We start from the raw sequence: 230,686 nt of genomic DNA, 5'->3' as shown, positions 1-230,686 counted from the left end.
GGTATGTCCGTAGCGCCGGATACTCCGCAAAACCTGCCGGATCATCGGCGCCCCTCCACGTTACCCGGCGGAACCGGCAAAGACAGCGCCTGCAAATTGAATACCGCTTCACTTCCGGAAAGTCTTCGTTATGTGCAAGACAAAAAAACTCACGGAACCATTCAGCCTAGTAAGGCCATGCCACTTTCTGATTACCAGAAGGCACTAGGGTCGACGGCTGAGCATTGGGAGAAACAATGATGAAAACGCTTGATAAACCGTTGGACGATGAACTGTCCGGCGCATTGAGGAGGGGGGATGATCTTCTTTCGATACGGGAAATCCTGCTGAAGTATCGAGATAAGGGTTTTTCGGCTATATCGGTTAATGAACTGTTGGGGTCAATGCGCGGTGATGCCGATGAAGAGTTGGAGGATCGGATTCTGGAGGTGATGGATATCGTTACCGGGTTTTGTGCGCCAGCTCTGGAAGTCTGGTGAGCGGCGGGTTTGGAATTGAGAAGTTTCACTGGAAATCTGGGGAATGAGCATGAAAAACATTGCTGTGATCCTTGCACTGACCGCCACTTTCGGCCTCTGCGCTCTGGCCCGCGCAGACGCGCCAGATCCCGCTACCCTGAAAGGCATGTACGACACGGGGCGCAACATGTCGGGCCTGATCAAGCATTGCGTCGACAAAGGCTACCTGAAAGCGGACAGCACGGAAAACGCCAACAAGATGGTGGCGTTCGTTGCGAATATGCCGGGCGCGTTCGACAAGGCTGATGGCGACAAGAACGAAGGTCTCGGTCGCAAGGGCGAAGTGTTGGCCGACGGTCAATACAAGAGCCTGCAAGGCAACCTGCCGCCGGATCTGAGCCTCAAGCAATGGTGCGAGCAAGCGGATCAAGGGATGCGTGAGGGGCTCAAGCAAATCGGCTTGTAAACCACATCGAAGAGAACACTTGCCATGAAATCCGAAATACCACCCACCGACGCCTCGGCACTCATCGACGCTCGAATCGCCGAACTGGACGATTGGCGCGGCGCCATCCTCGGCGAGATTCGCAAAGTCATGCACCAGGCTGATCCCAAGGTGGTGGAGGAGTGGAAGTGGCGCGGTGTTCCGGTGTGGTCACGGGGCGGGATCATTTGCACCGGGGAGACTTACAAGGCGGCGGTGAAAATGACCTTCGCCCAGGGCGCAGCGTTGGCCGATCCGGCGGGATTGTTCAACGCCAGCCTTGAGGGCAACACCCGCCGGGCGATTGATTTTCATGAGGGTGACAAGGTCGATGAACAGGCCTTGCAAGCGCTGATTCGCGAGGCGATTGCGCTGAATTTGTCGAAGTGAATCGTGGCGTTTGCCTCGGCTCAGAAATAACTGGCTGTTTTAAAACAAATTTTTTTGCACTCAGGGCTTCCCAGATCAAAAAAAGCTTGGTAAATTGCGGCCCATTCTCGCAGAGCTTGTTACAGAGCTTGAGATACAGGGGCGTCGCCAAGCGGTAAGGCAGCAGGTTTTGATCCTGCCATGCGTTGGTTCGAATCCAGCCGCCCCTGCCATATTCAGAAAAAACGCCAGTCCGAAAGGGCTGGCGTTTTTTTATGCGCGCGATTTGTGGCTGGGGCTGACAGTTGCCTGAGCCGTAGCGGGGGACTGATGTAAACTGCCCGCGCGAAAGTCCCGGCGCGTTGTTGGCCGGCGACCCTCAATCTCTCCAGACAAGAGACTTTCATGGCTAATCAAGACCTCAGCTTCACCCCTGATCCGGATGCCGATTCCATTTCCTCCGACGTCGTCGGTTTCAACGGCATTCTGGTTTCGACCCAGATCCCGACCCGCGCCGACGGCAGCCTGGAGCTGGGCGACATCACCCTGCAAAGCGAATGCACGCTGCAGGCGCTGAAAGTGGCGCTGGAGCGGGCGGGCAGCTCAATGGATCGCGTGATGCACCTCACCATCTACCTCACCGACATGGCCGATCGCGCGGCGTTCAACGAAGTCTACAAACGCTTCTTCGCCAAGCCATGGCCGGTGCGTGCCGCGGTGGGCGTGGCGTCGCTGGCGGTGGAAGGCATGCGCGTGGAAGTCACCGCAATGGCCGCCAAGGCCTGATCCTGCGGTAAAAAACTGTGGGAGCTGGCTTGCCAGCGATGGCGTCAGCACAGCCAACATCAATGTCGACTGATCCATCGTCATCGCTGGCAAGCCAGCTCCCACAGGATTTGCGGTGTTAACGGGACCGGGCGCAGTTGCCACTTGGCAGCACAGGCGTGCCGCTCAGTCGATTCGCGGCTACAATGCGCGCCTTAACCGTGACCGCCTGACTAAAAAAACTATGTCCTTGCCCAAGCATCATCTGGAATTGCTCAGCCCCGCCCGTGACGTGGCGATTGCCCGCGAGGCGATCCTGCACGGCGCCGACGCCGTGTACATCGGTGGCCCGAGCTTCGGCGCGCGCCACAACGCCTGCAACGAGGTAAGCGAAATCGCCGAGCTGGTGGAATTTGCCCGCCGTTATCACGCGCGCATTTTCACCACCATCAACACCATCCTGCACGACAACGAACTGGAGCCGGCGCGCAAGCTGATCCATCAGTTGTACGACGCCGGTGTCGACGCGCTGATCGTCCAGGACCTGGGCGTGATGGAACTGGACATTCCGCCGATCGAGCTGCATGCCAGTACCCAGACTGACATCCGCACGCTGGAGCGGGCGAAGTTCCTCGATCAGGCCGGTTTCTCGCAGCTGGTACTGGCCCGCGAGCTGAACCTCAAAGAAATCCGCGCCATCGCCGACGAAACCGATGCCGCCATCGAGTTTTTCATCCACGGCGCACTGTGCGTGGCGTTCTCCGGGCAGTGCAACATCTCTCACGCGCAGACCGGGCGCAGCGCCAACCGTGGCGACTGCTCGCAGGCCTGCCGTTTGCCGTACACCCTCAAAGACGAAAAGGGTGGGGTGATCGCCTACGAAAAACACCTGCTGTCGATGAAGGACAACAACCAGAGCGCCAACATCCGCGCGCTGGTCGAGGCCGGTGTGCGCTCGTTCAAGATCGAAGGTCGCTACAAGGACATGGGCTATGTGAAGAACATCACCGCCTATTACCGCCAGCGCCTCGATGACGTGCTCGAAGACCGCCCGGACCTGGCTCGCGCTTCCAGCGGCCGCACCGCGCACTTCTTCCTGCCGGACCCGGAAAAGACTTTCCACCGTGGCAGCACCGACTACTTCGTCACCGACCGCAAGATCGACATCGGCGCGTTCGACTCGCCGACCTTCACCGGTCTGCCGGTGGGCACCGTCGAAAAAGTCGGCAAGCGTGACATCCAGGTGGTGACGCAGGAGCCGCTGTCCAACGGCGATGGCCTCAACGTGCTGGTCAAGCGTGAAGTCGTGGGTTTCCGCGCCAACATCGCCGAGCCAAAGGGCGAGTTCGAAGAAGACGGCGAGAAGCGCTATCGCTACCGCGTCGAGCCGAACGAAATGCCCGAAGGCCTGTACAAGCTGCGGCCGAACCATCCGCTGAACCGCAACCTCGACCACAACTGGCAACAGGCGCTGCAGAAGACCTCTGCCGAGCGTCGTATCGCATTGAGCTGGGTCGCACGTCTGCGTGAAGAACAGCTGGAAGTGACCGCCACCAGTGAAGAGGGGATCAGCGCCAGCGTGACCCTGAACGGTCCGTTCGGTGTGGCCAACAAACCGGAGCAGGCGCTGGAGCAATTGCAGGATCTGCTCGGCCAGCTCGGTACCACCCAGTACCACGCCACCGACATCAAGCTCGATGCGCCGCAGGCGTTCTTCATCCCTAACTCGCAGCTCAAGGCGTTGCGCCGTGAAGTCATCGAAGCGCTGACCGCTGCTCGCGTCGCCGCACACCCGCGTGGCAGCCGCAAGGCCGAAACCACGCCGCCGCCGGTGTACCCGGAGTCGCACCTGTCGTTCCTGGCCAACGTCTACAACCAGAAGGCCCGCGACTTCTATCACCGTCATGGCGTGAAGCTGATCGATGCGGCCTACGAGGCGCACGAAGAGGCCGGTGAAGTGCCGGTGATGATCACCAAGCACTGCCTGCGTTTCTCGTTCAACCTGTGCCCGAAACAGGCCAAAGGCGTGACCGGCGTGCGCACCAAGGTCGCACCGATGCAGCTGATTCACGGCGACGAAGTGCTGACCCTGAAGTTCGACTGCAAGCCGTGCGAGATGCACATCATCGGCAAGATGAAAGGCCACATCCTCAACATGCCGCAACCGGGCAGCGTGGTTGGTCACATCAGCCCGGAAGACCTGCTGAAAACCATCCCGCGCGCGCCACACTGAGTGACGGGCGGGCGTGCTGCTACGGTGTCACGCCTGCTCGGGCTCGCGCTCCGCGAGGTCTTCGAGCAAGTCGGCTGACGGCACAAAGAACAGACCCCCGGTGACTGCGGTGCTGAAGTCCAGCAAACGGTCGTAGTTGCCGACGGGTTTGCCGACAAACATGTTCTCCAGCATCTGCTCGATCGGTTCCGGCGAGCGCGCGTAGCCAATGAAGAAGGTGCCGAATTCACCAGCCCCCGGGCGGCCGAACGGCATGTTGTCGCGCAGGATCTTCTGCTCCTGGCCGTCTTTGGTAATGGTGGTCAGGGCGCTGTGGGAATTGCTCGGCTTGACCTCTTCACCGAGTTCGATGTCGGCCAGCTTGGTGCGGCCGATCACCTTTTCCTGAGCTTCGACGCTCAGCGCATTCCACGCCTCCATCTTGTGCAGGTACTTCTGCACCAGCACATAACTGCCGGATTCGAATGCCGGGTCTTCGTTGCCGATGAGGGTGAAGTGGTCCGCCTTGCGTCCCACCGGGTTCTCGGTGCCATCGACGAAACCGATGATGCTGCGCATGTCGAAGTAGCGGAAACCCTGCACCTCATCCACCACAGTGATCGCGCCATTTAGCGCGCTGCACAATTGCGTGGCCAGTTCGAAGCACAGGTCCATCTGGTCGGCGCGGATGTGCAGCAGGATGTCGCCAGGGGTGGCTACGGCGCGACGGCCCTCGACGCCGAACTCACGGAACGGATGCAGCGATGCCGGGCGTGGACTGCCGAACAGGGCGTCCCAGGCGCTGGCGCTGAACCCGCAGACACATGACAAGTTGCCGTTGGGCACACGTTTGCCGACCGAGCGGGTGAGGGCGGCGATGTCACCGCACCAGCCGCGCACCTGACTGGCGGCGTCGCTGCCGGGCAGCAGCGTGGCGACGATGAAGATCGCGCTGCTGGTGATCGGGTTGCAGATCGCTTGCGGCTCGGGGATATCCATTGATGAAGTCATAGTCGGTTCCATATGCGCGGGGCCAAGATCGGCGCTCATTATGAAACCAAAAACGTTTCATCGATATCTCAGAAACGATCCAGTCGATAAGCATCCATCGTCGGCACGCCGGAACTGGCCGAGGGAGATGTCAACTGAGCAATCATCTCAGCAGTCACCGCCGCCTGCGTCAGCCCCAGATGCTGATGCCCGAACGCGAGCAGCACCTTGCCGTCGCAGACCTTGTCGATGACCGGCAGCGAGTCTGGCAGCGATGGGCGAAAACCCATCCACGGCGTTGCGTCTTCCACATTCAAATCATGGCGGAACAAGCCCTTGCTCAAGCGATGCAGTTGCCAGGCTCGCTCCATGAACGGCGGGCGCTGCAGGCCGGCGAACTCCACCGTACCGGCCAGGCGCAGGCCGCCGGTCATTGGCGTCATGATGAACTTGCGCTCCAGCGACGTGACCGCGAACGGCAGGCGCGCGTGTTCGTGCGGCAACATCAGGTGATAGCCGCGCTCGGTGTCCAGTGGCACGCGTTTACCGGTCAGCGCCGCGGTGAGCTTGGCCGAATGCGCGCCACAGGCGATCAGCACCTGCCGCGCGGTGAAATGCCCCTGATCGGTGATCAGCGACACGCCATGCGCCTGCAACTGGCCGACCTGAACTTCCTGCTGGAAGAACTGCACGCCGGCCGTTTTGGCCGCACTCACCAGTTCACACACCACCTGATACGGATCGAGAAAATGCCCGGTGCGCGGGTAGAACAATCCGCCCTGAATCTTTTCGCTGAGCTGCGGCGCGCTTTCTCGCACGGCGCTGGCCGACCAGAAGTCCACCGGCACCTGTTGCTGACGCATGCGCGCCTGCAAGGCTTCGACGGCTTGTCGCGATTCGGCGCGCTCGAACACCAGCAGCGAGCCGTCCTCCTTGAGCAGGTCGGGGCGGGCGATGCTGTGCAGCAGGCGCTGCCACGCGTCGAGGCTGCTTTCGTTGAGCGCACGCAGGCCGGCCACGGTACGCTGATACGGCGCCGGGCGCAGGTTCAGCAGCAATCGGCTGAACCACGGCACGGCACACGGCAGGTACTTCCAGTCCAGGCGCAGCGGCCCCATCGGGTCCATCAGCATCGCCGGCAGACGCTTGAGGATCGACGCGTCGGCAATCGGAAACACCTGCTCGGTGGCCAGGTGCCCGGCGTTGCCGAACGAGGCGCCATGACCGGGCGGCTGCTTGTCGATGACCACCACCCGTTTACCCTGACGCGCCAGTTGCAGGGCGCAGGCGACGCCGATGATGCCGGCGCCGATCACCGCGATATCGGCGTTGTCCGCTGTGAGGTTGTCGGGCATGGTCAGGCTTCCCTCTGGCCGTCGAGCAAGCGTCGTAGCTGCAGCGGATTCGCCTGTTTCAGCGGCGGCGGCAACAGGCTGTCAGGAAAATCCTGATAACACACCGGCCGCAGGAAACGCAGGATCGCCGCCGTGCCGACCGAGGTGCTGCGCGAATCCGACGTGGCCGGAAACGGCCCGCCATGCACCATCGCATCACAGACCTCGACCCCGGTCGGCCAGCCGTTGACCAGCAGACGTCCGGCCTTGCGTTCCAGTGTCGGCAACAAGGCCCGGGCGCGATCCAGATCGGCGTCATCCAGGTGCAGGGTGGCGGTCAACTGGCCTTCGAGGTATTCGCAGACCTGACGGATTTCATCGTCGTTGGTGCACTGTACGATCAGTGATGCTGCACCAAAGATTTCACCTTGCAGGCGTGCGTCGGCGAGGAAGTCCTGCGCGTGGGTGACGAACAATTGCGCCTGACACTGGTTCGGGCCTTCAGCCGCTAGACCGCCCGCCACGTGTTGCGCCTGCGGATGTTCGGCCAACGCGGCGACGGCGCTTGCATAGGCGCGGAAAATCCCCGGCGTGAGCATGGTCTGCGCCGGGCTGCGCTGGACCCCTTCGGCGGCGGTGGCGATGAAACTGTCCAGCGCCGGCCCTTGGCGCGCAATGACCAGCCCGGGATTGGTGCAGAACTGCCCGGCGCCCTGGGTCAGCGAGGCGACGAAGCCCTGCGCCAGCGCTTCGCCTCGCGCTGCAAGGGCGGCTGGAAACAGCAGCACCGGATTGATCGAACTCATTTCCGCATACACCGGAATCGGTTCGGGCCGTGCCTGCGCCGCTCGGCTCAGGGCGAGGCCGCCACTGCGCGAGCCGGTGAAGCCCACAGCCTTGATACGCGGATCGCTGACCAACGCAATGCCGACCTCGTTGCCGGAACCGAACAGCAGCGAAAACACGCCCTCGGGCAATCCACACTTTTTCATCGCGCGAGTCAGCGCCTGGCCGACCAGTTCACTGGTGCCGGGATGCGCGCTGTGTGCCTTGACGATCACCGGGCAACCGGCGGCCAGTGCAGACGCGGTGTCGCCGCCCGCCACGGAGAACGCCAGCGGAAAGTTGCTGGCGCCGAACACCGCCACTGGCCCCAGCGCGATTTGCCGCTGGCGCAAATCCGATCGTGGCAGTGGTTGGCGCTGTGGTTGTGATTGGTCGACCCGCACGTCCAGCCATTCGCCGGCGCGTACGGTGCGGGCAAAGGTGCGCAATTGCCCGCAGGTGCGCCCGCGTTCGCCTTGAATGCGTGCGCGTGGCAGGCCGCTTTCAGCCACGGCGCGGTCGATCAGTGCATCGCCGAGGGCTTCGATCTCATCGGCAATGCTTTCGAGAAATTCGGCGCGAGCCTCCAGGGACGTCTCGCGATAACGGTCAAAGGCTTGCCACGCCAGTGCGCAGGCCTGTTCGACATGCTCGCTGCTGCCACCGGCATAGGCCGGTTCCAGCAGTGCGTCGGTGGCGGGATTGATCGCACGGATCGCTTCACGGCTGCCGGCGATGGCTTGGCCGCCGATCAACATGTGGCCTGTCAGAGTCATGACGCTTCCTTGATAAAAGAGGTGAAGCCCCGGCATCACGTCGGGGCAGGGACTGCGGTCAGGCGAGGTTCTGTTCGGCGGACCAGTTTTTGTACCACTGGCGGAACAGCGCGTACTGAGTCTCGGCGTAACGACGCTGAGCATCGCTCAAGGCGTCGGTTTCGTTGAAATGCAGGGCGTATTCGCGGTCGCCGTTGAGCACCATCAGGTGCTTGTAATACAGCACCAGATCACAGCCTTCATCGAACGACGACAGCACCGCCAGCGCCGCTTCCAGTTCGCGCGCCAGGCGCCGGGCCTTGGCATCGCCCTTGGCCGCTTGCTTGCTCAGCGCCACCAATTGCAGCACTTCGCGGGGCAGGGCGTTGCCGATGCCGGTGATCGCGCCGGTGGCGTTGCAGTTGACGAAACCGTGCACCACTTGCGTATCGACACCGACCATCAGGGTCACGGCATCATCCTGCGAGGTGATGTTTTCGGCGGCGTAGCGCAAATCGGCGCCGCCGCCGAATTCCTTGAAGCCGATCAGGTTCGGGTGTTCGCGACGCAGTTCGAAGAACAGCTCGGCGCGGGTGGCGAAGCCGTAGTAAGGGCTGTTGTAGATCACTGCCGGCAGGTTTGGCGCGGCGTTGAGGATCGCGGCGAAGTGGGCTTTTTGTGCGGTCGCCGAAGCGCCGCGGGACAGCACGCGTGGAATCACCATCAGGCCATGGGCGCCGACTTTCGCGGCGTGGGCGGCGTGGGACACCGCTTCACGGCTGTTGACCGCGCCGGTGCCGACGATGGTCGGTACGCCAGCAGCCACCAGCCGCGCCACGCCTTCCTGACGCTCGGCCTCGGTCAGCAGCGGCCAGTCACCCATCGAGCCGCAGTAAACCACCGCGCTCATGCCGATATCGATCAGCTCGCGGCCCTTGGCCACCAGGGCGTCGAAGTCAGGTTTGCGTGCAGCGGTGCACGGGGTCATCAGCGCGGGAATGCAGCCAGTGAAGATGTTATCGCTCATTGTTGTAGCTCCTCGGGACATTCATTCAAGTCGAAAAAAACGGGGCAGGTCAGATGCCCCAGGCGAAAGGATCCTGCTCGTCGATCAGCAGGGTGGCGTCGGCGGTCATGTAGGCGCGGCCGGTAATGAACGGGCGTACGCGCTCGCCGTGCCATTCGAAGCGGCCTTCGAACTGGCTGCCGGTGATGCTCGCTTGCGTCCAGACCTGGCCTTCGGCGAGTTTGCCGTCGGCGGCCAGGCAGGCGAGTTTGGCGCTGGTGCCGGTGCCGCAGGGCGAGCGGTCGTAGGCCTTGCCCGGGCACATGACGAAGTTGCGGCTGTCGGCGTGGGCGTCGTCGGCAAACAGTTCGACGTGGTCGATCAACGCGCCGTCCTCACCGTGGATGCCTTGGGCCTCCAGGGCCTTGAGCATCGCCCAGGTGTACTCGGTGAGGGCTTCGACGTTGCTCATCTGCAGATCCTGGCCGTGTTCGGAGACCAGGAAAAACCAGTTGCCGCCCCAGGCGACGTCGCCGAACACGCGACCGTATCCGGGCACGTCCACCGGCACCTGTTTGCGGTAGCGCCAGGCCGGAACGTTGCCCAGGGTCACCGCGCCGTCCTCGTGCAGGGTGGCGCTGACCAAGCCGACCGGGGTGTCGATCTGGTGCACGCCCGGTTCGATCTGTCCCAGGTAATGCAGCGAGTTGACCAGGCCGATGGTGCCGTGGCCGCACATGCCGAGGTAGCCGGCGTTGTTGAAGAAAATCACCCCGCAGGTGGCGTTCGGCGACACCGGCGCGCAGTACAGCGCGCCGACCAGCACGTCGTTGCCACGTGGTTCGAGCAGACAGGCGCGGCGCCATTGATCGTGGCCTTCGCGCAAGGCATCGCGCTTTTCGGCGATGCTGTTGCCGGGCAGCTCGGGGAAGCCCTTCATCACCAGGCGCGTCGGTTCGCCGCCGGTATGGGAATCAATGATGTGTAGTCGTTTCATGTACGCGTCCTTTCAGTGAACGTCAGGCGTGAGCCGGGCGTTGGCCCGTTGCCGAATGGGTGAGGGATTCAGCGGCTTCGCTTTCGTCGTCCTCGGTTTCCAGACGAATCAGGTGTGCCGGTACGCCGGTGGCGGCGCCCCAGTAGTAGATGCCCAGTGCACAGACTGCGACGATCACCGTATCGAACGGATGGCTGAGCACGCCGATACCGCCAAAACTGCCGAGTTTGGAGAGGACGATGGTCACCGCGTAGAAGCCGATCAGCCACGCCGAAGAACGCACTTGCTGACCCAGATTGAGGTGCGCGGTCGGCACCATGCGCCCGCACAACAGGTAGATGACAAACATCAGGATTTGCAGGCCAAGCAACCACGACACGGTGCCCCAGCCCGACCAGTAGACGATCAGCGCGGCGATGATGAACGACAGCGGCCCGAGCACGCTCATGCCCTTGACCCGGAACGGCCGCGGCATGTCCGGCGCGTTGCGGCGCAGTGCGGCGACCGTCACCGGAGCCACCGCATAGCTGAGCACCAGTGCGGCGGAGACCACGTTGATCAGCGCTTCCCACGACGGGAACGGCAGGGTCCAGAACACCGACAGGCCAAAGGTCAGCCACAGCGCCGGGCGCGGGATGCCGGATTTTTCGTCGATGCGAGTAAAAATCTTGAAGAAGGTCCCGGTCTGCGCCCAGCCGTAGATCACCCGTGGCGTGGCGTTCATGTAGATGTTGCCGCAGCCGCTGGGCGAGATCACCGCATCGGCCACCACCAGATACGCCAGCCAGCCGACGCCCAGTGCCAGGGCGATGTCGCGATACGGCAGGGCCAGTTCCTTGGCGACGCCGGCCCAGCCATTGGCGAGCATTTCGGTGGGGATGCCGCCGAGGAAAGCGGTTTGCAGCAACACGTAAATCGCGGTGGACAGCAGCACCGAAAGGATCAGCGCAATCGGGATCGTGCGTTGCGGATTCTTCACTTCACTGGCCACGGAAATGATCGGCGTCAGGCCCAGATAGGCGAAGATCACCCCGCCCGCCGACACGGCCATTTCGATGCCGGACAGGCCGAACGGCGCAAAGCCATGCACTTCGAAATTCGCCGGTTTGAAGAAGGTGAACAACACGCCGATCACCAGCAGCGGCACGATGAACTTGAACACGCTGACCAGATTGTTGGCCATGGCGAAGGTCTTCACGCTGCGATAATTGAGCAGGAAAAACAGGCACAACAGCCCGAACTGCACGAACCAGCCAAGCACGGTCGGGTCGCTGGAGCCGACCTTGGTCAACTCGGGAAACCACGCCGCCGCATATTGCCGCGAGGCGACCACTTCGATCGCCACCAGGCTGGAAAACGCGATCAGCGTGATGAAGCCCATCAGGTAACCGAGCAGCGGCCCGTGGGAGTAAACCGGGTAACGCACCACGCCGCCGGCACGCGGCAATGCGGCGCCCAATTCGCAGTAGACGATGCCCAGCAGCAACACGGCGAAACCACCGAGCAGCCAGGAAAAGATCCCCGCCGGGCCGGCGATGGCCGACACGTGACTGGCGGCGAACAACCAGCCCGAACCGAAGATCGCCCCCAGTCCGATGAACGTGAGGTCTATCAGTGAAAGTTGTTTCTTGAACTTGCCTTGGCCTGTCATAGCGTCGCCTTCTTGTTGGTTGTTGGAGGGGCGTGCAGTGGCGCTACAGTGAACTCATCAGGCGATGGGCGATTGATGTTTTTTGCCGGTGACGATGACGAAATCAGCACAATGGCCAGCGGCAAAGGCCCGGCTCGACAGGCTGTCGGCCATCGGGCAATCTGCGCGCAAGCCAATGCGCAGAGTGGGGAGTGACAGTCATGCCGCAGAACGCGTTTGCGATCCTGAGCCAGCACAACGAAGCGAGCCGACCGCAATGCCTCGACGACCTGCTCGCCAGCATGGCGCTGCTGTTGCCCATGCTCGACGTGATTCCCAACGCGGCGATCTTCATCAAGGATCTGCAGGCGCGCTACGTCATGGCCAACCAGACGCTGGTGCAGCGCTGCGGTTTGAAAGACCTGCGGCCGTTACTGGGCAAGACCAGCGCCGAGGTGTTTCCGGCGCAATTGGGACCGGGCTATACCGAGCAGGATCGGCGCGTGCTGGAAGAGGGATTGGTGCTGGAGGACCAGCTGGAGTTGCATCTGTACGGCAGCCGCGAACCGGGTTGGTGCCTGACCCACAAGCGCCCGCTGTACGACCGCGACAACCGGATCATCGGCCTGGTCGGTATTTCCGTCGACCTGCAAACCGCCAGCGAAACCCATCCGGCGTATCAGCGTCTGGCGGCGGTGGACGAGTACATCCGGGCGAATTTCAATCAGCGCGTCAGCCTGAGCGAACTGACGCGCATCGCCGGGATTTCCGTGGCGCAACTGGAGCGTTACTGCAAGCGGGTGTTCCACCTGACGCCGCGCCAGATGATCCAGAAAGTGCGTCTTGAGCATGCGCATCGGCTGTTGCACGGCGACCTGCCGATCACCGAAGTGGCGCTGCAGTGCGGCTACACCGACCACAGCGCGTTTACCCGGCAGTTCAAGGCCTCGACCGGATTCACCCCGCGCCAGTATCGATTGGCGACGGCGCAATGAAGCTTGCCCGTCAGGCCTTGACCCAGCGCTGGCGGCTCCACGCACTCAGCGAATCCACGCCCAGCACCAGAATCAGCATCGCCAGAATCACCGTGCTCGCCTGCGCTTCCTGAAACAGGCTGAGGCTGACATACAGCATCTGCCCCAAACCACCAGCACCGACGAAGCCCAGCACACTGGCCATGCGGATATTGTTTTCCCAGCGATACAGGCAATACGCGAGCAATTGCGGGGCGAGGTTGGGCAGGGTGCCGTAGCAGAACGCGAGCACCGGATTGCCGCCCTGCAAGCGGATCGCTTCGGCCGGTTCCGGCGGGGTGTTTTCCAGCGCTTCGGCGAACAAACGGCCGAGCACTCCGGTGGTGTGCAGGGCCAGCGCCAGGGTGCCGGCATTCGGGCCGAGGCCGGCGGCGAGTACCATCAACGCCGCCCACACCAGTTCCGGAATCGCCCGCAGACCATTGAGTAGCAGCCGCGAAGCGCTTTGCAGCGGCCAGCCGAAACGACCGGCGGCAGGCAGCGCGAGCAGGATGCCGAACACCGCCGCGAGCAGGGTGCCGAGGGCCGACATGGCGAGGGTTTCCAGCGCGCCCTTGAGGATCGCCTGCAGGTGCGTGGCGCTCAGGTCCGGGCTGAGAAAGCGCTGCGCGTAGGCGCCCATCTGCTTGAGGCTGGTGGCGCTGCCGAGTTCACCGAGGTCGAGTTCGAGGTAACCGAACGAGGCGATGACCGCGACGCCAATGCCGACCACCAGCAACAGATTGATCAGGCGATTCATGTCAGCCTCCAGCGCAGCAGGCGGCTGAGTTGGTCGGCGCCGAGCACCAGGATCAGGAAGGTCAGCAACATGCTTGCCACTTCACCGCTGGCGAACATGCGCAGCGACAGATCGATCTGCTGACCGAGGCCGCCGGCGCCGACAAACCCCATCACCACCGACGCCCGAATCGCGCACTCCCAGCGATACACCGTGTACGACAGCAGCTCCGCCGCGACATTCGGCAGAATCCCGTAGGCGAACGCCGCGAGCCGTCCGCTACCGGCCTGCATCAAGGCGTGTGCCGGACGCTGGTCGGTGGACTCGAAAATCTCCGCGTAGACCTTGCCGAGCATGCCGCTGTAGGTGATGGCGATCGCCAGCACACCGGCCGCCGGGCCGAGGCCCACGGCACGCACGAACAGCAGTGCCCAGACGATCTCGGGCACGCTGCGCAAGAAGATCAGCAGCCCGCGCACCGGCCAGCGCAGCAAGCGTCCGAGCCGACTGGGAATGCCGCTGCGGGACGCCGCCGACAACGACAGTGCGCGGCTGGCAATCAGGCTGGCCGGCACCGCCAGCAACAGCGCCAGGGCCATGCCGGCGGTGGCGATGGCCAGGGTTTGCAGGGTCGCCTTGAGCAGCAACTGGAGAAAGTCATGATCATGTGCCGGTGGCCAGAACCCGGAGATGAAACGGCCCATTTCGGTCTGGCTGTCGCTGTGCAGCAGCACCCCCAGATCCAGTTCGCTGAGCTGGATACCCGGCCACAGCAAGGCCAGCGCCAGCAGGGTCAGCAATAATCGCGGCGCGGCGGCCGGGTCGCGTGAGTCAGCCCTCAGCATCGCGGGATCTGCACAATCAGCGGCGCACTCGGCGTCGTCGGGCTTTGCAATTGCTCGTTGGCGTACAGGGTATCGAGCATTTCGCGGCTGACCTGTTCCGCAGGGCTGTCGAACAGGATCTGGCCGTCGCGCAAACCGATGATGCGCGGGAAATGCGCCAGCGCCAGCTCCACCGCGTGCAGACTCGCCACCAGCGTGACGTTATGTGCCCGGGCATGCTGCGAGAGGATCGACAGGGTGTGCCCGGCCAACACCGGGTCCATCGCCGACACCGGTTCGTCCGCCAGCAGAATCTCCGGTGCCTGATACAGCACCCGGGCAATGCCCACGCGCTGCAATTGGCCACCGGACAATTGCTGGCAGTAAGCGAAAAGTTTGTCGCCCAGATCCAGGCGGGCGAGGGCCGCACGGGCGCCGGGAATATCCGTGGGATGCAGCAGATTCAGTAGGCTCTTGCCCAAGCTCCACTGGCCGAGTTTGCCGGCCAGCACCGCCGTCACCACCCGTTGGCGCGGCGGCAGCGGTGGGGCTTGATGCACCAGGCCGATACGTGCGCGCAGGCGTTGGCGTTGACGAGCGGAGAGGTGCCAGGGACGTTCGCCCAGCACCTCGATTTCGCCGCTGCTGGGGCGCAATGCGGTGGCCAGCAGGTTCAACAGACTGGATTTGCCGGCCCCGGACGGACCGATGATCGCCACCTGCTCACCGGCGCCAATCTGCAGGTCGACGCCACGCAGCGCATCGACCCCGTTGGTGTGGTGCAGACGGGCTTGTGTAAGGCTCAGGGTCATTTCAGCAGGTCGGCAGCGCGAGCAGCTTCCTCGATGCCCTTGTAGTTTTCGGGCTTGGTGTCGATGAAGCGGCTGGCCGCCTGCAGATCCAGAATCTTCTTCTGCTCGGGGTTGGCCGGGTCGAGGTCGAGGAAGGCTTTCTTGATCTTCGCCGCCAGCGCCGGGTCGAGGGTGCCACGCACGGTCCAGTTGTAATCGAAGTAGGCCGGGGTGGTGGCGTACACGTGGACCTTGCTGGTATCGACCTTGCCGGCGTCCACCAGTTTCTGCCAGACGCTGGCGTTCAAGACACCGGCATCGACCTTGCCGGCCTGGACCCAGGCGACGGTGGCGTCGTGGGCGCCGGAGTAGGCAACGCGGCTGAAATAGGCTTCCGGCTTGATGTTGTCGTTCTTCAGCATGAAGTAACGCGGCATCAGGCTGCCGGACGTCGACGATACCGAGCCGAAGGCAAAGGTCTTGCCCTTGAGGTCGGCCAGGCTCTTCACGTTCGGGTCGGCGCTGATGAACTTGCTGGTGAACTGCGCATCCTGCTCGCGCTGCACCAGCGGGATCACCGGGGTGGTGGCGTCGGTCTTCAGGCGTGCCTGAACAAAAGTGAAACCGCCCAGCCAGGCCATGTCGAGGCGGTCGGTCGCCAGCGCTTCAACCACCGCCGGATAGTCGGCCACGGGAACGAACTGCACTTTCATGCCCAACTGCTGCTCCAGGTATGCACCGAGCGGCTCGAACTTGCGCAGCAATTCGGTCGGGGCTTCGTCAGGAATCGCGCTGACCCGCAACACATCGGCGGCATGCGCCACCAGAGCAGAAAAAGACAGGGCCAGACCAGCAGTCAGTGCCAGGGTTCGTTTGAGCATGGAAATCTCCGTTTCATGAGCGTCGCATTCTAAGCGCCACGACGCGAGGTGTCGCGATCGGGCGCTCAATCAGGTTAGACGAAACGGCGAGGTTATACGCAGGCGTGCGGTGAAAGGCCAGCGCGCTTGTCCGGTGATGTTTTGCTCCACATTTCCTGCAGCCCACTGCCGCTGTGACCCCGCAAAACCCTGTAGGAGCTGTCGAGTGAAACGAGGCTGCGATCTTTGCGTTTCGATTGAAGATCAAAAGATCGCAGCGTGCCGCAGCGCCTACACGGGGATTTTGGCGATCACCTTGATCTCGAACTGAAACCCGGCCAGCCAGGTCACGCCGACTGCGGTAATCGTCGGATACGGTGCGCTGCCCCAGAACTCCGGTACCACTTCCCAGATCGTTTCGAAGGTCGATTGTGGATCGATCATGAACACCGTGACGTCCACCGCGTCGGCAAAGCTGCAACCGGCGGCATCGAGAATCGCATTGAGGTTATTGAACGCCAGGCGCACCTGGTCCTGCAGATCCGGCTCAGGCGAGCCGTCCTCACGGCTGCCGACTTGCCCCGAGACGAACAGAAAACCGTTGGAACGAATCGCCGGCGAATAGCGATGCCGCTCGTAAAGCGCATGGCGGGCTGGCGGGAAAACGACGTCGCGCTGGGTCATGGGTGTCTCCATCATTGTTTGGTGGTTGCTGATGGAGTGACTGTAGGGGCTTGCGCCGTGGCGATAAACGCGCAAGCTTGGCGTTCACTGTTTGCAGATTCCAAACAATCCGAGGGCGCAAAGTGGACCGTTTCGATGCAATGCAGGCGTTCGCCCGGGTGGTTGAGGCGGGCAGTTTCACCAAGGCTGCCGAGACCTTGCACATCAGCAAGACCACTGTCACTCAGCTCGTCCAGCAGCTGGAAGCCCGGCTGCGGGTCAGGTTGCTCAACCGCACCACACGCAAGGTCAACGTCACGGCCGATGGCGCGATCTATTACGAGCGGGTGATCAGGCTGTTGGCCGATATGGACGATGCCGAAACTAGCCTGACCGGCGCGTCGGCCCTGCCCAGGGGGCGTTTGCGGGTGGATGTGCCGAGCCCGCTGGCACGGCTGATTCTGATTCCGGCACTGCCGATGTTTCACCAGCGCTACCCGGAAATCCAGATCGATATGGGCGTCAGCGACCGGATCGTCGACATCATTGATGAGAACGTCGATTGCGTGGTGCGCGGCGGCGAACTGCTCGACCAGTCACTCATGGCGCGGCGGGTTGCCGATCTTCAGCTTGGGGTCTTCGCCGCGCCGAGTTATCTGGCCCGTGCCGGTACGCCGCAGCACCCGCGTGAGCTGGAAGACTCGCATCATCGGGTGGTCGGATTTCTCTGGGCGCGCACCGGCAAGCCGGTGCCTTACGCCTTGCACAACGGCAGCGAACACCTGCAGATCAAGGGCCGCCACGTGCTCGCCGTGGATGACGGCAACGCCTACCTTGCGGCAGGGCTGGCCGGCATGGGTGTGCTGTGGTTGCCCAGGTACATGGCGCACGCACATCATTCTCGGGGCGAGTTGGTGGCGCTGTTCGAGGACTGGCAACTTGAGCCGATGCCGCTCTATGTGGCATACGCGCCGAACCGGCATGTCAGCCAAAAGCTCAGGGTCTTTATCGATTGGGTGATGGAGTTGATGGCGTTGCATGGCAATGGCCCGGAACTTGCTGAAGCGCAAACCAGGACAGTCAAATAAATAGCGCTTTGACGGCGAATACCGCCACTGGCGGCTCTGGATGCACCGCTATTCACTCAAGGAGTTTCATTCGTCATGAATATGTACATCGATATTGTGGGTGCGTGCAATTTGAGCTGCCCCTCGTGCCCGATGGGTAACTCGGAAAACGTCAATTTCAAGAAAGCCATGCAAGTCGACATGTTCAGGAAGATCGTCGAGAAGGCCCGGGTCGAGGGGGTCAAATCGATTTTTCTTTATAACTGGACAGAGCCGTTGATTCATCCGCGAATCGGTGAGTTTGTCGAGATCGTCAATGCCGCTGGCTTGCGTTGCGGTATCAGTTCCAATCTGAATCTGGCCAAGAACATGGAAGTCGCGTTGCTCGCCAACCCATGGTTTTTCCGTATTTCTCTCTCTGGGTTTTACCAGGAAACCTACGAGAAAGGGCATGCGGGTGGCGACATCGAAGTCGTCAAACAGAACATGCTCAAGTTGCACGAGATCAAGCAACGAGAGGGGCTGGATACTCTGGTCGAGGTCTACTACCACCGCTATCTGGACAACATCGACGAAGAAGCGCTGATGCGCGAATTCAGTGAAGGCCTGGGTTTCAAGTTCGCGACCGGTTATTCAGTGATGATGCCGCTGGAGAAGACCCTGGCGATTGTCGAGCGTGATGTCTCTGTCACGGATGTTGATCATCAAACGCTGGAAAGACTGGCGTTGCCGCCTTACGACGATCTGGTCAATCTGATTCGGCATTATCCTAAAAAGGCGTGCTCGCTCAAGGACGATTGGCTGGTGCTGGACTGCAACGGAAATACAGTGCTGTGTTGCAGTATTTTCAATCAGACTGAATATCAGGTCGGCAAGTATCTGGACCTGCCTTTGCCGCAACTGACTCGACTCAAGTCGACTCAAGAAAACTGCGTCGATATGTGCAATCGTTGCGCAGCAAATGGCTTGCACCACTACGCAATGACCCCGAGTCAGGGGGCAATGGAAGCTCACGCAGTCAACCGCATCATCGATTTTCGCAAGCGTAGCGCCATTGGCCTTCCAGTCGCGAGTGACAAGCTTGGGCGCGACGGTGAAGTCAGTGCCGAGAATTTCGACGAAGCGCAATATCTTCAGATGAATCAGGACGTCAAGCACGCGATCTCCACGGGTGCCTTTACCAGTGGTTATCAACATTACCTGCTGTACGGACGTCTGGAAGGCAGGCTCGGTGCGGGTTATCTCACGGTCGTCTGAGATTATTGATCGGGCGTTGCCAGCCGAGTGCTCAGCCACTCGGTGAAGCTGCGCGCCATCGGGTCATTCTCGCTGTCACGATGGGTCAACAGCGCCCAGTTCGGGCCACGAATGGTTTGCTCCACCAACGGTTGCAGCAACCCCGTGTCCCGCGCCTGACGGCTGAGCAACTGGCTGACCAGCGCAATGCCAAGCCCTGCCGCAGCGGCATCGAGCAACAAACCCGGATCGGAAAAATTCAGCCCCTGATCCTGCTGCCCGACATCGACGCCGGCCTCCACCGCCCAATGGCTCCAGTCCATTTCCCGCTCACCGTGCAGGGTCGTGCGTTGCGCGGCCGGCTGCGCCAATACGCTTGGATGACACGCTGGAAACAGGCGGTCGGCATGCAGCACCTTGAAGCTGCATTCGGCTTGGGAGCTGATGTCGTCGCGCACCGCCAGATCGATGGTTTGCGTGGCCATGTCCGGCACCTCGTCGGTGCTGAAAATCCACAGGTCGACTTGCGGATGCTGGCGCCGAAAATCTGCCAGACGCGGCAGCAGCCAGTGCCGGGCGAACGCTGGCGTGGTGTTGAGCACCAGTTGATTGGGTTTCTGATATTGGCCCAGACGGCGGATGCCGACCGCCAGTTGCTGGAGCATCGCCTGCGTGGTGCTGAGCAGATCGTGGCCGGCATCGGTCAGCGACACGCTGCGACCACTGCGAAAGAACAGCGGTTGTTCGAGATACGCCTCAAGGCTGCGGATCTGCTGGCTGATCGCCGATTGGGTGAGGCTCAGCTCATCGGCGGCCTTGTGAAAACTGCCCAGACGAGCAGCCGCTTCGAAGCCGCGCAGGGAGCTGAGCGGCGGCCAGTGTTTGAGCATATCGATAAGTTCCTCTAATCAGTTGTGCGCTAAATCCATCGTTTGTTGCTGCGATTTCAGCGCCGTAGCATTCATCTCACGCCGAATCCCGGCAATTTCCATTGAACACAATGGCTTAATCGAGAGGTGCTTGTCATGCCGCGCAACGAGAATAACAACAACGCTTGGATGATGCCTGCCGAATGGGTGACGCACGCCGCGACGTGGATGGTCTGGCCGCATAACCAAGCGCTGTGGGAGTCGGGCTGGCGCGTGACCTTGCCGCTGGTGCAGGAGGATTTCGCCCGGGTCGCCAACGCCATCGCACGATTCGAGCCGGTGAAAATGGTCGTTGATCCCTCGGCGGTAGCGAGCGCCAAAGCCCTGTGTGGGCCGAACATCGAGCTGATCCCGCTGGCGGTCAACGACAGCTGGTGCCGCGACTCCGGCCCGAGCTTCATCTGCCACCCGCAACAAGGGCTGGCCGGTGTCAGCTGGCGCTTCAACGCCTGGGGCGGCAAGTCGGCGCATGAGCTGGACGAAAGCCTGGCGCGGCGCGCGCTCAATCATCTGGGGCTGGAATGTTTCGGCACGCCGCTGAGCAACGAGGGCGGGGCGATTCATGTCGATGGCGAAGGCACGCTGATCACCACCGAGTCGGTGCTGCTCAACCCCAACCGCAATCCGGGGATTGGCAAGGCTGAAATGGAAGAGATTTTCAGTCGTCTGCTCGGCGTGAAGAAAACCATCTGGCTGCCGGGTGATCCGGATTACGTCACCGGTGACATGACCGACGGCCACGTCGATGGCGTCTGCGCCTTCGCCCGTCCCGGCGTGTTGCTGGTGGATGCCACCCATGACCAGAACTCGGTGTACGCCGAAGTGGCCCGGGAGAATCGCCGCGCATTGGAGCTGGCAACCGACGCGCAGGGGCGCAAGTTCGAGCTGATCGAACTATTCGAAGCCAGTGAAGCGGTGGACAGCGAAGCCGAAGTGTTCTGCGCCTCGTACACCAATTTTTACATCGCCAACGGCGCGATCATCATGCCGGCCTACGGCATCGAGGCCGACGCGGCGGCGGCGAAAGTGCTGGCGCAGGCGTTCCCCGGACGCGAAGTGGTGCCGGTGCGCATCAATCATCTGGCTCATGGCGGCGGCGGGGTGCATTGCATCACCCAGCAACAACCGGCCTGGCCGGTGGAGGGTTGAGCGATGAGCCATTTGACCATCGCCACCACCCAGATGCCGTGCACCTGGGATCTGCCGCGCAACCTCGATCAAGCCGAGCAACTGGTGCGTGAGGCGGCCGCGAAGGGCGCGCAGGTGATCCTGTTGCAGGAGCTGTTCGCCACGCCGTATTTCTGCATCGAACAGAGCCACAAGCATCTGGCGCTGGCCGAGGAGTATCGCGACAGCCGCGTGCTGCAGCGTTTCGCCGCGCTGGCCAAAGAGCTGGGCGTGGTGCTGCCGCTGAGCTGGTTCGAGCAGGCCGGCAATGCGTATTTCAATTCGCTCACCGTGGCCGATGCCGACGGACGTCTGTCGGGGGTGTATCGCAAGACCCACATCCCCAACGCTATCGGCTATCAGGAGAAGGAATATTTCAGCCCCGGCGACAGCGGTTTCCGTGTGTGGGACACCGCGTTCGGTCGCCTCGGCGTGGGTATCTGCTGGGATCAGTGGTTTCCCGAGACCGCGCGTTGTCTGGCGTTGATGGGCGCTGAAGTGCTGCTGTTTCCCACGGCCATTGGTTCCGAGCCGGGCTGTGCAGCACTGGATTCCCGCGACCACTGGCAGATGACCATGCGCGGCCATGCCGCCGCCAATCTGCTGCCGGTGGTGGCCGCCAACCGGGTCGGGCGCGAAGTGGCGAGCACCGATCCGTCGCTGCAGATGAGCTTCTACGGTTCGTCGTTCATCAGCGATCACAAGGGCAAGTTGCTGGCCGAAGCCGACCGCGACAGCACGGGCGTGCTGGTGCACGGCCTCGACCTCGATGCGATGCGCGAAGAACGGCTGAGCTGGGGCATCTACCGTGACCGGCGCCCGGACATGTACGGCGCACTGCTCAGTCAGGATGGTCGCAACCTTCACGCACGCTGGAACGCTCAAGGGGTTTGATATGGCTACGCATCACAAACGACTGCTCGGCGTTCTGGGCCTGGCCCTGACTTGCGTGATCCCGGCGCTGCATGCCGAGGACAAAACCCTGCGGCTCTACAACTGGGCCGATTATTTTGCCGAAGACACGCTGAGCCGCTTCACCGCCGAAACCGGGATCAAGGTGATTTACGACGTCATGGACGGCAGTGAAACCCTCGAAGCGAAGATGCTCTCTGGCGGCAGCGGCTATGACCTGATCTTCCCCGGCGACACTGTGGCCGAGCGCCTGATGCGCGCCGGCAGCCTGATGCCGCTGGACCCATCGAAGCTCACGGAGATGGCCGATATCGAACCCGGTTTGCAGAAATTGCGCAGCCATTATGAACACTCAAGCAAAGCCACCGTGCCCTACACCTGGGGCACCATCGGCCTGACCTACAACGCGGCGCAGATCAAGCAGCGTATGGCTGACGCGCCGGTCAACAGCCTGGACATGCTGTTCAAACCGGAGCTGGCGGCGAAGTTTGCCGATTGCGGCATTTCGCTGATCGACTCGCCGGACGAAGTGCTGGCAGTGGTGCTCAATTATCTGGGGCGCGATCCGCGCAGCGCGAAACCGGCGGATCTGGCAGCGGCCGGTGAGGTGCTGATGAAGCTGCGGCCGTACGTGCGCAAATTTCAGTCGCAACCGGTGACCGATCTGGTCAACGGCAACCTGTGTCTGTCGCTGGGTTACAGCGGCGACATGACCCAGGCACAGCGCACCTCGGACAGCGCTGGCAAGACCACGAAATTCGAGTACCGCATCCCCCGCGAAGGCACCACGGTGTGGATGGACACCATGGCAATTCCCGTCGATGCGAAACACCCGGAATACGCCTACGCATTCATCAACTTCGTGATGCGCCCGCAGAATATGGCCGCAATCAGTAACTTCACCGGTTACCCGACTTCCAACGCCAAGGCGCGGGACAGCGTCGACGCCGCGATGCGCAACAACCCGGACATCTATCTCGACGAGGCGACCTATGCTCGATTGATCCCGGGCAAGGACATTCCCCAGGCCGACATGCGTGCACGGATGCGCACCTGGACCAAATTCAAAACCGCCACCCACCCATGATTCAACCGCCGGCGCCCGGTCGCCGGCCCTTTTCAGGAAAACCAGAGATGTCGACACGTCGTGAGTTCATCAAACAGCTATCGGTTGCCGCCGGTGTCAGCGCCGCGGTCATGGGCCTTGGCCTGGCGCCGGGCAGACTGCTGGCAGCCAGCGCGGGAGATTGGTTCATGCCCGACGAGGGTGACAGGCACGAACGCGCCTTCATCGCTTTCGGCGCACAGGACGCAATCTGGGAAGATTTCACTGCGGATGTGCAGGCCGCACTGGGCCGCATCGCCCGCACCATTGCCCGTTATGAGCCGGTTACGGTGTTGTGTCGCAGTGGCGAACGCAGCCTCGCCGAAGAGTATTGCGGCACCCGCAACGTCACCTACGTGACCGCCGCGCTCGACGACATCTGGATGCGCGATATCGGTGCCAATTTCGTCATCGATGACAAAGGCGGGCTTGGCGCGGTGGACTTCAATTTCAATGGGTGGGGCGACAAGCAGCGGCACAGCAAGGACGCGAAGATCGCCGCGCGGGTGGCCAGCGACGCACAGGCGACGTACCTGCGCAGTGAGCTGGTGGGCGAGGGCGGCGGCATTGAAATCGACGGCCACGGCACCGGGATCATGACCGAGAGCAGCTGGATCAACAGCAACCGCAATCCCGGCTGGAGCAAGGCCGATGTCGAGGTTGAACTCAAGGAACGTCTGGGCCTGCGCAAAATCATCTGGCTGCCGGGGATCAAGGGCAAGGACATCACCGACGCCCACGTTGATTTCTATGCGCGGTTCATCAAGCCCGGCGTGGTGATTGCCAATCTCGACAACGATCCTGAATCCTACGATCACCAGGTCACGCTGGCGCACCTGGAAATTCTCAAGAAAGCCACCGACGCTGACGGTCGCCCGCTGCAGATCCACACGATCTCGCCGCCGCTCAAGCCGCGCAAGAGCAAGTTCAACCAGAACAACCCGGATTTCGCCGCCGGTTACATCAACTACTTCGTGATCAACGGCGCGATCATCGCCCCAGAGTTCGGTGACAAGGAGGCCGACAAAAAGGCTTATGACCTGTTATCGAAGCTGTACCCGGAGCGCAAAGTCGAGCTGCTCAACATCGATGCGATCGCTGCCGGTGGTGGCGGGATTCACTGCGTGACCAGTCATCAGCCGCAAGCGTGATTGACTCTTTGGCCCATCGAGCCAACTATCGGCGCATAACAACATGACCGATGGGCCAGACCTTGATCGAACGACGTCAATTCAGCGGAGGCATGAAGGGCAAAAACCTTCGCTATCTGAATGAGCAATCTGCAGATTCACGCCTCACCCGCACGGGTTTTCTGTTGCTGGAACACTTTTCGCTGCCGGCCTTCACCCAGGCGCTGGATACGATCATCACTGCCAACCTGTTGCGCGCCGGACTGTTCAGCTCGCGCACGTTCGGGCTGGGCGAGGGTGAGGTGATCAGCGATCTGGGGCTGGTGATTCGTCCGGATGCGCGGATTGATATGGCCAGTCTTGCGGATCTGGACTTGCTGGTGGTGTGCGGCGGCTACCGCACTGAGCTGAAGGCCAGTGAAGAGTTGAGCAACCTGCTGCGCTCGGCGGCGGAGCGCGGGGTCAGTCTGGCCGGTTTGTGGAACGGTGCGTGGTTTCTCGGCCGCGCCGGACTGCTCGATGGTTATCGTTGCGCGATCCACCCGGAGCATCGCCCCGCGCTGACGGAAATTGCCAAAGCCACCCAGGTCAGCAGCGAACCTTATGTGATCGATCGCGACCGGCTCACGGCTTCCAGTCCGTCCGGGGCTTTCCATATGGCGCTGGACTGGATCAAGAGCCTGCACGGCAAGGCGCTGGTCGAAGGCATCGAGGACATTCTGGCGTTCGAGGAGTCGCGCTATCGGCGGATCAAACCGGATGAAAACCTCTGCGTCAGCGCACCGTTGCGCGAGGTGGTCAAGCTGATGGACGCCAACCTCGAAGAGCCGCTGGAACTGGAACAACTGGCGGTGTATGCCGGTCGCTCGCGGCGACAGCTGGAGCGTTTGTTCAAGGAACAACTGGGCACCACGCCGCAGCGCTATTACCTGGAATTGCGCATCACCGAAGCCCGGCGCCTGCTGCAGCACACCGAGCTGTCGCAGATGGAAGTGCTGGTGGCCTGTGGTTTCGTGTCGCCGAGCCATTTCAGCAAATGCTACAGCGCGTTTTTCGGTTATCGACCGTCCAGGGAAAAACGCCTGGTCAAATAGACCGAGGCGTTTTCTGCCTTCGACCTCAGAGGTGATCGGCGTCGATCACCGCCTGAGCAAACGCCTGCGGATCTTCCTGCGGCAGGTTGTGGCCGATGCCGCCGTTGATCAGGCGGAACTGGTACTTGCCGGTGAAGCGCTTGGCGTAATCCTCGGGCGCCGGGTGCGGCGCGCCGTTGGCGTCACCCTCAAGGGTGATAGTCGGCACGCTGATCGACGGGGCGCTGGCGAGTTTCTGTTCCAGCGCTGCGTATCGCGGTTCGCCCTGCACCAGACCCAGACGCCAGCGGTAGTTGAACACGGTGATCTCGACGTGATCGGGGTTCTCCAGAGCCTTGGCGCTGCGGTTGAACGTGGCGTCATCGAACGCCCACTTCGGCGATGCAAGTTGCCAGATCAGCCTGGCGAAGTCGTGGGTGTTTTTCCGGTAGCCGTCACGGCCACGTTCGGTGGCGAAGTAGAACTGATACCACCACTGCAATTCGGCCTTGGGCGGCAACGGGTTCTGCCCGGCAGCCTGATTGCCGATCAGGTAGCCGCTGACTGACACCAATGCCTTGACTCGCTCCGGCCACAGCGCCGAGACGATGTCTGCCGAGCGCGCGCCCCAGTCGTAACCACCGAGCACCGCTTGCTTGATGTTCAGGGCATCCATGAAGTCGATCACGTCGCTGGCCAGCGCCGCAGGCTGACCGTTGCGCAGTGTCTGGTCCGAGAGGAAATGCGTGTCGCCATAACCCCGCGCATACGGCATCAGCACCCGATACCCCTTGGCGGCGAGCAATGGCGCGACCTCGTCATAGCTATGAATGTCGTACGGCCAGCCGTGCAGCAGAATCACTACCGGCCCCTGCGCCGGACCGGTTTCGGCGTAGGCCACATCCAGCAGTCCGGCCTTTACATGCTTGAGCGGACCGAACGGCGAGGGCGCGGAATAGCTGACGTTGGGGGCGCCGGGTGCCGGTTGTGCGGCGGCGGCCGTTGGCATTTGCGTCGCCGCCAGCGCGCCGAACAGCGCCACGGCGAGGATGTTCATACGGTTGAATGCTGCGTTTTTCATGCTGAAGTCTCCTTGGCAATCCTGTCGGGGGCAGGTGCGGGCTGAGCCCGGCAAACCTTGCAGGCATTTGAACGCCGGGACGTATCTGGCCCATGTCGAAAAAGCGCCATGATTCAAGTTCATGTATCGCCGGGGTGCCTGTACACACTGTGATACACCGCCGGTGTGCTTTGTATGGCCGTGTATCCAGCGTTGCGCGTGATACACGGCGAGACCAGACGCGGGTCTTTCGACACATCGCCGCTACACCCGGCAGTCACCCTGCAGGCCTTCACACCATGACTGTCGAGAGGGCATTTGCATGCAACGCACACTGATTCTGGCCACCGTGGCCGCACTGGTTTCATTCACCGGCCTGGCACAGGCGGCGGACGCTCAGGCCATGAGCTGGCAGCAGGGTCTGAGCCGTACCGACCTGATTCATCAGGACCTGGGCGACGCCGATCACGAGGTGCTGCAGGCGCGGATCGATTTCGACCCGGGCGTGGCTGCGCCGCGACATGCGCATCCGGGTGTCGAGGTGGCGCACGTGCTCAGCGGCACGCTGGAGTATCAACTGGAGGGGCAGCCGGCGGTCACGCTGAAGGCCGGTGACTCACTGTTCATCCCGGCCGGCGTGGCCCATGTGGCGAAGAACGTTGGCCAGGAGCAAGGCGTGGAACTGGCGACCTATGTGGTGAAAAAGGGTCAGCCGCTGCTGGAACTGAAGCCGTGACCGGGCTTATCTGGCGCGCAGCAACTTGCGGTAATCCACCGGGGAAATCCCGCGGGCCTGACGAAAGGAATGGCTGAAAGAATTGGCCTGCGAGTAACCCAGCATCAGGGCGATGTTCATGATGCTGGTCTCGGTCCGGCGCAGGTAATGGTCGGCCAGTTCCATGCGCATGGTTTCCAGCACCTGATTGAAGTTTTCCCCTTCAGCCGCCAGTTTGCGCTGCAAGGTGCGCGGCGAAATCGCCAACTGCCGGGCCAGGCTTTTCAGGCTGAAATCGCCGGTCGGCAATTGTTCGGTGAGCAGCGCGCGCAAGCGGTCAGTCACGGAAAATGCCGGGTACGTCAGACACAACTGCCAGTCGGCCTCCAGCAGCATGCTGCGATGCATGCGCGGGTCGGCGCCCTGGATCCGCGTCGAGAGTGTCGACTCGGCAAACACCAGCGCATTGCAGCCGGCCTCGAACTGCACCGGACAGCCAAAGAAGTGTTCATACAGCGCCGGTTCGCCCACCGCCGGATGCATCATCCGCACTTCCAGCATGGGCTGATTGCTGGCGATCAACCAGCGGCCGAACGCTGCCCAGCCGACCATCAGCGCTTCCTGATGCAGGGCGCAGTAAGGCTCCAGCTCACTGATGCGTTGATCTTCGAGCGTCACGCGGCCGTCACCGATGACGATCCGGGTCTGGCTGGACGGGCTGTCGTAAACGATCTTGCCGAATCGCAAAATCATGTTCAGCGACTCGCCGAGTGTCGCGCTGGTCATCAGCACATAACCCAGCACGCCATAGGTGCCCGGGCGCACGGCGGCGCCGACCAACAGGCCGAAATGCGGCAGGTTGCTGCTCAGTGCCGCCAGTTCCAGCAAGGCACGCAGTTGGCGCATGGGAATGCGCACGATCGAGTCGGACAACTGCTCGCGTGAGAGTCCGGTCTGCTGCAACAGCCAATCAACATCGCAGCCGTATTGTTCGGCGACATCAAGGATGTGGTTCACGAAGGCAGCGCTGGAAGTGGCGGGTCGCATGGGGGGAGGGGAAGTCCGGTAATCCGGTGATCTTGCTTTTCCGAAAGGTGAAGAAAGCGACGTCGCCAAGGCGCGCGGCGTCAATAGATCCTACATGCGCCCGATCACCGGAATGCCGGTACCGGTGACCGCCGACGCTTGCTCCGAAATCAGAAACAGAATCACCGCCGCCAGCTGCGCCGGTGTCACCCAGCGCTGATGCTCGGCGTCGGGCATGGCTTCCCGGTTTTGCGGGGTGTCGAGAATGCTCGGCAGCACGGCATTGACCGTGATGCTCATGTCTTTGAGTTCTTCGGCGAGGCTTTCAGTCAGGCGCAGGACGCTGGATTTCGACGCGGCGTAAGCGCCCATCCCCAGTCCGGCCTTCGCCGCCATGCTCGCGCCGATATTGACGATGCGTCCGGCCGAGGATTGCAGCAGCAACGGCAGCAGGGCTTTGCTGGCGTTCAATGCGGTTCGAAGGTTCAGCGAGTAGAGCCGATCCCAGGCCTCCAACGCGCCGCCTAAAAGCGGTTCCCACGCATAGCCGCCGGCGCCGTTGACCAGTGCATCGAGACGGCCGAAATAGCGGTTGATCTGGTGGGCGACTGCCTGGCAATCGGCAACGGAAGTCAGATCGATACCGGACAGGACCAGTCGATTGTGCGAGCTGGGCAGCGTAATCGTCGCCCGATCGATCAGCACCAGATCCGCGCCCTGGGCTGCGGCCATGTCCGCCAGGGTCTCGCCGAGATTCCCCAGGGCGCCGGTAATCGCCACAACGCGCCGTGAGAGTGACTGAGTCATCAAGAGTCCTTTCCTTTTTAAGGGCGCATACTCTAATGATATCGGTGGCCCGTGGCATGCTTTTGGATGTCAACTTGTTGCGCAAAAGTGCCAAAATTTTATGCTTGGCAAAACAACGGGAAAGGGTCGTGAAACAGGCGTCAGAAAGTTGGCTTCAGGCGGGTGGCGCCAAGCGGATTCTGAAAGCCTGGCGATGGTTTGGTCTGGCATTCTTGTCGTTGTTTCGCCAAGCGCAAATCCTGTCCTGAAGTCTTTAGCACAGTTTTTCCGGGCGACGCCGCGCAAATCGGAAGTACGTTTTTTGCGCCACATAATCTGTTGCTGCAGCCAGCCAGTGCTACTTGTATCCTTGCGCGCGACAAGGACACGCGGCTGCAGTCATCGAGTCGCTCGACCCGCCGCAGGAACGGAAACCGGACTTTCCCAAAGGTAGTAATGTGAAGCGTGATACCCGCCTGGTTGTGCTTTTGTTGTTGGTGATCGGTTGTTCCCTCGCGTCACTGACGGTGTGGAAAGTGCTGGCCTCTCGAGAGCGCGCGCTGGAGGAAGTCAACGTTCATGGCTTGAACCTGACCCAGGCGCTGGCGACTTACTCCGAAGGCATCGTCCGCCAGAGTTCGTTGCTGCTGCTCGGGCTCGTCGAACGCCTGGAAACCGAAGGCAGCGGCCCCGCGCAGATCCAGCGTTTGAGCGCACTGGTCAATCGTCAGGAACCGCTGATGCCGCAGCTCAGCGGCATCACCATCTACGACAATCAGGGCCGTTGGCTGATGTCTTCCAATCGACCGATTCCGGTCGGGGCCAACAGCAGTGATCGCGCCTACTTCATCCATCATCGCGACGATCCGAGTCGCGAGACCTTTATCGGTCCGCCAATTCAGAGCCGCTCCAATCAGGAGTGGGTGATCACCGTCAGCCGCCGTTTCAACGATGCGCACGGCGAGTTTGCCGGGGTGGTGGCAGTTACCCTGGGGGTCGAAAACTTCCTGCGTCTGTTCGGCAAGATCGATGTCGGGCAGGAGGGTGCCATCGGCTTGTCCTACACCGACGGTACGTTGCTGGTGCGCTATCCGTTCCGCGAGCAGGACATGGGCCGCAACTTTTCCAAGTCGCCGATCTATGAGAAGTATCTGGTCGATCGATCGGTCGGTACCGCGTCGTTTACTTCCAGTCTGGATGGCGTCGAGCGGCTCTATGCCTTTCGCAAGAGTGACCGGTTGCCGCTGATCACCACGGTCGCCCTCGGCAAGCGCGAAGCCCTCGCTGCGTGGCGCATGGAAGCCTGGCTGTCGGCAGTGGTGGTCGCGGGGTTGCTGGGGCTCACCGGGCTCATCGGCTGGTTCCTGATTCTCGATATCCGCAGGCGTACCCGGGCTGAAGACCAGTTGCGCGGGACGCAGCAGCAGTTGCTCTCATCCAATCGTCAGCTTGAATTGCTGGCGATGAAAGACTCGCTGACCGGTCTGGCCAACCGGCGCTGCTTCGATGAGAGCCTCGCCATGGAAGCCCGGCGCGCCCAACGTGACGGCACGACGCTGGCGTTGCTGATGATCGATATCGATTACTTCAAGCTGTTCAACGATTCGTTCGGGCATGTCGCCGGCGATGCCTGCCTGCAGAAGGTCGGCACAATCCTCGAAGGTTGTGTACGGCGCCCGTCGGATCTGGTGGCACGTTACGGCGGCGAAGAAATGAGCGTGATCATGCCGGCCACCGACAGTGACGGTGCTGCGGTGGTGGCGCAGATGATCCTCGATCGCTTGCAGCAGGAGCACATCCCGCACCCGTCCAGCCCGTTCGGCCGGCTGAGTGTGAGTATCGGCATCGCTACGGCCTCGGGGTCGCAACTGGAAACCCTGCGAGGGTTGATCGAGGGGGCGGATCAGGCGCTGTATAACGCCAAGGCGCTGGGGCGCAACCGTTTTGTGCAGGGAACCTGGTGATCTGCGTCGGTGCCAACTATTCGAACTTTTCATGCTGCGCAACTAAAACCGTTGGTCAGCTCCCGGTGCAGTCCGACAGCCAAGCGACTACTTTTGTGGCTGGTCGATAAAATCACAGGAGCTACCAGGAACTATTGAAGTGTTGATTTCAGGAAGGATCTTGAATAAGGCGCGGTGCATCGCTCAGGCGATGTGTATCCAGACTCCCGGTCTGTAACGCAGGGCCCCGCCACCTTTTGCTTGTCAAGGAGAACACAGATGGCAATCAGCCGAGTAACCGAAACATCCGATAAAGCCGCTCTCGTCGAAGCCGAGGTATACCGTTGGTACAACCTCTTTTTTCCGTGGTCACGCGGTGTGGCTTGCCAGTCCGAGGGCGCCATCAAACCTTTGTACGATGCGCTGGCGAACGACTTTCGAGTGGTCCTGACGGATGGCCAGATCATGGACCGGGCGGACTACTGGGAGCGACTTTGGGGACTGTACGGCAAGCGCGTTGGCAGCCCCGAATCGCACATCATCAATCTTTCCATCACGCCTCTGCCGGGGGATCTTTTCCTCACGGTATTTGATCTGGTCAAAGACGGCATCACCAAGAAAAAAGTCGATTCGGCGCTCATGCGGCTGGACCCCACGTCGCCATCGGGTATCTCCTGGGTTTATGTGCATGAGAGTGAGCATGAGAGCGTTGCCGCGTAATTGCCGAGGACGCTCAAGTATTCTGAGTCGCGCAATCGAGATGCGCATGATGTAAACGACAAAGCCCTGATTATTCAGGGCTTTGTCACATAAAGAGGGCGTGCGCCGTGGTATTTGGCGTTAAGTATTTCTAATCATCGATGAAATCTACTTCGTTTTGCTTCTTTTAATGATGGATCTGTCCAATCATGACGCATGCCGACTCGATAAGGCCAGACGGCCTCTCTCTTCGCCCCGAGCAGCCATAAAATGGCTCGCAGTCATTTTTCTGCCCCTCAGCCAGTTATAGACATTCCTCTGTATTTTCAGATTTTCCCGACATTGGTTTGATGCGGCAGTTTTCCTGGATTCACCAGAATTTCATGTTTTGTTCAAGGCTTGTGCAGTCGAATTAGTTCATTAATTCGAGCGCTGTTACCTGCGCGGGTTTTGCGTGTGGAAATACATAATGGACGTTTGTCTCCAAAGGATTTTAGAGATCGAAGTTGTAAAAGGTATTGCAAAATGAAAACCGAAAAAGTGCTGGTTCTGAGGACATGCGCCAATAACATGGCCGACCATTGTGGTCTGATATGGCCTGCTTCAGGATCGGTGGAATGCCGGTTTTGGGAGCCGACGAGGAAACTTGAAAACGGCCTGACAGGCGTACTTTGGGGTCAGGGTTCAGACGCCCATCTGAGCCTGCAGGCGGATGCACGATGGGTTGTGTGTGAAGTGGCTGCAGGCGACTTGATATTTCTCGACGATGACGAAGGCGTGAAGTTTTCCCGTGCGGAAGTCGTCCATGTGGGTACACGCAACAGCGCATTGAATTACATCGCGGAGAATGCGGCGGATTATGAAGCGTCAACCACGAATTTGATCGAGACGTTCGTGTTTCCTCAAGTGCAACCAGAGACAAGTGAGACATTTTCCGCCCTCCCGGTTATCGCTGGCGGTCCTGTCGATGTGGTCAAACAGCGTACAACCGTCCGGGCAATGCAAAAGCTCGAAACAGCGATTTATGGCAGTACGCTAACGGGCGCCAGTCAGAGTCAGCTCATTGCCGGTTATGGCAGTACTGAAACCGCCGGAGACAGCAGCACACTTATTGCCGGATACGGCAGTACCGGAACTTCGGGGTCCGACAGTTCGATCATTGCAGGCTACGGCAGCACGCAAACTGCCGGAGATGAGAGCTCGCTGATGGCGGGTTACGGCAGCACCCAGACCGCCAAGGCAGGCAGCGATCTCACCGCCGGCTACGGCAGCACCGGCACCGCAGGCTCCGACAGTTCGTTGATTGCCGGGTATGGCAGTACGCAGACTGCAGGCGGAGAAAGCTCGCTGACCGCCGGTTACGGCAGCACCCAGACAGCCCAAGAGGGCAGTGATCTCACTGCCGGCTATGGCAGCACAAGCACCGCCGGTACTGACAGTTCGCTGATCGCCGGGTATGGCAGTACGCAAACGGCTGGCGGCGAAAGCTCGCTGACCGCCGGTTATGGTAGTACGCAAACAGCCCAAGAGGGCAGTGATCTCACCGCCGGTTACGGCAGCACCAGCACCGCCGGCTCCGACAGTTCGCTGATCGCGGGTTACGGCAGTACGCAGACTGCTGGCGGCGAAAGCTCGCTGACCGCGGGTTATGGCAGTACGCAAACCGCGCAGATCGGTAGCGATCTCACCGCCGGTTACGGCAGCACCGGCACCGCCGGCTCCGACAGTTCGCTGATCGCGGGTTATGGCAGCACGCAGACTGCGGGTCAGGAAAGCTCACTGACCGCCGGTTACGGCAGTACACAAACGGCTCAGGAGGGCAGTGATCTGACCGCCGGTTACGGCAGCACGGCCACCACCGGACCAGACAGCATGGTGACTGCCGGTTATGGCAGCTCACAAACCGCCGGTCATGGCAGTGCTCTGATTGCCGGTTATGGCAGCACCCAGACTGCCGGCTACAAAAGCATTCTGACCTCGGGTTATGGCAGCACTCAGACTGCCCAGGAAAGCAGTGATCTCATTGCCGGATATGGCAGTACCGAAACCGCGGGTTACGACAGCTCGCTGATCGCCGGTTACGGCAGCACGCAAACTGCCGGCCACGGAAGCATCATGACTGCGGGTTACGGCAGTACCCAGACCGCACAGGAAGGCAGTTCGCTCACAGCAGGTTATGGCAGCACGAGCACCGCCGGGCCTGACAGTTCGCTGATCGCAGGTTATGGAAGCACCCAGACTGCCGGACACGAAAGCACCCTGACCGCGGGTTACGGGAGTACCCAGACTGCTCAGGAAGACAGTTCCCTCACTGCGGGATACGGCAGTACCTCAACCGCGGGATTCAACAGTTCGCTGATCGCCGGTTATGGCAGCACGCAAACAACGGGGTACGAGAGCACCTTGACTGCCGGATACGGCAGCACCCAAACCGCGCAGGACAACAGCTCGCTGACCACTGGCTACGGCAGTACTTCGACGGCTGGCTATCAAAGCTCGTTGATTGCCGGCTACGGCAGTACGCAAACCGCAGGCTATGGCAGCACCCTGACCGCCGGCTACGGCAGTACGCAGACCGCTCAGGAACAAAGTTCGCTGACCACCGGTTATGGCAGCACTTCGACCGCAGGGTACGAGAGCACCCTGATCGCCGGATATGGCAGCACACAGACCGCAGGTGACGACAGTATCCTGACCGCGGGTTATGGCAGCACGCTCACCGCACTCGACAGCAGTACCCTGACCGCCGGTTACGGCAGTACGGAAATCGCCGGATCTGGCAGTTCGCTGATGGCTGGTTACGGCAGTTCGCAGACCGCCGGCTACGAGAGCACGCTGACCGCGGGTTATGGCAGTACCCAGATGGCGGCGCGTGACAGCACATTGACTGCAGGTTACGGCAGCACCGGGGTTGCAGGGCAAGACAGTTCGCTGATTGCCGGTTACGGCAGCAGCTTGACCAGCGGCATTCGCAGCTATTTGACCGCCGGTTACGGCAGCACACTGATCAGTGGACTGCACAGCGTCCTGACTGCCGGGTATGGCAGCAGTCTGACCTCCGGGATGCGCAGCAGCCTGACAGCCGGATATGGCAGCAACCAGATCGCCAGTCATAAGAGCTCGCTGATTGCGGGTCAGGAAAGCACGCAGATTGCCGGGCATAAAAGTATGTTGATCGCCGGCAAGGGCAGCTCGCAAACAGCGGGTTCGCGTAGCACGTTGATCGCCGGCGCCAACAGCATCCAGATGGCGGGTGATCGCAGCAAGCTGACTGCCGGCGCAGACAGCACCCAGACAGCCGGCGACCGCAGCAAACTCCTGGCAGGCAGCAACAGTTACCTGACGGCGGGCGATCGCAGCAAACTCACCGCTGGCGACGACTGTGTGCTGATGGCTGGGGATCGCAGCAAGCTGACCGCCGGCAAAAACTGCGTGTTGACCGCCGGTGCCGACAGCCGACTCATCGGCAGCCTCGGCTCAACGCTTTCAGGCGGGGAGAATTCAACCCTGGTTTTTCGCTGCTGGGATGGCAAGCGCTACACCAATGTAGTGGTCAAGACCGGAATCGACGGGGTAGAGGCTGACGTGCCGTATCAGATTGACGAGGACAGCAATGTTCTGGTCAGGGCCGAGGACAACGACAAGATGCCTGAAGAGATCCATATCACACCGGAACCGGGCGAGGAGCGATAAGGCCTGACGCGTCGCGGTTCTTCGTCAGATCTTTTGAACCTGAGCAGAAACCGGTTACTCAACCGGGAAATGTTCGGGGATGACGGTAATGAACGCTTTCAAGAATCAGCTGACACTTGAGCAAGAATCACGACTGCATGCCCTGGATGCCTGGTATCGGGCGTTGGAAAATCGAGAGCTGCGCATGGATTGTCCCGATGCCTATCACGAGGAACTGTTGCGCAAGTCTGACGAGATGGATCGATTGGGTATGTTGACCCTGACCGAATTACGCGACCTGCGAAGGGACGCGGACGCAGCCTATCTGCTTGCGGTCGCCGGTAAGGATTATCACTGAAGGCCGTGCTGCCGTCGCCCGAACACAGCCCCGGGCGGGCGAAGGCAGCCTTGACGCATAAATCCGCACGCCATTTGGCGTGCGGATTGATTTGTCCTATCCACGTATCGCCAGCTTCAGGTCGTCAACAGTGTTGCGCTGCTGTCGGTCTGTGGCACGGCGATGTGGCTGTCACCGGGTGTCAGAATGACTTTTCGGCAGTCCTCTTGTTTTTTATCAAAAATCTTGTATCCCTCGGCGGCCTGCTCCAGTGACAGGCGATGGCTGATGATGACTTCCGGTGCAAGACGACCCGTTTCGATGTGATCCAGGAGCTCAGGCAGGAAACGGTGCACATGGGTCTGCCCCATCTTGAAGGTCAAGCCCTTGTCGAATGCATCACCGAACAGGAAGCCATGAATAAACCCGGAATAAACGCCCGGGACGCTGACCACACCTCCACGCCTGACTGCAGCGATACACTGCCGCAGCGCTTTGCCGCTACTGCCTTCAAGTTTGAGGGTCGCGAGCACCGTTTCCGTCGTACTTCCCTTTGCTTCGAACCCGACCGCATCCACGACGCCGTCGACGCCGCGCATCCCTTTGGTTTGCCGAATGATCGTATCGGCAGGGTCGTCGTCTTCGTCGAAGTTGATCGGAATTACGCCATAGGTTTTCTGCGCGTAGGCCAGGCGATAAGGATGGTGATCGACCATGAAAATCTGCTCGGCCCCGAGCATCCTCGCACAGGCCGCGCTCAGCAAACCGACGGGGCCTGCGCCATAAATGGCGATGCTCGAGCCGGGACCAATGCCGGCGTTGGTCACGGCCTGATAGGCAGTGGGGAGAATGTCGGAAAGGAACAGGACTTTTTCATCCGACAGCGTCCCCGGCACTTTGAACGGCCCGGTGTTGGCCTTCGGTACGCGCACGTATTCAGCCTGACCGCCGGGCACTCCGCCGTACATATGGCTGAAGCCGAAGAGAGCAGCGCCTGGGGGTATTGCCTTTTTATTGATGATCGCTCCACGATCGGTATTGGTTGTCTCGCAGGCCGCGAACAGATCCATCGCGCAAAAGAAGCAGCTGCCGCAGGCGATGACAAAAGGAATGACCACGCGGTCGCCGGGTTGCACAGCGGTCACTGCCGAGCCTGCCTCCTCGACGATTCCCATGAACTCATGACCGAAGATATCGCCGTGCTCGACGGTTGGAGTTTTCCCTCGGTAGAGATGAAGGTCAGAGCCGCAGATCGCCGTTGCTGTGACTCGCAGGATGATGTCGTCATTGTCCTCGATAACCGGATCCGGAACGGTGTCGACCTTGACGCTGTGCGCGCCGTGATACGTGAGTGCTCTCATGACCGCTTGCCCCTTGCTTCATCTGAATGTAAGTGGGAGAGGACTGCCGGCCAACGTAAGTTCACAGTGATAGCGCCACAGGTGACTAGCGGTCGACAGGCGAGCACCTGGCGCAATTTTTTCAAACCTTATGGAACAGAGAAGGGTCGACTGCAGATTCCTGCCTTCCTTGGAGTAAGTGCTGCTGCCGTGACTCGGTGTCCCTGCACGGTATCGGCATCTTGTCTGTTTACACACGCGACAAATGCAACAGCCCTGAACATTCAGGGCTGTTTTTAGTTATTCGCTAACACCTTAGCCGTTCTTGCTGTAGCCGCTGCCGGACTCCGACAGATTCGAGTAGAAGATGCAGCCGATCAATCTCGCGAACAGCCCTAACGTGTCTGCCAGATCCGGGTCGTCGAAAATGACCGCCCTGGAGTCCAATGCACACAGCGCGCCCCAAAGTTGTCCGTCGGGAAGGAAAATGGGCGCGCCTGCGTAGCTTTCAATCAGATATTGCTTCACCACAGGACGTGTCGAAAACCTGCCGTCGCAACTTATTTGTGGCACGAAAAGCACCTGGGGGTCTCTGCGAAATTCGCTGCACAGCGTGGTCTCCAGTTCCAGGGTGTCGCCGGTGTTGATCCCAAGCTCGATCGGATCGTAGGCGGAACAGACGATCCATTCCGTGTCGGTGAATTTTGCGATCGCCGCGAAGCGCGTTCCGGTCATGCGTGTGACGAGCTGCAGAATATTGGTTGTAGCTTCAATTTCAGCGATAGAGGAACGTTCCTCCGCGCTTAGCAACGCTCTGTGAATGGTCTCACTGAGAGGCATGCATTGTTCTCCGGTAATGATTGATCGAGCTGGCGACGGCTAAACGCTTTTGAAACTGCCCGTTTTGATATCAAGCAAAAGGAATTCGTTCACCTGAAAGGTTCCTGATGGCTGCGATAGCGAAGGATCATTGGTTTGCGGCTTGAGGCGCCGCTATCGGCGGCGTAGCCTTGATCATACAATTTGTTGGATCTCGCATTGAATGCAGGGTGAGGAAGTGGAAGGCGTAGTGTTGAACGAAAAGATGCAGCGTGAAGCTGATCGGCTTCTGGCGCAGATTGTCCGGGCAGACTCGATGATCATCGCGGTGAAGGCGGGGGCTCGTGCGGATGGCTTCGTTCTTGGGCTGGAAACCAGCGGGGTTTTGCGTGCCGGCGATGCTGAAAGGCTTTATGTCATTTTTGAAGCGGCTTTGGTCGAGCGTCTGAAAACGCTTTCGCGGCCTTGAGCTGCGTGTCAGTCGCGCGCGGGTGGGCGGAAGGGAAAAGGCGTAGCGGGGTAGTGGGGCCGGCGGTGGAGTCTTAGTCCGAGCCACCGGCAACGAGCATGGTTACTCTACGATGCAAATCCAGCGGTGGTTCTGCCGGTATGGCGCGCGAGTGAAGTGAACATCTGAAACCAGATTCATTCCTTGCTCTTGAAGCACTTCGGTCAGTTGTACGAGTGTCTCTGCCTGGATAGTCATTGCTGTCACCTCGTCAGATTTTCTGCGTTCATAATTCTTGACCAAAAAGACAACTGGCTAATTCAATTTTTCTACCTGATTGATATGCAAATCACCCAGGTCCGCTACTGGCGTCGGTCTGGGTTTGTAGCATCAACTTGTCGACGTGCGAGGGGGGCGTACTTCATTCGGCCGATGCGCGATGACATCGATGGCCTAATGTGTCATCAATTGAGAAATGCGGGTTGCATTCAGAACAGTGACCAGCCACTTCGACCTCAACGGAGTGCTGTAGAAACTCTTGATCGCGGTAGCGGGATGGCTTGATCGATCTTCGGGCCTTAGACTGCGAAGACCCGAAGATTGGAGCTTCTTTAGATCCGATGGATCTGAGTGATGTGCGGCTTGCCATTAGTTGGCGCGTAGATTTCTACGATCGCTTGCCAGCCGTTTGGCGAACCCGGAAGCGTAGCTTTCGACTTGTAGCGATAGTTGGTGCCATTAACGACTTGGCTGGAAACCTCTTCGGGCGTGTAGCTCACGCCAACGAAGCCGGCCAGTGCTTCTTTGAAGACTTCCTGATCCTTGGGAGTCAGTTTGTGGTAAGGGGTCCATCCACCAACAAGATGTTCTTGAGCTGTCATGAATTAAATCTCCCTATTTAAATTCCTACTCGTTTGGCTTTTCGGAGTACGCCCCGTTTATTCAATGGTTTCCGGAATCCATTTCCTGAATAGTTTTCCGTTCATCCCTGACTGCATTGAGATGATTGTCCAGGAAAACACCGATACGAGCTTACTGCCGGTGCCGGGGAGTGTAGGTGAAGAGGGAGGGAGGTCAAGGCGATCGCAGCGAAGAGGTGCGACCTGAAATTCGAGATATATCTATGCCTTGGGTAGCTAACGGCCAGAAGCGGATGGTTGAATTCACAGCCGATAGCGGGCACTTTTCAGGACGCCAGAAACGACAAAGCCCTGAATAATCAGGGCTTTGTCGTACATAAGATGGCGGAGGCGATGGGATTCGAACTCATGGACCTGTTACAGTCGACGGTTTTCAAGACCGTTGCCTTAAACCACTCGGCCACACCTCCGTTTGCGTTGCGGGCGCCATAATACCTGAATGAAACACACTGTCAAACTCTGTGCATGGCTTGTTACAGAGCGTCTGTTATGATCTTTGCCACTGAACGTTTCAAACCAACAGGAGTGTCGCCATGCGCGAACAGGATTACGCAGTTCACAACAGCGTGCAGGCTGAGCAGCTAGAGGTTAGCCGCGTCCTGCGCAACACTTACGGTCTACTGGCGCTCACCCTCGCATTCAGCGGTGTGATGGCGTTCGTGGCGCAGCAGATGCGCGTCGGCTACCCGAATATTTTCGTGGTGCTGATCGGTTTCTACGGGCTGTTCTTCCTCACCAACAAACTCCGTGATTCCGCGTGGGGCCTGGTGTCCGCCTTTGCGCTGACCGGTTTCATGGGTTTCCTGCTCGGCCCGATCCTCAACCGTTACCTGGGCATGCAGGGCGGCGCTGAAGTGGTCAGCTCGGCATTTGCGATGACCGCGCTGGTGTTCGGTGGTCTGTCGGCCTACGTGCTGATCACCCGCAAGGATATGAGCTTCCTCGGTGGTTTCATCACCGCCGGTTTCTTCGTGTTGCTGGGTGCAACGCTGGCGAGCATGTTCTTCCAGATCAGCGGCCTGCAACTGGCGATCAGCGCCGGTTTCGTGCTGTTCTCGTCGGTCTGCATTCTGTTCCAGACCAGCGCGATCATCCACGGTGGCGAGCGCAACTACATCATGGCAACCATCAGCCTGTATGTATCGATCTACAACCTGTTCATCAGCCTGTTGCAGATCTTCGGCATCATGAGCCGCGACGACTGATCGCTGCTTGTGAATCAACAAAAAACCCGCTTCGGCGGGTTTTTTGTTGTCTGCGAAAAGCGGATCAGTTGATCACGATGCTGCCATCGGCCTGTTGCTTGTAAATCGTGTAGGGCAGCAGAAACGTATCCAACACGCCGGAAACTGCCGCATCGACCACCAAACCAAAGGAAGCGTTGTGGTAATTGAACGCGTCGACGTCATCCGGCTTTTCAGCGTGCAGCATGCAGAAGTCGTAGGTTGCACCGCTGTAAATGCGCGGCACCGCGCCGCAGTAGCTTTTCTTGGTTTTCAGTTGATCCACGGAAGCCTTGTCGCTAAGCACAACGGTCTGCACCGTACCGCACCCGCCGAGCATCAACAACGCCAGCATCACTGCCTGAATTCTCATTACCGCCAATCCTTCGCCGGAAAAACCTTAATCTACGCCGAGCAGGCGCAAAAAGCACTCACGCCATCGGCGGTAACCGGCGTTTGACCGGGGTTTTCTTGACGATCGCGGTGTTGGTTTCGGCCAGCGTATTGAGGCGGTCGAGCAGGGTGTCCAGCTGTTCCATCGAGCGCACGTGCAGGCGGGCGATGAAGCAGTCTTCTCCGGTGACCTTGTCGCACTCGGTAAATTCGGGGATCGACAGGATCTGGCGTTCCACTTCCTGCAGTTGCCCCGGCAGCGGACGTACCCGGACGATCGCCTGCAGTTGATAGCCGAAACACTTGGGATCGATTTCGACGGTGTATCCCTTGAGCACGCCGCGTTCCTCGAGGCGACGCAGGCGTTCGGCCACGCTGGGTGACGACAGGCCGCTGATCTGCGCCAATGCCTTGAGCGAGCGGCGCGAGTCTTCCATCAAGGCGCTGATGAGGATCTGGTCGATATCGTCGGTCATGGCACAACTCCGGGATTAGGCACTTGCGGTAAACCACCCGCGATAAAAAAGGCAGAAGTCGAGTTTAGCCTGCTTTTTTCGCTGGAGGCGTGGGGTGTTGGCTTGGCATACTTTTGCCACGCTTTCGTCAAACGCTTAGGGAGATCGATGATGGACAACACAATCCGCCGTGGTTCATTGGAAATGACCGCCGCCATGCTGATTTCCGGGACCATCGGCTGGTTCGTGCTGGTGTCCGGGCAACCGGTGCTGGATGTGGTGTTCTGGCGTTGCGTGTTCGGCGCCGGCACCTTGCTGCTGATATGCGCGGCTTTCGGCTTCTTGCGTCCGGGCATTTTGACCCGCACCACGTTCCTGCTGGCGGTGCTCAGCGGAGTGGCGATTGTCGGCAATTGGGTGTTGTTGTTCGGCTCATATTCCCGGGCCTCGATCGCCATCGGCACGGCGGTCTACAACGTGCAGCCATTCATGCTGGTTGGCCTGGCGGCACTGTTTCTCGGCGAGAAAATCACCTTGCAGAAGCTGTTCTGGCTGGCGATTTCCTTTCTCGGCATGCTGGCGATTGTCAGCGCCCATGGCGGGCAGGGCGAGAGTGGTAGCGATTACCTGTTGGGCATCGCGCTGGCACTGGGTGCAGCGTTGCTCTACGCGATTGCAGCGCTGATCATCAAGCGCCTGACCGGCACGCCGCCGCACCTGATCGCGCTGATCCAGGTCTGCACCGGAGTGCTGTTGCTCGCGCCGTTCGCGCACTTCAACGGCTTGCCGCAAACCGGCGGCGCCTGGGCCAGTCTGGTGACGCTGGGCATCGTCCACACCGGTCTGATGTATGTGCTGCTGTACGGCGCGATCCAGAAATTGCCGACTGCCCTGACCGGTGCGCTGTCCTTCATCTACCCGATTGCGGCGATTTTCGTCGACTGGTTCGCTTTCGGCCATCGCCTGGAGATCCTGCAATGGGTCGGTGTGGCAGCGATTCTGCTGGCCGCCGCCGGGATGCAACAGGGCTGGGGCCTGAAAGCCCGGCGCCAGCTCAAATCGGCTTGATCAGATCCTTGAACAGGCCTTTGAGCTGCTGATTGCCGGCATCCACCAGATGGTTGTCGTCAAAGTACAGCGGCACGCCGTCCATGGAACCCATGCAGTTCCCGTTGGGGCACAGGTACGGCGTCGGATCGATCACCGTCGCGTTGCAGCGGCTGGCGGCGGCTTCGATGGTTGCGATGGCGACGCGGTTGCGTTTCTCGTATGCCTGCAACGGCAGAGAAATGTCCGTGGTTTGCCGGAACAATCGCTGATTCAGATTCAGACCCTTGTAGACGCTGAAGGGCATTTCCGGGATCGGTTTGACGATGTACACCGGATGGTTTTCAGCGATCGAGCAGACCGTGCTGACGTACTCTTCGGTATAGGCTTCGGCAAACCCGGCCTGGCGCTCGGGAAAGGAAATCCGGTAGCTGTTTTCCCGACCCGAATCCGCGTACAGCGCCGCGCGACTGAACAGCACCACCGGGATCCCGGCGTAGGCGGTTTTCAGTTGTTGCAGCTTTTCCTGATTGAAGCCCCGGCACTGGCTTTCGACGGTCTTGTCGTGCATGGCGAAGTGCGCCAGGGTCGGGCAACCGCCCCGTGACCAGGACAGCGCCGCCTGCGGGTTGTGCATTTGCACCGCTGCTGCGGTGGATTGCGCGTGACTGTCGCCATACAGAATCACTGACACCTCGCCTGTGCCCAACTTGCAATCCGCCGCCGCATAGGCGTTGGGGTAGCACTCCTGCGGATACAGTTTGCTGGTGTATTGCGGCTGCCCCAGTTCGACCAGCGCCGGGCGCCAGTCGGGGTGTTGCTTGACCAGCGACGACGTTACTGCCGACACCGCAACCACAGCTACAGTCAGTGACGCGAACTTGATCACCGTGCGTGCGGCGGTCGTACCTTTCTGCACCTTCGATTCAACCAGATAGAAGGACAGGGTGCCGAGCGCGAACGAGGCGATCATCGCGCCGATCACGTGTGGCCAACTGTTCAGCAGGCCGCACAGGTACAGCAGCACCACCAGCGGCCAGTGCCACAGGTACACCGAGTAGGAAATGCTGCCGACAAACTGCAGCGCAGGATTGCGGCTGAACACCGACCGGGTGTCGCCATGAATCACCAGCATTGTCCCCAGCACCGGCACCAGTGCCAGGTAGCCGGGCCACAGATCCGCTTCAGAAAAGCCCAGCACGCTGACGGCAATGGCCAACAGGCCGAGCCCTTCGCAAATCGCACCGCCGCGCGGGCTCAATCGTAGCGGAAACAGAAAAACCAGCCCGCCAGCGATCATTTCCCACGCGCGGGTGGGCAGCATGTAGAAGGCGAACGTCGGGTTGAGGCGGGTCACGACGATGGATGCCGCGAGCGAAATCAAGGCAAGGGCAAGCAGCGCATAACGGGTTTTGTCGGCACCGAAGAGCTTGTGCAAACCCATGATCAGCACCGGATAAAGCAGGTAGAACTGCCACTCGACCGACAGCGACCAGGTGTGCAGCAACCAGTTTTCATGCAGCGGCGCCGCGAAGTAATTGCCGCTTTCGGCAAAGCTGAAGTTCGAGCTGAACAGCAGGCTGCTCTTGATCGTGCGGATGGTTTCGCGCAAGTCGTCCAGTGGCAGGTAAAGGTAGCCGAAGATCAGCAACGCAATGCACAAAACCAGCAGGGCGGGAATGATGCGGCGGGCGCGGGAGGCGAAGAAACCGAGGAGGGAAAAGTTCTGCTGCTGCACGCCATTGACGATGATGCCGGTCATCAGGAAGCCGGAGATGACGAAGAACACGTCTACGCCAACGAATCCGCCTTCAAACCCTGGGACCTTGAAATGAAACAGCACGACCGCGAGCACGGCCAGTGCCCGCAGGGCGTTGATACTCTTCCTGAATTGCATTTACGCGTCCATGTCACATCCGTTGTGCGGCGCATTGTAGTGATGATGTCAGCTTTGTTACATGGATTTTTCCGTTTCAGATGTTCCAGCGTGGCGCGGTGATTGCCAGGCGTTGGCGCAGCTCGCCGATGTTGGCCGCCAGTTGCCGGGTCAGCAACCGGTAACCGTCCAGCGTGTTGTAGACCGGTGTGTCGAGACTGGCGTCCGGCAACTCCAGCGGGCGCTGCAAACGTTGCGTGGCGCCGGATTTCAAGGCCCGGGCCATGCCGATCAGCTGCACGCGGATCACCCGGTGTTCGGCCCGTAGCGCCGATTGCAGGTGCGCCATGGCTTCGGGGTCGTTGGCATCCGGGCGGGTGTTGCCGAGGATTTCCAGGGTACTGACGCACATGCGCAGGTTGCGTTGAATCGCGTCCAGTTCGGTCATGGAGATTTTCACTTCCTTGGACACCGAAGGCATCAGCGAGCGCAGCTGCACCATCACCGTGGTCACCCGGCCCATCAGCTTCAGGTGTTCATCGGCGCTGACCGGTTGGCCGCCAATGATCCGCCCGTACAACGTGGCGCAGTCGCGCAAGGCATCGGCCAGGTTGTAGCGCCACGAATACACCGCGTACAGCGGCAGGGCGAAGGAAAACGCCAAGGCCAGGGCGATGCCGATCAGGATGTCGACCCCGCGCCACAAGCCGTCGGTGATCGGGTTGTCACCATGTCCGGCAACGATGAACACGGTAATCGCCGAGAGCAGGGCGGTGTACCCACCCTTGCCGATCGCGTGATAGGAAAAGAAGCCGCAGACCACCGCCATGGCAAAGTAGGTCAGCCACGGCAGGCCCAGCCACGCCTGCTGCGCCACCAGCAGCAGACCGACGCCGGCACCGATCAGGGTGCCGGTGGCGCGTTCGGCGGCTTTCTTGCCGATGTTGCCGTGGTGTTGCAGGCCGCCGATCACCACCAGCATGGTCACCGAGGCCCACTCGCCATGGGGCAGGTTGATGCCGGTGGTCAGCAGGATGGTCGCCAGCAGCCCCAGCGCTACCCGCACCGCGTGAATCAGTCGGGCGTGCTGGTAGCGGCGGTACGGGTCCAGCAACGGACGCAGGATTCGCCGCAGCAGCGGTGGCAGTCGTTGGGTGCTGAAGGTGCTCAGTGCAAAGTCCTCGTCAGAAGATGTAATCGGTGGTGAGGAAGCTCGAATCGCGGCCGCGAATGATTTCGCTGATCAGGTCCTTGTTGCTGTCCTGGAACTTGGTCGCCACCAGTGTGCGGATCGAAAACACCCGCAGGGCATCGTGTACCGACAGCGTGCCTTCGGCGGAGTTCTTGCGCCCGTTGAACGGGTAGGTGTCCGGGCCGCGCTGACACTGGGCGTTGAGGTTGATCCGCCCGACCTGATTGGCGAAGGTATCGACCAGTCGACCGATCGCCACCGGGTTGGTGCCGAACAGGCTCAGTTGCTGGCCGAAGTCCGATTCCAGCACGTAGTCGATCACGGTATCGAGGTGACGGTACGGCACGATCGGCACCACCGGGCCGAACTGTTCTTCGTTGTACACGCGCATCTGCGGCGTCACCGGGTACAGCACGGCTGGGTAGAAGAACGACTCGCGACTCTCGCCGCCGTTCGGGTTGACCACTTGTGCGCCCTTGCTCTGCGCATCGGCCACCAGACCGTGCAGGTAATCGACCTTGCCCGACTCCGGCAACGGCGTCAGCGCCACGCCACTGTCCCACGGCATGCCCGGTTTCAGTGTGGCGAGTTTGGCGTTGAATTTTTCGATGAAGGTGTCGACCACGTCTTCGTGCACAAAGAGGATCTTCAGCGCGGTGCAGCGCTGGCCGTTGAACGACAGCGAACCGGTGACGGCTTCACTGACGGCATTGTCCAGATCGACTTCCGGCAGCACGATCCCGGGGTTCTTCGCATCCAGGCCCAGCGCGGCGCGCAAGCGGTGTGGTTTCGGGTGCAGTTTTTTCAGGTCGCTGGCGGCCTTGTTGGTGCCGATGAAGGCGAAGATGTCGATCTTGCCGCTGGCCATCAGCGCGCTGACGGTTTCGCGGCCGCTGCCGTAGATCACGTTGATCACGCCGCTCGGGAAACTGTCGCGGAACGCTTCGAGCAGCGGGCGAATCAGCAGCACGCCGAGCTTGGCCGGTTTGAATACCACGGTGTTGCCCATGATCAGTGCCGGAATCAGCGTGGTGAAGGTTTCGTTCAGCGGATAGTTGTAAGGCCCCATGCACAGTGCCACGCCGAGCGGTACGCGGCGGATCTGGCCGAGGGTGTCCTGTTCCAGTTCGAAACGGCTGGAACGGCGGTCGAGTTCTTTCAGTGCATTGATGGTGTCGACGATGTAGTCGCAGGTGCGGTCGAACTCTTTTTCCGAGTCCTTGAGGTTCTTGCCGATCTCCCACATCAGCAGCTTGACCACGGCTTCGCGCTGCTGGCGCATGCGACCGAGGAACGCTTCGACGTGCTGGATCCGTTCGGCCACGCGCAGGGTCGGCCACAGACCCTGACCGCGATCGTAGGCACGCACGGCGGCGTCGAGGGCGGTGAGGGCGGTGTCGGCGTCGAGCAGCGGGGTGCTGCCGAGAATCACTTGTTCATCGCCGTTTTCGCCGTGCAGGTACACCGGGCTGCGCACGGTGGCGAGCGGGCCGTCCCAGCGCCGCAGTTGGCCATCGACGAGGTATTCGCGTTGCTCGACCTGAGCGTCGAGGCGGTATTTTTCCGGGATGTCGCTGACAGAAGGGAACAGATTGCCAAGGATGTTTGCTGTGGTCATGTCGCTACCCCGTGTTGATGTCCGTATACAGATCAAAAAGTCTTTACAGGTTATACGCCTGAATACGCCGACATTTAAACCCGCGAATGTCACGCGAATGTCACGCAGAGATGCGGAACAGAGGGGGATCAGCTACGCCGTTTACCCTGTGGGAGCTGGCTTGCCAGCGATTAGGCCGGCACTCCCGCGGCTTTCATTGGCTGACACTCCGCTATCGCTGGCAAGCCAGCTCCCACAGGTTTTGTGGTGCTGTCCGAGCCCCAGCTCAATCCTGGCTGGCCCCGTTTGGCCCCCTCGTTGTCCCGCAATGCCCTCAACCCGCTGCCGTGCCTGCCTTAAGGTGTGCTCACAACAATAAGCGGTACCCAGGCGAGGATCCTTATGCGGGCAATCCCATTCACTTTACTGCTGGCGCTGTTGATGACGCTGTTCGGTTGTGGTGAGAAAACCAAACCACCGGCAGCTACTCGCAACGCCACACCCACCGACCCGGCACTGGCGCAGATCTATTCCAACAGCTGCCAGCTGTGCCACGCCAACCCGGCGGCGAACGCACCGCTCACCGGTGACCGCCAAGCCTGGGAACCGCGCATCCGCCAGGGCACCGACACGCTGCTCGACCATGCCATCAACGGCTACAACGGCATGCCGCCGATGGGCCAGTGCGTCGAGTGCAGCGAAGAACAATTCCTGCAGCTGATCGGCTTCATGGCCGACCAGCCCCTCCCACAATAAGGGCGCGCGCATGAGCATGGATCTGACACGGCGTCAGTTGTTGCAACGGGCAAGCATCGTCGGCGCTTTCACCGCAATGACGGCCAACCCCGCGCTGGGGCAGTTGATGCGTGCACCGCGGCTGATTCCCTGGCGCAACTGGTCGGGCGGGCAGAGTTGCCTGCCGGCGGCGCGACTGGCGCCGAAGAATCTTGATGAACTGAGCGCTGCGATTCGTCAGGCCCAGGGCAAGATCCGCCCGGTCGGTTCGGCACATTCGTTCAGCGCCCTGGTGCCCACCGACGGCACGCTGCTGTCGCTCAGCTACTTCACCGGTTTGCTCGACCACGATCCGAAAACCCTGCAGGCGGAATTCGGCGCCGGCACGCCGATGTCACGCATGGGCGTGCCGCTCAAGGACATCGGCCAGGCCCTGCAGAACATGGCCGATATCGACTACCAGACCCTCGCCGGGGCGATTTCCACCTCGACCCATGGCACCGGCAAAACCTTTCAGTCCTATTCGGCGCATGTCTGCGGCCTGCAACTGGTGACGGCCAGCGGCGAGGTGCTGGACTGCGACAGCCAGCGTCACCCCGAAGTGTTCAACGCCGCGCGGGTGTCCCTCGGCGCATTGGGCGTGGCGACGAAAATCCGTCTGCAGAACCGCCCGGCCTATCGTCTGCGCGAACGCCAGTGGATCGCCAAGACCGAAGAGCTGCTCGAAGACCTCGACAAGAACACCAGCGAAAACCAGCACTGGGAAATGCTCGTGGTCACCCATTCCGATTACGCCTTGTCCATCGCCCTCAACGAAACCAGCGACCCGGCCACGCCGCCGATTCCGCCCGAAGAGGAGGGCGGTAACGAGTTCGTGACCCTGATCGAGAAGATCGACAAGTACGGCAGCGACTTCCCCGAGCTGCGCCGCACGCTGCTCAACAGCCTGCGGCATCTGGCGAGTTTCGATGATCGGGTCGGCGACTCGTTCGACATCTACGCCAACGTGCGCACCGTGCGCTTCAACGAAATGGAATACTCGGTGCCCGCCGAACACGGCCCGGCGTGTCTGCGGGAAATCCTCAAACTGATTCAGGACAAGGACCTGCGCACCTGGTTTCCCATCGAGTACCGCTACGTCAAGGCCGACGACATTCCGCTGAGCATGTTCGAGGGCCGCGACAGCTGTTCGATCTCGGTGCACCAGCATTACCAGATGGATCATCACAACTTTTTCGCCGCGGTCGAGCCGATTTTCTGGAAGTACAACGGCCGCCCGCACTGGGGCAAGTTGCACACGCTTAACGCGAAGAATCTGCAGCCGCTGTATCCGCGTTGGCGCGAATTTGTCGACGTACGTCAGGCGCTGGATCCGAGCGGACGTTTTCTCAACGCGCATCTGGCGTCGATTCTGGGGGTGAGCTGATGGCGGTCAATCGACGCAATTTTCTCCTCGGCACGCTGGGTGTCGGCGCTTTATTGGTGGGCGTGGGCGCCTGGCTGCGGCCGGGTGATCGCGGTGCGCCGTACAGCGAGTATTTCCGCACGCTGAATAAAGAACTGAAGGACAAAGGCCCGATGCGCCCGGTGCTGCTGATCGATCTGGATCGCCTCGATCACAACATCGACGTGGTGATGCAGTCGGTCAAACGTGGCGGCAAGCAATTGCGTCTGGTGGAAAAATCCCTGCCGTCGCCGGGCTTGCTGAGCTACATCGCGCAACGGTCCGGGACGCAAAAACTCATGTCGTTTCATCAGCCGTTTCTCAATCACGATGCGCTCACGTTTCCCCGGTCCGACATCTTGCTCGGCAAGCCGTTGCCGGTGCGTTCGGCCGAGCTGTTCTATCAAACTCACAAAGGCCCGTTCGACCCTTCCAGGCAGTTGCAATGGCTGATCGATAACCCCGAACGTCTGCAGCAATACCTGGCGTTGGCGCAGGGGCTGGGCACGCGGATGCGCATCAACATCGAACTGGATGTCGGCCTGCATCGCGGCGGGGTCAGTGATGTGCAGGTGCTGGGGCAGATGCTCACGCTGATCAGTGCCAATCCACAGCATCTGCAGTTCGCCGGGTTCATGGGCTACGACCCGTTCGTGGGCATGGGCGTGCCGGGGATTCTCGGATCGCCCGAGGAGCTGTTCGCCAAGGTCATGCTGATTTATCAGCGCTGCGTCGATTTCACCCGCCAGCAGTTTCCGGTGTTGTGGAACGAAAACCTGTGCCTGAACACCGCCGGCAGCCCGAGTTACCGCATCCACGAAAACGAGACGCTCAGCACCGAGGTGTCGGTGGGCACGGCGATGCTCAAACCGACGCATTACGACTTGCCGTCGCTGGTCGAACATGTGCCGGCGACCTACATCGCCACGCCAGTGCTGAAGAGCACCGGTGCGGTGAACATCCCGGCGCTGGACGACAAGTCGAAGTTGTTCTCGTGGTGGGACGCCAACCAGCGCCAAACCTTTTTCATTTACGGCGGCAACTGGATGGCCGAGTTCGAGTCGCCCGCCGGTTTGCAGAGTAATGGCGTGTATGGCCGCAGCTCGAATCAGGAGATGGTCAACGGTTCGAATGCCGTGAGCCTGACCGTCGAAGATCAAGTGTTCCTGCGACCCACCCAGACCGAAGCCGTGCTCCTGCAATTCGGTGATCTGCTGGCAGTGCGTGGCGGCAAAATCGTCGATACCTGGCCGGTTTATTCCTGAAGCAAAAGATCGCAGCCTTCGGCAGCTCCTACAGGGAGTACTCAATCCCGGTGTAGGAGCTGCCGAAGGCTGCGATCTTTTGATTTTGCTCTCCCACCAATTTCAGCATGAAGCTTTCATGACAAAAGTTCGGTAGCACATAGCCAGTCCGGTCATGCCTATGTAACGCGCTTGAGGGGCCCAACGGGGCGCTTTTCACAAGCCGAGGCGGGACGCCGGGAGTGAGGCAATGGGGACTATGGAACGCTACTCGAAAGTGGGCATGCAGGAACTCGATCAGCGCCTGTCGAAGATCGTCGAGGCCGCGCGCAAGAAGCCGGTTTCGGTGTATCGCTACGGCGCGCCGTGGGTCTGGATCGTGTCGCAGGATGACTGGCAGGGCGCCTTGAAAGAGGTCTCCAGCTACATTCCGCCCGGCCATTCGCTGGTGTTGCTGCGCCCGCAGATCGACGATTTGCTCGACGCCCACCAAGGCCTCCTGCACGAGCTCAACGCCGAACCGGGCATGCTCATCCCCGCGCAAACCGTCATGCACATCCTGCTCCTGCAACTGCTGTATTCGGTGCCCAGCGAGCAGCAACTGTATGAACAGCTCAGTTACAACCTGCTGTTCCGCTGGTTCGTCGGCCTGGGCCTGAACCAGAAAGTCTGGAGCTTCAACGTCTTCAGTCGCGACATCGCCACGCTGCTCAACAACCCGCGTGCGGTGCTGCTCATCCAGAAAATCATCGGCGAAGTGTTCTGCGGTGCCTTGCTGCAAATGCCCGAGTTCTCGTTGAACTTCGCGCTGCTGCACACCTGGCTCGGCAAGCACAGCGGTGCCTCGACAGTCAGCAACTGACGCAACACACAAGGCGCGCAACAGCGCCAACAGGTCATCGCGAATTCAGGGGGTAGTGTGGATCAGATTTTCACGTCACGGCTGGCGCTGTGGGGCTGGCTGCTGGTGACGGCCGGCGCGCAACCGGCATTCGCCGAAGAGGCTGCCGAAGCTGCTGCGCCGCAACGTCTGGTGGACGTCAACGAATACTTCGTGCGCGGCAACACCGTACTCGACGCACGGGCGATTGAAGAGGCGGTGTACCCGTTTCTCGGCCCGCAAAAAGCCATGACGGACATCGAAGGCGCCCGCGATGCGTTGCAGAAGGCCTATCAGGAGCGCGGCTACCAATCGGTGTTCGTCGAGTTGCCGGAGCAAGCGGTGGCGGATGGCATCGTCTACCTGCAAGTCAGCGAAACCAAGGTCGGCCGGGTGCGCGTGGTCGGCGCCAAACACTATTCGCCGCTGGACATCCGCGACAACGTCCCGGCGCTGAAAGAAGGTGAGGTGCCGGACTTCGCCAAGGTTCAGGGCGAACTGGCGCAGCTCAATAAAACCCCGGGCCGTCAGGTCATGCCGCTGGTGCGCGAAGGTCAGCGTCCCGGCACCATGGACGTCGATTTGCAGGTTGAAGACCAGAACCCGTGGAGCGCCAGCGTCGGCCTCAACAACGACTACAGCGCCGACACCGAGAAGCTGCGCGCCGTGACCAGCCTCGGCTACAACAACCTCTGGCAGCTCGGCCACAGCATCAACCTGACGTACTTCACCGCGCCGCAGGACACCGACAACGCCAAGGTCTGGTCGGCTTCCTACACCGCACCGCTGACCGAGCGCTGGAGCGTGCAGTTCTCCGGTTATCAGTCCGACAGCAACGTCGCCACCATCGGCGGCAGCAATGTGCTGGGCAAGGGTCACTCCTATGGGGTGTCGGCGATCTACACGCTGCCGTCCAGTGGCAACTGGTCGAACTCGCTGTCGGCCGGCATCGACTTCAAGGACTTCGACGAACGCCTGACCCTGTCCGGCGAGAGCGACAAGGTGCCGCTGAAATACGCGCCGTTCACCTTCGCCTACAACGGCTTCCGTTACACCGAAAAGAGCCAGCTCGGCCTCGGCCTGAGCCTGGTCGCAGCCACTCGCAGCATTTTCGGTTACGGCAGTTCCGACGAAGACTTCGACTACAAACGCTACCGCGCCAACCCGAGTTTCGCCGTGGTCAAGGGCGACAGCAACTTCACCTGGACCTTCGACAACGACTGGCAGAGCGCGAGCAAAGGCGCGTTCCAATTGGCGTCGGGGCCACTGGTCTCCAACGAACAGTTTTCCGCCGGCGGCGCTACTTCCGTACGCGGCTATCTGGCGGCGGAACGCACCGGCGATGACGGCGTGCTGCTCAGTCAGGAACTGCGCACGCCGTCGCTGGCGAAATACGCCGGCAGCTGGATGCAGGAATGGCGCTTCTACGCCTTTGCCGAAGGCGCGCAACTGTATCTGCGCGACGAGTTGCCGGATCAGGACGCCAGTTACGCCCTGGCCAGCGTCGGCCTCGGCACCCGCGCCAGCCTCAGCAAATGGCTGTCCGGCAGCCTCGACTGGGGTTATCCGCTACTCGAAGGGCCGAACACCTCGAAGCAGGAATCGCGCCTGCACTTCAACCTTCAAGCCACTTTCTAAAGGAGCACGTTCATGCAGCGCCTCATTCTTTCGTTGTTGATCTGCCTGGGCTTCGTGCTCCCGGCCACGGCGCAGGCCTGGTGGCAGGACGACTGGCATTACCGCAAACAGATCGCCGTCGACACCACGCCGCAGGGCGCCGGGATCAATCAGGCCCTCGGTCGCACCGCGCTGCTGGTGCGCTTGCACACCGGCAACTTCACCTTCGACGGCGTCAAGGAAGACGGTTCGGACCTGCGCTTCGTCGCCGCCGATGACAAGACCGTGCTCAACCACCAGATCGAAAGCTTCGATGCGCTGATGGGCATGGCGCTGATCTGGGTCGACGTGCCGAATGTCGAGGGCGGGCAGCGTCAGGACATCTGGATGTACTACGGCAATCAGAAGGCGCCGGCCACCGGCAACGGCCAGTTGACCTTCGACCCGAATTACACCGCGCTCTATCACTTCGACGGCGCCACCGGCACCCCGGCCAAAGACACCACCGCCTACGGCAACACCGCACAAAGCGCCACCGGCGCGGCGATTGACGGCGTAGTGGGGCGCGCCTTGCAGTTCAGCGGTCAGCCGTTGCTGCTGCCGGCCAGTCCGTCGTTGCAGCACAACGCGGGCAGCGCGTTCACCTTCAGTGCGTGGCTGCGGCTGGATCAGGCCAGTGGCGAGCAGTTGATTCTGGCCCGCCGCGAAGGCGCCAACAGCCTGCTGGTCGGGGTCAATCAAGGCGTGCCGTTCGTGGAGATCGACGGCCAGCGTGCGGTCGCTACTCAGCCGCTGAATCCAGGCCAATGGCAGCACCTCGCGCTGACCGCTGAAGGTTCGAAAGTCAGCCTGTACATCAACGGTCGTGAGAGTGCGACCCTCGCTCAAGCGATGCCGGCGTTCAATTCGGTGATGGCGATTGGCGGCGATTTGGCCGCGGGCCCTTTCCAGCCTTTCGTGGGGGCCATCGACGAACTGCGCCTGTCGAAAGTCGCGCGTCCCGCGCCGTTGCTGCTGGCCGACGCCACCTCGCAAGGCGCGGAGTCGAAACTGCTGGCCTACGGCGTCGACGAAGAGCAGTCCGGCTTCGGTTTCGGCAGCCTCGGTTTCCTGCTCAACGCCGTACCGGTGGACGCCTGGGTGATCATCGCCGTGCTGGTGCTGATGATGTTCCAGTCGTGGATCATCATGCTGCGCAAGAACCGCACCCTCAGCCGTGTGAGCAAGGCCAACGAGGATTTCCGCGAGCAGTTCGCCAAGGTCGGTACGCGCCTGGAGATGTTCGCCGACGACGCGCAACTGGCCCAGCGTCTGCAGCACTCGCCGCTGTGGCGCCTGTACGCGGTTGCGGTCAAGGAAATCCGCACCCGCCGCGAGCAGGGCGCCGATACCTCCTCGGTGTCTGCCGCGACCATCGAAGCCATCCGTTGTTCGATGGACGGCGTGCGCACCCGCGAGAACCAGGCGCTCAGTTCAAAACTCTCGACCCTGTCCAACGCTATCGCCGGCGGCCCTTACATCGGCCTGCTCGGCACCGTGCTGGGGATCATGGTGGTGTTTCTCGGCACCGCGATGGCCGGCGACGTCAACATCAACGCCATTGCGCCCGGCATGGCGGCGGCATTGCTCGCCACCGCCATGGGCCTGTTCGTCGCGATCCCGGCGCTGTTTGGCTACAACCGCCTGATCACCCGCAACAAGGAAGTCAGCGCCGACATGCGTGTGTTCGTCGACGAGTTCATTACGCGTCTGGCGGAGTTGCACGGCGAGAGCCAGTCCAGTGAGGCGTCGCACCCGCGCGGCCATCACGCCAACCACTCCGTACCGGCCTGAGGAGCACCGACATGGCGTCTGTAAATGCCTCCCACGACGATGACGAAGATGCAGCGGTGGACAGCATCAACATCACCCCATTGGTCGACGTGCTGATGGTGGTGCTGGTGATGTTCATCCTCACCGCCACCGCGCAGGTCTCGGGGATCCAGATCAACCTGCCCAAGGCCAGCGCCTCGGTGTCGCTGTCGGAGGCCAAGACCAAGGCGATTTCGGTCAACGACGGCGGTCAGGTGTTCCTCGACGCCTACCCGGTGACCCTTGCGGAGCTGGAAGAGCGCCTGCGTATCGAGAAGGCGCAGAGCCCGGACTTCCCGGTGATCGTGCGCGGCGACGCCACGGTGCAGTACCAGAAGGTTATTGAAGTGCTGGATCTGTTGCGCCGGCTCGAACTGTCTCAGGTCGGTCTGGTGACCGGCAAACCGACGCAGGGCTGAGTGATGACCGCACAACTTCCGATCGAGCCGCTGCCGGTGAAAAGGTCGCCGATGCGCTTTGTAAAGTGGGGCGCCGGGCTGCTGCTCGGCGCGCTCGCCGCGTGGTTCCTGTGGCAGTGGGCCAATGACATGAGCGGCGTGCGCCGTGAAGCGCCGAAGGTGCCGACGATCATTCCGTTGCCGCCACCGCCGCCGCCACCTCCGGAAAAACCACCGGAGCCGGAAACCCCGGTGGAAGAAAAAGTCGTCGAGCCCGAGCCCACGCCCGAGCCGCAAGAGGTCAAGCCCGAGGAAGAGGCGCCGCCATCGCCGGCGGACGATCTGGCCAACCCGATGCAAATGGACGGTGACGCGCAGAGTGGCAACGACGCTTTCAACATCGGCGCCGGCAAGGGTGGCGGCATGGCCGGTGCGGGTGGCGGACGCCTGGGCACCGGCACTTACAGCCAGTTCCTCGCGTTCACTTTTCAGCGCTTGCTGCGCGAGAACCCCGATCTGCGCAACCTCGCATTCTCGCTGCAGGCCGATGTGTGGCTGAGCAGCGTCGGCGAAATCACCCGGGTCGAGCTGGTCAAGTCCAGCGGCAAGCCCGAGATCGATACCCAGGTGCTGGCCGCATTGCGTAACGCGCCCCATCTGAGCGAACGGCCACCGGCCTCCATCACTTTGCCTGTGCGCCTGTCCCTGCAAGGGCGGCGTCCGGGTTAACCGAATTCATAAAGCTGTATGAAAAGGAGTTGTGTGCAGATGATTTCCAACGTGAATCGATTGTCCCTGGCGGTCGGCATGGTCATCGCGACCCTGGTCGGTCAGGCCGCGGCAGCGCCTGCGCCTTCGGAGAACGCCACGATCAATCTGATCCGCTTGCTGGTCGAGCAGGGCATTCTGAAACAGGACAAGGCTGACGCGCTGATCGCCCAGGCGCAGAACGAAGCCGCCCAGGCCAAGCAGGCAGCGGCTTCTACTGCGGTGGCGGCAGGTCCGGTCGCAGCACCGGGCGATGTGCGCGTGCAGTACGTACCGGCCGCGGTGCGCGACCAGATCCGCGATCAGGTCAAGGCCGAAGTCATGGCCACCGCCAAGCAGGAAAACTGGGCGGCGCCCAATACCTTCCCGGACTGGGCTTCGCGTATCAGCTTCGACGGCGACATTCGTCTGCGTGACGAGTCGCGCTACTACTCGGGCAGCAACAGCAACGAAATCGTCGACTTCGCCAAACTCAACAACAACGGTCCGTACGACGTGAACCCCAACAGCAGCACCAGTCTGCCGCCGTTGCTCAACACCCGTGAAGACCGCACCAACCAGTTCCGCCTGCGCGCACGGCTGGGCATGAAAGCGGTGATCTCGCCGGAATGGACCGCCGGCATCCGCATCGGCACCGGCTCGGACAACAACCCGGTGTCGACCACGCAGAACCTCGGCGGCGGCTTCGCCAAGAAAGATATCTGGCTCGATCAGGGCTACCTGAACTGGAAGCCGACCGATGAGCTGACCCTGACCGGCGGGCGTTTCGCCAACCCGTTCATGTCCACCGACATGCTCTATTCCAACGACCTGAATTTCGATGGCGTGGCGGCGATTTTCGACCACAAGCTCAACCGCGACTGGGGTGTGTTCGGCACCGTCGGCGCGTTCCCGGTGGATTACACCAACGACACCAGCACCAGCAACGGTTTCGACAAGGAAGAAAGCGACAACAAGTGGCTCTACGGCGCGCAGCTCGGCGCCAAGTGGGCGATCAACAGCAACAACCGCCTCAAAGGTGCGCTGGCCTACTACCGCTTCGACGACATTCAAGGCCAACGCTCCAGCCCTTGCGAACCGTGGGCCGGCGCCCCGGGCTGCGACACCGATGGCAGCCGTGCGGCGTTCATGCAGAAGGGCAACAGCGTATTCCTGCTGCGCGACATCACGCCGAATCCGGCCAACCCGACCACCACACCGCAGCCACAGTTCGTCGGCCTGGCGTCGGAGTTCAACCTGCTCGACCTGAACCTGGTGTGGGACGCCGATCTGCCAGAGGACTTCAAGCTGCGCAGCCAGGGCAACTACATCCACAACCTCGGTTACGACGAAGGCGACATGCGCAAGCGCTCCGAGGGGCAGATCGTCAACAACCTCAACAGCAACGGCGAGATCGAAAGCGGCGCCAATGCGTGGATGGTGCAGTTCACCCTCGGCAACGCGCTGGACCTGAAGAAGCAGGGCGACTGGAATATGTTCGCCGGCTACAAGTACATCCAGCCGGACGCCTTGCCTGACGGCTTCAACGATTCCTCGTTTCACCTCGGCGGCACCAACGCCAAGGGCTATTTCCTCGGCGGCAATTACGGTCTGGCGAAGAACGTCTACGCCACCGGCCGCTGGCTGAGCACCGAGGCGGTGTACGGCGCGCCGTTCGACATCGACGTCTTGCAGCTTGAGATCAACACGCGCTTCTAAGGCGCCGGGAGTACGGTCATGCACGCACGAGTTTTTCTGTTGGGGCTGATTTTCTTCATCGCACAAGGCGCGTACGCCGAAGGCATGGAAGAGCGTCTGCGTACCCAGTTGCGCAGCACTACTCAGCAATTGCAGGCCCTGCAAAGCCAGCAGGCCCAGGCCAGCGCCGCGCAACTGGCGGCGCAGAACGAAACCAAGGCAGCTCAGGCGCAGATCAGGCAATTGACCGCCGAACTGGCCAAGGCCAAAGGCCTGGCCGAGCAGTTGGCCGGCCAGCAGCAGAACCTGCACAACCAGGCGCAGGCGCAAGTCGCCGCCAGCAGCGAACAGGTCGGCAAGTTCAAGAAGGCCTACGACGAGTTGCTGGTCATGGCCCGTGCCAAAGAGGCAGAACGGTCTAAGCTTCAAGCGCAATTGGCTGAACGTGACACACAAGTGCAGCAATGTTCAGTCAAGAATCAGCAGATGTACGGCGTCGCCAAGCAGATCCTCACGGCCTACGAAAACATCGATGTCGCCGAGGTGATGAAGATCCGCCAGCCCTTCGCGGGCAGCGCCCGGGTCAAGTTCGATGAACTGGCCCAGGGGTTTGGTGACGAGCTTTACAAGACTCAATTCGACGCGCCGCAAGCTGCGCTCTCGCACTGATAAACAAGGAAGAAGTAATGACTCAATTGATCAGCCATGTGTCCCCACAATCCCTGACCGACGTCCTGCAAGCCGCGGGTTATCGCGTCAACCAGACCGAACAGAACGGCATCGTCCAGTTGCTCAGCGCCAGTCAGGGCATCGGTTACGCCGTGCGTTTCGGCAACCCGGCGGTGGAGCAGGGCAGCTACGTCGATTTCACTTTCAGCTGTGCGCTGCGGGTGCAAGGCGAGTTACCACAGGGTGTGGCCGAACAGTGGAACGCCACCCGGCGTTTTGCGCGGTTGTCGTTGCAGGGCGAGTTTCTGGTGATGGAAATGGACGTGGTGCTGGCGGCCGGTGTGAGCAACGATCACCTGCGCGGCAATCTGGAGTTGTGGGATCGCCTGTTGCAGGAGTTCATCGTCTACCTGCGTGATTTCAGCCAGGCCGCGCAAGCCTCGACGGCCAAAGTCGCTACCGCTGAGCAAGAGGAAGTCGCGCTGTGAAAAAACCTGCCATGGTGATCGGCGCCGGGGCAGTGGCGCTGTTGGTGGTAGCCGTGGCGCTGGTGCTGCGACCGGGCGTTGACCCGGTTGCCGCCCAGCAATCGTCGCCGTTGGCGGCGGTTGCTGCGGGGCCGGCAGTGGCGCGCTTGGGCAATCAGCAGGTGACGCCGCAGGAGTTGCAGGCGCTGCTGGCGACATTGCCACCGGCAAGCGCCGAACAACTGCGCGGCAACCGTGAAGCGCTGGAACGCTGGATTCGTGCGCGGCTGGCGGAGAAAGCCGTGCTGGAGCAGGCCGATGCTCAGGGCTGGGCGCAGCGCCCGGACGTGGTGCGGCAAACCCGCGCGGCCAGCGAACAAATCGTGTTTCGCGATTACCTGCGTTCGGTCAGCAGCGTGCCGGCGGACTACCCGAGTGCGGCCGAGCTGCAACAGGCGTACGACGCTGGCAAGGCCAACTGGCAGACTCCGGCGTTGTATCGGGTGAGCCAGATTTTCCTCGCGGTGCCGGATGCGCAAAGCCTGGAAAGCGTGCGCAAACAGGCGACCGAGCTGAGCAAGAAAGCCCAGAGCACGCCGGCGGATTTTGCCGCACTGGCGACTCAGTATTCGCAGGATCGTCTGACCGCCGAACGCGGCGGCGACACCGGGCTGCAACCACTGCAGCAACTGGTGCCGGAGGTGCGGGGTGCGGTGGCGAAGTTGAAGGTCGGCGCGGTCTCCGATCCGCTGCAAAGCGCGGCTGGCTTCCATGTGATCAAACTCACTGAACAGCAACCGGCGCGTACCGCAACCCTCGACGAGCTGCGCGATCAACTGACCCAGGCCTTGCGTGCGCAACGCCAGGAGCAGATTGCCCAGGCGTATCTGGACGGGATGCTCAATACCGCAACGCTGAGTATTGATGGGGCCGAGCTGAACAAGGTCCTCGAAACCAACCAATAACCCTGTGGGAGCTGGCTTGCCAGCGATGGCGGAGTGTCAGACAACACAGGGGCTGGATGTGAGTGCCCTATCGCTGGCAAGCCAGCTCCCACAGGATCTTCACAGGTTCAGAAGTTTCATACCGCGCTGGAAGCCATCACCAACAAAGATCGACAGGGAGTCATCGATGTCATTCACCGAACCTGCAGGACGACAGGGTAGCCCCGATTACCGCTGGGCACAGGGCGAGCGCGAGCCGTGGCTGGCGCAAGCCGCGACCATCGATGCCGACGTCGCGCAATACTTTCTGGTCAGTGCCCGTTGCGGCTGTTTCATGCAGGCGGCGCGCAGCCTCAACGTGCGTTCGACCTTGTTGCGCAAACAACTGGCGCAGCTTGAGCAGGAGCTGCAGCATTCGCTGTTCAGCTTTCAGGGCAGTGCCCTGAGCCTCACCCGTGAAGGGCAGCAGTTGCAGGCGCAACTGGTCGCGCTGGCTCACGAGCGAAAACTGCCGGTGGTCGAGCAGCCGTTGATTCGCCTGGCGGTTGCCGAGTCGATTCTGCATGACATCCTCGGCCGCGACCTGATCGCACTGCTGCGGCGCAATGCCAGCGTGCGTCTGGAGATCATTGCGCTGGACAGTGAACTTTCATTGCGCGCCGTCAGTGCCGACGTGGTGCTGTGGCTGGCCCATGGCGACACCCCGAGCCCCGGCCCGACCTTCGCCACCAGCCAGCCGCAGGCGCTGGCGCGTCTGGATTACCTGCCGCACATCGCCAAACGCTATTCCCGCGTCACCGCGCGCCCGGCGAGTGCCGACGACCTTAGCGATTTCATGCTGGTGCAATGGCAGCATGACCGGCACATCGACAGCTTCCGGCCGTGGAATCACCTGGTCGAACAGCGTCTGGCCGGCGTGGTGCAGATGCAGTCCTATGAGCTGATGCTGGAAATGATCCGCTGCAGCGCCTGTATCGGTTTGCTGCCGGCGTACATGAGCCGCTTCGATCGCGGGCTGATTGCGCTGCCGGGGCTGTTTGACGAGCCGATGCAGTTGCAGGCATGGCTGGCGGTCAACGTTGAATCCCAGGCGATAGAAGAAGTCCGCACGCTGGTCGAACTCATCCACCACACCTTCAACGAACGCCAGGAATGGTTCCAGACCTGACCTGCGTACGCCATCCCCTGTAGGAGCTGCCGCAGGCTGCGATCTTTTGACTTTGATTTTTAGAAGCAAGATCAAAAGATCGTCCGATCGCGGCCCGAGCCTGCGGCAGCTCCTACAGTTTGTACGTGTTTGAACAAGCAGTTTAGAGTGTCAGGCCACACATCGATCCAGGAAGGATCCGCCATGCCCGACCACAACCCCGCCATCACCCTCGAACGCTTCAACGAATCCCATATCGAGGCCGTCACCGCGCTGTACAACGATCCGGCCGTGACTCGCCAGGTGCTGCAGATGCCGTTTCAGTCCACTGAGATCTGGCGCCAGCGGTTGCTGGCGGAGAACGAGCGGATGATCAAACTGGTGGCGCTGCATCAGGGCACGGTGGTCGGCCATCTCGGGCTGGAAAACTATTCACGGATCCGCCGCGCCCACGCCGGCAGTGTCGGCATGGCGGTCGCCGTGGCGTGGCAGGGCAAGGGAGTCGGGTCGAAACTGCTGGCGGCGGCGCTGGAAGTGGCCGACAACTGGATGAACCTGCACCGGGTCGAACTCTCGGTGTACGCCGACAACGAGGCGGCCATCGGTCTGTACCGCAAGTTCGGTTTCGAGAACGAAGGCCTGTTCCGTGACTACGCGGTGCGCGACGGGCAATGGGTCGACACCCTGAGCATGGCCCGTCTGCGTCGTCGATAAGCCAAAAATCCTCCGGGATCGTGGCTTGCCTTCGACGAATTCACCGCGGTTTTCAGGTATTACGCGTCATCGTTCTTCGCGGGCAAGCCACGCTCCCACAGGTTCTGTGGGAGTCAGTCGCCCAAAGCAAACGCCACCGCCGCCCGCGCATGCAGTTCGGTGGTGTCGAGCAGGGGCAGGGCGCTGTGTTCGGGTTTGACCAGCAGACCGATTTCCGTGCAGCCGAGGATGATCGCCTGGGCACCGCGCGCGGTCAGTGATTCGATCACCTGTCGATAGATTTTGCGCGATTCGTCACTGATCACCCCGACGCACAATTCGTCGTAGATGATCTGGTGCACGTCCTTGCGCTCGGCGGCGTCCGGCACCAGTACCGTCAAACCCTGCGCAATCAGCCGCTGCTTGAGAAAATCCTGCTCCATGGTGAACGCCGTGCCGAGCAGGCCGACTGTACGTGCATCAATCGCCAATGCTGCCTGCGCCGCCGGTTCGGCAATGTGCAGGAACGGAATGCTGATCGCCGTTTGAATCTGCTCTGCGACCTTGTGCATGGTGTTGGTACACAGCACCACGCAATCGGCGCCGCCGGCCTGCAGCCTGCGTGCGGCATCCACCAGAATCGCCGCCGCATCATCCCAACGCCCGGCGTGCTGGGCCTGCTCGACCGGGCCGAAGTCGACGCTGAACATCAGGATTTGCGCCGAGCGCAGCGGGCCGAGGCGGTCGCGGACCTGTTGATTGATGAGACGATAATATTCAGCGCTGGATTCCCAGCTCATTCCGCCGATCAGGCCGATGGTGCGCATTGAAATTCCTCGAACGATGGCCCGTATTGGAAAAGTCGGGCTCCGGCCGAGTGTCCATCGGTTCAACGTCGGATGCCAGTACAAAGCAACTGTACCGTTGATCCTGTTGCCAAGTGTCCCGGTGCCGGTTTTCGAGGTTTAACGTACGCCGGCGCCTCGATCTGTCACTATCGACTATCGCAGGCTCTCCCCCGAGGAACGTACCGATGAACGACGTACAACAACTGGGCGAAATGCTTCGTCACTATGCCGAGAGTGAAGCGCACAAGAAGCAACTGTTCGAAACCCAGTCGCAGACCTGGGCTGCACGGATCAGCGAGCTGTTCGGCCAGATCCAGCAATGGCTGGAGCCGGTGCAGGCACCGAACCTGCTGGAGGTGAGCCGCGAGGCTTACGTCGCGTTCGGGCCAAGCACGCCGGTGGAAACCTCGACCTTCAAGACCGAGAAACTGAGCATCGTGATCGCTGGCAAACCGGTGGAATTCGTGCCGGACGTGATGGGCAGCGCCGGGCAGATTTCCCTGGCGGTGATGGGCCTGACGGCGGCGCGCTATGGCAGCATTTCGCTGGTGGGATTGCCGAGCGGTGAGTGGCAATGGCGCAAGACCAATGGCTTGAAGGATCCGGACACGTTCGTGTTTGATGCGGACTTTCTCGCACAGCAGTTGCAGAGCCTGATTCCCCGCGATCGCACCTGACCTGCCATGTAGGAGCTGCCGCAGGCTGCGATCTTTTGACTTTGATTTTCTAAAAACAAGATCAAAAGATCGCAGCCTGCGGCAGCTCCTACAAGGGGCGCGGTGTGTTACATATCGAGGTTGATCCAGCCCGGTTTCGCCTCTTCCGGCGCCACCGCTTTCACGGGTTTACCCGTCGCCAGTTCCACCCGCCGTGCCACCTCCGGATCATCGGCAAACGGCACCATGCTCGCGTCATCGAGGCTTTCAGTCGTCTGATGGCGCAGGCAGTACTCCACCGCCAGCCACAGAAACACCACCCCCAACACGTTCAAGAAAATCTCCATCCTCTTCGGCTCCCTGCCTCAGGCGATCTGCGCCTGGCTGCGGGCCAGCGCCACGTCGGCGACCCGCACCGTGCGCCAGACGTTGTAGGCCATCAGCAGCATGCCGCTGAGGAAGAACACTCCGCCGGCAAAACGCACGATGAACCCTGGATGACTGGCCTGCAGTGCTTCGACGAAGGAGTAGGTCAGCGTGCCGTCCTCGTTGATCGCGCGCCACATAAGGCCCTGCGTGATGCCGTTGACCCACATCGAGGCGATGTACAACACGGTGCCGATGGTCGCCAGCCAGAAGTGCAGGTTGATCAGCGGCGTGCTGTACATTTGCTCGCGGCCAAAGACTTTCGGCACCATGTGATACGTCGCGCCGAAGGTGATCATCGCCACCCAGCCCAAGGCCCCGGCGTGAACATGGCCGATGGTCCAGTCGGTGTAGTGGGAGAGGGCGTTGACGGTTTTGATCGCCATCATCGGGCCTTCGAACGTCGACATGCCGTAGAACGCCAGCGACAGCACCAGGAAGCGCAGAATCGGGTCGGTGCGCAACTTATGCCAGGCGCCGGACAAGGTCATCATGCCGTTGATCATCCCGCCCCAGCTCGGCGCCAGCAGGATCAGCGACATTGCCATGCCCAGCGACTGCGCCCAGTCCGGCAGCGCGGTGTAGTGCAGGTGATGCGGGCCGGCCCAGATGTACAGGGTGATCAGCGCCCAGAAATGCACGATCGACAACCGGTACGAATACACCGGGCGGTTGACCTGCTTCGGCACGAAGTAATACATCATCCCGAGGAAGCCGGTGGTCAGGAAGAAACCCACCGCGTTATGCCCGTACCACCACTGCACCATGGCATCGGTGGCCCCTGAATACACCGGATAGGACTTGAACCAGTCCACCGGGATCGACAGGTGATTGACCACGTGCAGCATGGCGATCACCAGAATGAACGCGCCGAAGAACCAGTTGCCGACGTAGATGTGTTTGGTCTTGCGCTGCACCACCGTAGTGAAAAACACGATGGCGTACGCGACCCAGACCACCGCCATCCATACCGCGCCGGAGAATTCGATTTCGGCGTATTCCTTGGTGGTGGTGTAGCCCATCGGCAGGGTGATCAGCATGCTCACGATCACCGATTGCCAGCCCCAGAAGGTGAAGGACGCGAGCTTGTCCGAATACAGCCGCACCTGGCAGGTGCGCTGCACCGCGTAGTAACTGGCGGCGAATTGCGCGCTGCCGGCGAAACCGAAAATCACCAGACTGGTGTGCAATGGCCGCAAGCGGCCGAAGGTGGTCCACGGCAAGTCCAGATTCATGTCCGGCCACACCAGTTGCGAAGCGATCCAGACCCCCATCGCCATGCCCACGACACCCCAGAAAACCGTCGCGATAACGAATTGGCGGACGACCTTGTAGTTATAAGCCTGTCCGATTGTTGCTGTGCTCATGGTCAGTTCATCCACGGTTGCAAAGTCTTGCCAGGCCACCCTAGGTCTGGCACGAGCTGCACTGTAGGAACAGCGCCGGAAACAAAACAGGCTCAGGAATCTTTGATTTGTACGGATCAGATTAGAGTACTGCCTGCGGCGTTCTGCCGCGCCCTGATACGGTTTTTATCGTTTCAGGTGAATCTGTTGCGTGCTGCGCTGCTCGTCCATAGTGCCTTTACGAAAACTGTGGGAGCGAGCTTGCTCGCGAATGCGGTGTGTCAGGCAACTGCATTGTTGGCTGACACACCGCATTCGCGAGCAAGCTCGCTCCCACAGAATTAATTGATGAGGTGGGGCAGGCACATGTACCAATACGACGATTACGACCGCGCACTGGTGTTCGAGCGCGTTGCGCAGTTTCGCGATCAGGTCGAGCGCTTCATGGCTGGCGAGTTGAGCGAAGAAGAGTTCCTGCCGCTGCGCCTGCAAAACGGTCTGTATATGCAGAAGCACGCGTACATGCTGCGGGTGGCGATTCCCTACGGCACCCTGAGTGCCGGGCAGATGCGCACGCTGGCGAGCATCGCCGCCGATTACGATCGCGGCTACGGCCACTTCACCACCCGGCAGAACCTGCAATTCAACTGGATCGAACTGGCCCAGGTGCCGGACATCCTTGAGCGCCTGGCGCAGGTCGACATGCACGCGATCCAGACCTCCGGCAACTGCGTACGCAACATCACCACCGAAGCCTTCGCCGGGGTCGCGGCGGACGAAATGATCGACCCGCGCCCGTTGGCCGAGATCCTGCGGCAATGGTCGACGATCAACCCGGAATTCCTCTTCTTGCCACGCAAGTTCAAGATCGCCATCTGCTCGGCGAAGCAGGATCGTGCGGCGATCATGATGCATGACATCGGCCTGTATCTTTACCCCGGGCGCGGCGGGCAGATGCTGTTGCGGGTGATGGTCGGCGGCGGGTTGGGGCGCACGCCGATCCTCGGTCTGCAGATTCGCGAAGGCTTGCCGTGGCAGCATCTGCTGTCCTATGTCGAGGCGATCCTGCGGGTCTACAACCGTCACGGCCGGCGCGACAACAAGTACAAGGCGCGGATCAAGATTCTGGTCAAGGCGCTGGGCATCGAGGCGTTCGCCAAGGAGGTCGAAGAAGAATGGCAACACCTCAAGAACGGCCCGGCGCAACTGACCGAGGCTGAATACGAGCGGGTCGCCAGAGCATTCGTGCCGCCGATCTATCACACCCTGGCCGACACCGATCCGGACTTCGGCACGCGCCTGGCCGAAAGCCCGGCGTTCGCCCGTTGGGTCGCGCGCAACGTGCAGCCGCACAAGAAACCGGGCTACACCAGCGTGGTGCTGTCGACCAAACCGGGGCTGAGTGCACCGCCGGGTGATGTCACCGGCCAGCAGATGCTGGCGGTGGCCGACTGGGCGGAGCGCTTCGGTTTCGGCGAGATTCGCATTGCCCACGAGCAGAACATCGTCCTGCCCGACGTGCAAAAGTCTGACCTGTATGAACTCTGGCGACTGGCCTGCGAGCGCAATCTGGGCAGCGCCAACGTCGGCCTGCTGACCGACATCATCGCCTGCCCGGGCGGCGATTTCTGCGCGCTGGCCAACGCCAAGTCGATCCCGATTGCCCAGGCGATTCAGGCGCGTTTCGACAACCTCGATTACCTGCACGACCTGGGTGACATCAGCCTGAACATCTCCGGTTGCATGAACGCCTGCGGCCATCACCACATCGGCAATATCGGCATTCTCGGCGTCGATAAGAACGGCAGCGAGTGGTATCAGATCACCCTTGGCGGCGCGCAGGGCAAAAACAGCGCACTGGGCAAAGTCATCGGCCCGTCCTTCAGCGCGGCTGAGGTGCCACAGGTGATCGAGCGGATCATTGGCACTTTCGTGCGTTACCGCGAAAGCGAGGAGCTGTTTGTCGACACCGTGGCGCGCATTGGCCTGGAGCCGTTCAAGGAGCGGGTCTACCCGAAAGCGCTGGAGGTATCGGCATGAATAATCTGCTGCGCTTGGAGCAGGGTGTTGCGCGGCTGATCGAAGACGATCCGTGGACGCTGATCCGCGAGCCGGAGCAGGGCAGGCCGCAAGGATTGTTGATCCTGCCATTGGCGCACTGGCTGCAATCGCCCTCGACCCACGCGGTGTGGCTGGGGCCGGACGATGAAGTTGAAAGCGTGGTGCCGTGGCTGGCCTCGCTGCCGCTGATTGCCCTGGACTTCCCGAGCTTGCGCGACGGCCGCGCCTACAGCCAGGCGTACCTGCTACGCAGCCGGTTTGGCTGGGCCGGCGAGTTGCGGGCGATTGGCGATGTGCTGCGTGATCAGCTCAGCCACATGCGTCAGTGCGGGTTCGACAGCTTTGCGGTGCGCGAGGACAAATCGGCTGAAGATGCGCTCAAGGGCTTGGCGGGGATGAGCGTGTTGTACGGGCGCTCGGTGATAGAACCACGCCCCTTGTTCCGTAGACGCTGAAGAGTCTGTGGCGAGGGAGCTTGCTCCCGCTGGAGTGCGCAGCACTCCCAAACAGGCATGATGCGATCCGACAGATAAGTCGCGTTGTCTGGTTTGGGGCGGCTTCGCCACCCGGCGGGAGCAAGCTCCCTCGCCACAGGTGTTTTGCGGTGACATGCAAGGGAAACCCTTACATTCCGCAGCATTCCCGGATTTTTCCTTGGGTCGATGCTGGCCTTTTGGTAGAGTCGCCGTCGCCAGCGGGTTTTCGGCTGGACGATGGAACGAAGAAGGGAGTCTGGGTAGTGAGTGCGGGCAAAAAGATTTTGGGCCTCACCGCGTTGCTTTTGATGCTGACGCTGTGGGCCAGTTACTTTTATGTGTTCAAGGAAAACCGCGACGGCCAGTTGGGCGGCGCCGGTGAAAGCACCGCGTGGTGCGGCGCGCCGCCGTCCACCGAAGCGGCGCTGTTGGGCAAGGATCAACTGACCTTGCGCGTCACCAACAACCTGCGCGGCGAGTTCATGCTCAGTGGCTCGCTGGTGGTCTCCGAACGCACCTTCAACCGCTATGACCTGGGTCGCAACGAACTGCGTCTGCGCCTGGAACCGTTGCAGTGGTCGTATGGCGTGACGCCGATCTTCCTCGAACAGGTCAAGGTTCAGCCGCTGAGCCGCAACCTCGCCTCGCCGACCAAAAGTGCCTACGCCGAGCTTGAGCCTCGGCCGATTGGCGTGCAGGGCCAGGTCACCGAGTTCCCCTTCGACACCTATCGTTACGGCTACAAACCGGTGCTGTACTACCTCAAGGGCAGCGAGCGCGTCGACCTGCGCTTCAAGAACATCACCACGCTGATGGACATGTCCAACACCTTCACGCCGATCCAGAAGTACAACCGCGTTGAGTACATCAACGAGAAAAACTCGATGATCCGCGACGAAGACTACAAGGCCTACGGCCCGCACGAATGCGCGTTCAGCGTCGAGCGCAAAGGCTCGTTCAAGGTCGTGGTGCTGTTGTTGCTGCTGGTGTTGTGCCTGCCATTGCTGCATGTGTTCTACCGCGACGAACCGGGGATCGACTTCCTCGCCACGCTGGTGACCATTGCCGTAGTGCGGGTACTGCTGGTCGGGCCGGTGCAGGATTTCCAGCTGTACAACATCGACTTCCTGTTCGGCGCGGCGATTCTGCTGGTGGGCTCGGTATCGCTGATCAAGGCGATGCGCGCCAACAGCCGCCGCGAGATGGCTTTGAAGAGCGGGGCGACGTCGTCCTGGTAAGCGCAGATTTTGTGGCGAGGGAGCTTGCTCCCGCTGGAGTGCGCAGCACTCCCCAACAGACATGATGAGTCAGCCAGATAAATCGCAATGTCTGTTTTTGGGGTGGCTGCGCCACCCAGCGGGAGCAAGCTCCCTCGCCACAGGTATTCAGGGTTATTTCAGCGCCGGATCGCCCATGTTCATCTTCTTCCAGCCCTGCAACAGCACCTGCGCTTTCGGTTCCTGGCCGTTTTCCAGGTAGTACTGGATCAACGACAGCCGCGCATTGCGGTTCGCCGGTTGGACCTTGAGCAAACGCTCCAGCTCATCACACGCTTCAGTCACCTTGCCACTGTCGTGCAGCGCCACCGCCAGCACATAACCGTACTGCGCGTTCTGCGGCTCCAGTTGCGCGGCTTTGTGCAGGGCGATCATGGCTTCTGCCGTCTTGCCGGCGCGGATCAATGACAGGCCACGGGTGTGCTGCAACAACGCAGCCTCCGGGTGCGCCTTGAGGCTGTCGTCCAGCAGCGTCTGAGCTTCCTGACCTCGGCCATTGGCCTCCAGCCATTGCACCAGCGTCACCAGTGCCGGGTAGAAATCCGGATCGCGCTTGAGTGCCGTGCGCAGCAACCCTTCGACCTCGGAGGCGCGGCCACTGGCCTGATACAACATCGCCAGATTCAGATTGGCCTCGGCCCGTTCCGCGAGACTGTTCTGCACCGCTTCGTACTCGGCAATCGCCGCGTCCCAATTGGTTTGCGCGGCGCCTAAGCCGTTGTTGCGCGCAACATTGAGCAGATCCCGCGCGGCGACTATGCGCACGGCTTTCACCGGATCGTTGAGCATTGGCGTCAGCAACGCCGCGCGCTCCGCTGGCGGCAGGAAGGCACTGATGGCGCGCACCGCACTTTCACGCACCTGCGGCTCCCGGTTTTTCAGGTCGAGCGTCGCCAGTTTCAAGGCCTGATCGCTGGGGTACAACGGCAGTTCGGCCAGCAAGGTCGCGCGCCGGATCGCCGGCAGATCGCTGCGTTGCAGCTGCTCATACAAGGCGTTGGCAGCGCCCGGTTGACCGTTGCGGATCAGCCACAGGCTTTCGTCATAGCGCGGCGCCTGCGGGGCGGTGGCGGAGGCACTCCACAACTTGAACTGTGCAGTGACCTTGTCGCCGGCCTTGCCCTGATGGCAGCTCAGACAGGCATCCGGGGTGCCGAGTTTTTGCGCACGCTCCGGGTTGGGGATGCTGAAACTGTGGTCATGCCGCCAGTCGTTGCCCATGTAGAACTTGCCCGGCATGTGGCAATCCACGCACTGCGAGCCGGGCTGGCCCATGGTGTGGCGGGTGTGTTCGCTGGAGTCGTAGTTTTTCGCCTGCAGGCCCTTGCCATCGACACCTTCGACCGAGGTCTTGCCCGCCGTGTTGTGGCATTGCAGACACACCGCGTTGCCCGGCGCCTTGAGTTCGGTGCTGTGCGGATTGTGGCAGTTGCTGCAGCGCACGCCCTTGTCGAACATCTTGCTTTGCAGGAACGAGCCGTGTTCGAACACTTCATCCTTGATCTTGCCGTCCAGCGCATACAGTTCACGGGTGAGGGTGCTTGGCAGGTAGTCGTCCATCAGCCGTTTACCGACGGTGTAGCCATCGCCCAGTGGCGCACGGCGCGCATGGCAGCGGGCACAGGTTTCGATTTCGACGCTGGCGTTCTTGTCCTTGAGGTCGACCGCAAAACCCTTGTGGATCAGGTCGTCTTTTGTCTGCGTCCATTGCAGGTGATTGGATGCCGGACCGTGGCAGGCCTGACAGCCGACGCCGAGGCTGTTCCATTGACTGTTGAACGTGTTGCTGGTCGCGTCGAAATTGCGCTTGAAGCCGGTGGTGTGGCACTCGACGCACATGAAGTTGGCGTTCTGACTGGGCTTGCTCCAGTGCAACGGATTCTTGAAGTTCACCCCCTGGCCGGGGTAGAGGTGAAACCAGCGGTGTTTCTCGGTATCCCACGCCACACCGAGCGCCTGCAAACGGCCTTCGCCGACGTCGATCAGGTATTGCTGCAGGGGCGCGATGCCGAAGGTGTAGGCGACCTTGAAGTCGGCGTTCTTGCCGTCGATGCCTGGGGTGTTGACCCAGAACTCGTCGCCCTTGCGCGAGAAGCGGGTGGTCTCGTTTTCGGCCTTGAAGGTGACGTTGTTGAAGTCGCCGAGCATGGTTTCGCCGTTCGCGGCCTGCATCGCCAATTGGTGGTGCGAGCCTTGCCAGTCCTTGACCTGCTCGGTATGGCAGCCCTGGCATTGTTGCTCGTCGACCATGGTCGCGGGCTTCTGTGCCACCGGTTGTGGCTTGGCGACCACGGGGGCGGCCACATTGATCGGCGGGGCTTTGGAGGGTGCGGGCGCGGGGCTGAACAGAAACCAGCCAATACCCGCCACAGCGGCCAGCAATACGCCGATGGTGACGGGAAACAGATAACGTGAAACGGGCGGTCGGGACGAATCAGGATCAGGCTGTGCGACTTTATTCTTATGCTTGGGCATTACGACTTCCGTGGTCCAGGTGCATTTGCCTGCTGGCGTGCGTTCAAGCTCGGTGCAGCTTTGCCGGATGCCCGTCATCTGTCAAACGTCGGTTGTGAAGCAGCCCCCGAAGTTGTGTGAATTTTCCGGTTTTGCAGCGCAATCGGCGGGGTTTTAGCTATACCTGTAACTCCCCCATACGCAATACATTCAGGCCTTCTGACAGGAGTTACAGCATGAAGCTAGCAGTAATGATGGGCACCCTCTGCATCGCCACCCTCGGCGTGGTGGGCTGCTCCAGCAAAACCGTCGCTCCCGATGAGTATTCCGGCTTTCTCAAGGACTACAGCCAGCTCAAGGAGGCCAAATCGCCCTCCGGTGCCGAGGTGATGCGCTGGATCGATCCGAAGGTGGATGTCAGCAAATTCACCAGCGCCTACATCGAACCGACCCAGCTCTATCCCAAGCCGCAACCGACCGCAAAGATTTCCCAACAGACCCTCAACGGCATCACTTCCTACTACGATCAGGCCCTCAAGCGTGAAATCAGCAAAGACATGCCGTTGGCCAGCGGTCCAGGCCCGGGCGTGATCGTGGTGCGGGCGGCGATCACCGCCGTCAGCAGCAAGACCGAAGGCCTGCACGCGTATGAAGTGATCCCGGTCGCTCTGGTCGCGGCAGCGGTCAGCACCGCCAGCGGTATCCGCGATCAGGAAACCACCCTGGCCACCGAAGCGGTGTTCCTCGATGGCGCGACCAACAAGGTCGTGGCACAAGTGGTGCGCAAAGGCACCGGCAAACCGCTGGAAAACGACACCCAGGCGATGACCGCCAACGACGTCAAACCGGTGATCGATGGCTGGGCCAATGACATGCATCAGATGTATGTGAAGCTCAAGGCCGGCAAATAACCCGGGGGCCCCTGTAGGAGCTGCCGCAGGCTGCGATCTTTTGATCTTGTTTTTACAAAATCAAAGTCAAAAGATCGCAGCCTGCGGCAGCTCCTACAGGGGGCAGCATTACTGCCCGGTAAACCAGCGGAAGTAAGGATTCCCGCCTTCCCAACGCATCACTTCACGCATATCCCGCCCCCACGCATCCCGATCACCGTTATACGCATGCAGGCTGGCGCGGTAGAACTGCATCAGACGTTGGCGGTGCGTTTCCATTCGCTCAGTAAGTCCGGTATCGGCATTCACCAGTGGCGGCGGCACATACAGATCCAGCAGCGCCGGCAGCACCCGGGTGATTTCCTTGCTGCGCACCCACGGCGCGTACTCGATTCGGGGCTGATCGTCAGTCACCGCCGGGGCATTTGCCGCAAAGCGCTCAAGGCCTGCGCGGTCGGTGACCCAGGTGGCGAGCAGCGCCGCCGCCGAGCCAATCCCGACATCCTGCAGAGTGCTGCGCACGCTGGCCTGCTGGAAGCGCTCGGTGATTTTCGCCGCGTCCAGCTCCATCGGCTGCAGCGAACCGACCAGCAGCATCTCGTGGAACTCGCTGGTCCACAGCGAGGCATGCGGGAACACGTCGAGGAAGCTGCGCACCAGTGAGCGCGAGTCGTCGATGTTCTGGGTCGGCAACGGTAGCCATTGCGCGACGATCCCTTGTTGTTCAAGACGACTGGCCGCCAGTTGATAGAAGTCGCGGGAGTACAGATTGACCACCCCGGCTGCCGACGGCGGTGGTGGCTCAAGGGTGATCAGGTCGTAGGTCTGCGGGCTGCGCAGCAGTTCCTGACGGCCATCGCGCAAGCGCAAGTCAATGCCGGGATTGCTGGCGGCGTTGAAGTTGCCCTTGAACAGCGGCGCAGCCTTGACCACCGACGGCAGCAACTCGGCCACCACCCGATGTTCAAGCCCCGGATAGCGCAGCAGGGCGCCGGCGGTGATCCCGGTGCCGAAGCCGATCACCAGCGTCGAGCGCGGCGTGCCGTTGTGGATCAGCAACGGCAGCAGCGCCTGGATACGCATGTAGCGCAGCGACGGCATGGCATCGCCGGTGTTGGACACGCCTTGAATGTACAAGCGGTGGAAGCTGTTCTCACCACGGCCCTGAGCAACCACCGCCACAGTGCCGCCACGGCCTTCTTCGTAGAACGCCAGCGTGCCGTTGCGCGCACCGGGCAGCAGACTGGCAAGTTTGTCCACCGGCGTCAGTACAGCGAACGCGATCGACACCAGCCCCAGCGCGACCACCGCCTGACGCCGGCCTTTCCTGACGTGGTGGCCCTTGCGCACGGCCACATAGCCGATGCCGGCGGCGATGATCGCCAGTAAACTCAGCGTGCGCACCAGACCCAGCAGCGGGATCAGCAGAAAACCGCAGAGCATCACCCCGACAATCCCGCCCAGCGTATTGAACGCGACCACGGCACCGACATCGCGACCGACGCGCTCACGCCCCACACTCAAGCGCAGCGCCAGTGGAAACGCCGCGCCGAGCAACAGCGTCGGCACGAACACGATGCTCAGCGCCGCCACTGCAAAACGTGCGCTCATGCCAGCCAGCTCGTTGACGCCCATTGCCAGCAGCCAGCTCTCGGCCTGACTTTGCGCCAACACCAGCCAGCGCCCCAGCAGGGCGATTTCCAGCAAGGCGATCAGCCCGGCACCGGCAATCAACAGACCGAACACCCCCCACGGATCGCGAATGCGCTCGACGCGACGGGCGAGCAGGGCGCTGCCGATGAACAGCCCGGTCAGGTACGTCGCGAGCACCACGGCGAACGCATAGGTGCGGGTGCTCATGAACTGCACGATCGACTGCGACCAGACCACTTCATAACCCAGCGCCACGCCGCCGGCGATGGAGTACAGCCACAGTGCGGTATGGTCCGCAGCTTTCTCGGTGTGATGTTTGACCGTGGCCGCAATCGGCATCGGACGCTGACGCTGCAACCACAGCGCAGCGGCCGCAGCCAGCAGGTTGAGCATTGCGGCAAACAGCGCGCTGCCACGCACACCGAGGGTGGCGATCAGCACGAACGCGGCGAGCAGGGTGCCGAAAATCGCGCCGAGGGTGTTGGCCGCATACAGCTGACCGCCGGCCCTGCCCGGATCAGCCGCTAGCGAGCGCACCAATACCGGCAGCGTGCCGCCCATCAATACCGCCGGAATGCCCACCAACGCGAATGGCAACAGCCAGGCCAGGAGACCGATATGATCTTGCAGCCAGGCAAACGGGCTGGCCGCCAGGCTCATCGCAACCGTCGCGCCAACACCAAGAATCGCCACCAGTACTTCCAGCCCGGCGTAGAGCAGCACCGGTTGCTGCAAGCGATCAGCCCAGCGCCCGAACAGCCAACCGCCAATGGCCAGACCGGCAAAAAACGCGCTGATGCCGGTGGTGATGGCATAGACCTCGACGCCGACCACCAGCGACAACTGCTTGATCCACAGCACCTGATACACCAGCGCAGCGGCGCCGGAGATGCACAGCAGCAGGGCGGGGATCAGCAGCGCCGGGGTGACGGCTTGGGTGGTGGGTATGGCCGACGGCTTGCTGGCGATACGTGAGGACATGCGGGGGACCTTGTTCAAATCACACAATATTCGTGACGGTGCGGGCCTCATCGCTGGCAAGCCAGCTCCCACAGGGATTTTCAGTGAACACTCATGTTGTGGTCGACAGAAATACCTGTGGGAGCTGGCTTGCCAGCGATTGGGGCCGGCGCGGTCTCAGGTGGAAACAGGGCCGCCCGCCGATGAGGGCGGGCGGCAGTTCAACGGTGTTACTGTGCAGCCGGAGCCGCTTTCATTTTTTCCGCGATCTTGGCGTCAACCGCCGCACGAATCTGGTCGATGCTGAAGCTCGCCGGTTTCTGGCTTGGCGGGTATTCGATGAAGGTCTGCAGGAACTCTGCCGACTTGGTCACCGCGACACCGGCCAGATAAACGTTTTTGGTGTTCCAGTCATAGAACTGGTCAGACACCACGTCCGCTCGCTCATACGGGTCCATCCTCAGGTTGAGGATCTTCGGTACGCGCAGGCACACGAACGGTTCGCTCCAGACCCGGAAACCGCCAGGCTGACGCTGTTCGCAGAACACCACTTTCCAGTTGTCGAAACGCATCGAAACCAGCACGCCGTCGTCGTTGAAGTAGTAGAACTCCTTGCGCTCGCCCTTGGGCTGCTGGCCGGTCAGGTAGGGCAACTGGTTGTAGCCGTCCAGATGCACCTTGAAGCTGGTGCCGCCGGACGTCGGTGCCCAGCCCTTGAGCAGCTTGTCTTTCACGTCGGTTTCGCCAGCCGCCGCGAGCAGGGTCGGGAACCAGTCCATGCCCGAGAACAGCTCGTTGGAGACCTCACCCGGCTTGATCTTGCCCGGCCAGCGAATCATCGCCGGTACGCGATACGCACCTTCCCAGTTGGAGTTCTTCTCGTTGCGGAACGGCGTGGTTGCCGCGTCCGGCCAGGAGAACTGGTTCGGGCCGTTGTCGGTGGTGTAGACGATGATCGTGTTATCGGCAATTTTCAGGTCGTCGATGGTTTTCAGCAGTTTGCCGACGTCGGCGTCGTGCTCGAGCATGCCGTCGGCGTATTCGTTGCCGGGCATGCCGCTCTGGCCCTTCATCGAATCACGTACGTGGGTGAACACGTGCATGCGTGTGGTGTTCATCCAGACGAAGAACGGCTTGTCGGCCTTGGCCTGTTTCTCGATGAACGCCTGTGCGGCGGCGGTGGTTTCGTCGTCGATGGTTTCCATGCGCTTGGTGGTCAGCGCACCGGTGTCTTCGATCTTGCCGTCGGCGAAGCTGTGGATCACCCCGCGTGGCGAGTTGGCCTTGACGAAGGCGGCGTCGTCTTTCGGCCAGTACGGACGTTCCGGCTCTTCCTCGGCGTTGAGGTGGTAGAGGTTGCCGAAGAACTCGTCGAAACCATGATTGGTCGGCAGGTATTCGTCGCGGTCACCGAGGTGGTTCTTGCCGAATTGCCCGGTGGCATAACCCAGGCCCTTGAGCGCCTGGGCGATGGTGATGTCACGTTTCTGCAGGCCGACCGGTGCACCCGGAATGCCGACTTTCGACAGGCCGGTACGCAGTGGCGTCTGGCCGGTGATGAACGAGGATCGACCGGCGGTGCAGCTGTTTTCCGCGTAGTAGTCGGTGAACATCATGCCTTCTTTGGCAATCCGGTCGATGTTCGGGGTCTTGTAGCCGACCACGCCCATGGAATAGGCGCTGATATTGGTCTGGCCGATGTCATCACCAAAGATGACGAGAATGTTAGGTTTCTCAGCCGCTGTGGCAGTTGCCGACAGCGCCATCACCGAGGTTGCCACCAGGGCGAGTTTCGGTAGCCACTTGCGTATGCGAGTCATCTGACTTGCTCCTTATCGCGGGGGTCGTTGTTGCGACTTACGTTTCTTGCAGTCCTGCATCACGCTTTTTCTTATTGCACCTGCCCGGTTGCCGGTGGATCGAACGGGTAGATCCGGCGCCACTCGGTCGCCATGTCCACCACGGTCCAGCCACGGGAATTCGCTTCGTCGAGGGCTTTGTCGAGTCGCCCGATATCGGATTTTCGGTCATAGGCCCACTCGCGCTTCGCATCGGTGTGATGCACCAGGCCCATGAAGCGTTTGCCGGGGCCGGCGGCGGTCCACTGCAGCATTTGCAGGTCGCCGTCGGAATTGCCGAACGCGAGGATCGGCCGTTTGCCGATCACTGCATCAATGCTCTCCGGTTTGCCCGGGCCGTCATCGTTGTGCGCCAGTTTCTGTGTGCGCAGGATCGAAGCCTTGCCGTCCTTGAACTGGAACGCGGTGACGAACGTGGTGCCGATCACCTGTTCCGGCGGGATGCCGTAGACCTTCTGGGCGAAGGCGCGCATGAACGCGGTGTCGCCGCCGGAGACGATGTAGGTCTTGAAGTCCTGGCTGCGCAGGTAGTCGAGCATTTCCAGCATCGGCTGGAAGATCATTTCGGTGTAGGGCTTGCCGGTTTTCGGATGCCGCGCCTGGCTCAGCCAGGTCTTGGCGTAGTCGTCGAAAGCCTCGGTGGTCATGCCGGTGTGGGTGGCGCCGAAGATCTTGATAATCCCGTCCATTCCAGCGGCGGCCAGTGCCTTGTGGTCGTTTTCCAGCACCGCTTTGAACGGCTGGGTGGTTTGCCATTCCGGGTGCTGCGGCGCATTGCGCTTGACCTCGTCGAGGGCGAACAGCAGCTCGAAATACATCGGCTGCTCGCTCCACAGGGTGCCGTCGTTGTCGAACACGGCAATGCGATCGGCGGGTTTGACGAAGTCTTTGCCGGACTGATCGGTGACGGCTTGCACAAACTCGATGATGTGTTTTTTGGCCGGGCCATCATTCCATGACGGCAGTGGCTCGCTGGCCTGGGCCAGCAGTGGCAATGCCAGCGCAAACCACAGCGCAAGGCTGAAACGTTGACGCTGCTGCGGTGGATTGGTCATGGGAAATCCCTTTCATGAACGGGGTTGAGCGGGCGCAGGGCCGACGCCGGTTTGTGCGCCTGTTGTTCGGCCTGACTGTGAAGCGTAGTCAACGATTCACGCAGTTGAGCGAGTGTTTGTGCAGTCTGCGGATCACGTCCGTAAAGTCCGCGCAACAAGCCTTGCAGGCGCGGGCCTGTATTCACCAGTTGCAGCCCCAACCGACTGCGCCGCAGCCACAGATACAAGGCGCTCAATTGCGCCGGTCGAGCCTGCAGTTGCGGGTTGATCTGCTGCCAGGCGAAGTCCGCCGATTGCTCCCAGGCCAGTTGCCGCGCGTGCTTGTGCGCCTGCCATTGGAGTCGGGCACGCAACAGCGCCGGACGCAGCCAATAACCGACGCCAATGCACACGGCGAGCAGCGCCAGCCACAGCAGCCCGCGTGTGGAAAAGTACGGGTTGTTGCGGCCGAGCTGCCGGAGATCATCGGTAATCGAAAACACCGGTTTGTAAGCGCTGTTGGCTGCGGCTTCGAAGGTTACCGCCGGCACTTGCGCAGTTCGGCTCTGCTGCGTTTTCACGTCCCACCATTTCACCGCGATCGCCGGCAGGGTGTAGGCGCCGGCCTTGTCGATGCGGTAGATGACGGCGTCGATCCGCTGACCACCGAGCACGTTGCCGCGACCGTCATCCAGACGAGTGACTTGTGGGGGCTGCGGATAACGACTCAGACCGGCCACGTCACCCAGTGGCGGAACCGGCAGCGCCATCGCCAGTGCGCCATCGGCCTGCAGAGTCAGTTGGCGGGTAAAGCTGTCGCCGGTTTTCAACGGGGTTGCCGAGTTGGTCAGGCTTTGGCTCAGGCGCACACCGCTGGCCACCAGCGGCGTTTCTCCGGGTTTCAAGCCGGGTGGCTGGGTGGCGCTGAAGTGCAACGGTTGGCTTTGCGCGCTGAGCGGGGTGGTGGCCTGACCCGGTGTCGCACTCACCGTCAACGGCGGAATGTCGAAGCTGCGCGCAACATTCGGGGTGATCAGGTAGCTGTAGCGCAAGCCGCTGAAGGATTGCCCGTCGATGGTCTGATTCAGGTGTTGGGCTTGACCGTCGGGCGGCGTGACCAGGGCGCCATCGAGTTTCAGCTCGGGCAGGGTGGCAGCGCTGGTGAACCAGGTATCGGTGAGCACGTCGACTTGCAACTCGACCAGCCCGCCGACCATCGCGCCTTCGGCGGGTTGCAGGTGGGCCTGGATTTTCAGTTGGGGTTCGGCGGCAGAGGCAGTCAGGCTGAGCAAGCCGGTCATGAGCAAGGTGCAGATTTTTTTGCTGGCAGATCTGGCCTCATCGCTGGCAAGCCAGCTCCCACAGGGGGTGTCTGTGTTTTCGCCAATCGAGTTAACAGCGCAAAACCTTGTGGGAGCTGGCTTGCCAGCGATGAAGCCAACCCGGTTCATGGTTTGGCCCCCGATTGATCCTGCAAGCTGAATTTCTGCCTGAGAAACTTCGCCGGCGAGGTGCTCAGGTTCTGCAGCCACAACGCGCCGGAAGCCGCCTGTTCGGTCTCGACCTTTTTGCTCTGACCCTTGCCCGGCGCCTTGTCGAATTTCACTTCGTCCGGTTTGGTCTCGGGGGCGTTCTTTTCGGCGCTGTAGGTGTCTTTGAGCAACGCCTGCGCCAGCGCCAGATTGGCCGTGGCTTCGGGGAATTGCGGTTGCCGCTGCAAGGCCTGGGTGTAGGCGGCAATTGCCTGATCGAACTTGAAGCGCCGCACGTAAATGTTGCCCAGGTAAAACCACGCTTGCGCCGTGTCCAGCCGGGCAAAGGTCGCCAGTGCGAGGTCGTAGTCTGCCGCGTGATAGGCCGCCACACCTTTCCAGTACGGATCGACAAACAGCGCCGCAGCTTGCGGCCAATGCTCATGCTCGGCGGCCCAGCGCCCTTGCTGGTCGCGGGTGAAAAACGCGTCGGTCAGTGCACTGGCCTGGGCGGGGGCGGCAGGCCAGCCAAGGCTTGTGGCCAACAGCAGCGCCGGTACCCAGTTGACGCTCCAGCCCTTGCGCACACCGAGCAGCGCCAACAATAGAAGCGGCCAGCACAGCCAGTAACCGGCGTCCTTCCAGTGCAATTGCTGCTGTTCGGCGCTGGCACTCTGGAAATGTTGTTGGGCATGCAACTCGATCCAGTCCAGATCATCGTCGTCGAGGGTGAAGCTGCCCAGCGGCGCGTCGAGGGCGGCGGCCAATTGCTTGAGTGCCGCCGGATCGAAACGGCCGAGCAGCGGGCGCCCGTTGCTGTCGACTGCCGGCTGGCCGTTGGCGCCCTGAATCACCCCGCCGTCCGCGTTGCCGACCGCCAATACCAACACTTGTAATTGGCTGCCTTTGAGTCGCTGGTCGAGGTTATCGAGTTGTGTGGTGTCAGCGCCGTCGGTGATCAACAGCAGGCTGCCCGGGGTTTGCTCGGCGCTGAGCAGGCGTTTGGCCTGCGCGATGACGGCGCTAACGTCCTTGCCGGGTTTGTCGATAAGGCCAGTGCCCAGCGCTTGAATGAAGGTGTCGAGCAGCGCCGGATCGTCAGTCGGCGGCAACACCAGATGCGCGCTGCCGGCATAAGCGATCAGCGCGGTGCGCGCGCCGGCGCGACGCTGGATCAGGTCATGCAGTTTGTGTTTGACCGCTTGCAGGCGCGTCGGTGGTACGTCACTGGCATCCATCGACGGCGACAGATCCACGGCGACGATCAGCGGTGCGCGATTCTGCAGAAAATCCGGGCGATCCTGCTCCCAGGTCGGCCCGGCGGCGGCGATCGCCCCGAGTGCCAATACCGCGCACAGCCAGTGCACCGGGCGCAGGCGCTGCTGATCCGTTGGGGTGACCAGCAGGTGCGGCAGCAAGTGTTCGGCAATGTTGCTGCGCAGCCGCCGCTGCAAGTCGCGGGTGCGGCGCCAGAGCAGCGGCAGCAGCGCGGCGAACAGCGCGAGCAGCAACCACAGCGGGCGTAAAAAGTGCAAGTCGCTGAGATTGATCTCCATCTCAGGCCTCCTGCCGCTGGCGGGCCGGCGCCAGGCGCGGGCGCAGCAGTGCACCGAGGTGATACAGCGCCAACAGCGTCAGCGCCGCGCCCAGCGGCCAATGAAACAACTCGCGTTGCGGCTGATGGCTGAGGGTTTTCACTTGATGCGGGGTGAGGCGGTCGAGGGTGCTGTAGACCTGATCCAGTGCCGTACGATCTTCGGCGCGGAAGAACTGCCCGCCAGTGGTTTGGGCGATCTGTTGCAGCCCGCGCAGATTGACCTGCGCCTCGCCGGACGCCGTCGGGTCGCCAATGCCGATGGTGTGAATGACCACGCCCTTGTTGGCGGCCATTTCCGCGGCGTGGTCGGGGGTGATCGCGCTGCTGGTGTCGTTGCCGTCGGTGAGCAGGATCAGCACTTTCTGCTGTTCGTGCGCCTGGTCGAGCAGCTTCAGGCTCAAACCGATGGCATCACCGATGGTGGTGTTCGGCCCGGCCATGCCGATGCCGGTGTCGGCCAGCAACAGCGAGAGGCTGGCGTGGTCGAGGGTCAGCGGCGCTTGCGGGTAAGCGCCGCTGCCGAACACGATCAGGCCGATGCGGTCGTCCTTGCGCTTGTCGATGAAGCCTTGCACCACCTCTTTGACGGCGGCGAGGCGATTGATTTTCTGGCCGCTGGCGTTGGTGAAGTCTGCGGTTTCCATCGATTGCGAGAGGTCGATGGCGAGCATCAGGTCGCGCACCGGTTGCTGGCGCTCGATGGGTTTTTCGACGAACACCGGGCGCGCGGCGGCGAGTAGCACCAGCGCCCAGACCAGCAGATTGAGCAGCCGTTGCCAGTGGTTGTGACGATTGCCAACCCGGCTCGGCGCTTCCCCGACCGCACGGCTCATGGCGGCGAAAAACGGCACGCGCACGGCGCTGCGCGCTTCCTGATACGCCGGCAGGTACCGGAAGGCCAGCCACGGCAGCGGCAGCAGAAGCAACAGCCACGGGTAATCAAGCTGCCACATGGTGCTGCTCCACCCAGTGTTGGCAGGTGTCGAACAGCGCCTGACGCTGTTCGACGGGGAGGGCGCGCAGGGTGGCGTCGGGGGCGTAGGCGAGCTGGGCGAGTTGGGCACTGAACTCGTCGGGCAGCCTGGTTTTACTGTGCTGCTGCAGAAACGCCTGCCAATCCGCTCTCCCCAACGCCGCAGGACCCTGTGGGAGCTGGCTTGCCAGCGATTGCGTCCTGTCAGTCAGCTCGGATGTTGCAGGTGATGGCCTCATCGCTGGCAAGCCAGCTCCCACATTTATTGTGTTCCACCAGCGAGCGTTGGGTATGGGCATCGACAGGGCCACGCGTTTGAGCAACTCGGGCAGTTCGCGCAGGGCATTGAGGTCGTCACTGCGGCTGCGCAACTGCGCCAGACGCGTCAGGCCCTCGCGGCGATAAGCGTCCCTGTGCCATTGCCGATAACGCCGCACGCCAACCACGATCGCAAACGCGATCAACAGCCCCAGCAACAGCCACCAGCCCCAGGTCTGCGGCGCATAACTGACCGGCGCGGGCAGGCTCAGCTCCTTGAGCTGGCTGATGTCGGGAATCGTCGGATTCATCGCCGTGGGCCGGCAGACTTGCCAAGCTCGGCGCGCAATTGCGCGTGGGCCTCTTCGGCGGTGCTGAACATCATCAGCGGCACTTGACTGCGACGCAGCAGGGTGGCGACATCCTTGAGTCGGCCGCCGAGGTAATCACCCAGAGGCTGATGCACGCTGCGTTTCTCGACAGCCAGTTCCACCTGCAATTGGCCTTGGGTGACCAGCAGCCGGCCATCGCTCGGCAGCTTCAAGGCCAGTGGGTCGTAGACTTGCAGGGCGATCACGTCGTTGTGCGCGCGCAGTTGCCGCATCAATTGCAAGGTGCGCTCACCGGCGCCTGCGAAGTCGCTGACGACGCAGATCAAATGGTCATGCCCGGCCAGCGCCAGGCAGCGCTGCAAGGCCTTGTCCAACTGATCCTCGTCTTCGGCGTCGGGATTGGCCGCGTTCAGTGTCTGATTCTGTTGTGCCACGTGGCTGAGCAAGGCTTCGACCCGTTTGCGGCTGCGCAGCGGCGCGATGCTGTCGATGCGTTGATCGTTGAACACCAGACCGCCAACCCGGTCGCCGGCGTTGAACACCATCCACGCCGCCAGTGCAGCGAGTTCGGCGGCGAGGGCGGATTTGAAGCTGCGCTGCGAGCCGAAAAACATCGACATGCGCTGATCGACCACGATCAGCGCCGGGCGATCGCGTTCTTCAGTAAAAGTGCGTACCACCGGTTTGCCGGTGCGCAGCGAGGCGCGCCAGTCGAGGTGGCGTAAATCGTCGCCGGGTTGATAGCGGCGCAACTCATCGAAGTTCAAGCCACGGCCACGCAGGCGCGAAGCATGTTTGCCGGCCAGGATGCTGCCCTGGGGCTGACGCGCGAGCAAACTCAGGTCACGGGCCTTGAATTCCAGCGCCATCAATTGCGCCAGAGACACGTAGACCAGACCCTCCGTGTTCATGCCGGAATCGCCACTTTATCCAGCAAGCGGTCGAGCACCTGATCGGCAGTCACGCCATCCGCGACTGCGTCGTAGCTCAATTGCAGGCGATGACGTAGCACCGGATGCACCACGGCGCGCACGTTATCCGGCGAGACGAAATCCTGGCCCTGCAACCACGCATCGGCCCGCGCACAACGATCCAGGCCGATGCCACCACGGGGACTGGCACCGATGCTGATCCAGCGTCCGAGGTCTTCGTCGTAATCGGCCGGGTGGCGAGTGGCGTTGATCAGGTCGATCAGATAGCGGTCGATGGCCGGCGACACATGCACCGCGCTGACCTCCTTACGCGCGGCGAAGATCACTTCCTGTGACAGGCTGAAGCCCTTGCCCGGCGCGGTGTTCGCGCCCTGGGCAAACTCTTCGGCGCGCAACAGGCGCAGCACCTGGCTTTCGTTGTCGGCGCTGGGGTAATCCAGCAGCACCTTCATCAGGAACCGGTCCATTTGCGCTTCCGGCAACGGATAAGTGCCTTCCTGCTCGATCGGGTTTTGTGTGGCGACCACGATGAACAGCTCCGGCAGCACATGACTGGTGCCGGCCACGGTAATCTGCCGTTCCTCCATGGCTTCCAGCAGCGCCGCCTGGACCTTGGCCGGGGCGCGGTTGATCTCGTCGGCGAGGATCAGATTGCCGAACAGCGGGCCTGGCTGGAAGCGGATCTCGTTTTGCCCGGCGACCTGATGCAGCACTTCGGCGCCGGTGATGTCCGAGGGCAGCAAGTCGGGGGTGAACTGGATGCGGCTCATCTTCGCGTCCAGGTGCGTGGCCAGCGCCTTGACCGTGCGCGTCTTGGCCAGCCCCGGCAGACTTTCCAGGAGCAAATGCCCGTTGGCCAACAGGCCGAGGAGGATCTGCCGAATGACCTGATCCTGGCCGAGTACGGTTTCGGCGATACTCGCTTGCAGGGCATTGAGGTCGGTGAGTGCGGTCATGGGACAGTCCTTTGTGGCCGGTCTAGAAAAACGCCAGGGTCATGTTGACGGCAATCCCGTTGCCTTCGGGGCGGTTCTTGGTGTCGAACTCCGGCACCCAGCGCGCACTGATGTTGGCCTGAGCGTCAGCGAATTTGCCGCTCCAGGCGACCACCGGCCCGGCGCCAACCGAGCGGCCACGGAAGCCATTCAGGCTGTCGGCGGTCTGCCCCTTGTCGTCGGTGACTTGCTGGATATAACCCGCCGCCAGACCGGCGCTCCAGCCACTGCCGAAGCCGTGAGTCCACAAGGCGTCGAGGGTGAAGATGTTGCCGTTGCGGTAATCGGTGGCGGTGTTTTCGGTGTAGAACTCCAGTCCACTGGACAGGGTGAACTCGCCACCCTTGCCGTCCAGATGAGTGAAGGCCACGGTGGGCATGAACGTGTAATTGTTCTGCCCGGGGTTGGCCAGGCGATTGTCGTTGTAGGCGCCGGTCGGCACGTAGATCGGCAGGGAGAACGCGATGTGGTTCAACTCATCGAAGTGGTAGCCGGCGGCAATCGGCGTGACCAGCGCGTCGGCGAACTGGGTCCCGGAATCGCTGGTGCCGAGGGTGCGTCCGCGCGGGCCGGTGATCGCCGCGTCAATGTCGGTGTACTGCACTGGAACGCCGATTGCCGAGGCAAAGTTCCATGGGCCTTTGCCGGTGTCCCAGATGTGCGTCAGGTTGGTCATGGTGTAGGAGACTTTCATGTCGATCCCGGCACTGACCTCACCGGAAATCGGCGCGCCGCGACTGCCCTTGAGCGATCCGTCGTACCAGATGCTGGTCACCGAGACGACCCAGCCCGGTTCGGGCGGGATGATCCCGGCATTGGAATACACCTGTTGCCCGGTGATCGGCCGGCCCACGCCACCCTCGGCTGCATAGAGTTGAGTACTGCCGATCATGCACAGCGCCAGCAGCGGACGCACAACGTAAGGCTTGACCATCACTGGCTCCGTTTATTGTTTTGAGTTGACCGGGTTGAGCAGGGGCATCTTCCACTCGCCGCTGGCCACTTCCGGTTTCGGCAGGTACAGGCGCAACACGCCGTAGAACGGCCCGTTCGGTGCAGGCAGCCAGTTGGCCTGCTTGTCCTTTCCGGGATTTTTGTGCTGCACGTAGAGGGTCAGTCCGCCGTCGGCATCGAGCTTCAAGTCGGGCAGCATCCGCGAGTTGATCAGGTAGCGATTGAGCGGGTTGGCCACCAGCAACTTGCTCTTGCCGTCGTACATGGTCAGCGACCAGAAGGCGTCGGCCGGGGGCAGGGCGCCGTTGTCGAAATGCAGGGTGTAGTCGTGTTTCGCTGCGTCGGCCGGCTGGCCGTCCTTATCGACGAAATAGCCGATGTAGTTCGCCTCTTCGGCAGAGTTGCCGAAGATGCCCATGTTGGCGCCGGCGTAGCGATACAGGTAATTGCCCTTGAGGTGATCGCGGGTGCCGAACAGGTCACCGCTGCTGATTTCGTGCGTGTCGACCTTGTCTTTCTTGAACGCGGCGAATTCGGCCTTGGCGTCACTGATGCCGTCTTCGAGGGCCTTGCGTTGCTCGGTGCTGAGCGTTTTCAGGTCGAATGGCTGACCGGCACCGATGCCGATTTTGGCGAAGCGTGCGAGCAGGTCTTTTTCGACATCCTGCGGCGGGGTGAAGGCGAGCATGAAGTTCAGGTAGCGGAACAGCTCCGGGGTTTCGCTCATGGTCGGCGTCGGTTTCGGCCAACTGACTTTTGGCGCCGGCGCCGGGGCCTTCTGTTTGACGTAGTGGCTAAGCGGCTCGACCTTGTAGCCTTTCTGGATCTGCTTGACCTTGCCCAGATCTTTTTCGTCGAACAGCTGCGTGCGGTACAGCGCGTAGGCGATGTTGCTTTCGCTGCGCACCAGCCGGTCGATGTTGATCGGTTGCTGACCCTGCCAGTCAGGCCCGGCGATCATGAAGTGGCCACCGTTATTACCGGTGCTGCGGGTGCCCAGGTAAGCGAAATTCTGCGTGTAGGCGTCGATCAGTTGCACCGAGTAGTAACGGTGTTCCTCGATCGGCGGCAAGGTCAGGATCAACGGCTCGCTGCGCAGATCCATCCAGACGAACGAGTAGGGCGTGTCGGCGTTCGGCGTGACGAACGCGGTGTCCTTGGCGGTGAAGGCCTTGGCGGTGTTGCCGATCTGGTTGAACGGTGCCTTGAAGTTCGGGCTCTTGCTGTCCACGGCCTGGGTGTACAGAGTCTTGTACATTTCCACTATCGGGAAGCCATAGAGGTAGGCGTCCCTGGCGATGCCTCGGGCTTCTTCGGGGCTGGCGCTGAAATCGGCCCAGGCGCTGCTGCTCAAGGCGAGGGTCAGGCCGGTCAGCCATAGATTGCGTGCGTTCATGCGGCGTCCTTATTCATTGCACGACCGTGATGTCGTCGAGTTTCCAGCTCTTGTCGAAATAGGCTTCGGTCGGCGCGTACAGGCGGAAATAGCTGAACCAGTGCTTGCCGGGCACGGTTTGCACCCAGTTGTTTTCGAAGCCTTTGGGCGCGCTCGGGCCGAAGTACAGGTCCACCGAGCCGTCGGCGTTTTTCTTCAGATCCTGGCGCGAGGACAGGTCGGCCTTGCGTTGCGGATTGTCGATCAGGCAACGGCTGTCGATGTCGTACACGGTCATCGACCAGAATTGTTTGGCCGGCGGGTTGGCGCCGACGTGCAGGCGATAGGTCTTGCCGCCGTCGAGCCAGTCGCCCTTGGCATCGGTGTAGGCACCGAGGTAGGTCTGGCCGAGGCCAGGGGTCCTGGAAACCATGCCTTTGGTGTTGGTCACCGCTTCATAGAACCAGGCGCTGCGTTCCCACAACTGGTCGTAATAGGCCACGCGTTGCGATGGTTCGGCGATGTTCAGCACCGTGTCCCAATGCCGGTCGGGCCAGTACTGCGCGTCAGGAAAGCGCTTGGCAAAGGTGTTGGCCTTGGCGATCAGTTCACCGACCTGCGCGCCGGACTCCAGCGCCTGACGCTGTCGGGTGTTGGGGTTGAAGGGTTTGTCCTTCTCGATGCCGAGACTGGCGAGCATGGCCATGTAGAAGCGGTCACGTTCATTCACCGGTTCTTTCTGGATGATCTGGTGCAGCCGCTGCCAGTAAGCGATGCCGCGCGGCTGGGTGCCCGACCACTTTTTACCGTCAGGCGACAGCAGGCGGGTCTTGCTCGGCTCGGCACGTTTGGCGTACGGGTACATCTTGAATTTCTCGACCAGCGCCTTGCCTTTGGCCGGATCCGGATCCAGCACCCGGAAGCCCACCAGCACGTTCATGGTTTCCGATTTGGCCAGGTAATACTTGTCGGCATCCGCCGGTGGCTCCGCGCCCGGTGGCAGCACCAGGTATTTGCCGCCCTGGCCTTTGTCCGGGCCGGTCTGGCCCATGTCGATGATCGCCCGCTGCCAGAAATCGCCAATGCCGCCGGCGGTCGGTCCCGGTGGCAGTTCAATCACCAGCGGCCCGGTTTCGCTGAGGTCGACGAAGCCGAGAATGTACGGCGTGGTGGCGTTGGCGGTGATCACGCCGAGCTTGTCTTCGTAGCTGTCGAGCACCATCAGATCGCCGCTGCGCGCGCCGAGCTTGTCGCGAAATTCTTCCTGCCACTGCGCGTAGGACACCAGCGGCAAGGCCCACAGGTAACTTTGGGTTGCCTGCTGGAAATCCAGTTCGGCGTAGAGTCTGGCAATCGACTCATGGGCCGGCAGTTCGCCTTCCATGGCGATCTTGCCGATACGCGTGTCGAGTTCCTGGGCGCCGACGCCGCAGCTGGCGAACAGGGTCATCAGACTGAAACCGGCAGCGCGTAAAGCGATGTGCATGGCGATGTCCTTATTTTCCGAACGTCACGTTGATCCCGGCGAACAGGGTGAATTGCGGCACGCCGTCGCCTTTGCGTTCGACGGTCCATTGCGGTTCGAGAAAGGCGTTGAGAATGTTGCTGCCGGACTTCCAGACCTTGCCCGCACCCAGGCCGATCGGGATGTAGTGGGTGTTGTTCTTCAGGTCGAAGGTCCAGGTGCCGGTGGAGCGCAGATACCAGCCTTTTTCCAGGTTATGGATGATGAACGGCTGCATGGTTGCGGTTTCGACGTGGGCGCGGTCGTGGTCGCCGGCGAACGAGCTCTGGTATTGCACCAGCGCACCGAGCAGGCCGCGTGGTGACGAATCGATCGCTACCGCAGCGAGGCCGGCCTGCCATTTACCGGTGCCCAATTCATCCTCGGCAGCGGTCGGCGCGGTGATCTGCGGGCCGATGCCCAACTGCACGCCGTCGGTCTTGAGCAGGAAGATGTCGAACAGATTGAGATCGCCGATGCCGGTGCTGTAGCCGCCGTGCGGATCGGGGCGGGTGCTGATCGGCATCGTTGCCCGCAACAACTGCGGCACGCCGATGAAATCGTTGGGCGCAATCGGCAAAGTACCGCGCAGCAAGGCATCGTTGGTGTGCAGGTTGCTGTCGAACAGCTTCGGCGTGTAGTAATCCTGCAGGTTGGCGCCGGGCGCCAGGTTCAGCGGGTTGTTGCTTTTGTTGGCCTCTTCGGCGTTATTCGCCAGAGCACAAAACACAGGCGCCAGCGAACTCGCCAGCAGCAAGGCGTGAATCCCCAATTTTTTCGACATGATCCCCGTTTCCCTGGTGGCTACTGCATGGACGACCCGGCACTTCTCGGCCGTTGGACGTAATTCCTTTCTTAATCAAGCCTGTAGGACACGTCTGATTCACGCTAGCAGCTAATCGGGAGTTAGCCAGTCGAAGGGATTAATTCTTTGGTTTTGTGTACGGCTTCGCAGTCGAGTGGTGAACTGGTCAATCAAATGTGTGTTGTCAGTGCTGACGCTTTCGCGGGCAAGCCACGCTCCCACAGGTATTGAAGCGTTCACAAATCCTGTGACCGACTCGATACCTGTGGGAGCGTGGCTTGCCCGCGATGGCAATTTCAAATTCAACCCGGCATGGGATCAGGCATTTTTCTTTGCTTGCTCGCGAACACGCTCTTCCTGCGCCCGTGCTTCGGGGGTGAACTCGGCGCCAAAATCCTCGGCAGAGAAAATCTGGCGGATTTCGATATCAGAGTCGCCCGGCATCGGGTTCGGGCAGCGCTTGACCCATTCGATGGCTTCTTCCTTCGATTTCACTTCCCAGATCCAGTACCCGGCCACCAACTCCTTGGTCTCGATGAACGGGCCGTCAGTGACCGTGCGTTTGTCGCCGGAGAAATGCACGCGGGCGCCTTTGCTGCTCGGGTGCAGGCCATCGGCGTCGATGAGGATGCCGGCCTTGACCAGTTCTTCGTTGAAGTTGCCCATGGCGGTGATCAGCTCTTCACTGGGCATGATGCCGGCTTCGGAATCGGCGCTGGCTTTGACAAGGATCATGAATCGCATGGTGGTTTCTCCAGGGAATGGGGGTTGATTCACTGCTTAGTCGAACGGGCGGGGCGTGAATCGACAGGTCTCTGAATAAAAGATGCAGTCCGGCGTTTTAACAATCGCAATCCGACACACTGCAACTGCCAATGTAAGAGCTGCCGCAAGCTGCAATCTTTGCTCCTGTCGTTAAAAACCAACATCAAAAAATTACAGCCTTCGGCAGCTCCCAGTGCGTATTTCAATTCAGGATGTTTAAAAGTTGTTTCGATTTTGCGGAACGTTCCCACAAGGTTTTCAGGTTGTCCGTCGGACGTCGGGTCTCTAGCCTGTGTTCGTCGCTGCCAATTCAGCGACCGGGACTGGAAACCCCGACGGGTATTAGTGGCGCGTACACGCCTTTCATAACGTATCCTTGCGCACTTCGAATGTGTGCACTCCGTTATGGCGGCTGTGCGCGGGGGACCTTCGGGTCGTCCGGGTCGCCGCTGCCCGGGTTTCCAACCTGCGTACAGCTGCCACCTCTTCGTCCGGAAACCGAAGGGGGCAGCTCCGACTATTCAGTGGAGTTACACCTATCATCCGACTACGAATAACTGCACAACCGTGACAATTGCAGGAGCAAAGATTTCGGGAAAGTCAATTGTGCAGAACCCGGCGAAATTCAATGAGATGCGAGGTCTTTCTTTCATCGAAAGACAGGCAGCGCGCACGCAAAGTAGTCCGAAGGACGGTATTTTCATGCCTGCGGATTTACAAGCCATGCTCGAAGCGAATACCGAGGCCCCCTGTGATAAGAAAAATGTTTACAAATAGGCGTATTGGCCTATGGCTGGTGGCAGTTTTATCCGTCAATGCGATTTTTTTGGCTTTTCTGATTTTTGGCGATATTGCGAAAGCGCCCAATATGAAAATGATCAAGAGCAAAGAACCGTTGCTGATTGAAGGGCCAAATGGCGACGAGAATTACTATGTCCTGCCTTTGGGTACTACCCTTTATCACGATAAAAGCTTTCCTGAAGGGCATGACCGTTATGTGGTGTATCTCAATCATAAAGGTGCAATTGCACACGAAGAAGTACCCATGAAGCCTGAGTATGGCGGTTCATTTATAGATCCGCTGTGGCTGGCGAATGTTGATGAGGAAACCTTGAAAGAAATTTTCAAACGGTTTCCGCTCTCCAAAACCGATATTGCCGCTGCTATCAAGGCCAATAAAATAACCAAGGATGATCTTGCCGACATCATCCGATCCATGCCCGACTGACCAATTCTTTTAGCTGTCGGTGAAACGAAGCTGTGATCTTTTGATCTTGATGAAAAGATCGCAGCCTGCGGCAGCTCCTACAGGGGAAGGCGGGGTTGTATACAATTTTTTGCGCAGGCCCCTGACAATTTTCATGCAGGGCATAGGTCGTCGGACAATTTCGTGGTTAACTTCGGCCTCTTGCATGCTCAATAACCACGTTAAGAAGGACTAAAGTCATGGCTCAAGTCACCCTCAAAGGCAACCCGGTTCAAGTCAACGGCCAGTTGCCACAAGCCGGTTCCAAGGCGCCAGCCTTTTCCCTGGTTGCCGGCAATCTGTCCGACGTCACCCTGAAAGACTTTGCCGGCAAGCGCAAAGTGCTGAACATCTTCCCAAGCGTTGACACCCCGACCTGCGCCACCTCGGTGCGCAAGTTCAACGCTCAGGCCAACGAACTGGCCAACACCGTGGTGCTGTGCATCTCGGCTGACCTGCCATTCGCCCAGGCCCGTTTCTGCGGCGCCGAAGGCCTGGAAAACGTGCAGAACCTGTCGACCCTGCGCGGTGCCGAATTCATCGAAAACTACGGCGTAGCCATCGCTGACGGCCCGCTCAAAGGCCTGACCGCCCGTGCCGTGGTGGTTCTGGACGAGAACGACAACGTCTTGCACAGCGAGCTGGTCAAGGAAATCGCTGAAGAGCCGAACTACGACGCAGCACTCGCCGTTCTGAAATAAGCGCTTTTACAATTGTTAACGGCCTGGCCCTGTCCAGGCCGTTTTCATTTGTGTATCAGTGTTTTGCCTCACACCTTGAAACGTAAGTTGAAGGTAAATTGCCGGTAAAGCTGCTTTGCTTAAATCCGATCAGTGCTTATCGTTCAGCCTCCCGTAAAAGAAGCCCACGCGCCCAATGGTTAATCAATCCATGCAATCGTCCCCTCGCAACTCCCGTCGCTGGCTGATCAGCCTGCTCGTCCTGTTGGTTATCGCCGTCCTGTGCTGGAAATTCTGGCCCGCCGGTTCGGCCCACAAGGAGGGCGCCGACAAGGCGGCGAGCGGCCATGCCGGACGTTCGGGGATGATGCGGCCGGGCTTCGGTGGCGCGGCCGGGCCGATTCCGGTGCGTGTGGCGCCGGCAGTCACGGGCGACTTCCCGCTGTATTACAAGGCACTGGGCACGGTGACTGCGCTCAACACCATCAACGTGCGCAGCCGGGTCGGCGGTGAACTGGTGAAGATCAATTTCGAGGAAGGGCAGATGGTCAAGGCCGGCGACCTGCTGGCAGAGATCGATCCGCGTCCGTACCAGAACGCCTTGCTCCAGGCTGAAGGCACCTTGCTGCAGAATCAGGCGCAGTTGAAAAACGCACAGGTCGACGTCGAGCGTTATCGCGGCCTGTACAAGGAAGACAGCATCGCCAAGCAGACGCTGGACACTGCCGAAGCGCTGGTCGGGCAGTATCTGGGCACGGTCAAGACCAATCAGGCGGCGGTCAACGACGCCAAACTCAATCTCGAATTCACCAAGATCCGCGCACCGATTGCCGGTCGTGTCGGTCTGCGTCAGGTCGACGTCGGTAACCTCGTTGCGGCCAACGACACCACGTTCCTCGCGGTGATCACCCAGACCCAGCCGATCAGCGTGGTCTTCACCCTGCCGGAAAACAGCCTCGAAACCGTGCTTGCCCGCTACCACAGTGGCGCGAAACTGCCGGCCGAAGCGTGGGATCGCGGCGACACGAAAATCCAGGCCAGCGGCGTGCTGCAAAGCCTCGACAACCAGATCGACGTCGCCACCGGCACCCTGAAATTCAAGGCCCGTTACGATAACCGCGACCAGTCGCTGTTCCCCAATCAGTTCGTCAATGTGCACCTGCTGGCCGACACCCTGAAAGGCGTGGTACTGGCACCGTCGGCGGCGATTCAGTTCGGCACCAACGGCACGTTCGTTTACGCGTTGGACGGCGACAAGAAAGTCACCATCCGCCAACTGAAAATCGGCGCCAGTGACGGCACCAACACGGTGATCACCGAAGGTCTGGCGGCAGGCGACCGCGTCGTGCTCGAAGGCACCGATCGCCTCAAAGAAGGCAGCGAAGTGGAAGTCGTCAACGACAGCAATGACGTGCCGACCACCCCGACCGGGCACCTGCAGGGCAAACCCGCGGCCAGCGCGCCGGACGCCGCCGCAGCTGACAAGGCCAAGAAGGGCGCATGAACATTTCGCGGCTGTTCATCCTCCGTCCGGTAGCCACCACCCTGAGCATGCTGGCCATTGTTCTGGCCGGCCTGATTGCCTATCGCCTGCTGCCGGTCTCGGCCTTGCCGCAGGTCGATTATCCGACCATTCGCGTCATGACCCTGTACCCCGGCGCCAGTCCGGACGTGATGACCAGTGCCGTCACCGCGCCGCTCGAACGTCAGTTCGGGCAGATGCCGGGCCTGACGCAAATGGCCTCGACCAGCTCCGGCGGTGCTTCGGTGCTGACCCTGCGTTTCAGCCTCGACATCAACATGGACGTCGCCGAACAGCAGGTGCAGGCCGCGATCAACGCCGCGACCAATCTGCTGCCGACCGACTTGCCGGCGCCGCCGGTGTACAACAAGGTCAACCCGGCGGACACCCCGGTGCTGACCCTGGCGATCACCTCGAAAACCATGCTCCTGCCAAAACTCAATGATCTGGTCGATACGCGCATGGCGCAGAAGATCGCCCAGATCAGCGGCGTCGGCATGGTCAGCATTGCCGGCGGTCAGCGGCAGGCGGTGCGGATCAAAGTCAACCCGGAAGCACTGGCGGCGAACAGCCTGAACCTGGAAGACGTGCGCACCCTGATCGGCGCGTCCAACGTCAATCAGCCCAAGGGCAACTTCGACGGCCCGACCCGGGTCTCGATGCTCGACGCCAACGATCAGCTGACGTCGCCCAAGGACTACGCCAACCTGATCCTCGCCTACAAGAACGGCGCGCCGCTGCGCCTGAAGGATGTCGCGGAAATCGTCGACGGCGCCGAGAACGAACGCCTGGCGGCGTGGGCCAACCAGAATCAGGCAGTGCTGCTCAATATCCAGCGTCAGCCGGGTGCCAACGTGATCGAGGTAGTCGATCGGATCAAGGCACTGCTGCCGAGCATCACCGACAACCTGCCGGCCGGCCTCGACGTTACCGTGCTCACCGACCGCACCCAGACCATCCGCGCCTCGGTCACCGACGTGCAGCACGAACTGCTGATCGCCATTGCGTTGGTGGTGATGGTGACATTCCTGTTCCTGCGCCGTGCCAGCGCAACCATCATCCCGTCGGTGGCGGTGCCGCTGTCGCTGATCGGCACGTTTGGCGTGATGTATCTCGCCGGGTTCTCGGTCAACAATCTGACCTTGATGGCGCTGACCATCGCCACCGGTTTTGTGGTCGACGATGCGATTGTGATGCTGGAAAACATCGCGCGCTTCATCGAGGAGGGTGACAGCCCGATGCAGGCGGCGCTCAAAGGCGCGAAGCAGATCGGCTTCACCCTGATCTCCCTGACCCTGTCGCTGATCGCGGTACTGATTCCGCTGCTGTTCATGGCTGACGTGGTCGGGCGACTGTTCCGCGAGTTCGCCATCACTCTGGCGGTGGCGATCCTGATTTCGCTGGTGGTCTCGCTGACCCTGACGCCGATGATGTGCGCGCGTTTGCTCAAACGTGAGCCGGAAGCCCACGAGCAGGGCCGCTTCTACCGGGCCAGCGGCGGCTTCATCGACTGGATGATCGCCGCCTACGGGCGCAAGTTGCAGTGGGTACTCAAACACCAGCCGCTGACCCTGTTGGTCGCTATCGGCACGCTGGCGCTGACGGTGTTCCTATATATGGTGGTGCCCAAGGGCTTCTTCCCGGTGCAGGACACCGGGGTGATCCAGGGCATCTCCGAAGCGCCGCAGTCGATTTCCTTCGCGGCCATGGGCGAGCGCCAGCAGGCGCTGGCCAAGGTGATTCTCGAAGATCCGGCGGTGGAGAGCCTGTCGTCCTACATCGGCGTCGACGGCGACAACGCCACGCTCAACAGCGGTCGCCTGCTGATCAACCTCAAGCCCCACGGCCAGCGTGACCTGAGCGCCACCGAAGTGATCGCGCGCCTGCAACCGCAACTGGACAAACTGGTCGGCATCCGCCTGTTCATGCAGCCGGTGCAGGATTTGACCATCGAGGATCGAGTCAGCCGTACCCAGTACCAATTCAGTATGTCCTCGCCGGATTCTGAACTGCTCAGCCAGTGGAGCGGGCGTCTGGTCGAGGCACTGGCCCAGCGTCCGGAGCTGACCGACGTTGCCAGCGATTTGCAGGACAAGGGTTTGCAGGTCTATCTGGTGATCGACCGCGATGCGGCGTCGCGCCTCGGTGTTTCGGTGCAGAACATCACCGATGCGCTGTACGACGCCTTCGGCCAGCGGCAGATCTCGACCATTTACACCCAGGCCAGCCAGTACCGCGTGGTGCTGCAGGCGCAGGCCGGGGAGAAGATCGGCCCGGCGGCGCTGGATCAGATTCACGTCAAGACCACTGACGGTGCGCAAGTGCGTCTGTCGAGCCTGGCCCATGTCGAGGAACGTCAGGCGCAACTGGCAATCACCCACATCGGCCAGTTCCCCGCCGTGATGATGTCGTTCAACCTCGCACCCGGCGTGGCGCTGGGGCATGCGGTGGACATCATCGAACAGGTGCAGCAGGACATCGGCATGCCGATTGGCGTGCAGACCCAGTTCCAGGGTGCGGCCGAAGCGTTTCAGGCCTCGCTGTCGAGCACCTTGCTGCTGATTTTGGCGGCGGTGGTGACCATGTACATCGTGCTCGGCGTGCTTTACGAAAGTTACATTCACCCGATCACCATTCTCTCGACCCTGCCGTCGGCGGCGGTGGGAGCCTTGCTCGCGTTGCTGCTCAGCGGCAATGACCTGGGGATGATCGCGATCATTGGCATCATCCTGTTGATCGGTATCGTCAAGAAGAACGCGATCATGATGATCGACTTCGCCCTCGATGCCGAACGCACCCAAGGCATGGCGCCGGAGCAGGCGATCTATCAGGCGGCGCTGCTGCGCTTCCGGCCGATTTTGATGACTACGCTGGCGGCACTGTTCGGCGCGGTGCCGTTGATGCTCGCCACCGGTTCCGGGGCTGAATTGCGTCAGCCACTGGGTCTGGTGATGGTCGGCGGCTTGCTGGTGAGCCAGGTACTGACTCTGTTCACTACGCCGGTGATCTATCTGTACTTCGACCGTCTCGGTCGGCGCTTTGGCAAGACCGATGCCGAAGAGGTATCGGTATGACTGTCCGTACACATATCCCTTGTAGGAGTGAGCCTGCTCGCGATAGCAGTGTGTCTGTCCCTACCGATATTGAATGTGCCGACCTCATCGCGAGCAGGCTCACTCCTACAGGGGAGTGCGGTGAAAGTAAGGATCTTGGTCAATGAACTTGTCCGGTCCTTTCATCAAGCGCCCGGTCGCGACCATGCTCCTGAGCCTGGCAATCATGTTGCTGGGCGGCGTCAGCTTCGGCCTGCTGCCGGTATCGCCGCTGCCGCAAATGGATTTCCCGGTGATTGTGGTCCAGGCCAGTCTGCCCGGCGCCAGCCCCGAGGTCATGGCGTCAACGGTGGCGACGCCGCTGGAGCGTTCGTTCGGCGCGATTGCCGGCGTCAACACCATGAGCAGCCGCTCCAGCCAGGGTTCGACCCGGGTCATTCTGCAATTTGACCTCGACCGCGACATCAACGGCGCGGCGCGCGAGGTGCAGGCGGCGATCAATGCTTCGCGCAACCTGTTGCCGAGCGGGATGCGCAGCATGCCGACCTACAAGAAGGTCAACCCGTCGCAGGCACCGATCATGGTGCTGTCGCTGACTTCGGATGTGCTGGAAAAAGGCCAGCTCTATGACCTGGCCTCGACCATTCTGTCGCAGAGCCTGTCGCAGGTGCAGGGTGTCGGTGAAGTGCAGATCGGCGGCAGTTCGCTGCCGGCGGTGCGCATCGAACTCGAGCCGCAGGCGCTGAACCAGTACGGCGTGGCGCTCGATGACGTGCGCAAGACCATTGCCGGGGCCAATGTGCGCCGGCCCAAGGGTTCGGTTGAAGACGGCGAACGCCTGTGGCAGATCCAGGCCAACGACCAGTTGGAGAAGGCCAAGGATTACGAATCACTGATCATCCATTACAACAACGGCGCGGCCCTGCGCCTGAAGGATGTAGCCAAGGTCAGCGACGGCGTCGAAGACCGTTACAACAGCGGTTTCTTCAACGATGACGCAGCGGTGCTGCTGGTGATCAACCGCCAGGCCGGCGCCAACATCATCGAGACGGTCAACGAGATCAAGGCGCAGTTGCCGGCGTTGCAAGCGGTACTGCCGGCCAGCGTCAAACTGAATCTGGCGATGGATCGCTCGCCGGTGATCAAGGCCACCCTGCACGAAGCGGAAATGACCCTGCTGATCGCCGTGGCGCTGGTGATTCTGGTGGTGTTCCTGTTTCTCGGGAATTTCCGCGCCTCGCTGATTCCGACGCTGGCGGTGCCGGTGTCGCTGGTCGGCACCTTCGCGGTGATGTACCTCTACGGGTTTTCGCTGAACAACCTGTCGCTGATGGCGTTGATTCTGGCCACCGGGCTGGTGGTGGACGATGCCATCGTGGTGCTGGAGAACATTTCCCGACACATCGACGAAGGCGTCAAACCGATGAAAGCCGCCTACCTCGGGGCCAAGGAAGTCGGTTTCACCTTGCTGTCGATGAACGTGTCGCTGGTGGCGGTGTTCCTGTCGATCCTGTTCATGGGCGGGATTGTCGAGAGTCTGTTCCGCGAGTTCTCCATCACCCTGGCGGCGGCGATCGTGGTGTCGTTGGTGGTCTCGCTGACCCTGACGCCGATGCTCTGTGCGCGCTGGCTCAAGCCACACACGCCGGGCCAGGAAAACCGTCTGCAACGCTGGAGCCGAAAGACCAATGACTGGATGGTCGGCAAGTACGCCACCAGTCTCGACTGGGTGCTGCGCCATCGGCGTCTGACCTTGCTCAGCCTGATCATCACGGTCGGGGTCAACGTCGCGCTGTACGTAGTAGTACCGAAGACGTTCATGCCGCAGCAGGACACCGGCCAGTTGATCGGTTTCGTGCGTGGCGACGATGGCCTGTCGTTCAGCGTGATGCAGCCGAAAATGGAAACCTTCCGCCGCGCCGTGCTCAAGGACGAAGCGGTGGAGAGTGTGGCCGGGTTCATCGGTGGTACCAACGGCACCAACAACGCGTTCATGCTGGTGCGCCTGAAGCCGATCAAGGAGCGCAATCTGTCGGCGCAGAAAGTCATCGAACGCCTGCGCAAGGAAATGCCCAAGGTACCCGGCGCCCAGTTGATGCTGATGGCGGACCAGGATCTGCAGTTCGGTGGTGGCCGCGAGCAGACCACCTCGCAATACAGCTACATCCTGCAAAGCGGTGATCTGGGCGCGTTGCGCGAGTGGTATCCGAAAGTGGTCACCGCGCTGCGCGCATTGCCCGAGCTGACCGCCATCGATGCCCGCGAGGGCCGTGGCGCGCAGCAGGTGACGCTGATTGTCGACCGCGATCAGGCCAAGCGCCTGGGTGTCGACATGAACATGGTCACGGCAGTGTTGAACAACGCCTACAGCCAGCGGCAGATTTCGACGATCTACGACAGCCTCAACCAGTATCAGGTGGTGATGGAGGTCAATCCGAAATACGCGCAGGATCCGGTGACGCTCAATCAAGTGCACGTAATCACCGCCGACGGCGCACGGATTCCGTTGTCGACTATCGCCCATTATGAAAACAGCCTGGAAGACGACCGCGTCAGCCACGAAGGCCAGTTCGCCTCCGAAAGCATCGCGTTCGACATGGCTGAAGGCGTGACCGTGGAGCAGGGCAGTGCCGCGATCGAGCGGGCGATTGCCAAGGTCGGCCTGCCGGAAGACGTGATCGCGAAAATGGCCGGCACCGCCGATGCCTTTGCCGCGACCCAGAAAAGCCAGCCATTCATGATTCTCGGTGCGTTGCTGGCGGTGTATCTGGTGCTCGGTGTGTTGTATGAAAGCTATATTCACCCGCTGACCATTCTCTCGACCTTGCCCTCGGCCGGGGTCGGTGCATTGCTGTCGATCTATGCGCTGGGCGGCGAGTTCAGTCTGATTTCGCTGCTCGGACTGTTCCTGTTGATCGGTGTGGTGAAGAAAAACGCGATCCTGATGATCGACCTGGCGCTGCAACTGGAGCGCCATCAGGGCCTGTCGCCGCTGGAGTCGATCCGTAGCGCCTGCCTGCAACGGCTGCGGCCGATTCTGATGACCACGCTGGCGGCGATCCTCGGCGCCTTGCCGCTGTTGCTCAGCCGCGCCGAAGGTGCGGAGATGCGCCAGCCACTGGGCCTGACCATCATCGGCGGCCTGATCTTCAGCCAGGTCCTGACCCTCTACACCACACCCGTGGTTTACCTCTATCTCGACAAGCTGCGCCACCGCTTCAACAAGTGGCGTGGCGTGCGTACTGACGCCGCTCTGGAAACTCCGCTATGACCGATCGTTCGCTTCTCAATCTGGCCACTGCGCGCGGCTCGCGTCTGCTGAGCCTGTCGCTGTGCGTGGCGATGCTCAGTGCCTGCGCCGTCGGCCCGGACTATCAGCGCCCGCAGACCGCCGAGGTCGCGCAATACAAGGAAGCCAAGGGCTGGCGACAGGCCAACCCCAGTGACTCGCTGGCCCGTGGCGCCTGGTGGGAGTTGTATGGCGATCAGCAGCTCAATGGCCTGATCGAAAAACTCAACAGTTCCAACCAGACTGTCGCGCAATCCGAAGCCCAGTTCCGTCAGGCCCAGGCCCTGGTGCGCAGCGCCCGTGGGGCGTTTTACCCGAACGTGGACCTGAGCGTGGGCAAGACCCGTTCCAGCCAGGGCACCGGCAGCAGCAGTTCGAGCCTGAGCAGTTCGGCCAGCGGCATACGCGACACCTACAACGCGCAGTTGGGTGTGAGTTGGGAAGCCGACATCTGGGGCAAGTTGCGTCGCGGTCTGGAAGCCAACGAAGCCAGCGCCCAGGCCAGCTTCGCCGATCTGGCCGCGATGCGCCTGAGCCAGCAGTCGGAGCTGGTGCAGAACTACCTGCAACTGCGGGTGATCGACCAGCAGAAACGCTTGCTCGAGGCCACCGTCGCGGCCTACGAAAAGTCGCTGCAAATGACCCAGAACCAGTACCGCGCCGGGATTTCCGGACGCGATGCGGTGGCGCAGGCGCAGACCCAGCTGAAAACCACTCAGGCCGATCTGGTGGACCTGATCTGGCAACGCGCGCAGTTCGAAAACGCTATCGCCGTGCTCACCGGGCAGGCGCCGGCCGAGTTCAGCATCGCTGAAAGCCAGAACATTCCGAACCTGCCGCAGATTCCCCTGAGCCTGCCTTCGCAGTTGCTGGAGCGACGTCCGGACATCGCCTCGGCGGAACGCTCGGTAATCGCCGCCAATGCCAATATCGGCGTAGCCAAAGCTGCGTATTACCCGGATCTGACCCTGAGCATGAGCGGCGGTTACAGCAGCAGTACCTCGAAAAATCTTCTAACGCTGCCGAACCGTTTCTGGTCGGTCGGGCCGAAACTGGATTTGCCGATTTTCGATGGCGGGATCCGTTCGGCCGAAGTTGATCGCACCGAAGCGGTGTATGACCAGACCGTCGCCAAGTACCGCCAGACCGTGCTCGACGGTTTCCGTGAAGTGGAAAACTATCTGGTGCAATTGAAGGTGTATGAGGACGAGGCGGGTGTGCGTCAGGAAGCACTGGATGCTGCACGCGACTCGCTGCGCCTGACCCAGAACCAGTACAAGGCCGGGTTGATTGCCTACATCGATGTGGTTGTGGTCCAGGCCACGGCGCTGAGCAACGAGCGCACTGTGCTGAATATCCTGCAGAATCGCCTGATTGCCAGCGTGCAATTGATCGCGGCACTGGGCGGCGGTTGGGACGGACAACTGGCCACCGAATAAATCGTGTAGGAGCTGCGGCACGCTGCGATCTTTTGATCTTTAAAAACAAAGTCAAAAGATCGCAGCGTGCCGCAGCTCCTACAGGTTGTGATCGTTGTGCCAGAGCCTTGCAAGACCTCAAACAAGCGTTTCATCGGGTTGATGGCAAAATGATTACTTTGTCAGTGCGTTCTTCCGCGCAATCAGTACAATCGCCGCATTTGCCCGGCCGAGAATGGACGCAGTACGGCGCGGGTGGTCGCGAGAATCTTCATGCTCATCGGTAATTATTCCTTCACCCTGGTTTTCATTTCTTTGTGTGTGGCGATCCTCGCGTCCTACACCGCGCTCGACCTGACCGGGCGCATCGCCAGCGCCCGTGGGCGAGCGGTGCATTTCTGGACGGCGGGCGGCGCGCTGGCGATGGGGGTTGGCGTCTGGTCGATGCACTTCATCGGCATGCTGGCCTTCAAGCTGCCGATCGACCTGGGCTACGACATTGCGATTACCGCGCTGTCGCTGTTGATCGCAGTGCTGTCCTGCGGATTTGCCCTGTGGCTGGTCAGCCAGCCGAAACTGCCGATTCTGCAATTAGCCTTTGGTGCTTTGATCATGGGCGCCGGCATCAGCGCCATGCATTACACCGGCATGGCCGCGTTGCGCATGACGCCGGGCATCGATTACGACCCGACGCTGTTCGGCGCCTCATTGCTGATCGCGGTCGGGGCCTCGGCGGCGGCGTTATGGATCGCCTTCCGCCTGCGCCAGCACTCGCCTTATGTGCGTCTGATTCGTGGTGGTGCGGCAGTGATCATGGGCATCGCGATTGTCGGCATGCACTACACCGGCATGGCCGCTGCACAGTTTCCTGATGGCAGTTTCTGCGGGGCAACGCTCGACGGCCTCAAGGGCAACGGCCTCGACAACCTGGTGTTGATCACCACGCTGGCGGTGCTGTCGATCGCCTTGCTCACTTCGATTCTCGATGCTCGCCTTGAAGCGCGGACCGCCGATCTGGCGCATTCGCTGACCCTGGCCAACCGCGAACTGACGCAACTGGCGTTGCACGACACCCTGACCGGCCTGCCGAACCGCATGCTGCTGGATGACCGGATCAATCAGGCGATGAAAAAAGTCGAGGAACAGGGCGGCTGTTTTGCGTTGATGTTCATCGATCTGGATGGTTTCAAACCGGTCAACGATGCCTTTGGCCATCACATGGGCGACCAGTTGCTGCGTGAAGTCGGGGGGCGTCTGCGTGAAGACCTGCGCAGCCAGGACACATTGGCGCGGATCGGCGGCGATGAATTCGTGCTGCTGGTGCGCCTGAGCGAACCCGACGATGCGCTGGGCCTGGCCGCGCGTCAGGTCGGGTTGATCGGCCAGGCGTTCCGCGTGGCCGAGCACGACTTGCAGATTTCCGCCAGCGTCGGCATCGCCGTGTACCCGGGCAATGGCCAAAACGCGCAGGAACTGCTGATGAACGCCGACGCGGCGATGTATCACGCCAAGGGCGGCGGCAAAAACGGTTACAGCTTCTTCGATGCCTCGATGAACAGCAACGCACGCAAGCAGTTGCAGTTGTTGCAAGATTTGCGCGCCGCGCTGGAGCACAGTCAGTTCAGCTTGTACTTCCAACCCAAATTCGACGCCGCCAGTGGTCGTCCGGTCGGTGCCGAAGCATTGCTGCGCTGGCAGCATCCGACCCAGGGCATGCTGCTCCCGGACAAGTTCATCGACCTGGCGGAGAAGACCGGCCTGATCATCGCCATCGGTGAATGGGTGCTCAACGAAGCTTGCCGGCAGATGCGCGAATGGTACGTGCTCGGCTACACCGACTGGCGCATCGCGGTGAACCTCTCGGCGTTGCAGTTCTGCCACGCCGGGCTGGTGCAGAGCGTGGCCAAGGCACTGGCGACCCATCATCTGCCGGCCAACAGCCTGACCCTGGAGATCACCGAAACCACCGCCATGAGCGACGCCGATGCGAGCATGACGGTGTTGCAGGAGTTGTCGGACATGGGCGTCGACCTGTCGATCGACGACTTCGGCACCGGGTATTCGAGCCTGATGTATCTCAAGCGCCTGCCGGCCAACGAGCTGAAGATCGATCGCGGTTTTGTCCGCGATCTGGAGCACGACAGCGATGACGCGGCCATCGTTTCGGCCATTGTGGCACTGGGGCAGGCCCTGGGCTTGCGCATTGTTGCCGAAGGCGTGGAGACCGGCGTGCAGCAGGATTTCCTGACTCAATTGGGCTGTGATTCTTTGCAAGGCTATCTGTTGGGGCATCCGCTGCCGGCGGATCGTTTCATGCAGAACATTGCCCGTGGAGAGACTCAGGCGGCTGTCTGACTGCAATCTGTGGCGAGGGAGCTTGCTCCCGCTGGGGCGCGAAGCGGCCCTGTCTTTACTCGGTTTGTACCGTGTTGGCCGGATTCACGACTGCTTCGCAGCCGAGCGGGAGCAAGCTCCCTCGCCACAAAAAACCTCTCAGTGTCATGCAGGGTTTTGTCTTTGACAGACCCCATGCAAAACCGCCCAATGGCGGTTATTCTTCCACCCGACTGTTACGTGTGCATTGGGGGGAAGGGCCAGCATGGATAAAGTCATGGTTATCACCGGTGGCGGGCGCGGAATCGGCGCCGCTACGGCGTTGTTGGCTGCCGGGCAGGGCTATCGGATTTGCATCAACTATCAGTCGGATGAACAGGCCGCGCAAAGCGTGCTGGAGCAAGTGCGGGCGCTGGGGGCGCAAGCCATTGCGGTACGCGCCGATGTCAGCATCGAAGACGAGGTGATCGCGCTGTTTCAGCGGGTCGATACCGAACTGGGACGGGTCACCGCGCTGGTCAACAACGCCGGCACCGTCGGGCACAAGTCGCGGGTCGATGAAATGTCCGAGTTCCGCATTCTCAAGATCATGAAAACCAACGTCCTGGCGCCGATCCTCTGCGCCAAGCACGCGATCCTGCGCATGTCGCCCAAACACGGCGGGCAGGGCGGCAGCATCGTCAACGTCTCCTCGGTCGCCGCTCGTCTGGGGTCGCCCAACGAGTACGTCGACTACGCCGCGTCCAAAGGCGCGCTCGACACCTTCACCATCGGTCTGTCCAAGGAAGTGGCGGGCGAGGGAATTCGCGTCAACGCGGTGCGTCCGGGCTATATCTACACCGATTTCCACGCGTTGAGCGGTGATCCGGATCGAGTCAGCAAGCTGGAGTCAGCGATTCCGATGGCCCGGGGCGGGCGGCCGGATGAAGTGGCGGAGGCGATTGTCTGGTTGCTGTCGGACAAGGCTTCTTATGCGACGGGGACGTTTGTTGATCTGGGGGGCGGGCGTTAGAGCCTGGAAAAGCGAGATGGAGGTGGAGGAAAAGTCCGGTTGTTGAGCCGGGTGGAGTGAGGCACGGAAAATCAAAGTTGTGTGCCGTGCTCACTCTGAACTGAAGTTTTTAATGCTGAACTATATGGATGTCATTAAATCCGACGAGTACCTGTTCATTAGGGGCTGTAAACATCGAGATCCAAAGTTCATTCCTATCGCTCTCGGTGATTGACAACTCTGCCTCCACTGAATGCCATTTCCCATCCGCAGCAGGAGCGGAAATATCAATGTAATCCTTGCCTCCAAAGGTTTTCAGCCTAAATGTCTGTATTTCGATACCTTCTGGAACAGACATTCTGAATGTGATCTTTATATCTTTCTGTTCGAAATGGACAGGAAATTTTTTCCTTAGATCGAGAGAGGAATTTTGTCCATCACCTGTTCGTGTTAACTTAACCCCTAAGGCGATTTCTCTTTTGTCGTCAATCACTCTGCTATTGTCGCCGCTGGTACTAAGCCAGGTATATTGAAAGTTCGTGTAATCGTCAATGTAACTCTTTGTGCTCATTGGAAGCTCCTTGGCATAAATTGCTTTGGATAAGATTAAGTTAATTGTTCTGTACGGGGCATTGGTAATAGCCAGTTAACTTAACTTCATCTTTAGCCTATTTTGACCTGAGCGTTTTATCTACTGTCAGAAATACTAGGTTTTTCCTGTTTTACCTGCCGTCGGTCTGATTTTGAGCTAGAACGACCGCACAATCCGCCCCAACGTCTCCATCGCCTTCTCCGAACTTTCAGTCCACGGGCTGCCGTAATTCAAGCGGATGCAATTCCTGAAGCGCTGGGTCGGCGAGAAGATCGGCCCCGGCGCGATGCTGATCCCCTGCGCCAACGCCATCTGAAACAACTTCAATGAATCCATCTGCGGTGGCAGTTCCAGCCACAGGAAGTAGCCACCGGCCGGCTGGCTGACGCGGGTCTGCGCCGGGAAGTAGCGGGCAATTGCTGCGAGCATCGCGCTTTGCTGTTCTTCCAGGGCGTAGCGCAGTTTGCGCAGGTGGCGGTCGTAGCCGCCGTGCTGCAGGTAGTCGGCGATGGCCGCTTGTGCCGGCATCGAGGCACAGAGCGAGGTCATCAGTTTCAGCCGTTCGATTTTCTGCGCGTAGCGCCCGGCGGCGACCCAGCCGATGCGGTAGCCGGGGGCCAGGCTCTTGGCGAACGAACCGCAGTGCATCACCAGCCCTTCGGTGTCGAACGCCTTGGCCGGTTTCGGCGCTTGCTGGCCGTAATAGAGTTCGGCGTAGACATCGTCCTCGATCAGCGGCACCTGATGCCGGCGCAGCAGTTCCACCAGTTCCTGTTTCTTCGCCTCGGGCATGGTCGCGCCCATCGGGTTCTGGAAACTGGTCATGCACCAGCAGGCCTTGATCGGATGGCGCTCCAGGGTCTGCGCGAGTACGCCGAGGTCAATGCCGTCGCGCGGGTGCACGGGGATTTCCACGGCTTTGAGTTTAAGGCGCTCCAGCACTTGCAGGCTGGCGTAGAACGCCGGGGCTTCGATGGCCACCAGATCGCCCGGCTCGGTCACCGCTTGCAGGCACAGGTTCAGCGCTTCGAGGGCGCCGTTGGTGATCAGCAGTTCTTCCATCGGCAGCATCAGCCCGCCGACCATGTAGCGCAGGGCGATCTGCCGGCGCAGTTGCGGGTTGCCCGGCGACATGTCGGTGACCACCATGCGCGGGTCCATCTCCCGTGCGGCGCTGGCCAGCGAACGCGACAGCCGTTGCAGCGGGAACAGGGTCGGGCTGGGGAACGCCGAGCCGAACGGCACGGTGCTCGGGTCCTTGATCGATTCCAGCACCGAGAACACCAGTTCGCTGACGTCGACTTCGGTGGAGTCGTTGACGTGGCTGCTGATCACCGGCTCCGAGAACGGGCTCGGTGCGTGGGTGTTGACGAAGTAGCCGGAGCGCGGCCGCGCACGGATCAGGCCGCGACGCTCCAGCAGGTAATAGGCCTGAAACACCGTGGACGGGCTGACCCCGTAAGTCTGGCTGGCGTAGCGCACCGACGGCACCCGTTGCCCGGGGCCGAGCACGCCGGAGCGGATCAGTTCAGCGATGTCGTCGGCGAATTTTTCGTAGCGTTTCATCGGGGGCCTTGGTGCTGGTTGGATGTGTAGGGTGTCAGGGAAAGCCCCTCACCCTAGCCCTCTCCCGGAGGGAGAGGGGACTGATCGGGTTGTATGTTCGAGTTACGCCGACTTGAAAGCCCGGAGTCGAACTCGGGTTTGAAAGCCACTGAGATCTGCTCCCTTTCCCCCTCGCCCCCTGGGGGGAGAGGGCTGGGGTGAGGGGGAGGATTCTAACGGCTCAGCGATTCATCGGCGCCACAAACCTGCTTTTCGCCACGCTGTAAATCTGCGGCTCGTCGCTGTCGGCAATCTTGAAGCTCAAGGTCTGCGAGCTGCTGGCCGGGCGCTCGGTGGTCATCGCCACCGACACCGGCACATCGACAATCTCCCCCGGCGCCAGGCTCAGTTCGGTCTTGCCCTGCAACTGGAAGCCGTCGCCATCCACCAGGCTCAGGTGGTAGTCCTGGCGCTGCTGGGTCTTGTTGATCACCTTGAGGGTGTAGATGTTCTCGATCTGGCCCTGACCGTTTTCACGGAACAGCCCGCGATCCTTGGTCACGTCCAGCGAGACCATCGGCCGTTCGACCAAGGCCAGCGCCAGTGCGCCGATCATCACCAGCAGCACCGCGACGTAGCCGATCAGCCGTGGTCGCAGCAGATGGGTCTTGCCGCCTTGCAATTCGCGCTCGGAACTGTAGCGGATCAGGCCGCGCGGGTAGTTCATTTTGTCCATGATCGAATCGCAGGCGTCGATGCAGGCCGCGCAGCCGATGCATTCCATCTGCAAGCCGTCGCGGATGTCGATGCCGGTCGGGCACACCTGCACGCACAACTGGCAGTCGATGCAATCGCCGAGGCCGGCCTCGGCGGGCTTCACATCGCGTTTGCGCGGGCCACGGTTTTCGCCACGGGCGACGTCGTAGGAAATCGCCAGAGTGTCCTTGTCGAACATCACGCTCTGGAATCGCGCATACGGGCACATGTGCATGCATACCGCTTCGCGCAGCCAACCGGCATTGATGTAAGTGGCAGCGGTGAAGAACAGCACCCAGAACAGACTGACCCCGCCGATTTGCAGGGTGAAGAGCTCTTCGGCCAGCGGGCGAATCGGTGTGAAGTAGCCGACGAATGTCAGCCCGGTCATCACGCTGATTGCCAGCCAGAGGGTGTGCTTGGCCGCGCGCCGCGCCAGTTTGTTGAGGCCCCAGGGCGCCGCTTGCAGTTTGATCCGCTGGTTGCGTTCACCTTCGGTGACTTTCTCGCACCACATGAAGATCCACGTCCACGAACTCTGTGGGCAGGTGTAACCACACCAGACCCGGCCAGCGAACACGGTGATGGCGAACAGGCCGAACGCGGCAATGATCAGCAGCGCCGAAAGCAGGATGAAATCCTGCGGCCAGAAGGTCGCGCCGAAGATGTGGAATTTGCTTTCGGCCAAGTCCCACAGCACCGCCTGACGCCCGCCCCAGTTCAGCCACACGGTGCCGAAGAACAGCAAAAACAGAAACCCCGCGCCGCTCATGCGCAGGGTTCGGAACAGGCCAGTGAAACTGCGGGTGTGGATCTGCTTGTCGGTGGAGCCGGCCTTCGCCTTCATCGGGCGACCAGGCACATTTTTTATGGTTGGCGCTGCTTCTACGGTTCGGACGGGGATTTGTTCGCTCATGGTCATTCGCTCATCAGCCTCCATCAGGCGGATGAACTATGAGCGCCGATCTGTTTGCATAACAGACTCAGCTATTTGAATAAAAAGCGGATCAGATGGCTTTTCGCGCCGGCCCTGCGACAACTTGAAGCAGCCCGCCGACAACGGCGCAAATGCCTAACGCAGGCGTTTGCGCCGGGTGTTGATCCGGGTCAAGTCAAATCACCGAATCACTCTCGTCAGCCTTCAGGTGCTTGCGACCGTCTCTGGCGCCGGCGACGGTCAATGCGTCTGCCTCGGCTTCGGTGATGTAAACGCGCCGGCCTTCGATTTCAACGAAAGACATGGCTTTTTCACTGTCCGTTTTGACTTCCAGGGTGTCGCAAATGCGAATTTCCTCGCCATTCTCGACCGTGAAAAAACACACTTTCTGTTCAGGATTGGATTCATCGATGCGAACGGGCATGGGGGCAGTCCTTTTTCAGGGGGATCTGCAAGGTTAGGGCGCCGCATTGGCCGATCGTTCTGCGCAACTGATTAATGGTCGCTGCTGTCCATCCCTTATCCAACCAATAACAAGGATCAAACGATGAATGCCTGGTGGCATGAAGTGTGGGAAACCCTGCAAGCGGAGTTCGCTGACATCGGCGATGCCTCACAACTGACACGCATCACCGTGCGACTGGTGATGGCGGCGGTACTGGGGGGGATTCTCGGTTTCGAGCGGGAACATAAAGGCAAGGCCGCCGGGGTGCGTACGCACATGCTGGTGGCGCTCGGCGCGGCGCTGTTTGTGCTGGTGCCGCAGACCTCAGGGGCTGAATCCGATGCGATGAGCCGGGTGTTGCAGGGGGTGATCGCCGGGATCGGTTTTCTCGGTGCCGGGACGATCCTGAAGAATCAGGAAGGTGACGAAGGGCACGTGAAAGGGCTGACGACGGCAGCCGGGTTGTGGATGACTGCGGCAATCGGCGTGGCGGCGGGGCTGGGCAAAGAGGCGACGGCGTTGCTCAGTACCTTGCTGGCGCTGGGGATTTTCAGCGTGATGCCACGGGTGGTCAGGGTGTTCGAGAAAGACGGCGAGAAAAACCAGCACCTGTAACAACCCGTAAACCCCCTGTAGGAGCTGCCGAAGGCTGCGATCTTTTGATCTTGTTTTTAAAAATCAACATCAAAAGATCGCAGCCTGCGGCAGCTCCTACAGGGGGGGGGCGTGTCAGACGATGACGGGGGGCATCGTGGTGGGTGGTTCGTCCTTCGGCGGTGGCGTGGTGCCTGGGGGTTCCTGCTCGGGAACCGGTTGCGGCTCGGTCTCGGGCAGTGTGGGTTTGTCGATGTTCGGATCAGGGGTTTCGGCCGGGATCGGGATGTTCATCTGTAGACCTCCGTGTGGCACATGGCGTGAGAAGTGCTTAAGTGGATTGACCACCTGTTGGCGATTTCGATCCGCTTGGTTGTTCAGGCAAATCCCTGTGAACTTTTCCCCGCGCCGGTCGCTCGGAACCTAAGTCAGTTCAAGTCGTGGCCGGTGCCTCATTGTGAACACGGATCCGGCACAAGAGCGTCCTTGGGGCGTAAAGGAGAGATGCTCGATGTCTGCTGAAAAACCTTCAGAGCAGAGCTACAACCCGCACATGCCGCTGTCGCAGGCGTTGCTGCTGCCGCGCATCGTGATCGAAAACACCATGCCGACTCTCGATGGCGGGCAGTTTGCCGTCAAGTCGATTGCCGGGCGTGACGTCGTCGTCACCAGCAAAGTGTTTGCCGATGGCCATGACAAGCTGGCGGTGCGCGTGCGCTGGCACGAGGAAGGCACCGAGACCTGGCAAAGCGAAGTCATGAATGACCTCGGCAACAACAGTTGGGAGGGCCGCTTTCGGCCCGAGCATCAGGGGCGTTTTGTCTTTTGTGTCGAGGCGTGGATCGATCACTTCGCCAGTTTCCAGTACGAACTGGAGAAAAAACACAACGCTGCCGTTCCGGTTTCACTGGAATTGCAGGAAGGCCGCAGCATGGTGCAGCAGGCCGCCGAGCGCAGCGACGGTCAGCTCAGCGAGCAACTCGCAGCGCTGCATCATGAGCTGTCCGGGTTGCTCGAAACCGAGCAGGTGGCGCTGTTTCTGCACTCGCGCAGTGCGCAATTGATGGCGCAGGCCGATCACCGCGCCTATCTGAGCCTGAGCGCGGAATTCCCGGTGGATGTCGAACGTGAACTGGCCGAGTTTGCCAGTTGGTACGAGCTGTTTCCGCGATCGATCACCGACGATCCCAACCGACACGGCACTTTCAACGACGTGCACTCGCGTCTGCCGATGATTCAGGACATGGGTTTTGACGTGCTGTACTTCACGCCCATTCACCCGATCGGCCGCGCCCATCGCAAGGGGCGCAACAATTCCCTGACGGCCGGGCCGGATGATCCGGGCAGTCCGTACGCGATCGGCAGCGAGGAGGGCGGCCACGAGGCGATTCACTCGCAACTCGGCACTCGCGAAGACTTCCGCCGTTTGGTGGCTGCTGCCGCTGAGCATGGCCTGGAGATCGCCCTCGATTTCGCCATCCAGTGTTCCCAGGATCACCCATGGCTCAAGCAGCATCCGGGCTGGTTCAACTGGCGGCCGGACGGCACGATCAAATACGCGGAAAACCCGCCGAAGAAATATCAGGACATCGTCAATGTCGACTTCTATGCGCCGGACGCGATCCCCAGTCTGTGGGTCGAGCTGCGCGATATCGTCGTCGGCTGGGTCAACGAAGGTGTGAAAATCTTCCGCGTCGACAATCCGCACACCAAGCCGCTGCCGTTCTGGCAATGGCTGATCGCCGATGTGCGGGCGCTACACCCGGAGGTGATCTTTCTCGCCGAAGCGTTCACCACGCCGGCGATGATGGCGCGTCTGGGCAAGGTCGGTTACTCCCAGAGCTACACCTATTTCACCTGGCGCAACACCAAGTCGGAGCTGGCGACCTATTTCACCGAACTCAACGAATCGCCGTGGCGTGAATGCTACCGGCCCAACTTCTTCGTCAACACGCCGGACATCAACCCGGCGTTCCTGCATGAGTCGGGGCGGCCGGGGTTTTTGATCCGTGCGGCGTTGGCGACCATGGGCTCGGGCCTGTGGGGCACGTACTCCGGGTATGAGCTGTGCGAATCGGCGCCGGTGCCGGGCAAGGAGGAATACCTTGATTCGGAGAAGTACGAGATCCGCGTTCGCGACTTCAATGCGCCGGGCAACATCATTGCCGAAATCGCCCAGCTCAACCGCATCCGCCGGCAGAACCCGGCGCTGCACACGCACCTGGGGCTGAAGGTCTACAACGCCTGGAACGACAACATTCTGTACTTCGGCAAGCGCAGTTTCGATGGCAGCAATTTCATTCTGGTGGCGGTGAGCCTGGATCCGCACAACGTGCAGGAAGCCAATTTCGAGCTGCCGCTGTGGGAGATGGGCCTGCCGGACGATGCGACCACCCATGGCGAAGACTTGATGAACGGGCATCGCTGGGACTGGCATGGCAAATACCAGTTCATGCGCATTGACCCGGCGTACCAGCCGTTCGGGATCTGGCGGATTACTGCCGCATAAGGTCGTGCACAGAACCTTGTGGCGAGGGAGCTTGCTCCCGCTCGGCTGCGCAGCAGTCGTAACACAAGTGAACGCGGTGCATCAGAACAAATGCAATGGGGCTGCTTCGCAACCCAGCGGGAGCAAGCTCCCTCGCCACAGGTATTAGCCGTGTGGCTTTCCAGAATTGAACAGGAGTTTCACATGGCGAAGAAACCCAAGGCAGCCACCTTTATCAAAGACCCGCTCTGGTACAAGGATGCGGTGATCTATCAAGTACACGTCAAATCGTTTTTCGACTCCAACAACGACGGGATCGGCGACTTTCCCGGCCTGATCGCCAAACTCGATTACATCGCCGAACTCGGCGTCAACACTATCTGGCTGCTGCCGTTCTACCCGTCGCCACGCCGCGACGACGGTTACGACATCGCCGAATACCGCGGTGTGCACAGCGACTACGGGACTATGGCCGACGCCAAGCGCTTCATCGCCGAGGCGCACAAACGCGGCTTGCGGGTGATCACCGAGCTGGTCATTAACCACACTTCCGACCAGCACCCGTGGTTCCAGCGGGCGCGCAAGGCCAAGCCCGGTTCTGCGGCGCGCGACTTCTACGTGTGGTCGGATGACGATCAGAAGTACGATGGCACCCGAATCATCTTCCTCGACACCGAAAAGTCCAACTGGACCTGGGACCCGGTCGCCGGCCAGTACTTCTGGCACCGTTTCTATTCGCACCAGCCCGACCTGAATTTCGACAACCCGCAAGTGATGAAAGCGGTGCTGTCGGTGATGCGTTACTGGCTGGACATGGGCATCGACGGCCTGCGCCTCGACGCCATTCCGTACCTGATCGAGCGCGACGGCACCAACAACGAAAACCTGCCCGAGACCCACGACGTCCTCAAGCAGATCCGCGCCGAAATCGATGCGAATTACCCCGACCGCATGCTGCTGGCCGAGGCCAACCAATGGCCGGAAGACACCCAGCTGTACTTCGGCGACACCGATGCCGAGGGTGTCAACGGCGACGAATGCCACATGGCGTTTCACTTTCCGCTGATGCCGCGCATGTACATGGCGCTGGCCCAGGAAGATCGCTTCCCGATCACCGACATTCTGCGGCAAACCCCTGAAATTCCTGCCAACTGCCAGTGGGCAATCTTCCTGCGCAACCACGATGAGTTGACGCTGGAGATGGTCACCGATAAAGAGCGCGACTACCTGTGGAACTACTACGCCGCTGACCGTCGCGCGCGGATCAACCTCGGCATTCGTCGGCGTCTGGCGCCGTTGATGGAGCGTGACCGCCGCCGCGTCGAGTTGCTCAACAGCCTGCTGCTGTCGATGCCTGGCACGCCGACCCTGTATTACGGCGATGAAATCGGCATGGGCGACAACATCTACCTCGGCGACCGCGACGGCGTGCGCACGCCGATGCAATGGTCGATTGACCGCAACGGCGGCTTCTCCCGCGCCGATCCGGCCAGCCTGGTGTTGCCGCCGATCATGGACCCGCAATACGGTTATCTCTCGGTCAACGTCGAGACCCAGGCCGGCGACCCGCATTCGCTGCTCAACTGGACCCGGCGCATGCTCGCCGTGCGCAAGCAGTCCAAGGCGTTCGGTCGTGGCACGCTGAAGATGCTCTCGCCGAGCAACCGACGGATTCTGGCCTACACCCGGGAATTCACCGACGCCGACGGCAAGCACGAAATCATTCTCTGCGTGGCCAACGTGTCGCGCAGCGCGCAGGCGGCGGAACTCGATCTGTCGGCCTACGTCGGCATGGTCCCGGTAGAGATGCTCGGCGGTAACGCGTTCCCGCCGATCGGCCAGTTGAATTTCCTCCTGACCCTGGCGCCGTACGGTTTCTACTGGTTCGCCCTGGCTGCGGAAAACCAGATGCCGAGCTGGCACGTGGAACCGGCGCAGAGCCTGCCGGACTTCACCACCCTGGTGCTGAAAAAACGCATGGAAGAACTGCTCGAAGCACCGACCCGCAATACGCTGGAGCAGAGCATCCTGCCGAGCTGGCTGCAGAACCGCCGCTGGTTCGCCGGCAAGGACGCAGCCATCGAACAGGTCAATCTGGCCTACGGCGTGCGCTTCGGCGATGCGCAGCATCCAGTGCTGCTCAGCGAGATCGAAGTCACCAGCGCCGGGCAGACCAGCCGCTATCAATTGCCGTTCGGCTTCATCGCCGAAGATCAGGTCGGCCCGGCGTTACCGCAGCAACTGGCGTTGTCCCGTGTTCGTCGCGGGCGGCAGGTCGGTCTGATCACGGATGCCTTCAGCCTCGAAACGTTTGTCCACGCGGTACTGCAAGGCATGCAGAGCAACACCGTGCTCAACTCCGAACAGGGCGAGATTCGTTTCGCGCCGACCGCGCAACTGGAAAAACTCGGCCTCGGCGCTGAATCCGAGGTGCGCTATCTGTCCGCCGAGCAGTCGAACAGTTCGGTGGTGATCGGCAACAGTCTGGTGCTGAAGCTGATCCGCAAGGTCGCCTCGGGTGTTCACCCGGAACTGGAAATGAGCGCGTACCTGACCGAGGCCGGTTTCGCCAACATCTCGCCGCTGCTCGGCTCGGTGATTCGCCGCGATGGCGCGGGCGAAGACAATCTGCTGATGATCGCCCAAGGCTATCTGAGCAATCAGGGCGATGCCTGGGAATGGACGCAGAACAACCTCGAACGGGCGTTGCGTGATGAGCTGGCGGACGCGATGTCCGAGCAGGAACAGCATTACAACGCCCTCGGCGAGCTTAAGGACTTTGCCGGCATGCTCGGCCAGCGTCTGGGCGAAATGCACCAGGTGCTGGCGGCGCCGAGCGACAATCCCGACTTCGCCCCGCAAACCACCAGCGCCAAGGACGCCCAAGCCACTGGCAAGGACGTTGCGGCGCAGGTCGAGCATGCGTTGAAGCTGCTCAAGCAGCATCAGAGTCATCTGAGCGCGGCGGATCAGAAAATGGTCGCGCAGTTGGTGGACAACAAAAAAGTCATCCTCGGTCATGTGCAGGAACTCGCGCAGAAAGCCGTGGGCGGCTTGCGGATTCGCGTCCACGGCGACCTGCACTTGGGCCAGGTGCTGGTGATCAAGGGCGATGCCTATCTGATCGACTTCGAGGGTGAACCGGCGCGGCCGCTGCACGAACGGCGCGGCAAACACAGTCCGTACAAGGACGTCAGCGGCGTGCTGCGTTCCTTCGATTACGCGGCGGCGATGACCATCAACGTGCACAACGCCGATCACAGTCCAGAGTCGGAAGCGGCCCGGCACCGGGTTGCCGAGCGCTACCTGCGTGAGGCGCGCGAGGCATTTGTTCAGGCGTATCGCCAAGCGGCAGCTAGTCTTGATCATGCCTGGCAGGATCCTGCGGGTGCCGACGCTGCGCTTGCGCTGTTCGGCCTGGAGAAGGCGGCCTATGAAGTGGCCTATGAAGCCGAAAATCGCCCCACGTGGCTGCCCGTGCCGTTGCACGGCTTGTATGGGTTATTGACGGGGCTTAAACCCTTTTCCGATCTTGGTGGAGAGTAGTCATGAGTTTCTCGAACAAGGAACAGGGTCACGCTAAAGAAGCGTTATTACCGGCGGCGCAGGACATCGACGCGCTGGTGCGCGCCGAACATCGCGACCCGTTTTCCATTCTCGGCCCGCACGGCGATGGTGCCGGCGGGCAGTTCATCCGCGCTTATCTGCCGGGTGCGTTGAAAGTCGAAGTGCTGGACAAGGACAGCGGTGAAGAACGCGGCGAACTGCAAGCCACCGAAACACCGGGATTGTTTGTCGGTCACTTCGATCAGGCGCGGCCGTACCTGCTGCGCACATGTTGGGCCGGCGGCGAGCAGGTGGCGGAAGATCCCTACAGCTTCGGCCAGTTGCTCGGCGAGATGGATTTGTATCTTTTCGCCGAAGGCAATCATCGCGACCTCAGCAGTTGCCTCGGCGCACAACTGACCACGGTCGATGGCGTCGACGGTGTGCGTTTTGCCGTGTGGGCACCGAATGCCCGGCGGGTGTCGGTGGTCGGCGATTTCAACGTCTGGGACGGTCGCCGGCATCCGATGCGCCTGCGCCATCCATCCGGGGTCTGGGAGTTGTTTATTCCGCGCCTGCAGGCGGGCGAGTTGTACAAGTACGAGATCCTCGGCGCCCACGGCATTCTGCCGCTCAAGGCCGACCCGATGGCCCTGGCCACCAGCCTGCCGCCGGACACCGCTTCGAAAGTCGCCGCGCCGCTGCAGATCAACTGGCAGGATCAGGACTGGATGAGCGGCCGCCGCGAGCGGCAGAAGCATTCAGCGCCGCTGTCGATCTACGAATTGCATGCCGGCTCGTGGCAATGCGAACTGGACGATCTGGGCGAAGTCGCCCGTCAGTACACCTGGCCGGAACTGGCCGAACGGCTGATTCCTTACGTCAAGGAACTCGGTTTCACCCACATCGAACTGATGCCGATCATGGAGCACCCGTTTGGCGGCTCATGGGGTTATCAGTTGCTCTCGCAATTCGCCCCGAGCGCCCGATACGGCACTCCAGAGCAGTTCGGTGAGTTCGTCGACGCCTGCCACCGCGCCGATATCGGCGTAATTCTCGACTGGGTGCCGGCGCATTTCCCTACCGATACCCACGGCCTGGCGCAGTTCGACGGCACGGCGTTGTATGAATATGGCAACCCGCTGGAAGGCTTCCATCAGGACTGGGACACGCTGATTTACAACCTGGGCCGCACCGAGGTCCACGGCTACATGCTGGCGTCGGCGCTGCACTGGTTGAAGCATTTCCACATCGATGGTCTGCGCGTCGATGCCGTGGCTTCGATGCTCTATCGCGACTATTCGCGCAAGGCCGGCGAATGGGTGCCGAACCGTCATGGCGGGCGCGAGAATCTAGAGGCGATCGATTTCCTCCGCCACTTGAATGACGTGGTCGAGCTGGAAGCGCCGGGTGCGCTGGTGATCGCCGAGGAGTCCACCGCATGGCCGGGCGTCAGCCAGAGCACCCAGCAGGGCGGTCTCGGTTTCGCCTACAAATGGAACATGGGCTGGATGCACGATTCGCTGCACTACATTCAGCAGGATCCGGTGTACCGCGCGCATCATCACAACGAACTGAGCTTTGGTCTGGTGTATGCCTGGTCGGAGCGCTTCATCCTGCCGATCTCCCACGACGAAGTGGTGCACGGCAAGCACTCGCTGATCGACAAGATGCCCGGCGACCGCTGGCAGAAATTCGCCAACCTGCGCGCCTATCTGAGTTTCATGTGGACCCATCCGGGCAAGAAACTGTTATTCATGGGCTGCGAATTCGGCCAGTGGCGTGAGTGGAATCACGATCAGCAACTGGACTGGTACCTGCTGCAATACTCGGAACACAAAGGCGTACAGAAACTGGTCGGCGACCTTAACCGCCTGTACCGCGAGGAACCGGCGCTGCACGATCAGGACGACGCGCCGCAGGGCTTCCAGTGGTTGATCGGCGATGACGCGATCAACAGCGTGTACGCGTGGCTGCGCTGGAGCAAGGACGGCAAGCCGGTGCTGGTGGTCGCCAACTTCACCCCGGTGCCGCGTCAGTCGTATCGGGTCGGCGTGCCGTTTGCCGGACGCTGGCGTGAGTTGCTCAACAGTGATGCCGACACTTACGCCGGGTCCAACTATGGCAATGGCGGCGGGGCGTTTACCGAAGAGGTGGCGAGCCACGGCCAGTCGCTGTCGCTGGAACTGAACCTGCCGCCGCTGGCGGTGTTGATCCTCAAGCCGGAGGGTTGATCCAGGTACCGATAACCCTGTGGGAGTAAGCTTGCTCGCGAAGGCGATATGTCAGTCAACGATGATGTTGAATGTTCAGCCGCTTTCGCGAGCAAGCTCGCTCCCACAATGATCCTGGGATGATCCGAAATCACCAACGCATCCGCACCCCCAGACTGCCAATCAACCCGTTCAGATCATTGTCATCCACGTCACTGCTGTAATCGGCGCTGACATACAGACTGACGGCAGGCGTCACCCGCGCCACCAATCCCAGCCCTAATTCGACTGTTGATGACTTGCGGCTGCTGCTGATTTTGTCGACCTGATCGAGGGTCACCGTGTTGCCGGTATACACTGTGTGCCAGAGGTTGGTGCGCACATAGGGCTCCACGGGCAGACCGTTCACATCGTAACTACCTTTGAGGCGGGCGCCGACGCGGCCGCTCCACGCCGACAGATCCGTTGATGAGGCATTGCCGGAACCCGCGTATGGCGTGTCGAGAGTAATGCGCTGGTTGATCAATTGCGCCTGGGGTTCGACCACCCAGTTTTCACTCAGCCCGATGGGGTAACCGCCCTCGACCGAGAAGGTCATCGCGCTGCCTTCGGTGGCCTGGCGCGCGCCCTGTTCATTGCGACTGAAACCACTGACCCGACCACCACTGGCCGACAGGTCGACATGCCAGCCTTGCGCGCCAGTCAGGCGGTAATAGGCGCCTAGGCTCTGGCCTTGCAGGTTCAGGGTATCGGTGGTCGGATCGGCGAGTGTGCGGCTGCTGATCAGACCGCCGCTGTTGGCCATGATCTGCTTTTGCCCGCCGATCAGGCCGATGGTCTGGGTGTGTCCGCCGGGGCTTTGTATGGTCATTACTGGCGGGCCTTTGAAGTCGCCGTTGCCGGGCGTGGCAAAACCTGGCGACAGCACGTCGGTTTGCGCTTGTCGGGCGCTTTGCCCGTACAACCGGTCCCAGGCTGCCGGCGCCAGATCCTCGGTGAACAGGTCGGCGCCTTGCAAATCGGGACGCGGACTCAGGCGTTGTGGCTCGGGGGTGACAACGGTTGCCGGCAAGGTCAGAACGGGCATGTCCTGGCGATACCAGGGAGTGGTTTCATCCGCCGCAGGTCCGGCCTGCGCCTCCATGGATGAGCACAGCAGAATCGAACTCGACACTGTGCAAAACGTCACTTTGATCTCTTGTGGGGTGAATGAGCTTTTCATGGAGGTCTACCTTGCAAGCGCATGCGGGATCTCTTTTCTGGCGTCTCTCCTACCCCGAACGAGGGGCGACCGAATGGAGCGGGGCGAACCGCGGCGCTCGATTTCGCGAGTGCCGTAAGGGTCGCCCCGGATAGTGATTCCGGGGGTAGTAAGGTAGAGATAAGAAGAGCGAGGCCCATGCGTCAAGAAACTGCACGATGAGCGGTACAGCTAAATCAGGTGCTGCAAGCGTTTGTTTTTCTGCACATATCCAAGTCGTTGTTTGCAGGGGAAAACAGTGCGGAGACCGGGCTGTAAAGGGTTCAAGCAGCCTGCTATCGATTCACCAACTGATGCGAACCCCAAGATTTCCCGCCAGCCCACGCAGGTCATTGCTGTCAATATTGCGGCTGTAATCGGTGCTGGCGTAAACACTCACCGCACGGTCAAGCGTCAGTACGACGCCGAGGCCAACGTCTGCGGTGGAGGATTTCTGCTGGCTGTCGATGGTGTCGGTGCCGTCGAAGGTCACCGAATCGGTGCCGGAAAAGGTGTGCCAGAGGTTGGCCCGCAGGTACGGCTCCAGCGGCAAGCCGTTGACCTGATAACGGCCCTTGAGCCGGGTGCCGAGGCGACCGGTCCAGGCAGCGTCGGAATCGAATGACACTCGCGAGATACCGTCGTCCTGGCTGTCGAGGGAGATCTTCTGGTGGATCACCTGCACTTGCGGTTCGACCACCCAGGTGTCGTTGAGCGCGAACGGGTAGCCTGCCTCGGCCGAGAGCGTCAGGGCATGCCCGCGATTGTCCAGTTTCAGCCCACGGTCGGAACGGTTGTCGCCGTCGAAACGCGTGCCCATCGCCACGGTATCGAGGTACCAGCCGTAGGGATCGGTCAGCGTCCAGTACAGGCCATAACTGTCACCCTCGAGTTTGATCTTGCCCGCGCTGTTGCCCTCGAAGCCTTCGTTGAAACCGTCAACATCGCCCTGAATCCGGCTGTGGCCAACGAACAGGCCAATGCGTTGCGTTTGCCCGCCCGACGTCTGCGTGCTGTACAGGTCATTGCCGACTTGAAAGCCATTGAGTGAACCGTTCAGGCGTGGGGTGACGGTGCCGGCCCAGCTCTGGTCGATGTTCTTGCCGTAGACGCGGCCCCAACCGGCCCCGAAGGCACCGGTTTCGCTGAGCAGGCGTTGATCGCCCTGACGATCGTGAAACGTGCCGAGTGCGCTGAGGGTCAGTTGCGCGGCGGCGGGCGGCAGCACTGACCAGTTGGGCACTTCCGGACGATAGATCGGGATCGGCGCAGCGCCCGCCACGGCGGTGGGCAGCACGGGGAGTACGGGCAGCTCAGGGCTGGTGATGGGCGGCGCGGGTTCGCCGGGGGCGGGTGCTACAGGAGTGATCTGCGCGACAACCGGAGTCGCCACCACCGGTACCAGAATCGGCGGCAGAGCCGGATCGGGATTGGGCACGCTGACTACCTGCGGTGCGACGACGGCGGAGCGCAGGTACCAGCTGTTTTCGCTGCCGGCGGTGACGCCGCCCTTGAACAGGTAGTAATCGTAAGCGCCGACCGACACCGGACCGCTGAAGCTGAAGGCATTGTTGGTACTGACAGTGGAGCCTTGGGCCTGCACCACCTGAATGCCGTTTTCCTGGGTCAGCCCACCGATCCCGCCGATGTTGGTCACGCTGATGACCGTGGCACCGCTGAGGCTGCCGTTGTTGACCACCAGTTTGTCGCTGGGCGCACCATCGGCACCGAGTTCGCTTTGCAGCAACAACTGGCCGCCGTTGCCGACGTAGTTGCCGTTGATGGTCAGGCTGTCATCGGTACGACTGTTGTTGCGAGTCAGGTCGATGACCCCGGCGTTGTTGACGGTCACGGGCTGCCCGGCCACGGCGGGTGACACCGCGCCTTGGGTGGAGAACACGCTGCTGCTGGCATCGACGTTGAGCACGCCGGCGCCGCTGACAGCATCGCCAAGCACCAGGCTGCTCGACCCCAGGTCCAGTTGCGAGCCGTTGTTGAGGTTCACCGTCTCCCAATTGCTGAATCGCGCTGGCAGCGCGGTGCGGGTGTTGTCGAAGGTCAGGACGTCGTTGCCCGCGCCGCCGTCGACGTTGGGGGTCAGTGCCAATACGCTGTCATCGAGGTTGCGCAGCGTTGCGCTGTCGTTGCCGTCGCCCATCAGGATCGCCGAACGGATGATGCCGCCGCCGTCCCACAGCAGCGTGTCGTTGCCGACACTGGCGCGGATCTCGCCGCCGATTTCGCCGCCGGTCACGGTAATGCTGTCGTTGCCGCCGCTGACACTGATATTGCCGCCGATGCGCCCGCCGGAAACGATAATGGTATCGGTGCCAAACCCGGTGACCAGGTTGCCGAGGATCTGCCCGCCGGACAGGTCGAAAATATTGTTGTCGAGCTTCATGTCGACCCGGCCGATGGTGCCGCCGGTCATGCGCGCGACATCGCCGTCTTCAAAGGCGCCGACGATGGTGCCGCCGGTCATCAGGAAGGTATCGCGGCCATCGCCCTGCGCCAGTGAGCCGACCGAGCCTGCGCTCATGACGAAATCGTCGATGCCGGCGCCCTGGCTGACCGCGCCGGTAATCACGCCCGATTGCATGTTCACCCGGTCAGCGCCGGCGCCGAAGGTCACGCTGCCATTGATCTGGCCGCTGCCGTTGGCGGGGAAGGCCAGGCTGTTGTTGCCCGCAAGGTCGGTCAGTGGACCACTGGTGCCACTGTCACAGGTGAACGCGTCGTTGCCGGGGCCCGGGATCAGTGAACAGGCGGCGGAGGCGGGTGAACTGGCGAGCAGTAGTGAGGCAGGCAGGAACAATGTCTGCGGCAGGGCCCGCAGGTATCTGGAGTAGCGCGTCATGGCAATTCCCTTCGGCTGAATTCGGGAAATTCATCCTTGAGCGAGCCTTGATCCGGCCTCCCTGTATAACTGAGGCACCACGTGAGATCCCTGCCCTAACGAATTGAATGCGCTACTCCTTGAGCTTTCCTAGGTGTAGAAGAATTCGCTGCCCGATCAAGCACGACTGACCAACGGTCATGTCAGAACTGCGCTTAAAGATGCACCTCAACCGCCAGCGGCAAGTGGTCCGACAAGTGCGTCCACGGCTTGTTGCCAAGGATCTGCGGGTCGTGGCTGCTGGCATTGCGCAGGTAGATGCGGTCCAGGCGCAGCAACGGAAAACGCGCGGGGTAGGTCTTGGCCGGACGGCCGTGGTGGCGTTCGAAGGCTTCGTGCAGGTAATTGCGGCGGGCGAGGGCGGCATTGCCCTGCAGCTGCCAGTCATTGAAGTCGCCGGCGATGATCACCGGTGCATCGTCGGGCAATGATTCGAGCAACTGGCAAAGCAACTGCAACTGCAATTGGCGGTGGCTTTCCAGCAGACTCAAATGCACGCAGATTGCGTGCACCTCGGCGTGGCCCGGTACGTCCAGCACGCAGTGCAGCAGGCCTCTGCGCTCGGGGCCGGTGATCGACACGTCGAGGTTGCGGTATTCGCGGATCGGGTATTTCGACAGCAGGGCATTGCCGTGGTGGCCATCGGGATAGACCGCATTGCGCCCATAGGCGAAATCGCTCCACATGCTGTCGGCGAGAAATTCGTATTGCGAGGTTTGCGGCCATTCCTGGTAGCGATTGGAATGGCGCTCGTGTTCGCCCACCACCTCCTGCAGAAACACCAGATCGGCCGAGGTGCTGCGCACCGCTTCGCGCAGTTCCGGCAGGATGAAGCGCCGGTTGAGGGCGGTAAAACCCTTGTGAGTGTTGACCGTCAGCACACGCAGGCGATGGATGACGGGTGCGTCGACGGCGTGACGCTTGGGATCGCTGGACACGTTCACTCCTCTGAAAAAACGGCTTCCTGTTCATGCGACTGGTCTGTGCGCGGGCAGTTCCTTCCAGATGTCTCAGGTCGGAATTCAAATCAGCAGAGCCGCCAGGAAACCTGTGGGAGCGAGCTTGCTCGCGAAGGCGGCCTCCCGATCGACCAATCTCTGCCTGAATGCACTCGGTCAAATTGTGGGAGCTGGCTTGCCAGCGATGACGGCCTACCCGCCGACCAATCCCCAACTGAATGCAAGCATTCCAACTGTGGAAGCGAGCTTGCTCGCGAAAGCGGCCTGCCAGACAAAATCAAAACAACAGCGCAAACGCCGCAAATAAACATAACCCGGCAACCACGTTTAAAGTACACGAACCGTTACGCCATAACGGCTACAACGCCTTGCGCCGTTACCTACGCGTACGCCAGAATCCGCCGGCTTACACGGCTATGCGATGGGCTTATCGTTTCCCTGTCACTGGAAAACAGTGATCGGGTTTGGTAGCCCATTTCGGTACGGTCGTATGGCGTCACCTTATGCAGCCTCTTTTTTGCGGCTCAGTTTTATATGGTGGACATGCGTGGGGCTCATTCGTGAGCGCCGGGTTCCGTATCGACCGGTCTACCAACCCGCGCATGGCCGCCACCCATCGTTTGGTAGCGAGGGTGATGGCTCCTATTTCTCGATACGGAGTTTCATCCATGTTCAAAGCCACACCCAACCCCCCAGACACCTCGATCCCGTACGACCCAGCCCTTGACCCGCAGAAGATAAAAGCGGCAACCGACCGCGCCATCAACTTCTACCTCAACCCCGGCGCACTGAAGATCTCGATCCCTACAGCCTCGTCATGCAAGTCGAACAGAATCTTCCTCATCGACCCCACCGTGGACGAAGAAACCTTGCTCGTCGAAGCCTGTGAATCCCTGGCCGCCGCCAGTGACATGGCCCGCGATATCGGCGACACCGTCGACCACTCACAGCGCCGGGCCATGCTGATGCTGCATCAGGTGATCATGCTCAGTGAACTGATGGTCAACCGGGTACTGGACGGCCGCCGCGTCCCGAACTAATCGGTCACCCATGTAGGAGCTGCCGAAGGCTGCGATCTTTTGATTTTGTTTTTCAAGATCAAGATGAAGATCAAGATCAAAAGATCGTCCGAACGCGGCCCGAGCCTGCGGCAGCTCCTACAGTGAGTAATCCTTTCAAAGTGCCTCGATCGGAGTTCCAGCCGATGCCCGAAACCCCACCCAATCCGCCGGTCACAGACCCGCAAATCATGGCAACCCCCTACACCCCCAGCAGCATGTTCCTGGTCAACCCGCAAACCGACACCGAATCCCTGCTGGCCAACGCCTGCGAATCCCTGGCCTCAGCCACGGTGATGCTCGGCGATTTCGCCGGCACGCTGGAGGGGCCGAGTCGTAATACAGCGCTGGGTATTGCGCAGGTGGTGATGCTGGGGGAATTGGCGGTGAATCAGGCGCTGGATAATGTTGTGCCCAGGGAATAGGCGCTGATAGGTCTGGCCTCATCGCGAGCAGGCTCGCTCCTACAGTGGATCTGCGTTTGTCACAGGTTAAGTGCCCGGCAAAGATCCCTTGCAAACGTGAGCCTACTCGCGATTGCCATTAAATAAATCTGTCTCCTTATCCCTTCTCAGCAACTAGGGTTTAAGGCAAGCAAACCCTTTCGTATCAATTGAATGTGACGGTGAAGGGCGGAGTTATCTGCTTTCCTGTGGGACCGAAGAAGTTCAGCGTATATATTCCCGGACCCTTGAGTGTGATACCCCATAATCCGATTTGACGGGAACCAGGAGATTTAATGTCTAAAGTCCTGCTTTGAAGCTCACCCATGGGGCTACTTAGAGTTACTACATGAGTTCCTATGGCGAAGGATACGACCTGAAAACCCAAGTTCAAGCCCACGTAATTCGAAAGTAACAATACGCTACCGTTTTGTGGAAGATACCCGGCGCCTCCTGTTTGTCCATTTTGTATCCAAAACGCTAGAACATCTTTTGCATCTGTGACAACGATGAGGTACGGGGCAGAAGTCTGATCACTGCCATCCAGAACCTTCGCTGTGAAGATGTGGGTCAACGCCTCAAGCCTCATCAAGGTGTACGACCATTCTCCGGTTTGCGAGTCTGCCAAGACTTCGCCTATGGCTATCAGATTATCCAGAATTTCGACTCTTTGGCCCCTGCTTGCGACACCGGTCATAACTATCGTTCTGTCAGCAGTATCACCGCCAGACAGAATCATCTGGCCCACAGAGTCTCTTGCCGAAATGATGGTAGGCCGCACATCTTCAAACGCTTTGATCTTGTAAGTGCGCACAGGCAAGGCCACCGCCTCATTCTCATTCGTGCTCTTGCCGAACGCCGCCTTGAATTCCATCCTCAGCGTGCTGCCATCCTTGAGGTTTCTCAAGCCTTCAAGGGCGATGCTTCGCTCGTAATAACCTTGATCGAGCCACTTGTCGCTTACCATTGAGCCTGGTGCGGTATGGATCTGAAGGTTGTAGTCACTGCCATCAGCGTTCGTCCCTTTCAGACGCAGCCACACATATTGGCCTGTAGCAATCAATGGCCAGACGCCCATGCGATAGATGGCATTGCCGGTTAGATTCCATACATTGAACTCTGGGCCCTCGCCGTTATCGTCGGCTTCCAGAATCACCGGCAGGATCAAGCTTGAGTCCGGCAGGGCTTCGATATTCAACAACAGCGGCAACGAGGTACGGGGCACAGCGTTGCGGATGACGGTATACGTCACAGTGACGATTTTGCTGAGGCTGAAGGCCAACACCGACAGTGGCACCGTGATCTCCAGCCCTTCGCTGACCAGTTGCAGTGGGCTGGTGTAGGAGCCGCCGGCTGCCGCGGTGGCGCCTGTCCATTGCACGCTCAGTTTGTCAGCGGGGAGCAGGCTTGCCCCGGGGATCAGCACCACGATTTCAGGCAGAGTCGGGTTGAAGGTGTTGCCGGTCTGACCGCGTACGGTCGGGGCGGGCGGTTCGAAGGGGACAGCCAGGTGAATGTCCAATGCAGTGCTGTCGGAGATCTCAAAGTTGCCTAACTGGTCGGTCACCCTGAAATAGACGGTGAGCTTGCCGTCGCCCGTTTTTTCAAAGTCGGCGGTATACAGCGTCATGCTCAATTCGGCACCCGGGTGGGTGACCTCCAGATCGAAAGCATGATTGCCAATCTGCAGGCGCACAAGGTCATAAAGCTCGGGCCCGGTGTATTTGAAGGTGAATTTAACGCCTTGAGCCGCCCGTTCCGCGCTGATGCCGTCGGTGACCACGTCGCCTGGAATCTTCAGAACCAAGTCGATCGGTACTTGCAGATGGTAGAGCACGTCCAGATCGCGTGAGGGTTGCGGGTGGCCACCGAGGCGAGTTACGACGTAATACAGGCGATTGGTGCCATGTTTCAGGCGCTTATGCGGCACGTAGAGGGGGATGCGCTTATGCTCGTCTCCGGGTTGCACGGTGTGGCTTGCCACCGGTGGTTCGTCGTCGTTCAGATACAGGGCGACCGAATCGAATTCCGCCTTGGGGTCTTGGAAGAACCGCCGTTCAGTCCATGGATCGATCACCACCTGCAGGCCCAATGGGTTACCGTCGTAAATGGATTTGGGAATACCGCCGTCGGCACGATCGGCGGGCTTGATCGGGGTTATCCAGCCAGGAATGAGTACGGGATAAAGCTCAAGAATATTGTTTGATATTGACGAGATATTCATGGCTGCACCTCGCGTGATGGGCGTCCGTCCAATCGGACATGCTCATCTCACCTCAGGTAAAAGCCGTTGCCTACTGTCATATCTGACAGGTGAGGGCGGGTATCAGACGAACGGCAAATCCTCTGTAGGAGTGAGCCTGCTCGCGATGGCGGTCGATCAACCATAACTGCGTTGACTGACACACCGCTATCGCGAGCAGGCTCACTCCTACAGGGGAGAAGGGGTTTCAGATGAATACAATTTCGTACGGCAGGCGCATCCGTTCCAGGATCACCGGCGGCAGCATCGGGGCGATGCCGATCGCCGGTTCGCCTTTGAGCTGGCTGGCGTAGGCGTGGGTGGCGTGGCTTTTGCGAGCCACAGTCCAGGTGTCGAGGCGCAGTTTGCGTGCGCGTTCCCAGGGGATCAGGTTCTGGTCGCGTTCCGGCCAGTGCCAGGCCCAGACCGGCACGTCATGGAAGGTCGCGCCGACTTGCGCTGCCGCTTTGGCACTCGCCCGGCCAACCGCCTCGTGATCGTCATTACGATCCTCGCGCCAGGTGCTGAACACCACGTCGCCGGGGCGCAGATAACGGGCGATGAACTCGGTGAGGTCGGCCTCTCGATCGAGCAGCGCGTTGTCGGTGAACCCGCCACGCACCCATTTCAGGCTGTGCATCGGCAAGCCGAGGCGGCGCAGCGCTTCGACACTTTCCTGGGGCCGGAACACGCTCAGGCGTTTTTCCGACCATTGCCGCGAGCCGGGATGGCTGGCGCTGCCGTCAGTGATCGACAGCAGTTGCAACGGATGGCCGAGGCTGGCGAGCAATTGCAGGAGCCCGCCACAGGTCACCACCTCATCACCCGGATGCGGGGCGACGACGACGGCTCGGGCACCGGGTGGCACCAGACTGTGGGTATTGATGACGGGGATGTTGTCGAGTTGCCGGGCGCTGTTCCATATCTGCGCCGGCAGCGGATTGTCGCTGAGGGTTAACGGTTTCATGGGTATTACGTCCTTGTTGTCTCTGGCCCTCAGTCGTGCAGACGCCGTGAAAAATCAGGCGCGCTCGACCCGTGAAGGCGAATGGATTGCCGTGCGACGCTCCGAACCCTGGATTGCCGCGCAGCAGAGTATTGCTCATGAAACTTGATTCGTCGCGTCACAGATCAATCTGATCCGCTTTTTTTTAACCAAGCTGTGCCAGATTTCGCAGATAGTCACCGAATCCGCCTCGTGCCCGGCTGTCCAGTCGGGCACTGGTGCGTACCTGCGGGCGATGACTCCAGGCGATGTCGGCACCGCACTGTTCCAGTCGCCGCACCAGTTGCACATCTTCGTCACAGGCCAGCGGCGGGAAACCACCGGCCCAGCGATAGGCGTCGGCACTGACCCCGAGGTTGGCGCCGTGGATGTGGCGATGCCCGTCACGGGCCTGATAGTGACTGTGATAGCGAATCTGCGCGGCTTCATCGAACGACTGATCCCAATGTTCGACGGTCACCGTGCCGCATACCGCGTCGGCACCCAGCCCCAGTTGCGCCACCAGCCAGTCATCGGCTACGCGGCTGTCGGCGTCGGAGCAGGAAATCCAGCGTGCGCCGCGCTCCAGCAGGACCTGCGCGCCGGCGGCCCGGGCCTGGCCGACATTACGCGCGTCGATGTGCAGGCTCTGCACCGGAAAGCGCCTGACGATCTGCGCCGAGCGGTCGGTGCAACTGTCGAGCACCACCAGCACTTCGACCGGCTCGCCGGCCAACAGCCCGTGTTTACTGGCGCGCAGTGCCGCGCTGAGGCATTGCTCGAGCAGGTCTTCCTCGTTATGCGCCGGAATCAGAATGCCGATCATCGCAGGCCCTCCAGTGCGGCTACCGAGCGCGGCTCGCGGCTCCAGACTTCAAGAAGGAAGTCCGCTTCCTGATGCAATGCCAGACGCGGCAACGGCAGTTGCTCGTGGATCAGGTCATGCACCTGCCGCGCGTTCAGCGGGCAGCCGTCGATGGGCGGGCGCCAGTGGCAAGCGAGCAATTGCCCGTCCGCGGTCAGGGATTCACTGATGCGGCGGATCACTTCTGTCAGATCCTGGGCATCGAGGTAGTAGCCGATTTCGCTAAATACAATCAGGTCGAATTTTTCCTCCGGCCAGTCGCCGGGCAGGCGACTTTGGCGCACTTCGGCGTGGTCAAACAGGCTCAATCGGGTACGCGCCAGGTTCACCGCGGCACTGGCGGTGTCGCAACACAGCAGACGGTCGCAGCGACCGGCGAGTTCGGCGCTGAGTTCGCCATTGGCGCAACCGGGCTCGAAGATCGCCCGATAATGCGCGCGGGGCAGGGCGGCGAGGGTGATCGCGCGTTTGCGCTGTTCGTACCAGCGCTCGCGAAACGCCCAGGGATCGTCGTTGGCGCTGAATAATCCGTCGAAGTAACGATCATCGACACTCATAGGAACACCACTTCGAACGGTTGCAGCAGACGATCCAGCACATACGGCGCCAATACCGGTTGCAGCCCGGCTTGCGGGTCGCCTTCCAGCTGGCTGGCGAACGCATGTACCGCGTGGCGTTTGCGCGCCACTTGCTCGGGGGACAACAGAATCTTGCGCGCGCGCTGCCACGGCACCGCAGCGTCTTCCGGAGAGGCCCAGTGCCAGGTCCAGACCGGCAATTCGTGGCAGGTGGCGCCGACCCGCCGCGCAGCTTCGATACTGGCGCGGCCGGCAGCTTCGTGATCGCAGTGGCCGTCTTCGCACCAGGTGCTGAACACCACATCGCCGGGGCGCAGGTGACGCTCGATGAACGCGACCAGCGACGGCTCATCCGCGGCGACCTGGCTATCGCTGAAACCGCCGCGCAGCCATTTCATCCGGTGCAACGGCACGCCGAGGCGGCGCAGGGCTTCGGCCGATTCCTGCGGCCGCACCACGCTCAGGCGTTCCACCGGCCAGCGTTCGGAGCCGGGGTGACTGGCGCTGCCATCGGTGACCGAGATCAGTTGCAACTGACGCCCGGCGGCCGCGAGCAACTGCAACATACCGCCGCAGCCGAGCACTTCGTCATCCGGGTGTGGAGCGACAATCACCGCCCTGGCCCCCGGTGGCACCAGACTGAGGACATCAACGCTGTCCAGTGCCGCCAGGTGCCGGGAATGTTGCCATTGCAGCAGCGAAGTGCCCTGATGGCCGATGATCGGATCGGGTTTGTTCACGGCATTCATAGCGTCCAGACCTCCTCGGAGTGTTCAGCCAGCGCTTGGCCAAGGGCCGCCAGATCACGCTCGGCATGGCTCTGGCGCAGAAACACCGGCAGATCGGCGCTCAACCGGGCGAAGTGCCGATCCTTGCAGAACGGCCCGGCGCCCAGCGCGCGCCCGACGTCGCGCATCACCTGCTCAGCCGATTGCTCGACCACTGCACGGGCACGCCGGGCCAACAGTGCGGCATCGGCTTCGGGGTGCGCATCAATATGCAGGGCACTGAATCGCAGCACATTGGCTGCCGCGTACAGCGCTGAATCGACCGCACCGAGGTGGGCGAGGGCGTGCGGCTCCTCGCGTTGTGCGCAGTGTTGCCGCAGCACCTCGGCGATCTGCCGCGCCGCGCCGTACCAGCACGCGGCGATGCCGATCCCGCCTTGCCAGAAACCCGGACGATTCAGGTAGTCGCCGGGTTCGCCGATGGCCTGGGCTTCGGCAGCGTCGAACAACACTTCGACGCTGCCGGTGGCGCCCATGCCGACCGCTTGCCAGCCCTGATCGGTGATGGTCACGCCCGGTTGATCCAGCGCCACCGCGACCAGTTGCTGGCGATCCTCGGCGTCCCACGCGGTGAGCAGCGCATGGCTGAGCACCGCCGCCCCGGAGCACCAGGCCTTGCGCCCGTCGAGGCGCACCATGTGCCCGGCTGGCTGCACGTGCACCCGAGCCTGCGGCGGTTCAGCGGCCCACATGCCCCAGGTGCTGCCCGGCGTGGGCGAACCACCGAGCTGTTCGATGATCGCCAGGGCGTCGGTATGGCCCTCGTAGAGTTTGCACAAGCCCAGATCATGTCCGCCGACTTCCGCCAGACGTTGAAAACGTTCCAGCGTGCGGCCGCTGCCGGGCAACGGCAGCTGATCCAGACCGGCCTCGACCAGCGCTCGCAGGCAATGGCCGAGTGCCGCAGTGTCGTGATAGTCCGGCGGGCGGCGCGCCAGATAGCTGTGCAGGTCCATATCAGTCTTCTTCTTCGCGGTGCAGTTCGAACAGCAGCAGCGAACGCCCGGTCACCGAGTATTCGTGGCCGAAATCGAAGCGTTCCTGACCGCGAATCGATGGCTGATTGGTGTCGATCATGCAGGTCCAGAAACTGCCTTCCGGCACTTCCGGCAGGCTGAAGTTGACGATGTCGTGGTGGGCGTTGACCACCAGCAGCAGGGTCGCGTCGGCACCTTTGCGGCGAATCCCGGTTTCCTGCGCGCGGCCGTCGAGCAGCATCCCCAGGCAGCGGTTGTGCGCGTCATGCCAGTGCTCGGTGGTCATCTCGGTGCCGTCCGGCGCCAGCCAGGTGACGTCCTTGACGCCAATGTCCTCGTTGTATTCGCCGACGAGGAAGCGCCCGCGACGCAGGATCGGGTAAGCCATACGCAACTTGATCAAGCGTTTGACGAACTTGAGCAGCGCCTTGCCGTCTTCGCTCAGGTCCCAGTTGACCCAGCCGATCTCGCTGTCCTGGCAATAGGCGTTGTTGTTGCCGTCCTGGGTGCGGGCGAATTCGTCGCCGGCAACGATCATCGGCGTGCCTTGCGACAGCAGCAGCGTGGCGAAGAAATTGCGCATCTGCCGATGGCGCAGTGCATTGATCTCCGGATCATCGGTCGGGCCTTCGACCCCGTGGTTCCACGACAGGTTGTTGTTACTGCCGTCCTGGTTGTTCTCGTCGTTGGCCTCGTTGTGCTTGTCGTTGTACGACACCAGATCGTTGAGGGTAAAACCGTCGTGGGCGGTGATGAAGTTCACCGACGAGTACGGCCGCCGCCCGCGCTGGTTGAACATCTCGCCGGACGCGGTCATGCGGCTGGCGAAGTCGGCAACCTGGCCGTCGTCGCCTTTCCAGAAGGCGCGCACGGTGTCGCGGAATTTGTCGTTCCACTCGACCCAGCCCGGCGGAAAGTTGCCGACCTGATAGCCACCGGGGCCGCAGTCCCAAGGCTCGGCGATCATTTTCACCTGACGCAGCACCGGGTCCTGGCGGCAGGCGACGAGGAAGCTGTGACGCTCGTCGAAACCGTCGTGATAGCGCCCGAGAATCGTCGCCAGGTCGAAACGGAAACCGTCGACGTGCATCTCGCTGGCCCAGTAGCGCAGCGAGTCGGTGACCATTTGCAGCACGCACGGGTGACTGAGGTCGAGGGTGTTGCCGGTACCGGAGTCGTTGATGTAGTAGCGCTTGTCGTCCGGCATCAGGCGATAGTAGGAGGCGTTGTCGATGCCGCGCATCGACAGGGTCGGGCCTTGTTCGTTGCCCTCGGCGGTGTGGTTGTAGACCACGTCGAGGATCACTTCCAGATTGGCCTCGTGCAGGTGCGCGACCATCTCCTTGAACTCGGCGATCTTGCCGCTGGCCAGGTAACGCGGGTCCGGGGCGAAGAAGGCGATGCTGTTGTAGCCCCAGTAGTTGGTCATGCCCTTGTGCAGCAGGTGCTGGTCGTTGACGAAGGCGTGGATCGGCAGCAATTCCACGCTCGAGACGCCGAGTTTGCGGATGTGCTCGAGCACGTCGTCGACCATCAGACCGGCAAAGGTACCGCGCACGTTCTCCGGCACCGACGGGTGACGCATGCTGATGCCGCGTACGTGGGTCTCATAAATGATCGTCTTGTCCCACGGCACGCTGACGCGGTGGTCGTTGCCCCAGGTGTGCGCTGGGTCGATGACCTTGCACTTGGGCACGAACGGCGCGCTGTCGCGTTCATCGAAACTGAGGTCGGCGTCGGGGTGGCCGATGGTGTAGCCGAACAGCGCTTCGGACCATTTCAACTCGCCGACCAGCTGTTTGGCGTAGGGGTCAATCAACAGTTTGTTGTGGTTGAAGCGATGGCCGTTCTCCGGGTCATACGGGCCATACACACGGTAGCCGTAGATCAGCCCCGGATGGGCGTCGGGCAGATAGCCGTGGAAAATCTCGTCGGTGTATTCCGGCAGTTCGATGCGTTCGAGTTCGACTTCGCCGGCATCGTCGAAGATGCACAGCTCGACCTTGGTGGCGTTGGCGGAAAACAGCGCAAAGTTTACCCCCAGACCATCCCAGGTGGCGCCGAGCGGGAAGGGCAGACCTTCACGGATTCTGGACGGCTCGGCGTGCGCTGCGGGCTCGGCTTTTTTTGGACTGGACATGATTGCTCCTGCAAAACGGGGAAATTCTCGGCTGATACAAAACCTTGTAGGAGTGAGCCTGCTCGCGATAGCGGTCTGACATTCAATCGCGATTTCGCCTGATACATCGCTATCGCGAGCAGGCTCACTCCTACAGGAAGGTTGTATGTTTCTTGAGGACGAGTGAGTCCTCGGTGGCGAGCGAACTCGCCACACGGTCATTCAGTTCAATAAATGCGGGTGTATCAGTTGGCCGGGGGCTTGCGCGGCGCGCGCGGCTTTTTCTCGGCGGCCTTTTCGCCCGGTGGAATCACTTTGGCGGCGCTGGAGGGCTTGGCTTTGGCGTCCGCCGGCGCCTTGGGCTTGGCTGCCGGCGTCTTGCTTTCGGTGGCTTTGCCGTTCGCCGTCTTGCCGGCAGTTTTGCTGCCCGCAGCCTTTGGCGACTTCTTCGGCGCCAGGGCCTCGGCTTCGGCCAGTTTGCGCGCCATTTCCCAATGACGCGCTTCATGCCCTTCAGGTTTGCCCTCCGATTCCCAGATCTGATAGGCAAACTCGCGGATGCGTTTATCGTCGGTACTCATCGCAATGCTCCTGAACTGAACTCGTCGTTACGTAAAGAGTTGGATAAACAGATTGACCGGGAAATCCCCCAGCGCGGCGCTGACGTTCAGCTCCCTGTTTTTTGTGACTGCGCTGCTGTGAAAAAGTCCCTTCAGGTTTGTGTCAGAGGCGGCGAACGGTAAAACCACCCGTGTATCGCCCCAGCGCAGCGCATCCACCTGTGGCACGGCACTGTTTTCCAGCAACGTCGCACAGCGGATCGGCACGATCACGATGGCGTAGCGGCCCTCGTGCTCACGGGCGAATGCGAGCACGTTGTGCGCCTGCTCGCCCAGCACTTCCAGAGCCTGATACGTGCCCCGGCGAAACAGCTCGGCGTGTTCGGCGCGCAGGTTCAACACTTGGGCGATCAACGCTTGCTTGATGCGCCCGTCACGCCAGTTCACCAGCAGCTCCGGGAGCGGCGCGTGTCCGTCCAGAGCCTGCGCGCGCGCGGCGTAATCCACCGGCCGGCGGTTGTCCGGATCCACCAGGCTGAAGTCCCAGAACTCGTTGCCCTGATACAGATCCGGCACCCCCGGCACGGTCATGCGCAGCAAGGTTTGCGCCAGACTGTTGAGGGCGCCGGCCGCCGCGATGCTGTTGACAGTCTTGCTCAGCGCGGCACGCAGCAGCTCGCCTTCCTCACCGGTGAGCAGTCTTTGAGTAAACGTCTGCGCAGCGTTTTCGTAGGCTTCGTTGGGCGCACTCCAGCTGCTTTGCAGCTTGGCTTCGCGCAGGGCTTTCTGTTGCCACTGCCAGATGCGCTCGACGTAATCGCTGAAACCTGCCTGATCGTCATCACGCAATTGCAGCGGCCAACTGCCGAGCAGCGCCTGATACAGGATCAGTTCATCACCGGACGACGGCACTTGATCATCGTCGCGCAACGGCCGGGCGAGGGCGCGCCACAACTCGACCTGCTCGGCGTACCAGTGGCTGCGTTCGCTGAGCACCGCCAGTCGTGCGCGGGTGTCTTCGCCGCGTTTGTGGTCGTGGGTCGCAGTGGCCAGCAAGTTGTCGGGAAACGCGTCCAGGCGTTGCTGATTGACCGCATGGAAGTCGCTGACCGGGGCGCTGAACTGCTCGGTGTTGTAGCCGACGTCATTGCGCGACAGCAGCACCGCCGAGCGATACAACGCGGTGTCTTCGACGGCTTTGGCCGCTGCCGGCGACGTCAGTTGCTGGAAACGTACGCAGGCGTGCTTGAGGATCTTGCGCGAGCGCCCGCGTGGCTTGTGCTGCCATGGCGTGCCACCGAGCCAGGCCGCCACACAGTCAAGCACCGGCCAGTCGCCTTCGCCCAGCGTCTGCCGCGCGCCGTCCATGGCCTGCTGGAAGAATTGTTCATCCTGCGCTGCGCGACCCAGTGCATTGATGTAAGTGCGATACACCGGGAAATGCACGATCAGCGCCTGCAACACCCGGCGAATCGCGCCGAGGGTCAGGTCGCGGGTCATCAGGTCGTCGCGCGCCACTTGCAGCAGCGCCTGGGCGACGCTTTCAAAATCGCTGGTCAGCGAGCCGTTGAGGATCTGTTGGCGCGCCAGTTGCGCTTCTTCAATGAACGCCGCCGGACGCTCGGTGCGGCGTTGCCACAGGTCGCCGAGGACGTGTTCGCCATCCGGGTCGTGTTGCAGCAGCGACAGTTGATTCATGAACTCGTAACCGGTGCTGCCATCCACCGCCCAGTCGGTGCGCAGGGTTTCGCCGGCACCGAGAATCTTTTCGACGTAGATCGGCAAGTGCCGATCCGGCGCAAGCAAGTCGAGGCGCCGCCGCAGCTTGCGGCAATAGCCACGCGGGTCGGCGAGGCCGTCGATGTGGTCGATACGCAGCCCGTCGACCAAGCCTTCGGCGATCAACTGGAAAATCTTGCCATGGGTCGCTTCGAACACGGCCGGGCGTTCGACGCGCAGGCCGCCGAGTTCGTTGATATCGAAAAAGCGCCGCCAGTTGATGTCGTCCGCGGCGGTGCGCCAACTGGCTAGACGATAGCTCTGGCGTTCGAGCAACTGGTGCAGCTTGTCGAAGCCTTCTGCAGTCGTGGAGTCGTAATGCGCGAGACTTTCCTCGATGGCGGCGAGAATCTGCGGATCGCTGGCCAGCTCTTTCAGTTCAGCCTTAAGCGGAATCGCCAGCGCATGCGCGTCGGTCTGGTAGCTGAGGGCACTGAAACGATCGGCGAGAGATTTCAATGCCTCGACCGGTTTGAGCAGTTCGCCGTAGTCATTCGGGCAGATCGGGAAGTGGTGCTCATAATGCTCGACATGGAAGCGTCCGTGCTGGGCATCGAAATGCAGTTTCAGCGTGCCTTCCTGCAAGGCGATGCCGTAATCGCTGCCGAGAAACGGCAGCAACAATTGGCCTTCCATCAACGGGTCCGGCGAGTGCCACTGGATGTCGAAGAACTCGCCGTACGGACTCAGGCGGCCCCATTCCAGCAGGTCGAGCCACCACGGATTGTCACCGCCACCGACGGCCATGTGGTTGGAGACGATGTCGAGGATCAGGCCCATGCCGTGTTCGCGCAGAGCGCTGACCAGACGCCGCAGCGCCGGTTCGCCGCCGAGTTCCGGATTGACTTGTGTCGGATCGACCACGTCGTAGCCGTGCATCGAACCGGCGCGGGCCGCGAGCAGCGGTGAGGCATAGATGTGGCTGATGCCGAGGCGGGCAAAGTACGGCACCAGCGGCACCGCCTGTGCCAGAGTGAAACCCTTGTGGAATTGCAGGCGCAGGGTGGCGCGCAACGGTTGGTTGAACGATGAATTCATTGGTCACGCTCGGCAGCTTGCAGGCGGGCACAGGCCAGTAGTTCCAGGCGGCGCGCGGCATCGGCGCCATCGAGCAATGCCTCGCTGTTGCCGGGCAGGCGCCGCGACCAGTTCGGATGGCTGTCGATGGTGCCCGGCAGGTTGGCTTGCTCGTCGATGCCCAGCGCGTCTTCCAGCGGCAACAGCACCAGCGGCGCGCGGGTGTGGCCGAGGAAACGCACACTGGCATCGACCACTTGATCGGCCTCGTGGGACTCTTCGCGGAAGTTTTGCGGATCCTGACTCAGCGCATCGCGAAGGCCTTGGCGCTCACGCTGGCGATGCCGGCGCCATTCGATTTCACCGTTGGCATCGACAAAATCCAGGCGCGCATTCCAGTCGATGTCGCGGCCATGCCACCAGCCGTTGAGCGTGGGCAGGTCGTGAGTGGTGGTGGTCGCCAGCGCATTGTCCGGCCAGTCGAGTATCGGTTTGAAACGGGTGTTGTCCTGTTCGAACAGCAGCACGCGCATGCCGAGGATCGCCCGCGCACTGAGTTTTTCCCGCAGCCCGGCGGGCACGGTACCGAGGTCTTCGCCGAGGACGATGGCCTGGTGTCGATGGGATTCGAGGGTCAGCAGGCGCAGCAGATCATCCACCGGGTAATACAGGTACGCACCGTCCGCCGGAGCCGCGCCGTTGGGGATCACCCACAGACGTTGCAGGCCCATTACATGGTCGATACGCAGCCCGCCGGCATGCGCGAAGTTGGCGCGCAGCATGTCGATGAAAGCGCGAAAGCCGTTGCGGATCAGGCCTTCGGGGGAAAACGCGGAAATCCCCCAGCCCTGCCCGGTGCGGTTGAGAATGTCTGGCGGCGCACCCACGGTGAGCGAGGCGAGCAACTCGTCCTGAAAACTCCAGGCCTGGCTGCCGGCGCCATCGGCACCGACCGCAAGATCAGCGATCAGGCCGATGCCCATGCCGGCGCCGCGTGCAGCCGCTTGCACACGCTCCAGGCAACGGTGGATCAGCCATTGGCAAAAGGCGAAGTAGCCGATGCGCTCGGCGTATTCCTCGGCAAACGCTTCGAGGGCGGCGCCGCGCGGTTCGTGCCAGTGTTCCGGCCAGTGCCGCCAGTCGAGGCTTTCACCACGGGCGGCGCGCATTTCCTGAATGGCTTCGAAGCGGCAGTGATTTTCCAGGGCTTCGCCACCGGCGTGGCGGAAACTGGCGAAGTCGGCGTGCAACGGATGTTCGCCGGCGACGAAGCCTTCGTACAGGGCTTGCAGCAGTTTGTACTTGGCCTCGGCGGCGCTGGGCCAATCGATCAGTTTGAGGTCTTCCAGTTGCTTGAATTGCTCAGCCAGACCGCTGGCGTCGATCGCATCACGCAACGCCCGTTCGCCAAGGATCGCGCCCGGAGCGGCATACAGCGAATTGAGGAACAGCCGGCTGGACGGTGAATACGGGCTGTAGCGCCCGGTGTCGGCGCTGAACATCGCATGCAACGGACTGATCGCCAGCGCCTCGGCGCCGCGTTCGCCGGCCACCCGGGCCAGCTCTTCCAGCGCCTGGGTGTCACCAAAACCGCCATCGCCGGGGCGGCGCAGACTGTACAGTTGCGCGCTCAGGCCCCACACGCGCGGGATCGGATTGTCCACCGCATCGCCGACGCTGAAGCAGCGCTCCGGCGCCACGGCGAGGGTGAAATACTGATCGGCGATGTGTACTTGCTGATAGCCGACCGGAATCAACCCCGGCAGTTTGGCGTCGGCATCGAGCTTGAGGTTAAGCCGTGAACCGTCTTCAAGCTGGATTTCGCACGGCGTTTCAGGTTCGAAATAGCGGGCCAGATCAACGCTGACCCCGACATCTGCGGTCAACAGCGGCGGCAGGTGGCGATCCTGTTGCACCTGTTGCAGTTGCAGCAGGCTGGCGTCGATTTCCTGCGCGGTATTGGCCGGATGACCCAGCCCGGTGAGGACATTGCGCAGCACCACCGGGGCGACTTTCTGCGGGCGGCCATTGGCGTCGATCCAGTCGACGGCGAGGCCGGCGCGGCTTGCGAGTATTTCCAGTTGCGCATCGCTCATAGGCGCTCTCCATCCAGAGGTTGCAAGGGGGTTGCGGCCGTGAGGCTGACAAGCGCGCAATACGCGGGCAGTTGGCCCGGTTCCGACAGGGCAACGGCGGGCGGCTGCTGAAACAGCCACACGGCGTCGGTCTGTGGAGGGTTGACCACTGGCGTATCGCTGAGGTTCAGGTCAATTCGCAGCTCACTGCCATCGCCCAGACGCCAGCGCGCGCTGACCGCGCCACGGCCGAGCATGTGCGCGCCGAGGGCCTGGGTGCCGGACAGATTGGGAATGATGTATTGGTGGCGCAATTGCAGCAGTTGCCGGTACAGCGCGAGGGTTTCCTGTTGTTTCTCAGTGCCGCTGCCAATCAGGCGTGGCTGCGAGGCGTGGAAGGTCTGTTCGGCATTCGGATCGGGAATCTTTTCGCGCTTGTGCGGATCGGTGAAGGCGCTGAACCCGGCGAATTCATTGCGCCGACCTTCGCGTACCAGGTCTGCCAGTTCACCGTGGTGGCTGGTGAAGAACAGAAACGGTTGCTCGGCGGCGTACTCGTCGCCCATGAACATCAGTGGAATCATCGGAGACAACAGCAACAGCACGGTGGCGGCCTGCAGTGCCCGTGGATCGGCCAATTGGTGCAAGCGCTCGCCGAAGGCTCGGTTGCCGATCTGGTCGTGGTTCTGCAGGAACAGCACGAAAGCGGTCGAGGGCAGGTGTTCGCTGGGCTCACCGCGCGGTTCGCCATGGCGAGTGATGTGGCCCTGAAACACGAAGCCCTGACTCAGACAACGGGTCAGTTGTTCGGTGGGTTGCAGCGCATAGTCAGCGTAATAGGCGTCGGTTTCGCCGGTCAGCAGCACGTGCAAGGCGTTGTGGCCGTCGTCGTTCCACTGCGCGTCGTAATCCTCTTCAAGCAGGCTCGACTGGTTGAGCTCGTTTTCCACGGTGAGCCAGACATGGCGCGTCGGATCGACCTGCTGCCGAATACGCTGCGCCAGTTCGGGCAGGAAATCCGGGCTTTCGATCGCGTGCACCGCGTCCAGGCGCAGACCGTCGAAGCGGTATTCGAACAGCCACATCAGCGCGTTTTCGATGAAAAAGTCCCGCACTTCACGGCGACGGAAGTCGATCGCCGCACCCCAGGGCGTGTGCTTGTCTTCGCGGAAGAAGCCTTTGGCGTAGCGTCCGAGGTAATTGCCGTCGGGGCCGAAGTGGTTGTAGACCACGTCGAGAATCACCGCCAGACCATGGCCGTGGGCGCTGTCGATCAGGTGCTTGAGTTGTTCCGGGGTGCCATAGGAGGCTTGCGGGGCGTAGGGCAGCACGCCGTCGTAGCCCCAGTTGCGCGTGCCGGGGAACTGCGCGAGCGGCATCAGTTCGATCGCGGTGATGCCCAGTTCGGCGAGGCGCGCCAAGTGCTGCTCGACTTCGGCAAAGCCGCCGAGTGCGCCGACGTGCAACTCGTAAATCACCGCTTCGCTCCACGGCCGGCCATGCCAGGTGGTGTTTCGCCACTGGTAGGCCAGCGGATCGACCACCACGCTGTGACGATCGAGGTCGCCGTCCTGGGCGCGGGAGGCCGGGTCGAGCACCTCCAGTTCACCATCAATGTTGAAGCGGTAGCGGGTGCCCGCCGGGCACCGGGTCTTGATCACGAACCAGCCATCGGCCTGCGGTAACATCGGCAAGGACTGACCGTCTTCAAGTTCGACACTGACGTAAAAAGCATCCGGTGCCCACAGCGCAAACTGAGTGTGTTCGGCGTCCTGCATGATCGCGCCGTGGGGCCAGTTTTCTTGGGTCCGTAACGGCATTGTGAAAAGCTCCCTGAGTTATTTGTGGCCGGCTTTACCCAGCGCCTTGGCGACCAGTTGTTCGTAGAGTTCGGCATACGGTTCGACCGCTTTGCACCAGTTGAACGGCGCGGCCATCGCTCGGCAGCGCATGGCATTGAGCAGTTCGGGGAAGGCGAATACCTTGAACGCGCGGCTCAGGGCTTCGCGGTAACTCTCGACAGTGGATTCGTCGAAGAGAAACCCGGTGACGCCGTTTTCGATGGTGTCGGCCAGACCGCCGGTATTGCGCGCCACCGGCAACGAGCCGAAGCGCTGCGCGTACATCTGGCTCAGGCCGCAAGGTTCATAACGCGACGGCATCAGCAGGAAATCGCTGCCGGCGAACATGCGCCGGGCATCGGTTTCATTGAAGCCGATGCGCACGCCGATCTGCCCGGGAAAGCGCAGCGCCAGTTCACGCATGGCCTGTTCTTCTTCCGGCTCGCCACGGCCGATGATTGCGATCTGGCCGCCGTTCTGCACGATGTATTCAGACACCGCTTCAGTCAGGTCCAGACCTTTCTGATAAACCAGACGCGAGACCACGGCGAACAGCGGGCCGCTGGAATCCTTCAAGCCAAACAATTCACGCACATGGGCGGCGTTGACCGCTTTGCCTTCCCAGTCGCCGATGGCGAATGGCGCGAACAGGTGTGGATCAGTGGCGGCGTCCCAGCTCTCGTCGATGCCGTTGGGGATGCCGCTGAGCAAGCCTTGCTGGGTCTTGGCGGCGAGAAAGCCGTCGAGACCGCAGCCGAAATCCGGGGTGGTGATTTCCTGTGCATACGTCGCGCTGACCGTGGTGATGTGGCTCGAATAGGCCATGCCGGCCTTGAGGAACGACATTTTGCCGTAGAACTCCATGCCTTCCTGTTGCAGGGCATGGGTCGGGATGCCGAGTTCCGGGCACGAGCCGAGGCTGGTCACGCCTTGATAGGCCAGGTTATGAATGGTGAACAGGGTCGGCGTGCGCTGCCCGCGCCAGTGCATATAAGCAGGGGCCAGACCGGCGGGCCAGTCGTGGGCGTGCACCAGATCCGGGCACCAGTGAATTTGTGCGAGGTTGGCGGCGATGTCGGCAGCGGCCAGGCCCAGGCGGGCGAAACGAATATGGTTGTCCGGCCAGTCGCGACCGTTGTTGGCACCGTACGGCGAACCTTCACGCTCATACAGCTCGGGGCAGATCAGCACGTAGATCACCAGCCCGTCCGGCATGTCCATACGGCCGATCTTGCATGGAGGCAATGCGGCATGGCCGCCAAGTTCGCCGATGATGTGGATCGGGTTCTCGCTGTGCATCACCTGCGGGTAACCGGGGATCAACACGCGCACATCGTGCAGATGCGCCATGGCGCGGGGCAGGGCGGCGGAGACGTCGCCCAGACCGCCGGTCTTCACCAGATCGGCGATTTCCGAGGTCACGAACAACACTTTCTTCTTGTTGGGATTCTGGCTGGCGACCGGCGTCAGCGTTTTGGTGCCCGGGACGTTGATCGACCGGCTGCCGGGAAGACTCAATGTGCTCGCTTCGCCAACTGACTGCTGAGCACGCTCTCCCTGAATATCCAATGCCGCACTGATCATGTGAATCTCCCGTGTCGTTGATCTGTTTCTTGTCTGGAACAAGCCATATCCATGGCCAAATCCTGTGGCCGGGCGCAAACGCGCCACGCATCGGTGAGCAAACGCTACCCAACACGCGCAAGCAGAATGGGTGAAATGGCCGTTGCAAGGATTACACCAGTCGCGTTGCCCCTGCCTTTCTGATGACCCGTCGCTTCACGCAAAAGTTTCGACTTTTTTTGCGTGCGGTGACCGACTGGTCTGACCCCGCGAAAATCAGTCTAGGCCAGATCCTAGAGCGGGCGAGGGCAAATGGGTAAATTGTTCGACAATCGGTTTGCAGGCGGCGAAAGACGTGGTGTGCAGGGCGGAACGCACCGACGAAGTGCAGGTTTTTTTGTTTGGAAGGGCTAAAACGGTGACTGGATGGTCACGATTCTGTGCTAGCGGGGAGAGTGGGTGCACTGTTGTGGTGCGGGCAGTTTGTTGCTTTGCTGAACACTGATGCACCTGTAGGAGCTGCCGAAGGCTGCGATCTTTTGATCTTGATTTTCAAAAACAAGATCAAAAGATCGCAGCCTTCGGCAGCTCCTACAGGGTGAGGGGTTAATTTAATAAACGGAGTGGGTTGCCGGCCGCCCAACCCTGAATATCGTCGATCATCTGCGAAAAGAACTGTTCGTAGTTCTTGCGGCTGACATATCCCACGTGCGGCGTGGCCAGCACATTGTCCAATGTACGAAACGGGTGCAGTGCAGGCAGCGGCTCCTGATCGAACACATCCAGCGCCGCGCCGGCGATCTTCTGTTTCTGCAACGCCTTGATCAGCGCCGCTTCATCGACGATCGGACCGCGGGCGGTGTTGACCAGCAGTGCGGTGGGTTTCATCCAGTCCAGTGCCTGCTCATCGACCAGCCCGCGACTGCGTTCGCTGAGCACCAGATGCACTGACAGCACATCGGCCTGTTCGAACAGTTGCTGCTTGCTGACCCAGGTCACGCCGGCTGCTTCAGCGCGTTCAGCGGTGAGGTTTTCGCTCCAGGCAATCACGCGCATGCCAAACACCTGACCGAATTGCGCGACCTTCTGGCCGATGCTGCCCAGACCGAGAATGCCCAGGGTCTTGCCGTGCAAATCACCGCCCAGCCCTTGCTGCCAGCCACCGGCGCGCAGGGAGTTGGCTTCGTTCAGCAGATTGCGCGTGGCGGCCATGATCAGCGCCCAGGTCAGTTCCGGCGCCGCGTGTTTGTAGCTGTCGGTGCCGCAGACCTTGATCCCGAGGCCAGCGGCCGCCTGCATGTCCAGCGCCGCGTTACGCATGCCACCGGTGACCAGCAGCTTGAGATTGGGCAGGCGCTGCAACAGGTCCTGATCGAAACGCGTGCGCTCGCGCATCACGCAGATCACCTGGTACTGGCCCAATCGTTCTGCCAGCGTGGCATTGTCCGCCGGGTAGTCATGCACAAACGCCACTTCGCCGATGCTGTCGAGCACCGACCAGTCAACCACGTCCCGCGCCACGTCCTGCCAGTCATCGATCACTGCAATCTGCACCGCCATCAGCCTTACCTCATCAACGAACGGGATTGGTGTTGTTCAGCCAGCCGAGCAGGGCCTGGTGAAATTTCGCCGGTTCTTCCATCTGCGGCGCGTGGCCCATGCCGGGGAATTCCACCAGCGTCGACTGTGGAATCAGCTTGGCGACCTGCTTGCCGAGCACCTCATAGTGGCCGATTTTCGCCTTGACCTCGGGTGACGCGAGATCCTTGCCGATGGCCGTGGTGTCGGACGTGCCGATCAACAGCAGGGTCGGCATCTTCAGATCCTTGAACTCGTAGTACACCGGTTGGGTGAAGATCATGTCGTAGATCAGCGCCGAGTTCCACGCCACCTGGGTTTTGCCCGGGCCGTTGCTCAGGCCGGCGAGCATGTCGACCCAGCGGTCGAATTCGGGTTTCCAGCGCCCGTCGTAATAGGTGTTGCGCTCGTAGTCGCGAATGCCTTGGGCGGTGACTTTCAGTTCGCGCTGATACCACAGATCAACGGTGCGATACGGCACGCCGAGGGCTTTCCAGTCTTCCAGGCCGATCGGGTTGACCAGCGCCAGTTGGTCGACCTGATCCGGGAACAGCAGCGCGTAGCGAGTGGCAAGCATGCCGCCGGTGGAGTGGCCGAGCAGGGTGGCCTTCTGAATGCCGAGGGCCTTGAGCAGCTGTTGGGTGTTGGTCGCCAGTTGCTGGAAGCTGTACTGATAGTGATCGGGTTTGCTGGAGGTGCAGAAGCCGATCTGATCCGGCGCGACGACGCGGTAACCGGCCTCGCTCAAGGCTTTGATCGAACTGTCCCAGGTAGCGGCGCAAAAGTTCTTGCCGTGCATCAGCACCACGGTGCGCCCGTTGGCCTTGCCGTGGGCCGCGACGTCCATGTAGCCCATCTGCAGGGATTTACCCTGGGACTGAAAGGCAAAGTGCTTGAGCGTGTAGGGGTATTGGAAACCTTGCAGCTCCGGGCCATAGGTCTGGCCTTCGGCGGGTGCAGTTTCAGTGGGCGCTGCAGCGTGGGCGAATAGCGGCAGCGCAGCAGTCAGGACCAGGCCGGGCAGCCAGCGGGACAGCGTGACGGACATAAGGGCAAACTCCATGGAAATCGGCCGATGCTGGAACGCCCGGATTAGGGCGACGTTAACCACAGGCAACGCCATGGCCGGAATGTTCAACCGAGCCAGCCCAGGGTCAGCATTGCCACCACGGCATAACGCGCAGCTTTGGCCAGCGTGACGATCAGCAGAAAGCGCCCGAGCGGCTCGCGCATGACGCCGGCGATCAGGGTCAGCGGATCGCCGATCACCGGCAGCCAACTCAGTAGCAGCGACCAGTGACCATAGCGCTCGTAGTGTTTGCGCGCGGTGGCCATGTGTTTCGCGCTGACGGGAAACCAGCGTCGATCCTGAAAGCGTTCGAGGCCGCGCCCCAGCCACCAGTTGACCAGCGAACCGAGGACGTTGCCCAGCGTCGCCACGCCCAGCAGGCCCCAGAGCCAGTAATGGTCGCTGGCGATCAGCCCGACCAACAGCGCTTCGGATTGCAGCGGCAACAGCGTTGCAGCGCCGAACGCCGCGGCGAACAGCCCGATGTAACCGGCAGCCATCAGTGCGCCGGGTAGTCCGCCACCACCACATCCGTGCCGTCCTTTTTCAGGCCGATCACTTGATAGGCATCGCTCATGCCGTCCATTTCCATGCCCGGCGAACCCATGGGCATGCCCGGTGCGGCGATACCCAGCAGATCGTCGCGTTTGCTCAGGGCCAGCACTTGTTCAGCCGGCACATGGCCTTCGACGAACTTGCCGTTGATCAGTGCTGTGTGGCACGAGCCCAGGCGTGGTGGCACGCCGTGTTGCTGCTTGAAGCTGCTCATGTCGGTTTCGACGTGGTCTTCGACTTTGAAACCGTTGGCTTCGAGGTGACTGATCCATTTTTTGCAGCAGCCACAGTTGGCGTCGCGGTGGACTTCGATCGGGATCAGATCGGCGGCCTGGGCCAGGGAGGACAGGAGCAGGGCGCTGAGGGCGGCCAGTCTCAGTGAGGTTCGCATAATGGATTCTCGGCTCGGATGACGATCAATAAAGGAAAGCATTTTGACCGGATTATCCTGCCCGGCATCAACGGAGTGTTTCAAGTTGATACAAGATAGGCTGGCAGGATGATCGTAGATCAAACCTGACAGCCTGCTGAGCGAGAGATTACAAATCTGTCAGGCAGAATGGAGATGCGCTCTGTGGCGAGGGAGCTTGCTCCCGCTCGGCTGCGCAGCAGTCGCCAATCGGCCAATGTCGGCTTCCTGTTTATTGCGGTGTCAGAGTTGGGGCCGCTTCGCGACCCAGCGGGAGCAAGCTCCCTCGCCACAATAGACTGGTAGGGGAATCACCGGACCTTGAAGCGTCCCATGATCGCGCTCACCCGGTTGTTGGCTTCGAGCAGTTGGTGGGTGTTGAGTTCGCTGGCCTGGCCGCTGTGCACCAGTTCTTCGACCATGTGGCGGATCTGCACCATGCTGCGGTTGATCTCTTCGGTCACTGCACTCTGCTGTTCGGCAGCGGTGGCGATCTGCGTGCTGAGGCTGTTGATGTGGCTGACCGAACCGGCCATTTCATCCAGACCCGAGTTGACCCGCGCCGTGGCGTCGGCGGCGGACTGGCAGCTGGCCTGGGTGTTTTCCATGGCGCTGACCGAGGAACTCACGCCTTGCGTCAGGCGCGTGAGCATCTCGTTGATTTCCGAGGTGCTGGCCTGAGTGCGGGCGGCGAGGGCGCGGACTTCGTCGGCGACCACGGCAAAGCCGCGACCCTGTTCACCGGCCCGAGCGGCTTCGATGGCGGCATTGAGCGCCAGCAGGTTGGTCTGCCCGGCAATTGCACCGATCACCCCGAGAATCTCGGTGATGCGTTGTGCGTCCTGCTGCATGTTCTCGACTTTTTTGGTGGCGCTGGCCACTTCGTCGATCAAGGCCACCACGCTGTTGGTCGCTTCACCGACCACCACCCGCGAGCGGTCGGCGTTTTCGTTGGCGCGCTGGGTGAACGCCGCGGTTTCAGCGGCGTTCTGCGCAACGCTTTCCGCCGTTGAACTCATTTCGGTGATGGCGGTAACGGTCTGATCGGTTTCCGAAGCGTGGCGCAGGAGAATCTGGCTGGTGTTGGCCGACGTGCGCTGCAAGTCATCGAGGCTCGAAGCCATGGCGCCGGTCGCCTGGGTGACTTCACCGATCATGTTCTGCAGGTAGGCGATAAAGGTGTTGACCGAGTGGCCGATGGCACCCAGTTCGTCTTCGGCGCGGATGGTGATGCGCCGGGTCAGATCGGCATCGCCGCTGGACAGCAAGTCGATGTTGGCTTTCAGCGCTTTCATCCGCGAAACCAGTTGGCGAATCGCATACACCTGCAACAACACCAGCAGGATCACCAGCGGAATCTGCAACAGGCTCAGGCTGCTGAGGACGTCGTCACGCTGGGCGGTGAGCATTTTCGTTGGCAGGGCGGTGGCGAGAAACCACGGCGTGCCTTCGATCGGGCGCATGAAGAAAGTGCTGGCTTCGCCGTTGTTGTCGAACTCGACGCGTTGCGCCTGATCACGGTTCTGCAGGCCGGCCTTGACCTGACTGGCGAAGGTCGAGCCGGCGGCCAGCTCGCTGATGTTCTTCAGCACGATCGGGCCGCTGATGCGCGAGCTGTTGCTGATGATCTTGCCGTCGGCCTCGACGATCAGCATTTCGGCGTTGAGGTCTTTTTCCTTGCGCGCCACCAGATCGTTGAAGAAACCCAGCGTCACGTCGATGGTCGACACGCCCCAGGCCGCACCGTTTTTCTGGATCGCCATGGCGCAGTTGGTGCGCGGCTCGGCACTGGCGTCGTCTTTATAGGCGGCAGCCCAGGCGCACTGGCCGCGTGGAGTCTGCATACCCCCCTTGTACCAGCTCTGATCGTAGTAGTTGGGCGCCGCGTCGCTGTTCCAGAAGGTGTTCACCGCCAGTTTGCCCGAGGTATCGCGGTGCCAGAAGGTGCTGAACTTGTTGCGCCCGGCCTCACGCTGACCCGGCAGTGGCCAGATCCCTCCACCGAAGACTTTCAGCTCGCCGTACTGATCCACCAATCCCGGCAATACCGTGTCGATGGCCGCACTGTCGAGCAGCGGAATGGTCTGGGTGATGCTGCGCTGCTGCGCCTGGACTTTGTTCAACTCGCCCTGGATCTGTTCGGCAACTTCGGCAATCCGGTTGAGTACCACCTGTTCTTCGGTATGCCGCAGCTTGGGCGCGACCAATTGGCTGATACCGACCACGGTCAGCACCGACAGCAGCAGGATGAACAGAACCAGAAATAACGTGTAGCGAGCCTGAATGGTGCGGAATGCGGGCATGGATACCGGTCCTTGAGCTGCGATTCTTATTGTGGGGTCGAGGGAAAAACGGCGGGGTCACTCCAGCGTATCGTCGGTGAACGGCGAAGCTTTAGGTACTTTCGTGCAAGAAAACGTCGGGCTGACAGAAGGAGCGTATCGACCTCGATACAAATGAATTAACCGGCACATCAATCGGCGTAAAAAGGCAATCGGCAGCCATCGTCAAACTGCCATGAAACCGCGAGACAGTGAGCTTCTGAGGGTTTGTATCGAGAATGTACAGAAATTGTAAGCGACTGCACTAAAAGGGTTGGTGCCATCACTGGGCCGGTAGATACTTCGCGGCATTCGAGTAGTCCAGCAAGGACATTTCATGGTTATTTCACAGGGAGTCTTCTCATGACGATCGGCATTGTCGGCGGCTGGGAGAGCAAGGCAGGGGTGCTGGTTCGTAATACGGGCGCGAAAAAGCAGGTGAGTCAGAGCGTCAAGGTGCAGCAGATGCTGACCATGGTCGGCAATGATCCGAACGCGATCAACACCGCGGAAATGGACAAGCAGGGCCTGCGCAAGAACATCAAGGGCTTCGATCCGTCGAACACCTCGGTAAAGCAACTGGGCAATCTGAGCGTGTTCCTGCGCAGCCGCGGACTGATCTCCGAGATCACCTCGTTCACTCTGCTCAATGCCGGCGACAAGTTCGACCGCTTCGGCGTGACCAAAGACGTTGATGCCAAATTCAATGCGCTTGAGTATTTCGCGACCCAGCTCGACGCGATCCAGAACAATGGCCTCAATGGCAATGCCTACGGCAAGAACCTGATCCCTGAATACAAAAAGGCGATCTACGTGCTGCAGAACCTGAAAACCTACGGTGAAGGCAACGCGCCGAAGCCGGTGGACCAAGGCGTCAAAGCCAAGGCCTGAGCCCGTCACCCACGGCCCACCCATTGATTGGGTGGGCCGTTTTCGTTTTTAGTCCTGATACCGTTCGCCGGCCTGCTGCGCCTGATCCTGCAGATGCTGCATGTGTGGACAGTGCAGGCTCAGCGTGGAGGTCTGGTAGCCACGATGAAACAGTGCCAGCCAGCCGTTGCTGTAGTCATCGGGGACAACCCCGGTGAAAGCGAAACCGGCATCGGCAAGTTTGTGCAGCGCGCTGGAAAACCCTTGGGCGAGTCTGAGTCTGATCGAAATCAGCCAGTGCGCCGGCAGTTGTCCCAACTGGTTGAGCAGGTTGTCATCGAGGGCCTTGAGCAGCAGGTCATAGCGCCCTGATACGTGATCGAAGCGGATCTTCGGGCCTTTCCATGGCACGGTATTGTCGGTGGTACCAAACACCGCCTCCAGACGCGACATCAGCTCGCGGCAATCCTGCGGCCAGGCGAGTGCCGGCAGCGGGCGCTGATGACCGTCGATGCTGCAGTGACCCACAACAATCGTCTCCCGCCCTGTTCCATCGAACGGCGAAGGCGCGTAATCGGGCAACAGACCACAGCTGTGAAACCCCAGACCGGCGGCCATGCGCTGCGTATACGGGTGGTGCGTGACCTGTTTGATCGTCACGCCTCGGCAATCCAGCGCCTGGGCATGAATCAGCAGCTGCTGGCCCAACTGGGTGGCGATGTTTTGCCCGCGGGCTTCCGGGTGTACCACGGTCAGTGCCAGCTCCGCCAGTGCGGTTCGGCCAGATTGGCGAAACAACGTGGCGTGCCCGCAGATATGCTCGTTTACCACTGCCACCAGCGAGTGCCAGCGACCGTCACTGTGGTTCTGGCTGATCATCCAGGGCAGATACACGTGGGGTTGAGGATAATGAACACCGTAGATTTCTTCGAACAGGCGGCTGACTGCCGGCGCATCGGCGACGCGATAGCGGCGGAAGATTGTCGTGTCCATCACGCTTGTCCCTGCTGCGGATGCTCGTAAACCCGTCGATCCACGACCCGCTGATGTTTGCCGGAGCGTGGATGACAGGTCAGTTCATCGTTCGCACAGGCGATCACGTTCAGCTCCAGCAATTGATCGAGCTGCAGCTTCTCGATCAGCGGGTATTGGTCGATCAGCGCACGGCGCAGGGTCGAGCTTGCCTGGCTGATGTCAGGTGTTCGCGTGCAGGGTACCCACTTGAGGCTCAGCAGATCTTTGCTTGCTCGCTGTTCGATGAGCAGTTGCCAGTCATCGCTGGTGGCGATCTTGCGCACCAGCTCGCCGATGTCACCGGTATCCAGACTCAACACGCTCACCCGCACGCGCTGGCTGTTCATGCTGCGGCCCATCAGGGCGAACTTGCGCATCGGCGTCCCCGGCGGTTCACGCCAGCAGGCGAGGTCGCCGACCGGGTAGCGGATCACCGGCATCAGGCGCCGGGTGAGGTTGGTCAGAACCAGTCTGCCATTACGGTTGCACTCTTCGATGATCTCACCGCTCACCTCATCGATGATCTCCAGCACGCTGTGCCGCTCCAGCATCCGGTGTTCGCCCAGGGCGCAATCGCGGGTGCTGACGCCGATCAGTCCGGCATCGACGCTGGCGTAGCCGATAGAGGCAATGCGTGCGTTCGGGAACACCCGCTGGAGCGTTTGCAGCTGGGCGGCAAACAGGCTCTCGCCGCCGTAGAGCAGGGTTTCGATGCCCTCCAGGATCCGTGACTGGCGCTCAAGCCAGGCGGCGAATTTGAGCATTTGCGCCGGCAGACCGGCCAACACATTGATCCGATACGCAACGATCGACTCGGCCAGTACGGCGCTGTCGACGGCCCCGGTGAAGGGAAATTCGCTGACGGGGGTCTGGACATGTGCCAGCGCGTCGTGGAGAAAAATGAAGCTGGCATACAGGTCGCCGACGAAGAACAGATTGGCGACCCGGTCACCGGGATTCAGTTGCGCCGTGAGGTGGCTGCCGAAATCGCGCACCAGGGTGTGCCATTCTGCGCGGGTGAACAGCGAGAGTTTTCCTGAGCCGGTGGTGCCCCCGGTCTTGAAGACCATCGCGTCTTCCAGCGGGCCTGACAACACTGGCCATCGGTGCGGATTCTGACTGTCACGCCAGTATTGTTCAGGGTCGATCAGTGGCAGTTCGGTCAAAGCGGTGATGGGGGCCGCGACATTTTTGAAGTGTTCGCGGCAATAGGCCGAATGATGGCGGGTGTAACCGAGCAAATCGTTCAATTCAATGAGCGTGTTCATGATTTTTTTCTTGTATGAGTGGCGATGGGCCGCGTGCAGGTAGCTGCTGTCAGCGGCGCGTATCAATCAGTAGGGGCGTCTTGCCGCTGTGCCGGTTTCGGGCGAACTGCTCGACGGCACAATGCTCGACATCCAGCGTGAGCAAACCGGTCTGCACCAGCGTGATCAGCGTCGAATAATTCTGCAGTCGTCGGTGGGCTTCGGCCGGTTCCAGAGGACAGCGCAGTCGCATGCGTTCCAGGCCGTCAGGGCCGTGATCGAGGACCAGCTGAAACGGCGCTTGCAGGTGTTGCGCCAGCGTCGCCAGTGAAATGAAATCGGTGCCGATGCGCAGCAGCTTGCCGTGGCGTTGCAGCAGTTCGAAGCGCGGCGACGTCAGGCCGCAGGCACACGGGCCGGGGAGCCAGCGTCCGCTGTCGCCGATGTCATAGCGCTGCACGGACTGGCCCTGGCGTGCGCGAGTGGTCACCAGCAGTCGACCGGGCTCGCCGTCACTGACCGGCGTGTCCTGAGCGAAATCGACGATCTGCAGATGCTGGATTTCGCTCATCAGGTGAAAGACGCCATCAGGCGTGGCATGGCACGCATGACCAATGGGACCGGCGTCGACGCTGCCGTAAATCGCCGAACGGATCAGGCTCACGCCGCAGCTGTGCAGCAAATCGCGGGTGGGTTGACTGAGGTGTTCGCCGCCGAGGAAGACTTTTTCGATGCCGCCATAACGCCGCAGCGTTTGCTGCTCGTTGAGAAACAACCGATGCAGGGTGGCGGGCATCCCGATCAACACGCTGATCTGCTGTTGCTCGATCATCTGCGCGATCTCCCGGTAATCGTCATCTGCCGGCGCGCCCATTGGCCAGTGCCGGGCCTGCAGTTGCTCCAGCACCTTGGCAAAACTGGAGAAGCCGCCGTATAGGCCGCCACTGAAGAACAGGTTCATCACACGATCCCGCGCCGGTTCCAGGCCGGCCGCCAGCAAGCCATCGGCGGCCGCCTGCATCTGGCGCTGGAAGTCGTGGTAACTGAAGCCGGAAAGCGCCGGCGTGCCGCTGCTGCCTCCGGAGCGAAAATACAGCTGCGCCTGCGGGTGCGGCGGTCGATCGATGAAGGCTGTCTTGTCCATGATCGGCACACCGGCCAGCGCGGGTGGCGACGGTTGGCGATCCAGCGTGGCGTGGCGCGCCAGTGAGTTCGGCGTCAGGCTGACCGACACTCGACGACTCAGGCGCTGCAAGGCGTAGACGCCGTCATGGGGTTCGCCGTCGTAGCCGTCGTGAATGGCGTCGAGCGGGGCAATACGGGTGACACCGGCGGCGATCAGGGTTTGCGCCAGTTCGGTGATCTGCGCCTCAGGGCACAACAAGGCACAGCTTTGCAGGACGTTGCGCCAGGGCAGCAACGTAGCGCTGAGCAGCTCGCGGGGCAGGGGCTTGAGCAGCAGGCTGCGAAACAGCGCCGACGGTTCGAGCTGGCGATCATGGCTCCAGATCACGCGCCAGCCCGGCGCGCTCCAGACCCGACCGGTGTTCCCGGAAAAGCTCTGGGCCAGCTGCGCCATTGCCGTGCAGGTGGTGATTTGCGAAGCCTCTTCAAGCGTGGGTGTGAGGGCCGGCCATCGCCCGGCGCGGCGTTCGAATGCGGTGGCCAGTTGAGCGCCAATCTCGCTCAGCACGGCGGCATCATCACTGTCCACCAGCAGCCATTGCGGGCTGGAGCAGGCTTGCTGATCGAGGCGGCAGACTTCATCGACGATGGCATCGAGCACGGCGGGGCGGACCGCGTCCGGGGTCAGATAGGCGAAGCTGATGCGATGCCCCCAGTCGATCCAGCGACATCCTGGCGGTACGTGTTGGCGAATGGCGTGCAGCGCGGTTTCGCCACCCCACGCCGCGACACCGTTGGCGTGTCTGCACAGTTGGCCGATTTGTCCGGTGCTCGCCGGCAGGACTGCGACATAACCCTTGAGTTGACCGCTCGGATCGCATGCGAGCAATGCCTGGAGCAATCGCGCGGTGAGGCCACCGTCGCTGCTGCTGGGGCGCAGCCAGTTGACGTTGCCGCTCAGCAGACTCTCGATCACCGCACAAAACGCCAGCAGTGGCGCGTTCGCGGGCGTGATGTGTACCACCAGGCCCAATGGGCTCCAGCGCTCAAAGCGTGACTGGCGATAGTCGATGCGCCGCAGCGAATCAGGTTGCAGGCCGAGCTCGCGATCAAGCTTGGCTTGCAGCGCGGCAGGCTGGCAGAAATCGATCAGCGCCTGGCGTTGCCCGGCATCAAGCGGCAGGCCCGATGCGTGTTGTTGCAGGTGGGTGGCGAAGGCTTCGGCGGCTGCAAGCAGCGTGGCGGTTTCAAGTGGCGTCTGCAGATGTTGTGGCAACTCCACGTGAAGTTGCTGCAAGGCGCTGTCGAGGTCGCACTCGGTGTGCAGTTGTCCGTTGATCAAGTACATATCAGTGCCTCCCCAGCAGTTCGGAGGCAGCCATGGCGCAGCTCCTCGCGGCGGCGGTGCCGGCGCGGCCATGCAGTTGGAACCATTCGCTTGCCAGGCCGCAGTCGCAACTGGCGGCGGGATGCAGCGTGGCGAGGTCACTCATGACCACCGCATGCGCCGGACTGGAGGAAATGTAGGGCGAAACCAGATTCAGCAGTCCGCATTGCCCATAGGGCAGGACCGAAAAGTCCACGGCGCTGCGCACGTAAACTTTCGAATAGACCGGCACGTGAAAGCGGTGGTGGGCACACTCGATGTAAGGCACCGCGTGCTCGACGGCGCCATAACCATCGCGACAGTCCCGGGTACTGATGCCCAGTTGCTGCTGGATCCGCGCGTACAGCTGTTGCTTGGGGACTTCTTCGGAGGTGCGGGTTTTCCAGCCGCCGCCGAAAAATGCCAATGATCCTGCTGGCAGTTGCACATCCTGCACAGCCGTGGCGCGCATGCGTTGCAGGGTTTCCCAGAGAAACGCCGGGAAGCCGAAAATACGCACCGGCAGACCTTCTTCGGCAAACGCCTGCAGAGCCGCGATGACCCCGAACAGATCGAACTGGTGGCTGTCACCATTGCGTCGCAAGGCGTAAACCACCCGGTTGGCGGGGGCAAAGCCGCAAAGGAACTGATCGGTAAAGGACGTGCCCAGGGTATTGCACGGCTCAGGTTCGTAGCTCAGCAGCAGATAGTTGCAAGGTGTATGCGGTGTGATCCAGCCGTACTGTGCGAATATCCGCTCGACCATGTACTGCGCTGCGCCGAGGCTGCGCGCGTCATACCGCATGCGGCTCTTCTGCCCGCTGGTGCCAGAGGAAGTCAGCTCCAGAGCGTCCTCGCCCGTCGGGCTGAGCAGCAAATGTTGCTTGAAGAAATTGGCGAAAATCGGTGGCAGTTGCGACCAGTCGTCCAGCGTGTCGAGATCATCGGCATCGACCGAGTGGGCCTTCAGCCAATGGCCGTAACCGGGCGTATGGCGAGCGTGGAAGCGGGTGATTTCGCTCATGGCCTGATTGAACAGCCCCGCGGGTACGGAGTCCGGGCAATAGGGTTGCGGCAATGCGCAGAGCGCATCGCCATGGGGAAATAAATTCATCGAATATCCTTATTGATGTACGTTGGACGCGGCGGGTGCCGCAGGGTTGTGGCGCAGAATGCGGTAGAGCAGGGGCAGGCACAGCAGGCCGCCGGGGGCTGCCAACAGGCAGAAGGATTTCAGGTTGTCGCTGCCACCAACGGTAGCGATGAGCGAGCCGCCGAGGCCCATCACGGCAATCGACAGCATGCCGATCATGGCCGAGACCAGACCTTTGCCATCGGGGCTGGAGAACAGCGCCAGCCGGTACAACGCAGCGTTGCTCATGCCCAGTCCCAGCGCATAGAGGGACAGTCCGCCGACGGCCATTACCAGTGCCGCCGAACTCAGGGCCGCGCCGATCAGCATCAGCAGTCCGAGACAGAACGGCCACAGAGCCAAGCCAATCACCCGGACCAGTGTGTGTCTGGCGAGCAATCGATCCAGCAGCAGATTGCCGACGATCACCGCCGAGAACACCGGGATCTGCCACACGCCGTACGCCAGTGCAGACAGCTCCAGGCGCTGCATGAGCAATACCGGCGCCAGTCCGATCCAGGCAATCAGTGGCAGGCTCATCAGGCCCAGCGCCACGCTGCAGCCGACGAATCGGCGATTGCGCAGCAGTGTGAGGTAGCCCCGGCCGACTTGCGTGAGCGAAAACGACGCAGGGGCCTGCTGTTGGCCGTCGCGGCGCGTGACGCCTATCGTTTCCGGCATCCAGGCCAGCAGACCGAGCCAGACCACGGCACTGGCCAGCCCCAGACCCAGAAACATCTGCCGCCAGCTCAGCCATTCCAGCAGCAGGCTGCCGAGCAACGGTCCAAGCAGCGGCGACAGCAGCGCGACATTGCCGAGCAACGCCATGAGCCGCACCGCATCGGCCTCGCAGAACACTTCCTGCAACGCCGGATAGCTGACGGCAACGACGAACCCCAGACCCATGCCCTGAATCAGGCGCATTGCGTTGAAGGCCTCAATGCGCTGCGTCATCACCGCCGCGCTGCACGCCAGACCAAACAGCGCACAGCCGAGCAACAGCAGCCGGCGTCTGCCGTAGCGATCCGAGAGCGGGCCGATCAACCATTGCAGGCACACGCCACCCAGCAGATACAGATTGAAGGCATTGGGAACGTGGCGGGCATCGGCATTGAACTCGCCGGTCACCGTCAACATGGCCGGCATGATCATGTCGCTGGCCATGTAGGTGAGCAGTTCAAAAGCGGTAATGGCCAGGCAGAATCCAATAGTCTGCACGGGCGTCATTACGATCAAGGTTCTCTGCATAAACATCCCTGTTTCAGTGAGCGAGAAGGTTCACAGAGACTAGGGGCAGAGCTGTTGCAGCATCCAATGCTTTGCTGCGACATGAAATTTCAAATACTTACAGCGTATTTAAGTGAATCGACCTGCGCATTGAACAGTCATGATCGACGGTCGCGCGCAGCCAAAAAAATGCCCGCTGGCGGGCGGGCATGGTTTGCTCTGAGATGATTTTTACAGCGTCTCTTCCTGTGCTTTCAGACACACGGGAAGGCGAACAATCCTGTTCTAACGATGGTAATAACCGGGGCCTTCCTGATAACGATGGTGGTCGTCATGCCAGCCGCCGTGGGGGAAAATGATGCAGCCGCTCAAGGTCAGAACGGCAAGGACAGGAATCAGCCAGGTGATTCGACGGAACATTTCAAGGATCCTCATGGTTACGCCGGCATGAAGCCAAAACTCTTCATCGGCTGTAACATGAGACCGCGTTCAGCCACGCCCATCCCCGCAACACGGTATGTGCATGGCATGCAATCGGATACAAACCGGATACATTTGAAAGTTTCAGGAACCCGCAATGACCCAGAAGCAACGCTTGAAATACTCGATCCTGATCGCCCTGTCGGTGCTGGCGATCATGCTCGGCCTGTCCTGGCTGCAAAATGCCGGGATGATCAGTCAGAAGATGTTCCAGTACATCGCCATGGGTGTGGCGGTGGTCGTGGTGGTGATCAACGGGGTGATGCGCCGCAAGGTCAAACCCTGACGGCGATCGCGGGACGCTTCAATCGTGATTGAGCACGGCAGCAGCCTGTGGATGCAGGCTGTAACTCTTGTCCGGGTTGAAGGTGACCACACCTTCGGCACACAGACGCTTCAACACTTCGCGCACGCTGAGAAAGGACAACGGAATATCCAGGTCCAGCAACTGGCTGTGCACACCGCGCACGCCCAGGCGTCGATCGCTTTGCGCGGCGACCAGCAGGGCGTCGATGACTTTCAGGCGAATCAGGCTGGTGCGCAGGCCGAAGCTTTTCAGCAGCAGGCGAATGCGCTCATTACCCAGGCGTTCGGGGCTGGGGGCGAAACTGCTCGCGCGGGAACTCATGGCAGCTCCTTGTGACGCCTGGCTACCGTCCGTTGGTAGTTGCGAGTTGTACATGGGGTTACTCCTTTTCAGAGCCCGATCAGGAAACGTTTTGACTGCTCTCAGTAAACAAGACGTTTCAGCACGACAAATCATGAAAGGAAATATGTAGAAATTTTGTCGGTTATTCGTTGTTTTCCCGTAATCAGTGGATTGCACCCTCGTCAATCGGGCTAAATTTTTTTTCCCGCATTCGTTTCCTGAACAGCCGTCTTGCGCCCAGGCGCATGAATCAATTTCAGAGCGGATCCGGCGCAAGCGCCGATCCTTGTCTTGTCGTTCAGGAGCGAGTGTGATTATTTCCCGACAGTTAACCGGACTGGCCCTCGCCGGTGCGTTTCTCGGACTCAGTCTGTCCGCCCATGCCTTCAGTCCCGCAGCACAGGCCAGCGCCGATATCCGTCGCACCTCCTTTGGCGTACCGCACATCCGCGCCGAGAACGAGCGCGGCCTGGGTTTCGGCATCGGTTACGCCTACGCGCAGGACAACCTGTGCCTGCTGGCCAACGAAATCGTCACGGTCAATGGCCAGCGCTCGCGCTATTTCGGGCCGGAGCAGTTCACTGTCGAACAGCGCGAGAATCGCGTCAGCGATCTGTTCTTCACCTGGCTCAACACTCCCGAAGCAGTGAAAGCCTTCTGGGACGCGCAACCGGCGCAGGTGCACGATCTGGTGGAAGGTTACGCAGCGGGTTACAACCGCTATCTGGCAGAGCGCCGCCAGCAGGGGCTGCCGCAACAGTGCCAGGGGGAGTGGGTGCGTGATATCGCCGCCGAGGATCTGGTGAAACTCACTCGACGCCTGCTGGTCGAGGGCGGTGTCGGGCAGTTCGCCGAAGCCCTGGCAGGCGCGACGCCGCCCCAGGCCACGGCACAGCTCGGCAGCAATGCGCAGGCCTATCAGTTGGCGGATGCACGCCTGCAGCGCTTCGCCCTGGATCGCGGCAGCAACGCCGTGGCGGTCGGCAGCGAACGCTCGTTCAACGGGCGCGGCATGTTGCTGGCCAACCCGCATTTCCCATGGGTCGGCGGCATGCGCTTTTACCAGATGCACCTGACCATTCCGGGCAAACTCGACGTCATGGGCGCAGCCTTGCCGGGGTTGCCGATGATCAACATCGGTTTCAATCAGCACCTGGCCTGGACCCACACCGTGGACTCGTCCAAGCACTTCACCCTGTATCGCCTGCAACTCGATCCGAAAGACCCGACCCGCTACCTGCTCGACGGCAAGTCGCTGCCGTTGAACAAGCAGACGGTCACTGTGCAGGTCAAACAGGCGGATGGCCAAGTGGTGCCGGTTTCGCGCGATGTCTACAGCTCGCAGTTCGGCCCGATCGTGCAATGGCCGGGCAAACTCGACTGGGATCATCAGTACGCCTACAGCCTGCGCGACGCCAACCTGGACAATGATCGCGTGCTGACGCAGTGGTACGCGATGAACCAGGCGTCGAGCCTCAAGGATCTGCAGGATTCGGTGCACAAGATTCAGGGCATCCCTTGGGTCAACACCTTGGCTGTGGATGACAAGGGACAGACGCTGTACATGAACCTGTCGGTGGTACCGAACGTCAGTGCCGACAAACTGGCCAAATGCAGCGATCCGCGCATCGGCTTGCAGATGATCGTGCTCGACGGTTCCAACAGCGCGTGCGCCTGGGACATCGATCCGCAAGCTGCGCAGAAGGGCATTTACGCCGCCAGCCAGCTGCCGCAACTGTTGCGCAAGGACTTCGTCCAGCACTCCAACGATTCAGCGTGGCTGGCAAACCCGGCACAACCGCTGACCGGATTCTCGCCGCTGATCAGTCAGGACGGCCAGCCGCTGGGCCTGCGTGCGCGCTTTGCGCTGGAGCGTCTGAGTACTCTGGGCAAAAAAGGCCCGCTGGCGGTGAAGGATCTGCAACAGATGGTGATGGATGACAACGTTTATCTGGCGTCTCAGGTGCTGCCCGATCTGTTGAAATTCTGCGCAGGGGATCTGGGTGCGGACGCGGCCGCGTTGAAGCCGGTTTGCGCCAGCCTCAAGGGTTGGGACGGTCGGGCGAATCTGGATTCGGGCATTGGCCTGGTGCATTTCCAGAACATCATGCAGGCATTGCAACAGGCGCCGGATGTCTGGCGCGTACCGTTCGATTCAAAAGACCCGCAACACACGCCACGTGGTCTGGCGATCGAGCAACCGGCGGTGAGCAAGGCACTGCGTGAAGCGCTGCTGGCGTCGGCCGCCACGGCACAGAAAATGGGCCTCAAACCTGAAACCCGCTGGGGCGATATTCAGGTGGTGAGCAGCGGCGCTCGACAAACTGCGATTCACGGCGGCCCGGGAACGCTGGGGATCTACAACGCGATCCAGAGTGTGCCGCGTGAAGACGGCAAACTCGAAGTGGTCAGCGGCACCAGCTATCTGCAAGTGGTGACCTTCGACGACAAAGGCCCGCACGCTCAAGGGCTGCTGGCGTTCTCGCTGTCGAGTGACCCGGAGTCGAAATACTCTCGCGATCAGACCGAGGCATTTTCGAAAAAACAGTGGAGTGTGCTGCCGTTCACTGAGCAGCAGATCGCCGCTGATCCGCAGTATCAGCTGCAAACCGTTCGCGAGGTGGCGGGCAAGAGCGCCGAGGTGGTTGCGCAGTAAGTCAGCCTGAACGAAAAAGCCGCTGCTCCCTGAACGGGGACAGCGGCTTTTTTTTGCTTGTGTGTCTCAACTCTTCGGTGGCTGCCGCGGCATCGAGTTGATCACCGGATCACCCTCGGTATTGCGCGTCAGATAGACCGGCAGCACCTTGGGCAGGGTGTTGACGAGGCCGCCGAGTTCTTTGATGTTGTAGACGCCGCCGACGCGGATCGCGCCGGTGTTGGCGTCGGCCAGTTTCAGCGGTTTGTTCAGGTAGCGATTGATCAGCGGCAAGGCGTCGTTCAGTGCCAGGTTGTCGAGTACCAGTTTGCCGCTGCGCCAGGCCAGGGCGTTGTCGTTGGCGTAGGTCTGGCTGATCTGCGGCATGTAGTCGCCATGCCGGTACTGCGCCTGCATGGCCGGCCCCAGGCGCAGACCGTCGCCGGGCAGGGCGGCGTTGCTGGTCACCAGCACCGAGCCTTCGATCAGATTGACCCGCACCTGATCTTCGTAGAGCCAGACATTGAAGCGGGTGCCGGTCACGCGGATCTTGCCTTCGCCGGCCCTGACCACGAACGGGTGGGAGAGGTCATGGCTGACTTCGAAAAACGCCTCGCCTTTTTTCAGGGTGACTCGGCGTTCGTCCTTGTAATTGCTGAAGGTCAACTCGGTATTGAGGTTCAGCTCGACCTGACTGCCGTCCTTCAAGGTGACCTGACGGACATTGTCGGTGGCTTCGAAGTGCTGATAGCTGTTGGGCAACCAGCCCAGGTTCCAGCCGCTGTAGGCCGCCAGTGGCAAGGCCAGCGCACAGACACTCGCGGCAATTGCATAGCGACGCCAGGCAGGCAGCGGTTTATTCAGCGGCACACTCGGCGGCGTCTGCGGACGTGGCAAGTGTTCGGCAACGTCCCAGATTTCCAGCATCGCTTCATATTCGAATGCATGCAGCGGATGCGCATCGCGCCATTGCTCGAAAGCCAGTCGCTCCTCGGCGGAGCAGTCTACGGCGTGCAGACGCATGCACCAGTGCGCGGCGGCATCGGTGATCGCATCGTATTCGGCTTCCGAGAGGGATTCTTGGGTCATTGACTCGTCCTGATTTGCTGCATTCTAACCTTGCAGGCGTTGCGCCGAGAACATCCGTCATGGCAATTGCCCATCAAAGTGGAACTTATTTTTCCGTCAGACGCCCAAAAACAGGACATCCGAGGAACATCATCCACAAATGGAGTGAAAAAATGATCAAAAAAACCTTAGCCGCTGCAATTGCCACCGCCGCTCTTTTCAGTGCCGGTGCCGCCATGGCCGATCGTCCCGGTGCAGGCTGGGTCACCATCGAAAAGGCAATCGAGATCGTGAAAACCAAGGCCGGTTACGTTGAAGTCTATGAAATCGAGGCCGACAATGACGGCTACTGGAAAGGTGAGGGTCGCAAGGCCGACGGTTCGGTGTATGAATTCCGAATTGACGGCGCCTCGGGCAATGTATTGCGTGACCAGAAAGACTGATTCCATCCCGCGATAAACAATGCGCAGGCCAATGCCTGCGCATTTTTTTGCTTAGTTGAGCCCTTCGTGAGGCTGGACCACCGGGTCGAGTTGGCGGCCCATTTCGCAAATCAGGAAAGCGATGGAATCGGCATTACTCAATATCGTGTCGATCCTTGGGTGCGCATTCGTCGGGCTGAGAAATGCCGTTCGCGCCTCTTCCAGATTCGCGGTATGGGTGGTCCTGAGAATTTCCCTGCGCACATGACCCATGCCCGGCGTCTCGTCGACATCGAGCCATTCCTTGAATTCTTCGCTCCAGCGCGAAAACAGTTCTTCACGAGGTGTGGACAGTGACAAGGCTTCGCGCTGGAATTGCGTTTGTGCCTGTTTCTGGGCCGCCCCGTAGCCGGTGACTGTGGCAATCAGATCCGTAAACGGGCGGCGGGCTTCCAGGGTCGCGATGTCCACGGTCTTGCCGAACTGGTGAGAAAACTCGTGGATCAGCGTTGCCGCCCGTGCATGCCCTTCGACATTGAAAGGCTGGGTAAGACCGTTTTTGTACCAGTCCAGCCCCTGATTGAAGAACTTCTCGGTGAAGTGCACTCGTTGGAGCAAATCCTCGCCCAGTACAAAGGCAATGACTCCCGAGTTGCGGTGCTTATTCGAGCCGACGACAAAGCGACTGGTATTCATCAGATCTTCCGTGGGGTCGACCAAGGCATCACAGATCGGCACGATGGCCAGCTTCAATTTGTCGAGAATGTCGGCATCCAGGCGTTGCACGCCAAAAAAGCTTTTGAGAAAAGTATCGAGGCGAGTACCGGGCGCGTAGTTTCTGAGCTGGGCAAGATTGTGCAGGCTGTTGAACGCGTAATGCCGGGCCAGATCAATCGCCTCGATGATCATGCGCGCCTTTTCCGGGTGTCTGGCGCGGATTTCATCCATGCCTTGCGCCTCGATATTCAGCCAGTGTCGGGTTTCGCGATCAGTCGCAAAGCGGTTGTACATTTTCGACAGGCCTTTGCCGAAATGCACGGTATGGCGATCCGGGTCCAGCACCAGTTGCCGGGAAGCGGTGTGTTGCAACACCGGACCTGGCTGCTCGGCGCCCTTGATTTGCCAGACGGCTCCCGGCCGCTCCACGGGATAGACTTTGCCGGCAATGGGGGCGTAGGTCGCTTTGGTTTTCAGGTCCTGATACGTGCCCTCGGCTGCATTGTGAATCAGCTCCTTCAGCGCGACCGTCGAAGCTTCAAATGTCTGCAGCGAGGTGCGCAACGGGTCGGTCGGCTTTGTCTGTGCAAGGACGGGAGCGCTCAGCGTGGTTGGCTGCGGTGCTTGCGGCGCTGCCACAGCTTGAGATTCCAGACGTGACTCCAGTGCCAGTCGCCCGAGACTGATCATCTGCGCTGCGCCGGCGACAAAGGTTTGCAGCGCACGTTTCCAGTGGTGATCCTGCAACGCTTCGGCCGAGTCCAGAAAATCCCGGTAGCTTTGCCAGAGAAACTGCACATAGGCGAGTTTGCCCGGCAGCAGGCCCCGGATCTGCTGGATGCCTGAACTGAACAGATTCTTCGCGGCGTCCCAATCCGCCTGCGCCGATGGCAGCGAATGGCTGCTCAGCAAGTGGGGTAACAACGCCAGATTGTCGTCGAACAACTGCAGCAGCAAGTTGCCGTCGACCGGAGTGGTGGCCAGGGTCATCTCGTTCGTCTGGCCGCTGCTCGCCTTGAACAACGCGCTGAAGATCGAACGTTGACTTTCCGGCAAGCGGCGCAGCAGCACGTCCTGCAGTGAGCCCGGCGTATTCAGCGCGGCGATCACTGCCGCCTCGCTCTCGAACTCACTGAATGCGTGCTCTCCATGGTAGGGCGCATAAAGTACTTGAGGGCCGGGTTGTCCCGCAGGGCCGATCAAGTACAGCCCCAGCGCCCTGATCGCTGATGCCCCGACGGTCTTGATCAGCGCCAACGGCCGGACAATCGCATCGGCCCCTTGCACGGTGGCGCGAGCGACGGCATCGGGCATGTCGAGCGCTTGCGAAATCAAGTCGAAGGCTTTTGTCGACAAGCGTTGTTGCAGTTGTAGCTGATGGGCATGCTGCAGCAGTTGCCAGGGTAGTTGCCGGAGGAAACGCTGCTTGCGTTGTCCAGCATCGACGCCATCCACAGACAACGCCTTGGTGATTTTGTCGGCAAATGTTGTCGCTACGTTCAAGGACAACAGCAGGCTTCTGACCGCTTGCTGGTCGAGTCCCGTCGGCAGCGCCTGTTCGGTGCTCGAACTGAGGGTGAATGCAGTGTCCTGTGCAACATGCGCATGGTTCAAGGCGAAATCGGTCAGGCTCATCGCCGACCCGATCAGGCTCAGCGCCGGAGTGACGATGATCTGCTCGGGGTCGAGAGCCTGCCTCTGCAAGCGGGTGCTCAACAGCGTTTGAAGCGTCTGCCTGATGTAATCACGCAAGGTTGGCAGCGCATGGAGATAATCCTCGTCGTCAATGACACTGAGGCGCCACTGTTCCAGCAGTTCCAGGTGCAACTGCTGCTCTTCAAGCGTGGCCATTCCCAGCCAGGCAGGCAGTGAATGCTGCTTGCCGAGTGCCTGCGCCAGAGCGGTGGCACGTTGCAGATTGGTCTCGACGACTTGCTCACTCAACGTGTTGAGGATCCGGGTTTCGCGCGGCGTTGGCCATTGGCGGCCCCGCACCTGATCACAGCGCTGGAGAAAGTGTTCGATCGCTGATTCGATACGATCCTGGAGGACATTACCGCTGATCAGCTGTAAACGTCCCAGCGTGTAGTGTTGATGGAACCTCTGGTGCAGGGGTGAAAGGTTTTCCAGCAGCACCAGGCGTTTTTGCGGATCCAGCAGCCGCTGGTTCAAAACCTGTCTGGCCTGTTCGATCGAGCGGAAGACTTCCAGGCCCAGAGCCGGTGTCCACAAAATCGCGCGTCCCGAGTGCTGCGTATCGAGGCCACCGCGTTCCGTGAGCAGGACGCAGTTGGCCAGCGGCAGCATGTCGCTTTGCCCGGCGAGCTGTAACGTCAATGCCCAGGCGTCCGGCCGAAACCCGTTGAGTGCCTTGCGGCGGCTGCGATCCGGGTGATCCGGATCGAACACGGTGTCGACCAGGGCTTGCTGATGACGGCTCAGCGTTCCGTTCAGGACTCTCAACCGTGCTTCGCCATTGATGCCGACAGACAGGGCGTGTGCCAGTTTCGCGGCGATGCCCAGCAGATAGGTGCGCTGCAGCGCCGTGACGCTCAGTGGCTGGGCGGCGAAGTCTGCGGCGATGGTCGGCATGATGCTGGCGAACTTGCGCACTTCGGCTGCGGCAGTGTCTGCCAGCACCCTGGAAGGCAATGGGTTACCGGTGAGCATCGGCCGGGTGCTCCAGCGCCCGCGGGCATCCAGTGGCACAAGGCGCTCGTGGAGCATCGAACGGATGTCCAGGGCCTTGTCGAACAGCGCGCGGATATCCACGACGCCGTCGCTGTGCCGGTACAACTGCAAGGCATAGTCGATGTTCTGTCGTTGCTTGGTGATGATCAACTCGAGCAGGACGCTGAACACGTCTCCGGCAATCGATTGGCCGGAAACCTGTGGCTGGTCGAAACCGAGGAAGCGTTGGCGCTCGTCGAGACTCAACAGACCATAGAGTTCGTCTTCGTGCCCGGGGCTGGCGAACTTGCCGAGCAGCATGAATTTGAGATCTGCGTAGTCCCTGAGCACCTGCAAGCCGTGCGTCGGGGTATACAGGCAGCTTTCGGAATGGCCGATCATCAGCGCACCGGCCAGTTCCACGAAGTTTGCCTGGTGCTCCCATAAACGCACGGTTTCCACGGCCGCGCGAGGTGCCAGACTTTCATTGAAACCCAGCGAGGTCAGCAGGCTGTCGAATTGACGCTGATCGATGATGCCGGCCTCGCGTTTGAGCAAAAAGTCCGCCAGCGCCTGTTGCCGAATGATCTGCGCAAATACGTCGCGTCGCGAGGCCCCGTCAGTGCCGGGCCCATTCCAATAGCGCTCCATTTGCTGGTACAGCAACACCAGCAGTTTGCCTGAAGCCGTGGTGACGGCTGTCTCCCAGTGTTGCTGATCACTGGCCAGGAAAGTCCGGCCGGGGTGCGAAAACTCATGGGTCTGGCCAATCGGCCATCCGGAGTGGCGATAGTGCAATAGCAACGCGTCGCCAAGCGACAGTGCTTCGAGCTTGCGTCGTGAAGGAAGGTCGCTCGATGCCGGGCCGGTTGCGGTTGCGGTTGCGGTTGCGTACAGATTCACGCGCGTGCGGGTCTGGTCGACGTCGCGCATCGTTGGCGTCAGCAGTTTGTCGACGATGGTCTGGAGCAGGCTGCCAAGCTCGGGCAGTTGCATCAGCTCATCGAGCATCGCCTGCGCGTTGAGCTGCTGGCAGTGCTCGATGGCGGCGCGTTGATCCTCGAATATATCGCCCTCGATAAGCTGATAGGTCACGCTGATACCGTGCCGTTCTGCCAGTCGTTTGCGGTGGGAAAGGGCGAGAAGCGCCAGCAGCCGATCGTCCTCACGGGCACTGTTCAGATGCTGTTCCAGATGCGCAGTCAGGCTGGCGAGGCTGGCATGTTTTTTCAGCCCGGCAAAAGGCGTGTACAACAGAATGCCGCGATCATCCGGGGTGGCGCTGAGGATGAAGCTGCCCGCCAACGGCACCGCTGGTGCGCCTTCGGTGTTGAGCAGGATGCGCTGGGCAAGCATGGGCGGGGTCTGCTGACTGCGCAGGGCATGGGTCGCCAGTTGCACGTGACTCAGCCATCGGAAGTCAGCGCTGGACATGTGATGGAGGTGGCCGAGTTCGCGCCACGATCCGGGGGAGTTGAGCATGGGCTGGAGCAGCAGGGGAGGAGTGGGTGCAGGCATCATCGGGTCTCGTTCAGGGCACCGGCCGGTGCACCGGTAAATTGAGACACGAGACTAAAGACCGGGCAGATAGCACGGGTGGTACATAGTTACCGCACAAGCGGCAGCGCAATGTGCTGGCAGCGACATGCCGGCACCACAACGGTTGACAGCACCCGTACCGGGCGTGGTTAATCGCTGGGCAAGCTGTTCGTACGCTGTTGTTCCCTCCAATAATTAGTCTGGAGCTTCAGATGTCTGCGCCACACGATTCCGTGTCTTCCCCCGTTGCGTCCACACTCTCGCTCGAAGCGCTGACGCAATTGCTTGAAAAGGTTTTCCTGCGCCACGGTACGTCGGCGTCCGTCGCCCGCACTCTGGCTGCCAACTGCGCCGGTGCCGAACGCGACGGTGCGCACAGTCATGGCGTGTTCCGTATCCCCGGTTATGTCTCGACACTCAATAGCGGTTGGGTCAATGGTCAGGCTGTGCCGCAAGTCGATGATGTGGCTCCGGGTTTTGTGCGGGTTGATGCCGGCAACGGTTTCGCCCAGCCGGCGCTGGCCGCTGCTCGGCCGCTGCTGGTGGAAAAGGCGCGCAATGCCGGGATCGCTGCATTGGCAATTCGCAATTCCCATCACTTTGCGGCGCTGTGGCCGGACGTCGAACCGTTTGCCGAGGAAGGACTGGTGGCGCTCAGCGTGGTCAACAGCATGACCTGCGTGGTACCGCATGGCGCTGATCGGCCGCTGTTCGGCACCAACCCGATTGCCTTTGCCGCGCCGCGGGCCGGTGGTGCGCCGATTGTGTTTGATCTGGCGACTAGCGCCATTGCTCACGGCGACGTGCAGATTGCTGCGCGCAAAGGTGAACGTCTGCCTGCCGGAATGGGTGTGGACGGTCTCGGTCAGGCGACGCAGGATCCGAAAGCCATTCTTGAGGGCGGCGCCCTGTTGCCGTTTGGCGGCCATAAAGGCTCGGCGCTGTCGATGATGGTCGAGCTGCTGGCGGCGGCGTTGACCGGGGGCAATTTTTCCTTCGAGTTCGACTGGTCGAACCATCCGGGGGCCAAGACCCCGTGGACCGGGCAGCTGTTGATCGTCATCGACCCGAGCAAAGCTGCCGGGCAGAGCTTTGCCGAGCGCAGCGAAGAGCTGGTGCGGCAGATGCATGGAGTGGGGTTGAAGCGCTTGCCGGGTGATCGCCGGCATTTGCAGCGGGCCAGATCGCTGGCCGAGGGGATCGTGCTGGATGAGCAGACGCTGGCGCAGTTGCGCGAATTGGCCGGGGAATAATTGTCAGATAACCAATGTGGCGAGGGAGCTTGCTCCCGCCGGGTCGCGAAGCGGCCCCCCTTTGTCTGTTTGAGAACAGGGGGACTGCTGCGCAGTCCAGCGGGAGCAAGCTCCCTCGCCACAGGTTTTTTGTCAGACGTCGATCAACGACGACCGAGCAGCAGGCCCACCACCAGACCGAAACCGGCGGAAATCGCCACGGTCTGCCATGGATGGCCGCCAATGTAGCTCTCGGTGGCCTCGACCGCCGGTTTGGTGCGCTCACGCACGCTCGACACGGAATCCAGCGCCTGTTGCAGTTTCAGGGCGATTTGTCCGCGCAGGGTCTCGGCTTCTTCGCCCACCAGTGAGGCGCTGCTCTTGAGCAGTTTGTCGGACTCTTCGATCAAAGCCTGAAGTTCGCTGAATGCCTGATCCTTGATTTGGTCTTCGACGGCTTGCACGCGGGATTTGCGGGCCATTGGGTGACTCCTTGCAGATGGATGAACAGTGATCAATGGAGTGTGGCGCTGACTGAAAAGTTGCACTGATTTTAGGTGCGAAAGAAAAACCTGCGCCGGAGATTTCCTTCGAGCGTGTAAGATGTCGCCATTTTACGCAGCAGGTATTTCCCCATGAGTTTCAATCTGGCCGACAAATCCCTCGCCGAGCGCGCCGCGCTGGAAGACGAGAAATCCCGTCTGTTCGAACTCTGGCAGAACAATCTGGGCAAAGCCAAAGGCGAAGCCGCGCGGTTGTTCGGCGAACGCTCCAAGCGCAAGGGCAAATGGGCCGAGTGGGTGCGCGCCGAGCTTGATGGCATGTCCCCGCCGGAATTCGCCAACATGGTGCGCAGTGAGGTCAATCGACTGATGGCGGCCAACAAGTAACAGCGCCTCAGTCGGTGTTGAAGCACCCGACAATCGCCTCACGCACCTTGATCACCACCGGATCGATCTGCGTGCTGGTGCGCCAGCCCAGTTCGATCGGATAGCGCGGCAACGCCAGCGGGCAGGGCAGCAGCACCAGTCCGCTGAGCTCGGCAATGGCCTGCGCGGCATGGCGGGGGATGGTTGCCACCGCGCCGCTGCCCTTGAGCAGATGCGGCAGCGCGGCAAAGTGCGTGGTCGAGGCGCAGACCCGCCGGCTCAGACCCAGCGCCGCCAGGCCTTCATCGGTGATGCCGATAAAACCGCCCGAGGACACCAGAATGTGCTCGCGGGCGACGAACTCCGGCAAATCGATGTTCTGTTGGCCGGGCGCCAGACTGCCCGGATCGACCAGACACGCATAATCCCCTTCACCCAGTACCTGACGGCTGAGCAGACGCTCGGCAAAACCACCGGCGGTGATCGCCAGGTCGATGCTGCGCTCCATCAGCGCGCGGGCGACGATCTGACTGTGGGTCTGGCGGAAGATCAGCCGCAGCTTTGGCGCGCTGCGAGCGATGGCTTCGATCAGGCGCCGGCCATAAGCGATTTCGAAATCATCCGACAGGCCCACGGTGACTGATCGGCCGTCATAGTGGTGGGCCGCCGGATCGACCATCGCCAGGCTCTGCCGACATTTGTTCAGCGCCTCGCTGACCACCGGTTTCAGTTGATTGGCCTTGAGCGTCGGCGCCAAGCCACGGCCGGTGCGCACGAACAACTGATCGCCATACACCTCGCGTAACCGGCGCAACGCCGCGCTGACCGCCGATTGCGTCACGCCCAGACGCAGCGCGGCGCGGCTGGCGCTGGACTCTTCATGCAGGGCTTCGAAGACTTTCAGCAGGTTGAGGTCGACGGTTGCGATATTCATTTGGCTCATATCATTCAGCAGTGAATCGGTCTTTATTCATGATCCCGCGCCACCGCAGAATCGGCAACACTTGAACCCGATGGAGTGACCGCAATGCCCAAATCAATCGTCGCCGCCCTGCAGATCGGCGCCTTGCCCGGTGGCAAGGCTGAAACCCTGGAACAGATCCTGAGCTGGGAAGACGCGATCAGCGAGTCCGGCGCGGCGTTGGTGGTGATGCCTGAAGCGTTGCTCGGCGGTTATCCGAAAGGTGAGGGCTTCGGCACGCAGCTGGGTTATCGCCTGCCCGAAGGCCGCGAGGCCTACGCCCGCTACTTCGCCAACGCCATCGATGTGCCGGGAGCGGAAACCGAGGCACTGGCCGGTTTGTCGGCGCGCACCGGGGCCAATCTGGTGATCGGCGTGATCGAGCGTGCCGGCAGCACGTTGTATTGCACGGCGCTGTATTTTGATCCGCAGGCGGGGCTGGTGGCCAAGCATCGCAAACTGATGCCGACCGGCACCGAACGGTTGATCTGGGGCAAGGGCGATGGCTCGACGCTGCCGGTACTCGACACTCAGGTCGGCAAACTCGGTGCGGTGGTGTGTTGGGAAAACATGATGCCGCTGCTGCGCACGGCGATGTACGCCAAGGGCATTGAAGTCTGGTGCGCGCCGACCGTGGACGAGCGCGAGATGTGGCAGGTCAGCATGCGTCACATCGCCCACGAGGGCCGTTGCTTTGTGGTCAGCGCTTGTCAGGTACAGGCCTCGCCGAACGAGCTGGGTGTGGAAATTGCCAATTGGCCGGCGGACCGTCCCTTGATTGCCGGTGGCAGCGTGATTGTCGGGCCGATGGGCGATGTGCTGGCCGGGCCGCTGCGTGGCGAGGCGGGATTACTCACGGCTGAGATCGATACTGACGAGCTGGTGCGGGCGCGCTATGACTATGACGTGATCGGCCACTATGCGCGGCCGGATGTGTTTGAGCTATCGGTTGATGAACGGGCCAAACCGGGCGTGCGTTTCACCGCATAACTTCGGGCTGATTGAAAAACCTGTGGGAGCTGGCTTGCCAGCGATGGCGGACTGTCAGCAACGACGATGTTGGCTGATGCGGCCCTATCGCTGGCAAGCCAGCTCCCACAGGTATTTATGAGCGGTTGCAAAATTGTGTATTTACCACGTCGCAGCAGTGGCCTTTGGCAAACTCAGCTTGCCACTGTCGACAAAACGCATGGTGCCGAACACGCCGCCCGCAAGTTTGCCGCGCAGCACGTAGGGCAGGTTGTCGAGGGTTTGTGTCTGGCTCAGGCCGAGGGTCTGGCGCAGGACAGAAAATGCGGAAACGCTGACTGGCACGCTGACCACGGTTTCCGAGAAGCGCGGGATCGAGCCGCTCTGATCGCTGACGCCCGAGGCCAAGGGACGGCCATTGACCTCCAGATCCAGGGCAATGCCGTTGTAATCGATGGCCGTCTCATTGGGGTTCTGCACCCGCAACTTGATCGCGAAACGCACTTCCAGATCCTGGCTCGGCAATGGTTCGAGGCCGACCACGTTGATGTTCACCGGGTCACGGTTGGGAAACAGCGCGCAGGCGCTCAGGGACAACAGCAGCAGGGACAGGATGACGGCGTGGACGCGGCGCATAAACAGTCTCTCAACAAAAAAGGGCTGAACCGTTGTCGGCTCAGCCCTTTTTTCATGGCGCAGCGATCAGCGGTTCAACTGTGCGACCGCCGCTGCCGATGCAGGTTCAGCTTTGGCCGGCAGATCGGGGTTTTCCATGACCTGCAGAATCGACGCTTCCGGATCGAAATCGTCTTCTTCCAGCTCAATGAATTCTTCCGGCAGGAAGATATTCAGCACGATAGCGCACAACGCACCGACGGTGATCGGCGATTCGAAGATGTTACGCAGCGCTTGCGGCAACTCGCGCAGCACTTCCGGCACGGCGGCGATGCCCAGGCCCATGCCCAGGGAGATTGCCACGATCAGCATGTTGCGCCGATGCAGGCCGGCCTCGGCGAGGATCTTGATCCCGGCCACGGCCACGGTGCCGAACATCACCAGTTCGGCACCGCCGAGCACCGGTTTGGGCATCAGTTGCAGCACCGCGCCGATCATCGGGAACAGCCCCAGCAGCACCAGCAGGCCGGCGATGAAGAACGCCACGTAGCGGCTGGCGACGCCGGTCAGCTGGATCACGCCGTTGTTCTGCGCGAACGTGACCATCGGCATGCTGTTGAACACTGCCGCCATCGCCGAGTTGAGGCCATCGGCGAGCAGACCGGATTTGATTCGGCGGATGTACAGCGGCCCCTTGACCGGTTGCCGCGAGATCATCGAGTTGGCCGTCAGGTCACCGGCTGCTTCCAGCGGTGAAACCAGGAAGATCACCGCCACTGGCACGAACGCCACCCAGTCGAAATTGAAGCCGTACTTGAACGGCACCGGCACGCTGACCAGCGGCACTTCGGGCATCGAGGCGAAATCCACCGTGCCCATCAGCCACGCGACTACGTAGCCGAGGGTCAGGCCGATGACGATTGCGCCCAGGCGCAGAAACGGCACGTCGACCCGGTTCAGCACAACGATAGTGCCGATCACCAACGCGGCCAGAAACACATGGCTGGCGGCGCCCAGATCGGGCGCGCCGAAGCCACCGGCAATGTCGGTCATCGCCACTTTGATCAACGACAGGCCCATCAGGGTGATGATGGTGCCCGTGACTACCGGAGTGATCAGCATCCGCAGTTTGCCGATGAACTGGCTCAGCACCACTTCGATGAACGCGGCGAAAAAGCACACGCCGAATATCGTCGAGAGAATTTCATCGGTGCCGCCGCCCCGGGCCTTGACCATGAACCCGGCGCTGAGAATCACGCTGATAAAGGAAAAACTGGTGCCTTGCAGGCACAGCAGCCCGGAACCGACCGGGCCGAAACGCTTGGCTTGAACGAACGTGCCGAGGCCCGAGACGAACAGCGCCATGCTGATCAAGTACGGAATTTCACTTTGCAGACCGAGGGCACCGCCCATGATCAGGGTCGGGGTGATAATGCCGACGAAGCTCGCGAGCACGTGTTGCAGCGCGGCGAAGACGGTTGCAGTCAGGTGCGGACGGTCGTTGAGGCCGTAGAGCAGATCGTTGTTGCGCGGGACTTTTTCAGAGGCGGTCATGGTGTTTTGCGCGCCGCGAGGCGGGGCCGGGTCAGAAAATGGAGGCGCAGGATGCCGGAAGAGGACGGCGAGGGCAACGAGCAAAAATTGCCTGAAAGGTCAGGTTTTATTGGTGTTGGCGGCACCCGCGCGCACTGACACACATTGTTGTGGCGAGGGAGCTTGCTCCCGCTGGGTTGCGAAGCAGCCCTCTGCATTATCCAGTCAACGGTTTTTTACGACTGCTGCGCAGCCGCACGGGAGCAAGCTCCCTCGCCACAAAAGCTTAGAGGTCATGCAAACGCGCTGAGCAAATCCTCCTCAAACGCCTTCTGCGCATCCCCCGGCACCTGCGCGCGATGCCGGGCCAGATGAAACGCCACCTCGAAACTCAACTCACCGGGTCGCAAAGCACGCAACAAGCCTTTGTCCTCCCAGACCCGCGCATAGTGATCCGGCAGATAGTCGACATGCTTGCCGGAGAGAATGAAGGCGAGGGTGCCCTCGACCTGTTCCGAACGCGCGGAAAAACGCTTATCCGGAAACGGCTCGCCCGTGCGCATGAATCGATATGGATGATCCACCCGGTCGCAGGCCTGCAATGCCGCATCATCCGGCTCATCGACGCTGAACAGTGGATGCCCCTGCGCGCAATACAAATGCTGGGTTTCCCGGAACAGTTCGCGGTAATCGAAAGCGCTCTGCACCTGCGAGAAATAACCGATGGCCAGGTCCAGACGCTGTTGCAGCAGCAGGCGCTCCATCTCTCCGGGCATGGCGCTGATCAACTCGATGCGCACCGACTCATCGCGCTCGCGAAAGCGCCGGATCGCCTCCGCCACTCGCAGCAGCACCGACTGATCAAGCGCCTCGGACAAGCCCATCCGCACTTCACCAATCAGCCGTCCGGCGACGCCGTTGGACTGATGCCGGAAAGTCTCGATGGATTGGAACAGTGTGCGAATCGCGATAAGCAATTGCTCACCCTTGGGCGTGACGCTGAAACCGCCCTTGCCACGGCTGCACAGGCGATAGCCGAGGCGGGTTTCGAGCTTGGCCATTTGCTGGCTGATGCTCGACTGGCTCAGACCCAGTTCACCTTGCGCCGCGCTGAAGCCGCCGCACTCCACCACCCGTACGAACAGGCGCAGCAACTGCAGGTCGACATCGTGAAGCTGACCGAGCATTACATTACTCCCGGATAAAGTCAGGTTAACAAACTTGATATTTCTGCAATGTATCCGACGGCGCATCCTGCAGTCACTTCCTCCGCTCAGGTGTTCGTCATGGCTCCCGTGTTCAAGCTGTGTTTTCCCGCGCTGTTGTTGTCCGTGGCCCTGCAGGCACAGGCCGAGGACAAGACCCTCAATCTCTACAGCTGGGCCGATTACGTGCCGGCGCAGACGCTGCAGCGTTTCGAGCAGGAGACGGGCATTCATGTGCGCTACGACACCTTCGACACTTCCGAGGTTTTGGAAACCAAGCTGCTGACCGGTGGCAGCGGTTATGACGTGGTGGTGCCGTCCTCCAGCGTGCTGGCCCGAGGATTGGCAGCGGGCGCGCTGAAGGAAATTCCCCACGAAGGGCTCAAGGGCTACACCAACCTCGATCCTGATCTGCTGGAAAAACTGGCGGCCGTCGATCCGGGCAATCGCTACGCCGTGCCTTATACCTGGGGCACGCTCGGGCTGGGATTGAATGTCGAAGCGGTGAAAAAGCGCTTGCCGGATGTGCCGCTGAACAGCCTTGATCTGCTGTTCAAACCCGAGTACACCAGCAAGCTCAAGGACTGCGGGATTGCCGTGCTCGACTCGCCGCAGGAGGTCATCGGTCTGGCGCTGCACTACCTCGGTAAAGATCCCTACAGCACCGACAAGAATGATCTGGCCGCCGCCGAAGCCTTGTTGCAGAAGCTCCAGCCGTCGGTGCTGTATGTCGCCACCGGGCGGCAGATCAACGATCTGGCCAATGGCAGCGTGTGTCTGGCGCTGACCTACAACGGCGATGTGAGCATGGCTGCCGATCAGGCGCACAAGGCCAACAAACCCTATGAGGTCGCGTACCGGATCCCTCGCGAAGGCACGTTGATCTGGCAGGACAACCTGGCGATTCCCAAGGACGCGCCCAATCCGCAAGCGGCGCGGGCGTTCATCGAATTCATGCTGCGCCCCGAATCCGTGGCCGAACTGACCAACACGCTGTTTTTCGCCACCGCCAACACGGCCGCGACGCCGCTGGTGGATGAGGCGGTGCGCAACGACCCGGACATTTACCCGCCCGCCGAAATGCGCGAGCGCTTGTACGCCGACCGCAGCATGAGCCTCAAGGACATGCGCCAGCGCACGCGCCTTTGGACCACTTTCCGTAGCCATCAATAACAAAAGGAGCACACCGATGGACGTGCCGATGCTCAACGACCAAGCCATGACCCGCGACAGCCTGTACGGCACCTCAGCCGAAAGCACCTACGCCGGGATCACCAGTTTCATGCGCCGGCGCTACAGCCGCGATTTGCGCGGCGTCGATGTGGCGGTCAGCGGCGTACCGTTCGACACCGCCACCAGCAACCGCCCGGGCGCACGCTTCGGGCCACGGGGAATTCGCGCGGCGTCCACCGGGATCGCCTGGGAACGGCACTGGCCGTGGACGTTCGATCCGTTCGATCATCTGGCGGTGATCGATTACGGCGACTGCGATTTCGATTACGGCTCCCCGCACACCATCCCCGAGAGCATCGAGGCTCACGCGCAACGAATTCTCGATGCCGGCAGTGCGATGTTGACCTTTGGCGGCGATCACTTCATCACCTATCCGCTGCTCAAGGCCCATGCACGTAAGCATGGCGCGCTGTCGCTCATCCACTTCGATGCGCACAGCGACACCTGGCCGGACGAGGACGGCAAGCGCGTCGATCACGGCACCATGTTCTGGCATGCGGCCAGAGAAGGGCTGGTGGATCCGGCGCGCTCGGTGCAGATCGGTTTGCGCACCACCAATGACGATCATCAGGGCTTTGAAGTGCTTGATGCGCGTCAGGTGCATCGGCGCGGCTGCGAGGCGATTGTCGAAGCGATTCGCGCGCGGGTCGGCGACCACCCGGTGTACCTGACGTTTGATATCGATTGCCTGGATCCGGCCTTTGCACCGGGCACCGGCACTCCGGTGTGTGGCGGGTTGAGCACAGTGCAGGCGCTGGAAATCCTCGGCGGCTTGCGCGGGATCAATCTGGTAGGCATGGACGTGGTGGAAGTGGCGCCGGCCTATGACCATGCAGAAGTCACCTCACTGGCGGCGGCAACCCTGGCGATGGAAATGCTCTGCCTCTACGCCGCCCGGCACAAAGTCGACCTCTGACACCCCACAATCCCCTGTGTAGGAGCTGCCGAAGGCTGCGATCTTTTGATCTTTAAAACAAAATCAAAAGATCGCAGCCTCGTTGCACTCGACAGCTCCTACAGGGATATATACTGCCGCGCATGACTTTCGACTCTCCGTTAAGCGCCTGGCAACACGCGATCGAGCACAAGGGTTTCATCCAGGATGAAGCCCAGGAGCACGCGGTCTGGGCCTTGCAAAAATGCCATGAAGCCTTGCACGCCGGTGCCCGTTCGGTCATCGGCGTGTACTTGTGGGGGCCGGTCGGGCGTGGCAAGACCTGGTTGATGGATCAGTTCTATCAGAGCCTGCGAGTGCCGGCCCGGCGTCAGCACTTTCATCATTTCATGGGCTGGGTGCACCAGCGCTCGTTCCAGCTGACCGGCATCGCTGATCCGCTGCGCGCGCTGGCCAAAGAGCTGGCAGCCGAGGTGCGGGTACTGTGCTTCGACGAACTGTTCGTCAATGACATTGGCGATGCGATCATCCTCGGGCGTCTGTTTCAGGTGATGTTCGACGAAGGCGTGGTGATCGTCTGCACCTCCAACCTGCCGCCGGATGAGCTGTACGCCGACGGCTTCAACCGTGATCGCTTTGTCCCGGCGATTGCCGCGATCAAGGCGCACATGCAGGTTGTCGCGGTGAACGGCGCCGAGGATCATCGCCTGCATCCGGGCGCGGTCGAGCAGCGTTATTTTGTTGCTGAACCAGGGCAGGGCAGTGCGCTGGACAAGGTTTTCCAGGCACTCAACGCCGGGCAACCCGCCAGCGCAGAACCGGTGACTGTCGGCCATCGCGTGTTGAATGTGGTGCAGGCCAGCGCTACGGTTTTATGGTGCCGCTACGCCGATCTCTGCGAGCAACCGTTCGCCGCGATGGACTTCATCGCATTGTGCGACGGCTATCGGTCTATTCTGTTGAGCGAGGTGCCGAACCTCAGTGCGCAGAAACGCGAAGGGCGCATCGCTCGCGGCACCGAGGATGGCTCGGCGCAGGTGGTGGCCGGCGACCGTGAGTTGCCGCAATTGTCGGTACATGACGACGGGGTACGCCGCTTCATTGCCTTGGTCGACGAGTGTTACGACCGTAAAGTCCCGCTATACATTGAGGCTCAGGTGCCGATGGAGGCGCTGTACACCGAGGGTTATCTGGAATTCCCGTTCCGGCGCACCCTCAGCCGTTTGCAGGAGATGCAGCTGCAGCGTTTTGCCGAATCCTGAGCGCAGAGGGCGCGAGCATGAGCCAACCGCTGTCGCATCATTTACTGACCATGGCTTACCAGAACGCGTGGGCCAATCATCGCTTGGGCAAGGCCTGGCGACAGCTCGACCCTAAAGCGCTGGCAGCGCCGCGAACGAGCTTCTTTCCGAGCATCAGCCTGACGCTCAATCACATCCTGACCTGCGACTGGTTCTACGTCGATGCACTGGAGCGTGAGTTGCGCGGTGACGAACCGCATCCCGACTGCTACGTGTTTTTCACCCACGACGAGCCATTTACCGAGGCCGCAGCATTGCGCGAGGAACAGGCGCACGTGGACCGCCGGCTGATCGCCTATTGCGAGCAATTGCGCGATGCCGATCTGGGGCGGATCGTCACCATCGCCCGTGAAACGCCACAGCATGACAGTCGCTTGCGCATGCTTTCGCACCTGTTCGAGCATCAGATTCATCATCGTGGGCAGGTGCATGCGATGCTCAGCGCGACCTCGGTCAAACCGCCGCAGCTGGATGAGTTTTTTTGCGCCGGTGAGAGCGGGTTGCGGGCTCAGGATTTTGCCGAGCTGGGGTGGACGGAAGAGCTGATCTGGGGGCGCTGAAGCCTGGAAATCAAAAGATCCGGTTGTGGCCCGCAACATCCTCGCGTTAAGGTCGAACGGCCTTTCAGGTGCGCACCTTGCACGCCGGGGCCATGATCGGGGATGGAAATGGATTCCGCAGAAATGCTTGTGCTGCAAGCCAGTTACACCAATCCACTGCACGCCGAAGCCATCGGCATCGTGCTCAATCATTACGCAGAAGACCCCATGGGCGGCGGCCATTCACTTGCCCCTGAACTGCTGCGTCGCCTGCCTGAAGAACTGGCGCGCAGGCCGCACGCCTTCAGCGTGTTGGCATTCGTCGGCGGCGAGCCGGCAGGGCTGGTGAACTGCTTCGAAGGGTTCTCGACGTTCGCCTGCAAACCGCTGGTCAATGTGCATGACGTGGCGGTCGTGAGCAAATTTCGCGGCCTCGGCCTGAGCCAGAAAATGCTGCGTAAGGTCGAGGAGATTTCCCGTCAGCGCGGTTGCTGCAAGATCACCCTGGAAGTGCTCGAAGGCAACGAGGTGGCACAGAACTCCTACCGCAAGTTCGGCTTTGCCCCCGGCATGTTCGACCCGGAACATGGCCGCATGCTGTTCTGGATCAAGGATCTGCAGGCATAAAAAAGGCGCCCCGGACAGGGCGCCCAACTGTCGTCTCCGAGGCCAGAGCGGAGCCATCGGAGGTCCATCGGTTGCTCGGTGAATCAGTCGCGATAAGACTCGGTGACTTGTGCGGTCTGATCATCCGGAACCTTCAGTTCCGGGGTTTTTGCATCGGTCGGCTGTTCGCTTGGCGCGTGGTGGACCGGGAAGTTGTCGTAGTAATGCCGCATGCGTTCGGCGCCGCCCTCGGCAAAGGCGCTGGCGGAACCGAGGGCGAGTAGCCCGGCAAGAATAGTGATGCTGGTTTTCATGGTGCCTCCTACTGAAAAACGTGGGAGCCGTTCGTCCATGAAGCAGATCTCGGGGCACAGTGTCCCTGGGGGGAATTAACTCGGGGTTAACAGCGGTGGCGAGGGGGTTGGTGACGCATTGCGCGTCACACTCGAGAGTGGGGCCGCTTCGCGACGCATCGGGGATGAATCCCCTCACCACAGGGAGTTTGTTTGAGTGGATTGATCAGAGCTTCCAGTCCAGGCTCAGGGTCACCGTGCGCGGATCACCCCAGTACACGCCGTTGTAGAAGCCGACGTTGTCGTAATACTTCTTGTCGAACAGGTTGTCGACGTTCAGCGACGCCGACAGATGCTTGTCGAACTCATAGCGCGACATCAGCTTGACCACGGTGTAGGCCTCCTGATTGATCCGCGACCGCTCGGTGATGATCCGGCCATTGGCGCCGCGCCCGACCGGGCGGTTGGCTGCGCCATAGACCTCGCTCTGCCAGTTCACCGCGCCCCCGACGGTCAATGCGTGCCAGTTGCCCGGCAAGCGATAGGCCGTGGACAGCCGCAGCATGTTCAGGGGTTGAGCGGTGTTGCTGCGCTGTTTTTCGCCGTCGACGGAGTGGGTATAGGTGTAGCCGGCGGTCATGTTCCAGCCGTCGAGAATTTCGCCGGACACTTCGGCCTCGAAGCCATTGACTTTGGAGCCCTTGCCACCGGACTTGAAAAACTCCTCGCCGCTCACCGGGTCTGGTGGCACCGAGTTGTCACGTTCGGCGACGTTGTCCTGCTTGCTCCAGAACACTGCCGCTGCCAGGTTCAGGCGTTCTTCAAGCAGACTGCCCTTGAGCCCCACTTCGTAGTTGCTGCCAACCACTGGATCGAGGTAATTGCGGTTGCTGTCGCGGTTACTTTGCGGCTTGAAAATGTCGGTGTAGCTGACGTAAGCCGTGTACTCCGGCGTCAGGTCGTAGAGCAGGCCGGCGTAGGGCGTCCAGATATCATTCTGGCGTTGATGGGTGGCATCGGTGCTGGTCAGTTTTTGCTGCGCATCATAGTAGTAATCGGTGCTGGATTCGTCCCAGCTGCCATAGCGGCTGCCGATGACGGCATGCAGCTCATCGGTCAGGCTCAGGCGGGTCGCGAGGTAACCGGCCTTTTGCCGAGTGATGCCTCGCGCGCCCGGCAGGCCGGTAACGGTGTCGGCGAATTTGCCGATGTCACCCATGTATTTCCAGTCGCGGATCTTGCCGTAGTCGGCGGCTTGGGGGCTGTTGAAGGCGTAGGGCGAAGTCGAGCGGTTTTCCGCCTCGCCGTAGCCGAACATCATCTCGTGTTCGCGGCCGAACAGCTGGTACGGCCCTGACAGGTTGAAGTCGTACACGCTCATTTTCTGCGTGCCGAGCATGTGCCCCATGTAGGCCGTCATGCCGCTGCGGTCGGCCTCGGGGAAACCGGAGCCGCCGTAATAGACCTTGCCGTCGGTATCACTTTCGCGGTGGGTGTAGGCAGCTTTCAACTTCCAGCCATCACCCAGTTGCTGGTCAAGGGTGACGAACGCGGTCTTGTCCTTCAGCGGCCAGGAACTCCAGGACGTCGCCATGTTGGTCGACCGGCCGAGGCCAGCCTTGCTGCCGTCGGCGTTCCAGTACGGCACGGTGCCCCAGGACGTGCCCTGAACCTGCTTGTCCTGATAGTCATAACCGACGGCAAGCACCGTGGAGTCGCTCAGATCAGCTTCGAGGATGCCGTAGCCGACCTCGCGTTGCAGCGCGTATTTGTCACGGAACGACTGGCTGTCGCGATAGGCCAGCACGGTGCGCCCGCGCAGCCGACCGTCGAAGGCCAGCGGTCCGCCGACATCGACATAGCTGTAGTAATTGTCGTAGCTGCCGCCGCTGACCCCGGCCAGTGCCTGCCACTGGGCAGTTGGGCGTTTGCGCACCATGTTGATCGTCGCTGAAGGATCACCAGCGCCGGTGGTCAGGCCGGTGGCGCCGCGTACTACTTCGATGCGGTCGTAGATGATGGTGTCCGAGTCTGACTTCATGCGCCCGAAGGTGTTGAGCATCCCGTCGATCTGGAAATTGTTGATCGGGTAGCCGCGCGCCGAATAGCTGACCCGATCCGAGTCGTTGTGTTGCACGACGATGCCGGTGGTCTGGCGCATGGCTTCGGACAATGTACCGAGTTTGAAATCATCCATTTGCTGGCGTGTGACCACGGACACCGATTGCGGGGTTTCCTTGATCGACAGGTTCAGCCGCGTCGCGGTGCTCATCGCGCCAGTGGTGTAGGAATCAGTGTTTTCGGTGTTGAGGCCGAGGCCTTCCGCGCTGACACTGGTGGCGTCCAGTTCCAGCGCCTGGACGGCGGATTGTGGCGCTGTTTCCGGGTCGGTTTCAGCCAGCAGGTCGGGACTCAACGCCATGCTGAACAAGCCGACAGTCAGGGTCATGGAACGGGTAATGGGCGCGAACATCGCAGCCGACTCCTTGTCTTCGAGGGAAAAAATCCGTTGGTTCAGAGACGAGGTGCAGCCCGGCGATTTAGTAACAAACGAGAAATATTATTATTTGGAGATGTTTCCCGAGATCACCGGTCCGCGCGAAAAGCTGCGCACAGCGCTTGCCCAATGGACGGCGGCGGGTATGCTGTTGGCCTGCCGAGGAGATAGCAATGGCCTACGATTTTGACCTTTATGTGATTGGTGCCGGTTCCGGCGGTGTACGTGCAGCGCGCTTCGCGGCCGGTTTCGGTGCGAAAGTGGCGGTGGCCGAGAGCCGTTATCTGGGCGGCACCTGTGTCAACGTCGGCTGCGTGCCGAAGAAACTGCTGGTGTACGGCGCGCATTTCGCCGAAGACTTCGAACAGTCGTCCGGTTTCGGCTGGAGTCTGGGTGAAGCAAATTTCGACTGGGCGACCCTGATCGCCAACAAGGACCGCGAGATCAATCGCCTCAACGGCATTTATCGCAACCTGCTGGTCAACAGCGGCGTGACCCTGCACGAAGCCCACGCGAAGATCGTCGGCCCACACGAGGTCGAGGTCAACGGTGAGCGCTTCACCGCGAAAAACATTCTGATTGCCACCGGTGGCTGGCCGCAGATTCCGGAAATCCCTGGGCACGAACACGCGATCAGTTCCAATCAGGCGTTTTTCCTCAAACAGCTGCCGAAGCGGGTGCTGGTGGTCGGTGGTGGTTACATCGCGGTCGAGTTCGCCGGGATTTTCCACGGCCTCGGCGCGAACACCACGCTGCTGTATCGCGGTGATCTGTTCCTGCGCGGTTTCGATGGCTCGGTGCGCAAGCATCTGCAGGAAGAACTGACCAAGCGCGGCATGGATCTGCAATTCAACGCCGACATCGCGCGCATCGACAAACAGCCAGACGGCAGCCTCAAGGCGACCCTCAAGGATGGCCGCGTGCTGGAAGCCGACTGCGTGTTCTACGCCACGGGCCGGCGTCCGATGCTGGACAACCTGGGGCTGGAAAACACCGATGTGCAGCTCACTGACAAAGGTTTCATCAAGGTCGACGAGCAATACCAGACCAGCGAGCCGTCGATTCTGGCGCTGGGCGATGTGATCGGGCGGGTGCAATTGACGCCGGTGGCACTGGCCGAAGGCATGGCGGTGGCGCGGCGCTTGTTCAAGCCTGAGCAATACCGTCCGGTGGATTACAAGATGATCCCGACCGCCGTGTTCAGTCTGCCGAACATCGGCACTGTCGGCCTGACAGAAGAAGAGGCGCGGGACGCGGGCCATGAGGTGGTGATTTACGAGAGTCGCTTCCGCCCGATGAAGCTGACGCTGACCGAATGTCAGGAGAAAACCCTGATAAAACTGGTGGTCGACGGCAAGACCGACAAAGTCCTCGGTTGCCACATGGTCGGCCCGGACGCGGGGGAGATCGTCCAGGGTCTGGCAATTGCACTGAAGGCTGGTGCGACCAAGCGTGACTTCGACGACACGATCGGGGTGCACCCGACGGCCGCCGAGGAATTCGTCACCATGCGAACGCCGGTCGGCGCTTAAGCGTCCTTGGCTTTGGCTTTGGCTGTGTCTGGCGCTGCCGCAACGGTAGCCGCCAGACGCAAGCTGTCTTCGAGGCTGGCCTGAGTCTTGGTCAGTTCTTTCTCCAGTGACTGATTGAGCTGCCGCTGTTCGTCGGCATCCTGTTTCAGCGTCTGACTTTCCAGCAGGGCCACGCGCAGGCGTTCCTGGAGGAGGGTGCGTTCGCTGTCGACGCGAGTCGCTTGCTCCAGCAACTGATCCTGACGCTGATTGCTGTGCTTGAGCTGATCCTGCATCAGGCTCAGCTCGCGCTGAGTGCCACGGTTTTCCGTAAGCAGGCGTTCGTTGTCACGGTGCAACTGAGTGATTTCGTCCTGACGCACCAGCGCACTTTGTTGCGCCTGGCGTAGCTCCATCTGCAACTGCTGCAGCTGGCCTTCGTGACGGGCCTGTTCCTGCTCGCGCTGCTCTTTGCTGGCGTTGCGGTAATGCTCAAGCGCATCGCGGGCGTGCAGGTGCTTTTCTTCCAGCGAGCGGATTTGCTCGTCCTTGTCCTGCAGGCGCAATTCGAAATCAGCCAGCGCCTGATTGAGTCCGGCGTTGCGGGTTTGCTCGGTCTGCAGCATCGAGCGGGTTTCTTTCAGCGCCTCGGACTCGCGGGCCAATGCCGCGCCTTGGATGTCGTGCTGTTGCTCCAGTTGCTCGAGTGCCTGGCGTACCTGTTTGAGCTCCGACTCCAGGGTTTCGCGCTGCTCTTCGAACTGCTCGCGAGCCTGTTCGATCGGCTCTTGCGCCTGTTCTTTCAGGCGCTGGGCGAGACGCGAGACCAGTGCGGTCAGCTCATCATTGATCGGCTCTGCGGACGCTTCGACCGGTTGGCTGCCGTCCTCCAGCTCTTTCAGATAGCGATGGATCGTGGTTTTCGAACCGGTGTTGCCCAGTTCGATGCGTACTGCATCGATGCTGGGGTGTTCGCCCCGGGCCAGAATCGCTGTGCGCGCGATCTGCACCACTGCTTTGTTTACGCCACCACGGGCCATGTGAACTCCTACCATTACGTACTGTGGTACATGCCACCAAAGTACGCAGTGTACCATGCTCAATATAAAGTTAAATGCTTGATTAATCACAGGCGGGATATACTGGTATTACCCAATGTCAGCCCCCTGAATCGGCTTTTTCATCCAGCAATCAGTACGCCTGCGAGAACACTGCCCATGAGCGAGATCGATCGCTATCTGCAAGCCGCCACCCGTGACAACACCCGCCGCAGCTATCGCTCGGCGATCGAACATTTCGAAGTGAAATGGGGCGGCTTCCTGCCGGCGACCGCCGACAGCGTGGCGCGGTACCTGGTCGAGCATGCTGGCGTGCTGTCGATCAATACGCTGAAACTGCGGCTGTCAGCGCTGGCGCAATGGCACAACAGTCAGGGTTTTGCCGATCCGACCAAGGCCCCGGTGGTGCGCAAAGTGTTCAAGGGCATTCGCGCACTGCATCCGGCGCAGGAAAAACAGGCCGAACCATTGCAACTGCACGATCTGCAGCAAGTGGTCGACTGGCTTGAACAGGAAGCCAGTAGCGCCAGGCAGAATCAGGATCGTCCGCAGTTGCTCAAGGCCTGTCGCGATCGGGCGCTGATTCTGCTGGGCTTCTGGCGCGGCTTTCGCAGTGATGAGTTGTGCCGTCTACAGATCGAGCATGTGCAAGCCCACGCCGGCAGCGGCATCACCCTGTATTTGCCGCGCAGCAAGGGCGACCGCGACAACCTCGGGCAGACCTATCAGGCGCCGGCGCTGCTCAAACTGTGCCCGGTGCAGGCGTATATCGACTGGATTACCGAAGCGGCGCTGGTGCGTGGTCCGGTGTTTCGGGCTGTCGATCGTTGGGGGCACCTGAGCGAGGAGGGCTTGCACGCCAACAGCATCATTCCGCTGCTGCGTCAGGCGCTGGAGCGCGCCGGCATCCCGGCCGAGCGTTACACCAGCCATTCCCTGCGCCGCGGCTTCGCCACGTGGGCGCATCAAAGCGGTTGGGATCTGAAATCACTGATGAGTTACGTCGGCTGGAAGGATATGAAGTCAGCCATGCGCTATGTTGAAGCCAGCCCCTTTCACGGGATGGCGCGGATTACGGATAAGCCGGCTTCGTCGTAGATATGGTTTTCTTCTATTAATACTGTCTGCTAATAGCGAAAACAAATCAGCAGCATCAGGTTTGCCAATGAGCCATCCGTCGAGTGAGTGGGTAGGATTCACCCATCGAATTCACAACCCTGACGGAGAGTCATCAATGCCTATCATCAACAGCCAAGTAAAACCGTTCAAAGCTACCGCGTTCAAAAACGGCGACTTCGTACAAGTCTCGGACGCTGACCTGAAAGGCAAATGGTCCGTAGTGTTCTTCTACCCAGCCGACTTCACCTTTGTTTGCCCAACCGAGCTGGAAGACCTGGCCGACAACTACGCTGCGTTCCAGAAACTGGGCGTGGAAATCTACAGCGTTTCGACCGACACCCACTTTGCCCACGCTGCCTGGCACAACACTTCGCCAGCCATCGGCAAAATCGAATACACCATGATCGGCGACCCGACCCACGTCATCTCCCGCAACTTCGACGTGCTGATCGAAGAAGCTGGTCTGGCTGACCGTGGCACTTTCGTGATCAACCCTGAAGGCCAGATCAAAATCGTTGAACTGAACGATGGCGGCGTTGGCCGTGACGCTTCCGAGCTGCTGCGCAAGATCAAGGCTGCTCAGTACGTTGCTGCTCACCCAGGCGAAGTTTGCCCGGCCAAATGGAAAGAAGGCGAGGCCACTCTGGCTCCGTCCCTGGACCTGGTCGGCAAGATCTGAGTCTGTGAGACACGCAACACAGGGCGGGACTCCGCACCTACTTCAGTAAGCTGCACCGCCCATTGAAAAAGCCCGGGCGAGATTCGCTCGGGCTTTTTTTCGCCTCGAATAAAGACACAGGAGATCGCCCGTATGTTGGACGCCAATCTTAAAGCCCAGTTGAAATCGTACCTGGAACGGGTTACCCAGCCGATCGAGATCGTTGCTTCCCTCGACGACGGTGCGAAATCCCGGGAAATGCTTGACCTGCTCAAAGACGTTGCCAGTCTTTCGAGCCAGATTACTTTGATCGACAGCGGAACCGATGCCCGCAAGCCGTCGTTCTCGATCAATCGCCCCGGTGCCGACATCAGTCTGCGTTTCGCCGGCATCCCGATGGGCCATGAATTCACCTCGCTGGTATTGGCCTTGCTGCAAGTCGGCGGCCACCCATCGAAAGCCAGTGCCGACGTAATCGAGCAGATCCGCTCGCTCAAGGGTGAGTTCAGCTTCGAAACCTACTTCTCGCTGTCGTGCCAGAACTGCCCGGACGTGGTCCAGGCGCTGAACCTGATGGCCGTGCTGAACCCGAACATCCGTCACGTCGCCATCGACGGCGCGTTGTTCCAGGACGAAGTCAACGATCGCAAGATCATGGCCGTGCCGAGCATCTACCTCAACGGTGAGAACTTTGGCCAGGGCCGCATGGGCCTGGAAGAAATCCTGGCCAAACTCGACACCGGCGCCATCGAGCGTCAGGCCGAGAAAATCAGCGCGAAAGAAGCTTTTGATGTGCTGGTAGTTGGTGGTGGCCCGGCCGGTGCTTCGGCCGCTATCTATGCAGCGCGTAAAGGCATCCGCACCGGTGTGGCGGCTGAGCGCTTCGGCGGTCAGGTGCTCGACACCATGGCCATCGAGAACTTCATTTCCGTGCAGGAAACCGAAGGCCCGAAACTGGCGACGGCGCTGGAAGAACACGTCAAGCAGTACGATGTCGATATCATGAACCTGCAACGCGCCGACAAGCTGATTCCCGGCAAGAACGGCGAGTTGCACGAAGTCCACTTCGCCAGTGGTGCAACCCTCAAAGCCAAGAGCGTGATCCTGGCGACAGGCGCACGCTGGCGTGAAATGAACGTGCCGGGTGAGCAGGAATACCGCAACAAGGGCGTGGCGTACTGCCCGCACTGCGACGGCCCGCTGTTCAAAGGCAAGCGTGTGGCGGTAATTGGCGGCGGTAACTCCGGCGTTGAAGCGGCCATCGACCTGGCCGGTATCGTGTCCCACGTAACCTTGCTTGAGTTCGACGTGCAACTGCGTGCCGACGCGGTACTGCAACGCAAACTGCACAGTCTGCCGAACGTCACCGTGATCACCAGTGCGCAAACCACTGAAGTCACTGGCAACGGCGAGAAGGTCAACGGCCTGCGTTACAAGGATCGCAAGGCTGACGAGCTGCACACTGTCGAGCTGGAAGGGATCTTCGTGCAGATCGGTCTGTTGCCCAACACCGATTGGCTCAAAGGCACCATCGAGCTGTCGCCGCGTGGTGAAATCATCGTCGACAACCGTGGCGAGACGTCGATCCCGGGCGTCTTCGCGGCCGGCGACGTGACCACCGTGCCGTACAAGCAGATCGTGATTGCGGTGGGCGAGGGCGCCAAGGCTTCCCTCAGCGCGTTCGATCACTTGATCCGTACTTCGGCGCCGGCGTAAACGTCAGCCGCTGAAACGAAAAAACCCATGAGTGATCATGGGTTTTTTTATGCCTGACACAATCCAATTGTAGGAGTGAGCCTGCTCGCGATGGCGGCTGCACATTCAAAACATCATGGCCTGACACACCGCTATCGCGAGCAGGCTCACTCCTACAGGAGAAATTTGCAGTCAGTTACAGTGGCGCAGGCTGAATGATTTCTACCCAGTAGCCATCCGGGTCCTTGATGAACGCCAGACTTTTCATGCGGCCATCAGTCAGGCGCTTCTGGAAATCACAACCCAGTTCTTCGAAACGTGCGCACGCGGCAACGATGTCCGGCACCGAGATGCAGATGTGGCCGAAACCGCGTGGGTCGGTGTTGCCGTTGTGATAGGCAAAATCGGCGTCGTTTTCGGTGCCGTGGTTGTGGGTCAGCTCGAGGATGCCGGGAATCGATTTCATCCACTCGGTGCCGGCAGCGGCGTCCGCCGGGATCTGCGCCTTGTCGACCAGGGCGAGGAAGTACAGGCTGAATTCGGCTTCCGGGAAATCACGCTTTTCAACCAGCGAGAAGCCCAGTACGCGAGTGTAGAAGTCCAGGGACTTGGTGATGTCCTTCACACGCAGCATGGTGTGGTTGAAGACGAAGTTGCGGGTTGCGCTGTCTGGAGTGGCGGTGACGCCGGGGAAAGTGTTCAGTTCGTGCAGGCTCATAGGCCCTCCGTAACAATGGGGCGAGTGAATGGGCGCAATGATACGCATGCGGGGCGGCATCGCCAAACCGAATGCGCGGCTTGCTCTGTGGGCGGCCGGGCCTCAGACTTTGCTGCTCAATCTGCGAGTGCCTCTGGTAATGATCCGACCGTTCAAAGCGCTGTTCGTTTGCCTTTTCTCATCGCTGCTTGCCGTTCCGGCGCTGGCGGATCAGCCCAGTATCACCTGGCCTGCAGGCTGGGAAGTAGAGGCGCTGCCTGATCAAACCCCTCAGGTTTCGCGCCAGCGCGCCGTGAAAAACGATGCTGACGGCAATCAGGTGATGGTGATGGAGTTGACCATGAGCCAGGTCGAAGCGGGTCATCAGGTCAACGTGCCGGGCGTTTTGCTGGAGATGCGCAAGTCGATTCAGAAAGACTTCTTCCAGGGCGGCTATCAAAGTGTTTGCAACAAGGTGCACCCGACGACGCTCGGCTCTTTGGATGCGCTGGAAACCACCTGTACGATCACCGAAAACGGTCGACATGTGTTGTCGCAAACATTGGTTGCTGCGGCTACGGCGGATAAGGCCTATGTACTTTCTTACGCGGGTCAGGCCGAGGTTTATAAGGCGAGCACCGAGGAAATAGTCGCAGTGAGAAACAGCTTGAAACTTTAAGCGTCTGTTTGCACCGCGACGGGTTTAGATACCCGAAGGAATTAAGCACAAAGTTTAGTGATCGTTGCGGCTGCAACATCCCGGCGCAAAATGTTTAGCCTCACGGCTTGTGGGTGTTAAAGCGGATTGATAACTAGCGTGGGGGAAATCGTTGCTTTTGTTAGATATTGTCGAAAAAAAAGCCCTGCATAATGCAGGGCTTGTTTGTTGACGCAAGATTAACCGCGCAACCAGGAATCAACGGTGGCAGCACCGTACTGTTCCTTCCAGGCTTTCAGGCCACGGTGGTTACCGCCCTTGGTTTCGATCAGTTCACCGGTGTGCGGGTTGTGGTAAACCTTGACCACGCGCGCACGGCGGGTTTTTGGTGCGGTGGACACTTGCAAGCCGGACTTGGACGGGTTCGGATCGAGGATGGCGATGATGTCTTTCAGGCCTTTGCCGTAGGTTTTCATCAGCCCCTGGAGCTTTTCTTCGAATTCGATTTCTTTCTTGAGCCCGGCATCGTTCTTCAGCGATTCCAACTGCTTGAGCTGTTCCTGAAGGGCCTTTTCAGCTGCACGAAATTCAGCGAGTCTGGACAATATCTTTACTCCAATAGTGTGTTTGGCTGATACCAACCGCAAACAAAGCTATAAGCCAAGAGCCTTGAAGCGACTCGGTGATAATGGCTCACCTGCCAATCTCTCACAGGCTGAAAAAATTGTAGTAGTTAATGCGCCAAGAGTAAATCCTGATCTTGTCGTCATGTAACAACAGTGGTGTTTTGTATCAATTTGGTGCGTCGGGTGGCAGCACCCGGCTTAATTTATTTTTAGTTAATGGTGACTTAATGCATCGATGAAGTCGGCGCCTGGCATGGGTTTTCCGAACAGATAGCCCTGCAGGAAGTTGACGTGGTGTGCGGTCAGATAGTCAGCCTGTGCCGGAGTTTCTACACCTTCGGCAACAATACCCAGATCGAGCTTGGCCGAGAGTTCGATAATTGTGTCCAGAATATGCCGCGACAGCGCGTCAATGCCGATCATCGCGACGAAACTCTGGTCGATCTTCAGGAAGTCGACGTTGAATTTGCGCAGATAACCCAGGCTTGAATGGCCGGTGCCGAAGTCGTCGATGGCGATCATCACCCCCAGCGTGTGCAACTGCTCGAACAACAGGTGCGTGACATCGGTTGGCTCGATCAGCTCGCGCTCGGTCAGCTCCAGCACCAGGTTGATGCTGCCGGGGGCAAATGCAGCGAGAAACTCGCGACAGTCTTCGACCAGTTGCAGATCCTGGCAGTGGCTGGCGGTGATGTTGATGCCGATGTGGAATGGTTTTTCGAAGTCCGCCGACAACGGACCGAGCAGGGCGGCAGTCTGCTGCATCAGGGAGCGGGTCATGGGCACGATCAGGCCCGAATGTTCGGCAAACGGGATGAACAGGTCCGGCCGCACCAGACCTTCTCTGGGGTGATTCCAGCGCATCAGCACTTCAGCACCGGACCATTTCCGGCTGTCGCCATGCACCACCGGCTGGAAGTAGGGAATGAATTCGCCGGCCTCCAGCGCCCGCAGCATTTCATGGCTGGGGGAGGTGGCGCGTCGCTGCAGGACGTGGGCGATAGCGCCCGCGATCACCCCGAAAAATATCAGCAGACTGAACAGCGGCGGGTATTCGCTGCCCATGTAGCGCCAGGTTTGTCCCTGCGGGAAGCCTGCACTGACACTGAAGGCATAGCGCGAAGACGCGAGCATACTCTGCGCCACCGGCAACGGCGGCAGGGCGCCCTGATGCACTTTGCCATCGGCGGACAGCCAATTGTCGCCGACTTGCAGCAACAGCAGCGTCTGCCGGCCGATCAGGCGCAGGATGTTGCTCAGGTGATAACCATCGAGGGTGGTCAGCGCGCCACCGCGACCTTCGCTGAGCCGATACACCAGCAGCGCGGTGTTGGGCGTCACGGGGTTGCCATTCATCAACCAAAGTTTGCCCTGGGTGTAGTCGCCCGGGTTTACGGCTTCCTTGTACTCCCCGAACAGCGAACTGCAATAGAGGTTGTTGTCCCACACCAGATTGGTCGAGCGCACGAAGGGGCGACGCGTCACCTGCTCACGCAACGCCAGTTTGACGCTGTCGCAGGGTTGACCGGCCAATGGCAATAATTCACTGGCGGCCTGGGCGGTGTTGTCGAGCATCAGTTCAAACTGGCGCAGCGCCTCCTCGGCGGTATTTTGCGTGCTCTGTTGCAAGGTGCGTTCGGCTTGCAGATACAGAATCCCGCCGCCCAGCAGAACGGGCAAAACACCACAAAGCAGGCTCACACAAAGGCGTACGCTACGTTTGCGGCGGGGTCTGACGGTCAAGGGCATAGACGCATCCTGTGGCGATGGGGTGGAACTCTCGAATGCAGGCCTGGCAACGGCGCGCCGGTGAAAAACAGCGAAGTCAGAAGGGATGATAGATGGCCGTTGGCGCTTGTGCCGCTCACGGCGGATTGATCTGCGTGGCGAGTTCGATAAACGCTCGCGTGGCGGGCGAAGCCTGACGCTGATCGAGGACAGCCAGGCCGATCAGGCGTTGCACCGCCGGCAACAGCGGCTTCTTCACGTAACGCGGGGCAGGATCGTCCGGCAACGAGCCTTCGGCGACGACGGTGATTGCATCGCCCCGGCTGACGACGTCCAGCGTACTGAGCAATTGCGAACAGCGATAGCGAATGTTCGGTTGCAGGCGCGCGGCGGTGAACAAACGCGAAACCAGCTCCGATGATCCGGCCTCGGTCAGCACAAATGGGTTGGCACACAGATCCTCGAGGCTCAGCGCCGCACGTGCGGCCAGTGGGTGATCGAGCGGGAGCAGGGCAACCATCTGGTCTTCGACCAGAGCAAAAGAGTCGAAGCGTTCCTCGGGCAACACCACAAAACCGACGTCGATTCGCCGCTCCTCCAGCCACTGCAGCACCTGCCGGTCCGGCCCCTCATCAATATGCACTTCAATACCCGGATGCATTTGGCGATAACGCTGCAAAATCTTCGGTAACAGTTTGATCGATGACGTCGGGCCGAACGAGCCGATCCGCAACGTGCCGGTTTTCATGCCGCGCGCATCGGCTGCTTCCTGGCGCAAGGTATTGGCCAGGCCGAGCATGGCCCGTGCGCGCTGGAGCAACTGCTCGCCAATATCGGTAAGTTCCACCTGCGACTGATGCCGCCGCAACAACTCCACGCCCAACTCCTGCTCCAGCGACTTCATCGCGTGGGATATCGCCGACTGCGAAATCCTCAGACGATGGGCGGCGAGGGTGAAACCGCGCAGTTCAGCGACCAGCGAGAAGATCTCCAGTTGCGTGAGGGTCATGAGTGTTTGCTCATTTTACGATGAGAGGAAATGAGGTGAATGATACGCCATCCTTTGCCTGCTTTGGTCTGGAGTGTCATGCGCAACGTCGAACAAATCCACGCAACAACTTCCGACCGCCCGGTTTATCTGACCCTGGCGGCGGTAACCATGATTTGGGGCGGAACATTCGTCGCCGGGCGTTTTCTGGCGGGCAGCCTCAGCCCGCTGTTCGCCGCCAGCCTGCGCTTCCTGCTCGCCAGCATGGCGCTGCTCGGGTTTCTGTGGATAGCGCGTATCCCGCTGGCGCGACCGACGTCCCGGCAATGGCTGCAACTGACTTTGCTCGGGTTCTTCGGGATCTTCTTCTACAACCTGTGCTTCTTTTATGGCTTGCAGTACATCAATGCTTCACGGGCCTCGTTGATTGTCGCGTTGAACCCGGCCGTGATCGGTCTGGCCTCGTGGCTGCTGTTCAAGGAGCACCTGGGCCGGGTGAAAGTCGCCGGTATCGCGACCTGCATCGCCGGCGCCGCTCTGGTGATTGTCAGCCGCAACCCGCAATTACTTGTCGTGACACCCGATGCATGGATCGGTGATCTGTTGATTTTTGGCTGCGTGTTGAGCTGGGGCATTTACTCGTTGTTTTCCCGGGGGCTGAACCAATCCATTGGCCCGCTGCAGACCGTGACGTTTTCCGTGTTGATCGGCAGCGGGATGCTGTGGACGCTGGCAATGCTGCGTGGCGAGGTCAGCGGGGCGGCCCTGATCAACCTCGGCACGCCACAATGGCTGAGTCTGATTTACCTTGGCGTACTCGGCTCGGCGCTGGCCTACATCGGCTACTACGACGGCATCCGCAAAATCGGCGCAACCCGCTCCGGCGTGTTCATTGCCCTGAATCCGCTGACCGCGGTGGTGCTCGGCGCACTGCTGCTCGGCGAGCAACTGACGTTGAGCATGTGCCTGGGCGGCGGATTGGTGCTGGTGGGGATTTACCTGTGCAACAAACCTCTTGCACCGATGCGAAAAAGGCGGATTTTATAGAGAGGGCAGACAACCCTATTTACGCTGTGTAGAATCGGGTTACGCATACAATAATAATCGTCTTCTGGCAGCAGAAGCCTCGCCCGCAAGAGCCTTGGGTCGACAATGAAGATATTCGGGTTTCAACTGATCTACGGTGACTTCCTCGCCCGCAGTGTGCGAGGCATCTCCTGCGCACCTCCCGTCGGTCTCAGCATTACTGACAAATAACTCTGGTTAATTGATAAGAATGATGAGGCGTCACCATGACCGATCTATACGAAAACCCAATGGGCCTGATGGGCTTTGAATTCATCGAGTTCGCATCGCCGACTCCTGGCACCCTGGAGCCGATCTTCGAGATCATGGGCTTCACCAAAGTCGCGACCCACCGCTCCAAGAACGTACACCTGTACCGTCAGGGCGCGATCAACCTGATCCTCAATAACGAACCGCACAGCGTCGCCTCGTACTTCGCCGCCGAACATGGCCCATCGGTGTGCGGCATGGCGTTCCGCGTCAAGGATTCGCAGAAAGCCTACAACCGCGCCCTGGAACTCGGCGCCCAGCCGATCCACATCGAAACCGGTCCGATGGAGCTGAACCTGCCAGCGATCAAAGGCATCGGCGGTGCGCCGCTGTACCTGATCGACCGCTTTGGCGAAGGCAGCTCGATCTACGACATCGACTTCGTGTTCATCGAGGGCGTTGACCGCAACCCGGTCGGTGCCGGCCTGAAGATCATCGATCACCTGACCCACAACGTGTACCGTGGCCGCATGGCTTACTGGGCCAACTTCTACGAGAAGCTGTTCAACTTCCGCGAGATCCGCTACTTCGACATCAAGGGCGAATACACCGGCCTGACCTCGAAAGCGATGACCGCTCCGGACGGCATGATCCGCATCCCGCTGAACGAAGAGTCGTCCAAGGGCGCCGGGCAGATCGAAGAGTTCCTGATGCAGTTCAACGGCGAGGGCATCCAGCACGTGGCGTTCCTCACTGACGACCTGGTCAAGACCTGGGATCAGTTGAAGAAGATCGGCATGCGCTTCATGACCGCACCGCCGGACACCTACTACGAAATGCTCGAAGGCCGCCTGCCGAACCACGGCGAACCGGTGGATCAGCTGCAATCGCGCGGCATCCTGCTCGACGGCTCGTCGAACCCGGACGACAAGCGCCTGCTGCTGCAGATCTTCTCGGAAACCCTGATGGGCCCGGTGTTCTTCGAATTCATCCAGCGCAAAGGCGATGATGGTTTCGGCGAGGGTAACTTCAAGGCACTGTTCGAATCGATCGAGCGTGATCAGGTGCGTCGTGGTGTGCTGACCACCGAGTAAGCCATGAAAAAGCCTGGCGTATGCCAGGCTTTTTCAAGATCAAAAGATCGCAGCCTGCGGCAGCTCCTACAATTGGAATGAGTTTTCCTGTAGGAGCTGCCGCAGGCTGCGATCTTTTGCTTTTAAGAGCGGCGCTGCCGCATCAAGTGCTTGAATCCTTCAAACACCAACACCACCACCGCCAGCCAGATCGGAATGTACGTCAGCCACTCACCCGCCTTGATGCTTTCGCCAAGCAACAGCGCCACGCCGAGCAGCAACACCGGCTCCACATAGCTGAGCAAGCCAAACAGACTGAACGGCAACAAGCGGCTGGCAATGATGTACACCACCAGCGCCGAAGCACTGATCAGCCCGAGCAGCGGAATCAGCCACAGCAGCCCCGGGTATTGATCAAACACGGCAAAGCCTTGCTCTCCGCCGCGCACGAACCAGTAGGCCACCGGCAGCATCAAGGTCATGTCGACCCACAGACCACCGAGGTGGTCGGTCTTCAGGCGTTTGCGCAGGACGAAATACAGCGGGTAACCGACCACGACCACCAGCGTCGCCCAGGAGAATCCGCCGACCTGATACAGCTCGTTGGCCACGCCGAGAATGGCAAAGAACACCGCAATTTTCTGCAGGTATGACAGGCTGTCGCCGTACACGATGCGCCCGGTCAACACCATCGCCAGCGGCAACAGGAAATAACCCAGCGACACGTCGAGGCTGTAGCCGTTGAGCGGCGCCCACATGAACAACCACAACTGCACGCCGAGCAAGCCCGACGAAACGATCAGACCGCCGATCAGCTTTGGATAGCCCGCCACCTTGCGCAACAGTTCCAGCACCCGCCGCCATTCCCCCGACACCAGCATGAACACGGTCATGCACGGCACGGTCAGCAGCATCCGCCAGCCAAAGATTTCCACGCCGTTCAATGGGGTGAGCAGCGAAGTGTAGTAATACATGACGGCAAACAGCACCGAGGCTGAAACCGATAGAGCGATACCTTTAGACAAACTGTCCTCGCGGATGGGTGATCAAACAGGGCGCGCAGGATACGTGGTTTTTGTGCTGAATATTGGTCGGGGTGGCCAATATTTCCTACATGAACCCAAAAGCCCCTCACCCTAACCCTCTCCCAGAGGGAGAGGGGACTGACCGCAGGGTCTCGCGACATTCAGCGATGTGAAAGTCCGAGTCGATTATGGATTCAACACAATAGCTTCAGGCAAAAGCGTAGCTTCAATATTCCCCGATCGGTTCCCTCTCCCCCGGGAGAGGGCTAGGGTGAGGGCAGCGATCTCACGCCGAACGCGGTCTACGGCCCGACACAAAATGGCTCACATCGTTGAACCCCGGCGTCGACGCGTGCCCCGGTGTTACCAGCGAGTCGATAAACGCTTCATCCTCTGCCGTGATCTGCACCGCCTGCGCCTTGGTGTAGGCATCCCACTGCTGTTCGGTGCGCGGTCCGACAATCGCCGAAGTCACCGCGCTGTTGTTCAGCACCCAGGCAATCGCGAATTCGACAATCCCGACCCCACGGCCTTGCGTGTACTGCTGAATCTGCTGGGCGATGCGCAGCGATTCCACCCGCCATTCGGTTTCCAGAATGCGCTTGTCCTGACGCCCGGCGCGGCTATTGGCGTCCGGGGTTACGTCGGGCGCGTATTTGCCGCTGAGCACGCCGCGAGCCAGCGGACTGTAAGGCACCACGCCGAGGCCATAGGTTTGCGCGGCGCTGATCTGTTCGGTCTCGGCCTGACGGTTGACGATGTTGTACAGCGGCTGGCTGATGACCGGGCGATCAACGCCGAGGTTGTCGGCGATACGGATCGCCTCGGCAATGCGCCAGCCTCGATAATTCGACAAGCCCCAGTAACGAATCTTGCCCTGGCGAATCAGGTCACCAATTGCCGATACGCTGACTTCCAGCGGCGTGTTGTGGTCTTCGCGGTGCAGGTAATAGATGTCGAGATAGTCCGTGCCGAGGCGCGTCAGGCTGGCCTCCAGACCATTGAAGATGTGCTTGCGGCTCAAGCCGCTGCGGTTCGGCACACCATCCACCGGGCCGAACCCGACCTTGGTCGCCAACACCCATTCGTGCCGATGGCGGGCAATCGCCTCGCCGACGATTTCTTCTGAGCGGCCGTTGGTATAGACGTCGGCGGTGTCGATGAAATTGATGCCCTGATCCCAGGCCTTGTCGATGATGCGCAGCGAATCTTCAGCGCTGGTCTGCTCGCCAAACATCATCGTGCCGAGGGTGAGGGTGGACACCTGCAACCCTGAGTGCCCCAGTGTGCGATAGCTCATGCCGAAATCCTTTTATCGGGTGGGAAAGCTCCAATCAAATACCAGAAGCATCCCACGGGGCAAAGTGAATTATCGGCTGAGCGACCTGCCTGCAGTACCTGAGTTTGCTCGGGCATCGTAAAAAGATCGCAGCCTGCGGCAGCTCCTACAGGAAAACGCGTATTTCCGTGTAGGAGCTGCCGCAGGCTGCGATCTTTTGCTCTTGAAGCGTGATTAAGCCCGCAAAGTCCGCGTCATGCGCAACGCCAGCAAGCTGCCGCCAACGATGACCCCCGCCAGCAAATACAACGCCGCATCGGTCGAACCGGTGCTGTCCTTGACCCAACCCACCAGGTACGGGCTGAGGAAACCGGCCATCTGCCCCATCGAGTTGATCAACGCCAGACCACCGGCCGCCGCGCCCGCGCTCAACAGGGCGGTCGGCACCGGCCAGAACATCGGCAGACCGGTCAGCGCGCCCATGGTCGCGATGGTCAGGCCGAGAATGGCGATGGCCGGGTTGGCGGCGAAGTTCACCGCGATCAGTAGACCGAGCGCGCCCATCAGCATCGGCACCACCAAGTGCCAGCGCCGTTCTTTGCGCAAGTCTGCCGAACGCCCGACCAGCAACATGAACACCGCCGCCAGCAGATACGGAATCGCGCTCAGCCAGCCGATCACCAGGTTGTCACTGAAGCCGAGGTTCTTGATGATCGACGGCAGCCAGAAGTTGATCGCGTACACGCCGCTCTGGATGCAGAAGTAGATCAGGCCGAATGCCCAGATCGCCGGGTTCTTGAACACCGCGAGCAGCGAGTCGGAAGTGGTTTTCGGCTTGTTCGCCAGGTCTTCGGCCTGATCCGCCTCGAGCACCGCGCGCTCATGCGGGCTCAGCCACTTGGCGTTGGCAAAGCTGTCGCTCAGCAGGAAATAGGCGAGGGCGCCGAGGATGACCGTTGGAATGCCTTGCAGCAGAAACATCCACTGCCAGCCGGCCAGACCGCCCTGGCCTGCGGCGAAGTGATTGAGAATCCAGCCGGAAAACGGACTGCCGAGCAAACCGGACACCGGGATCGCCGACATGAACAGTGCCATGATCCGCCCACGGCGGAACGTCGGGAACCACTGCGAGAGGTACAGCACCACACCGGGGAAGAACCCGGCTTCGGCGGCGCCAGTGAACAGGCGCAGGGTGTAGAACTGGGTCGGGGTGGTGACGAACAACAGACAGGTCGACAGCGTGCCCCAAGTGATCATCATCAGCGCGATCCAGCGGCGCGGGCCGAATCGGGTCAAGGCCAGATTGCTCGGCACGCCGCACAGCACGTAGCCGATGAAGAAGATCCCGGCACCGAGGCCGTACACGGTTTCACTGAACTTCAGTGCGTCGAGCATCTGCAGTTTGGCGAAGCCGACGTTGACCCGGTCGAGGTAGTTGAACAGGTAGCAGATGAAGATGAAGGGGATCAAACGCAGGGTGATGCGTTTGTAGACGGCGTTTTTACCGTCATCGATGGTCTGGGTAGCTGCGGCGCTCTGCGACATAGCGGCTCTCTCTTTATTATGATTTTTTGCGATGCACAGGTTAACGTTGATCGCCCCGAGAGTCTCGGCCACCTGTGGCCGGATTGTCTTTGTGCCTGAGCACAGGGTTTGCCGCCAGACCCTGTGCGGGTGAACAACCGTCCGCCGCCGCTGCTTAAGGATTTTGCCGATCATGTTCGAACTCGATCACGACCTCGCTCAGGATATCGTCGACCGGGCCATGGCCATTTTGCCCTACAACGTCAACGTCATGGACAGCCAGGGGCTGATCCTCGGCAGCGGCGAACCGGAGCGCATCAACACCCGTCACGAAGGTGCGCAACTGGTACTGGCCAACGGGCGGGTGGTGGAGATCGACGCGCAAACCGCCGTGCATTTGAAGGGCGTGCAGCCGGGGATCAACCTGCCGCTGATGCTCGATCAGCGGTTGATCGGCGTACTTGGCATCACCGGCGAACCGGAGCAACTGCGCACCTACGCCGAACTGGTGCGCATGACCGCCGAAATGCTCGTCGGCCAGCGCAACCAGCAGGCCGAACAGCAATGGCGGCGTCAGCGTTGTGATGACTTGCTGGCGTTGCTGTTGAGCGAAGCGGGGGACTCGCCGCGGCTGATTGATGAAGCGCAGCAACTGGGGCTCAAGCCGCAACTGACCCGGGTGCCGTATCTGTTCGAGCTGGGGCTGGAACACGGGCCGGGGCAAACCGTCGAGGCGTTGAGCGCGTGGTTGACCTCGCGCTATCCGGACAGCTGGTGCGTGAGTTCGGCCAAGTCATCGCTGCTGTGGTGCCGACCCGCAAGTCAGACGGTTGAGCATGATCGTTTGCTGGAAAAGCTTGATGGCCTCGGCTGGAACATTTTGCGTATCGCCGTGGGTGGGCAGGCGGATGGGCTGGCTGGCTTGCGCCGTTGCTATCGGCGGGTCGGTGATCTGCTCGCCTATGGGCGGGACGTGCTGCCGCACTCGCGTTTGCTGACGCTCAATCGCTATCGCCTGCCGGTGATGCTCTGGCGCCATCGCAACGATGATGCGCTGGATGAATTGCTCAAACCGTTGCGCAAGGTCATCACCAAGGATGGCAACGGCCAGTTGCTCGCGACCCTGCGCAGTTGGTGTGAACACGATGGGCAGAGTCAGGCGTGTGCCGATGCATTGGGCATTCATCGCAACAGCCTGCGTTACCGGATGGAGCGGATTGCCGAGATCAGCGGGGTGGATCCGCTGCGGCTGGACGGGATGTTGGCGTTGTACCTTGGGGTGCAATTGCTGCCGCAGACTGATCTAGCTGTATGAGTTGTTCTTGCGGCCGCCATCGCTGGCAAGCCAGCTCCCACAGGTTTACAAGGTGATTACAAGATTTGTAGCCACTGAAGATCCCTGTGGGAGCTGGCTTGCCAGCGATGAGGCCAGAACATTCGGCATCAAGCCCAAGGTCTTTGTAGAAATGAACAATAAACGCCTACCGCCCTTGTGCAGCGGACAGGCGTCAATGCGCATGCCGACTGGCAGCATGAGGGGCATTGGAACTGGAGAATTCGCATGAAGATCGTCATCGCCCCCGATTCGTTCAAGGACAGCCTGAGTGCCCAAGGCGTTGCCGAGGCCATTGCGCTGGGGCTGGCGCAAGTCTGGCCGCAGGCGACATTGGTCAAGTGCCCGATGGCCGACGGTGGCGAGGGCACGGTGGAGTCGATTCTTGCCGCGTGTGAAGGCGAGCTGCGCCGCACCCGCGTACGCGGGCCGTTGGGCACCCCGGTCGATGCCGCGTGGGGCTGGCTGCCACACAACCACACCGCGATCATCGAAATGGCTGAGGCCAGTGGTTTACAACGGGTGCCCACGGGGCAGCGCGATGCCTGCATCACCAGCACCTTCGGCACCGGTGAACTGATTCGCGCCGCGCTGGATGCCGGTGCGCAACGGGTGATTCTGGCGATTGGCGGCAGCGCCACCAACGACGGCGGCGCCGGCGCGATGCAGGCGCTCGGTTTGAAATTGTTCGATGCGCAGGGGCAGGCGCTGGTGCCGGGTGGTCTTGCCTTGGCGCAATTGGCCCATCTGGATCTGAGTGATCTGGATTCGCGTCTGGCCCAAGTGCGCTTCGACATCGCCGCGGACGTCAACAATCCGCTGTGCGGTCCGCACGGCGCCTCGGCGATTTTCGGCCCGCAAAAGGGCGCGTCACCGGCACAGGTGCAGCAACTGGATCAGGCGCTGGGCCACTTCGCCGAACTCTGCGCGCAGGCGTTGGGCAAGGACGTTCGCGATGAGCCGGGCAGCGGTGCAGCGGGTGGACTGGGTTTTGCGGCGAAGGCGTTTCTCGGTGCGCAATTTCAGGCCGGCGTTGAAGTGGTGGCCGAGTTGGTCGGGCTGGCCGAAGCGGTCAACGGCGCCGATCTGGTGATCACCGGCGAAGGGCGGTTCGACGCGCAAACCCTGCGCGGCAAGACCCCGTTCGGCGTGGCGCGGATTGCCAAGCAACACGATGTCCCGGTCATTGTCATCGCCGGCACGCTGGGCGAGGGTTATCAGGAACTCTACGAGCACGGCATCGACGCGGCATTCGCCGTGACCAGCGGCCCGATGACCCTCGAACAGGCCTGCGCCGAGGCTCCGCGTTTGTTGCGTGAACGCGCGGCTGACATTGCCCGGGTCTGGCAGATGGCCAAACTCAATAACTGACTGCCTGAACACATTGTGGTGAGGGGATTTATCCCCGATGGGCTGCGAAGCAGCCCCCCGCGTTTTTCGCTAAAAACCAGTTTTGAGAATTTGCGACTGCTGCGCAGCCGATCGGGGATGAATCCCCTCGCCACAGTGGGTTGGTGTCGGGGTGTTTCAGCGCTGAAACACCTTGAAAAATATTTTCGCTTTACACCAAATCTTCCTAAAGCCCAGCCGATACAGAGATCAGGCGCACACAGATTCCCTCGAACAGTGACGCCACACTGAACCCGCCCCAAGGTCCAGTGATGACGGCAAGGACGCTCGCAGTTACCTCTACCCGAGAGTCCAACCATGTCCTTGCGTAACCTGAATATCGCGCCCCGTGCCTTCCTCGGTTTTGCCTTTATTGCCTTGCTGGTGATCGTTCTTGGCGTGTTCGCCGTCAACCGCATGACGACCATCCGCCAGGCCTCCATCGACATGGAGACCAATCAACTGCCCAGCGTGACGTACCTTGGCGTGGTGACGGAAAACGTTTTGCGCCTGCGGATCCTGTCGTTCCGGATTCTGGTCAACCGCGACCCGGCAGGTCTGCAAGAAGCGCAAACGCGCATCGGCGTGCTGGTGGACAAGGTGCGCAGTGCTCAGGCCAGTTATGCCGCGTTGCCCGCCGGTAGCGAAGAGCTGGCGCAATACAAAGCGTTCGCCGCGACGCTGGACAACTACCTGCAAGCGCAAAACCAGATGATGGAGCTGTCGCGCCAGGACAAGGTCGAGGAGATGCGCACCCTGATCAACACGCGAATCAAGGACGGCACCGATCAGATGGGCGAGCAGCTCAACAAACTGATTGCGATCAACGCCGCCGGTGCGAAAGACGCGTCCGCTCAAGCGGGCGAGCACTACGACAGCGCCATCACCGGCATCGTCATTGTCGCGGTGGTTGCCGCATTGGCGACGGTGCTGTTGGCCCTGCTGCTGACCCGCAGCATCGTTACCCCGTTGAACCGTGCGGTGCTGGCGGCGCAAACCATTGCCGGCGGCAACCTGAGCAAAACCATTGAAGTCGACGGCAAGGACGAACCGGCCCGCCTGCTCGAAGCGCTGGCTCTGATGCAGACCAACCTGCGCAAAACCATCGAACAGATCGCCGGCTCCGCCACCCAACTTGGCGCTGCTGCCGAAGAGCTTAGCGCGGTCACCGAAGAGGCTTCCCGTGGCCTGCAGCAGCAGAACGATGAAATCGAGCAGGCTGCCACCGCCGTCAACGAAATGACCGCCGCTGTGGAAGAAGTCGCACGCAACGCGGTGTCGACGTCCGAAGCCTCGAACCAGTCGACCCAGGCTGCTCGCGAAGGTCGCGACCAGGTGGTGAAAACCGTCGACGCGATCCAGACCATGACCCATGACGTGCAGAACACCGCGCAAATGATCGAAGGCCTCGCCGCGCAGGGCCGCGACATTGGCAAGGTGCTGGACGTGATTCGTGCCATCGCCGAACAGACCAACCTGCTGGCGCTCAACGCGGCGATCGAAGCGGCGCGTGCTGGTGAGGCCGGACGCGGTTTCGCCGTAGTAGCGGATGAGGTGCGCGCCTTAGCCCATCGCACCGCGCAATCGACCCAGGAAATCGAAAAAATGGTCGCCGGCATCCAGAACGGCACGGGTGAAGCGGTTTCGTCGATGCAGCAAAGCAACCAGCGCACCCAGACCACCCTGGAAATGGCCCGCGCCGCCGGTGTGGCGCTGGAACAGATCACCCAGTCGATCCATCAGATCAACGAGCGCAACCTGGTGATCGCCAGCGCCTCGGAAGAACAGGCGCAGGTGTCCCGCGAGGTTGATCGCAACCTGGTCAATATTCGCGACCTGGCCACCCAATCGGCCGCCGGGGCCAACCAGACCAGCGCCGCGACCCATGAACTGTCGCGTCTGGCGGTGGATTTGAATGCCATGGTGGCGCGGTTTGTGATTTGACCTAGGGTGAAGGCTGGAGACCGCGCAATCAGGAGACGTGCATGCGTTATTCAGCCTTGACCCAACGCATCGCCGGGGAGGGAGCCGCAGCCTGGCAGATTCATGACCGAGCGCTGGAGTTGCGCGCCGAGGGTGTCGATATCTTGCTGCTGAGCGTGGGCGATCCGGATTTCGACACGCCGCTGCCGATCATTCATGGCGCCATCGATAGCCTGCTGGCCGGCGATACGCATTATTCCGAAGTGCGTGGTCGCTTGGCGCTGCGCAAATTGATCGCCGCCCGCCACCAGCGGCGCAGCGGTCAGGTGGTGGATGCCGAGCACGTGATCGTGCTGCCCGGCGCGCAATGCGCGGTGTATTCGGTGGCGCAATGCCTGCTGGATCCGGGTGACGAAGTGATCGTCGCCGAGCCGATGTACGTCACCTACGAGGGCGTGTTCGGCGCCTGCGGTGCGAAGGTGGTGCCGGTGCCGGTCAGGCCGGAGAACGGTTTTCGCGTTGATCCCGCCGATGTTGCCGCGCGGATCACGCCAAAGACCCGCGCGATGCTGCTAAACAGTCCCAACAATCCCTCTGGCGCAAGCCTGTCCCTGCTGATCTGGCAGGAACTGGCGGCGCTGTGCGTGCGCCACGATTTGTGGCTGATCAGTGACGAGGTCTACAGCGATCTGCTGTACGAGGGCGAACATATCAGCCCGGCGAGTCTACCGGGCATGGCCGAACGCACGGCGACCATCAACAGCCTGTCGAAATCCCACGCCATGACCGGCTGGCGTATCGGCTGGTCGATCGGGCCGAAAGCCTTGGCCGAGCATCTGGTGAACCTGTCGTTGAGCATGCTCTTCGGCCTGCCGGACTTCGTGCAGAAAGCAGCGGAAGTCGCGTTGGCAAGCGATCTGCCGGAGGTGACGCAGATGCGCGAGGAATATCGGTTGCGCCGGGATCTGGTGTGCGAACGCTTGCGCGGCTGCCCGGGGCTGCAGCCGATTCGCCCGGATGGCGGGATGTTCGTGATGGTCGATGTACGCCAGACCGGGTATGGCGCGCAGGCGTTTGCCGAGCGGCTGCTGGAAGGGTACGGCGTGTCGGTGCTGGCGGGGGAGGCGTTCGGGCCAAGTGCGGCGGGGCATATTCGCATCGGGCTGGTGCTGGATCGGGTGCAGCTGGCGGATGCCTGTGCGCGGATTGCGTTGTGTGCGGTGCAGCTTCTTCAGGCGCGTAGTGCCTGACAGTTTTGTGGGGCCTGTCCCGGCCTCATCGCTGGCAAGCCAGCTCCCACAGGGTTTTGTGTCGTTCTGAAATGTAATGAACACTGAATAACCTGTGGGAGCTGGCTTGCCAGCGATTTGTTCAGAACAGGCACTGAAGATATCAGCCCTGCCAAGCCGCCGGATTCACCAGATTCACCGGCTTCTCCCCAGCCAAAGCCGCCAGCAGATTGTCCACCGCACACCGTGCCATCGCCTCGCGCGTCTCATGCGTCGCCGAGCCCATGTGCGGGGTTGCCACCACATTATTCAGCTGCAACAACGGCGAATCATGATTCAGCGGCTCACGCTCGAACACATCCAGCCCCGCTGCGCGAATCCGCTGATGGCGCAACGCGTCGATCAGCGCCGCTTCATCCACCACTTTGCCCCGCGAGATATTGACGAAAATGCTCTCCGGGCGCATCAGCGCAAACTGCTCGGCGCCGATCAAACCTTCGGTCTGCGCAGTCAGCGGCAAGGTCAGGCAGATGAAGTCCGCCTCTTGCAGCAGCGCCTCAAGGCTGCGGTACTGCGCGTCGAAACGCGCCTCGACTGCCGGTTTGCGCGACTGGCTGTGATACAGCACCGGCATGCCAAAGCCGAAATGCCCGCGCTGCGCCAACGCTTCACCGATCCGCCCCATGCCGATGATACCCAGGGTCTTGCCGTGTACATCGGTACCGAAATGCGCCGGGCCGATGTTGCGATGCCACTGGCCGCTGCGCACCATGTTCGCCAGCTCGACCACGCGCCGGGCGGTGGCGAGGATCAAGGCGAAACCGGTGTCGGCGGTGGTTTCGGTCAGCACGTCCGGGGTATTGCTCAGAAGAATCTTGCGCCGCGTCAGGTAGTCGATGTCGTAGTTGTCGACGCCCACCGAAACGCTGGCAATCGCCTCTAGTTGCGGCGCCAGGTCGAGCAACGCCGCGTCGAGTTTCAGGCTGGCGCCGAGCAAACCGTGGGCGCCGGGCAGGGCGTCGCGCAGTTTCATCAAACCGTCGGCGTCGAGGCTTTCGATCAGTGTCACGTCACAGTGTTGCTGCAGACGCGTCATCAGCGCCGGCGAGAGTTTCTTGTACAGCACGACTTGCTTTTTCATGGACGAAAAATCCTTTCAGGAATGCGCTGGCACAGGACGCGTGGCAACGGCTTTGGCCGCGACGCGGTCACTGGCGCCGGGCTTGAGAAAAATCGTCAGCACCACCGACAGCAGCAACGCGCCGCTCATCAGCAGGTACGAAGCGCCGGGCGAACCGGTGGAGCTGTTCAGATAACCGACCAGATACGAGCCGCCGAACGAACCCAGCGCACCCATGCTGTTGATCAGCGCCATGGCCCCACCGGCGACGTTGGCCGGCAGGATCTCCGGAACGATGGCGAAGAACGGCCCGTACGGTGCGTACATGCAGGCGCCGGCAATCACCAGCAACGTGTACGACCACCAGAAATGCTCGGCGCCCAGGGCGTAGGAGCCGTAGAACGCAATGGAGGCGATCAGCAGTGGCGGCCAGACGAAGCGTTTGCGTTTTTGTAGTTTGTCCGAACCCCACGACACTGCGAGCATGCCGATCACCGCCGCCAGATACGGCAGCGCCGACAGCCAGCCGGCTTCGATCATGTCCATTTGCGCGCCGGCCTTGAGGATCGACGGCAGCCACAGCACGAAGCCGTAGACGCCGATGCTCCAGCAGAAAAACTGCAGCGCCAGAATGATCACCTTCGGCGAACGGAACGCTTCGGCGTAGTTTTTCACCGCTTTGATCCCGACCTGTTCGGCGGCGAGGGCGCTTTCCAGATCGTGCTTTTCCTGGTCGCTCAGCCACTTGGCCTGAGCCGGACGATCATCGGCCAGTTTCCACCAGATAAACGCCCAGATCACCGCCGGCAAGCCTTCGATGATGAACATCCAGCGCCAACTGAAGTGCTGCACCAGATAGCCGGAAACCACCGACATCCACAGCATGGTCACCGGGTTGCCGAGGATCAGAAAAGTGTTGGCCCGCGAGCGTTCGGCACGGGTGAACCAGTGGCACAGGTAAACCAGCATCGCCGGCATCACCGCGGCTTCGACCACGCCGAGCATGAAGCGAATCACGATCAGCCAGTAGGCGTTGGACACCACCCCGGTCAGGGTGGCGAGGCCGCCCCAGAAAATCAGGCTGAAGAAAATCAGCTTTTTCACGCTGTGCTTTTGCGCGTAGATCGCTCCCGGCACCTGGAAGAAAAAGTAGCCGAGGAAGAACAGCGCCCCGAGCAATGAAGACAGGCCCGGGGTGATCATCAGGTCGGCAGCCATGCCGGAGGCGGCGGCGAAGCCGTAGTTGGCGCGATCCAGATACGCCAGGCTGTAGGTGATGAACACGATCGGCATGATGTACCACCAGCGGCGGGCGGCGAGGGTTGCAGTTTTCATGGTGTTGCTCCTGAGCTTGTTGTTTTTGTCGCAGCAGGTTCAATTAATCGGTTGTCTGAGCGGGCCTCATCGCTGGCAAGCCAGCTCCCACAGGTATCTCGGGTAAGTCGACTATTGCATTCCCACCGCCGAACCCTGTGGGAGCTGGCTTGCCAGCGATGGCGGCCTCGAATTCGCTGGAGAGCTCGCACCGGGTCGGCAACCCCTCCATATCCCCGCGACTCTGCACCGCCCGACTGCCAATCCAGTTGGCGCGTTGCACCGCCTCGGCAAAACTCTGATGCTCCAGCAGGGCACTGATCATGCCGACGGCAAATCCGTCCCCCGCACCCACGGTGTCGACCACGTTGGCCACCGGTACCCCGGCGACAAAACCCTGATCCAGTTGCGTGCGGTAATAGGCACCTTGCGGCCCGAGTTTGATCGCCACGGCTTCGGCACCCTGATCGAGATAAAACGCCGCGATATCCGCCGGGTCTTCGAATCCGGTCAGCAACCGACCCTCGCTCAAACCCGGCAGCACCCAGTGGGCGAGGGCGGCGAGGCGGTTGATCTCGCGGATCATCTCTTGCTCAGAGGCCCACAGGCTTGGGCGCAGATTGGGGTCGAACGACACGCTGCGCCCGGCATGGCGCATGCGCGTCATCAGCTCGCAAGACATTTCCCGGGCGCTCGCCGACAGTGCCGGTGGAATCCCGGTGGCGTGCAGGTGGCGGGCGCTCAGCAGGCTGTCACTGATCGACAGCGGTGACAGATGACTGGCCGCCGAGCCACGGCGGAAATACTCGACTTGCGGATCGCTGCCATCGTCGTTACGCGACTTGAACTGGAAACCGGTCGGATGCGCGCTGTCGACTGCGACGTGACTGCAATCCAGACCTTCCTCGATCAAGGTCTGGACCACGAAGCGTCCGAGGGAATCGGCGCCGACCCGGCTCAGCCACGCCACATTGAAACCCAGGCGCGACAGGCCGATCGCCACGTTGCTGTCGGCGCCGGCAATGCGTTTGTGAAAGTGCTCGACGGCAGCCAGATCACCGGTCTGTTCGGCGACCAGCATCGCCATGGTTTCGCCGAACGACAGAATATCGATCTCAGACATGGGCAGGCTCCAGACGCGATTGGCCGAGGCGGGCGAGGGCGGCGACATGTTCGGTGGTCAGTGCCACCAGATCATCGCCCTGCAACGGGTATTCGGCGGCACGCATAACGCCTTGGGCCATGTGCCGCAGCAGTTGTTCCCACAAATGCAGGTCGCTGACGGCCGGTGGTACGGCGACCAGTTTGCCGTCGGCGCGGCGCGCTACCGCTTTGCAATGCACGTAGCCGACGTGGCGTCCGAGCAGGCGTGCGGCGTTGGCGGCGGACTGGTCCTGCCACTGCCAGTTGCCGATGTCGAAGGTCATCTTGATCGGCAAATCATGCTGCTCCACCGCCGCGAAAAAACGCTGGAACGGCTCGATGCGGCCGCCATGCAAGGTCTGGTCGTTTTCCACCAGCAACTGCACCGGGCTGGCGCCGAGCAGCTGTTTCAGCGCCTGCAAATCACAGTTGTCGGTGAAGTAACCGAGCGAGACTTTCAGCCATTTCGAGCCGAATGCCTCTGCGTGTTGCAGGGCGTTGATCAGCTCCGGATTGGGCCGTGCCTGCCCGGCGAGCCACAGTTCGCTCGGCGACGAATAAATGCTTTGCAGGCCCTGCGCCTGGGCGGCGGCGTGCAGTTGCTCGGGCACTTCGCGGGTCAGCAACTCTTCGCGCCACTCGATGCGATCAGCGCCAGCAGCGGCCAGCACATCGATGAAGAAGTCTTGGCCGCGCTGGCGCACGAGCTCGGCGCCGTAGCTGGACAGGCTGATGGAAACGGCAGGTTTATTCATTGTTATCTACCTCTGAAACCGGTTTCATTTTTGTTCAAAAAAATATCAGGTGGTTCTGTGATGGCCTTTCGGGCCTCATCGCTGGCAAGCCAGCTCCCACAATTTTCTGGGGGGCTGGATAGATTGCATTGACACCACAAAACCCTGTGGGAGCTGGCTTGCCAGCGAAGGCGTCAGCTCAAACACCACCAATCCTTCTGGTAGAACCCCGCTCAACCAACACCGGCGCAAAATCCACCCTGCGCGCTACCTCGACATCCCCTCGCAAGCGCTTGAGCAAACACTCAAACGCCCGCGCGCCAATCTCGGCCGTCGGCTGGGCGAGGGCGGTAATCCCGCTGCCCACCAACGGGTACCAATCCAGATCATCCAGGGCAATCAGCCCGACATCCTCGAACAACCGGCAACCGATTTCGCGCAAGGCCAGGGTGCAGGCCAGCGCCGCCACGCCGTTGGCGCAGAACAGGGCTTTAGGTCCGGTCGCTGGTGTGGTTAAAAAGGTTTGCAGATGAGTGGCGAGTGCGTCGTCGGTTTCCAGTACGGCGCCGGTCAACCCGGAGCGCCGGGCAATTTGCGCCTGAAAACTGCTGACCCGCTCGATCCGCGAACTGGTGCCGTCATACGGTTCGGTTACCAGCAGCACATCGCGATAGCCACGATGCTGAAGATGCTCCAGCGCCATCTCGATGGCTTGCGGGTTGTTCAGCCCGACCATGTCGCTGTCGAGGCCGTCGACCTTACGATCCACCAACACCAGCGGCATTTCCCGGTGCAACTCGTGGAGTTCTTCACGGTGATGGCCGAGGGTGTTCACGATCAGCCCTTCGATGTTGTATGAGCGCAACAGCGCCAAATGCTGGCGCTCCTGCTCATCGTCGCGGTCGGTGTTGCATACCACCAGGCTGTAACCGTGCGCACGGCAGGCGGTTTCCACCCCGTGCATCACGGCAATTGAATAAGGGTTGCGAATATCGGCCACGAGCATGCCGATCAGGCGCGTACGGCCGCGCTTCAAGCCTCGGGCCATCTGGTTGGGGCGGTAGCCGAGTTCGGCGATCGCCTGTTCGATGCGCAAGGCGATGGCATCGGAGAGCAGGGCGCGGTCATCGCCGATAAAGCGCGAGACGCTGGCCTTGGAGACGCCGGCGCGTTCGGCGACATCAAGCATGGTCACGCGGCTGCGCTGGGCGGCGGAGAAGTCGTTCATGTAGGCGGGCCTTGTTTTTATACTGTGAAACCGGTTTCAGGAAACCTCATCAGCCGCGCTACGTCAACAGGGATATGTGGCGAGTGATCAGAAGAAATCTGACAGACGGTCGTTTTACCTGTCAGATCTGACAGTTGGTCGATGCCGAGAATTGGCGCCTAATTGATTCCAGTACCACTCTGGAAATCAACGGGGAATGACATGCCTGACAATATTCTCGTCTATGACGCTCCGCAGGTTCGTGGTATCCCGGAAAGCGATCCTGCCGGGAACATTCCGCCTGATCTCCTGCAGAATGGTATTGAGGTCATTATTCCTGTATGGCCGCAACAGTCCCCACCCGGAGAGCAAGATACTCTGATTGTTCGGCTGACACGAAACGGTGTTGTCGAGTTTATTTCTACAACGACTTATACATCGCCTATTACAGCGCCCGAGATCATTATTCCCATCGGTCCACAGTTTCTGATCAATGATGGCATCGTGGAGTTGTCTTATGAGACACAAAACTTTGTAGGTAATCCCGCTTACTCTGCTTCTCGAACTTTAACCATCGATCACACTCCCGTTCCGGTCAATCTGCCCGCGCCGGATTTCCCCGCAGCCAATATATGGGGGTATCTCAATTGCAGTTCCAACCCTCCAGTCTGGAACGGGATTGAGGTCAAGGTACCGCCACTGCCAGCTTTTTGTCAGATTGGTGATGTCTGTGCAGTGGAATGGTCCGGTTATTCAACTCTGAATGGCAGTGGAACTGTCATCCCGGGTACTTACAAACGAATCGACAAAACACTGTTGAGTGCGCAGGAAATTGCTGTCGGTTTCTCTATCACGGTAGAGCCATTTGTGCCGCATATAGAACCGATGAAAAAGGATGCATCGGGCAAGGCCGGTTATTCAATTTATCGTGGTTTCAGATTGATCGGGTCCTCAAACAGTGGAGTGGTCAAGATTGACCGGATAATTCCCGGTGAAAACTTGCCGTGCGGTCCTTGAAAGTATTGGTACAAAGCGTCAAACCCTAGCACCGACTTTCGCGTCTCGCCGGATAAGGTGCCTTTATGCATGAGAAACGGAGATCACGTCATGAACACCAGAGTAAGAAATACTGCCTTCAACAAACAGGTTCGGTTGCAAGGTAACGGCCCATCGAATTTGCCCGGTGCCACTATTGCCGACAGAATTCCTGGAGATGGGCGTATTCCGATTTCGAAGTTGAATGCAAACCTGCCGTATACGATTCCTCAGCCGCCTGACGAATTCGCGAACGATACGCTGGACGTCAATCTATACGTCAATGGTGGTACAACCCCTATCACGCTTTTACTCGATCATCCTCTGGGTCCAATTGCCAATCGCACCTGGCCCCTGCCGCTCGCGATACCACTGGCCCGACTTGTAGAGTTGCCAACACCGGAAACGCCCACCGAATATGACCTTGAATACATCATCTATGCCGGAGGTGCTAACCAGACTGACGCCGATATCACCCAATACCGCATCGACAAGACCAAGCCTTACCAGATCAAGTCACCAGCTTCGGACCTGTCGCCACCCGCGATCAATTTCCCCGCAGATTTGCCACCCAGTCAGGAGATCGATGATGCCTACCTGGGCGCCCACCCTGGCGGTATCGACGTCAGAATCACGCTCGCAACGTTCAATGCCGAAGCGACAGACGTTTGTGATATCTACTTTGGCATCTCGAACGATCCGGCCTATGCCACACCCGTTCTGAAAGATGTGACTGTTCCGGCGAGCGGGCTAATCAACATTCCTCTCAGTATTCTCAATGCTCTGAAGGATGGGGTGAATGAGCTGAGATTCATAGTCAAGGATCGGGTGGGTAATATCAGTCACAGGTCAAGACAAAACACGCGAGTGGTCCGGCACCTTGCTCCCCCTGTGCCGGAGAAACCTGGTGTTCCGCTGGCAGATGGCACGGATGGCGATACCCTGATTGATGTGGCGGATTGCATGCTTGGGGTCACTGTCGAAGTGCCCGTTCCCCAGCCCAGCGCGCCTTCCGACTCCATCCGGGTATATTGGGGCAAAACGCAAGCAGGTTCCGAGCAGCTTGTGGGCACCAATACGACGCTGGTCTTTCCGGTGGATTACGCAATCATCAAAGCAGAATACGGTGTCACTGACGTGCCTGTCCCAACTAATGTCCGTTACGAAATGTTCCGGGGAGCTGGCGCGCCGATTGCCACGGAAGACACCGATATCGAAGTCGATATCTTCCAGGATGGCCCCGACAATCCCGATGAGCCGAGCGACGTCAACCCGAACTTTGATTTGCCACGACTGGTTTCTTCTCAAGGCGTCGATAACATCCTCGACGATAACGACTATGGCAAGGATGCGGAAATCTTCGTAAAACTCTATGCCGCTCCTCCTGCCGAAACCGCGCTGTCAGTCACCGTGTTTTATGACGATGTAGCGTTAACGCCGGATATCCTGTTGCAGCCTGGCGATGAGGGAACGGAACTGGGGCCTGTTCCGGTGCCATGGAGTGTTATCGAGTTGAAACAAAACGCAACTATCAAGATCAAGTGGAAACTTTCCCGGATTGGCGGGAACAACCCGGTATTTTCGAAAGAACAGGATGTTGTTGTAAACATCACAAAAATCGACTTGCCGGCCCCGGTGGTAAGTGATCTGGTAAGGAACCGGATTTCCTGCCAGACATTGAACTTCCCGCCGAATGGGGATGGTACTGCTCGACGCAATCTCAAAGTGACTGTGCCGCAAAGTCCTTCAATGGTTGTCGGGCGCACAGTAACTTTGACTTGGGAAGGGTTCTCGGATGAAAACGCTACCGTTCCTATTCCGGGAACCCGCGTGCAAGTTGTTGACCAACCGGTTCCGGATCCGGTTAAAGATATGGTGTTCGAAATCGGCGTATACGCAACTCATCTGAAACCTGTATCAGCAGGCTGGGGCAAACTGACCTACGCAATCTCCAGCGTTTTACCGGATTCGACACCTGCCATTCACGCCGTATTCCTGGTCAATAACGAAGGTAAATTTTGTGAAGAAGTCAATCCTTGATTGACGTGTGAATCAATGGGGGCGTGTATTCGTTTCACGCCCTCATGTTCACATCTGCGTTTTGATCTTCCTGTGCATAGAGTTATCGCTCATGAGAAAAGGATAAGTCCTACAGATAACAAAGTAATTGCTCTATAGCCTTGCACCCCTTCAGAAACGAGATGCCGGGCATCTCGTCGTATTCGATCGTTTATTTTTCGGAGCAGGTGACCAGTATGTATTTACGTTCGTTCCGTGGCTTTTCATTGAAAGGACTGTGCTTGCCATTTCTTGTGATTTCTTCCTTTGCCAGTGCAGCACCCGTAGTAGGAGGCACCGCGAACGTCAATACAGGAGATGCCATCGAACGCTGGGATCTCACTCAAAATGCCACGCTGAACATCAACAATGCCGAGACCCTGGCAATCAGCGCCAACCGCTCGACGGTGAATGTCAACGCTGGTAGCCGAACTCAGGGTATCAGTGCCACCAACAACTCGACGGTGAATCTGAGCGGCGCCAACCTGTCGAGCGTGGGTGCCCGAGCGGGTTTGCAGCTTGTCTCAAGTCTGGGCAACGTCGACAACAGCACGATCAATGCGGACAGAATCGGTCTGTCGGCGGCGCGCGTGTTCGGCACACAGGCGGGCTCGACAGCCAATATCACCAATAACAGCATCATCACCGGCGTGACCGCTGGCGCCCTGGCTACCTCCCACAGCCTGATCAATGTCGTCGACTCGACCCTTGAGGGAACCGGCCCTTCGGGTTATGGCCTGTGGCTGCAGAGTGCTGATGCCGTTGCCAGAAACAGTACCCTCACGGGCGCTCAGAACGGTGTCTTCATCGCGCTGGATGTAACAGGCGTAGCACCCGCCACGTTGAATCTGGACAACACCACTGTTCAGGGTAAAAACGGTTCTGCCATTCTGGTGGATTTCGCTAATGTCGAGCGGACCACCGCGACATTGACACTTTCCAACTCCAGACTTCTGGCGGGCAATAACACCTTGGTTGAGGTCAGGGGCGGTTCCGATGTTTCAATGACCGTCAACAGCAGTACACTCAATGGCGATATCGTGACGGAGGCGGGCAGCACGTTCGGGCTGACCTTGCAGAACAATTCGGTGCTGACTGGCCGGCTTGGAAACGTGACCAACGCCACGATCAACGACAACTCACAATGGGTGCTGGTGGATAACAGCCAGGTCGGAAATCTTGTGCTCAATGGTGGCTCCGTCAAGTTCGGGGCAGACAACGCGTTCTATCAACTGGATGTGACCAATCTGTCCGGCAACGGCCGTTTCATCATGGGTACCGATCTGGCGACCGGCCAGACCGATTTGCTCAACGTCACCGGCACGGCCAGCGGTTCGCACGAATTGCTCATTGCCAGCAGCGGTACGGAACCGCCTGCGGGTCAGCCAGTGACGGTGGTCAAGACCAACGGTGGCTCCGCACAATTTTCGCTGCAGGGCAATGTCGTCGATCAAGGCGCGTATTCCTACGCCTTGGCCAAGAGTGGCAACGACTGGATTCTTGACCCGACCTCTCGCATTGTCAGCCCGGGCGCACGCTCGGTACTGGCACTGTTCAATACGCCTCTGCCGACCTGGTATGGCGAGCTGACCTCGTTGCGCAGCCGGATGGGTGAGTTGCGTTTCAATGGCGGGCAGGGCGGCGCCTGGGGACGGACCTATGGCAATCAATATCAGATCGCTGACGGATCCGGTGTCGGCTACCGGCAGAGTCAGGTGGGGTTCACCCTGGGGGCTGACACCACCCTGCCGGTAGGGGACGGTCAGTGGCTGGTTGGTGTGATGGGCGGCCACAGCAAGTCCGACCTCGATCTGAATGCGGGCACGTCGGGTAATGTCGACAGTTACTACCTGGGCACTTACGCCACCTGGCTGGATGCAAACAGCGGTTATTACGCCGATGCCGTGTTGAAAGTGAACCGGTTTCGCAACGAAGCGAAGGTCAGCCTGAGCGACGGCGCCCGGGCCAAAGGCGACTATGACAACACGGGGGTCGGTGGATCGGTGGAATTCGGTCGGCACATCAAGCTTGACGACGGTTATTTCGTCGAGCCCTTCACCAAGTGGTCGGCCGTGGTCATTCAGGGCAAGGATTTTTCGCTGGACAACGATTTGCAGGCAGACGGTGGCCGCGCACGTTCACTCCTCGGTGAAGCGGGTGTGACGGCAGGTCGCAATTTCAAACTGAACAATGACCTTGAAGTGCAACCTTATCTGCGGGTGGGTGGCGGCTATGAGTTCGCCAAAAACAACGAAGTGAAAGTCAATGACAACGTGTTCAAGAACGATCTTTCCGGGGCACGGGGAATGGTCGGAGCCGGTGTCTCGGCATCGGTATCGAAAAACCTGCAAATGCATGCCGACTATGAATACAGCGACGGCAAGAACTTCCGTCAACCCGCCGGATTGACCCTGGGATTGCGATACGCGTTCTGATCGGCATACTGGAAATTAGAAAAGGAGGCTTCGGCCTCCTTTTCTTTTAGATGCCTAACCGGCCTGGCGTCGATCAATCAGCATGGGCCCCTGCGGGATGACGGTGGACGCGGAATTCGCCGCATAGGTGGTGTTGGCAGGGCTTCAAAGTTGACGTGCAGATTGACGGTTCTAATTGTGTCCTCATCCCGATTTTCGAGTGTGGCGTTAATAATGCCACTGAAAATGGACTTATTAGCGTCGAATGCGAGTTCAGCTATTCCATTGTTGTTGGTATAGGAGATTGGTGTACCCGGTGTAGAACTATCGACAAAAATTACCTGGACGCTAGGAGAGCCAGGAAGCAATGCATATCTGTCGTTCGCGAGACCCTTGGTAAAAGAAACCGTGACTTCCTTGGTTTTATAATCCGGGGCTGACCCCCGCTGTATGGCCTGCATGACATGTGCCTCACCATGAGGCGGGGGGTAGGTCGCCTCAGACAGTATTACCATGCCGGCCTCGTAAGGCTCTGTTACATTGATTGTTCCTTTACATGTGCCTGCCATCACTGATTGGTATGGCACTTTTGCTAATGCGTTCATAAATCCAGCCTCCGCTGTCATGACAAAGGATATCTCGCCATTCAATACAGGCGGGATAGCCTATGAGATGCCAGCCAGGCGAAGCTGTAAACTGTCAGACTTTACAGGTATACATCGCCATTTTTATGTGATTTTTTATTGGCGTCGATTCTTGTGTTTGTGAATGACCTTCAACCAAACAACCCTGCCGCAATATTGATCGAGAAGCCCAGAATCGCCGTGTTGAACACAAACCCGATCAATGACTGTGCCAGTACGATCTTGCGAATGTCGCGAGTGGCGACGCCGACATCGGCCGTCTGTACCGCGACCCCGATGGTGAACGAGAAATACAGGAAGTCCCAGTAATTGGGTGTTGTCAGGCCCTCGGCAAAGCGCAGTGCCGGCTCCTTGCCGTCCCAGGTGTAAAACAGCCGGGCGTAGTGCACGCTGAAAATCACCCCGATCACCAGCCACGAACCTACGACGGTGAGGGCGGTGAACGCGTAATGCAGAAGTTTGCGATGGGTATCCAGATCTTTGGTGCCGGCCAGCTCCAGGGTGATGGCGGCCAGGCTGGCCAACGCCGCGATACACACCACGAACAATACCAGCCCGGCGTTTTCGTCTTCGATGACGGCGATACGTTTGACGTCCGGCGCCTTCGCCCGAACGGTCAACCAGAACATCAGGATCAGGTAGGTCCAGACGCCGGCATTCCAGCCAATCAGTATTTTGCTGATGATCGAATCGGCAGGGACCAGCAGGCCGGTGGCAAGGCCCACCAGAGCGGCGGCGGACAGGCGAGGGTGGGTGCGGGCGAGAAAGCGCATGAGGACTCACAGTGATGATCAATCCCGGAACCTTAGCGCACGCAGCTGTGCTTTTGTAGGAGCTGCCGCAGGTTCGGGCCGCGATTGGACGATCTTTTGATCTGAAACAAAATCAAAAGATCGTCCGATCGCGGCCCGAACCTTCGGCAGCTCCTACAGTGGGGTTAGTGGGGTTTGGTGAAACGCTGTACCAGCTTCATCACCACCACGAAAAACAACGGCACGAAGATCACCGCCAGCGTTGCCGTGATCATCCCGCCGATCACCCCGGTGCCGATGGCTTGCTGGCTCGCCGAACTGGCGCCGGTGGCGATGGCCAACGGCACCACGCCCAGGATGAACGCCAGCGAAGTCATGACGATCGGGCGCAGACGCAGGCGCGCTGCCTGCAACGTCGCATCGATCAGGTCGTGGCCTTCGTCATACAGGCTCTTGGCGAATTCGATGATCAGGATCGCGTTCTTCGCCGACAGACCGATGATGGTAATCAGCCCGACCTTGAAGAACACGTCGTTGGGCATCCCGCGCAAGGTCACCGCCAGCACTGCGCCGAGCACGCCCAGCGGCACCACCAGCAGCACCGAAGTCGGAATCGACCAGCTCTCGTAAAGTGCCGCCAGGCACAGGAACACGATCAGCAACGACAGGCCGAGCAGGATCGGTGCCTGGCTGCCGGACAAACGTTCCTGCAACGACAGCCCGGTCCACTCCTGACCCAGACCTTTCGGCCCTTGAGCGACCAGCCGTTCAATCTCCGCCATGGCCTCACCGGTGCTGTGGCCTGGCGACGGTTCGCCGGAAATCGCAATCGCCGGATAACCGTTATAACGGGTCAGTTGCGCCGGGCCTTGCGTCCATTTGGCCTGAACGAACGCCGACAGCGGCACCATGTGCCCGGCGTTATTGCGCACGTGCATTTTCAGCAGGTCATCGACCTGACTGCGCTGATCGCCTTCGGCCTGTACCACCACCCGCTGCATGCGCCCCTGATTGGGGAAGTCGTTGATGTAGGAGGAACCCACGGCGGTGGACAACACACTGCCGATGTCAGCGAACGACACGCCCAGCGCATTGGCCTGCTTGCGGTCTACTTCCAGTTGCACCTGCGGCGCTTCGGCGAGCGCGCTTTCGCGCACATTCATCAGCACCGGGCTTTTTTCTGCGGCGGCGAGCAGTTCAGTGCGCGCCTGCATCAATGTCGCGTGACCGAGACCGCCGCGATCCTGCAGACGGAATTCGAAGCCGCTGGACGTACCGAGGCCGTCTACGGGCGGTGGCAGTACCGAGAACGCCATCGCGTCCTTGATCTGGCTCAGGGCGATGTTGGCGCGGTCGGCAATCGAGCTTGCCGCGTCATCGCTGCTGCGCTGCGACCAGTCTTTCAACGTGGAAAAGGCCAGCGCCGCGTTCTGCCCGCTACCAGAGAAGCTGAAGCCGAGAATCACCACACTGTCACTGATACCGGGCTCGCCAGCGTTATGCGCTTCAAGTTGCTCGGCGACCTGCACCGTACGGTTCTTGGTGGCCCCGGGTGGCAGTTGAATGTCGGTGATGGTGTAACCCTGATCCTCGACCGGCAGGAACGAGGAGGGCAGACGCGCAAAGCACAGCCCCATACCGATCAGCAGCACGCCGTAGATCAACAGATATCGCCCGCTGCGCTTCAGCGCGTAGCCGACCCAGCCTTGATAGCGATCGGTCAGTTGCTCGAAGCGGCGGTTGAACCAGCCGAAGAAGCCGCTTTTCTCATGATGTTCATCCTTGGCGATCGGCTTGAGCAGCGTGGCGCACAGTGCAGGCGTCAGAGTCAGGGCAAGGAACGCCGAGAACAGGATCGAGGTCGCCATCGACAAAGAGAACTGCCGGTAAATCACGCCCACCGAACCCTGCATGAACGCCATCGGAATGAACACCGCCACCAGCACAAGGGTGATGCCGATGATCGCGCCGGTAATCTGCTTCATGGCCTTGCGCGTCGCCTCTTTCGGCGACAAGCCTTCAGTGGCCATGATCCGCTCGACGTTTTCCACCACGACGATGGCGTCGTCCACCAGAATGCCGATGGCCAGCACCATGCCGAACATGGTCAGCACGTTGATCGAGAAACCCAGCGCCAGCATGGTGGCGAACGTGCCCATCAGCGCCACCGGCACCACCAGCGTCGGAATCAGCGTGTAGCGGATGTTCTGCAGGAACAGGAACATCACCGCAAACACCAGCAGCATCGCCTCGCCCAAGGTGTAAACCACTTTGGTGATCGAGACTTTGACGAACGGCGAGGTGTCGTACGGTATCTTGTATTCGACGCCGGTCGGGAAGTAGCGCGACAGTTCGTCCATCTTCGCCCGGATCAAGGTGGCGGTCGCCAGCGCATTGGCTCCCGGCGCCAATTGCACGCCGACGGCGGTGGACGGTTTGCCGTTCAGGCGCGTGCCGAACTGGTATTCCTGACTGCCGACTTCGACCCGCGCCACATCGCCGATGCGCACGGTGGAGCCGTCGGGGTTGGCCTTGAGCACGATGTCGGCGAATTCTTCCGGCGTCGACAACTGACCCTTGACCAAAATGGTCGCGGTGATTTCCTGCGAGGACGGATTGGGCAAATCGCCAATACTGCCCGCCGAAACCTGCGCGTTCTGCGCGACGATGGCGGTGTTGACGTCGGCCGGGGTCAGGTTGAAACCGATCAGCTTCTGCGGATCGATCCAGATCCGCATCGCGCGTTCGGCGCCGTACAGCTGCGCCTTGCCGACGCCATCGATGCGCTTGATCTCGTTCATCACGTTGCGCGCCAGATAATCACTGAGCGCCACGTCATCGAGTTTGCCGTCGCTGGAGGTCAGGGTGATCAGCAGCAGAAAGCCGGCAGAGACTTTCTCCACCTGCAAACCTTGCTGGTTCACCGCTTGCGGCAGGCGCGATTCGACCACTTTGAGGCGGTTCTGCACATCGACCTGCGCCAGCTCCGGGTTGGTGCCCGGCTGGAAGGTGGCTTTGATCGTCGCGCTGCCGAGGCTGCTCTGCGATTCGAAGTACAGCAGGTGATCGGCACCGTTGAGCTCTTCCTCGATCAGGCTGACCACGCTTTCATCGACGGTCTGTGCCGATGCGCCGGGGTACACGGCGTAGATTTCGATCTGCGGCGGGGCGACGTCGGGGTACTGCGCCACCGGCAATTGCGGGATGGCCAGCGCACCGGCCAACAGGATGAACAGGGCGACGACCCAGGCGAACACTGGGCGATCGATAAAAAACTGCGGCATAGGAAAGCGTCCTGCTTACTGACCAGAGGTCTGGGCAAGTGGAAGAGGGGTGTCGTCGATCTGCACTGTTTCGCCCGGACGGGCGTGCTGCAGGCCTTCGGTGACAATGCGGTCGCCGGGCTTGAGGCCGCCGGTGACGATCCAGCGATCGTTTTGCACTGCGCCCAGTTGCACCGGTTGCTGCGCCACGCGCATCTGCTGGTCGACGGTCAGCACCTGAGCGATACCGGCGCTGTCACGCTGCACCGCACGTTGCGGTACGGTGATGCCGTTCTGCACGGTGGCTTGTTGCAGGCGTACGCGGATGAAGCTGCCCGGCAGCAGGTCGAGGTCAGGATTGGGGAACTCGCTGCGCAGAATGATCTGGCCGGTGCCCGGATCGACGCTGATGTCGCTGAACAGCAACTTGCCCGGTAACGGGTAGAGGCTGCCGTCATCCTGAATCAGTGTGGCCTTGACCTGATCCTGACCGACTTCCTGCAACTGCCCGGAACGGAAGGCGCGGCGCAATTCATTGAGTTCACGGGTCGACTGGGTGAGATCGGCGTAGATCGGGTTGAGCTGCTGAATCAGTGCCAATGGCGTGGTTTCGTTCTGTCCGACCAGCGCACCTTCAGTGACCAATGCACGGCCGACCCTCCCGGAAATCGGCGCGGTGACGGTGGCGTAGCCGAGGTTCAGCTTCGCCCGTTCTACCGCAGCTTTATTGGCTGCCACGTCGGCGGCGGTTTGCCGGGCATTGGCGCGGGCATTGTCGTAATCCTGGGCGCTGATCGCCTTGTCGTCGATCAACTGCGCGTAGCGTTGCTCCTGCAACTTCGCCTGGAAGGCGTTGGCCTCGGCTTTGCGCAGCGCGGCTTCGGCGCTGTCCAGGTCAGCCTTGAACGGTGCCGGGTCGATGCGGAACAGCACGTCGCCCTTTTTCACGTCGCTGCCTTCACGGAACGTGCGTTGCAGCACCACGCCGGCCACTCGGGCACGTACTTCGGCGATGCGTGGCGCGGCGATCCGCCCGCTCAGTTCGCTGCTGATCGACAGGGGGCGGGCCTCGATGGTCTCGATGCGCACAGTGGCCGGCGGCGCTTCTTCTTCGGCCTTCGAGGACGAATCACAGGCGCTCAGCAACAGCGCAACGGCGATGAGGCCGAGCCCGGCCAGCAGATTTTTCGACATGTACTACCCCCAATATTGAAGCCCGCATCCTAAGGCCAGACGCCGAGGGTAGCGGTGAAGCTTTGTAGGCGCTGTGTGAAATTGTGTAAGGGTTTTACTCAGGGACGGGTGTGGGCGTATATCCTTTACGCCTTGAAATTTATTGCGACAGATAAACCGTCATCGCGAGCAGGCGAAGGCCTACATTGGAACTGTGTCAGACACGAACCTTGTAGGAGTGAGCCTGCTCGCGATGAGGCCCAAACAGTCGCCACAGCACTTTCCTGGAACACCCCATGCCCAACATCCTCCTGGTCGAAGACGACACCGCCCTCGCCGAACTGATTTCCAGCTATCTGGAACGCAACGGTTACTCCGTCAGTGTGATCGGCCGTGGCGACCACGTGCGCGAACGGGCACGGATCAATCCGCCGGACCTGGTGATCCTTGACCTGATGCTGCCGGGCCTCGACGGCCTGCAGGTCTGCCGCTTGCTGCGGGCCGATTCGGCAACGCTGCCGATCCTGATGCTGACCGCCCGCGATGACAGTCACGATCAGGTACTGGGCCTGGAAATGGGCGCAGACGATTACGTCACCAAGCCCTGCGAACCACGGGTTCTGCTGGCACGAGTGCGTACTTTGCTGCGCCGCAGCAGCCTTGGTGAGCCGATGACGGTCAATGACCGGATCGTCATGGGCAATCTGTGCATCGACCTCTCCGAGCGCACCGTTTCCTGGCGCGATCAACCGGTGGAGCTGTCCAGCGGCGAATACAATTTGCTGGTGGTCCTGGCCCGACACGCCGGGGAGGTGCTGAGCCGCGATCAGATCCTCCAGCGCTTGCGCGGCATTGAGTTCAACGGCACCGATCGTTCGGTGGACGTGGCGATTTCCAAGCTGCGGCGCAAGTTCGACGACCACGCCGGCGAGGCGCGCAAGATCAAGACCGTGTGGGGTAAGGGTTACTTGTTCAGCCGTTCCGAGTGGGAATGCTGAGCTGATGTTCAGAATCCTGTTTCGCCTGTATCTGGTGACGATCGTCTCCTACAGCGCGGCGATCTATCTGGTGCCGGATCTGGTGGTCATGGCGTTCCGCGAGCGCTTCATCACCTACAACCTCGACTATTCGCGCGGCCTGCAATCGCTGATCACCCGGCAGTTTCACGCGGTGCCGCAAGACCAGTGGCCAGCGCTGGCGCAGTCGATGGACAAAGACTTCCAGCCGCTGCACATCGCTCTGGCACGTATCGACGACGCCGGGTTCACCGCCGCCGAACAGGTACGTTTGCGCGCCGGGGAAAACGTGGTGCGTATCGGCGATTGGGGCTGGCGCACCTTGGCGGTCACGCCGCTGAACGATGATGTCGCCGTGCAAATGGTGGTGCCGCCGGATCCGCTGGACGTCAATCTGTTGTACTGGAGCATCAACGTGCTGATCGGCGCGAGCATGCTCGCCTGCCTGCTGCTGTGGATTCGCCCGCACTGGCGCGATCTGGAACGCCTCAAGGGTGCTGCCGAACGCTTCGGCAAGGGGCATTTGAACGAGCGCACGCAAATCCCCGCCAGTTCCAACATCGGCAGCCTGGCCAACGTGTTCGACACCATGGCCGGCGACATCGAAAATCTGCTCAATCAGCAGCGTGACCTGCTCAATGCGGTGTCCCACGAATTGCGTACACCGCTGACCCGTCTGGACTTCGGCCTGGCTCTGGCGCTATCGGATGATTTGCCGGCGACCAGTCGCGAGCGCCTGCAAGGGCTGGTTGCGCACATTCGCGAACTGGATGAGTTGGTGCTGGAACTGCTGTCTTACAGCCGCCTGCAGAACCCGGCGCAATTACCGGAACAGGTTGAGGTTTCGCTGGATGAGTTCATCGACAGCATTCTGGGCAGCGTCGATGAAGAGCTGGAGTCACCGGACATCGTTATTGATGTTTTGTTGCATGGTCAGCTCGTACGCTTTTCGCTGGATCCCCGCCTGACCGCCCGGGCGATCCAGAACCTGCTGCGCAATGCCATGCGCTATTGCGAGAAACGTATTCAGATTGGCGTGCAGGTCAGCCCTGATGGCTGCGGGATCTGGGTCGACGATGATGGGATTGGCATCCCGGATGACGAGCGTGAGCGGATTTTCGAGCCGTTTTATCGCCTTGATCGCAGCCGCGACCGCGCCACCGGTGGCTTTGGCCTGGGCCTGGCGATCAGCCGCCGGGCGCTGGAGGCGCAGGGCGGGACGCTGACGGTGGAAAGTTCGCCGCTGGGCGGGGCGCGATTCAGATTGTGGTTGCCCACCGCTGCCTGAATAAAGTGAAGGAAAACCTGTGGCGAGGGAGCTTGCTCCCGCTGGGCTGCGAAGCGGCCCTAGGCAATCCGCAGCCAGGCGTCATTTGCCGGTTTTGCGACGGCTTCGCCGCCGGGCGGGAGCAAGCTCCCTCGCCACAGGGATGCGGTTGCGGTGTCAGATCAGTTGGTTTGACTGGATCAAGCCAACCCCGGCCGTCTGCATTCGCTCCATCGCCGCCGCCAGTGAACCCTCCATATCAATGGCGCGACAGGCATCCAGCAGCACAAACGCATTGAACCCCGCCGCCCGCGCATCCAGCGCCGAGAACATCACACAGAAATCCAGCGCCAGACCGACCATGTACACCGTGTCGATACCGCGTTCTTTCAGATAACCGGCCAGACCGGTGGTGGTGCGCCGGTCCGCTTCGAGAAACGCCGAATAGCTGTCGATGTCCGGGTTGCAGCCCTTGCGGATGATCAGTTGCGCGTGGGGCAGCTTCAGCTCGGAGTGAAACCCGGCGCCGGTGGTGCCTTGCACGCAGTGATCCGGCCAGAGTACCTGCTCGCCGTAGGGCAACTGGATCACATCGTAAGGCTTGCGCCCGGGATGACTCGAGGCAAATGAGGCGTGGCCGCTCGGGTGCCAGTCCTGGGCAATGATCACCTGTTTGAACAGGCCGCTCAGGCGATTGATCAGCGGCACGATCAGATCGCCTTCGGGGACGGCCAACTGGCCGCCCGGGGTGAAGTCATTCTGCACGTCAATGACCAGCAGGGCGCTGCGGGGTGAAATCTGCATCGATGCTTCCTCCTTGGATAATCACGCGCTCAGCATAGTGGCAGCGGCACTCATGCGCTCAAGCGTTCGATCAAGTGTCTGGCGAGGCCTTCCAGCGCCGGGGCCGGATTGTGCCCGATCAACATCCACGCATGCTCACCTTCGGTCCAATACACCACGTTCATCTCATGCCGCCGTTCGTGCGCCAAAGGCTGGCTGCCACTGTTGGAGCGAGTCACGCACAAGGCCAGCGGCCCGTGTTTCGCATCGAGATAGGTCAGTTGCGCAATCGGCACACCGTCGTACTCGAGCATTTGTGCGCGTTTGAGTTCGGCGCCCGGCAGCTTCAGCAGCGCCGGTGACAGGTTCAGGCCGAGCCGCGTGTCCACCGCACGCAATTGCACGCGTTGGTTGGCCTCGTCGCTCGGCAAATGATCAAGCGTCTGCGGCACATACAGCGCCATGTAGTCGCCCACCAGGGCGCGCCAGTTATGTGCTTGCTGCGTTTGCCAGGCGAGAAACAGGCGATCGGCCAACACCCCGCCCGCCAGCAGACTCGCGGAGGCCGCACCGATGAACCAGCGTCGGCTCAGGCCTGGCCGCTGAGGGGCAGGGATGGCATCGAGGCGCGCCTGCAAACGCTCCAGCGGCGCCTGTTGCGCCAGTTCGTCATAGGCCTCTTTGTACGGCAGGCTGCTGCGTTCGAACCATTGCACGCGCAGGCTGAGCAACGGGTCGTCGACAATCGCGCTGTCGAGTTGAGCGCGATACGCGGGATCCAGTTCGTCGTCGAGGTAGGCCACCAGTTGTTCGTCGGAGGGCTTGTTCATGGGTGGTCACCTCCAGTGGTTTTCGGCACGGCTTGCAGCGGCGGGTACTCGGCCAGTTTCAGCCGCGCGGTGGCCAGACGGCTCATCACGGTACCGATCGGCACTTGCAGGATCTCGGCGACTTCGCGGTAGGACAGGCCTTCAACGTAGGCCAGATAAACGGTTTCGCGCTGGGTTTCCGGCAACGCATCGACCCGGCGGATCACCTGTGCCGCCATCACGTGGGTTTGTGCGGCGTATTCGCCGTCGAAGGCCAGTTGCCCGTCGGCATCGACCTGGCCTGTGCCCTGACGCACCCGACGCGCGCGCACTTCGTTGAGCCAGATCGAATGCAGGATGCTCAGCAACCAGCGATCCATGCGCGTGCTGGCCACATATTGGCCGGCACGTTCCAGCGCCCGCACACACGTGGCTTGCACCAGATCCTCGGCCACGTGCCGATTGCGCGACAGCAGCAGACCGTAGCGCCACAGTCGCGCCAGATGTTGTCCGAGTTCTGCTCTGAATGCCTGATCGCTGACGATGATGGCGTTCCTTTATCTATCTCAGGTTTTCGATGAATCGTTGATGGCTTCAGCCAGGTCCTGGTATTCCTCGCAGGATGTTCCGCAAATCGATTTGATCTGCTGCAACTGCTCCTGCGCCAGGTCGACGCGACCTTTGATCACATAGGCTTCGCCGAGGTATTCACGCACTTGCGCGTACTGCGGATCGAGTTTCACCGATTGCAGGTAATAGCCGATGCCTTCATCGGTACGCCCCAGTTTTCGCGTGGCGTAACCGCGATAGTTGAGGGCCTTGGCGGTGTTCGGATGTTTCAGGGTGTCGAGCAGGGCCAGGGCCTCTTCGTAGCGACCGTCCTTGGCCAATCGGTAGGCGTAATCGGTACGATCGGCATCCGGTACGGCGCTGCTGGTCTGCAGCACGCATTTCTGCGATTTGCTGTCCCAGACCTGGCCTTTGGGGCAGTTGGGCTTCTGCACGGGTGCGCTTTCATCACCATTGGCAAATGCCATCGACGTGGATAACGCGGCCACCAGCAGCAACGGGGCGGCGAACATAACGGAACGGATAGTCATGGGCAAGGCTCCACAGAGGGTTATGTTTCACTTTGAACACCACAGCACGGCATTTTATTCATTGCTTTGTCAGGCTCTGTTCAAGGTACGCGCAAATCACGGCGCTATGCTCAGGAACGCCTGCCGTCCATCCAGCGCTTTGCCATGACCCGGCGCTGACACACGAGGAACTGCCATGAAAGATCAGGTCCATCACTCCGCTGCCGCCGGCTACAAGACTGCCGCCGACACCTACGTCAAAGGTCGCCCCGATTACCCGCCGCAGGTCAGTCAATGGTTGACCCAGACATTGGGCCTGGACAGTCACAAGACGGTCATCGATCTGGGCGCCGGCACCGGCAAGTTCACCGGGCGGCTGGCGGCCACCGATGCGCAGGTGATTGCGGTGGAGCCGGTGGCGCAGATGCTGGAAAAATTGTCCGCCGCCTGGCCCGAGGTGCTGGCGGTGAGCGGTACTGCGACCGATCTGCCGTTGCCCGACGCCTCCGTGGATGCGGTGGTCTGCGCGCAGGCGTTCCATTGGTTCGCCACACCCGAAGCCTTGAGCGAGATCGCCCGGGTACTCAAGCCCGGCGGCAAGCTCGGGCTGATCTGGAACCTGCGCGATACGCAAGTCAGCTGGGTGCCGAAACTTGACGCGATCGTCAATGCACTGGAAGGTGATACGCCCCGTTATTACACCGGCCAATGGCGCGACGCGTTTCCGCATCCGGCGTTCGGGGCGCTGCAGCTACAGCAGTTTCATCACGGACACACCGGCTCGCCGGAAGACGTGATCTTCAATCGGGTGCGCTCCACCAGTTTTATTGCAGCATTGCCGCAGGCGCAGCGGGACAAGGTCGATGAGCAGATCCGCGCGTTGATTGCCTCGGAACCGGCGTTGCGGGGCCGGCATGTGCTGACAGTGCCTTATGAGACGGCGGCGTATGTGGCGGTGAAGGTCGGTTAGATTCTTTGCTGCACAGACTAAACCCTGTAGGAGCTGCCGCAGGCTCGGGCCGCGATCGGACGATCTTTTGATCTTCACAGTCAAAAGATCACAGCCTGCGGCAGCTCCTACACGGATTGATGGCACCTACCTGACCTTGTGGCAGTCAGTCCCGCATTTGGCCGAACCGCCATCGTGATGCCTTGTTATAGTTCGGGCCTCATTTTCTGCCCGGTAAAGGATCACTGCCATGACTCAATACACCGCCTTCAGCGTCGAACTGGCCGACAACATCGCGCATGTGCAGATCAATCGCCCGGAAAAGATCAACTCGATGAATGCTGCGTTCTGGAGCGAGATCGTCGAGATTTTCCAGTGGATCGATGACACCGATGGAGTGCGGGTGGTGGTGCTCAGCGGTAACGGCAAACATTTTTCCTCCGGCATCGACCTGATGATGCTCGCCGGCGTCGCCAACGAGCTGGGCAAGGACGTCGGCCGTAATGCGCGCCTGCTGCGGCGCAAGATTCTCACCCTGCAAGCTTCGTTCAATGCTGTCGACAACTGCCGCAAACCGGTACTGGCGGCGATTCAGGGCTACTGCCTCGGCGGTGCGATCGACCTGATCGCCGCCTGCGACATGCGCTACGCTGCCGAAGACGCACAATTCTCGATCAAGGAAATCGATATCGGCATGGCCGCCGATGTTGGCACTTTGCAACGGTTGCCACGGATCATCGGTGACGGCATGCTGCGTGAACTGGCTTACACCGGGCGCACCTTTGGCGCCGAAGAGGCGCGCAGCATCGGTCTGGTCAATCGCGTTTACGCCGACAAGGACCTGCTGCTCGAAGGTGTGATGGACATTGCTCGCGACATTGCCAGCAAATCGCCAATCGCGGTCACCGGCACCAAGGAAATGATCAGCTACATGCGCGATCATCGCATCGACGACGGACTCGAATACGTTGCCACCTGGAACGCCGCCATGTTGCAATCCACCGACTTGCGCGTGGCCATGGCCGCCCATATGAGTAAACAGAAACCCGAATTTCTGGATTGAGAAACCATGACAGCTCGCTGGACCACTGCAGTACTGGACACCGATCAACCCGGCGGTTGGGCCGTGGCACGCAGCCCCGAAGGCTTTCTGTTCGACGACAACGGCGCGCTGTTCCCGCGGGAATGGCTCAAGCGTCAGGACTTGTCGGTCCTTGCCGAACACGGCATCGGCCACCTCGATGGCGAGCCGGTCTATCTGCTGGAGCTGCGCAGTTCCAGCGAGGTGCCGGGCTGCAACTGGAAAGGCCTGCGGGCGTTCATGCTCGATGGCGATCACACGATCTACAAAGTGCTGGGTTATGCCGCGCAGATCGGCACCTGGGCCCGCGAGCATCGTTTTTGCGGCAATTGCGGGCAGGCGATGACCCAAGTGCCTGGTGAGCGGGCGATGTATTGCCAGCCGTGCGACTTGCGCAGTTATCCGCGCATTTCGCCGAGCATGATCGTGCTGATCACCCGCGGAGACGAGATCCTGCTGGCGCGTTCACCGCGGTTTGTCACCGGGGTCTACAGCACGCTGGCCGGCTTTGCCGAGCCGGGGGAGTCGGCCGAGGATTGCCTGATTCGCGAGGTGCGCGAGGAAGTCAGCATCGAAGTGAAGAACATCCAGTACATGGGCAGCCAGTGCTGGCCGTTCCCGCATTCGATGATGCTCGGCTTCCATGCCGAATATGCCGGGGGCGAGATCGTCTGTCAGGAGGACGAGATCGAGGACGCACAGTGGTTCAACGTGCACGATCTGCCACCGTTGCCGGCGTCAAAATCGATTGCCCGTTACCTGATCGACGTCTACGTGGCGCGCCGTTTAGGCCACGCTGAACCAGTGTTGCCAGGCTAGGCGCACGGTCAGCCCCAGCACCACGGTGATGAACACCGGACGAATGAACTTGGCGCCGCCGCTGATCGCGGTGCGCGCGCCGAAGAATGCGCCGACCATCACCGACAGGCCCATGCACAGGCCGATGATCCAGTCCACCTGCCCGGAAAACACGAACACCGACAGCGCCGCGATGTTGCTGACGAAGTTCATGCTGCGCGCCACACCGCTGGCCTTGACCAGGTCGATCGGGTAGAGCAGCAGACTGCTGACCGTCCAGAACGCACCGGTGCCGGGGCCGGCCACACCGTCGTAGAAACCGAGGCTGAAGCCCTGGCTCGACTGCCATTTCTTCTTGATCGGCGCATCGCTGTCCAGCGGCGCCTTGGGCGTACCGCCGAACAACAGATACAGGCCACAGGCGAAGACGATCACCGGCAGCATCTTGTTCAGCCATTCCGCCGGCAGGTAGTGCGCGACGACGGCACCGGTCAGCGCGCCGACCAACGTACCGATGATCGCGTGTGTCCACTGCCGAGGGTGGAACAGCTTGCGCCGGTAGAAGGTGAAACTGGCGGTGGCCGAACCGAACGTCGAACTCAGTTTGTTGGTGCCCAGCACCAGATGCGGTGGCAGGCCGGCGGTGAGCAGTGCCGGGGTGGTCAACAACCCGCCGCCACCGGCGATGGCGTCGATGAAACCGGCAATGAAAGCGACAAGGGCCAGAACGGCCAGGGTGGTGAGGTCAACGCTGAGTTCGAAAGGCATGGAATCGGCTTATTCGGCAGGGCGCAGAAGGGCTGCGGGGAAGGGCTGACATGTTACTCATTTCCAAGTGTTGCGGCGACCCGTAAAGCCCTATCGCTGGCAAGCCAGCTCCCACAGAGATCTCTAGTGAACACAAATTTTGCGAACATACCGGACACCTGTGGGAGCTGGCTTGCCAGCGATGAGGTCAGCTCAGACACCAACTATTCAACTGTTGCCCAACCAACACCTCGACAACAAATCACCCTCCAACAATGCAACTCCATCAGCCTCAAGCCCAACAAAACCAGGCATCTCAATCCTGGCACGCTTGCTGCTCTGTCCCACTGACCTTCCCAACGTCCCGAGGACACGCCAATGAGCAAGCAAGCCGTGAAATTCGCCTACTGGGTGCCGAACGTCAGTGGCGGTCTGGTGGTCAGCAAGATCGAGCAGCGCACCGACTGGGGCATCGACTACAACCGCAAGCTGGCGCAACTCGCCGAGGCCGCCGGATTTGAATATGCCCTGACGCAGATCCGCTTTACCGCCGGTTACGGCGCCGAGTTCCAGCATGAGTCGGTGGCTTTCAGTCATGCGCTGCTGGCGGCTACCACCGAGCTGAAGGTGATCGCGGCGATTCTGCCCGGCCCATGGCAACCGGCGCTGGCGGCCAAGCAACTGGCGACCATCGATCAACTCACCAACGGCCGGATCGCGGTGAACATCGTCAGCGGCTGGTTCAAGGGCGAGTTCCAGGCCATCGGCGAGCACTGGCTGGAACACGACGAGCGCTATCGGCGCTCGGAGGAATTCATCCGTTCGTTGCGCGGGATCTGGAGTCAGGACAACTTCAGCTTTCGCGGCGACTTCTACCGCTTTGACAATTACACCCTCAAACCGAAACCGCTGGGCCGCCCGGAAATCTTCCAGGGCGGCAGTTCCCGTGCGGCAAGGGACATGGCGGCGCGGGTCTCGGACTGGTATTTCACCAACGGCAACAGCGTCGAAGGGATCAAGGCGCAGGTCGATGACATCCGGGCGAAAGCGGCGGCCAACAAGCATTCGGTGAAGATCGGCGTCAACGCTTTCGTCATCGCCCGCGACACCGAAGAAGAGGCGCACGCGGTCCTGGCGCAGATCATCGACCAAGCCGACCCGGAGGCGGTGAACGCCTTTGGTGACGCGGCGAAACAGGCGGGCAGGGCGTCACCGGAAGGTGAGGGCAACTGGGCGAAATCGACCTTCGAGGATCTGGTGCAATACAACGACGGCTTCAAGACCAACCTGATCGGCACGCCACAGCAGATTGCCGAGCGGATCGTGGCGTTGAAAGCGGTGGGGGTGGATCTGGTGTTGGCAGGGTTTCTGCACTTTCAGGAGGAGGTGGAGTATTTCGGCAAGCGGGTGTTGCCGCTGGTGCGGGAACTGGAGGCTGAAAAGACTGCCGCAGTAGCCTGAAACACCACAATCCCCCCTGTAGGAGCTGCCGAAGGCTGCGATCTTTTGATCTTGCTTCTAAAAATCAAAGTCAAAAGATCGTCCGATCGCGGCCCGAGCCTTCGGCAGCTCCTACAGGGGGAGTTATGTGAACTTAGAGACCCAGGTCGGAAAGCCCCGGATGATCATCCGGACGCCGCCCCAGCGGCCAGTGGAACTTGCGTTCGCTTTCCTTGATCGGCATGTCGTTGATGCAGGCATAGCGCTGGAACATCAGGCCGTGTTCATCGAACTCCCAGTTTTCGTTGCCGTAGGAGCGGAACCAGTTGCCCGAATCGTCATGCCATTCATAGGCGTAACGCACGGCAATCCGCGTGTCGGAGTAGGCCCAGAGTTCCTTGATCAGGCGGTAATCGAGTTCCTTGGCCCATTTGCGGGTCAGGAACGCCTTGGCTTCTTCGCGATTGTTGGCGAACTCGGCGCGGTTGCGCCATTTTGTGTCGAGGGTGTAGGCCAGCGACACCTTCTCGGGATCGCGGGAGTTCCAGCCATCTTCGGCCAGACGTACTTTTTCGATAGCCGATTCACGGTTGAACGGCGGTAAAGGCGGACGCACTTGGGCAGCAGTCGACATTTTCAGTCTCCCGATCTAATTAACGATTAAACAACGGTTGAGGCTTATTTAAGGCGTTACAGGTCCAATAACTTACGCGCCATGCATTGCGCATTATCAGCGGCACTGTGATCACCCATCACAAGCGCTACGGTAATGGCGCCGTCAATCAGGATCAGCAATTGTCTGGCCAGACGTTGCGGATCTTCGACGCCATGTTCGGTACACAGCTCGCACAGGTAGTCGAGCAGCTTCTGTTTGTGGTCTTTGGCGACCTGGCGCACCGGGTCTTCGGGATCGCCGGTCTCGCCACTGGTATTGATGAAGGCACAGCCACGGAAACCTTCCGAAGCGAACCAGCTTTTGAGCACGGTAAACAGGTTGAGCAGGCGGTCGGCCGGGGTTTCTGCCTGATCGACAGCACTTCTGTACCAATGCATCCAGCGCACGTCGCGGCGTTGCAGGGCGGCTATGGTCAGCTCCTCCTTGTTGGCGAAGTAGCGGTAGATGCTTTTTCTGGAGACGCCGGCGGTTTTCACCAGAAGATCCATGCCGGTGGCCGCGATGCCACTTTTGTAGATCAACTTTTCGGTGACATCCAGAATGATGTCGCGGGTTGAGGTGTCAGTGATTTCGTTCATGTGGCAAACAGTAGAACGATCGTTC

General features: G+C 60.8%; 192 protein-coding genes, 2 tRNA genes and 2 pseudogenes (1 of these 196 cut by a window edge). 89 read left to right on the top strand and 107 right to left on the bottom strand.

Features of this window, described 5'->3' with window-relative positions; translation table 11 throughout:
* The 7 genes from ACU680_RS07495 to ACU680_RS07465 all read left to right on the top strand — a co-directional run.
* On the top strand, positions 1-240 hold the end of the coding sequence (locus ACU680_RS07495) for an RHS repeat-associated core domain-containing protein (protein ID WP_448179107.1). The gene continues 4,464 nt to the left of window position 1, outside the view; only the last 240 of its 4,704 coding nucleotides appear in the window; its start codon lies off the left edge, out of view; its stop codon occupies positions 238-240.
* Positions 240-479 carry a hypothetical protein gene (locus tag ACU680_RS07490; RefSeq protein WP_238547102.1) on the top strand — a complete coding sequence of 80 codons (240 nt, stop codon included), beginning with the start codon at positions 240-242 and terminating at the stop codon, positions 477-479. Before ACU680_RS07495 ends, ACU680_RS07490 begins: the two co-directional genes overlap by 1 nt.
* 49 nt (positions 480-528) lie before the next feature.
* Positions 529-924, top strand: a complete 396-nt coding sequence (locus ACU680_RS07485; protein WP_448179106.1) for a hypothetical protein — start codon at positions 529-531, stop codon at positions 922-924.
* A gap of 24 nt (positions 925-948) precedes the next feature.
* Complete coding sequence (locus tag ACU680_RS07480) at positions 949-1,332, top strand: DUF1801 domain-containing protein (protein WP_367084707.1); 384 nt, start codon at positions 949-951, stop codon at positions 1,330-1,332.
* A gap of 137 nt (positions 1,333-1,469) precedes the next feature.
* Positions 1,470-1,544, top strand: a tRNA-Gln gene (locus ACU680_RS07475).
* A 172-nt stretch (positions 1,545-1,716) separates the two neighbouring features.
* Positions 1,717-2,097, top strand: a complete 381-nt coding sequence (locus tag ACU680_RS07470; protein ID WP_003224376.1) for a RidA family protein — start codon at positions 1,717-1,719, stop codon at positions 2,095-2,097.
* Positions 2,098-2,320: 223 nt separating this feature from the next.
* Positions 2,321-4,309, top strand: coding sequence for a peptidase U32 family protein (locus tag ACU680_RS07465; RefSeq protein ID WP_098968376.1), 1,989 nt, complete (start codon positions 2,321-2,323; stop codon positions 4,307-4,309).
* 27 nt (positions 4,310-4,336) lie between these two features.
* Here the strand turns inward: ACU680_RS07465 and ACU680_RS07460 are convergent, their stop codons facing one another.
* The 6 genes from ACU680_RS07460 to ACU680_RS07435 all read right to left on the bottom strand — a co-directional run bounded on the left by ACU680_RS07460 (position 4,337) and on the right by ACU680_RS07435 (position 11,846).
* Positions 4,337-5,299 (bottom strand): Dyp-type peroxidase, encoded by a 963-nt coding sequence (locus tag ACU680_RS07460; protein ID WP_448179105.1) that lies wholly within the window; start codon positions 5,297-5,299, stop codon positions 4,337-4,339.
* A gap of 68 nt (positions 5,300-5,367) precedes the next feature.
* Entirely contained in the window at positions 5,368-6,633 is a 1,266-nt protein-coding gene (locus tag ACU680_RS07455) for an NAD(P)/FAD-dependent oxidoreductase (protein ID WP_448179104.1), read from the bottom strand.
* Between the two features lie 2 nt (positions 6,634-6,635).
* The gene (locus tag ACU680_RS07450; RefSeq protein ID WP_448179103.1) at positions 6,636-8,213 is read right to left on the bottom strand and encodes an aldehyde dehydrogenase (NADP(+)); all 1,578 of its coding nucleotides are present in this window, start codon (positions 8,211-8,213) and stop codon (positions 6,636-6,638) included.
* 58 nt (positions 8,214-8,271) lie between these two features.
* Positions 8,272-9,219, bottom strand: a complete 948-nt coding sequence (locus ACU680_RS07445) for a dihydrodipicolinate synthase family protein (RefSeq protein ID WP_041072540.1) — start codon at positions 9,217-9,219, stop codon at positions 8,272-8,274.
* Between the two features lie 49 nt (positions 9,220-9,268).
* Complete coding sequence (locus ACU680_RS07440) at positions 9,269-10,195, bottom strand: 4-hydroxyproline epimerase (RefSeq protein WP_448179102.1); 927 nt, start codon at positions 10,193-10,195, stop codon at positions 9,269-9,271.
* Positions 10,196-10,217: 22 nt separating this feature from the next.
* Positions 10,218-11,846: an APC family permease gene (locus ACU680_RS07435; RefSeq protein ID WP_448179101.1), complete on the bottom strand. Its 1,629-nt coding sequence runs from the start codon at positions 11,844-11,846 to the stop codon at positions 10,218-10,220.
* A gap of 200 nt (positions 11,847-12,046) precedes the next feature.
* Here ACU680_RS07435 and ACU680_RS07430 point away from each other — a divergent pair, with 200 nt between their 5' ends.
* Positions 12,047-12,820 carry a PAS domain-containing protein gene (locus ACU680_RS07430; RefSeq protein WP_448179100.1) on the top strand — a complete coding sequence of 258 codons (774 nt, stop codon included), beginning with the start codon at positions 12,047-12,049 and terminating at the stop codon, positions 12,818-12,820.
* Between the two features lie 10 nt (positions 12,821-12,830).
* On the opposite strand, the gene phnE is transcribed toward ACU680_RS07430, so the two are convergent.
* The 5 genes from phnE to ACU680_RS07405 form a co-directional block, all read right to left on the bottom strand.
* Positions 12,831-13,598, bottom strand: coding sequence for a phosphonate ABC transporter, permease protein PhnE (gene phnE / locus ACU680_RS07425; RefSeq protein WP_123588076.1), 768 nt, complete (start codon positions 13,596-13,598; stop codon positions 12,831-12,833).
* Positions 13,595-14,422: a PhnE/PtxC family ABC transporter permease gene (locus ACU680_RS07420; RefSeq protein WP_367084698.1), complete on the bottom strand. Its 828-nt coding sequence runs from the start codon at positions 14,420-14,422 to the stop codon at positions 13,595-13,597. Before ACU680_RS07420 ends, phnE begins: the two co-directional genes overlap by 4 nt.
* Positions 14,416-15,213: a phosphonate ABC transporter ATP-binding protein gene (locus ACU680_RS07415; RefSeq protein WP_448179099.1), complete on the bottom strand. Its 798-nt coding sequence runs from the start codon at positions 15,211-15,213 to the stop codon at positions 14,416-14,418. The genes ACU680_RS07420 and ACU680_RS07415 overlap by 7 nt, the downstream gene beginning before the upstream one ends.
* A complete protein-coding gene (locus tag ACU680_RS07410; RefSeq protein WP_448179098.1) occupies positions 15,210-16,073 on the bottom strand; it encodes a putative selenate ABC transporter substrate-binding protein in 864 nt (287 codons plus the stop codon). The genes ACU680_RS07415 and ACU680_RS07410 overlap by 4 nt, the downstream gene beginning before the upstream one ends.
* Positions 16,074-16,343: 270 nt before the next feature.
* Positions 16,344-16,736, bottom strand: coding sequence for a RidA family protein (locus ACU680_RS07405; RefSeq protein ID WP_047602105.1), 393 nt, complete (start codon positions 16,734-16,736; stop codon positions 16,344-16,346).
* Positions 16,737-16,858: 122 nt separating this feature from the next.
* Between ACU680_RS07405 and ACU680_RS07400 the strand changes: the two genes are divergently transcribed.
* Both ACU680_RS07400 and ACU680_RS07395 read left to right on the top strand, forming a co-directional pair.
* Positions 16,859-17,803 (top strand): LysR family transcriptional regulator, encoded by a 945-nt coding sequence (locus ACU680_RS07400; RefSeq protein ID WP_448179097.1) that lies wholly within the window; start codon positions 16,859-16,861, stop codon positions 17,801-17,803.
* 75 nt (positions 17,804-17,878) lie between these two features.
* Entirely contained in the window at positions 17,879-19,039 is a 1,161-nt protein-coding gene (locus ACU680_RS07395; protein ID WP_448179096.1) for a radical SAM protein, read from the top strand.
* Between the two features lie 2 nt (positions 19,040-19,041).
* Here the strand turns inward: ACU680_RS07395 and ACU680_RS07390 are convergent, their stop codons facing one another.
* Entirely contained in the window at positions 19,042-19,908 is an 867-nt protein-coding gene (locus ACU680_RS07390; RefSeq protein WP_448179095.1) for a LysR substrate-binding domain-containing protein, read from the bottom strand.
* Positions 19,909-20,043: 135 nt separating this feature from the next.
* On the opposite strand from ACU680_RS07390, the gene ACU680_RS07385 reads away from it, so the two are divergent.
* Genes ACU680_RS07385 through ACU680_RS07365 form a run of 5 tightly spaced genes read left to right on the top strand, consistent with a single transcriptional unit; the run spans position 20,044 to position 25,355 of the window.
* On the top strand, positions 20,044-21,096 hold the full coding sequence (locus ACU680_RS07385) for an agmatine deiminase family protein (RefSeq protein ID WP_448179094.1): 1,053 nt from the start codon (positions 20,044-20,046) through the stop codon (positions 21,094-21,096).
* A 3-nt stretch (positions 21,097-21,099) separates the two neighbouring features.
* Positions 21,100-22,008, top strand: coding sequence for an N-carbamoylputrescine amidase (gene aguB, locus ACU680_RS07380; RefSeq protein ID WP_329697819.1), 909 nt, complete (start codon positions 21,100-21,102; stop codon positions 22,006-22,008).
* Position 22,009: 1 nt separating this feature from the next.
* The gene (locus ACU680_RS07375) at positions 22,010-23,113 is read left to right on the top strand and encodes an extracellular solute-binding protein (RefSeq protein ID WP_448179093.1); all 1,104 of its coding nucleotides are present in this window, start codon (positions 22,010-22,012) and stop codon (positions 23,111-23,113) included.
* 47 nt (positions 23,114-23,160) lie between these two features.
* A complete protein-coding gene (locus ACU680_RS07370; protein WP_448179092.1) occupies positions 23,161-24,282 on the top strand; it encodes an agmatine deiminase family protein in 1,122 nt (373 codons plus the stop codon).
* A 50-nt stretch (positions 24,283-24,332) separates the two neighbouring features.
* The gene (locus tag ACU680_RS07365; RefSeq protein ID WP_448179091.1) at positions 24,333-25,355 is read left to right on the top strand and encodes a GlxA family transcriptional regulator; all 1,023 of its coding nucleotides are present in this window, start codon (positions 24,333-24,335) and stop codon (positions 25,353-25,355) included.
* A gap of 25 nt (positions 25,356-25,380) precedes the next feature.
* Here ACU680_RS07365 and ACU680_RS07360 read toward each other — a convergent pair whose 3' ends face one another.
* Complete coding sequence (locus ACU680_RS07360; RefSeq protein WP_367084688.1) at positions 25,381-26,415, bottom strand: alpha/beta fold hydrolase; 1,035 nt, start codon at positions 26,413-26,415, stop codon at positions 25,381-25,383.
* 301 nt (positions 26,416-26,716) lie between these two features.
* Here ACU680_RS07360 and ACU680_RS07355 point away from each other — a divergent pair, with 301 nt between their 5' ends.
* Positions 26,717-27,130, top strand: coding sequence for a cupin domain-containing protein (locus ACU680_RS07355; RefSeq protein ID WP_367084687.1), 414 nt, complete (start codon positions 26,717-26,719; stop codon positions 27,128-27,130).
* A gap of 6 nt (positions 27,131-27,136) precedes the next feature.
* Here the strand turns inward: ACU680_RS07355 and ACU680_RS07350 are convergent, their stop codons facing one another.
* Complete coding sequence (locus ACU680_RS07350; protein ID WP_448179090.1) at positions 27,137-28,156, bottom strand: AraC family transcriptional regulator; 1,020 nt, start codon at positions 28,154-28,156, stop codon at positions 27,137-27,139.
* Positions 28,157-28,246: 90 nt separating this feature from the next.
* Positions 28,247-28,942, bottom strand: coding sequence for an SDR family NAD(P)-dependent oxidoreductase (locus ACU680_RS07345; protein WP_367084685.1), 696 nt, complete (start codon positions 28,940-28,942; stop codon positions 28,247-28,249).
* A 437-nt stretch (positions 28,943-29,379) separates the two neighbouring features.
* Between ACU680_RS07345 and ACU680_RS07340 the strand changes: the two genes are divergently transcribed.
* The 4 genes from ACU680_RS07340 to ACU680_RS07325 all read left to right on the top strand — a co-directional run bounded on the left by ACU680_RS07340 (position 29,380) and on the right by ACU680_RS07325 (position 35,593).
* Entirely contained in the window at positions 29,380-30,885 is a 1,506-nt protein-coding gene (locus ACU680_RS07340) for a sensor domain-containing diguanylate cyclase (protein WP_367084684.1), read from the top strand.
* A gap of 258 nt (positions 30,886-31,143) precedes the next feature.
* Positions 31,144-31,584 carry a hypothetical protein gene (locus ACU680_RS07335; RefSeq protein WP_448179089.1) on the top strand — a complete coding sequence of 147 codons (441 nt, stop codon included), beginning with the start codon at positions 31,144-31,146 and terminating at the stop codon, positions 31,582-31,584.
* A 978-nt stretch (positions 31,585-32,562) separates the two neighbouring features.
* A complete protein-coding gene (locus ACU680_RS07330) occupies positions 32,563-35,256 on the top strand; it encodes a beta strand repeat-containing protein (RefSeq protein ID WP_448179088.1) in 2,694 nt (897 codons plus the stop codon).
* Between the two features lie 88 nt (positions 35,257-35,344).
* Entirely contained in the window at positions 35,345-35,593 is a 249-nt protein-coding gene (locus ACU680_RS07325) for a hypothetical protein (RefSeq protein ID WP_007969102.1), read from the top strand.
* 116 nt (positions 35,594-35,709) lie between these two features.
* Here ACU680_RS07325 and ACU680_RS07320 read toward each other — a convergent pair whose 3' ends face one another.
* Positions 35,710-36,933 (bottom strand): zinc-dependent alcohol dehydrogenase, encoded by a 1,224-nt coding sequence (locus ACU680_RS07320; RefSeq protein ID WP_448179087.1) that lies wholly within the window; start codon positions 36,931-36,933, stop codon positions 35,710-35,712.
* A gap of 294 nt (positions 36,934-37,227) precedes the next feature.
* A complete protein-coding gene (locus ACU680_RS07315; RefSeq protein WP_367084680.1) occupies positions 37,228-37,752 on the bottom strand; it encodes a GAF domain-containing protein in 525 nt (174 codons plus the stop codon).
* 217 nt (positions 37,753-37,969) lie between these two features.
* On the opposite strand from ACU680_RS07315, the gene ACU680_RS07310 reads away from it, so the two are divergent.
* On the top strand, positions 37,970-38,200 hold the full coding sequence (locus tag ACU680_RS07310; protein WP_123588124.1) for a hypothetical protein: 231 nt from the start codon (positions 37,970-37,972) through the stop codon (positions 38,198-38,200).
* 590 nt (positions 38,201-38,790) lie between these two features.
* Here ACU680_RS07310 and ACU680_RS07305 read toward each other — a convergent pair.
* The gene (locus ACU680_RS07305) at positions 38,791-39,060 is read right to left on the bottom strand and encodes a hypothetical protein (protein ID WP_007969132.1); all 270 of its coding nucleotides are present in this window, start codon (positions 39,058-39,060) and stop codon (positions 38,791-38,793) included.
* 361 nt (positions 39,061-39,421) lie between these two features.
* Positions 39,422-39,509, bottom strand: a tRNA-Ser gene (locus ACU680_RS07300).
* Positions 39,510-39,632: 123 nt separating this feature from the next.
* Here ACU680_RS07300 and ACU680_RS07295 point away from each other — a divergent pair.
* Positions 39,633-40,304: a Bax inhibitor-1/YccA family protein gene (locus ACU680_RS07295; protein ID WP_027613775.1), complete on the top strand. Its 672-nt coding sequence runs from the start codon at positions 39,633-39,635 to the stop codon at positions 40,302-40,304.
* A 64-nt stretch (positions 40,305-40,368) separates the two neighbouring features.
* On the opposite strand, the gene ACU680_RS07290 is transcribed toward ACU680_RS07295, so the two are convergent.
* Together ACU680_RS07290 and ACU680_RS07285 are read right to left on the bottom strand one after the other, a co-directional pair.
* On the bottom strand, positions 40,369-40,695 hold the full coding sequence (locus tag ACU680_RS07290) for a YceK/YidQ family lipoprotein (RefSeq protein WP_400759746.1): 327 nt from the start codon (positions 40,693-40,695) through the stop codon (positions 40,369-40,371).
* A 58-nt stretch (positions 40,696-40,753) separates the two neighbouring features.
* Positions 40,754-41,191, bottom strand: coding sequence for an Lrp/AsnC family transcriptional regulator (locus tag ACU680_RS07285; RefSeq protein WP_007915449.1), 438 nt, complete (start codon positions 41,189-41,191; stop codon positions 40,754-40,756).
* Positions 41,192-41,341: 150 nt separating this feature from the next.
* Here ACU680_RS07285 and ACU680_RS07280 point away from each other — a divergent pair, with 150 nt between their 5' ends.
* Entirely contained in the window at positions 41,342-42,238 is an 897-nt protein-coding gene (locus ACU680_RS07280; RefSeq protein ID WP_448179086.1) for a DMT family transporter, read from the top strand.
* Here the strand turns inward: ACU680_RS07280 and ACU680_RS07275 are convergent.
* The 3 genes from ACU680_RS07275 to ACU680_RS07265 all read right to left on the bottom strand — a co-directional run bounded on the left by ACU680_RS07275 (position 42,225) and on the right by ACU680_RS07265 (position 46,903).
* Positions 42,225-44,114: an acyltransferase family protein gene (locus ACU680_RS07275; RefSeq protein WP_448179085.1), complete on the bottom strand. Its 1,890-nt coding sequence runs from the start codon at positions 44,112-44,114 to the stop codon at positions 42,225-42,227. The two genes, ACU680_RS07280 and ACU680_RS07275, sit on opposite strands and share 14 nt — an antisense overlap.
* Positions 44,115-44,190: 76 nt before the next feature.
* Positions 44,191-45,231: an FUSC family protein gene (locus ACU680_RS07270; protein ID WP_367086245.1), complete on the bottom strand. Its 1,041-nt coding sequence runs from the start codon at positions 45,229-45,231 to the stop codon at positions 44,191-44,193.
* A 46-nt stretch (positions 45,232-45,277) separates the two neighbouring features.
* A complete protein-coding gene (locus ACU680_RS07265) occupies positions 45,278-46,903 on the bottom strand; it encodes an NADP-dependent glyceraldehyde-3-phosphate dehydrogenase (protein WP_448179084.1) in 1,626 nt (541 codons plus the stop codon).
* Between the two features lie 381 nt (positions 46,904-47,284).
* Between ACU680_RS07265 and ACU680_RS07260 the strand changes: the two genes are divergently transcribed.
* The 14 genes from ACU680_RS07260 to ACU680_RS07195 all read left to right on the top strand — a co-directional run bounded on the left by ACU680_RS07260 (position 47,285) and on the right by ACU680_RS07195 (position 61,437).
* The gene (locus ACU680_RS07260) at positions 47,285-47,638 is read left to right on the top strand and encodes a c-type cytochrome (RefSeq protein ID WP_367084674.1); all 354 of its coding nucleotides are present in this window, start codon (positions 47,285-47,287) and stop codon (positions 47,636-47,638) included.
* A gap of 76 nt (positions 47,639-47,714) precedes the next feature.
* Complete coding sequence (locus ACU680_RS07255) at positions 47,715-49,043, top strand: D-arabinono-1,4-lactone oxidase (protein WP_448179138.1); 1,329 nt, start codon at positions 47,715-47,717, stop codon at positions 49,041-49,043.
* Between the two features lie 74 nt (positions 49,044-49,117).
* Positions 49,118-50,326: a DSD1 family PLP-dependent enzyme gene (locus ACU680_RS07250; RefSeq protein WP_448179137.1), complete on the top strand. Its 1,209-nt coding sequence runs from the start codon at positions 49,118-49,120 to the stop codon at positions 50,324-50,326.
* 229 nt (positions 50,327-50,555) lie between these two features.
* Positions 50,556-51,167: a transposase gene (locus ACU680_RS07245; protein WP_448179083.1), complete on the top strand. Its 612-nt coding sequence runs from the start codon at positions 50,556-50,558 to the stop codon at positions 51,165-51,167.
* Between the two features lie 57 nt (positions 51,168-51,224).
* Complete coding sequence (locus tag ACU680_RS07240) at positions 51,225-52,823, top strand: ShlB/FhaC/HecB family hemolysin secretion/activation protein (protein WP_448179082.1); 1,599 nt, start codon at positions 51,225-51,227, stop codon at positions 52,821-52,823.
* Positions 52,824-52,835: 12 nt separating this feature from the next.
* Positions 52,836-54,635, top strand: coding sequence for a DUF2341 domain-containing protein (locus ACU680_RS07235; protein WP_448179081.1), 1,800 nt, complete (start codon positions 52,836-52,838; stop codon positions 54,633-54,635).
* Positions 54,636-54,646: 11 nt separating this feature from the next.
* Positions 54,647-55,072, top strand: a complete 426-nt coding sequence (locus tag ACU680_RS07230; RefSeq protein WP_003224462.1) for an ExbD/TolR family protein — start codon at positions 54,647-54,649, stop codon at positions 55,070-55,072.
* A 3-nt stretch (positions 55,073-55,075) separates the two neighbouring features.
* On the top strand, positions 55,076-55,780 hold the full coding sequence (locus ACU680_RS07225; RefSeq protein ID WP_027613761.1) for an energy transducer TonB family protein: 705 nt from the start codon (positions 55,076-55,078) through the stop codon (positions 55,778-55,780).
* A 39-nt stretch (positions 55,781-55,819) separates the two neighbouring features.
* Positions 55,820-57,517: a putative porin gene (locus ACU680_RS07220; RefSeq protein WP_448179080.1), complete on the top strand. Its 1,698-nt coding sequence runs from the start codon at positions 55,820-55,822 to the stop codon at positions 57,515-57,517.
* Between the two features lie 18 nt (positions 57,518-57,535).
* Complete coding sequence (locus ACU680_RS07215; RefSeq protein ID WP_448179079.1) at positions 57,536-58,165, top strand: DNA repair protein; 630 nt, start codon at positions 57,536-57,538, stop codon at positions 58,163-58,165.
* A gap of 17 nt (positions 58,166-58,182) precedes the next feature.
* The gene (locus ACU680_RS07210) at positions 58,183-58,653 is read left to right on the top strand and encodes a YbjN domain-containing protein (RefSeq protein WP_115987509.1); all 471 of its coding nucleotides are present in this window, start codon (positions 58,183-58,185) and stop codon (positions 58,651-58,653) included.
* Entirely contained in the window at positions 58,650-59,597 is a 948-nt protein-coding gene (locus tag ACU680_RS07205) for a peptidylprolyl isomerase (RefSeq protein WP_448179078.1), read from the top strand. Before ACU680_RS07210 ends, ACU680_RS07205 begins: the two co-directional genes overlap by 4 nt.
* Positions 59,598-59,763: 166 nt before the next feature.
* On the top strand, positions 59,764-60,744 hold the full coding sequence (locus ACU680_RS07200; protein ID WP_367084667.1) for a LysR family transcriptional regulator: 981 nt from the start codon (positions 59,764-59,766) through the stop codon (positions 60,742-60,744).
* A gap of 183 nt (positions 60,745-60,927) precedes the next feature.
* Positions 60,928-61,437 (top strand): GNAT family N-acetyltransferase, encoded by a 510-nt coding sequence (locus ACU680_RS07195; protein WP_448179077.1) that lies wholly within the window; start codon positions 60,928-60,930, stop codon positions 61,435-61,437.
* Positions 61,438-61,550: 113 nt separating this feature from the next.
* On the opposite strand, the gene ACU680_RS07190 is transcribed toward ACU680_RS07195, so the two are convergent.
* Positions 61,551-62,243 carry an aspartate/glutamate racemase family protein gene (locus ACU680_RS07190; protein WP_448179076.1) on the bottom strand — a complete coding sequence of 231 codons (693 nt, stop codon included), beginning with the start codon at positions 62,241-62,243 and terminating at the stop codon, positions 61,551-61,553.
* 206 nt (positions 62,244-62,449) lie between these two features.
* On the opposite strand from ACU680_RS07190, the gene ACU680_RS07185 reads away from it, so the two are divergent.
* Complete coding sequence (locus ACU680_RS07185) at positions 62,450-62,941, top strand: hypothetical protein (protein WP_329697857.1); 492 nt, start codon at positions 62,450-62,452, stop codon at positions 62,939-62,941.
* 107 nt (positions 62,942-63,048) lie between these two features.
* Here ACU680_RS07185 and ACU680_RS07180 read toward each other — a convergent pair whose 3' ends face one another.
* Both ACU680_RS07180 and ccoN read right to left on the bottom strand, forming a co-directional pair.
* The gene (locus ACU680_RS07180; protein WP_367084663.1) at positions 63,049-63,267 is read right to left on the bottom strand and encodes a cbb3-type cytochrome c oxidase subunit 3; all 219 of its coding nucleotides are present in this window, start codon (positions 63,265-63,267) and stop codon (positions 63,049-63,051) included.
* Positions 63,268-63,285: 18 nt separating this feature from the next.
* A complete protein-coding gene (gene ccoN, locus ACU680_RS07175) occupies positions 63,286-64,713 on the bottom strand; it encodes a cytochrome-c oxidase, cbb3-type subunit I (protein ID WP_448179075.1) in 1,428 nt (475 codons plus the stop codon).
* A 345-nt stretch (positions 64,714-65,058) separates the two neighbouring features.
* Between ccoN and ACU680_RS07170 the strand changes: the two genes are divergently transcribed.
* From ACU680_RS07170 to ACU680_RS07160, 3 genes are all read left to right on the top strand, one after another.
* Positions 65,059-66,732, top strand: coding sequence for a nitrite/sulfite reductase (locus ACU680_RS07170; RefSeq protein ID WP_448179074.1), 1,674 nt, complete (start codon positions 65,059-65,061; stop codon positions 66,730-66,732).
* Positions 66,729-67,208: a DUF934 domain-containing protein gene (locus tag ACU680_RS07165; RefSeq protein WP_367084661.1), complete on the top strand. Its 480-nt coding sequence runs from the start codon at positions 66,729-66,731 to the stop codon at positions 67,206-67,208. Before ACU680_RS07170 ends, ACU680_RS07165 begins: the two co-directional genes overlap by 4 nt.
* 284 nt (positions 67,209-67,492) lie before the next feature.
* Entirely contained in the window at positions 67,493-68,467 is a 975-nt protein-coding gene (locus ACU680_RS07160; protein WP_448179073.1) for a hypothetical protein, read from the top strand.
* A 153-nt stretch (positions 68,468-68,620) separates the two neighbouring features.
* Here the strand turns inward: ACU680_RS07160 and ACU680_RS07155 are convergent, their stop codons facing one another.
* Positions 68,621-70,981, bottom strand: a complete 2,361-nt coding sequence (locus ACU680_RS07155; RefSeq protein WP_448179072.1) for a tetratricopeptide repeat protein — start codon at positions 70,979-70,981, stop codon at positions 68,621-68,623.
* 215 nt (positions 70,982-71,196) lie between these two features.
* Here ACU680_RS07155 and ACU680_RS07150 point away from each other — a divergent pair, with 215 nt between their 5' ends.
* The gene (locus tag ACU680_RS07150) at positions 71,197-71,871 is read left to right on the top strand and encodes a DUF3313 domain-containing protein (RefSeq protein WP_367084658.1); all 675 of its coding nucleotides are present in this window, start codon (positions 71,197-71,199) and stop codon (positions 71,869-71,871) included.
* A gap of 108 nt (positions 71,872-71,979) precedes the next feature.
* Here the strand turns inward: ACU680_RS07150 and ACU680_RS07145 are convergent, their stop codons facing one another.
* From ACU680_RS07145 to ACU680_RS07080, 14 genes are all read right to left on the bottom strand, one after another.
* Entirely contained in the window at positions 71,980-74,484 is a 2,505-nt protein-coding gene (locus tag ACU680_RS07145; protein WP_448179071.1) for a spermidine synthase, read from the bottom strand.
* Between the two features lie 209 nt (positions 74,485-74,693).
* Entirely contained in the window at positions 74,694-76,283 is a 1,590-nt protein-coding gene (locus ACU680_RS07140; RefSeq protein ID WP_007969166.1) for an arylsulfatase, read from the bottom strand.
* 71 nt (positions 76,284-76,354) lie between these two features.
* The gene (locus tag ACU680_RS07135; protein WP_448179070.1) at positions 76,355-77,377 is read right to left on the bottom strand and encodes an HAD family hydrolase; all 1,023 of its coding nucleotides are present in this window, start codon (positions 77,375-77,377) and stop codon (positions 76,355-76,357) included.
* On the bottom strand, positions 77,374-78,807 hold the full coding sequence (locus ACU680_RS07130) for a hypothetical protein (protein ID WP_448179069.1): 1,434 nt from the start codon (positions 78,805-78,807) through the stop codon (positions 77,374-77,376). Before ACU680_RS07130 ends, ACU680_RS07135 begins: the two co-directional genes overlap by 4 nt.
* A complete protein-coding gene (locus tag ACU680_RS07125) occupies positions 78,804-80,384 on the bottom strand; it encodes a VWA domain-containing protein (RefSeq protein WP_448179068.1) in 1,581 nt (526 codons plus the stop codon). The genes ACU680_RS07130 and ACU680_RS07125 overlap by 4 nt, the downstream gene beginning before the upstream one ends.
* A gap of 1 nt (position 80,385) precedes the next feature.
* Entirely contained in the window at positions 80,386-81,378 is a 993-nt protein-coding gene (locus ACU680_RS07120) for a vWA domain-containing protein (RefSeq protein WP_448179067.1), read from the bottom strand.
* On the bottom strand, positions 81,365-81,967 hold the full coding sequence (locus tag ACU680_RS07115) for a DUF4381 domain-containing protein (protein WP_448179066.1): 603 nt from the start codon (positions 81,965-81,967) through the stop codon (positions 81,365-81,367). Before ACU680_RS07115 ends, ACU680_RS07120 begins: the two co-directional genes overlap by 14 nt.
* A complete protein-coding gene (locus ACU680_RS07110; RefSeq protein ID WP_448179065.1) occupies positions 81,964-82,899 on the bottom strand; it encodes a DUF58 domain-containing protein in 936 nt (311 codons plus the stop codon). Before ACU680_RS07110 ends, ACU680_RS07115 begins: the two co-directional genes overlap by 4 nt.
* The gene (locus tag ACU680_RS07105) at positions 82,896-83,876 is read right to left on the bottom strand and encodes an AAA family ATPase (RefSeq protein ID WP_448179064.1); all 981 of its coding nucleotides are present in this window, start codon (positions 83,874-83,876) and stop codon (positions 82,896-82,898) included. The genes ACU680_RS07110 and ACU680_RS07105 overlap by 4 nt, the downstream gene beginning before the upstream one ends.
* Positions 83,877-83,898: 22 nt before the next feature.
* Positions 83,899-84,849 (bottom strand): transporter, encoded by a 951-nt coding sequence (locus ACU680_RS07100; protein WP_115989893.1) that lies wholly within the window; start codon positions 84,847-84,849, stop codon positions 83,899-83,901.
* 12 nt (positions 84,850-84,861) lie between these two features.
* Positions 84,862-86,265 carry a DUF1254 domain-containing protein gene (locus tag ACU680_RS07095; protein ID WP_448179063.1) on the bottom strand — a complete coding sequence of 468 codons (1,404 nt, stop codon included), beginning with the start codon at positions 86,263-86,265 and terminating at the stop codon, positions 84,862-84,864.
* Between the two features lie 13 nt (positions 86,266-86,278).
* Positions 86,279-87,730: a DUF1254 domain-containing protein gene (locus tag ACU680_RS07090; protein WP_448179062.1), complete on the bottom strand. Its 1,452-nt coding sequence runs from the start codon at positions 87,728-87,730 to the stop codon at positions 86,279-86,281.
* A gap of 10 nt (positions 87,731-87,740) precedes the next feature.
* The gene (locus ACU680_RS07085; RefSeq protein WP_448179061.1) at positions 87,741-88,532 is read right to left on the bottom strand and encodes a hypothetical protein; all 792 of its coding nucleotides are present in this window, start codon (positions 88,530-88,532) and stop codon (positions 87,741-87,743) included.
* Positions 88,533-88,871: 339 nt separating this feature from the next.
* Complete coding sequence (locus ACU680_RS07080; RefSeq protein WP_007969181.1) at positions 88,872-89,297, bottom strand: YciI family protein; 426 nt, start codon at positions 89,295-89,297, stop codon at positions 88,872-88,874.
* 847 nt (positions 89,298-90,144) lie between these two features.
* Between ACU680_RS07080 and ACU680_RS07075 the strand changes: the two genes are divergently transcribed.
* The 8 genes from ACU680_RS07075 to ACU680_RS07040 all read left to right on the top strand — a co-directional run bounded on the left by ACU680_RS07075 (position 90,145) and on the right by ACU680_RS07040 (position 103,872).
* A complete protein-coding gene (locus tag ACU680_RS07075; RefSeq protein WP_448179060.1) occupies positions 90,145-90,546 on the top strand; it encodes a hypothetical protein in 402 nt (133 codons plus the stop codon).
* A 218-nt stretch (positions 90,547-90,764) separates the two neighbouring features.
* Positions 90,765-91,265: a thiol peroxidase gene (gene tpx, locus ACU680_RS07070; RefSeq protein WP_007968505.1), complete on the top strand. Its 501-nt coding sequence runs from the start codon at positions 90,765-90,767 to the stop codon at positions 91,263-91,265.
* Positions 91,266-91,440: 175 nt separating this feature from the next.
* Positions 91,441-92,748: an MdtA/MuxA family multidrug efflux RND transporter periplasmic adaptor subunit gene (locus tag ACU680_RS07065; protein WP_115989888.1), complete on the top strand. Its 1,308-nt coding sequence runs from the start codon at positions 91,441-91,443 to the stop codon at positions 92,746-92,748.
* On the top strand, positions 92,745-95,840 hold the full coding sequence (locus tag ACU680_RS07060) for an MdtB/MuxB family multidrug efflux RND transporter permease subunit (RefSeq protein WP_448179059.1): 3,096 nt from the start codon (positions 92,745-92,747) through the stop codon (positions 95,838-95,840). Before ACU680_RS07065 ends, ACU680_RS07060 begins: the two co-directional genes overlap by 4 nt.
* A 142-nt stretch (positions 95,841-95,982) precedes the next feature.
* Positions 95,983-99,090, top strand: coding sequence for an efflux RND transporter permease subunit (locus tag ACU680_RS07055; protein WP_329697879.1), 3,108 nt, complete (start codon positions 95,983-95,985; stop codon positions 99,088-99,090).
* Entirely contained in the window at positions 99,087-100,547 is a 1,461-nt protein-coding gene (locus tag ACU680_RS07050) for an efflux transporter outer membrane subunit (protein ID WP_367084644.1), read from the top strand. Before ACU680_RS07055 ends, ACU680_RS07050 begins: the two co-directional genes overlap by 4 nt.
* A 252-nt stretch (positions 100,548-100,799) precedes the next feature.
* A complete protein-coding gene (locus tag ACU680_RS07045) occupies positions 100,800-102,881 on the top strand; it encodes a putative bifunctional diguanylate cyclase/phosphodiesterase (RefSeq protein WP_448179058.1) in 2,082 nt (693 codons plus the stop codon).
* A 244-nt stretch (positions 102,882-103,125) separates the two neighbouring features.
* Positions 103,126-103,872, top strand: coding sequence for an SDR family oxidoreductase (locus tag ACU680_RS07040; RefSeq protein ID WP_007968514.1), 747 nt, complete (start codon positions 103,126-103,128; stop codon positions 103,870-103,872).
* A 109-nt stretch (positions 103,873-103,981) separates the two neighbouring features.
* Here the strand turns inward: ACU680_RS07040 and ACU680_RS07035 are convergent, their stop codons facing one another.
* The 4 genes from ACU680_RS07035 to ACU680_RS07020 all read right to left on the bottom strand — a co-directional run bounded on the left by ACU680_RS07035 (position 103,982) and on the right by ACU680_RS07020 (position 108,105).
* A complete protein-coding gene (locus ACU680_RS07035; protein ID WP_448179057.1) occupies positions 103,982-104,422 on the bottom strand; it encodes a hypothetical protein in 441 nt (146 codons plus the stop codon).
* Positions 104,423-104,599: 177 nt separating this feature from the next.
* Positions 104,600-106,009: a GntR family transcriptional regulator MpaR gene (gene mapR / locus ACU680_RS07030; protein WP_329697883.1), complete on the bottom strand. Its 1,410-nt coding sequence runs from the start codon at positions 106,007-106,009 to the stop codon at positions 104,600-104,602.
* Between the two features lie 220 nt (positions 106,010-106,229).
* Positions 106,230-107,660, bottom strand: a complete 1,431-nt coding sequence (gene ccoG / locus ACU680_RS07025) for a cytochrome c oxidase accessory protein CcoG (protein ID WP_448179056.1) — start codon at positions 107,658-107,660, stop codon at positions 106,230-106,232.
* A gap of 196 nt (positions 107,661-107,856) precedes the next feature.
* Entirely contained in the window at positions 107,857-108,105 is a 249-nt protein-coding gene (locus ACU680_RS07020) for a DUF3203 family protein (RefSeq protein ID WP_007968520.1), read from the bottom strand.
* 123 nt (positions 108,106-108,228) lie between these two features.
* Here ACU680_RS07020 and ACU680_RS07015 point away from each other — a divergent pair, with 123 nt between their 5' ends.
* Positions 108,229-108,741, top strand: coding sequence for an MgtC/SapB family protein (locus ACU680_RS07015; RefSeq protein ID WP_448179055.1), 513 nt, complete (start codon positions 108,229-108,231; stop codon positions 108,739-108,741).
* Between the two features lie 114 nt (positions 108,742-108,855).
* Here ACU680_RS07015 and ACU680_RS07010 read toward each other — a convergent pair whose 3' ends face one another.
* Complete coding sequence (locus tag ACU680_RS07010) at positions 108,856-109,014, bottom strand: hypothetical protein (protein WP_448179054.1); 159 nt, start codon at positions 109,012-109,014, stop codon at positions 108,856-108,858.
* Between the two features lie 217 nt (positions 109,015-109,231).
* Between ACU680_RS07010 and ACU680_RS07005 the strand changes: the two genes are divergently transcribed.
* From ACU680_RS07005 to glgB, 3 genes are all read left to right on the top strand, one after another.
* Complete coding sequence (locus ACU680_RS07005; RefSeq protein ID WP_448179053.1) at positions 109,232-111,229, top strand: alpha-1,4-glucan--maltose-1-phosphate maltosyltransferase; 1,998 nt, start codon at positions 109,232-109,234, stop codon at positions 111,227-111,229.
* A 183-nt stretch (positions 111,230-111,412) separates the two neighbouring features.
* On the top strand, positions 111,413-114,754 hold the full coding sequence (gene treS / locus ACU680_RS07000; RefSeq protein ID WP_448179052.1) for a maltose alpha-D-glucosyltransferase: 3,342 nt from the start codon (positions 111,413-111,415) through the stop codon (positions 114,752-114,754).
* 2 nt (positions 114,755-114,756) lie between these two features.
* On the top strand, positions 114,757-116,988 hold the full coding sequence (glgB, locus tag ACU680_RS06995) for a 1,4-alpha-glucan branching protein GlgB (protein WP_448179051.1): 2,232 nt from the start codon (positions 114,757-114,759) through the stop codon (positions 116,986-116,988).
* Positions 116,989-117,118: 130 nt separating this feature from the next.
* On the opposite strand, the gene ACU680_RS06990 is transcribed toward glgB, so the two are convergent.
* From ACU680_RS06990 to ACU680_RS06980, 3 genes are all read right to left on the bottom strand, one after another.
* Complete coding sequence (locus ACU680_RS06990; RefSeq protein WP_448179050.1) at positions 117,119-118,189, bottom strand: autotransporter domain-containing protein; 1,071 nt, start codon at positions 118,187-118,189, stop codon at positions 117,119-117,121.
* A gap of 322 nt (positions 118,190-118,511) precedes the next feature.
* The gene (locus tag ACU680_RS06985) at positions 118,512-121,064 is read right to left on the bottom strand and encodes an autotransporter family protein (RefSeq protein WP_448179049.1); all 2,553 of its coding nucleotides are present in this window, start codon (positions 121,062-121,064) and stop codon (positions 118,512-118,514) included.
* 194 nt (positions 121,065-121,258) lie between these two features.
* Positions 121,259-122,041 carry an endonuclease/exonuclease/phosphatase family protein gene (locus ACU680_RS06980; protein WP_448179048.1) on the bottom strand — a complete coding sequence of 261 codons (783 nt, stop codon included), beginning with the start codon at positions 122,039-122,041 and terminating at the stop codon, positions 121,259-121,261.
* 689 nt (positions 122,042-122,730) lie between these two features.
* Between ACU680_RS06980 and ACU680_RS06975 the strand changes: the two genes are divergently transcribed.
* Positions 122,731-123,102, top strand: coding sequence for a DUF6124 family protein (locus ACU680_RS06975; protein WP_338801803.1), 372 nt, complete (start codon positions 122,731-122,733; stop codon positions 123,100-123,102).
* A 140-nt stretch (positions 123,103-123,242) separates the two neighbouring features.
* The gene (locus ACU680_RS06970; RefSeq protein ID WP_448179136.1) at positions 123,243-123,545 is read left to right on the top strand and encodes a DUF6124 family protein; all 303 of its coding nucleotides are present in this window, start codon (positions 123,243-123,245) and stop codon (positions 123,543-123,545) included.
* A gap of 184 nt (positions 123,546-123,729) precedes the next feature.
* On the opposite strand, the gene ACU680_RS06965 is transcribed toward ACU680_RS06970, so the two are convergent.
* The 18 genes and pseudogenes from ACU680_RS06965 to ACU680_RS06880 all read right to left on the bottom strand — a co-directional run.
* Positions 123,730-125,787: a hypothetical protein gene (locus ACU680_RS06965; protein WP_448179047.1), complete on the bottom strand. Its 2,058-nt coding sequence runs from the start codon at positions 125,785-125,787 to the stop codon at positions 123,730-123,732.
* A 226-nt stretch (positions 125,788-126,013) separates the two neighbouring features.
* On the bottom strand, positions 126,014-126,772 hold the full coding sequence (locus tag ACU680_RS06960; RefSeq protein ID WP_367084632.1) for a PIG-L deacetylase family protein: 759 nt from the start codon (positions 126,770-126,772) through the stop codon (positions 126,014-126,016).
* Between the two features lie 184 nt (positions 126,773-126,956).
* Positions 126,957-127,616, bottom strand: coding sequence for a glycosyltransferase family 2 protein (locus ACU680_RS06955; protein WP_448179046.1), 660 nt, complete (start codon positions 127,614-127,616; stop codon positions 126,957-126,959).
* The gene (locus ACU680_RS06950) at positions 127,613-128,212 is read right to left on the bottom strand and encodes an SAM-dependent methyltransferase (protein ID WP_007966268.1); all 600 of its coding nucleotides are present in this window, start codon (positions 128,210-128,212) and stop codon (positions 127,613-127,615) included. The genes ACU680_RS06955 and ACU680_RS06950 overlap by 4 nt, the downstream gene beginning before the upstream one ends.
* A complete protein-coding gene (locus ACU680_RS06945) occupies positions 128,209-128,982 on the bottom strand; it encodes a PIG-L deacetylase family protein (protein WP_007966271.1) in 774 nt (257 codons plus the stop codon). The genes ACU680_RS06950 and ACU680_RS06945 overlap by 4 nt, the downstream gene beginning before the upstream one ends.
* A complete protein-coding gene (locus ACU680_RS06940) occupies positions 128,979-129,977 on the bottom strand; it encodes an acyl-CoA dehydrogenase family protein (protein WP_448179045.1) in 999 nt (332 codons plus the stop codon). The genes ACU680_RS06945 and ACU680_RS06940 overlap by 4 nt, the downstream gene beginning before the upstream one ends.
* Position 129,978: 1 nt before the next feature.
* On the bottom strand, positions 129,979-132,138 hold the full coding sequence (gene glgX, locus ACU680_RS06935; RefSeq protein WP_007966274.1) for a glycogen debranching protein GlgX: 2,160 nt from the start codon (positions 132,136-132,138) through the stop codon (positions 129,979-129,981).
* Between the two features lie 224 nt (positions 132,139-132,362).
* Positions 132,363-132,698, bottom strand: coding sequence for a DUF2934 domain-containing protein (locus ACU680_RS06930; RefSeq protein WP_448179044.1), 336 nt, complete (start codon positions 132,696-132,698; stop codon positions 132,363-132,365).
* A 27-nt stretch (positions 132,699-132,725) separates the two neighbouring features.
* Positions 132,726-135,494 carry a malto-oligosyltrehalose synthase gene (locus ACU680_RS06925; protein ID WP_448179043.1) on the bottom strand — a complete coding sequence of 923 codons (2,769 nt, stop codon included), beginning with the start codon at positions 135,492-135,494 and terminating at the stop codon, positions 132,726-132,728.
* Positions 135,491-137,569, bottom strand: a complete 2,079-nt coding sequence (gene malQ / locus ACU680_RS06920) for a 4-alpha-glucanotransferase (RefSeq protein WP_448179042.1) — start codon at positions 137,567-137,569, stop codon at positions 135,491-135,493. The genes ACU680_RS06925 and malQ overlap by 4 nt, the downstream gene beginning before the upstream one ends.
* Positions 137,566-139,368: a malto-oligosyltrehalose trehalohydrolase gene (treZ, locus tag ACU680_RS06915; protein ID WP_448179041.1), complete on the bottom strand. Its 1,803-nt coding sequence runs from the start codon at positions 139,366-139,368 to the stop codon at positions 137,566-137,568. Before treZ ends, malQ begins: the two co-directional genes overlap by 4 nt.
* An 18-nt stretch (positions 139,369-139,386) precedes the next feature.
* Positions 139,387-140,973 (bottom strand): glycogen synthase GlgA, encoded by a 1,587-nt coding sequence (gene glgA / locus ACU680_RS06910; RefSeq protein ID WP_367084623.1) that lies wholly within the window; start codon positions 140,971-140,973, stop codon positions 139,387-139,389.
* 585 nt (positions 140,974-141,558) lie between these two features.
* Positions 141,559-142,512 carry a D-2-hydroxyacid dehydrogenase family protein gene (locus ACU680_RS06905; RefSeq protein WP_367084622.1) on the bottom strand — a complete coding sequence of 318 codons (954 nt, stop codon included), beginning with the start codon at positions 142,510-142,512 and terminating at the stop codon, positions 141,559-141,561.
* 13 nt (positions 142,513-142,525) lie between these two features.
* Positions 142,526-143,578 carry an alpha/beta fold hydrolase gene (locus tag ACU680_RS06900; protein ID WP_448179040.1) on the bottom strand — a complete coding sequence of 351 codons (1,053 nt, stop codon included), beginning with the start codon at positions 143,576-143,578 and terminating at the stop codon, positions 142,526-142,528.
* Positions 143,579-143,664: 86 nt separating this feature from the next.
* The gene (locus tag ACU680_RS06895; RefSeq protein ID WP_448179039.1) at positions 143,665-144,099 is read right to left on the bottom strand and encodes a YqaA family protein; all 435 of its coding nucleotides are present in this window, start codon (positions 144,097-144,099) and stop codon (positions 143,665-143,667) included.
* Entirely contained in the window at positions 144,099-144,545 is a 447-nt protein-coding gene (locus tag ACU680_RS06890; RefSeq protein WP_448179038.1) for a DUF411 domain-containing protein, read from the bottom strand. The genes ACU680_RS06895 and ACU680_RS06890 overlap by 1 nt, the downstream gene beginning before the upstream one ends.
* 329 nt (positions 144,546-144,874) lie before the next feature.
* A pseudogene (locus ACU680_RS06885) lies at positions 144,875-145,402 on the bottom strand (methyl-accepting chemotaxis protein); the annotation flags it as partial.
* Positions 145,403-145,735: 333 nt separating this feature from the next.
* Positions 145,736-146,866: pseudogene (locus tag ACU680_RS06880) on the bottom strand (HAMP domain-containing protein); the annotation flags it as partial.
* 381 nt (positions 146,867-147,247) lie between these two features.
* Between ACU680_RS06880 and ACU680_RS06875 the strand changes: the two are divergent.
* Positions 147,248-147,775: a hypothetical protein gene (locus ACU680_RS06875; protein WP_007966295.1), complete on the top strand. Its 528-nt coding sequence runs from the start codon at positions 147,248-147,250 to the stop codon at positions 147,773-147,775.
* 48 nt (positions 147,776-147,823) lie between these two features.
* Here ACU680_RS06875 and ACU680_RS06870 read toward each other — a convergent pair whose 3' ends face one another.
* From ACU680_RS06870 to ACU680_RS06845, 6 genes are all read right to left on the bottom strand, one after another.
* Positions 147,824-148,747: a GNAT family N-acetyltransferase gene (locus tag ACU680_RS06870; protein WP_448179037.1), complete on the bottom strand. Its 924-nt coding sequence runs from the start codon at positions 148,745-148,747 to the stop codon at positions 147,824-147,826.
* Entirely contained in the window at positions 148,747-150,036 is a 1,290-nt protein-coding gene (locus tag ACU680_RS06865) for a phenylacetate--CoA ligase family protein (RefSeq protein ID WP_448179036.1), read from the bottom strand. Before ACU680_RS06865 ends, ACU680_RS06870 begins: the two co-directional genes overlap by 1 nt.
* Before the next feature lie 49 nt (positions 150,037-150,085).
* Positions 150,086-152,488 (bottom strand): aldehyde dehydrogenase family protein, encoded by a 2,403-nt coding sequence (locus tag ACU680_RS06860; protein WP_448179035.1) that lies wholly within the window; start codon positions 152,486-152,488, stop codon positions 150,086-150,088.
* 1 nt (position 152,489) lies between these two features.
* On the bottom strand, positions 152,490-153,620 hold the full coding sequence (locus ACU680_RS06855) for a LuxE/PaaK family acyltransferase (protein ID WP_448179034.1): 1,131 nt from the start codon (positions 153,618-153,620) through the stop codon (positions 152,490-152,492).
* A gap of 9 nt (positions 153,621-153,629) precedes the next feature.
* Entirely contained in the window at positions 153,630-154,886 is a 1,257-nt protein-coding gene (locus ACU680_RS06850) for an MFS transporter (protein ID WP_448179033.1), read from the bottom strand.
* Between the two features lie 264 nt (positions 154,887-155,150).
* Positions 155,151-155,285 (bottom strand): hypothetical protein, encoded by a 135-nt coding sequence (locus ACU680_RS06845; RefSeq protein WP_007961861.1) that lies wholly within the window; start codon positions 155,283-155,285, stop codon positions 155,151-155,153.
* 157 nt (positions 155,286-155,442) lie between these two features.
* Here ACU680_RS06845 and ACU680_RS06840 point away from each other — a divergent pair, with 157 nt between their 5' ends.
* Positions 155,443-155,631 (top strand): hypothetical protein, encoded by a 189-nt coding sequence (locus tag ACU680_RS06840; RefSeq protein WP_007961862.1) that lies wholly within the window; start codon positions 155,443-155,445, stop codon positions 155,629-155,631.
* An 18-nt stretch (positions 155,632-155,649) separates the two neighbouring features.
* On the opposite strand, the gene ACU680_RS06835 is transcribed toward ACU680_RS06840, so the two are convergent.
* A complete protein-coding gene (locus ACU680_RS06835; RefSeq protein ID WP_045122207.1) occupies positions 155,650-156,027 on the bottom strand; it encodes a fe2+ zn2+ uptake regulation protein in 378 nt (125 codons plus the stop codon).
* A gap of 277 nt (positions 156,028-156,304) precedes the next feature.
* Between ACU680_RS06835 and pvdQ the strand changes: the two genes are divergently transcribed.
* Positions 156,305-158,650 carry a bifunctional acylase PvdQ gene (gene pvdQ, locus ACU680_RS06830; protein ID WP_448179032.1) on the top strand — a complete coding sequence of 782 codons (2,346 nt, stop codon included), beginning with the start codon at positions 156,305-156,307 and terminating at the stop codon, positions 158,648-158,650.
* 66 nt (positions 158,651-158,716) lie between these two features.
* Here the strand turns inward: pvdQ and ACU680_RS06825 are convergent, their stop codons facing one another.
* Positions 158,717-159,718: a FecR family protein gene (locus tag ACU680_RS06825; protein ID WP_448179031.1), complete on the bottom strand. Its 1,002-nt coding sequence runs from the start codon at positions 159,716-159,718 to the stop codon at positions 158,717-158,719.
* A 152-nt stretch (positions 159,719-159,870) separates the two neighbouring features.
* On the opposite strand from ACU680_RS06825, the gene ACU680_RS06820 reads away from it, so the two are divergent.
* Positions 159,871-160,140 carry a PepSY domain-containing protein gene (locus ACU680_RS06820; RefSeq protein WP_007961867.1) on the top strand — a complete coding sequence of 90 codons (270 nt, stop codon included), beginning with the start codon at positions 159,871-159,873 and terminating at the stop codon, positions 160,138-160,140.
* Between the two features lie 51 nt (positions 160,141-160,191).
* On the opposite strand, the gene ACU680_RS06815 is transcribed toward ACU680_RS06820, so the two are convergent.
* The gene (locus ACU680_RS06815; RefSeq protein ID WP_448179030.1) at positions 160,192-165,024 is read right to left on the bottom strand and encodes a hypothetical protein; all 4,833 of its coding nucleotides are present in this window, start codon (positions 165,022-165,024) and stop codon (positions 160,192-160,194) included.
* Positions 165,025-165,257: 233 nt separating this feature from the next.
* Between ACU680_RS06815 and ACU680_RS06810 the strand changes: the two genes are divergently transcribed.
* Positions 165,258-166,298, top strand: a complete 1,041-nt coding sequence (locus ACU680_RS06810) for an Ldh family oxidoreductase (RefSeq protein WP_448179029.1) — start codon at positions 165,258-165,260, stop codon at positions 166,296-166,298.
* 143 nt (positions 166,299-166,441) lie between these two features.
* Here ACU680_RS06810 and ACU680_RS06805 read toward each other — a convergent pair whose 3' ends face one another.
* A complete protein-coding gene (locus ACU680_RS06805) occupies positions 166,442-166,759 on the bottom strand; it encodes an ElaB/YgaM/YqjD family protein (RefSeq protein ID WP_007961870.1) in 318 nt (105 codons plus the stop codon).
* Between the two features lie 153 nt (positions 166,760-166,912).
* Here ACU680_RS06805 and ACU680_RS06800 point away from each other — a divergent pair, with 153 nt between their 5' ends.
* Entirely contained in the window at positions 166,913-167,167 is a 255-nt protein-coding gene (locus ACU680_RS06800; RefSeq protein ID WP_003224595.1) for a hypothetical protein, read from the top strand.
* Positions 167,168-167,174: 7 nt separating this feature from the next.
* Here ACU680_RS06800 and ACU680_RS06795 read toward each other — a convergent pair whose 3' ends face one another.
* Entirely contained in the window at positions 167,175-168,089 is a 915-nt protein-coding gene (locus tag ACU680_RS06795; protein WP_258674431.1) for a LysR family transcriptional regulator, read from the bottom strand.
* An 84-nt stretch (positions 168,090-168,173) separates the two neighbouring features.
* Here ACU680_RS06795 and ACU680_RS06790 point away from each other — a divergent pair, with 84 nt between their 5' ends.
* Positions 168,174-169,097 carry a carbon-nitrogen hydrolase family protein gene (locus ACU680_RS06790; protein WP_007961872.1) on the top strand — a complete coding sequence of 308 codons (924 nt, stop codon included), beginning with the start codon at positions 168,174-168,176 and terminating at the stop codon, positions 169,095-169,097.
* 141 nt (positions 169,098-169,238) lie between these two features.
* Here the strand turns inward: ACU680_RS06790 and ACU680_RS06785 are convergent, their stop codons facing one another.
* The 3 genes from ACU680_RS06785 to ACU680_RS06775 all read right to left on the bottom strand — a co-directional run bounded on the left by ACU680_RS06785 (position 169,239) and on the right by ACU680_RS06775 (position 172,411).
* Positions 169,239-169,712: an LEA/WHy family protein gene (locus ACU680_RS06785; RefSeq protein WP_367084609.1), complete on the bottom strand. Its 474-nt coding sequence runs from the start codon at positions 169,710-169,712 to the stop codon at positions 169,239-169,241.
* A 66-nt stretch (positions 169,713-169,778) separates the two neighbouring features.
* Complete coding sequence (locus ACU680_RS06780) at positions 169,779-171,245, bottom strand: nucleobase:cation symporter-2 family protein (protein ID WP_139055892.1); 1,467 nt, start codon at positions 171,243-171,245, stop codon at positions 169,779-169,781.
* 272 nt (positions 171,246-171,517) lie between these two features.
* Entirely contained in the window at positions 171,518-172,411 is an 894-nt protein-coding gene (locus tag ACU680_RS06775) for a LysR family transcriptional regulator (protein ID WP_448179028.1), read from the bottom strand.
* A gap of 99 nt (positions 172,412-172,510) precedes the next feature.
* Between ACU680_RS06775 and ACU680_RS06770 the strand changes: the two genes are divergently transcribed.
* The 5 genes from ACU680_RS06770 to ACU680_RS06750 all read left to right on the top strand — a co-directional run bounded on the left by ACU680_RS06770 (position 172,511) and on the right by ACU680_RS06750 (position 177,024).
* Complete coding sequence (locus ACU680_RS06770; protein WP_448179027.1) at positions 172,511-173,602, top strand: polyamine ABC transporter substrate-binding protein; 1,092 nt, start codon at positions 172,511-172,513, stop codon at positions 173,600-173,602.
* Positions 173,603-173,618: 16 nt separating this feature from the next.
* On the top strand, positions 173,619-174,578 hold the full coding sequence (gene speB, locus ACU680_RS06765; protein WP_448179026.1) for an agmatinase: 960 nt from the start codon (positions 173,619-173,621) through the stop codon (positions 174,576-174,578).
* Positions 174,579-174,700: 122 nt separating this feature from the next.
* Positions 174,701-175,819: a cell division protein ZapE gene (gene zapE, locus ACU680_RS06760; RefSeq protein ID WP_448179025.1), complete on the top strand. Its 1,119-nt coding sequence runs from the start codon at positions 174,701-174,703 to the stop codon at positions 175,817-175,819.
* 17 nt (positions 175,820-175,836) lie between these two features.
* Positions 175,837-176,418 (top strand): DinB family protein, encoded by a 582-nt coding sequence (locus ACU680_RS06755; protein ID WP_367084604.1) that lies wholly within the window; start codon positions 175,837-175,839, stop codon positions 176,416-176,418.
* Positions 176,419-176,526: 108 nt separating this feature from the next.
* Positions 176,527-177,024, top strand: coding sequence for a GNAT family N-acetyltransferase (locus ACU680_RS06750; RefSeq protein WP_448179024.1), 498 nt, complete (start codon positions 176,527-176,529; stop codon positions 177,022-177,024).
* A gap of 83 nt (positions 177,025-177,107) precedes the next feature.
* Here the strand turns inward: ACU680_RS06750 and ACU680_RS06745 are convergent, their stop codons facing one another.
* Positions 177,108-177,317: a hypothetical protein gene (locus ACU680_RS06745; protein ID WP_448179023.1), complete on the bottom strand. Its 210-nt coding sequence runs from the start codon at positions 177,315-177,317 to the stop codon at positions 177,108-177,110.
* Between the two features lie 205 nt (positions 177,318-177,522).
* A complete protein-coding gene (locus ACU680_RS06740; protein WP_448179022.1) occupies positions 177,523-179,769 on the bottom strand; it encodes a TonB-dependent siderophore receptor in 2,247 nt (748 codons plus the stop codon).
* On the opposite strand from ACU680_RS06740, the gene ACU680_RS06735 reads away from it, so the two are divergent.
* Together ACU680_RS06735 and gorA are read left to right on the top strand one after the other, a co-directional pair.
* Positions 179,756-179,983 (top strand): hypothetical protein, encoded by a 228-nt coding sequence (locus ACU680_RS06735; protein ID WP_367084601.1) that lies wholly within the window; start codon positions 179,756-179,758, stop codon positions 179,981-179,983. The genes ACU680_RS06740 and ACU680_RS06735 overlap by 14 nt on opposite strands.
* Positions 179,967-181,325: a glutathione-disulfide reductase gene (gorA, locus tag ACU680_RS06730; protein WP_448179021.1), complete on the top strand. Its 1,359-nt coding sequence runs from the start codon at positions 179,967-179,969 to the stop codon at positions 181,323-181,325. The genes ACU680_RS06735 and gorA overlap by 17 nt, the downstream gene beginning before the upstream one ends.
* Here the strand turns inward: gorA and ACU680_RS06725 are convergent.
* Positions 181,322-182,344, bottom strand: coding sequence for a DNA-binding protein (locus ACU680_RS06725; RefSeq protein ID WP_448179020.1), 1,023 nt, complete (start codon positions 182,342-182,344; stop codon positions 181,322-181,324). The two genes, gorA and ACU680_RS06725, sit on opposite strands and share 4 nt — an antisense overlap.
* 177 nt (positions 182,345-182,521) lie before the next feature.
* Between ACU680_RS06725 and ACU680_RS06720 the strand changes: the two genes are divergently transcribed.
* The 3 genes from ACU680_RS06720 to ahpF all read left to right on the top strand — a co-directional run bounded on the left by ACU680_RS06720 (position 182,522) and on the right by ahpF (position 185,855).
* On the top strand, positions 182,522-183,460 hold the full coding sequence (locus ACU680_RS06720) for a site-specific integrase (protein ID WP_448179019.1): 939 nt from the start codon (positions 182,522-182,524) through the stop codon (positions 183,458-183,460).
* Between the two features lie 136 nt (positions 183,461-183,596).
* On the top strand, positions 183,597-184,160 hold the full coding sequence (gene ahpC / locus ACU680_RS06715; RefSeq protein WP_003224621.1) for an alkyl hydroperoxide reductase subunit C: 564 nt from the start codon (positions 183,597-183,599) through the stop codon (positions 184,158-184,160).
* A 132-nt stretch (positions 184,161-184,292) separates the two neighbouring features.
* Positions 184,293-185,855, top strand: a complete 1,563-nt coding sequence (gene ahpF / locus ACU680_RS06710) for an alkyl hydroperoxide reductase subunit F (protein ID WP_448179018.1) — start codon at positions 184,293-184,295, stop codon at positions 185,853-185,855.
* Between the two features lie 175 nt (positions 185,856-186,030).
* On the opposite strand, the gene gloA is transcribed toward ahpF, so the two are convergent.
* The gene (gene gloA, locus ACU680_RS06705; protein WP_448179017.1) at positions 186,031-186,552 is read right to left on the bottom strand and encodes a lactoylglutathione lyase; all 522 of its coding nucleotides are present in this window, start codon (positions 186,550-186,552) and stop codon (positions 186,031-186,033) included.
* Between the two features lie 139 nt (positions 186,553-186,691).
* On the opposite strand from gloA, the gene ACU680_RS06700 reads away from it, so the two are divergent.
* Entirely contained in the window at positions 186,692-187,210 is a 519-nt protein-coding gene (locus tag ACU680_RS06700; RefSeq protein ID WP_448179135.1) for a DUF4946 domain-containing protein, read from the top strand.
* A 218-nt stretch (positions 187,211-187,428) separates the two neighbouring features.
* Here the strand turns inward: ACU680_RS06700 and ACU680_RS06695 are convergent, their stop codons facing one another.
* From ACU680_RS06695 to ACU680_RS06685, 3 genes are all read right to left on the bottom strand, one after another.
* Positions 187,429-187,794, bottom strand: coding sequence for a histone-like nucleoid-structuring protein, MvaT/MvaU family (locus ACU680_RS06695; RefSeq protein WP_007963346.1), 366 nt, complete (start codon positions 187,792-187,794; stop codon positions 187,429-187,431).
* 234 nt (positions 187,795-188,028) lie between these two features.
* Positions 188,029-189,564, bottom strand: a complete 1,536-nt coding sequence (locus ACU680_RS06690) for an EAL domain-containing protein (RefSeq protein WP_448179016.1) — start codon at positions 189,562-189,564, stop codon at positions 188,029-188,031.
* 115 nt (positions 189,565-189,679) lie between these two features.
* Positions 189,680-190,552, bottom strand: a complete 873-nt coding sequence (locus ACU680_RS06685; RefSeq protein ID WP_448179015.1) for a LysR family transcriptional regulator — start codon at positions 190,550-190,552, stop codon at positions 189,680-189,682.
* Positions 190,553-190,630: 78 nt separating this feature from the next.
* Between ACU680_RS06685 and ACU680_RS06680 the strand changes: the two genes are divergently transcribed.
* A complete protein-coding gene (locus ACU680_RS06680; protein ID WP_448179014.1) occupies positions 190,631-191,578 on the top strand; it encodes a DMT family transporter in 948 nt (315 codons plus the stop codon).
* Positions 191,579-191,823: 245 nt separating this feature from the next.
* Positions 191,824-192,900, top strand: coding sequence for a 4-hydroxyphenylpyruvate dioxygenase (hppD, locus tag ACU680_RS06675; RefSeq protein WP_007963361.1), 1,077 nt, complete (start codon positions 191,824-191,826; stop codon positions 192,898-192,900).
* Between the two features lie 122 nt (positions 192,901-193,022).
* Here the strand turns inward: hppD and rarD are convergent, their stop codons facing one another.
* The 3 genes from rarD to ACU680_RS06660 all read right to left on the bottom strand — a co-directional run bounded on the left by rarD (position 193,023) and on the right by ACU680_RS06660 (position 196,728).
* Positions 193,023-193,904 carry an EamA family transporter RarD gene (rarD, locus tag ACU680_RS06670; RefSeq protein WP_448179013.1) on the bottom strand — a complete coding sequence of 294 codons (882 nt, stop codon included), beginning with the start codon at positions 193,902-193,904 and terminating at the stop codon, positions 193,023-193,025.
* Positions 193,905-194,190: 286 nt separating this feature from the next.
* Entirely contained in the window at positions 194,191-195,204 is a 1,014-nt protein-coding gene (locus ACU680_RS06665) for an aldo/keto reductase (RefSeq protein ID WP_448179012.1), read from the bottom strand.
* A gap of 213 nt (positions 195,205-195,417) precedes the next feature.
* On the bottom strand, positions 195,418-196,728 hold the full coding sequence (locus tag ACU680_RS06660; protein WP_027611996.1) for an MFS transporter: 1,311 nt from the start codon (positions 196,726-196,728) through the stop codon (positions 195,418-195,420).
* Positions 196,729-196,900: 172 nt separating this feature from the next.
* Here ACU680_RS06660 and ACU680_RS06655 point away from each other — a divergent pair, with 172 nt between their 5' ends.
* The 4 genes from ACU680_RS06655 (at position 196,901) to ACU680_RS06640 (ending at position 202,602) form a co-directional block, all read left to right on the top strand.
* Positions 196,901-198,022, top strand: coding sequence for a sugar diacid recognition domain-containing protein (locus tag ACU680_RS06655; RefSeq protein ID WP_448179011.1), 1,122 nt, complete (start codon positions 196,901-196,903; stop codon positions 198,020-198,022).
* Between the two features lie 246 nt (positions 198,023-198,268).
* The gene (locus tag ACU680_RS06650) at positions 198,269-199,411 is read left to right on the top strand and encodes a glycerate kinase (RefSeq protein WP_448179010.1); all 1,143 of its coding nucleotides are present in this window, start codon (positions 198,269-198,271) and stop codon (positions 199,409-199,411) included.
* A gap of 336 nt (positions 199,412-199,747) precedes the next feature.
* Complete coding sequence (locus tag ACU680_RS06645; RefSeq protein ID WP_329698164.1) at positions 199,748-201,373, top strand: methyl-accepting chemotaxis protein; 1,626 nt, start codon at positions 199,748-199,750, stop codon at positions 201,371-201,373.
* Positions 201,374-201,414: 41 nt separating this feature from the next.
* Complete coding sequence (locus ACU680_RS06640) at positions 201,415-202,602, top strand: pyridoxal phosphate-dependent aminotransferase (RefSeq protein WP_448179009.1); 1,188 nt, start codon at positions 201,415-201,417, stop codon at positions 202,600-202,602.
* Positions 202,603-202,744: 142 nt separating this feature from the next.
* On the opposite strand, the gene ACU680_RS06635 is transcribed toward ACU680_RS06640, so the two are convergent.
* The 5 genes from ACU680_RS06635 to ACU680_RS06615 all read right to left on the bottom strand — a co-directional run bounded on the left by ACU680_RS06635 (position 202,745) and on the right by ACU680_RS06615 (position 208,120).
* On the bottom strand, positions 202,745-203,722 hold the full coding sequence (locus tag ACU680_RS06635) for a 2-hydroxyacid dehydrogenase (protein ID WP_448179008.1): 978 nt from the start codon (positions 203,720-203,722) through the stop codon (positions 202,745-202,747).
* A gap of 15 nt (positions 203,723-203,737) precedes the next feature.
* The gene (locus ACU680_RS06630; RefSeq protein WP_448179007.1) at positions 203,738-205,036 is read right to left on the bottom strand and encodes an MFS transporter; all 1,299 of its coding nucleotides are present in this window, start codon (positions 205,034-205,036) and stop codon (positions 203,738-203,740) included.
* A gap of 43 nt (positions 205,037-205,079) precedes the next feature.
* On the bottom strand, positions 205,080-206,138 hold the full coding sequence (locus ACU680_RS06625; RefSeq protein WP_448179006.1) for a sugar kinase: 1,059 nt from the start codon (positions 206,136-206,138) through the stop codon (positions 205,080-205,082).
* Positions 206,131-206,913: a sugar phosphate isomerase/epimerase family protein gene (locus ACU680_RS06620; RefSeq protein WP_448179005.1), complete on the bottom strand. Its 783-nt coding sequence runs from the start codon at positions 206,911-206,913 to the stop codon at positions 206,131-206,133. The genes ACU680_RS06625 and ACU680_RS06620 overlap by 8 nt, the downstream gene beginning before the upstream one ends.
* 178 nt (positions 206,914-207,091) lie before the next feature.
* A complete protein-coding gene (locus ACU680_RS06615) occupies positions 207,092-208,120 on the bottom strand; it encodes a LacI family DNA-binding transcriptional regulator (RefSeq protein WP_448179004.1) in 1,029 nt (342 codons plus the stop codon).
* A 201-nt stretch (positions 208,121-208,321) separates the two neighbouring features.
* Here ACU680_RS06615 and ACU680_RS06610 point away from each other — a divergent pair, with 201 nt between their 5' ends.
* The 3 genes from ACU680_RS06610 (at position 208,322) to ACU680_RS06600 (ending at position 213,627) form a co-directional block, all read left to right on the top strand.
* Positions 208,322-209,116: a hypothetical protein gene (locus tag ACU680_RS06610; protein ID WP_367084584.1), complete on the top strand. Its 795-nt coding sequence runs from the start codon at positions 208,322-208,324 to the stop codon at positions 209,114-209,116.
* A gap of 90 nt (positions 209,117-209,206) precedes the next feature.
* The gene (locus ACU680_RS06605; protein WP_448179003.1) at positions 209,207-211,174 is read left to right on the top strand and encodes a hypothetical protein; all 1,968 of its coding nucleotides are present in this window, start codon (positions 209,207-209,209) and stop codon (positions 211,172-211,174) included.
* Positions 211,175-211,389: 215 nt separating this feature from the next.
* On the top strand, positions 211,390-213,627 hold the full coding sequence (locus ACU680_RS06600; RefSeq protein ID WP_448179002.1) for an autotransporter outer membrane beta-barrel domain-containing protein: 2,238 nt from the start codon (positions 211,390-211,392) through the stop codon (positions 213,625-213,627).
* Between the two features lie 754 nt (positions 213,628-214,381).
* On the opposite strand, the gene ACU680_RS06595 is transcribed toward ACU680_RS06600, so the two are convergent.
* The 3 genes from ACU680_RS06595 to ACU680_RS06585 all read right to left on the bottom strand — a co-directional run bounded on the left by ACU680_RS06595 (position 214,382) and on the right by ACU680_RS06585 (position 219,459).
* Positions 214,382-215,023: a DUF1345 domain-containing protein gene (locus tag ACU680_RS06595; RefSeq protein ID WP_102355174.1), complete on the bottom strand. Its 642-nt coding sequence runs from the start codon at positions 215,021-215,023 to the stop codon at positions 214,382-214,384.
* A 164-nt stretch (positions 215,024-215,187) separates the two neighbouring features.
* Positions 215,188-218,286, bottom strand: coding sequence for a multidrug efflux RND transporter permease subunit (locus ACU680_RS06590; protein ID WP_448179001.1), 3,099 nt, complete (start codon positions 218,284-218,286; stop codon positions 215,188-215,190).
* 15 nt (positions 218,287-218,301) lie between these two features.
* On the bottom strand, positions 218,302-219,459 hold the full coding sequence (locus tag ACU680_RS06585) for an efflux RND transporter periplasmic adaptor subunit (protein ID WP_367084578.1): 1,158 nt from the start codon (positions 219,457-219,459) through the stop codon (positions 218,302-218,304).
* Between the two features lie 275 nt (positions 219,460-219,734).
* Here ACU680_RS06585 and ACU680_RS06580 point away from each other — a divergent pair, with 275 nt between their 5' ends.
* Together ACU680_RS06580 and ACU680_RS06575 are read left to right on the top strand one after the other, a co-directional pair.
* On the top strand, positions 219,735-220,436 hold the full coding sequence (locus tag ACU680_RS06580; RefSeq protein ID WP_007963407.1) for a response regulator: 702 nt from the start codon (positions 219,735-219,737) through the stop codon (positions 220,434-220,436).
* 4 nt (positions 220,437-220,440) lie between these two features.
* The gene (locus ACU680_RS06575; protein ID WP_448179000.1) at positions 220,441-221,742 is read left to right on the top strand and encodes an ATP-binding protein; all 1,302 of its coding nucleotides are present in this window, start codon (positions 220,441-220,443) and stop codon (positions 221,740-221,742) included.
* A 156-nt stretch (positions 221,743-221,898) separates the two neighbouring features.
* On the opposite strand, the gene pncA is transcribed toward ACU680_RS06575, so the two are convergent.
* The 4 genes from pncA to ACU680_RS06555 all read right to left on the bottom strand — a co-directional run bounded on the left by pncA (position 221,899) and on the right by ACU680_RS06555 (position 224,413).
* Complete coding sequence (gene pncA, locus ACU680_RS06570) at positions 221,899-222,525, bottom strand: bifunctional nicotinamidase/pyrazinamidase (protein WP_448178999.1); 627 nt, start codon at positions 222,523-222,525, stop codon at positions 221,899-221,901.
* 50 nt (positions 222,526-222,575) lie between these two features.
* Positions 222,576-223,334 (bottom strand): anti-sigma factor family protein, encoded by a 759-nt coding sequence (locus ACU680_RS06565; RefSeq protein WP_448178998.1) that lies wholly within the window; start codon positions 223,332-223,334, stop codon positions 222,576-222,578.
* A complete protein-coding gene (locus tag ACU680_RS06560; protein WP_448179134.1) occupies positions 223,331-223,789 on the bottom strand; it encodes an RNA polymerase sigma factor in 459 nt (152 codons plus the stop codon). The genes ACU680_RS06565 and ACU680_RS06560 overlap by 4 nt, the downstream gene beginning before the upstream one ends.
* Before the next feature lie 90 nt (positions 223,790-223,879).
* Positions 223,880-224,413, bottom strand: a complete 534-nt coding sequence (locus ACU680_RS06555; protein ID WP_448178997.1) for a tetratricopeptide repeat protein — start codon at positions 224,411-224,413, stop codon at positions 223,880-223,882.
* A gap of 175 nt (positions 224,414-224,588) precedes the next feature.
* Between ACU680_RS06555 and ACU680_RS06550 the strand changes: the two genes are divergently transcribed.
* The 3 genes from ACU680_RS06550 to nudC all read left to right on the top strand — a co-directional run bounded on the left by ACU680_RS06550 (position 224,589) and on the right by nudC (position 227,241).
* On the top strand, positions 224,589-225,362 hold the full coding sequence (locus tag ACU680_RS06550; protein ID WP_448178996.1) for a class I SAM-dependent methyltransferase: 774 nt from the start codon (positions 224,589-224,591) through the stop codon (positions 225,360-225,362).
* A 229-nt stretch (positions 225,363-225,591) separates the two neighbouring features.
* Positions 225,592-226,404 carry a crotonase/enoyl-CoA hydratase family protein gene (locus tag ACU680_RS06545; protein ID WP_448178995.1) on the top strand — a complete coding sequence of 271 codons (813 nt, stop codon included), beginning with the start codon at positions 225,592-225,594 and terminating at the stop codon, positions 226,402-226,404.
* Between the two features lie 6 nt (positions 226,405-226,410).
* On the top strand, positions 226,411-227,241 hold the full coding sequence (gene nudC / locus ACU680_RS06540) for an NAD(+) diphosphatase (RefSeq protein WP_448178994.1): 831 nt from the start codon (positions 226,411-226,413) through the stop codon (positions 227,239-227,241).
* Here the strand turns inward: nudC and ACU680_RS06535 are convergent.
* A complete protein-coding gene (locus ACU680_RS06535; protein ID WP_448178993.1) occupies positions 227,209-227,988 on the bottom strand; it encodes a TSUP family transporter in 780 nt (259 codons plus the stop codon). The two genes, nudC and ACU680_RS06535, sit on opposite strands and share 33 nt — an antisense overlap.
* A gap of 357 nt (positions 227,989-228,345) precedes the next feature.
* Here ACU680_RS06535 and sfnG point away from each other — a divergent pair, with 357 nt between their 5' ends.
* On the top strand, positions 228,346-229,428 hold the full coding sequence (gene sfnG, locus ACU680_RS06530; protein WP_448178992.1) for a dimethylsulfone monooxygenase SfnG: 1,083 nt from the start codon (positions 228,346-228,348) through the stop codon (positions 229,426-229,428).
* A 133-nt stretch (positions 229,429-229,561) separates the two neighbouring features.
* On the opposite strand, the gene ACU680_RS06525 is transcribed toward sfnG, so the two are convergent.
* Both ACU680_RS06525 and ACU680_RS06520 read right to left on the bottom strand, forming a co-directional pair.
* Positions 229,562-230,041, bottom strand: a complete 480-nt coding sequence (locus ACU680_RS06525) for a nuclear transport factor 2 family protein (protein WP_098963977.1) — start codon at positions 230,039-230,041, stop codon at positions 229,562-229,564.
* 56 nt (positions 230,042-230,097) lie between these two features.
* A complete protein-coding gene (locus ACU680_RS06520) occupies positions 230,098-230,661 on the bottom strand; it encodes a TetR/AcrR family transcriptional regulator (RefSeq protein ID WP_448178991.1) in 564 nt (187 codons plus the stop codon).
* Between the last annotated feature and the right edge of the window lie 25 nt (positions 230,662-230,686).

It is taken from the genome of Pseudomonas sp. LF020 (assembly GCF_053456425.1).
The sequence above is the reverse complement of the archived record's forward strand: the minus strand, read 5'-3'. Positions and strand labels throughout refer to the sequence as shown.

Coding starts and splice junctions, on each gene's coding strand:
- ACU680_RS07490 (WP_238547102.1), top strand. CDS start 240: ATGAAAACGCTTGATAAACCGTTGGACGATGAACTGTCCGGCGCATTG.
- ACU680_RS07485 (WP_448179106.1), top strand. CDS start 529: ATGAAAAACATTGCTGTGATCCTTGCACTGACCGCCACTTTCGGCCTC.
- ACU680_RS07480 (WP_367084707.1), top strand. CDS start 949: ATGAAATCCGAAATACCACCCACCGACGCCTCGGCACTCATCGACGCT.
- ACU680_RS07470 (WP_003224376.1), top strand. CDS start 1,717: ATGGCTAATCAAGACCTCAGCTTCACCCCTGATCCGGATGCCGATTCC.
- ACU680_RS07465 (WP_098968376.1), top strand. CDS start 2,321: ATGTCCTTGCCCAAGCATCATCTGGAATTGCTCAGCCCCGCCCGTGAC.
- ACU680_RS07460 (WP_448179105.1), bottom strand. CDS start 5,299: ATGACTTCATCAATGGATATCCCCGAGCCGCAAGCGATCTGCAACCCG.
- ACU680_RS07455 (WP_448179104.1), bottom strand. CDS start 6,633: ATGCCCGACAACCTCACAGCGGACAACGCCGATATCGCGGTGATCGGC.
- ACU680_RS07450 (WP_448179103.1), bottom strand. CDS start 8,213: ATGACTCTGACAGGCCACATGTTGATCGGCGGCCAAGCCATCGCCGGC.
- ACU680_RS07445 (WP_041072540.1), bottom strand. CDS start 9,219: ATGAGCGATAACATCTTCACTGGCTGCATTCCCGCGCTGATGACCCCG.
- ACU680_RS07440 (WP_448179102.1), bottom strand. CDS start 10,195: ATGAAACGACTACACATCATTGATTCCCATACCGGCGGCGAACCGACG.
- ACU680_RS07435 (WP_448179101.1), bottom strand. CDS start 11,846: ATGACAGGCCAAGGCAAGTTCAAGAAACAACTTTCACTGATAGACCTC.
- ACU680_RS07430 (WP_448179100.1), top strand. CDS start 12,047: ATGCCGCAGAACGCGTTTGCGATCCTGAGCCAGCACAACGAAGCGAGC.
- phnE (WP_123588076.1), bottom strand. CDS start 13,598: ATGAATCGCCTGATCAATCTGTTGCTGGTGGTCGGCATTGGCGTCGCG.
- ACU680_RS07420 (WP_367084698.1), bottom strand. CDS start 14,422: ATGCTGAGGGCTGACTCACGCGACCCGGCCGCCGCGCCGCGATTATTG.
- ACU680_RS07415 (WP_448179099.1), bottom strand. CDS start 15,213: ATGACCCTGAGCCTTACACAAGCCCGTCTGCACCACACCAACGGGGTC.
- ACU680_RS07410 (WP_448179098.1), bottom strand. CDS start 16,073: ATGCTCAAACGAACCCTGGCACTGACTGCTGGTCTGGCCCTGTCTTTT.
- ACU680_RS07405 (WP_047602105.1), bottom strand. CDS start 16,736: ATGACCCAGCGCGACGTCGTTTTCCCGCCAGCCCGCCATGCGCTTTAC.
- ACU680_RS07395 (WP_448179096.1), top strand. CDS start 17,879: ATGAATATGTACATCGATATTGTGGGTGCGTGCAATTTGAGCTGCCCC.
- ACU680_RS07390 (WP_448179095.1), bottom strand. CDS start 19,908: ATGCTCAAACACTGGCCGCCGCTCAGCTCCCTGCGCGGCTTCGAAGCG.
- ACU680_RS07385 (WP_448179094.1), top strand. CDS start 20,044: ATGCCGCGCAACGAGAATAACAACAACGCTTGGATGATGCCTGCCGAA.
- aguB (WP_329697819.1), top strand. CDS start 21,100: ATGAGCCATTTGACCATCGCCACCACCCAGATGCCGTGCACCTGGGAT.
- ACU680_RS07375 (WP_448179093.1), top strand. CDS start 22,010: ATGGCTACGCATCACAAACGACTGCTCGGCGTTCTGGGCCTGGCCCTG.
- ACU680_RS07370 (WP_448179092.1), top strand. CDS start 23,161: ATGTCGACACGTCGTGAGTTCATCAAACAGCTATCGGTTGCCGCCGGT.
- ACU680_RS07365 (WP_448179091.1), top strand. CDS start 24,333: ATGGGCCAGACCTTGATCGAACGACGTCAATTCAGCGGAGGCATGAAG.
- ACU680_RS07360 (WP_367084688.1), bottom strand. CDS start 26,415: ATGAAAAACGCAGCATTCAACCGTATGAACATCCTCGCCGTGGCGCTG.
- ACU680_RS07355 (WP_367084687.1), top strand. CDS start 26,717: ATGCAACGCACACTGATTCTGGCCACCGTGGCCGCACTGGTTTCATTC.
- ACU680_RS07350 (WP_448179090.1), bottom strand. CDS start 28,156: ATGCGACCCGCCACTTCCAGCGCTGCCTTCGTGAACCACATCCTTGAT.
- ACU680_RS07345 (WP_367084685.1), bottom strand. CDS start 28,942: ATGACTCAGTCACTCTCACGGCGCGTTGTGGCGATTACCGGCGCCCTG.
- ACU680_RS07335 (WP_448179089.1), top strand. CDS start 31,144: ATGGCAATCAGCCGAGTAACCGAAACATCCGATAAAGCCGCTCTCGTC.
- ACU680_RS07330 (WP_448179088.1), top strand. CDS start 32,563: ATGCAAAAGCTCGAAACAGCGATTTATGGCAGTACGCTAACGGGCGCC.
- ACU680_RS07325 (WP_007969102.1), top strand. CDS start 35,345: ATGAACGCTTTCAAGAATCAGCTGACACTTGAGCAAGAATCACGACTG.
- ACU680_RS07320 (WP_448179087.1), bottom strand. CDS start 36,933: ATGAGAGCACTCACGTATCACGGCGCGCACAGCGTCAAGGTCGACACC.
- ACU680_RS07315 (WP_367084680.1), bottom strand. CDS start 37,752: ATGCCTCTCAGTGAGACCATTCACAGAGCGTTGCTAAGCGCGGAGGAA.
- ACU680_RS07305 (WP_007969132.1), bottom strand. CDS start 39,060: ATGACAGCTCAAGAACATCTTGTTGGTGGATGGACCCCTTACCACAAA.
- ACU680_RS07295 (WP_027613775.1), top strand. CDS start 39,633: ATGCGCGAACAGGATTACGCAGTTCACAACAGCGTGCAGGCTGAGCAG.
- ACU680_RS07290 (WP_400759746.1), bottom strand. CDS start 40,695: ATGAGAATTCAGGCAGTGATGCTGGCGTTGTTGATGCTCGGCGGGTGC.
- ACU680_RS07285 (WP_007915449.1), bottom strand. CDS start 41,191: ATGACCGACGATATCGACCAGATCCTCATCAGCGCCTTGATGGAAGAC.
- ACU680_RS07280 (WP_448179086.1), top strand. CDS start 41,342: ATGGACAACACAATCCGCCGTGGTTCATTGGAAATGACCGCCGCCATG.
- ACU680_RS07275 (WP_448179085.1), bottom strand. CDS start 44,114: ATGCAATTCAGGAAGAGTATCAACGCCCTGCGGGCACTGGCCGTGCTC.
- ACU680_RS07265 (WP_448179084.1), bottom strand. CDS start 46,903: ATGACCACAGCAAACATCCTTGGCAATCTGTTCCCTTCTGTCAGCGAC.
- ACU680_RS07260 (WP_367084674.1), top strand. CDS start 47,285: ATGCGGGCAATCCCATTCACTTTACTGCTGGCGCTGTTGATGACGCTG.
- ACU680_RS07255 (WP_448179138.1), top strand. CDS start 47,715: ATGACGGCCAACCCCGCGCTGGGGCAGTTGATGCGTGCACCGCGGCTG.
- ACU680_RS07245 (WP_448179083.1), top strand. CDS start 50,556: ATGGGGACTATGGAACGCTACTCGAAAGTGGGCATGCAGGAACTCGAT.
- ACU680_RS07235 (WP_448179081.1), top strand. CDS start 52,836: ATGCAGCGCCTCATTCTTTCGTTGTTGATCTGCCTGGGCTTCGTGCTC.
- ACU680_RS07230 (WP_003224462.1), top strand. CDS start 54,647: ATGGCGTCTGTAAATGCCTCCCACGACGATGACGAAGATGCAGCGGTG.
- ACU680_RS07225 (WP_027613761.1), top strand. CDS start 55,076: ATGACCGCACAACTTCCGATCGAGCCGCTGCCGGTGAAAAGGTCGCCG.
- ACU680_RS07220 (WP_448179080.1), top strand. CDS start 55,820: ATGATTTCCAACGTGAATCGATTGTCCCTGGCGGTCGGCATGGTCATC.
- ACU680_RS07215 (WP_448179079.1), top strand. CDS start 57,536: ATGCACGCACGAGTTTTTCTGTTGGGGCTGATTTTCTTCATCGCACAA.
- ACU680_RS07210 (WP_115987509.1), top strand. CDS start 58,183: ATGACTCAATTGATCAGCCATGTGTCCCCACAATCCCTGACCGACGTC.
- ACU680_RS07200 (WP_367084667.1), top strand. CDS start 59,764: ATGTCATTCACCGAACCTGCAGGACGACAGGGTAGCCCCGATTACCGC.
- ACU680_RS07195 (WP_448179077.1), top strand. CDS start 60,928: ATGCCCGACCACAACCCCGCCATCACCCTCGAACGCTTCAACGAATCC.
- ACU680_RS07190 (WP_448179076.1), bottom strand. CDS start 62,243: ATGCGCACCATCGGCCTGATCGGCGGAATGAGCTGGGAATCCAGCGCT.
- ACU680_RS07185 (WP_329697857.1), top strand. CDS start 62,450: ATGAACGACGTACAACAACTGGGCGAAATGCTTCGTCACTATGCCGAG.
- ACU680_RS07180 (WP_367084663.1), bottom strand. CDS start 63,267: ATGGAGATTTTCTTGAACGTGTTGGGGGTGGTGTTTCTGTGGCTGGCG.
- ccoN (WP_448179075.1), bottom strand. CDS start 64,713: ATGAGCACAGCAACAATCGGACAGGCTTATAACTACAAGGTCGTCCGC.
- ACU680_RS07170 (WP_448179074.1), top strand. CDS start 65,059: ATGTACCAATACGACGATTACGACCGCGCACTGGTGTTCGAGCGCGTT.
- ACU680_RS07165 (WP_367084661.1), top strand. CDS start 66,729: ATGAATAATCTGCTGCGCTTGGAGCAGGGTGTTGCGCGGCTGATCGAA.
- ACU680_RS07155 (WP_448179072.1), bottom strand. CDS start 70,981: ATGCCCAAGCATAAGAATAAAGTCGCACAGCCTGATCCTGATTCGTCC.
- ACU680_RS07150 (WP_367084658.1), top strand. CDS start 71,197: ATGAAGCTAGCAGTAATGATGGGCACCCTCTGCATCGCCACCCTCGGC.
- ACU680_RS07145 (WP_448179071.1), bottom strand. CDS start 74,484: ATGTCCTCACGTATCGCCAGCAAGCCGTCGGCCATACCCACCACCCAA.
- ACU680_RS07140 (WP_007969166.1), bottom strand. CDS start 76,283: ATGACTCGCATACGCAAGTGGCTACCGAAACTCGCCCTGGTGGCAACC.
- ACU680_RS07135 (WP_448179070.1), bottom strand. CDS start 77,377: ATGACCAATCCACCGCAGCAGCGTCAACGTTTCAGCCTTGCGCTGTGG.
- ACU680_RS07130 (WP_448179069.1), bottom strand. CDS start 78,807: ATGAACCGGGTTGGCTTCATCGCTGGCAAGCCAGCTCCCACAAGGTTT.
- ACU680_RS07125 (WP_448179068.1), bottom strand. CDS start 80,384: ATGGAGATCAATCTCAGCGACTTGCACTTTTTACGCCCGCTGTGGTTG.
- ACU680_RS07120 (WP_448179067.1), bottom strand. CDS start 81,378: ATGTGGCAGCTTGATTACCCGTGGCTGTTGCTTCTGCTGCCGCTGCCG.
- ACU680_RS07115 (WP_448179066.1), bottom strand. CDS start 81,967: ATGAATCCGACGATTCCCGACATCAGCCAGCTCAAGGAGCTGAGCCTG.
- ACU680_RS07110 (WP_448179065.1), bottom strand. CDS start 82,899: ATGAACACGGAGGGTCTGGTCTACGTGTCTCTGGCGCAATTGATGGCG.
- ACU680_RS07105 (WP_448179064.1), bottom strand. CDS start 83,876: ATGACCGCACTCACCGACCTCAATGCCCTGCAAGCGAGTATCGCCGAA.
- ACU680_RS07100 (WP_115989893.1), bottom strand. CDS start 84,849: ATGGTCAAGCCTTACGTTGTGCGTCCGCTGCTGGCGCTGTGCATGATC.
- ACU680_RS07095 (WP_448179063.1), bottom strand. CDS start 86,265: ATGAACGCACGCAATCTATGGCTGACCGGCCTGACCCTCGCCTTGAGC.
- ACU680_RS07090 (WP_448179062.1), bottom strand. CDS start 87,730: ATGCACATCGCTTTACGCGCTGCCGGTTTCAGTCTGATGACCCTGTTC.
- ACU680_RS07085 (WP_448179061.1), bottom strand. CDS start 88,532: ATGTCGAAAAAATTGGGGATTCACGCCTTGCTGCTGGCGAGTTCGCTG.
- ACU680_RS07080 (WP_007969181.1), bottom strand. CDS start 89,297: ATGCGATTCATGATCCTTGTCAAAGCCAGCGCCGATTCCGAAGCCGGC.
- tpx (WP_007968505.1), top strand. CDS start 90,765: ATGGCTCAAGTCACCCTCAAAGGCAACCCGGTTCAAGTCAACGGCCAG.
- ACU680_RS07065 (WP_115989888.1), top strand. CDS start 91,441: ATGGTTAATCAATCCATGCAATCGTCCCCTCGCAACTCCCGTCGCTGG.
- ACU680_RS07060 (WP_448179059.1), top strand. CDS start 92,745: ATGAACATTTCGCGGCTGTTCATCCTCCGTCCGGTAGCCACCACCCTG.
- ACU680_RS07055 (WP_329697879.1), top strand. CDS start 95,983: ATGAACTTGTCCGGTCCTTTCATCAAGCGCCCGGTCGCGACCATGCTC.
- ACU680_RS07050 (WP_367084644.1), top strand. CDS start 99,087: ATGACCGATCGTTCGCTTCTCAATCTGGCCACTGCGCGCGGCTCGCGT.
- ACU680_RS07045 (WP_448179058.1), top strand. CDS start 100,800: ATGCTCATCGGTAATTATTCCTTCACCCTGGTTTTCATTTCTTTGTGT.
- ACU680_RS07040 (WP_007968514.1), top strand. CDS start 103,126: ATGGATAAAGTCATGGTTATCACCGGTGGCGGGCGCGGAATCGGCGCC.
- ACU680_RS07035 (WP_448179057.1), bottom strand. CDS start 104,422: ATGAGCACAAAGAGTTACATTGACGATTACACGAACTTTCAATATACC.
- mapR (WP_329697883.1), bottom strand. CDS start 106,009: ATGAAACGCTACGAAAAATTCGCCGACGACATCGCTGAACTGATCCGC.
- ccoG (WP_448179056.1), bottom strand. CDS start 107,660: ATGAGCGAACAAATCCCCGTCCGAACCGTAGAAGCAGCGCCAACCATA.
- ACU680_RS07020 (WP_007968520.1), bottom strand. CDS start 108,105: ATGCCCGTTCGCATCGATGAATCCAATCCTGAACAGAAAGTGTGTTTT.
- ACU680_RS07015 (WP_448179055.1), top strand. CDS start 108,229: ATGAATGCCTGGTGGCATGAAGTGTGGGAAACCCTGCAAGCGGAGTTC.
- ACU680_RS07010 (WP_448179054.1), bottom strand. CDS start 109,014: ATGAACATCCCGATCCCGGCCGAAACCCCTGATCCGAACATCGACAAA.
- ACU680_RS07005 (WP_448179053.1), top strand. CDS start 109,232: ATGTCTGCTGAAAAACCTTCAGAGCAGAGCTACAACCCGCACATGCCG.
- treS (WP_448179052.1), top strand. CDS start 111,413: ATGGCGAAGAAACCCAAGGCAGCCACCTTTATCAAAGACCCGCTCTGG.
- glgB (WP_448179051.1), top strand. CDS start 114,757: ATGAGTTTCTCGAACAAGGAACAGGGTCACGCTAAAGAAGCGTTATTA.
- ACU680_RS06990 (WP_448179050.1), bottom strand. CDS start 118,189: ATGAAAAGCTCATTCACCCCACAAGAGATCAAAGTGACGTTTTGCACA.
- ACU680_RS06985 (WP_448179049.1), bottom strand. CDS start 121,064: ATGACGCGCTACTCCAGATACCTGCGGGCCCTGCCGCAGACATTGTTC.
- ACU680_RS06975 (WP_338801803.1), top strand. CDS start 122,731: ATGTTCAAAGCCACACCCAACCCCCCAGACACCTCGATCCCGTACGAC.
- ACU680_RS06965 (WP_448179047.1), bottom strand. CDS start 125,787: ATGAATATCTCGTCAATATCAAACAATATTCTTGAGCTTTATCCCGTA.
- ACU680_RS06960 (WP_367084632.1), bottom strand. CDS start 126,772: ATGAAACCGTTAACCCTCAGCGACAATCCGCTGCCGGCGCAGATATGG.
- ACU680_RS06955 (WP_448179046.1), bottom strand. CDS start 127,616: ATGATCGGCATTCTGATTCCGGCGCATAACGAGGAAGACCTGCTCGAG.
- ACU680_RS06950 (WP_007966268.1), bottom strand. CDS start 128,212: ATGAGTGTCGATGATCGTTACTTCGACGGATTATTCAGCGCCAACGAC.
- ACU680_RS06945 (WP_007966271.1), bottom strand. CDS start 128,982: ATGAATGCCGTGAACAAACCCGATCCGATCATCGGCCATCAGGGCACT.
- ACU680_RS06940 (WP_448179045.1), bottom strand. CDS start 129,977: ATGGACCTGCACAGCTATCTGGCGCGCCGCCCGCCGGACTATCACGAC.
- glgX (WP_007966274.1), bottom strand. CDS start 132,138: ATGTCCAGTCCAAAAAAAGCCGAGCCCGCAGCGCACGCCGAGCCGTCC.
- ACU680_RS06930 (WP_448179044.1), bottom strand. CDS start 132,698: ATGAGTACCGACGATAAACGCATCCGCGAGTTTGCCTATCAGATCTGG.
- ACU680_RS06925 (WP_448179043.1), bottom strand. CDS start 135,494: ATGAATTCATCGTTCAACCAACCGTTGCGCGCCACCCTGCGCCTGCAA.
- malQ (WP_448179042.1), bottom strand. CDS start 137,569: ATGAGCGATGCGCAACTGGAAATACTCGCAAGCCGCGCCGGCCTCGCC.
- treZ (WP_448179041.1), bottom strand. CDS start 139,368: ATGCCGTTACGGACCCAAGAAAACTGGCCCCACGGCGCGATCATGCAG.
- glgA (WP_367084623.1), bottom strand. CDS start 140,973: ATGATCAGTGCGGCATTGGATATTCAGGGAGAGCGTGCTCAGCAGTCA.
- ACU680_RS06905 (WP_367084622.1), bottom strand. CDS start 142,512: ATGGCGGTGCAGATTGCAGTGATCGATGACTGGCAGGACGTGGCGCGG.
- ACU680_RS06900 (WP_448179040.1), bottom strand. CDS start 143,578: ATGTCCGTCACGCTGTCCCGCTGGCTGCCCGGCCTGGTCCTGACTGCT.
- ACU680_RS06895 (WP_448179039.1), bottom strand. CDS start 144,099: ATGGCTGCCGGTTACATCGGGCTGTTCGCCGCGGCGTTCGGCGCTGCA.
- ACU680_RS06890 (WP_448179038.1), bottom strand. CDS start 144,545: ATGCGAACCTCACTGAGACTGGCCGCCCTCAGCGCCCTGCTCCTGTCC.
- ACU680_RS06875 (WP_007966295.1), top strand. CDS start 147,248: ATGACGATCGGCATTGTCGGCGGCTGGGAGAGCAAGGCAGGGGTGCTG.
- ACU680_RS06870 (WP_448179037.1), bottom strand. CDS start 148,747: ATGGACACGACAATCTTCCGCCGCTATCGCGTCGCCGATGCGCCGGCA.
- ACU680_RS06865 (WP_448179036.1), bottom strand. CDS start 150,036: ATGAACACGCTCATTGAATTGAACGATTTGCTCGGTTACACCCGCCAT.
- ACU680_RS06860 (WP_448179035.1), bottom strand. CDS start 152,488: ATGTACTTGATCAACGGACAACTGCACACCGAGTGCGACCTCGACAGC.
- ACU680_RS06855 (WP_448179034.1), bottom strand. CDS start 153,620: ATGAATTTATTTCCCCATGGCGATGCGCTCTGCGCATTGCCGCAACCC.
- ACU680_RS06850 (WP_448179033.1), bottom strand. CDS start 154,886: ATGCAGAGAACCTTGATCGTAATGACGCCCGTGCAGACTATTGGATTC.
- ACU680_RS06845 (WP_007961861.1), bottom strand. CDS start 155,285: ATGTTCCGTCGAATCACCTGGCTGATTCCTGTCCTTGCCGTTCTGACC.
- ACU680_RS06840 (WP_007961862.1), top strand. CDS start 155,443: ATGACCCAGAAGCAACGCTTGAAATACTCGATCCTGATCGCCCTGTCG.
- ACU680_RS06835 (WP_045122207.1), bottom strand. CDS start 156,027: ATGTACAACTCGCAACTACCAACGGACGGTAGCCAGGCGTCACAAGGA.
- ACU680_RS06825 (WP_448179031.1), bottom strand. CDS start 159,718: ATGACCCAAGAATCCCTCTCGGAAGCCGAATACGATGCGATCACCGAT.
- ACU680_RS06820 (WP_007961867.1), top strand. CDS start 159,871: ATGATCAAAAAAACCTTAGCCGCTGCAATTGCCACCGCCGCTCTTTTC.
- ACU680_RS06815 (WP_448179030.1), bottom strand. CDS start 165,024: ATGCCTGCACCCACTCCTCCCCTGCTGCTCCAGCCCATGCTCAACTCC.
- ACU680_RS06810 (WP_448179029.1), top strand. CDS start 165,258: ATGTCTGCGCCACACGATTCCGTGTCTTCCCCCGTTGCGTCCACACTC.
- ACU680_RS06805 (WP_007961870.1), bottom strand. CDS start 166,759: ATGGCCCGCAAATCCCGCGTGCAAGCCGTCGAAGACCAAATCAAGGAT.
- ACU680_RS06800 (WP_003224595.1), top strand. CDS start 166,913: ATGAGTTTCAATCTGGCCGACAAATCCCTCGCCGAGCGCGCCGCGCTG.
- ACU680_RS06795 (WP_258674431.1), bottom strand. CDS start 168,089: ATGAGCCAAATGAATATCGCAACCGTCGACCTCAACCTGCTGAAAGTC.
- ACU680_RS06790 (WP_007961872.1), top strand. CDS start 168,174: ATGCCCAAATCAATCGTCGCCGCCCTGCAGATCGGCGCCTTGCCCGGT.
- ACU680_RS06785 (WP_367084609.1), bottom strand. CDS start 169,712: ATGCGCCGCGTCCACGCCGTCATCCTGTCCCTGCTGCTGTTGTCCCTG.
- ACU680_RS06780 (WP_139055892.1), bottom strand. CDS start 171,245: ATGACCGCCTCTGAAAAAGTCCCGCGCAACAACGATCTGCTCTACGGC.
- ACU680_RS06775 (WP_448179028.1), bottom strand. CDS start 172,411: ATGCTCGGTCAGCTTCACGATGTCGACCTGCAGTTGCTGCGCCTGTTC.
- ACU680_RS06770 (WP_448179027.1), top strand. CDS start 172,511: ATGGCTCCCGTGTTCAAGCTGTGTTTTCCCGCGCTGTTGTTGTCCGTG.
- speB (WP_448179026.1), top strand. CDS start 173,619: ATGGACGTGCCGATGCTCAACGACCAAGCCATGACCCGCGACAGCCTG.
- zapE (WP_448179025.1), top strand. CDS start 174,701: ATGACTTTCGACTCTCCGTTAAGCGCCTGGCAACACGCGATCGAGCAC.
- ACU680_RS06755 (WP_367084604.1), top strand. CDS start 175,837: ATGAGCCAACCGCTGTCGCATCATTTACTGACCATGGCTTACCAGAAC.
- ACU680_RS06750 (WP_448179024.1), top strand. CDS start 176,527: ATGGATTCCGCAGAAATGCTTGTGCTGCAAGCCAGTTACACCAATCCA.
- ACU680_RS06745 (WP_448179023.1), bottom strand. CDS start 177,317: ATGAAAACCAGCATCACTATTCTTGCCGGGCTACTCGCCCTCGGTTCC.
- ACU680_RS06735 (WP_367084601.1), top strand. CDS start 179,756: ATGGGCGCGAACATCGCAGCCGACTCCTTGTCTTCGAGGGAAAAAATC.
- ACU680_RS06740 (WP_448179022.1), bottom strand. CDS start 179,769: ATGTTCGCGCCCATTACCCGTTCCATGACCCTGACTGTCGGCTTGTTC.
- gorA (WP_448179021.1), top strand. CDS start 179,967: ATGGCCTACGATTTTGACCTTTATGTGATTGGTGCCGGTTCCGGCGGT.
- ACU680_RS06725 (WP_448179020.1), bottom strand. CDS start 182,344: ATGGCCCGTGGTGGCGTAAACAAAGCAGTGGTGCAGATCGCGCGCACA.
- ACU680_RS06720 (WP_448179019.1), top strand. CDS start 182,522: ATGAGCGAGATCGATCGCTATCTGCAAGCCGCCACCCGTGACAACACC.
- ahpC (WP_003224621.1), top strand. CDS start 183,597: ATGCCTATCATCAACAGCCAAGTAAAACCGTTCAAAGCTACCGCGTTC.
- ahpF (WP_448179018.1), top strand. CDS start 184,293: ATGTTGGACGCCAATCTTAAAGCCCAGTTGAAATCGTACCTGGAACGG.
- gloA (WP_448179017.1), bottom strand. CDS start 186,552: ATGAGCCTGCACGAACTGAACACTTTCCCCGGCGTCACCGCCACTCCA.
- ACU680_RS06700 (WP_448179135.1), top strand. CDS start 186,692: ATGATCCGACCGTTCAAAGCGCTGTTCGTTTGCCTTTTCTCATCGCTG.
- ACU680_RS06690 (WP_448179016.1), bottom strand. CDS start 189,564: ATGCCCTTGACCGTCAGACCCCGCCGCAAACGTAGCGTACGCCTTTGT.
- ACU680_RS06685 (WP_448179015.1), bottom strand. CDS start 190,552: ATGACCCTCACGCAACTGGAGATCTTCTCGCTGGTCGCTGAACTGCGC.
- ACU680_RS06680 (WP_448179014.1), top strand. CDS start 190,631: ATGCGCAACGTCGAACAAATCCACGCAACAACTTCCGACCGCCCGGTT.
- hppD (WP_007963361.1), top strand. CDS start 191,824: ATGACCGATCTATACGAAAACCCAATGGGCCTGATGGGCTTTGAATTC.
- ACU680_RS06665 (WP_448179012.1), bottom strand. CDS start 195,204: ATGAGCTATCGCACACTGGGGCACTCAGGGTTGCAGGTGTCCACCCTC.
- ACU680_RS06660 (WP_027611996.1), bottom strand. CDS start 196,728: ATGTCGCAGAGCGCCGCAGCTACCCAGACCATCGATGACGGTAAAAAC.
- ACU680_RS06655 (WP_448179011.1), top strand. CDS start 196,901: ATGTTCGAACTCGATCACGACCTCGCTCAGGATATCGTCGACCGGGCC.
- ACU680_RS06650 (WP_448179010.1), top strand. CDS start 198,269: ATGAAGATCGTCATCGCCCCCGATTCGTTCAAGGACAGCCTGAGTGCC.
- ACU680_RS06645 (WP_329698164.1), top strand. CDS start 199,748: ATGTCCTTGCGTAACCTGAATATCGCGCCCCGTGCCTTCCTCGGTTTT.
- ACU680_RS06640 (WP_448179009.1), top strand. CDS start 201,415: ATGCGTTATTCAGCCTTGACCCAACGCATCGCCGGGGAGGGAGCCGCA.
- ACU680_RS06635 (WP_448179008.1), bottom strand. CDS start 203,722: ATGAAAAAGCAAGTCGTGCTGTACAAGAAACTCTCGCCGGCGCTGATG.
- ACU680_RS06630 (WP_448179007.1), bottom strand. CDS start 205,036: ATGAAAACTGCAACCCTCGCCGCCCGCCGCTGGTGGTACATCATGCCG.
- ACU680_RS06625 (WP_448179006.1), bottom strand. CDS start 206,138: ATGTCTGAGATCGATATTCTGTCGTTCGGCGAAACCATGGCGATGCTG.
- ACU680_RS06620 (WP_448179005.1), bottom strand. CDS start 206,913: ATGAATAAACCTGCCGTTTCCATCAGCCTGTCCAGCTACGGCGCCGAG.
- ACU680_RS06615 (WP_448179004.1), bottom strand. CDS start 208,120: ATGAACGACTTCTCCGCCGCCCAGCGCAGCCGCGTGACCATGCTTGAT.
- ACU680_RS06610 (WP_367084584.1), top strand. CDS start 208,322: ATGCCTGACAATATTCTCGTCTATGACGCTCCGCAGGTTCGTGGTATC.
- ACU680_RS06605 (WP_448179003.1), top strand. CDS start 209,207: ATGAACACCAGAGTAAGAAATACTGCCTTCAACAAACAGGTTCGGTTG.
- ACU680_RS06600 (WP_448179002.1), top strand. CDS start 211,390: ATGTATTTACGTTCGTTCCGTGGCTTTTCATTGAAAGGACTGTGCTTG.
- ACU680_RS06595 (WP_102355174.1), bottom strand. CDS start 215,023: ATGCGCTTTCTCGCCCGCACCCACCCTCGCCTGTCCGCCGCCGCTCTG.
- ACU680_RS06590 (WP_448179001.1), bottom strand. CDS start 218,286: ATGCCGCAGTTTTTTATCGATCGCCCAGTGTTCGCCTGGGTCGTCGCC.
- ACU680_RS06585 (WP_367084578.1), bottom strand. CDS start 219,459: ATGTCGAAAAATCTGCTGGCCGGGCTCGGCCTCATCGCCGTTGCGCTG.
- ACU680_RS06580 (WP_007963407.1), top strand. CDS start 219,735: ATGCCCAACATCCTCCTGGTCGAAGACGACACCGCCCTCGCCGAACTG.
- ACU680_RS06575 (WP_448179000.1), top strand. CDS start 220,441: ATGTTCAGAATCCTGTTTCGCCTGTATCTGGTGACGATCGTCTCCTAC.
- pncA (WP_448178999.1), bottom strand. CDS start 222,525: ATGCAGATTTCACCCCGCAGCGCCCTGCTGGTCATTGACGTGCAGAAT.
- ACU680_RS06565 (WP_448178998.1), bottom strand. CDS start 223,334: ATGAACAAGCCCTCCGACGAACAACTGGTGGCCTACCTCGACGACGAA.
- ACU680_RS06555 (WP_448178997.1), bottom strand. CDS start 224,413: ATGACTATCCGTTCCGTTATGTTCGCCGCCCCGTTGCTGCTGGTGGCC.
- ACU680_RS06550 (WP_448178996.1), top strand. CDS start 224,589: ATGAAAGATCAGGTCCATCACTCCGCTGCCGCCGGCTACAAGACTGCC.
- ACU680_RS06545 (WP_448178995.1), top strand. CDS start 225,592: ATGACTCAATACACCGCCTTCAGCGTCGAACTGGCCGACAACATCGCG.
- nudC (WP_448178994.1), top strand. CDS start 226,411: ATGACAGCTCGCTGGACCACTGCAGTACTGGACACCGATCAACCCGGC.
- ACU680_RS06535 (WP_448178993.1), bottom strand. CDS start 227,988: ATGCCTTTCGAACTCAGCGTTGACCTCACCACCCTGGCCGTTCTGGCC.
- sfnG (WP_448178992.1), top strand. CDS start 228,346: ATGAGCAAGCAAGCCGTGAAATTCGCCTACTGGGTGCCGAACGTCAGT.
- ACU680_RS06525 (WP_098963977.1), bottom strand. CDS start 230,041: ATGTCGACTGCTGCCCAAGTGCGTCCGCCTTTACCGCCGTTCAACCGT.
- ACU680_RS06520 (WP_448178991.1), bottom strand. CDS start 230,661: ATGAACGAAATCACTGACACCTCAACCCGCGACATCATTCTGGATGTC.